The organism is Shewanella sp. MBTL60-112-B2, from assembly GCF_019655055.1.
Classification (GTDB): Bacteria; Pseudomonadota; Gammaproteobacteria; order Enterobacterales; family Shewanellaceae; genus Shewanella.
Window position 1 is genome coordinate 1 of sequence record NZ_BPFA01000008.1, and the last position, 169,650, is coordinate 169,650.

Genomic DNA, 169,650 nt, shown 5'->3' on the forward strand with positions numbered 1-169,650 from the left:
TATGTAGCCGTTAATTTTGTTTTCAAGGGTTATTCAAAAATAATTTAAAAAATGAAAACTAATAATTTCAAACATGGTTAATTTAATAAACATAAAAAAAGCAGCCATCAGGCTGCTTTCTATCAATTCAACTTAAGCAATTATAGCTGACATGCCTTGGTGCTTTTGCTGTTTACGAATTGCACATCTCCCGCTACTGGAGCGAATTGTGCAATCTTAATATCACCAATATCCTTGATGAAGGTATACATAACTTCGGCGTCTACATAGCCCGTCATAACTGGGGTTAACACTGGGTAACCATCACCACCAGCGGCATTGTAGCTAGGAACAGTAAAGCTATACATTGCGTTAGCATCATATCCTTTGCCGTTGATATCGTTAATAACAACGGTCTTCGCTTCACAATCAACTTCCATCTTAATACCTGCAAGTTGTGGATATGCACCAGAACCTTCAGCACCGATATCGACTGTCGCAACAACATTCAGATAATCTGTAATTTCAGCTCCAGTCAAAGTACTTTTAGTAATTGAGTTGCCAAATGGTTGAACAGTAAGGACATCTTTATAAGTGATCTCACCAGTTTCAATTGAATCACGTACTCCACCTGAATTCATTACCGCAAAATCGGCATCGACTTTGCTTCGCTGGGCTTGCGCAATCAGCAGGCCTAAATTTGTTTGTTGAGTTCGTACAACACCACGATCACCTTCAAGTTTACCATCTGTCGTACCAATAACTTCAGATAGCCCTTCCTGACCTTTATCCTGATACTGTTGCATAATTTCAAGTAGTGTAGCGTCCGGTGTAATGGCCTCACCGATAAGAACACGGTCACCAGCTTCATTTTTCTTCTTTAAGTTAACAGGAATTAACTTATAGCTTGCTAAGTGTAGCTTATTATTGAAATACTCAAAATTAGCTTGACCAACATACTTACCCCACTCGTGAGCTTGCATGATAAATGTACCGTTCTGTAAATCAGGCTTACACTCTCCACCCGCGACAAAATCAGCGTATTCGCTGCCTTCCATACATACAGGGTTTTGAGAATGACCACCGATAACAGCGGCTAAGTCACCTTCAGCCATTGCTCGGGCAAGCGCTACATCACCTGGTGCATTATTTCCGTTAGCTCCGTCAGCATAGTGACCCATATGAGTAGTCGCAAAAACCAAATCAGCTTCATCTGCATCTTTGATCGCTTGAATGACCTTCTTCAGTTCTTCTTTTGGATCTGTAAACTCAAGCCCACTAACAAACTCAGGATTCGCAATTTTTGCTGTATCTTCAGTTGTAAGACCCACTACGGCAATTCGGATCCCATTAACAGTAAATACTTTATAGGCGTCAAAATATCGCTCGCCTGATACTTTGTCATATATGTTTGCAGCTAGCATTGGGAATTCAGCAAGCTCACGCTGCATATCAACTGTCGATAATGGATTATCAAATTCATGATTACCAACAGCCATGGCGTCATAACCGATTAGATTCATACCAACAAAATCTGGACGTGCATCTTGTAAATCAGATTCAGGCACACCAGTGTTTACGTCACCGCCAGAAAGTAAGATTGACTCACCGCCGTTTGCTTCAACTTCAGCACGGATCTTATCAATTAATGACTTACGAGCAGCCATGCCATACTCGCCATGCTTATTTTCAAAGAAGCGACCATGATTATCATTAGTATGTAATACAGTGAACTTAGTACAAGCATCTCCAGCTTCGATACATGTGGTCGGTAAAGTGCTAATAGAGCCATCATCATTATTATTGTCGCTGCCACAAGCTGTTAACGCAGATACTACAGCCGTAGCAACTAATCCTTTTAATAAAGTCATTTTCATTACAATCAACCCCTTGATTATTTTAATATACTGTAATTTATAGTTATCTAGCTCAAGCTTAACTCGCTTTAGCTGCGATCCATCTTAGCAAAGCATAAAGATAATTTGTGGCATTTTTGTTTCAAAATACAGCCTAAGTAACTATTTTGATTGATATTTACGCAACAGATATTTCACTATCAAGAACAGGCCAAACTGAATAAAAAAGGAAATACTTGGAGAGGGACTTATTTTGAGACGATTATTAAAATAATAAGCGCCAATACAGCGCGTTACAGTTATCACAATAATGTTGGCTATTATCCTCAATAGCGAACAGGCCGAACGATATATTAACGCTCCGACCTGTTCAAAAAACAACCAAACAGATTTTACTTACCGTATGGCAGCACTGATTTTAGCCAAGCAGAGATATCTTGTAGCTGTTGAGGCAACACACTGTGAGGCATATTGTATGTTTTCCACTGATTATTAAAGCCTGCACCTTGCAGTAATTCGTATGCCATCTTACCGGCATCAACCGGTACCACATCATCTTCAATGCCATGATGCTGTAAAATTGGCGTGTCACGATTCACACTCGAAAGCCCATCAGGCAAAGAGTCACCACTTGGAAGGTAACATGACAGCGCCATTATCCCTGCGAGTTTGTATGGTAATCTAAGCCCGGTATAAAGGCTCATTACACCGCCTTGGCTAAAACCTGCTAATACGATATTTTCAGTTGGGATCCCTAGTGCCACTTGCTCTTCGATAAGTGCGATGATCTGCTTCTCGCTCTGCTCTACACCCTGTTTATCTGCTCTTTCGTGTAGGTCCATACTCTTAATGTCGTACCAGGCACGCATAACATAACCACCATTAATGGTCACAGCTTGCTCTGGTGCATGAGGGAATATAAAACGAATACGATGTTCAGCCTCTAAGCCTAATGCTGGTACTACTGGGGCAAAACCCGCACCTGAGTCACCTAGACCATGAAGCCAGATAACACAGGCTTTAGCCTCTTGCGTAGGTTCGATTGTAATACGTTCTAAATGGTCAACAGACATAAAGTTCCTTTCTATTTAGTATTGTCACAAAGCCAAAATAACATTGGCAAAGCGAATTTGGACGCCGAGTATTAAAACAATAAAAGCTGCATTATTCAGAAGAATGGCCGTACGTTAAGCAATACCCAGCTCTTGTTTGATATCTTGTAATTGCTCTATTGAATCGAGTTTAAGATTCCAGCGTACAGCTCCCGCATCGGCCACAAGCATCAGTGCATCTTGATGAAATTTGATGTCATCAACCATGGCATATAACTGGCAACCATTTTCTAGGCGCACCTGTACTTCAAATGGTGAAATAATGAGTTTTCCAACAGAAAATTGAACAATCATAACGAGTTAATATCTCTAAAATGCAATAAAAAAGCCCAACACAGTTGGGCTTTAATCAACTGACAAAGACAGTTTAGTGTTGGTGTCCGCCTTTACCGTGGGCATGACCATGGGCAATCTCTTCGCTCGTCGCGTCACGGACATCCATGACTTCAAGGTCGAAGGTTAATTCACGGCCTGCTAGTGGATGATTAACATCTACTGTTGCCATAAACTTACCCACTTTTAGAATAGTGACTTGGCGCTGGCCTTGATCTGTGTTGATCAATGCACGCATACCCGGTTTCCACACGCTAGCGCCTTGAAGATGCTTGACTGACACGCGTTGCTCCGCGTCTTCATTACGCTCACCATAGGTTTCACTGGCAGGCAGAGTCACAGAAAACTTAGCACCGACGTCTTTACCTGTTAGTGCATCTTCAACACCTGGCATCATGTTGTCATGGCCATGAAGGTAGGCGATTGGCTCTAGACCTTGATTGGTTTCTAATTCTTCACCCTTCTCATCACGCAATGTGTAGTTAAATTGCACAACTGAATCGTCTTTAATACTCATGGTATTCCTTAACACTGTAAACTCTAATTTAGTGGCCGCAGCTTAGCAAAACTCGCCTCAAGCCTCTAGTGTTATCTAATTGAGACAAATAAAATGATATCAATCACTGTAAGCTTGCATGTTAAGTTAGCTGCTTACTTAACTTTTAACGCCTTAAACGTCGCTTCATCTGGGTAGCCGTCAGCAACAAGTCCCTGACTCTTCTGAAAACTCTGCAAGCCTTTAACAGACTTTGAGCCCAAAATGCCATCAGCCTTGCCCACATCGTAACCTAACTGATTCAACTGATTTTGCAGTTCTTTAACCCGAGCTCGGCTTAAATTAGGCATCTTAGGTGGTGCCACTTTAAGTGCCACGGCGCCATTGATCCTGTCAGCTAAATGGCCAACTGCGATGGCATAAAAGGTTGAGCGATTCCAGCGCATAATCACATCGAAATTGTCATAACCTAAAAACGCTGGGCCAGTATGTCCTGATGGCAGGTAGAGCGCTGCTTGCATGTCTGGCGTGCTCAGCGGTGAGCCATCGGTTTGGGTAATCCCCAACTCAGCCCAACGAATAAGAGGCTGAGATTCAGCCTTACCTAGATGCGCGTAGGAGAAGTTTTCCGGTAAGGTCACTTCTCGGCCCCAACGCTCATTGCGCTTCCAACCTAGGTTTTGTAAAAAGTTTGCCGCTGAGGTTAACGCATCTTCGGTACTGTTCCACAGATCGGCTTTACCGTCACCATCACCATCCACTGCATATTTTGCATAGGCCGACGGCATAAATTGAGTGTGTCCCATCGCCCCAGCCCAAGATCCCACCATATCAGCTTCAGCAAAGTTATAACGCTCTTTAAGCTTTAATGCTTGCATCAACTCAGTAGTAAAATATCCACTGCGTCTTGGATCGCAAGCCAAAGTTGCCAATGAGTCTAATACCGACATCTTGCCCTTATAAGAGCCAAAGTTGGTTTCTAGCCCCCAGAATGAAAGTAGATACTGAGGCGGTACACCATACTTTTTTGCCAGTTTGTCTAACAACACTTTATGCTCGCGATAGAGCTTGCGTCCCTGCTCTACTCGCCAGTCAGTGACTCGCTTACTGAAGTAATTTTCAAATGATGTACTAAATTCCGGCTGTTTTTGATCCAGCTCTATGACTCTTGGCACATACTTAACATTAGCCAAAGTCGTCTCTATGGTCTGCTGAGATAAACCTTCTGCTTTTGCCGTTTGTTGTAGCTCGGCCACGCAGCTAGCCCAGTTTGGCTGCTCGTCTGCCGCATAGGCAGCAGAAGTGGAAAGAAGAAGCGCTGTAGCCAGGGGGATTGATTTTAACAATTGAAGACTCCCAAAATGAATGACTGTAACGTATAAAATGCCTAGGTTAGATTAAACTTTGCTTAAACTCGCAAGAACTAGCGCAAGTCTTGTGCTTTGTTTCATCATACCATTGTAAAATATCATACTATGTTCGCTGCATAATATAGACTAAATTCACTTAAATATTACCACCAAATGATGTTTGTGTTGCAAGCGTCTACTTTCCGAACAAATGCCGCCTAGTTCTGCCGCTATAGGCATTTTAGACCACAGATAAATACCTTAAATAACTTGCTAAAATCACAAGCCAGTTGCAGACTATTAGTTAGCAAGACCCGTCTTTTTGACATCTAACCAAACAAGAGATTAATCATGACAGAAACGACTCCTACATTAGAAACTTTCATCAATAACGTAAAACAATCCCAAGTTGTTTGGGGTCTTCAAGATGAGACAGGTGAAGGTTGGGTTGTTTGCGACTCTTCTGAATTTGAAGCTACAGATGTAATGCCTTTATGGTCTGAAGAAGCGCAAGCTAAGAGCCATTGCACTGATGAGTGGGAAGGTTACCAGGCGGTTGCTATCACTCTAGAAGAGTTTCTAGAGTTCTGGGTTAGCGATCTTAACGATGATGGCGTACTGATTGGCGTGGATTGGATTGCCGATCAAGACTGCCAAGAAGTCGACCCTATCGTTCTAGCAACATCATTAGTGAATGTTGAAAAAGAATAATCGTTAAGTTAGCCATTACGATGTATCAATCAAGGCGCACAATCTAATCCATTGTGCGCTTTGTTTTTTTAAAAGGAATTGTTTTTGTGCTGGAGCTAGCCCCATTAATTGACATCCCATTCGATCGTAGACATTGCTGCTGGTTTTGCGGCGAGCCAAGTGATCAGCAATGGAGTTACCTAAAAGAAGCCTATACCCCTCATCCTTCTTTAACCGTGCCCTGCTGCAAAGAATGCTTAAGGTTAGCTAAACAACACAAGCTTACTTCAATTTGGGACTGTAAGATGGCAGTCAAAGACGAGCTGATGCGGTTCTACGAAAAGCACTTAGCTATAGGCGTTAATTGGACTAAGCAGGAATTAGAAGAGTCTGAATTCGAAGATAAAGTATTCGGTGGCTTTAAAAAAAGTGGCTGGATGATGTATGAGATTGCTCGTGACCGCGTCAATTATAACGGCTGGCCATTGAGTCTTAATGGCGTTGTTATTGATGATTATGGCTACGATGCTGCATTTAGTTTTGATGGCGTTAGTTACCGTTCTGTAAGCCAAGCCATTACATTCTATGCTAAACAGTTCACCTTAGATAAACGCTTTCTAGAAGATGTAATCGCCATCGTTGGTAAGGAAAGGTTTGGCTTTGCGATTCGTATCGCTCAAATTAATATTGCTGCGGTGCCTGAACTAAAAAAACAAGTCATTAATGACTTAAGAGAAGAGCACCAAGATTAAGCCTACTCAGTGCTCTTGCTATTAACAGATTTTTATTAAGAGACTTTTATTAAGAGATCTGCTAGCTATTTAGCGTTTCTCTTAATCTATCCTGCACAACTTCGACCAGCAGATCTGGCTGGAATTTTGAAATAAACCTATCACAACCAACCTTTTCGACCATCGCATTATTAAAGCTACCGCTTAATGAGGTGTTCAGGGTAATAAACAGATCTGACATACGTTTATCACTGCGTATTTCATGGGTAAGCTTATAACCATCCATTTCTGGCATCTCAGCATCGGTGATCAGCATTAAGATGTGATCGGTTATCACTTTGCCTTCATCACACCATCGCTTTAGCTGATTTAATGCCATCAGGCCATCAGTCGCTTCTATTACCTCTAACCCAAGCTGCTCAAGGGTTTCCCTTACTTGCCTTCTCGCTGTAGCCGAGTCATCAACAATTAACACCTTACGACCATGCATCAAAGGTAACAGTCGCTCATCTAGCACGCCTTCAGACAACCTAATATCGTAATGGATGATCTCGGCGAGCACTTTTTCCACGTCGATAATTGACACCAACTCTTGCTTATCTTGGTATTCAATGCGGGTAATTGCCGTTAGGTAGTTATCGCGACCCACCGTTTTTGGCGGTGGCATAATATCGCCCCAAGTTAAGTTAACGATATGCTCGACTTTATCGACCAAGAAACCTTGCACAGAACGGTTATATTCAGTCACGATCAGATTACTTTCTGCTTGAATAACAGATGGCCTAAATCCAATTGCTCTACGGAGATCGATTACCGGTATGGAGCTTCCTCGCAAATTCGCGACCCCAATAATGCTGCTGTGGCTACCAGGCATTGTACTTAATGCCGGCACCTTAACCACTTCTTTAACCTTAAATACATTAATGGCAAAAAGCTGAGTCACACTGATACGAAACAACAATAACTCCAGTCGGTTTTCACCCACCAACTTGGTACGTTGATCGACGCTTGCTAGCATTTGAGTCATTGGAGTCTCTTTACAAAGGTTATTATTTTTGACCTGATTATAATGATTTACGTCAATAAATCATTTATCTAAAGCACAATTTGGGTAATTTCTTAACAGAATAGCGAGTTACCCAAACTTGGCACAAATAGTAAAGCTGACAGCCACTGGAATAAACTGATCGTAATTCGCAGCATTGACGTATAAGACTTCAATTCACAACGGCACTGAGTATTATGGAATTAGCACTTTTTCCACTTCCAATTTGTATATTGCCTGGTGGCTTCACACAGCTACGTATATTTGAGGTGAGGTATCAAAGGCTTGTCAAAGAATCACTGCAAAGCAATTTAGGCTTTGGTGTGTGCATGTTAGATGACGATAAAAAATCGCTTCTGCCCATCGGCACCCGCTGCAAAATAGTTGACTTTGAAAGCCTAGAAGATGGGCTGCTGGGAATAACAATTTCTGGTGTTGAGAAATTTAAGCTTGAGCACTTTATTAATGAGCAAGATGGCTTAAAAAGAGGACAAGTGACAATTTTGCCCTGTTGGGAGTCCATACCAATAGAGATGAACCAGCAAAATTTGCCTCTGCTACTAAAAGAGTTAATGACTCACTACCCTACTCATTTGAACCAGTATGAAATAGAAAATTTTAATGACTTATCATGGATTTGCCAAAGGTGGTTAGAGATCCTTCCCTTACCCGTCCTTGACAAACAACACTGTATTGCAGCTAAAGATCATCGCCTCGCGTTAAGTATGTTAGATGATCTGCTACAACAAAGTGATCTAAATTAAATACGCTTACGTATTGGTCAATATAACTTGTAGGGCTGTAACGAGCGCCTTTATTTTAAAAGAGTGGTATGAATGCAAAATATTCAGTCACAAAGTCGTCAAAGTGGTTATTATAAAGCTTATGTAATAACAAATAAGCAACCTATGGACGACACAGACGCAAAAGCGATTATAGACAAGCTGACAATATGTTTGACTGAGGTGGCGGAAAACCGTGACAGGCAGGCTTATGCCATGCTATTTGGCTATTTTGCGCCAAAAATTCTCAACTTTGGCAATCAGAAACTCGCTAATCAAGGTTTAGCGACTGATTTAGTCCAGGAGACTATGACAAACGTGTGGACCAAGGCGCACCTTTTCAATGCAGAAAAAGGCTCAATCACCACATGGGTTTTTACTATAATGAGAAACCGCTGCTTTGACATGCTTAGAAAGGTTCAACACAACAAAGAAGACACTTTTGCTGATGATATTTGGCCGGTATTTGAAACCGCTGTAGCGGAAGAACACCCAGACCATATTCTCACAGCAAAGTTACTCAAGCATGTAGACGCCCTGCCCCTAGGTCAAAGGCAGGTCGTCAAAGGAGTTTACCTTCACGAATTAAGTCAACAAGAACTCGCCAGTAAATTAGACGTGCCTTTAGGTACGATAAAATCAAGACTTAGACTAGGCCTTGTAAAACTGAGAAGCATTTTGGAGAAAGATTATGATTAAGTATCATCCAAAAGAAGAGATGCTATTACTGCATGCTCAGGGAAAATTACATCTCGGTCTTGCAAATGCCGTATCTGCTCATTGTGAACTTTGTACTGAGTGTAGACACAAACTAAATGCGCTTACCGAACAACTTGCACAAGCAAGTCTAGTGGACGATAAGCCATTACTTGAGACTACAAACACTGGAATGGACTTCAGTAACATGATGGCTCAGATCATGGAATTACCAGCAACGCCACAAGCTGGCCACTCAACGTCGAGACAAACTGTGCAAGTCAATGGCTATCAGTACCAACTGCCGCGCGCATTGAGCCAACAAGCGAATAAATCATGGAGCGGATTAGGAAAAATAAGCCGTATGCGACTAGAAGCTGATGATGACACGGCACGTGCGAGCTTATTACATATCGATGCTAATGGTGAAATTCCCGAACACACCCATACTGGCAGGGAAATAACCCTACTGTTAGCGGGTTATTTTGAAGATGAGTTTAGCCAATATGTACCTGGTGACTTTATTGAACTTGATGCTCAACATAAACACTCACCAAAAACAGCCAATGGATGCTTATGCTATACCGTTGTAGATGCACCTCTGCATTTTACTAAAGGGATAAGTAAACTGCTCAACCCGATTGGTGAACTGATTTACTAGCTAGGGTTAACCGAAGAAAAAGGTCGCGAATGCGACCTTTTTTGTAGGTGAACAATGAGCTACGTCTGAGTCGCCGCAATAGGCACCACAGGCACAATACGTGAACCATGCTTACTCACTACATTCATGATGCCAAAGTGTAATTCTTCCGATACCAACTGAAACTCTGCAAAGTCCGTTGTGCCAATGTAGGCAAAAACATTGAGCTGTAATCCATATAAACCAAACCCTTTGAAAGTCACCCTCAGTGGACTTTCCTCGACCTTATCGTGCGCTTCTAACAAGCTGCGTATATCATCAATAATATTGTGAATTTGCTCAGTACTGGTCTGGTAATCTAAACGAATATCGGTTTTTAATCGGATTTTTTCTCGCTCAGAAATATTTTCAATATCCATCTCTGATAACCGCGCATTTGGCACATTAATCACCGAACGGTCGATAGTTCTAATACGGGTACAGCGAAGCCCTATTTCCTCGACGGTGCCCGTTATACTGCCAAATCGGCCGATATTGCCCACCTTAATCGGAGCTGATGAATACAAAGTAATGGTGCCAATAAAGTTTTCTATAGACTGTTTTGACGCTAGAGCGACCGCTATGCCACCAATGCCCAATCCCGCAAGAATAGTTGAGGCATCAAAGCCTAAATGTTCTAGCCAAATGAGTACCGATAAAGCCACCAGCATCACTCGAGTGAAATTAGCAAGCGGCCTTAATAAGGACGCGCTCTGACTATTACCTCGATTAATCCAACGTAAACGTAAGCTATTTTGAATCACATCGGTCAAAGACCAGATAAACCAGATCACCGCGATTAACAATAAAACCCCAGTATTGACCACTTCAATCACATTCGCCGATAACGTGGTATGCGCCATCCAGCCTCTTACGAGCAATAAGGCAATTAGCAGACGAGCAGGTCCAATCACAAGATGAGCAACATCTTCTTTATACTGATAATCACTGCGTAATATCAGCTTCTTTGCTACCCAAGTAATAGGAATGACCACCAGCAAAGCCAATATTAAATAGCAAACCAGTAACGCCCATTCCCAAAGATTTAGCTTGAATAAATGTCCTTGAGGAATGTGCTGTACAAACCACTCAACCACTGGGCCATAGCCCAACTCACTGTATAACAGAGGGACCTTTGCAATGGTGGCATTAGAGATCTTCCAAATAGAGCCTAACTCTTTATTGGGTACTTTTTGCAGTAATAACGTGATTTCACTGCCTTTGACTTCGACTCGGCCAAAAGCATCTCGATAATTTGGTAGTTGATCATTGCTCCTGCCACTCGGCGTATCATCAACCTCTTGTAAATTTACCCAAATATTACGCTCAATAATTGCAATCAGTTGCTTAGCATATTCAGGCCCAAGTTCTGCATCCATGCTTTCTGGTAAATATCGAAGATCTAAATACTTAGAGGCCTTGTCATAATCTTGCTCAAACGCGGCCTCAAAGAGGCCCGCAAGCGTACCTCTTGGTGTATCTCTAAATAGGCTATCTTGATAATCAAAGCTTTCTTGTTTTGGTAATTGGGCTTCCGACTCATCGCTCGATTGTTGGGCTTTAGTCACTACCGATGCGACCCCAGTAGCATGGGCGGAAAATGAGCTAGAAAACATGATGAGCAGCAAGAAGAAATAAAAAATTCGCAGCATATAGACTCCATTCAAAAATACGTCCCGTGAGGGGTTACAGCTTGCAATGCCGACACTTTAACAAAATGCTAACGTAAAACTAAAGTAATTATTGAGACAATAATAAGCAAAAACCTATTGACTTTGATTTATTACTGAATATAATTCGCGCAGTTTTTAAGATAGACCCTTTAAGATAGTCATTTCCGCCTTTTGGTAAAATCCACGATTCGTCGTTTGATCCCCCACATAAGCGTTATCTCAACAGGTTCAACCATCTTTTTTGACAGTCATGTCACTGTCATAACTTTATGCTTAACTTAAGCAGCTTGATTTTATGTGAATTTTGCGACACCGCATACATTTTTACATAGTTTATTGAATACAAGCGACTTGTATAAGCATAAAAAGATGAGTAGTCTCACATAGAACTTAAAATTCATCTTTCGCAAAAATGCTAAGGATATCTTATTGTTAAAAAACACTACCTATAATGGGTGGCTAAAAATATAAGGAGTGTGACCATATGTCATACCTAGTAAATGGACATGAAATTACCGTAAACTTTCCAGTAGACTCAATTTCAGTCAACAAAACATCAATCGCCTTTACTGACAGTCGAGGCAAAAATAGACAGACATTTTCTAAGCGCACCGAAGCGCTGTCATTTATGAAATGGTTATTGTCTAGCAATAAATAAGCTGTAAAAGTAAAAACTGACTCTTCGATACACCTCCTCTCACTCGTATCGAATGTTTGTCTTCATAGACAAACGAATAGGACTGACACATCTAATCAGCTATTTTGTCAATTCATTTGGGTTAGGCCATACCTTTAAAGGTATTAAGCCTAACCAAATGGAAACCTCAATCTTAAATCACCCTGTTAAATTCACTCGTTAGCGTATTTACGTTACTATCTTGCTATCACTGCCGCATTACCCAATAAGCCAAGTGGAAACCTCAACGTTACATCACCCTGTTAAATTCACTCGTTAACGTATTTACATTGCTATCTTGGTAACTATATTGGTATCACTGTCGCACCACTTTGATGTATAGACGGCATGGGGACGTTGGTTAGCAGCTTATCGACGCACATCCAGCCAAGTGAAATCATCCCGCTAAACTCATTCGTTAGCGTATTTACGTTGCTATCTTGGCAACTATATTGGTATCGCTGCCGCATTACCCAGTAAGCCAAGTGGAAGCTTCAAAGTTAAATCACCATTTCTGCTCACTCATTCGCGTATTTACGTTGGTATCTTGGCAACATAGTCGCATTACCCAGTAAGCCACCTTGATGAATATAAAGCATGGGTATTTTCGCCTCGTTGTTTAGCAACTTCTCGACGCACATCCAGCCGAGTGGATCATAAAGTAATTCAAACTCTATACCTGAAGCAGAGATCTTTTTATACATATCAAAGAAAGGTTTATAAAGCTTACCAAAATGGTATTTTTTATTTAATTCAACAATCTGTGGATGCAAACTATTATCTGCTACTAGGTAAGTAAATTGCTGTTTTAAGTAATCTGCATCGCCTACACAGGCGCAGGTAAATACTTGGATATGAGACGCATGTAAGGCTAAGTATTCACTCAGGAACACTGCCGTCGTTCCCGTCCCTGAAGGTAAAAAGACTCGTAGCTCACTTAACTCTTCGATATTCGCCCAATCGATTATTTCTTGTGCCAGCTTATGTACACCATACCTAGCATATTCACAGCGCCCGCCTTCAGGTACAAATAACAAGTCATCGCGCTGCGGCAGGACTTTTTGTTCTATATATTCTATGCAGCTTAACTCTTGTCTATCAGGCACCTTAGACAGATCGATTACATTAGCACCATTAGCTATCGCAGCCGCATAGTTACCAACTGACGATAGCAATACTTGCTCAGCAATATGATCGACATAGAAGTCCAACTGTAAGCCTTTAAGCTTGGCGAGTGCAGACATGGAGTAAAGAGAATTTGCAACAGGTGAACCATGACCTACGAGTACTCGCTTGCCTGGTACATCATTATCAAGAAAATACGCAAATTTTCGGGCTTTATTGCCAGAGAACTCTTCGCTTAGCAGATCGTCCCGCTTCACATAGATCTGACTGCCGTTAAAATTGATGCTTTCTACAGGGGTATTAACTAACACGGGCTACTCACTCAAATGCTTGCTTAGCAAATTGTTACATTCATCTTTTCAGATGAATGTAACACTTAGTTAAACGATAATTTATCGATCTATTTTAATAGAGCTATTCTAAACCTTAACCTTTTTCCTGGGTAATCATTTTGCTTAGTCAGAATAAACACTGTGAAAACCGTATCTAAGAATGAAACTAAGAATGAGAATGGACTCTTAACTCTTAGATCCGAAAAGAAACCTAGACCACTAAAAATAGTGTTTAAATCGCTAATTCTTGGTCAAAAGAGATATTCCGCAAAGAGAAAAAGCGACTTAAAGCAATAAAGACAACAACTTAAATATTGGCACGAAAATAGCTTATACCTAATTAGGTTAAGAGCCTGTATGCAAATTTATAAGGAGCCTTTAATGGCAGTTCTTCGTTTAGTGTTTAATATTGCTTGGTTTGTTTTAGGTGGATTTGTGATGGGACTTGCTTGGTGGCTTGCAGGGCTACTCTGTTTTATCAGTATCATAGGGATCCCATTTGGTAGAGCCTGCTTTGTGATAGGCGAAATGACATTCTGGCCATTCGGGCAAGACTCTATCAACAGGCGTACATTGACCGGAAATGATGACATTGGAACCGGCACATTTGGTATGCTGGGTAATATTATTTGGTTCCTATTCTTCGGAATTTGGTTAGCGATAGGCCATATCGCCCATGCTTTTGCCTGTGCAGTAACAATTATCGGCATCCCATTTGCTCTGCAGCACCTTAAGTTAGCCGTTTTAAGTTTAACCCCAATTGGTCAAACTGTTGTGGCAAGAGCCTAACCTTGTAGGTAAAGCTCAGCAACGGCCAAGCCATTTAATGTTTAGCCCCTAATTTGGGGCTAAACAGTCTAATCTCACTACCCGCTTAGACACTGACTCCACAACTTACTCCACAACATACTCAAACGCTGATTCAAGCACTTAATCAGCAATGAACTTCTGACGGCTTAATAACTTTCTAACTTACGGTAATAGCTTCCACGTTTTTATCAAAGCGCTACAAAGATCATCAGCACAATCCAAGCTTAGATCATGCCCCCCATGCTCAAATGAAACTAAAGGTGCTTGATAATAGGTTGCCAATGCTTGGCTGCAAGACGGCTCGACTAATTTATCATCCAAGCCGCTAAATACTGTAATAGGAATATTGACTGGATTTGCTTCAAATCGGCTAGATGCATAAACCTGCCTTGCAGCATTTAATAAACTTGTACAACGGACTTTTCGAAGCTCGCTCCATCGAGTGATAAGTTCAATATCCTGCCCTTTGGTTGCAGAGGTTAAAGCGATGACCGTCGCTTCTAGCGGGTTTAACGGCCTGTTAAAGACTATTTGATTAGCAACTCTAACCTTATCGGCGTCATCTTGCTCAATAACGCTGTTATCTGATTTTTTATTTGGGCTTTGATTAAAGAAGCTGTCATTACTGAATTTTGGGGCATTAACCGAGTCGCTACCTTTTACACGTCTTCTAAAAGCAAGAATTAGCTGCTTAAGCTGAAATCGCTTATACCAAGCTGATAAATTTGCTGCACTTGAATTGATGATTACCATGCCGCAAATGGTTTTGTTTGCGAGCATATTCAAAGGTTTTACCTGTGGTTCTTCTGTAGGCGAGAGTGCAGTTAATCTCTTAGGTGTGCTTTGTTTTGAACAAGTGCTGCCATGCTCTTTCAAGCAAGCTCCAAGCTCAAGCGCAATCATGCCCCCCATAGATAAACCAACAATATAAATTTCATCTTCTTTAATCTGCACAAGCTGATCTATGATTGCAGCAGTATAATCCATTATATTTAATGGGCTGATCTCACTAGCAAACTCACCATTTCCAATCGTATCAATCGCCAAGACATGATGGCAACCACCAAGCCTTGATTGCAGTAGAGTCTCAAATTCGCCCCAATGGCGCTTATCGCGCATAAGTCCTCGGAGCAACACCACCGCAGCCATCTATACCTCACTTTATCTAATTCACGTTAAACTGATAATTCGTTACTCATACCATAGTTGATAAGCCAAGCTATCAAGCTTATGCAACTGTTTATCGCTTAGCTTCTCTAAAGTACGACTCGCTGCCATGTCCATTAAAAATTGCATAAAAACAGTATGTTTACGCAAGGTTCGATGGTATCTATGGGTTTTCTGCGGGTTAAATAAACCAGCAAAATTAAACAACTGCCGTGGATTTTTCTTTACCCAACTCCATGAGCCCATTTCCAGCGTTAGTGGTACAAATGGCACCGAGTGATTTTGCGCCACAAGGTAATCCCAAATATCACCATGAGTCTGATAAATAAGACTTTGTGGCGAAAACCGATAATGATTGTGATGGGGGAAACTTGATTCAAAAGCTTGCTTGAGCCGATATATACGCCCTATTTGATCCATAGGACTTTGCCTACTGGCATATGGGAACCACACATGATCCGATATACCAAAGCCAGAGTGAGCATCTAAAGCGATAACACTAGAGCTCGTTGCAAGCAGTGAGTTGACGTAATTAACAAGCGCGCTCGTTTCTCGCTCCATACCGCTCTTACCTCGATACCAAGGTAATTTAGGTGAAAGCTTGTGCCCGCCAACTAAAAACGTCACCTTATCTGCCGAAGTGATTGGCGCATTACGCATTAAATCCACCCCTTGCCCATTACAGCGAGTTCCTCTTATTAAACCGACTGGATTTACGATAGGCACAAACGATAAGCGCACGCGAGTCAGTAAGTGCTGTAACTGTACATCCCACTCCAGTCGAGTCATTAGGCTCTCCAAAAGTGCTAACTGAACTTGACAACCTATTCGCTCAACCCCGTGCACCCCGCCAACAAACATCACAGTTGGGGCATCAACATCTGTACAGCCAAGCTCTGCTCGAATAATTGGATACAACTTGCCGTTATACTCTACATCAGCGAGTGTTTTAGCACGTAATTGAGGATGACAAGCAATTAGATGATTTAAGGTATCTAACTCAAACGGAACACTTTCCATCGGCTAACAAGGTAGAGGTGTGGTGTCGATAGCATACGGCTAAATTGCGTCATATTTTAGACAGAAAAATGACAGGATTAATCAATATGTTCAGCCAAGATCGCTTGCACATTAATTTGTGTCAGCCCTTGATTAAAACGCTCTCGCCATACATGACCTTGCTGATTATTTTTAAATGCAATAAACAATTCTTTGTAGGTTAAACGCTTTTTATTAAACTGCAGTTTATGTTTAACTTGCTGCATATTTGGCTGTGACAAAATATATTTAAGTACATGTTCATCAATAATTGCAGCGTCAATTCGGCCTGTGAGCACCTTATTAACATTGTGTACATCTGAAGCGACCGCTTCAAAAGGTTGGCTACCTTTAATCATCATGGCATCAATCTCTGCCGTATTGACATAGTCTTGCACAACCCCAATCGTATATTGGTTTAAATCCTTTTGCTCAATCCAGCTAATAGGATGAGATTTACGCTCCACAAGCCCAAGTGCGCTGCGTCCCATGGGCTCAGAAAAAACAAACTTCTGCGTCGGATAATTGTATTCAGGCAAGTAACCCAAGTATTTTGAATCGTTTCGTGACGCCATTCTTACTGCACGGCTCCAAGGAAAGAAGTCTACAACCACAGTGTGCCCAACGGCCTCTAATGCGGCTTTGGTAATAGCAATACAAGCTCCTTGGTTTTTTAGCTGTTCACCTGCAAAAGGTGGCCAATGTAATGAAGCTAGATACAAGGTTTCTGCGTGTATGTTGCTAGAGAAGAGGATAAAACTAAGGCACAAGCTAACGCTTACTAGTCTTCTATAAAAGCTAGCGAAAATGGCTCTGAACTTCTTTAACAGCCTTTTACCCGAGATCACATAGTGCCTTTGTACTTACTACTAAAGCCGTTAATGAATATTTACCGCTCAGTAAGAGTTTTGCTTAACCTACCCAAAATTTTAGTCAAAAGCTGTGATAACACCAAGCTTACAGCCGCAATACGTCGCCGACTCTTGGCTAAATAAGCAAAATTATTCAACAGGAGTCTTTGTTACAATTAACACAAATGGTTACTTTTACTTTGGTTTACACTGATAAGTAGTAACAAATAGCGACAGACTAAGTTAGAGGTAAAAAGATGATAAAAAAAGCCGTTATTACATTTGTCGGTGGCAGCTTAACAATCGCTGGCGCATTATTGCTTGTGCTCCCAGGGCCTGCTTGGCTGTTACTGCCTATTGGCCTTGCTGTTCTTAGCCTAGAGTATGCATGGGCACGCCACTGGCTTAAAAAGAGTCAGGCTCATATGAGTAAAACGGCTCGCTGGATAGATAGGAAAATATTACTGCGTAGATTAAGCAAAAAATAGTTCGCTTTGTTTCTGTTCTTAAGCGTTTTTTTCTCGATTGACCGCTGACGTCGATTAAGGAAAACGATAAAAAGTTAACTCTCAACCTAACCTACCTATCATTAGGTAGTCTGTCTGCGATCTTTATCGCAAATAATTAATCCAAATCCACGATAGTCCTAATCGAAACAAAGCGTTATATTATTTTTGCAAAGGTCATTACTATAGCTTCATAAATTAACCCTACAAACAGCAATGTTTACTTGAGGCCATTATGAACAAGCTTAGTTTACTTTCCATCGCGCTACTTTCGACACTCTCTGTCGGTGCAAATGCCGCTAACGAACCTATCGAGATCATCCCTGCGGCGGTTATCACCAACCCTGAAAAAGTAGAACTTGGAAAGATGCTATTCTTTGAACCAAGATTATCAAAATCAGGCTTTATTTCTTGTAACTCTTGCCACAATTTATCTACTGGTGGCGTTGATGCACTGCCAACATCTATTGGCCATAACTGGCAAGAAGGTCCTATTAACTCTCCAACTGTTCTCAATGCCGAATATGGTTTAGCACAGTTCTGGGATGGCCGAGCCAAAGATCTTAAAGAACAAGCAGCTGGACCGATTGCTAACCCGAAAGAGATGGGCTTTAGCCATGAACTGGCTGTTGATACTGTACGATCTATGCCTGCATACCAAGCACGCTTTGAAAAAGTCTATGACTCGAAAAAGATCAGCATAGATATGATCACCGATGCGATTGCAGAATTCGAGAAAACACTTGTCACACCGAATGCACCATTCGATCTATATCTTCAAGGTGACAAAGCTGCAATTAGCGAGCAAGCTAAAGCCGGTTACCAGTTATTTAAAGATAAAGGCTGCGTGAGCTGTCATAACGGCCCAGCCGTTGGCGGCACCATGTATATGAAGATGGGTCTCGTTAAGCCATTCCACACTAATAACCCAGCGACTGGCAGAAAAGGCGTAACGGGTAAAGAAGCCGATAAGTTTGTATTCAAGGTGCCTACGCTACGTAACATCGAGCTAACCTACCCGTACTTCCATGACGGCAGCGTTTGGGAGCTAGAAGAAGCGGTTAACACCATGGCTGACATTCAGCTTGGGCAAAAACTGTCGGATAAAGAAGTGAAAGAGATGGTCGCATTCCTCAACTCTTTAACAGGTGAGCAGCCACAAATCGTATTGCCTATCCTACCGCCATCGAACAAGAACACGCCTCGCCCTGTTCCATTCGAAGACTAAATCAAGACTCCTTAAAGTGTAAGGATCGAAAAGAGCCGCGAGAAGCGGCTCTTTCTATTTATTCAGCAGTTCAAATCGCTTGTTTATAATGAAGGCTTTGAAAACGCTCTAAAATAGCAATTAATACCCCTTGGCAGCGCATATTGCTTAAAATACCTGGACTGAATCTATCAATCCTCGCCATTGCCGTTAACAGTAACTGACATTCATAGAATGATGCCTCGGCTATATATTCAGGGCGATCAACCATATGGCTATTTTGATACCATTCATCCCAGTTAAACTTGCCTAACAAAATTCCGCTTGTTTCCAAATCAGTCACAAACTCTTGCAATCGCTTATCAGAAACAAAATGCTCACCTAATTTAAGGTCATTCGCGTACTGAGTGTATAGGCTCGACACGTAACCATGTAAAGTAGAGTTGTTCATCTTTAACCTCCAGCTAACCTAGGTACTGAGTGCCTTTAAATTTAATTTCTGCCCTATTAGGGCCACACTCTTAAAGCTGCATTTGCTGTACCAAGTTTTGATAAGCTCATTCTAATTGAATGAAACTGAACCCAAACTTAACAGCCTAAGACGCTTATAAGGCGTAAAGTCAGAGGTTTATGATTACATCAGCCACTTTGTTATCTTGAAGATTAATACCTTAAAACCCAGTAGCAACAAATCGCGCACCAAAGGTATAAGCAAAATAAAAACAAATTCGCATTTATCCACGCAATCTGCATTAACGCTTTGGCGTTAGCCTCAACTTGTTTCAGTACTCATTCAATACTCACTCATTACTGAGCTTTTTCACAGCTAAATTCCTCCAAAACTAAATCCGTAAATAGACGACCAGCTCGACCAAGAGGCCGCTCCATGGTTGAAACCAGTTGAGGAGTAAAGCTATAACGATTACCGCCATTAAAATCCACAGCCACTAACTCCCCACTAGCAAGCTCTTGTTCAATCAAAAAATCTGGCATCCAACCAAAGCCTAGCCCCATCAAGAGTGCATTCTTCTTCATAATAAAACCTGAAAGGTAAAACACTTTATCGCCACCAAACTGTAACTCGTCACGGTAGTGCTTATCTGGCGATGAGTCTTCAATGGTTAGCTCCACATGTTGCTGCAGCTCAAATAAACTAAGGCCTTTTTCTTGAGCTAACGCATGTTCAGCGCTGACAACTAAAACACTGGTGATTGGCGGTAACGCTTGAGGACGGTAACTGGGACCGGTGCGATAGTCTTTAACCAGCATCAAATCGGCACTATCTCGCTCGAACCTATCTTGCACGCCCCCCAGAAACTCCATATTAAGCTGGACCTTTGTGGGGATCTGCTGCTCAGAAAGGCGTTTCAATGCTCTCATAATGGGCTTCATAGGCAGGGCTCCGTCGATGATAATTTCCAGCTTAGGCTCCCAGCCTTCGCTAAATCGACTGGCTAGATGTTCAATATTCGCGAGGTACTGCAGCAATCTTTGCCCCTCGGCCAAAATAACTTTTCCCTCAGGGGTTAACTCTGCCCGATACTGATCCCGACAAAAAAGGTTTACACCTAAGTGCTGCTCAAGCTTTTTCACTTGATAACTTACTGCAGACTGGGCCTTGTGCAAACGCTCAGCAGCCTTAGCGAAACTGCCTTCTTCAACTAAAACCTGCAACACCTTAAAAGCATCTACATCAATACGCATTTAACCCTCCAACGTAAACAATAAATTACCATCTAAAAATATGATTAAGATAGGCTAATTATTATTCTTTTTTTTGTTCATTCAAGCAACTAAATTGAACTTAGATCACATTATTATTTTAATGCGTGCGCTTGAGCACCGAAGGAAAGCGAATATGCCATCTTATGTGAAGCAAGGTATTGTGCCCGCTAAGCGCCATACCACCTTTAAAAAAGACAATGGGGAACTCTTCCGTGAAGAGCTTTTCTCCACCCATGGCTTTTCCAATATCTATTCCAATAAGTATCATCACAACATGCCGACTAAGGCATTAGCGGTTAGCTCTTATAGCTTATCTCATGGCGAAGATTGGCAGGACTCATTAGTACAAAACTATAAGTTAGATACCAAGCAAGCCGACAGCGGCGGTAACTTTTTTAGTAGCCGTAATAAGATATTCTTTAACAATGATGTGGCTATGTACACGGCCAAGGTCAGCGAAGAGTGTGATGAGTTTTACCGTAATGCTTATGCCGATGAAGTGGTATTTGTTCACGAAGGGCAAGGCACTCTCTATAGTGAATATGGCGCGCTTGAAGTGAAAAAATGGGACTACTTAGTGATCCCTCGCGGCACCACCTACCAACTAAAGTTCGATGACTATAGCAATGTTCGCTTATTTGTTATCGAATCTTCATCAATGGTGGAAGTCCCAAAGCATTTTCGTAATGAATATGGCCAGATGCTTGAGTCTGCCCCCTATTGCGAGCGAGACATTCGTACTCCAGAACTAAAAGATGCCATCGTTGAACAAGGTGACTTCCCTCTTATCTGCAAATTTGGCGATAAGTATCAACTGACATCTCTTGAGTGGCATCCTTTTGATTTAGTGGGCTGGGACGGCTGCGTTTACCCTTGGGCCTTTAATATTCAAGAGTATGCCCCTAAGGTTGGCAAAATCCATCTACCGCCGTCTGACCACATAGTCTTTAGCGCGCACAACTTTGTGATCTGTAACTTTGTACCGCGCCCATATGACTTCCATCCAGAGTCAATCCCAGCGCCTTACTATCACAGCAATATAGACAGCGATGAAGTGCTTTATTACGTCGATGGCGACTTTATGAGCCGCACGGGCATAGAAGCAGGCTTTATGACGCTGCATCAAAAAGGCGTGCCCCACGGCCCACAACCGGGCAAAACGGAAGCCTCTATTGGTAAAACCGAAACCTACGAATACGCAGTGATGGTCGATACATTCGCCCCACTGAAACTAACCGAACATGTAAAGCATTGCATGAGCAAGGACTACAACCGCTCTTGGATTGAAAGCTAACAAAACGATTTTTTCAAGACTTTAAGCCATCGACAGAGTGGCTGGTATGTAGCAACAAATTGACAGAGGAAATAACAATGGCAAGCGAACAAAACCCACTGGGCCTACTCGGTATCGAATTCACTGAGTTTGCGACACCCGAACAAGACTTCATGCATCAAGTCTTTATTGATTTCGGCTTTTCATTGCTGAAAAAGTCAAAGTCTAAAGAGATTTTGTACTATAAACAGAATGATATTAACTTCCTTTTAAATACCGAACGCAAAGGGTTTTCGGCTGAGTTTGCTAAAAGTCACGGCCCAGCAATATGTTCAATGGGCTGGCGGGTTGAAGACGCGCAGTTTGCCTTTGAAGGCGCGGTAGCTCGCGGCGCGAAACCTGCCGATGACGCAGCAAAAGATATGCCTTACCCTGCAATTTATGGCATTGGCGATAGCTTGATTTACTTTATCGATACCTTCGGCGAAAACGATAATATTTATGCGACCGATTTTGAAGACCTAGATGAGCAAGTGATTGTGCAAGAGAAAGGTTTTATTGAAGTCGACCATCTCACCAACAACGTCTACAAAGGCACCATGGAGTATTGGTCTAATTTCTATAAAGATATCTTTGGCTTTACCGAAGTGCGTTACTTTGACATTAAAGGCTCGCAAACAGCCCTAATCTCTTACGCTCTGCGCTCACCTGATGGCAGCTTCTGTATTCCGATTAATGAAGGTAAAGGCAACGATAAGAACCAGATTGATGAATACTTACGTGAATACGATGGCCCAGGCGTGCAGCACCTTGCCTTTAGAAGTCGCGACATCGTCAGCTCACTCGATGCGATGGAAGGCTCATCGATTCAAACTTTAGATATCATCCCAGAGTATTACGACACCATCTTTGACAAGCTGCCACAAGTTACCGAAGATCGTGACCGCATTAAACATCACCAAATTCTGGTCGACGGCGATGAAGAAGGTTACCTACTGCAGATCTTTACTAAGAACCTATTTGGGCCAATTTTTATCGAGATCATTCAGCGCAAAAACAATCTCGGTTTTGGTGAAGGTAACTTTACCGCACTGTTTGAGTCGATAGAGCGTGATCAAAAACGCCGCGGCGTGCTTTAACTTAAAATGATTTAGTACTAAAGCGACTCAGCACACAAAGGCTGAGAGTACGCAAACTGGCAGTAGCCCAATCGCTAAAGCGCTTGGGCTGCTGCTTTTAACCTTGTGTTGCTAGCACTTTTACCACATGAGCTTTCATATAAATTTGCTCATTCAAGCATTTGGGTTATTTTTCATCTAGTAACATCGCTTTTAACCTATTCAACCCTTTCCCTTTATTGGTTATTTTCCACGCCATGAACAACTCTTGAGCTGCAGGATTTTCTTCTAGCTTAATTGCAAGCAAGTCTCCAGATGCAAGGTAGGGGTGAGCCATAGATTGTGGTAAGTGACCAATGCCTATTCCAGCAAGAATCGCAGCAATTTTTTGCATAATAGAACTCACATAAAAATGTTGACTGCCTTGGAGCAAATTAGCTGACCATGGAATTTCATGTTTCGCCGTGTCATGTACAATAATGTTTCGATATTGACTGAGTTCACTCGCTTGAATCGGCTCTTTAACCTGTAATAGCTTGGCTGCAAGCGCATGGGACTTAGCTACTACCAATACACTGTTTAACTCCCCAGTCTTTATGGCTCTGATCCCTTTGTGATTAGGTACCGGAGCTGGCGCACCAATCACTAAATCAACTTTATCTTCAATTAATGCTTCCCAAGTGCCATTCATAACCTCTTCTTGCACATCAATTTCAATGCTTTGATGTTCAGATAAAAAGGCTTGTATGACAGTAAATACAGGATTGATATCAATAATTGAGTCACAAGCGATTCGAATTTTGGGCTCCCAGCCATTGGCGATGGTTTGTGTTTGCTCTGACAACATATTGATTGCAGATATCAGCTTACGGCCTTCCACTAATAAATGCTTACCTGCTGGGGTGAGCACGGCTCGCCTTCCTTGTCGGACAAACAAGGTTACCCCTAACTGATCTTCTAGCTTTTGCACTATGTAAGAAAGTGCAGAAGGAACTTTATTTAATTGCTCCGCTGCTGCGGCATAACTACCTCTATGTTCAATCGCATCTAAGACCAATAATGCTTCGATACTCAGCGGGGGTGTATTCATTGTTGAGCCCTTCATTACTTTTAAGCCAAGTTTTTATGTCGCCAAAAGTGAGCCACTTATAGCTCATACCCATTGTTCAGTTTTTTTGAACAAACAAAGCAAATATTAGGGGTTATTCAACAATTATTCAATTTATACAATAGTGACATATTAACAAACAGCCACTATCAATGGCTGAATAACAAACGACATTAAAATACGATTAAGGTGGAAATCATGAACATCAAAAGCATTGCTCTCATCATCACTAAAACTGAACAATCTATCTCAGCACTACCACTACGCTTCATTGCTGGGATCATTTTTATGGCTCATGGCGCGCAAAAACTATTTGCTTGGTTTGGCGGCTATGGTTTAGAAGGAACGGGGCAATGGATGGAGTCTATTGGACTAACGCCCGGTTACTTAATGGCATTAATGGCCGGCAGCGTGGAGTTTTTCGGCGGTATCTTATTAATAGTCGGCTTGCTGACCAGACCAACCAGCTTTGTGTTAGCTATCACTATGCTAGTCGCTATTGTGACTGCCCATCTTGATAACGGCTTATTCATGGCAAACAATGGTTACGAGTTCGCGCTGACATTGGTCGCTATATCAATCTCATTAATGTTTAGTGGCGCAGGCAAACTGTCTCTAGATAGTGCAGTTGCACAGCGTTTGACTTAATCAAATGTATAAGCAAAAAACCACTTATTTTAAACTCGAGGCTCCTACCATGACATCAGTAAAGAACAGCTGGAACAGCAGTATCAAAAATGGCGAGTATCAGCGTAAAGAGTCACAATTTAGACATTGGATAACCCCAGATGGCAGTGCCGGCATTAGCGGGCATGGAGGATTTAAAGCAGAAGCAGACCGTTATCATTTATACGTATCACTTGCTTGCCCATGGGCGCACCGCACCTTGGTTTTCCGCCAGCTAAAAGGCTTAGAGAGTTTAATTAGCGTAAGTGTTGTACATCCCGATATGCATGACAAAGGCTGGAGCTTTAAGCATGATGATGCATCAGCACAGCTTTATGGCACAACAGGTGATGAGTTATACGGGGATCGCTATATTGCTGATAAATATCTCTCTCAAGACCCCAATTACAGTGGAGTGAATAGTGTACCTATTTTATGGGACAAGCAAAACAACGTCATAGTTAACAATGAATCATCAGAAATCATTCGCATGTTCAATAGTGCTTTTAATGACATTACCGGCAATACACTTGATTTTTATCCTGAGCATTTACGGGAACAAATTGACCTCGAGAACGAGCGGGTTTACCACACAATTAATAATGGCGTGTACAAAACAGGTTTTGCGACGACCCAAGAAGCCTATGATAAAAATGTTAGCGCCCTATTTTCGGCACTTGAACAGCTTGAGAGTAAGCTATCAACACAGCGGTATTTAACAGGAGACGAACTGACAGAAGCGGACTGGCGCTTGTGGGTTACCTTGGTACGTTTTGATTCGGTTTATCACACCCACTTTAAATGTAACCTAAAGCTCATCGAGCAATACAATAATCTTTATCGCTTTATGTTAGAGCTATACCAAATGCCGAATATTGCTAAAACCGTTAATCAAGCACATATAAAACGCCATTACTATGCGAGCCATTTAGCGATAAACCCCTACGGCATTGTCCCAATAGCCCATAAACAAGATTGGACCCTTGCTCATGGAAGAGATAAGCAATTTAGCTAACTCTTACGAGCAAATATATGCCCAACATATTATTTGTTCCGCATATAACTCAAACTTGAGGAAACCTTATGCTCAAACACTACCCCTATAACAGTTTAGGTCAAGCTAACCATGGCTGGCTCAAAGCTAAACATCACTTTAGCTTTGCTCATTACTATAATCCTGCCCGTACGGGCTTTGGTAAACTCCTTGTTGTCAATGATGATTGGGTTGAAGCTGGCATGGGCTTTCCACCTCACCCACACCGGAATATGGAGATTATCAGCTTTATTCGCTCAGGTGCGATTACCCATCAAGACAGTAGCGGAAACAAAGGGATCACAGCAGCGGGTGAGGTACAAGTCATGAGTGCTGGCTCAGGTATAGTGCACTCGGAATATAATCGCAGCAAAGACCCATTAACCCTTTATCAAATTTGGATTGAGACCAATAAACAAAATGTTAAGCCTCGCTGGGAAAGTCAAAAATTCCCTACGCAGCAGCAAGAGTCACTAACATTATTGGTATCAGGATATAATGAGGATAAGAGCAAGAGAGAGACTAAGCCGCTTTTTATCAACCAAGAAGCACGGATCTATGGTGGCAGATTAGCCCTGGGGGCAATGATAGAGCATCACATTCACCATCAGGCATACATTTTAGCCTCAAGTGGTATGTTTGACATTCTAGAACTCTCGGATGGCAACATGGAAAAAACATCCATGAATAAAGGTGATGGCGCAGAAGTCACCCAGGCAAAGTCCATTTTTATAAACGCGACAACCGATTGTGAAATCATTATTATTGATACCATAGATTAGCCAAGTGATTACGGCGCTTAAAATCAACTCTTGTGCGCTGCAAAATTTTAAACATCTGCCCTATTTCACTTTGAAAATAGGGCCACTGACTTGATAGCACCTCGCTAACATTACTGCTGGTATTATTACTGACATTGGTGGCGATATTAGTAGTGAAAGACTGCATTTATATAAGGGCGCAACACAAATAGTGACGGCGTTAACCCTAGCCAGGCCCACAAGCTGCTCTATATTGCTAAAAACCTACCTCTCGGCTGTATTTTATGATCTCAGCTCTACCCTAAGTTAGGTTTATTCTCTACACTGTGCCCCTTTTCAATCCATGCTCGATTAATCTCGATATAAACTAAATAATGCCAGACTTAACTTTATTAGCGGTATTTCTACCCACCTTCTTCTTTGTATCTATTACCCCAGGCATGTGCATGACGCTTGCTATGACATTAGGGATGAGTATCGGCTTTCGTCGCACCCTATGGATGATGCTAGGTGAGCTTGTCGGTGTTGCCTTAGTGGCTGTGGCTGCTGTGATGGGCGTTGCCAGCATTATGCTTAATTATCCTGAGCTATTCTCAGTGCTTAAATGGCTCGGCGGACTTTACCTTTGTTATATTGGTTTCAACATGTGGCGAGCTCGCGGAAAAATGGCCATTGTAGAAGGCCAGCAAACATCTAGCGTCGGTAATATTGAACTGATCTCTCAAGGTTTTTTCACTGCAATCGCCAACCCTAAAGGCTGGGCGTTTATGGTGTCGCTACTGCCGCCCTTTATCAGTGTTGAACGCGATGTTGCCCCGCAACTTATCGCCCTTGTCAGTATCATTTTATTTACCGAGTTAATTAGCATGATGGCTTATGCTGCTGGTGGTAAAAGCTTAAGAATTTTCTTAAGCCGTGGCGATAACATCAAGTGGATGAACCGTATTGCAGGCAGCTTGATGATTGGCGTCGGCGTTTGGCTTGCCCTAGGCTAAGCCTCACACCAACTCCAACCAATCGCATATTAAATTATTGATTAACATAGATTTTAAGCTAACACCAAAGGGTGAACCTAATGAAGTCATTAAAGTTTCTGATTTTACTATTAAGTGCGTTATCTTTATCTGCTTGTACCTCGGTCAAACTAACCAACCTGACTCAGGAGCCTATACCTACCAATAGTAGTCAATCGATAGAAACAGCGATAATTAACGGCTGTAAAGCCAAAGGCTGGACACCAGTCAAAGGCGAAAATAACATCATTGATGCCTACATAACGGTCCGCTCCCATAAGGCGCATGTCCGAATTAGCTATAACGAGCATTTTTATAATATCGACTATGTTGATAGCACGAATCTAAATTACAACAATGGAGAGATCCACCGAAACTATAATAAGTGGGTGCACAAGTTATCTTCTTCAATTCGCCAGCAGCTCAACAATTAAAGCTAATCAATTCAGGCTTTAAACAAGGTCTATAAATGATGCCAAGCACAATGCTTGGCATTTTTATGCTTATAGGCCTATTTACCTTCGAAGAATTTATTTAGATTAAGTTAGAGCTTTAGTCAACTTTATTGGACAGCCCTAGCTAACCGCTTTCCCCTATAGCCATAACAAAACAAGCAAGCAAGCAAGCAAGCACCTACAACCAGCTAGACACATGTCTTGAAACTCACAGCTAAACACCTGTATACTTACCTACAGTTACCTGCAATCTTGAGAAACCAGCAACATGTGTAAATTATTTAACCTAAGTTTAGTGCAAGCTATAACTCGTTTAATGCTTGCTGCAGGCTTACTTGCCTCAATAAGTTCCTTCGCCATGACGGTTGAGGGCAAAAAAGTATCAGTCAATGCAAACAGTTCATCTGTCTATGTCGCAGCCTACATGGCTCCTGTTCTTTGCCCTAAAGGTGGAGTGAATCTAACAGCCATTGGTGAGTATGCCGTTGATATTGTATCCCTATACTGCCTAAACGATGCACAAGTAGATAGGCTGATTGAAGGGTTGAAGGCAGCTAAAGCTGAATCAGTAAAACTCAGATCCCTATCCAAACCTTAATAAACCCGTGTTGTGTCAACTTAAAATCCTGAGCGGTTACTCAGTTAACTGGTATGTCTGATAACAGCAGATATAAGCAATCAAGGCCAATATGAATAGTATCGTTACTCTTAAAGCAAACCTAGCAAGCGCATTAAACAAGCAACGTTTAGCCGAGGAACGGCAGCAAACTTTAAACAGGTTTAATCGTTTATTAGATCACTCGTTAAATAATGCCAACGCACAAGTCACTGCAGCTAGAACAGCATTGGCTGCAGTAACACATAAAGACAAAGCTGAGGATGCAAGCCTGTACGACACACTTTGCTCTGGTAATTATGCCGATACCAGCTTCCTCAAGGCGACAGCTGCAGTTATTGGTCGAGCCGTTGTCAGATAATGATTAAGCCTTCATTAATAGCATTAAATCAACAAGGTGATTTTGTAGCATGACTGTTTAAAAACATCGTCCTACGACCAACTCGACTTCAAGGATTAACAATGAACTACCTAGTTAACAATAAAGGAAATCGTGACCATGTTGGTATTTATGGTGAGGGGGCAATCTTTGACCTTCAACCACATCAGCATGGCTACGTAGACTTAGAGCAAGCAAAAATAGGCGACTCGGTATTTGTTATTAATAAAAAGCGAATGCTTGAATTTAAATATGAAATAACCGCCATAAAAACAAGCGCCAATGGCATCGTTCTATTTGGCAATCAGGTCGCTAACCCTAATATTTTTTATCCATTACTCATTGAAGATAAAAATATCCAGTCACCCAAGATCAAAAATTACATGATACTACGTGGTTTTAACGCCGTAGCCTTCAACTAACCTACTTGTAACCGATTAAAGGACGAATGCATGATGTATCAGACATATGTAATCACCTCAATGACCACAGGTACAGCACTAGTCAACTGTAATATAGGTCATGAAGGGATGAGCAATAGGCAATATCTAGCCGAAGTGATGAGTTGGAAGCGATCGGCTGAATTTAAGCGAGAGCGAGATAAGCTATTGAGCTCTATTGATTGTATCTACTCAGTTCACCCAATTGAGGATGCGGCAGGCTTTAATACATTAATTAATACCTTGAAAGAAATTGGTTTCACTATGATAGGCAAACCAAGATTCAAGAAGGGATAGCCAAATCATAAGCAAATAGAAAAGTTATTGGCATATATAGTTTATAAAAACAGAGCCTACTTAGTCTCTGTTCTTATATGGCAGCTTAGACTTTAACTGCTGCATATAGGTTTTAATGTTATCAGCTTCTTGAAGCGTGAAGCTCTGTATCGCTAACCTAAATTCACTATGTGCAATCTCATGATTGGAATACGTCTCTATCGGCTCAAAGCCTCTAGGTACCTTGTGTTCACCCTGCGCCCCCGCATCAAACACCTTTAGCCCATTGGCGATACAATACTCGATACCTTGGTAATAACAGGCTTCAAAATGTAAGCCATCTATCTCTGTCAATGCCCCCCAGTAACGTCCAAATAGATGTGTCGCAGATTTAAAATACAGCGCCGAGGCTATGATCTGCTCATTTAGATCACGCACGAGCAGCAAGACTATTGACTCCGACATGCTCTCACCCAACGTTTGGAAGAAGGCCAAATTTAGATAACCATAGTGACCAGAACGTTTGGCATAGGTTTGTTGGTAACAGGCAGAGAAAATTTGCCATAGCTCAGCAGTAACATCAGCGCCCTCTACAAATTCAAAGGACAAATTAACCCGTTGCACCTTTTGTCTTTCTTTGTTTATGTCCTTACGTTTTCTTGAAGTCAACGCAGACAAAAAGGCTTGAAAATCACTATAGTCTCGATTGAACCAGTGAAACTGCGTCCCTAATCGTTGCATATTGGCTTGTCTGGAAAAATCATCACATTGAGTTTTAGGTAGAAACAAACAGTGCCAACCTGAAAAGCCATATTCGGTCAAACATCGGTTTAAAGTTTGGCCCACTAACTGCCAAAGTGTTTGCTGTATTTCAGAAGGTAAATCTGCAGGCATACCTAAACGCATACCTGTTACCGGAGTAAAAGGAATGGAGCTAACCAGTTTAGGATAATAAGCGAGTTGATGACGCTCATAAGCGTCCGCCCAGGCCCAATCAAATACATACTCACCGTATGAATGCGCTTTGATATACATGGGCATCACCGCAATAACAGCCTCAGTCTCATTTGCTCTGCCTCGGATCACGATATGCAGAGGAGTCCAGCCTGTTTCCCGGCAAACAGATTTGCTCGACTCCAGTGCGGCTAAGAACTCATAACGGTTAAATGGATTGTTGTCATGCATTAATGCATTCCAGCTATCCGCTGAAACTTTATCTATCGCATCGACAAGTTCAACCTCATAAAGGGCTGAGGCATTTGCTTCACTACTGCTTGGTGCAATACTGTTTTTCTCAATACTGTTTTTCTCAATACTGTTTTTCTCAATACTGTTTTTCTCAATACTGTTTTGCTCAAAGCCGCTGTTTTCAGAACAGTTTGCTTCGACGCGACCCTTTTCATCACTATTGTGATTAACATCGCTATGCTCTGTATGACTATGCTCTGTAAGATTAGCCTTGTTCCCTTTCACCCTATCACCTTCACCTTCAACTTTATATTTTCGTAACCGCCCAGAGGATCGGCTGACTCAGAATAGCTTTTTACGCATGTAGAACCAGATAACTTAATCAAACTTAATCAAGTCAAACTCACCAGTTAAAGCCGATCCTTGCATTTAGCTTAGATAAACGTCACATTGCATTTACTAGATAGAAAATCACAATACTTTAGATAGAAAATCACAATACTTTAGATAGATAACCACAATAATATAACCATCTATCTGCAAACTATAACAATAAAGCTATTAAGGCTTGGCCATAACGATAGCGAAAACGATAATACAAAGGATTTAAAATGCGCGCTTTAAAGACTCTCTTGTCTAAATCTAGGTCTAAATATAAGTCTGATCCGCTTAAACCTCATTCATATAAATCTCATTTATATAAGCCTGATCCCTTTAAAGCATTGGCCTTCACCATTTCAATGGCAATTCCCTTAACCACGCTCACCATTACAGCAAGTGTGCCGCTGCAGGTTCAAGCCAAAGAAAGCTCTATTTATAGCCATATCGCCACCGCTCAACCTATCTGGGCTAAGCATGGCATGGTGTCGAGTCAAGAAGCACTCGCGACACAGGTTGGTGTAGAAATTTTAAAACAAGGTGGTAATGCGGTCGATGCGGCTGTCGCAGTAGGCTTTAGTCTAGCGGTTACCCTACCACGTGCTGGTAATATTGGAGGCGGCGGCTTTATGCTGGTCCACCTCAGCGATTCTAACAAGACCATTGCCATTGATTATCGCGAAATGGCGCCCTCCTCGGCTCATAGAGATATATTCCTTAATGAAAACGGTGATGCCGATAATAAGCTGAGTCGTGAGCACGGCTTAGCTGTTGGCGTACCCGGCACTGTGATGGGAATGGAAATTGCGCTTGAAAAATATGGCACCATGACCATGAAACAAGTGACTAGCGCCGCGATTAAGATGGCTAAAGAAGGTATTATCGTAACCCCCGACCTACAGGCATCATTATCGGGACTTAAAAGACGCATCGCCCAATGGCCAAGCTCTGCCGAAATATTTTACAAGCCAGATGGTAGTGATTTCCAAAGTGGTGAGTTATTAAAACAACCCGAGCTGGCTCACTCCCTGTCACTTATCGCAAAATCTGGTAGCGAAGGCTTTTACCAAGGTGAGACTGCACAGAAGCTAGTCAATGCGATCCAAGAAGCTGGTGGGATCATGACTTTAGCCGATCTTAAAAACTATAAGGTGGTTGAGCGAGAGCCTGTGGTGGGTGAATATCGGGGCTATCAAGTTGTTTCTATGCCGCCACCATCATCAGGCGGCATACATATTATCGAAATGCTTAATATGCTTGAGGGTTACCCAATAAAGGAGCTCGGTCACAACACCGCAGCGACCTTGCATTTGATGACGGAAGCTATGAAACGCGCCTATGCTGATCGCAGCGAATACCTAGGCGATCCAGACTTTTATGATGTGCCAGTTAAAGCACTGCTCAGTAAAGATTACGCAAAGCAACTCGCCAAACAAATTTCCCCTAACAAGGCCACGCCAAGCAGTGAAATTAAACCAGGCAAACTTGCCCCTTTCGAGAGCAATCAAACCACTCATTACTCGGTGGTTGATAAATGGGGTAACGCCGTTTCTAATACCTACACCCTAAACTTTAGTTATGGCTCAGGGCTTGTGGCAAAAGGCACCGGCATTTTACTCAATAATGAGATGGATGACTTTTCAGCAAAACCAGGAACCCCAAATGGTTACGGCTTGGTGGGCGGCGAAGCCAATGCCGTACAAGGTAACAAGCGACCATTAAGTTCTATGAGCCCTACGATTGTAATGAAAGACGGTAAGCCGTTTATTGTCACAGGCAGCCCCGGTGGCTCGCGTATTATCACCACCACCATGCAGATCATCATGAACGTGATTGACCATGACTTAAATATTGCCGAAGCAACTTATGCGCCTCGGGTACATCATCAATGGCTACCAGACGTACTGCGTGTTGAGCATACGCTGAACCGCGATACCCAAAGCTTACTCAAAGCTAAAGGCCACGAGGTGAAGGTGAATAATGCCATCGGTTCGACCCAATCGATTATGGTGACTGAGCAAGGCATTTTCGGCTCCAGTGATCCACGCCGTGCCGGCAGCGAAACAGCAGGCTACTAAAGCCAATGAGTTAAGATTACAGAGGTTTAAACGGCCTGTATAAACGACTTATCACTTTCTATCCCCTAGCCCCTTTGATTTCGCATCGAAGGGGCGATTTTATTTATACGGCGTAACTGTTTCAGCCGTAACAGTTTAAGTTAGCCGTAACAGTTTAAGTTGAGCCGTAACAAGATAATCAGTTAAACAATTTAAAATTGCGATTGCTTAGTCACAGTATTAGCAACTTGAACTCTCTAGGATAGACAAAAATAAAATCAACTTTTTTGCACGGAGCTTTCGATGACACAAGTACCCTACAGCGCTAAACCGATTATTTTAGACTGCGATCCTGGCCATGATGACGCGATTTCATTAATCCTTGCCATGAGCAGTAAAGCGCTTAATCCATTAGCCGTGACCACTAGTGCTGGTAATCAAACACCCGACAAAACATTAAACAACGCGCTGCGTATTTTAACTCTACTCGAACGTCACGATATTCCTGTGGCTGCGGGCGCTCCTAAGCCCTTAGCACGTGAGCTTATTATTGCCGACAACGTTCATGGTGAGAGTGGCCTCGATGGTCCTAAGCTCCCCGACCCCGCTTTTGAGTCAGTATCAATTTCAGCCATCGAGCTAATGGCACAAAAAATCCGTGAAAGCGATGAAGCCGTCACTCTTGTGCCTTCCGGGCCATTGACTAATATTGCGCTATTTCTAGCGACCTACCCTGAGCTTCACAGTAAAGTTGAGCGTATTGTGTTGATGGGCGGCGCGGCTGAAGCGGGTAACTGGACTCCTGCAGCTGAATTCAATATTTTTGTTGACCCAGAAGCTGCCGACATGGTGTTTAAGTCAGGTATTGCTATCACCATGTGTGGCCTAGATATTACTCATCAGGCGCAGATCATGGATGAAGATATTGAACGTATCCGCGTTATTCCAAACCCTGTTGCTAAATGCGTCGCCGAGTTGCTGGATTTCTTTATGATCTACCACAGAGATCCTAAGTGGGGTTTTGAAGGCGCGCCGCTGCACGACCCTTGCACCATCGCTTGGCTACTCAAGCCTGAGCTATTTACCTCTTATGATTGCTGGGTGGGCGTTGAAACCAAAGGCGAATACACTCAAGGCATGACAGTGGTTGACCGTTATCAACTCACCAATAACCCTCATAACACGCAAGTATTGTGCAAGTTAGATAGACAAGGCTTTGTCGACTTAATCGTTGAATGTTTAGAAGCTTACAACTAGTTGGTTAGCCTTCGAATGAAGGCTGATTACATTTTCTTTGAGCTGTAGCTACGGGGAAGTGTGTACTGCATTTTAGCTTCATGGCTATCAATCGCCTGCAGCGGGCGTATGTGCAGACACAGCTGCGAGACGCTGCACTGCTTTATGAAAGAAAGGATCCCTGTAAGCTCTGCGATGACATCTGATGTTAACGGATTCACAAATACCGCGGTGACATGGTCAATGTTGTTCCCTACATCATAATGACATTTCCCATATCCCTATGGGGCAGATGTCATAGAACGGCCCTGTCATCGAAGCCCGCTGCCGTATCTGCACTTGATAATTTGAGTAATTATGAGGTTGTGGAGTTTGGGTTTCTAACTCGGAAATGCCCCAAAGTGAGTTAGCCTTAAAATGAAGGCTGATTACATTTTGGGGTAGCGCTATCTGTTAGCGAGTTTTGAGTAGCAGCTTCATGGTTATCCATCGCCTCCAGCGGGGTATGTGCGGACACTGCTGAAGCACGGTGAGTAAAGCGAAGCTTTGTGCCTCTTGTTCGAAAGCTTGATAGCTTCGTTATCTCTCACCCTGTCATCGAAGCCCGCAGCCCTATCTACAGTGGATTCTACAGTGGATAATTGATGTTCTCATTAGACGTCAGGTTTGGCTGATTAGAAGTGGTGTCAGTCCTGTTTTGTCAGGCTATTTACGAGGCTATGTGAAGACTACAGCTTAGTAATCGAATATCGTGACTAACAGAAAAAAGCACGAGAATGTGTCATTTTCGCCTCTCACAAAAAAAACTGTACTTTTATACAGTATTATCTGCATTTGTGAGAATGCAGGCGCACATTGTCTGGAATGACAGAGACTCAACTGTTGTAAATTTGTTAAATGCATTGTAAATTCAGCAGCATAATATAGGGGGCGTTTTCGTCGCAGGCATGTAAAACGAGCAAAGTGCGCTCGCGTGCTTTTACCAAAGGTGTATTGGATACAATTTTTGATGATGAAAATCAATACATTGTTATTATTTTAGTTTTACTGAATTATATCGTGCGCGTTTTTTCAGCACGTATCGGAAAAACGCGCCAGCGTCATATAAAAATGTTAGCTCTCTTTCGTAAATTGGAAATTATATGTCACAGGCTAGAGAACAAATATATAAGGCAATTGAGGATAACGAGCTAGATAAAGTACTTTTCAGTGACCCTTTTTCTGAAACTACCAGAAGATCTAAAAGAAACTTGCTTATTGCCAGTTTCTCTTCAATATTGATTGCTACTTTAGGCCTTGAGATAAACAGCTTTGTTGGCCTAAAAGCGACAAACCCATTAGGAAGCGAGATTACACTCGGGCTAGCGTTTTTCATCGTAGTGTATTTTTTCCTGTCTTTTGCGTTTCAGGCATATATTGATTATGTAGCGTGGAAGTTCCAGCGAGAAAAGCAGTTAACGAAACCATACCTAGAACTTATCAGCTTTATTGAAATGCAGGTATCCGTCACTAAAGAACAGATCGTTAAAACTAAAGAGCGGTTAAATGGCCTGTCGGGCGAGAGTAGCGTGCAAGGTCAACTGAATGATGATGGCGTCTTTACTAATGTTAAACGAGGACTGGAGTCAATAGAAGCTAATCTGTCATCCTCAATGGAAGAGATTAATCCGTTACTCGCAACGTGGTCAGAGAACATAGAAAAAATGAAAGTTCTATCAACACGTTTGCGTGTAAGGTTCTTCAGCCTTTGGACACTAGATATAATCTTCCCACTAGTCATATCTTTTAGTGCTTTGTATTTGAGCTATGGTGGTATTGCGGCGGTGCTTTGTAAGTTCAAGAGCTAACAAACTGTTTAAGAATGATTCGCAACGCATGGCATTTTACTATGCGTTGCGCTTAGTGTTTAAGGTGGTATGCGGGAGCTTCGGTATTGCGTTGCTCACACCTTAACAGGGCGTTAAGTGTATTTTTTGGTTAAATTAGATAAAGGTTTGCGTTTGAATATATTAATAACTCCTCCTGAAACACATTTCGATAAAGGACTTGGTATCTCAGCATGGCGCTTTCGTGATGCAGCTAATGTACTAAATGGCTCTGAAAACGGTAACGACCTACTATCTCCAATCGGTTACTTACAACGACATGCAATTGAGCTTTATTTGAAATCATTAATTTATATACTCCATAAAAAGTATAGAGTTCCATTTGGTGAAAGCTTTAGTCTAGATAACCCTGCTATTTTGGTTAATGATAGATGGCGTCCAATGTCTAATACTCATAATTTGGATGATTTATACAATTATTTTAAATCTGTTTATGATGCTAATGTTGATAAACTTCCAGTAACCACTGACTGGACTTTGTCTGATAGTCTTGGAAAACAGATCAAATTAATTAGTGGTTATGATCCTAAAAGTACATATTTTCGTTATCCTAAAGCTGCGAGTGCAAGCCAAGATCAAAAGAAGTCAACAATTCAACCAATGGACCTTGATTCAGCATTAAAAGGATTACAAAGCGGTAATGGTAACTTAATTAAATGTGCTGTTATGTTGGATGCGAATGATAATGTAGTTCAAGCTTATAATCTTGTTCCTGATGTATTAGAGGACGTTCGAGCCGCTTTAACCGAAGCTATGGAATATCTAAATAATGTACATAGTGCTTTTCTTGGTGAGTTAACAAAGTGGTCTTAATACACTTAACAAATGCATCAACACGATTTGCTACATTCGGCATTGTCGGTTTGTCTTTAGCTTCGTGATTAAGGCAGTAAAATTCGCTAAGCCTGTATCGTAGCAAACGTGTTATGCAGGCGTTATACATACATATGAATCGTCGAAGTCTAGGTTATACATTAATCGAAATACTAATTGCTTTAGCTTTTTTAGCAATAATTGCTAGTGTAGTTTGGGCGCCTGAAATAAAAGAGGCACAAGTTGATTTTCTCGAAGCGATAGGTATTACAGGTTGGTTTCAGTATTTGATACTTGCAATTCCCGCAGCTATTTATTACTTCTCAATCTATAAAGATTCATCTAAGAAAGCTAAAGAACTCAATCGTCCAGTTATTGGTAAATTTGTCGTAATATTTTCTGTAATATCTTTGTCTAGTGTTGCACTGTGTCTTTATTTCTTTGTTGCAAAACAATAGTATGTATAACAAGCAAATAAACTAGGACTTAAAACAGTTTGTTGTTTTTCGTGCCTCAAAATTTTAACAAACAATTTTAAGCCTGTTATTTGGGCGTTATGTGTCAGTGTTTGTCGTGGCATAGTTATTTAAATATGGAAGTTAAATAAAATGAAAGAAAATCAATTTAATAAATGGGGAGCGGCTCGTGCAAAAGGAAAGGTACATTTTATCCTTGTTCGTGGCGTTTTATCGTGGGGCTTACCAATGTTTATATTTATGGCTTTCATAAATAAGCCGTTTGCTGATGGTTTCACATCGGAGGCTGCAATAGTTCACTATATAGTTTGGCCCATAGCTGGTTTTTTGTTTGGCGTGTTCACATGGCATATGTCGGAACGGCTATATAAAAAAGAACTAACTAGACGTGGTAACACATAATCGGGTAGCCGGAGGTATCTAACCTCCAGCCCCCACACCACCCTGCATGCGGCTCCGCACAGGGCGGTTCATTTAGAACACCTAATTCATTTTCTGATTAGGATATTGAACTGCTATCCATCCATCTCTTAGTGAATATAATCCTGCTTTCTTCAGATACTCATTGCTCAGCGCTTGTTGTATTCCTGGTGTTTTAGAGCTACGCCAAGGGCCTTTACTTGAAATATGTGGGGTCAGAGTAAACTTTAATTGATCCCCAAAATACAAAATATGTGGGGTCAGAGTAAACTTTAATTGATCCCCATACTTTTACTAACCCCATTACCCATTTTTAGACCTTTTACACTGATGTATTCCTGTCCAGAAATCAGTTTGTAACATCTGAGAGAACTAATTCGGAAAGATGATGATTCAGGTGTTGGTACGGCTGTGGGCTTCGGTTTCAGGGTGAGGTATCTCAAAGAGATACTCTTCGAACGAGAGGCATGGATGCCGAACTGGCTGTTTAACAGGGGGATTATTGGAAACCACAGAGCGACCAAGGATGGCTTTATAGCATCCCACAGAAGTTGCGACACCTGAGCTTACTGCGAACTGTAGCCTTTTTTCTTGGTGAATAGCTTTTGTCCAAAAACAATTTAAACCTAAGCAAAAGTCACTTGTGATAATCCTTTATACTCGAACCATATGATGAATAGCAGCTTTACGCTCTTTCCTCGTGAGACGATTAACTCCGAGTGCTTAAGCTATAACTTAAGCACTCTATAGTGGGGCTCAGCTAAATTCTATCTATATTTAAATCAATAGAACAAGGTGATTTAAGTCACACTCTTTCTACCTTGCTAATGAGAAAATAACGGCCTTTCGAAGCCTAACCTCTTGTAGCTAAATTCATATGCAATCTACAACCTCACACAACGCTGCCTCTACATTTAAAGGCAACGCGCTCGCTGCTTTCTCGTTTCTATTATGGGGCTTGATGCCGCTCTACTATCACTTTTTGCCGAATGCCAATATCAATGAATTATTAGCATTTAGAATACTCTTCTCAGTTCCTTTTATGGCGCTGGTGTTTGTGCTGATGGGCCGCCGCTTTCCTTCGATTGCTGTTCTTAAAGCAGATAAAAGATCTGTGCTACTTTGTGGACTGGCCTCGCTTATCATGTGCGTGTCTTGGTACAGCTTTACCTGGGCTATCACTCATGGACAAGTGCTTGCCGCTAGCTTAGGCTTTTTCATTAACCCACTTTTTGCCATTGGCTTAGGTGTACTGTTTCTTGGGGATAAACTCACCGCGGCACAAAAAATGGCAGTGGTACTGGGCACCTGCGGCATAAGTTATATGGTGTATAGCTATGGTGAGCTTCCTTGGCTTGCACTCAGTATGGGGAGCTTCTTTGCGCTTTACGGCCTATGTAAAAAGTTTATCCGCTTCGACTCGCTGACCTCTGTCACCGTCGAGGCCCTACTATTAATGCCAATTGCTGTAATCTATTTATTATGGCTCTGGAGCTCAGATCAAAGTGTCGCGATATCGGCTGCATTATCCGGACAGACATCGGTATTACTACTTTATATCGGTTCCGCTCCTGTAACCTTAATGCCGTTAGTCTTCTTTGCGTTGGCAATTAGAGCCACAAGCTTGTCTATGATAGGACTGATGCAATATATCGAGCCGAGTTTGCAATTCTTGCTAGCTGTTATTGTATTTAATGAAGTGTTTGATCAGGTTAAAGCGGTGAGTTTCGCCTTGATATGGACTGGATTATTACTCTGTTCATTGGAAGCACTTCCAGCGCTAAGACATAAATACCGCGCCAGCCGACATCCAAGTTAGTATCACTCTCTAAGCTGACCGTAGCGATTAGCGCTACGGTTCACCTTCCGGTCTAAGAAGGGCTAGGTCCTAGGGCGATCCGTGAGTGACGCAGTCACGTTCCCTAGGCCACAGGCCGTTCGGCTCTTACCTTCTTAGCTTTAACCGTCTTTGCTCTTCCTAGGTCCTAGAACCTTTCTTTGCCTTTCCTAGAACCTTCTTTAAATCAAATCTTTCTCTGTACGCTTTGTTCCCAGAACTGCTTAGATAAACTATGGGTCTTAGTCGATAAGCGCGACACTTGCTGACCACGCTCTGCGGCATCTTGTGTCTGCTCAAGACTCTCAATCGCCAGCTCACTTATCACTTGAATTGAGTGGCTAATATCGTTCGCCACTGCTGTTTGCTGGCTCATGGCACAAGCATTTTCATCACTCATCGTATTCATCTTAATAATAGAGTGGCGTAGTGCCTCAAAAGACTCATCAACCTGTTTAGCCAAGTCTACCGACTGCTCTGCACTACGTTGGCCTGCTTCCATGGTTTTAGCTGCCATTACAGTGCTTTCTCGGAATTTAGCCACAATAGCCTCAATATGAGAAGTGGACTCACTGGTTCGGCTAGAAAGTTGGCGTACTTCATCGGCAACAACCGCAAAGCCACGGCCCGACTCTCCTGCTCTCGCCGCTTCAATCGCAGCGTTAAGTGCCAATAGATTAGTCTGCTCGGCAATGCCACGGATCACATCCAATACTTTATTAATATCTTGGCTATCTTGCTCGATTGAAGCCACAACAGAAGCGAAGTTACCCACCTCAGCCTTAAGTTGGTTAATGGACTCTATCACCCGTTCAAGTAGTTGATGACCTTGCTCTGCTGAAAGGTTACTTACAGACATCTCTCTGGCTGCGCTGTGAATATTTTGGCTCACCTCATTAAAGCTAGCGCTCATCTCTTCCATGGCGGTGGCCGCTTGACTGGTTTGCATACTCTGGCTGTCTGCACGTTGACGTGTATTGTGAATGGTATCGTTTAAACTCGCGCTAAGGGATTCGATTGAGCCTGCAGAATCCGCCATTCTGCCTATCACCCCGCCGGTTTCAGTCAATAAGAACTGCAAGGCAAAGCTTATCGTGCCTAATTCATCTTGCCGCCCGGTAAATACACCCTTAGCTAAAGGGTCGTCAACGGTATTTTTAGCTTGGGTCACTAATTGGTTGAATGGCTTTAAGATCTGCTGCAAACCAATCGCGCCTACAAGGCTAAAGACTATCAGTGCAATTATGGGCGAGTAAGTCGCTAACATAACCGTCATCAGTAGCATCGATAGCAGCCAAGCATACAATTTGCCCCCAAACCCTAGAAGTGGGTTACGTAACGCTTTAGGCTGCTTTCCCGCTTTTACCTGCTGATAAATCGCTTCTGCACGTTGAATTTGCTCTGGTGTAGCCTTACGGCGGACCGACTGATATTCGTGAATTTTACCATTTTCATATACAGGGGCTATGTACGCATTAACCCAGTAGTGATCGCCTGATTTTGTGCGATTTTTTACCACGCCAACCCAAGGTTTACCTTGTTTAATACGCTCCCAAAGTGATTGAAATGCAGCTTCTGGCATATCAGGATGGCGCACCATGTTGTGAGGCTGCCCCTGTAATTCCTCAAAACTATAGCCACTCACATTAATGAAACCCTCATTGGCATACTTGATATTACCGTCGAGATTGGTGGTCGATAACAATATACAGTTATCGGTTAGGGTCTTTTCCGTTTGAGTAACAGGTTGGTTATTTCGCATTGCTTACAAGCCCATAGCATAATTTAATCGCAATTCATTTTGGCAAAATTCGCTGAAAAATGGATTGATAGCTATCACGAAAAAACAGCACTAGTTGGAGATATAAGTGTCGAATACCACACTTATTTAAAATCAATAGTTTAAATTAAAAATTTACATCAAACATTTAAATAAAGAACCTGATTGTTTGCAACCAGGCCCTTTATAATTAAGCGGTAATACCGCTCAAAAACTTCGTTCGCTAACACAAACACTCAACACGATTTTACTGACTTGCTGCAAGCTCGATAAAAGCTGCGGTATACATTTTCAGGTTCAACATAAATTGCTCATAAGTAATGAACTCATTTTCACTATGGCCAGTATATTCTTTGCCGGGCATTGCTGGACCAAAACTTAAGGCATTTGGAAATAGTTTGCTGTTTGTCGAGCCGCCGATCGACACGGGCTGTGGATCTTTAGTGCCGGTATAATGACCAAAGACATCCAGTAAGGTGTCTAAATGAGGCGCTCCTTCCATCACCATTGGCTTGCCCCAATAGGTTTCAAGCCCAATAAGCTTAATATTATGTTGTTGCTGCCACCCATTTATCGCAGTCAAGGTTTGGCTGTCCAATAGTTCTGCTGTTTTACCTTTAGGGCGTCTTAAATTAATGGTGATTTCGGTACCTGCTGCACCTTGTTTCACCACGGTGGGCGCTAAGGTCATGGGTCCCATAAAGTCATCTTTATAGGCTATGTCACCAAATTGCTCTGCGTAAATGCCTAAACCTACCATTTCATCGATAAAGACTTGGGTTAAAGATGCTGTAGTTTGAGGCCATGAGTGGATAGCTAATAGCTCAGCTAGATACGTAACCGCATTAACCCCATCTTCTGGTGTTGATGAGTGAGTTGACTTACCGTCGGCATAGATCACCAGTTCTTGCCCCTGTTTTTCGAAGCGATACTTCATCTGCGGCTGGCTCTGCGCTTTCTCTTTAAGCGCAGCGGCTAATTCACTGCCGACATTTTTTAATTTTGCGCTAGCTTGCTGAGGAACCTGGCTAGCAAAAGAGCCTCCTGTAAAACTCAATAACACAGGCTCATTTAACGATTGATCAATCTTAATATTAGGGACTTTAATATTAGGGACTGTGAACGCAATCTGACTCCAACCTTTCTCGGCGGTTACCACTGGATACTCTGCGTCTATCGTGATGTTGATATCGGCTGGCGTATAGCCTTTAAGGAACTCTCTCAATGGCTGCCAATCTGATTCTTCCGCCATATACACCATGAGCTCAATTCGCTTATTTAACTCAATATTATTGTCTTTTATCGATTTCATCGCATACATAGCGGTGACAATTGCGCCTTTATCATCTTCAGTGCCACGACCAATCAGCTTACCCGGCTCAGATTGCAGATCCAGAATATAAGGGCTCTGCGCCCAAAGTTCGGCATTGGCTGGTTGCACGTCGCCATGGGTGATCACCCCAAGCTTATCTTCACTGTCACCTAGACCGATCAACATCACATAGCCGTGATCACTAAAATCTAAACCTAACTCAGTACTTAACGCCCTTAACTTGGCCTTAAAACCAATAAATTCGGGATTATTATCCGGTGTTACTCCTGCGACCGCTTGAGTATTGAATTGCACTAATTCTGCTAAATTGCTCACCATCTGCTTAGAGTAAGTATCTACAGCATAATCGGCGACATGTTGTGATTGAGGGGTAACCGCTACAGCAGAAGTTGGTAGCAATAAGGTTGATAGCAGAGTTGCGGTCAACATTGGCGCGCTAAAATAACCGAGAGTGTTCATGGTATTCCATTTATTATTATCGATAAAACTGCCCTTAGTCTGCCATAAAGCCCCCCGTTAAATGTATAAAAAATGGCTAACCGCACCATTTGTTACAAATATCACCGTTTTTTAATAGATCTACCACCTTGATGCGTGATACTTAAAGAGATTAACGTTAGCGTAATTAAATTGACGAGAATTAAAACAAGCATAATCGGGGATAAAAAAATATGAAGGGATTAACCCTCAAACCAATCGTATCAGCAGTCGCTTTAGCATTAGCCCTTAGCGCATGTGGTGCTGCAAATATCAGCAAAGATACCAGTACTGAATCACAAATCGCACCCAATGTTGTTGCCCAGCAAATCATCGAAAACAATGCTAGCAACCCGTTCTTTAAGCCCTACGATACCTACTTTGGTATTCCAGATTTTGCCAAAATTAAACCAGAGCACTACTTGCCCGCATTCAAAGCTGGTATCGCTCAACACCAAGCTGAAATTCAAGCTATTATTGATAACCCTGAAGCACCGACTTTTGCCAATACTATCGAAGCGATGGAATATTCAGGTAATTTAACCACTAAAGTCGCCAGCGTGTTTTATAACCTAACGGGTGCCGACACCAACGAGCAACTACAGGCTATCTCTAAAGAAGTTGCGCCAATGCTCTCTTCTGCAAACGATGATATTTTGTTAAACGATGCGCTTTTCCAAAAAGTAAAATCTGTTTATAACCAGCGCGATGAACTGTCACTCAACGTTGCACAAACTAAGCTACTCGAAGACACCTATAAGTCGTTTACTCGTGGCGGCGCCAACTTAAGCGAAGCGGATAAAACCAAGCTACGTGGCTTAAATGAGCAAATTGGCAAACTTAGCCTAGAGTTTGGCGACAACTTGCTGGCTGAAACTAACGCATTTGAGCTAGTAATCGATAGTAAAGCAGACTTAGCAGGTCTGCCTGAAGACGTAATTAACACTGCGGCGCAAACAGCAGCTAAGCGTGGCCACGAAGGCAAATGGGTGTTCACCACTTCACGCCCATCGATTACGCCATTTTTAACATACGCAGACAATCGTGACCTTCGCGAACAGCTTTATAAAGGTTATGTTGAGCGCGGTAATAACGATAATGCCAACGACAACAAGAAAATCTTAGCTAAGATGGCAGCGCTGCGTGCAGAACGTGCACAGCTGATGGGTTACAAGACTCACGCGCATTTCGTACTCGAAGAGCGCACAGCTCAAACTCCTGAAAATGTCTATGAGTTGCTCAACAAAGTTTGGCCTGCAGCACTAGCACAAGCGGAATCTGAAGTTGCCGATATGCAAGCGCTTATCAACGAAGAAGGCGGTGACTTTAAGCTAGCGGGATGGGACTGGTGGTACTACTCAGATAAGATTCGAGTCGCCAAATACAGCTTTAACGAGCAGCAAACACGACCTTACTTTTCATTAGAAAACACCCTTAAAGGCGTGTTCTATACTGCTAACCGTTTATTTGGCATTACCGTAAAAGAGCGTACCGACTTACCTAAGTACAACGAAGAAGTCCGTACTTGGGAAGTGTATGACAAGAACGGCGATCTAATGGCTATCTTCTTAGGCGACTACTTTGTTCGCGACAGCAAGCGTGGCGGCGCCTGGATGAACTCTTATCGCCAGCAGTACAATATGGATGGGGTCGATTCAAAGCCTATTATTGTTAACGTATTGAACTACCCTCGCCCTGTTGGCGATGAGCCTGCGCTGTTAACATTTGATGAAGCGAGTACCCTATTCCATGAATTTGGTCATGCACTACACGGCATGTTGTCAGATGTTGAGTATCGTTCACAAGCGGGTACATCTGTACCACGTGACTACGTTGAGTTTCCATCTCAAGTAATGGAAAACTGGATGACGCAACCTGAAGTGTTAGCGCAATTTGCAAAACACTACAAAACAGGCGAAGTGATCCCTCAAGAGTTGGTTAAGAAAATTCAAGCGGCAAGCAAGTTCAACCAAGGCTTTGCAACGGTTGAGTATATGGCCGCGACTAAGCTCGATTTAGATTGGCACACAGTTACCGACTTTATACCAAAAGATGCGGCTAAGTTTGAAGCCGAGTCTCTGAACAAGATGGGACTCATCTCTGAGATCGCTCCGCGCTATCGCAGTACGTATTTCTCACATATCTTCTCAGGTGGTTATTCTGCTGGTTACTACAGCTACATTTGGTCTGATATTTTAGGCGCCGATGCATTTGAGGCCTTTAAAGAAAATGGTATTTTCGATAAAGCAACTGCCGATGCCTTTAGAAACAATATTCTGTCTCAAGGCGGCAGCGAAGATCCGATGAAACTTTACAAGCAATTCCGCGGTAAAGAAGCGGGTATTGACCCACTACTACGCAGCCGAGGCTTGCTAGCCAAATAAAGGCCTGCTAAAGCACTATTCAGCAAAAAGCACGATATTAATCGTGCTTTTTTATGCGCTAATCTCTGGTTCTTTAAGATAGAAGTAGATATATCACTCCCATTACAATTAGCAGTATTATAGCGGGCTTGCTTTGTACTCTAGAGAGATAACGCCATCGCTTTTTTTCTCTTGCTCATTTACCCATGTAAAACAGTAAGTTTGATCTAACTGAGTGGTAAACTCACTAGTTAATGTTGAACTTAGCTCTTCATCAAATGCAAGTAATACATCCTCACCTTGATGGTAGTGCACGCTAAACAACGTAGCTTCGGGTGAAGTATAATTAAAGCTGACTTTGTATTGCTCAGGGATCGCAACACACTTCTCAATCATTGTGCCGGCCTTTTTCCTTATTAACAGCTCTACCTCTGAGCTAATGATTTGATTAGCTTTAAAACTAGGAAAGTCATCATTGGCATAGGCTGGCCCCATCGCCATTCCATAAGAGAGCACTCCTGATAAACCTATTAACATCAAAACAGATCTTTTAGTCATAATCATCCCTAAATTTATTCTATCGCTGTTACTAACCCTCACTTCCCGTGAGTCTAAAACTGATATTGTATGCCTGCACCAAACAATTCACGGCTTGTATCACCTAATTCAACATGATTCCATTGCACTGAAAATCGAAGACTTTTGGATAATGCATACTCTAAACCTAGTCCTCCATAGAATGAAAATCCATCTTTTTCACTTGATGCGACCCATTGGTTATCAATATCATAGGAATCATAATCGGCTTGCCAACGTAGTCCGCCCGCATACAAGAGCATGCTAAAATCTCTCGCGAATTGATATCGATAGCCTAAATTAAGCCCAACTCCCTTTGCCGACTTAGGGTAAAACTGGCTGGCTGTCGCGTAAAATGCTTGTGGATTATTGGTTGTTCCCTTGATTCTGACACTCGCCTCACCTAGGTCTAAATACTCTAATGTCGCAAACCAGTTATCGCTAAAGCCATAGCCTAGGCCTATTTTCCAACTAGTTGTAGAGCTATCTAAATCGATTACCTCTGCCGTCAATCCAGCATTCTTAAGTGAGTTGTTAATATCATCCTCTTTAATTGATGATTTAGCCCCACCGAAGAAACCGGATACGAACCAGCCTGTAAGTTCGGAGTCAGCGGAATTAACTTCTTTCGCGTATGCCTTTTGAGGCGACAGGGTGAGCCCGAGCAGTAACGAACATACTAGCGCTCCCCATACAAAGTTGTTCGCGTGTCTTTTCAGTTGTAAGTTTCTTAATACGTTACTTCTAAAGAAACTTATAATGACTAATAGATATAAAATATTAAGCTGCATACTCCCTCCAGATGAGCCGCCCCCTTCAGTTAAAAGTTCAACTTCAACATCAGGGTCCGCTACAGGCTCTATTTCTTCCTTAATCACACAGCCAGTAATATTAACGATTCCATTGACCATCTCATCGCCGTCATTACTGCCACCATCCTCCACGACCAACTGTACACACCAATCTCCTTGATTAAGCCCGTCATTATACTCATCCGATCCTGGTGGTGGACAATAACCCGCAACACCTGGCGCAGACATCAGTTTATTGTTTGCATCGGCTTCAAACACAAACCAACCTTTACCTGGAATAAATTGACGGTAGCTGCCGTTCTCCGGGATCTGATTTCGTTGTGGGATGACAATATTAACCGTTTGATTATGCTCAGATAGTGCATGTGCTTCTACATTAAACACACCGCCAACATCGATAAAGTCACCAGCCATTATGCCTTGCAATCTAGCTTGAATATCTGAATCAGCGACTTGAGCTCCGCGGTATACCCCTGCTACGGCATAATGCCCTAAGCGACACTCGACACCGGGATCACACTCCACCAAATACGATTGTGTATTAACGCCTCTTTCTGGCAACACGTTTGCTGCATTGATGTTATCTAAATAATCAGGGATCCCATCGTTATCAGAATCCGTTAACCCTTCGATATTATCTGCGACTCCGTCGCTATCTGAATCATCTGCAGTCAATACCGGTGTTGATTTTGAGACTCTAACTCTATGCTCACTGAAATGGCTTAAGTTAGGTTCACCATCATCAGTGACTGTCACTCTCATGGTATAAACTCCATCAGCTAAACCACTTGGGTCGAACTGCCACGTCTCTAATTGAGTCGCATCAGCGCGCTGCTTCGCAACTTTTTGTATCACTCCTTGTACTGTTGATACTTGTGCATTTTGTAAATCACTGTCTGTCAAACTCCAATCTAATGAATGCGTATTGTGATTGTTAGGATCAGTGTAGTTAGCGTGTATTTCAACAACGCCATCAACTTGCGACACTAAGGTTCGTTTTTCACCATTTTGATGAGAAGACAGTTGTACCTCTGGTGCCAAGTTATCTAGTGTAATAGTGACATAGTGTTGTTTTCTGCTACCTAAATTCATTTGCTCATCAAGTTGAATTACTATCACTTCATTCTGTTGAATATCAAAAGTATTAAATGTTATCTCGGCTTCAACTTGCCCAACTTCAAATACCACAACGCCGTGGCTAAGATCGTGATGTTCTCCTTCTATTGCACTGCCAGTAACCGTGTAAGCCACCGAGAGTGGATACTCTGGGGAAACGCCATTTAGATGAACAGAAACAGAGACTTGATTTCCCTGACTAACAAGTTGGTCTTGTGGCAGGGATATTAACGGACGAACATAGATATTTTGTTGCTGCTCCGTCATATTTCCAGCGGCATCTATTGCCGTCCACATCACTTGATGGTGCCCAGGTTCTAGCATGGGTTGAGCGGTTCCTAGACTATGAGTTAACTCTTGGCAGCAATCAGACCTAACTCCCTCAACATAATCATAGGCCTTTGCTTGTCCAATACTAACAGTGGTGAATAGTCCGGTAGCATCAATCCATATATCGCTTGGGATTGTCAGTTCAGGGGCGACATCATCTTTATAAAGGTTGCTTCCAGCCAACCACTCATCGAAATTACTTAGACCGTCACCGTCTGTATCTTGTTTTGCGTCAGAGCCATCGAATGGGTCTAAACCAAGCTCAAGCTCGACAGTATCAGGGATCCCGTCAGCATCTGAATCGAGCACTGCAACCTCAAGATAGAATGTCTCCAGATGTGCTTCTAAAATGCCATCCGATACAGAGATAACGATAGGTCCATATTGGCCGGCATCGTTATAAGTCGGTGTTCCGCTTAATGCGCCTGTGAGTGGTTCAAAACTTGCCCATGCAGGTAAGCCACTAATGCTGAAGCTCAAAGTGTCATTGTCTACATCTAAGCTAATCGGCTCGAATTGGTACACATCACCCTCTATCAAGGTTTCAGGTGAACTCCCTGAGATAGTTGGAGCATCGTTGACAGCGGAAACTTGTAAACTCACCACTATTGACTCAGAAGTTTGACCGGCATCATCACTTACTTGGTAACTAAAACTATCATTACCATTGAAGTTTGCGTCTGGGGTATAAACCACACTCCCATCGGCATTGATTTGCAACGACCCAGAGCTTGGCTGATCTGTGATGACCACACTACTGAGATCTAAAGCACCATCTAAGTCCGAATCATTATCCAAAATGCTAATTGTCACGGAACCGTCTTCTTCTAACACTGCGGCATCACTCTGCGCCAATGGCGCATCATTAATACTATTGATACTGATCTGAACTTTTGCCTCACTGCTAACGCCGTCATTGTCCTCAATGGCATAACTAAAGCTATCGGGGCCATAATAATTCTCAATCGGCGTGTATCTTATTAAGCCACTCGGTAAGACCGAAACCGCACCGTATTTAGGCTGACTGCTAAGCGCTAAACTTTCGAGATTAAGTTCACCGTCAATATCTTCGTCATTACCCAGTACATTGATATCTGTTACGCCATCTTCAACCAGCTCAGCAATATCATCTTGCAATCGTGGTGCATCATTAATGGCTGTAATAGTGATATTCACACTACTCGGTAGAGAGGTTGCTCCCTCACTATCTTTAATTGTGTAGCTAAAGCTATCATCACCAAAGTAGTCAGGATTTGGTGTATAAGTTACCTCCCCCTTAGTCCCGATGCTCACTGAACCATGAGACGCTTGACTAAATATCGACACAGAATCACTGTCTATCATTGAGTCTACGTCGGTATCATTACCTATCACTGTCAATGCAACACTTGAGTCTTCCTCCAATGTTGCACTGTCCTCTACCGCGACTGGCGCATCATTGATCCCTTGGACAGTTAATGTAACTAAGGTCGTTTGGCTTATCGCTCCGTTTAGATCTGCGACTGTGTAGCTAAAGCTGTCCGAGCCAACATAATTGTTATCGGGCTGATAACTGAGTAGGCCATCATGATTACTGATTTGACCATGTAGTGGCGCTTGTACAATCAATACCGAGTTAGTATCTAAGCTTGACTCACCGTTACCATCATCGATATCAGTATCATTGGCTAATACCGCAATATCCAAGATAATATCTTCCTCTACTATGGCAAAGTCAGGCTCGGTTCGCGGCGCATCATTGACAGCAGCAACGCTAATTGCCACCGATGCAATATTAGACACTGCGCCCTTGGCGTCAGACACCTGATAGGTCAGAGTATCGTTACCATTAAAATCAGCGTTAGGGCTTAAAGTCACCACTCCATTTTCCAAGCTAGCGCTCATATACTGGGGTAGTTCGAGTAGAACCGCACTCGCGGGGTTAAGGGCAAATTCAACATCGCTATCATTAAGCAACAGATCAAATTGAACTGACGTATCTTCTTGCATACTAATCAGATCATTCTCTGCAACAGGCACATCATTAACGGCTGTGACATCAAGATAGATGACTGCTTGTGCAGTCCCCCCATGACCATCACTCACGCTATATTGAATACTGTCGCTACCATTGTAATTCGCTTCAGGTTTATAGGTGATCGTACCGTCATTATGGTTAACGCTGCTGCCATGACTGCTGCTCATTAAGGTTAGGGTTAGATCATCATTATCCACGTCGCTATCATTATTTAGCACTGAGAAGGTCACTTCTCCGTCTTCCTCAACATTGGCATAGTCATCTACCGCTACAGGGCTATCGTTGATAGGGTTAACCGTGATACTCAACAGCGCGGAATCCTGGCCACCATTTCCATCGTCGATTGTATAACTAATAGTATCTTTGCCATTGAAGTCGCTATCAGGCACATAGGTAATACTGCCATCTAACCCAATAACGACCGTACCATTGGCTGCTGGCTGCGTAGTCACAATAAGGAGGTCATTGTCCAAATCACTATCATTATCCAGAACTTGCACCGTCACGCTGCCATCTTCATCAACACTTACCGCATCATCTACGGCATTAGGTTTATCGTTAATGCTCACCACGGCGATACTGACTATGGCGCTGGCACTGCCTCCATTACCATCGGAGATGGTGTAAGACAGGCTATCGCTACCATTGAAATTAGCATTAGGAGTGTATTGCACTAATCCATATGCAGTAACAGACACCGCACCATTTGGCGTTGATTGAGCAGTTACTGTGAGTCTATCGCCATCAATATCGCTGTCATTTACTAAAACAGGAATTGTGATACTTGAATCTTCATCAAGGTTTACAGAGTCATTAACTGCAACAGGATCATCATTAACGCCGCTTACAGTGATGATTAATTGCGCGGAATCTTGGCCTCCGTGACCATCGTCGATAGTGTAATTAATAGTATCTGTGCCATTAAAGTCAGCATCAGGTATATAAGTGATACTGCCATCAGTTTCGACGCTAGCTTGGCCATGGTTAGCTTGTATTAGCGTTACTGTTAATGGCTGGCTTTCTATATCATTATCATTATTAAGTACGGCATAATTAAGGCTGCTATCTTCATCGATTAAAGCTGAATCTGCATTCGCTATAGGTGCGTCATTTACCTCAGTTACGCTTAACAAAATCGTAGCGGCGGACTGTAGGCCAGATGGGTCAGCAATAACATAATCAATCTGTGTACTGCCCTCGAAATTTTCAGCTGGCACATAAAGCAATTCATTATTAGCAGTAATGCTTACCGTCCCGCTCGATGCGACTGCAGAAACAAGTGAAAGTTGCTCTCCCTCTACGTCCACATCATTACTCAAGGGCGTCAACCTAATACTGGAATCCTCGTCAAGCGTTGCCGAATCATCGAAAGCTGTAGGACCATCATTTACAGGCCTAACGGTGATATCCACAATCGCTGTCGACTCACCGCCGTTGCCATCACTGATGGTGTACGTTAGCTGGTCGGTTCCAAAATAATTTAAAGAAGGAGTATAAGTTAAGCTCTGATCGGCATTACTCACTGTACTGCCATGAAGGGATTGATGGCTGGTCACAATTAACGGATCATTTTCTGGATCGCTATCATTTGCTAGAACCGTTATAGAAACAGACTGATCTTCATCTAATACTGCAGAGTCGTTACTAGCAACTGGCAGATCATTAACGCTCAAAACGGTTACCGTCACATTGGCAGAGTCACTGCCGCCGTTTCCATCACTGATGGTATAGCTAAAGCTATCAGTACCGTAAAACTCTGCATTCGGGGTATAAGTTAAGATTTGATTAACCAAGTTCAGCTGACCATGGCTTGGATTAGTTACGTTCAAACTCAGTGGGTCACTATTAGGATCTGAATCATTGGCTAAGACATCAAGCGCTGAGCTGGTATCTTCATTTATATTAAACACATCATCAACAGCAATAGGCTTGCCATTTACCGTCACTAACGCATTAGCAGTGGCAACAGAACCTATTCCGTCAGAAATTGTATAAGATAGGGTTTCTAACCCACTAAAATTGGCATCTGGAGTATAAGCAATGGTGCCATCAAGGTTCAGCTGCGCTGTACCATTAGGGGCATTAATTTGGGTGATTGTGAGCGGGTCGCCGTCAGGGTCTGAATCATTCGCCAATACATCGATGACTACCGTCTGCGCTTGTTGAGTAAACGCAGTGTCATCTATCGCAATAGGCGTCTCATTGACGATAACTAAATTAACAGGCGCTTCAGAGGTGATACCATTGCTGTCTTTAGCACTGAATATAACCGCATATGCCTTACCTAACATATCAGCAGATGGAGTAAAGGTGACTTCTATAATAGCGGTGCCCGTCGCAGGATCTTCACTTATTATGCTGGTACTCCACACTGCAGGATCTGTTGAGGGAGGGTTTAAGACACTAAGCGATGGTACGTCAGGATCACCATTTTCATCCAAATCAGTTGCAGTAATCTGAAACGTCGTCGTTTTATGCAATTGAATATATTGTGTACCTGAAATAACAGGTCCCAGGTTAAACCCTGGAGAAGCATTATCTGGATCGCTAACCACAAATACAAAATCAAGGGGGGCTTTAGATTTCACCAGCCCATTAATATCAAGATCCTCTAGTACTACCGCAGCCTGCCAGCGGTTACTTGTCACCGTACTAGGATTGGCATTATCCGTGTAAGTAACCTGATCGCCATTGGCTTTATCTGCAGCGAGATCCCAGGTGATTAAGCCTTCTGATGAAAGTTGCATTCCTGCTGGAGTTGCTACCTGAGCATTACTATTTCCTGAATAAAACTCCTTTCTTTCACCCCAACGATACTGAATTTTATCGCCATCTTGATCCACGCCAGAAATTTGCATGGTAAACAGGTGGTCATCTTGAACATAAACCAATGAAGACACTGCAGTAACAGGAGACGCGTTAGTCACTTCACCATTAACAACTGATGTTGTGAGCTCTCCGCGCCAATAGGAATTATCCTGGCTCATTGCGGGGCTTCTTGCATAGGAATTCCACGACAAGGTATAGTCGCCATCAGCCTGATATTGATGCACTATTCCAGGCTCATAACCATTAGCTCCTTGGCTGACGATTTCCACCAGCGCATCGTTGGTGGCACTATCTTTAGACAGTAGCTGCACACAAATTTGCGATTCACCTTGACCGTCTCCCCATGTAAACCCAGCAAAGTAATTCTTTTCACAATTAACGGTACCTACTGCTGAATTTACCAGTTTGCTCATGATGCTATGATTCAATGTATAGCCAATCTGCGCCTTGAGCCGAACCTTACCACTTTCTCCCGCTATCGGTTCCACCGCCATAGTACCGTAACGGAAATGATTCAAAGTTGAAGAGTATGAAATAGGTAGCGCAGCAAAAAAATCTGACTTTGAGTCTACATTACCGACCTGATACTCCAAATCCCAGTTGTAACCCTGCTCATGTCCACCCGTTGTGTCGATAGACGCTGCAACATCCAACTTTGTCAGTTCGGCCATACGATTGATGAAGCTTTCGCCCGACAAACCCGCGGCTAAGTTACAACCATATAATTTGAGATCCGCTCCCGAGTTCAGGCTAGAACCAATTTCACTCAAGAGTTGTGTTTGCTGGTTAATATAGGCTTGGTCGATCCATTTACCAGAGAGAAATAGCGCACCATTCGAAGCATGAGAAACGATAGACAACTGCGATAAATTTGACTTGTCTTTAAGCAAGTTTCTTATCTGTAATAACGGCTCTTGTTCAGGCTTAAGGAATACAATTTCAGTATGATGATTCTGTACAGAGTTTTGATTAAACTTCGCACTCATTGCTTGATAAAGCATATAAGGGTCTTGAACGGCTGGATCAATGATGATCAACTCACTTTTAACTTCTGCAGGTGCTATGTAACCAGTGTTACTTTCTGCGCTCACATTATGCGTAACAAGCAGACAAGTAATGACCACCAAACCAATCTGTAAAGTCATGCGGTTATGTTCAAGGTATTTATCCCTAGATTTAAATACCGGGAGATAACGTCGTACAAATAATAACGACGATATCAAGCTGAACAACCATCGAGTTTGCTGAGTACAAAATAGATATATAAGATCTAATTTCATTGTTCACCCCAATATTTCAAAGATAGTAACCAGCTTGTATGCATAGTACGTACCACTTACTTACCTGTTAAAATACAGGAGCTTACAGCCTCTGAGTTATTTGTTCTTTATCTAATTTATTCAACCTGCGTAGCAAAATGCGAAGCCGAGCAAGAATTGAGGTGAAATGCAACAGATTGCAACTAAGCTAAAAATGCTAGGTTACTGATTAATCGAAATGACTGTATTGACGACGCAAGTCACGTGAAAATGGAGCAATCGTGAGTCATTTTTTTTTGTTTAGATCTATTTATGCAGTTAGTTTTTGGGAGGGTTAATAATAAGCTGATGCTAAAACTCAGCTAACTGGAGCAGATAACTAATCCAAATAAGCCATCTCGCTAATCCATCTGGTCTTTAGAAAAATCCTTAGTTGATCATGGGGTGACAAATAGATGTATGGTTATAAGTTTTCCAAGCTTCATATCCCATCAGCGACTCGCCTATCAGACTGCCGAAAACCTATAAATTTACCCACAGCTTTGTGCTAAATAAGCTTATATCGAACCTAGCTACGCTTGTGTAGGCTAAACGCCAAACATGAATGCCGCCTGTAAACTGTTCAATAAAAATACACGCCTTTTGCGGGTCTTTTTATGTGCCAGAAATACGTCAAACGCCAGAATTATTACTAGCTAAACATTCTAAAAAGCCATTAAATTATAGAGAGTAAAGCTACTTTTATAGGCAATAATTAGCAGATCTTCATGTCACAAATTGATACAGGTAAAATCAACCATTGATCACAAATGTCTCATCAACTCTCTCTATAATCGAGACGGCTAATAGTGAGTTATGCCAAAAATAAACCTATTAGCAGTTTAAGGAGGGTCACCTTCTTGGGGTCTAAACAATTATAAGAGTATGGATATGTTAAATAAGAAAGTACTAGCAGTGGTTATCGCTTCGACGCTTGGTCTTACGGCCTGTGATTGGATTGATAATGACGATGACGATAAAAATGTTCAAGTTGACTTACGTATTTTAGAAACCACCGATCTTCACACCAATATCATGGACTTTAACTACTATAGCGGTAAAGAAGATCCCACCATTGGTTTAGCCAGAACAGCAAGCCTGATTGCCGAGGCGCGTAGTGAAAGAACTAACACTGTATTAGTCGACAACGGTGACCTATTACAAGGTAGCCCGATGGGTGACTATATCGCTAGCACTGGCCTAACCGACACTCACCCGGCTTATAAGGCGATGAACACCCTAGATTATGATGTTGGTAACATAGGTAACCACGAATTCAACTACGGTCTTGAATTCCTAGCAAAAGCCATTGACGGTGCAGACTTCCCTTATATCAACGCTAACGTCATCTGTGCTAAGAAAGACGGCTGTTGGAATGATATTGAGTTTGCCGATAACATGTTCGCTCCCTACTTAATCACCAATAAAGTGGTTGTCGATACTAATGGTAACGAGCACAGCATCAAGATAGGTTATATCGGTTTTGTGCCGCCACAAATTCTGCAGTGGGATAAGGCTCACCTTGACGGCGAAGTCGAAGTGCTTGGGATCACGCAAGCAGCTAAGAAGTTTGTCCCTCAGATGAAAGCTGAAGGCGCAGATGTCATCATTGCAATTCCTCATTCGGGTATTGGTTCGAGTGAAAATCCTGGCGATGCATGGGCTGAAAATGCCACTTATGCACTAACAGAAGTTGAAGGCATCGATGCCATCATGTTTGGCCACAGCCACTCTATCTTCCCAGATGCACGTTTTGCTGACTTACCTAATACCGATATCGAAAAAGGTTTACTCAACGGAGTACCGGCAGTGATGCCTGGTCGTTGGGGTGATAACTTAGGTATTGTGGATCTAAAACTGCGTAAAGAAGATGATAAGTGGGTGGTTTATCATGATGAATCGCAAACTGAAGCTCGCCCTGTTTTTGACAACGCTAATAAGGTTGAACTGGTTGAGGGTGAGCAATCTATCCGTGATGCTGTTGAGCTTGAGCACCAAGGTACGATGGAATTTGTTAGCCAACCTATCGGCGTTGCTGCCGCAGACATGTATAGCTTCCTCACTTTGGTACAAGACGATCCAACGGTACAGATTGTATCCAATGCACAAATCGCAAAAGTTGAGCAGCAAATCCAAAATGGTTCAGATGAGGAACTGAAGAAGCTTCCAGTATTGTCAGCCTCTGCACCATTCAAAGCTGGTGGACGTTACGAAGAAGGCGATGCCAGCCAGTTTGTGATGGTCGAAAAAGGTGAGCTGACTTACAGCAACGCCGCAGATCTTTACCTATATCCAAATACTATGGTGGCAGTTAAGGCAACCGGCGCCGAGCTTAAAGATTGGCTAGAGTGTAGTGCTAACCAATTCAATAAGATCGATCCAAACAAAACCACTCCACAAAGTTTAATCAACCGTGCAGGTCATCCAACCTATAACTTCGATGTTATCGATGGTCTAACTTACAATATTGACGTCACCCAAGACGCTAAGTTTGATCGCGATTGTAAAGTAGTGAATGAAAATGCTAACCGTATCGTCGACTTGAGCTTTAAAGACACTGAAGGCAATATATTTACTGGTGAAGAGTTAGCTAACAAAGAGTTTATCGTTGCTTCTAACAACTACCGAGCCTTTGGTGCCGCCTTCGCGGGCACGGGCCCAGATCACGTTGTATTAGAGCTTCCAGATGAGAACCGTGAAGCCTTATCGCAGTATATTACTGCAGAGTCAAAGCCTAACGATGCTGGTGGTTACGACAGCGCTGTTGACCCTACAGCCGATTACAACTGGGACTTCAAAACAATTGAAACCAACGTAAAGCTGGACGTTCGTTTCGAAACCCAAGACAGTGAGCTTGCGGATAAGTTTATCGAAGAAAACCAGCAGCGTAAGATGGTTAAGATTGAAAATGCCGAAGCCGTTGCAGGCTTTGCAATTTACAGCATTGACCTAGTGACAGAACCTAGTGTTAAGTAATCGTTCGTAGACACAAACTAAAAAGGCTCCATAAAGGAGCCTTTTCATTTATTGAACTATCTTAATCAAGGTATGAGTCAAGATATGAACTTAACTCACAGGAAATAGCCATTGATAAATCAATCGTGCGCCATAGAAACCTGCTGGTAAACCCGCTAAAACGCCCAACACAAAAGCGAAAGACTTAAGTCTTTTACGGTTTAGCTGAGAAAGCAGCGCATCAATTTCAGTGTCATTAAGTTGTTCATCAGAAGTAAGTTTACTTGACTCCATGTCACATAACTCTCTTAATCCATATTGATCTGTTACAAACAGTTTAAACCATCTTTAGCAGACTACTGTTATAGATTTTAGTATAAGAATGTTTCAATAAGTAAACGCCTCGATATTCACGTTCAATATATCTAGAGTCAGCGGTCTTTTTGACGACAAATAACTTCAGCCAATCATTTTCTATATCGTAGCCCCAAACAAGATTTCCCGTAGCTTTTGTTTGAGTAGGCAGACTTAGTGGTTTGCCTCAAAGCGGTACTGTTTCTTAGGGTTAGCGACACTAATGTTGTCCATTTTAAGTCTCGCTTGAGCCAAGGTTATCATCTGATTTGTCTGTTGTTCTAAATAAGCCTTATCGAGTAAGGCTTGTGACTCAAACATAAAGGTAACGACTAAAGAGTTTAAGCCCTGTGAAAAGTTGACACTATGAGTCAGCCATATAAAGCCTTCGACCTTCTCTTTAAGTGTTTCACACACTTCTGTTAGGGCTAGACGGATGATATTATCAATCTTCTTATCGGTTTTTCTCATCAGCTTTTCCCCTTTTTACCTAAGCATTTTCGTCGGCTTTATCTTAGCCCTGGTTAATAGCGATCAACTGCTTGATAAAGCTTTTTAATCCATCGGCGTTATCGAAACTAAATGCTAAACCATAATGAATGCCATTAACGCTCTTTTGTACGCGTTTAGGGAATCGGGTCATCTCTGAATAGTGGCAATACTGCTCTTTGGCATTGACCCCTTCTAGTGCTGCTAAATCGGCTTTAAATACTTCATAGGCTGGGCGGATCACTAATTGAGCCTGTTTGCCGTCAACATACAGATAGAAAGGCTCCTTTAATTTAGGCAGCATGTATTCGGTTACTTTCTTGATTGAAAAATTGGTTCTGCACTCGAGTTCACTTAATAGTGCAACAATCTCATTTTGTTCTATAGCCAAAGTCTTGCCTTATTAACTGCAAATTTGAGCCTAGATAGTAGCGCCTTTTGTTGGCAACAGTTGAATTAATTCTATATACGCGGTAAAACGGTGACCTAACCCCAAAATATAGAAGCTATTTTGAGCTCATTACCCTACTCCCAATCTTGTGAAAATAATAAATCTGCCATCGCCACTGTGTTAGAGCACAGCTTTGGCCAAGTCAGGCATGTACTAGAGGTTGGCAGTGGCACGGGCCAGCATGCTGTACACTTTGCCAAATTGCTACCACACCTTATTTGGCAAACCAGCGATCAACTCGACTACCATAATGGGATTAATGCGTGGCTAGAAGCTGAGCCCAGCACTAACTTACGGGCACCGCTGGTACTGGACGTGACTCAACCCTGGCCAGTAGCACAGCTCGATGCTGCAGAACTTGATGGTATTTTTAGTGCCAATACCTTACATATCATGTCGAAAGGTATGGTCGAGGCCTTTTTTGCAGGAATTGGAAAACATTTAGCTAAGGGCGGCCATTTGTGTGTCTATGGTCCTTTTAACTATAATGGCGAATATACTAGCGACAGCAATCGTAATTTCGACCAATGGTTGCTGCAGCAAAACCCACAAAGTGCCATCCGTGATATTGAATGGATTAGTGCGCTAGCTGCAGCGCAAGGCTTGGAGTTAATAGCTGATCACCCCATGCCTGCCAATAATCGGTTATTGCATTTCGAGAAGAAACGCTAAAGCCTTAAGCAATCATCTTATCGCTAAGTAACTGCCTTAATTCACATAACGAACTTACCTGGTAGTGAGGGTCGATATCATCAGGTTTATCGGCTCCATGGCTATTAAGCCAGCAGGTATGAATACCAGCGTTTAATCCACCTAGAATGTCTGAATGGGGATTATCTCCCACCATTAGCACTGATTCTTTATCTGGGTGGCCCATCATGGCGAATGCGTGGTTAAAAATACCAATATCAGGCTTAGCGATGCCGACCTCTTCAGAGATCACTAGGGGTGAGAAATGATTAGCTAAGCCGACTTTCTCAAGTCGTACCGTTTGCAACTCGGTAAAGCCATTGGTAATGATCCCCATATTGACGCGACCAGACAGGCTATCAATCAGCTCTTGTGCACCAGGTAATAACTGACAGATCTCCGCCATGGCCTTTAAAAAGTCACTATTAAGCCTCTGGGTTGAAACTGCGAGTTTCTCTGCCCAAGATTCGAAACGAATATTCTGTAGCTCTTTAGCGCTGAGTTTACCATCTTGATAGTCTACCCAAAGTGGCTGGTTAACCGTTTGATATTGCGTGAAATCATGGCGTGTAAAATCCACGTCAAAACGTGAGAACATCAGCTGTAAGCCTTGAAATGCATCGAAATGAAACAAGGTTTCATCGGCGTCAAAAAGTACCCATTTATACTGCATCTCAATCCTATTAAAAAGTCGATAATAAAAAGTCAGGCAAGGTTATCTTAAGTCCTATTTTTTGTCCAAGCCCCAGATACATTTTTGCTATAAAGACCTTATTGTCGGCAGATAGAAATAGATCTCGAAGAGCACTTAGTGCTTGATAACTATAAAAGTAAAGAACCCAGCTTATACTGGGTTCTTAGTTTTGCGTTTTAAATCAGCTTTGGGCTTAACTTACCGATATTGCTCGTTAAAAGCAGATTTAGGTCACAGCAGCCACTGTGATTTAAGAGTCTCTGTGCTTTAAAAGCCACTGTCATCAAATGCCATTATCCCCTCACTTGCAGCCTGGATCTGTTTACGCAAACTACGGGTCTGTACAGTCCAATAGTTCATGTAAAACAGCGCCGTGTTTAACTTATCTTGGTAAAACACCACTTCATCGCTGCCATTGGCCAAAGCCGCTAGCGCAGTTTCAGCGCTACGCGTCCACATCCACGCCAGTGCCGTGATCCCCAATATTTGCATATAAGGCATTGAAGCCGCGCCGATAAGATCTGGGTTCTTACTTGCATTAGCGGCAATATACCCTGTGGCCTTTTCAAGATCGCCTGCTGCATCCATCAAGCCGGCAAGATATGGCTTCATCGCCTCATTGGCCATATTAGTTTGGATAAGTCCCTTTACTTGCTCAGACCATGCCTGCAAAGTCGCACCTTTATCAGACAATATTTTTCGTCCAACTAGATCCAATGCCTGTACCCCATTGGTCCCTTCATAGATCATCGCAATACGACTATCGCGGACAAACTGCTCCATACCCCATTCATGAATATAACCATGGCCACCAAATACTTGCTGCGCATCCACACAGGCCTTAAAACCTTGGTCTGTGACAAAACCTTTCACAATCGGTGTAAATAATGCTGCCAGTTTAGATGCGGCCTTAGCTTGCTCGGGAGAGCTATCTCTTTGCGCCTGATCAAGCCAAAGCGCCTGCTGTCCCATTAATGCACGAGTACCTTGGTTAAAAGCCTTTTGTGATAGCAACATACGGCGTACATCACCATGAACTAAGATTGAATCCGCCGCTTGCTCTGGTTGCTTCACTCCGCTTAATGCACGACCTTGAATACGATCTTTGGCGTAAGCTACTGCATTTTGGTAAGCAATCTCAGACACTCCTAGCCCCTGTACCCCAACCCCTAGCCTTGCTTGGTTCATCATGGTGAACATGGCTCTTAGGCCTTGGTGCGCATCGCCCACCAACTCACCAATTGCGCCGTCAAAGTTCATCACACAGGTAGAATTGCCGTGGATCCCCATCTTATGTTCGAGGCTGGCAGCATAGAGGCTATTTGACTCGCCTAAGCTACCATCTGCATTAATTAAGATTTTAGGCACCACAAACAGTGAAATACCTTTTACGCCTTCAGGCGCATCGGGCAGTCTGGCTAACACTAAGTGGGCAATGTTATCGGTCAAGTCATGATCGCCCGATGAGATAAATATCTTCTCTCCAGTGATACTGTAATTGCCATCATCAGTCGGGATAGCTTTAGTCCGTAGCAAAGCTAAGTCGGTACCAGCATGAGACTCAGTAAGGTTCATGGTGCCAGTCCACTCACCGCTAACCAGCTTATCTAAATACTTGGCTTTTAACGCTTCGCTGCCGTGAGCATGAATCGCGGCGTAGGCTCCGTGAGTTAGGCCTGGGTACATGGCGAACGCCATATTGGTAGCCGTTTTCATCTCGGTAGCAAAAATACCCACCACTTCTGGTAGCCCTTGTCCGCCGTATTCGGGGTCACAAGTTAAGGTTGCCCAACCATTATCAACATACTGCTGATAAGCATCGATAAAGCCTTTAGGGGTTATCACTTTGCCCTCCACCAAACGACAACCCTCAACATCGCCACTGCCATTTAATGGCAACATAATGTCGGTTGTAAAATCAGCGACGCCCTGAAGCACTGCATCAATCAACTCTGGATCAAATTCGTCAAAACCACTTAAGTTATCTTGCTGATAAATATTGAGTAGTTCACCTAATACAAACTGATAGTCACGTATTGGCGCTTGGTAAATTGGCATAGTGTCGTCCCTTTCAATTTCTTATTTAGTGTAATAACAGTGCTCTGACCACCTTAACCAAGTTTGAGCAAAAACTCAGCAATAAAATGCGTTTGTTTGTACAACAGAACAGCATTACCGTAAATACAGTCGAAAGAATGCTTATCTAGATATTGAAAAACGGGTAAGCTAAATCAATTATTAGTGCTAACGCTTTGAAAGGACAACTCCTCATGGGTTCGGTCACCACCAGTAAACATGCTAATGGTCTAGAATATGTCGACATCAATACTCCTTTGTGTAAGGCCAGAGTCTTTATGCAGGGGGCGCAAATTGATTTTTTTGAGCCGGTAGGCCAAAAGCCATTACTTTGGGTATCCAGTGCCGATGATTATCAGCCAGGCAATGGTATTCGTGGAGGCATTCCGGTTTGTTGGCCTTGGTTTGGCACGAGTGATAACCCTGATTTCCCTCAGCATGGTTTTGCTCGAACTCGTATTTGGTCGCTTGAGTCGGTTAAGATGCGCAACCAAATCGTTGATTTAAAATTTACTCTGAAGATTAGTGAAGAAGATAAACAATATTGGCCTCATGATACTGAAGTCGCTCTACTGTTTACCTTAAGCGACACGCTATCGGTAAGTTTGGTCAACACCAATAACTGTGATTATGAAGTCAGCCTAACGCAGGCCCTGCATACCTATTTCCCAATTAACGACATTCATCAATTAACTGCTACAGGCTTTGAAGCTTCTAAGTATATTGAGTTTGCGAAAGGGCCGTTTCCGCAAGAGGGTGATGGTGTCGATTTCACCCGCGAAACCGACCGTGTCTACACCGACTTAGGTGAGAGCCAAGAATTACATACGCCAGATGGCATAATAGAAGTGCGCCGTGAAAACAGTAAGAGCGCAGTACTTTGGAACCCTTGGATTGACAAATCACAGCGTTTATCTCGATTCAATAGCGATGACTACTTGGCCATGGTCTGTCTAGAAGCTGCGAATGTATTAGAAGACAAAGTGACACTGGCACCCAACGAAAGCCACACGTTAACCACTCATATTCGTTGGAAAGCTTAACATAAAAGCAGGACCGAACACTTAGATCCAGCTATAAGAGCTAAACTTTGCTGCAGTGAAAATCTAATAAGATTGTCGCTGCAGCAAAGTTTACCGCTGTCACATCAAGCTCTGTACTTAAACCTCAAACTTCAAATTTACAAATAACAGATAAGGGGGGCCCCGATGTTCTTATAGCGATAAGCTACAGAACTGAGCTAAAAGCCGGCCTTAGCAACACTGTTGAGCAGTGCCACAACAATTGGCGCTCACTTCAAGCGAATTTTTAGTGTGTTCTACACTTTGATCTATTATTGTTCAGCTCTTTCGCTCGTTTAATAAGATGATAGAATCCCCTGACTATACTGAAAGCGAGAAGCTAATCCGCTCCTTTATCCACTACCGATGGGATCTTGCAAGTGTCACAGGCAGCAAAGAAAAACTGGAGACAGAAAGCCACGCGTTTTATATTATTCTCATCCCTTAGTTTAATAGCGCTTGTGGCCGTAGTTGTTGGACTTGCTCTTTGGCATTACGAGCGGCTCACGATTGATTTCGCCAATCAATTTCTAGCCGACTACCAAACTCAGATCCACACTCTTAAATTTAAGCCTACAAGTCTAACTCAATGGCAGGTTTCACAGACCGAATTAACGGTAGACAACACAGAGATAATCATCTCAGATCTGAAGATCTTACTCGATAAAAATACTAAACCGTGGGCATTTAAAGCAAGCGACCTACTCGCATTATCGGTAGCAGACATAGAGGTGAAACTTGCCCCCAGTGCATTGAAATTATCGAGCCAGAGCAGCAATGAAGCAGGGCCTACCATAGGTCTCAACCTTGATGCATTCCCAGAAATAGTGCTCGATAAAATCCGTATATCTATTAAAGGGCTTAAAGATAGCTCGCCAACACTAGAACTCGAACAACTTAGTTTAAACAGGCTCGGAGAACTAAAGAGCCTGTTCAAGGTGGACCAAAAACCACTCTTTTCTTTATCGGCAGAACTCAACCAAAAGCAATGGCATACATCAACTAAGATAGACTTAACTCTATTGCAATCTTTTAGCCGTCGATTAGCCGCAGTAGAGCAAAGCTTAGATGCTAACCAGTCCCCAAGTGCCGTCGATTCGAATACTAGTCTGTTAGCGCCGCTATATCGGCTCACCCAGGTATTAGATGATAAGCACGTCGTACTCGATGCCACACTCGACTCGAGTGCAACACTTAATTTGAAAACCGCAGCGCTAACCTCTCAACATAGCTTGCAAGGCACCCGATTAGTCTTAAACGATTTTGCCAAACTTATTCTGCAGCCCAGTAGCCTTAACACCAATCTAAAGCCATTAGGCAGACTCGAGTTCGAGGTGAACGGCCATATTGCCACTCCAAAGTTAACAGTTATGCCCTTCGAGTTGCCCATTAGCTTAGACAAGAGTCTTTATGCTGATACCAATTTACCTGCAAACATAAACAGCGATAAGCAACTTAAACGCCTAGTCTCGTTACTCAATGACAAACCGTTCGAGCAAGCGCTGAGCCAACTATATGATCAGCTAAGCCTGACTCGTGACACAGTTACAGCCAGAGATGGAACCAAACCGAACTTACTACTTAGCTTCGATGAGGGATTAAGCTATCAAATCGACCAAGAGGTATTGTCTATACCCAGAGTGTCGCTGGCGTTAAAAGACAGTAAACTCGAAGCTAGCTTATTAGGTTCAAGCTTAAATTATCAAAGCTTTGCAGCTGATGACTACCAGTTCAGTGCCAATTGGCAACTCAAGGCAAAGCATCAGCAATCTATGACTCTCAATCGTTTGTGGCCTAAATTAGCCGAGCTCCCCTACCGCATTGAGATTGATAAAGCCTCATTAAACATCGTAGGGAGATTCTCCCTCAAGCAGACACAGCAACAAGCAAGTTACACTATCGGCATCAATAGTGGTGCCTTACAGCAAGCCGAGGGCATAACGCTTAGCAGTCTAGTTAAACACTCAGATACCAGCATTTATCCTGGCACTGATACAAGCGCAGATACAGCGCTCGCCGCTTCTTATCTAGAGAGTAAAATAGGTCAGACGAAGCTCTCTATCGACTCCCCTGTCGAGTACCACTACCACCGAGGACAAACTCAACTGACCATCCCGGCGCTCAGCTACCAAGTAACGGCTATCGATGGCAATTTACATCTGAATAACCCGCTTGAAGAGAACTATAAACTTCATCTCGATAGCGCCAACATTAAGCTTATGCAGGCTATCCCTTTGATGTTTCAATCAAGCGACAAAGATAATGCAAAAAATAGCACTGCCAGTAGTGAAAAAAATCCCTTAATAGCTGATGCCTCATTTATCTCACAACTTCTAAGCCACACCCTGAGTAATCAAGTTGATATCAACTTCACGGAGCTGAGTCTAGACAAGTCTGGCTATAACCGAGCTCGACATGAAATAGGCGCTAAAGGCGGTAACCACAAGAGACGCCTAATAAAACAAAAGCTAGCTCTATTTGAGTCCATAGAATTAATGCAAAAACTTCAACTGAAACAGCAGCGCGTCTACAGTTATGAAAGCTGGAGAATAAATGATTTATATCTCACCAGTCAGCATGAATTCACACCTGAACACAATGACTTAATTATCGACTTGAGCCGCTTTAACTTAATTGGAGACTGGCAATTTAACAGCGAGTTTGCGCCAATCTTGGCGTTTTTAAGCCAAACTGACAGTTTGCCCGATTCACTGGATATTAAAGGTAATGCCGACCTATCCATGCATTATCAGCTTAATAGAGCTCAAAAACTGGCATTTAACCTCACACTGGACCCAAAGGTTAGCGATATTCAAGGCAGCCTTAACAACCTGCCCTTCGATGGCGGATATATGGATACTCAGTGCAAATTTGAATGGCAGCAAGATAGCGCCAATAAGCGTGAGAGCGCATTTAACTGCGATAACATCACCCTTTCTTTAAAGGCCTTTAATCCTGGCGTACTTATCACAGATATCAAGGCTGAAGCCGCGATCGCTTTCGCCACCCAATCCGCAGCAGAATCTGCAAATACTCAAGCGAGTGAGCAAGTAAATGTGTTAGCCAGTAAAGATACAAATGCGCAGAATCTGGCTTTAGCGCAACAGCTGCTAGGCGTAAAGCAAGCATCGGTAGGGTTAACGGCGCAAGGCAATTTATTGGGCGGTCAGTTATTAATTCCGCAATTTCAGCTAAACCTTAAAAAACCCTCATCGGCCTATTTTGTGCTACAGCAGATAGATTTGCAGCAGCTATTAGCCATCCAGCCTCAAGTGGGGATCTATGCCGATGGTATTTTCGATGGCGTATTACCTGTCAACATTGAAAAAGGTAAAGCCAGTGTCAAAGGAGGTCGACTCGCAGCGCGAGCGCCCGGCGGCCTTATTGCCATAGGTAACAACCCAGCTGTTGAGCATATGCGCCAAAGTCAACCTTACCTGGAGTTCGCCTTCTCCGCGCTTGAACATTTAAACTATTCAGAACTTTCAAGCAGCTTTGATATGGATCCCCTAGGCAATGCTGTATTAAAGGTTAATGTAAAAGGACGCAGCCGCGGTATTGAACGACCTATTCACTTCAACTACTCTCAAGAGGAGAACATGTTACAGTTACTTAGAAGTTTACAGATAGGCGATAATTTACAGGATCAGATTGAGCGAGCGGTAAACTAAACATCCGTCGCATCAATAAAATCAAAGCATTATTAATATTTCCCAACTGTACTGGTAGATTAAACGATTAAAAACCCAATTCAGCCTAACCCGATAAGGAAAGGATAACCCAATGAAAACATTGCACAACCCAAAGGTTCTTCTCAGTGTAATGCTTGCGTGTTATGCGCTAGTCGGTTGCAGTCCAACCGTTAAGATTGAGCCACCAGATAAACCGATAGTGATTAATCTCAATGTGAAGATTGAACACGAGATTAAAATCAAAGTCGACAAAGAGTTAGATCAACTCTTATCTAACGACGAACTGTTTTAAGCAAAAGAATTAAAGGAGATCATGATGAAATCTAAATTACTTATCCTTTTTGCAGCTCTATTGCTTAGCTTCAATGCCTTTGCAATTTCACTGCAAGATGCAAAAGCTCAAGGACTAGTGGGTGAACAACTTAATGGCTACTTGGGTGTGGTTAAAAGCTCTGCCGAAGCTAAGTCAGTTGTTAGCTCAGTCAATGCCAAGCGCAAGGCTCATTACGAGAAGATAGCCAAGAAGAATAGTATCACTGTCAGTGACGTTGCTAAGCTCGCCGCCGAGAAAGCGATTCAGGCGACTAAGAAAGGCCACTATATTCAGAATAAGTCTGGAAAATGGGTTAAGAAGTAACATTTTTCCGTTAAAAGGCCGTTATGCTATAGCGGCCCTGCTATAGACTATTCATTATAAACCGGCGTCAATTACCGCAAGTTGGCTTGTGCACAAGCTTGATAGTTTCTCATTAAGTCGCAGCGTTTTCACTCTCACTTCCCCTAATCTGGCCATGTAGCGATAAAGGGTGACCTATAGCAAATAACCTGTAGCAAATAATCCATAACAAATGACCTGTAGCGAATAATTTCAACCCGACCGCTATAAAACAAACATCCGTATATGCTAATCAGGACCAGTTACTGACATCAGGATTCGTTATGGCTAAATCGATAAGCATATTGCCGTTAATCAAGCTCGTTTTCACACAAATTGTTTGCTAGAGTGCCTATAAATCAACATGTTGGCATTTCGACGTGTAGATAATTATTTATTGCGCCGCTATCGAACTCGCTATCGCAATAACCATGCGCGTTTAGCCAAGGAAGAAATCATTCATGTTTCGTCGCTTTATCAATAAATTAAGTTCAACATTATATGTCCAGATATGGGAAAACCGGATCCGGGCTGTTGATATTAAAACAAATGTGATATTTGACGAAAAGCCGCAGTTGCAAGTCGAGCAAGGTAAAAATGGAGCCAAAATTGTGACTGCTTTTGGTAACAAAGCTTACGTTAATCCATTAAATCCTTTCTCTCACCCGAGGGCACTCCTTAATGATTTCTTTGTTGCAGAGCGTTTACTGAAAGAGATAATCAACAAACTAGGTGATAACAAACGGCTAGCACCAGCTCCGCGCCTCATCATTCATCCAATGGAAAAAACAGAGGGCGGCTTAACAATGATAGAGATTAGGGCATTTAGAGAGATGGCTTTAGGCGCTGGAGCTAGAGATGTTGTTATTCACCAAGGTCATGAGCCGTTAGCTAACTCAGCCATTAGTTTCCATCAACTTGCAAAACAGGAGCAAGAGTTAGCGATAGCGTCTATCAATTAAGCGCTAAGCTAATAGAAGCAAAACTATTTAAATACTGATAAGAAACTTATGAAATAAACGCTATTTCAAAAACAGGCTATTTAAAATCAGACCTTAGCTTCATACAATAAGCATTTATCCATATCGGTACTTAATATATGAGTAGTCCTCTAGGCGGTTTATACATATCTTCGCTTAACCGTAATAAGCAGACTAAGTTTGACTTATCCCGTCGCGTATATATCCGACTCGATGTGACGCTAGAATATAATGGCCAAATATTGGTTTCACAGTACCGTTGTTTTTATGTGGGAGAGGCGCAAGTTTTTGATACTGAATACGCTTCAATCATTATTGAAAGCAGCTTTATCGACTCTGCAAACTCTCCTTCAATACAATCAGGGCTACTTAACCTAAAGTGTCAAGTTAGTTGTCTGCTGCACGACAAAGAGTTTAACGGACTACAAGAGCTAAACTTATCTCCACATGAACCACAAAGCTGCTTAGTCAATGGTCATGAGAGGCTTAAAATCACCATCTGTGGCAAACCTATTTAATCGCAAGCGCAATGTTATAAATAATGCTCAACCTACACTCCAACAATTAATTAAAACTTTGATTTTTTTTACATCTTAGACTGCTAACTTAAAGTGCCTTAAAGTCTTCATCTAACATGGACTCTAGTAGTAAACTCCCCTGTTGATTGACTCTGAACTGGCCGTATTTCGCCGCTTCATATCGGCTGCTTGACCCTCTTCGAAAAAATAGGCGTTGCTGGCGAACTTAATTTGGTTATGACGGACTCGATATTGAATATCTATTATATCACTGCCCTCCATAGTCCCTACGCCGTTATCAACAGACACTAAATGTGCGACTTGGTTGCTATCCAGTTTAACCTGCAATAAACCATCACCTGTGTCCATCGTAATTAAGGCTCTGAGCTGTGCAGCAATCGCATAGTTAAGTGTCATATAATCTCCCTGCATTAAGGAGCGAGGATCAACGGGTGCCAAGGTCAATCGCACTACTTTGCCCTGAGCTAATTGCTGCTCTTTTTGATAAATATCCCAATTAACAAACGCCAAAATCACGAGAACTGTCGCCATCAGAATATAAACTGAAACAGGTACCTTAAACTTCATCACTGTCTTTCCCCTGCTTAGCCTGTTTGTTACCAAGTGACTCGATATTTTGTAATCCGCTCAGTGGTAGTTCGGCAGGCTGCAATTTATTCAGTACTAACTTAGCAAATAGCAATAACAAACCAAGGGCAACTAGCCAGATAGACTTGTCGAGTAACGGTAATTGCAAGTTGTAGTAATACCAAGCAATAAAACTCAGCATGCCAACAATGCCTAGCACTGCAATAAGCCTTTCTCTAATATAAAAGCCGATAAGTAATACCAGTAAAGACGCAGACAAACCCGTCATCACAATAGAAAGCCCTGCCAATGCAAACAAGGCAACAATAATACTCAAGCCTTGCTTACTGGTTATAGAAATAGATAGAGGTTTTAAGATTCTGCTTAACAACACCAATGCAATGATAAGCGTAGAAATAACAGAAAGCGAGTTGCTCCACTGCGCAAGGTGAGGAAACTCACCATGATTAGAGAAGTTAGATTGGCTGATTAGCAAAGGAAGCTGAATGAGTACCAGCCATAAGGCTAGCATATAACCAAGGGCGCCCATGGCGGCAAAGTGCTTAGCTGTTTTACTATGGTTCAGCCAAACTCCGGCGAACAGAATCATGATAAGAGAAGGTACAAGCTCAAGCAGCCCTAGCTCATAACAAGCCCCAACAAGGCAAGCTATCATGCCAAAGCTCATCACATATTGATGTGATACGTGCTCAATCAAATACCATTGAATTAACAATATTCCGCCAAAAGTTAGATACCAGGCTAGCCCAAACACTTCTGCGTTAATATGGCTGAACCAATCTGTCATGCCGTAGCCTAAAGACAGCAACCCACATAGACTCAGGGCAAAAGCCATCTGATTGAGAAACACCTGCTTATCCGCTAAGGTTCGATAGATCACCAAGGCTAAAGCAGTGTAAAATATACCCATTACCGCCGCAAAACCTGTGTCTAAGTCATCTAAGAAAAGATTAAAAAAGCTGATCCCAAAAGCGAGGATAAATAGTGATGCTATCCAAGCTGCAACTGACTGCATAAACTGGATATACCAAGGGCTGCGGTCTTCTTCCTCTGGGAATTCGTCTTGGCTAGTTAGATTTAGCTTAAATAAACTAGACCAGAGTTTGTAAAGGTCAGACTCTGATGACGAGAAAACCCTTGCAATAAGCATTTGATTTTTCATCAATGCTCTCCTTTCGAAAATACCCTATGACGCTGACGAAGCCATAAAGTCAGCATACTGGTCGATGCGATAATGCAAAGGCCTAGTAGCAGTAACAAACCAATGGGCTCAGTTCCCTCAAGTACCGCTCGAGTCAATAAACTATTAAAGACTGCGACTAGGCTAAAACCACCTATGGCAAGCACAAATATTTGTTTCAATTTCAGATTATAAAGCCAGTAGCCCACAGCGATAAAAGCAGAGTAAATCCATAACCAGACTCCCGAGTGCCAATCAAAAATCTCCTCAATTGCCAGCAGTGTTGCACTAATAACGACGATTAAAATAGTGAGTTGCTGCAATAAGGGGGCAGCAAACCTTTGATGATTATTTGATGACAGCCCCGGAGATAAGCCAAGAGGTAAACTTAGTTTGCCACTAAGTACCAGACTGGAGGCATGGAGTAATAAATTCAGCATAAATAGTGCTTCTAAAGCGTGATCGAACAAGAATAGACGACCTAAAAATCCAGGAAAGGTTTGATAGTAGAGTACGGTGGCAAGGTTTAATAACAATGCCAATAACAGCCATAAAAGCTCTGAGCCAGCAATCAAAGCAAGCGGAAGTGTGAATAGCGCCCACAGGGCGAACAACTGCCATGGATCTGCGCCAGTCTGATAGGTCTGGCCAACGAGTGCCAACAGACTACCTATCATGATGGCTAACAACAGCAACACGGCATTTGCCGATGTATAACCAAAGCCGAACTGTTCTCCATTATTAAATTCCCGCCATCGTATGAATACATATGTCAGCAGCGTAAATATAATGGCGGCCTCTACTAAGGCAAATCGAGCAAACTGGCTCATTGTTTGCCAATTTGCTGCGACAAAGAAGACTAGGCCACTCCCCAGAAGCAGCGCAGCAAGCCAAGAGAGTAGTAGGTCACTCAAGGCACGCCACTGTATGGCAGTCGGATGATTTTCTCCACCTTCACTTACACAAGTTAACGCTGCAGGTAGTGACTCTTGCGTTATTTTCTCTTGCTTAAACCAATGCCAAACTGCGGTTTTTAGGTTATTCACTCTCTGTTCCTAGATTAGCATCCAAAAATATCTGGTTAATTTTAAGGTCTGAACTGTTTTATCTCAATAAACTGATAGCTTTAAATTCATAGTTATAGCCTAATAAAATAGGCGCTCTGCGGCGCCTATTTTCATTCAAAGTAACTAACCAACAAGTCAGTTAATCATCATTACCGCTTACTCTGGCGCACTAACAAGCTTATCTTCCGCCGCATCGGCCTCTTTAGCACTCGCCGACTGCGCCTCTTCTATATTTAGCCAAGTCGTAAAGAGTTCATACCAAATAGCCAAAATAACGGCTCCTAAGAATAAACCGATAATACCCGCTGCAATCATACCGCCAATGGCTCCGATAAGGATCACAGGCATTGGTACATCGACACCGCGCCCCATCAGCATGGGCTTTAAGAAACTGTCAGAAATACCTGCAATCAATACCCACACTGTAAATATCGTGGCAGGAGTTGTATCTTGAGTGGAGAACACATAGAAAATAATCGGTAATACCACCAATAGCGGTGGTAACTGAGCAATCCCTAAAATAAACACGATAAAGGTAAATATGCCCGCAGCTGGAATACTAAAAGTAAATAATGCTGAGCCAATTAATAAAGATTGAATGAATGCCACTCCGACAACACCAAGCAAAACACTACGAATAGTTGCCGCTGTTAAGCTGGTCCATTCTTCTCCATTTTTACCAACAACTCTCACTGCGATAGTGCTCACGGCTGCCGCTGACTTTTCAGCATGAGCCATAAAGCCACCTGCGATAGCCAGTGAAATGATAAACATCACTAGGCTGCCTAGACTACTGCCAAGCATTCCTGCCGCTGCGCTAACTCCGGTCTTAATTTGCGGTAAAAAATGCAGTACAGCTTTTTCTAGATTGGTGGCAAACAGAGCCCAAGCATCAAATAGCTTGTCGCCAATTAATGGGATATCAGCCACTCTTTGAGTCGGTCCAGGGATCTTAATATCGCCGGCCTGCATCACTGCAACAATATGTGTGACGCCTTCGAAAATTGAACTTGAAACTATCCAAAACGGAGCAATAAGTAAAATAATCCCAGCTAAGGCCAGTATGGTAGCAGCAAGCCCTCTACGTCCTTTGAGTGCTCGCTCAAGCTTTTGAGTCATCGGCATCAAAGCAACAGCAATAATTGCCCCCCAAAGAACTGGGATCACAAAGGGTTTGATGATATCGAAGGTCCAAACGAGCAGCATAAACAGCAAGCCTATTCGAATCGCCGACTCCATCATGTTATTGATGAACAATTTACTTTGAGTATGCTGCATTGGGTTTTCCATATTAACCTTCCTATTGGGTATCTTTTTGAGCCAATCCTGCGCTCACCAAACTTGCAACGACAATTGCCATGTAAAACACTCCGGCAATGGCCTCCATATATACTGCGACTTGGGCGAAAGGCGTATTAGGACTAATATCACCGTAGCCTAATGTGGTTAATGTAACGAAGCTAAAATACGCCATTTGCGAAAAGTTCTGCCCCCATGCGCTATATTCAACTCCAGAGAAAGCACCCGGCGATAACGCCAAGATAAGCAGATAAACCAGTGCCCACATAAGCCCGAGAAGTAAAAAAAGAGCGATTGAGCCAACGACTTTATTGCCGTTAACTGCACCAGTGAAGAGTATTTGCCGTGCAATAGAATTAAAGGTGCCCCAAAAAAAGGCAAACATTAAGCCCAGCATAAAGAGGTCAATATGGGGGATGGTAACAAACCGCTTTACGATAGCAGTCAACAGCCAGACTAAGATTAGGCCTGACATAAAACGCTTCCAGTTTGTATCGACCTTTAAGCTAACAACGCAAACTAAAAAAGTGACGGTAATGATCCCTTCAAGAAAGGATTCCAATATTCCGTCAGCCACAGATTTAACCAGAGACGCACTCAATAACAGCACCACCAGTGCACTGGTCATATAGTAAAAATTATTCTGTTTATTAATTCTTTTATCAGTCAACTGGCAATTCCTTGGCCGTTATCTTTACTCAGTATCAAAATGCGCTAAGTAGTTTGGCGAATGCTTCTAATACAATAGCTTAGTTTACCATTTTACGCCCACTGTTTTAACATGTTTGCAACCGTTAAAACACTACATATTTTTGTCAGCCTCTGTTATTAACAATTTATGAGCTTATTGTTCAAAATATTCCAAAAAAAACCCGCGACGATTGCACGGGTTATTTGAATTAAATATAAGAACAATTAGTCCCTTTGTAGAGCCACTATAGGGTCAAGTTTCGCCGCCTTATTAGCAGGATATAAACCAAAACCCACACCGATAGTCATACACACGCCTAGTGCTAACAAAATAGAAAAAGGTGACCATGCAACAGGCCAGCCTGCAGCTGAGGAGATAATTAAGGCCAATAGTAATCCAACGCCAATACCTATGATGCCTCCAGTGGCCGAAATAGCGATACTCTCTATCAGAAATTGTCGAGCTATGTCTTTGCGTTTTGCCCCTAATGCGCGTAATAAGCCAATTTCTCCAGTACGTTCGAGAATGGTTGCGAGCATGATATTCATAATACCAATCCCGCCCACCAGCAAAGAGATCCCCGCCACACAGGCCATAACGATATTAAAGATCTGCTGGGTCTTTTGATGTTGAGCCAATAGGTCTGCTGGAACCACAATCTCAAAATCTTTCTCACCGCCATGGCGCCTATCTAACAGATGTTGCAAGCTTTTAGCCGCTAATGATGGCTCAGTGCCATCCATTAAGGCTAGTTTAAAGGCGTCAAGCTCGCTCTCTAACGTATTAAACTGCAGCTTTTTAAGCGCGGTAGTTAAAGGAATAAAAACTTGATTGCGCTCCCCCCCAAGTTTGACCCCTTGAATGCTCGACTTGCTGCCCTCTTTTTCTGAAAGTACACCTACCACGGTAAACCACTGATGATTAATCTTAATCGAGCTATTAATCGCATTACCTTGAGGGAACAAGCTTCTTGCCGCTTCAGGCCCCAATACTGCAACTTGTTGATAATAATCTTCATCAGTAGCATTTAGCGTTCGGCCTTCCCCCAAAGGCAGCGCACTTAACTCAAAGTAACTGGGTGTTACCCCTGCAACTTTTGCATCGCTGCGGCCTTTTAAGCTGAATAAGCTAAACACCTTTACGTTTTTCTCAGCGCTCCAGTTTTCAACAAACGGTAAAGTATCCCTTGCGCTTTCTATGTCTCTAAGACTTAAGCCGATGCTATGTTCGCGTTCGGATTTTAGCGCCTCACCTTCAGCGCTACGAGCATTAACCACAAGATTATTTACCCCCATGGATTCAATCATTTTTAACGCTTCGCGTTCAGCTCCCTCACCTACACTTAGCATTGCTATCACCGCACCAACGCCAAAGATCATTCCCAATAAAGTTAATGAGGTTCTTAACTTATGATGACGCATTTCATCAAATGCTTGCTTAATCCCCTCCCAATATACGGTAAGAGGTACGGTTGTTTTTTTGCCTTGGATAGTTGCCAGTTCCGCCCCGGGCCTATTCTGGGTCATACTCTATTCCTCTTTGGCGGTGTCGTCAGTGCAACCGTATCGCCTTGCTTTAATCCTTCACTAATAACAGTACGGTTTAGACTGCGATTACCTAGCGTCACGCTTTGTTTAGTAAAGCCTTTTGGTGTTTTAAGGTATACCCAATACTCACCAGACTTTTGAAACAATGCTTGATTAGGCACAGTAATCACATCTTTTGCGTCAAGTGCATGTACCATGGCATTGACCTGTCGCCCAGGCTGCATAATTTCAACCAGTGTCTTGTCGAGGCTAACTGTAATTTGAAAATAATTCACAGGGCTGTCTTGCTCTTTTGCTTTGGCAAGCGCATCGAGCTGGGTCAAAGTCCCTGTAAGCGCCAGATCTGGATAAGCATCAAGATAAAGGGTAACTGGTTTACCAATTGCTAAACCTAATGCCTCTGACTCAAGTACAAACAGTTTTGCTTGCATTTTAGATGTATCAGGCAGCAAACCTATCGCCATGCCCGACCACATCATGTCACCGGGGATAGGTATAACCCCGTTCCAGCCAGGCTGAGCAACAAACAATCCGTCTTGAGGTGCCACGATTTCCATTTGTTGCAAATTACTCGTGTAGCGGTTCATCTTCGCTTTATGCCCTTGTTGCTTAAGCTTTATCAGCTCTTGCTCGGCTTCTGCCTGCGAACCATGCTGACTTATCCCCCAGCCGTAGAAATCCATTTTGGCTTCGAGGTAATCTTGGTTTCGCATCTGATCGATAATGTCGATTTTGGTATAAACACGTTCATCTTCACTAAAGAATCTATCAGCGAGATCTTGCTCCTGCGCCGTTAATTTAGTGTCAGTACTTAGTGTTTTATCGATGGTTTTATCTTTTTTCGATTGGATCTGACTATCTAGCCCTAAACGGTCATAGTCGAGTGACTCCATCTCTAAACGAAAGCTCTCTCGTGTACCGTCCATCCGCGCAATGACATCGCCGGCTTTAACATTGCTAAAATTGTCTATTATCCAAGCTAGAGACTGCGGGCCTCGAAGGCCTGTGGGTACATTGACTGTTATTGAGTTACTGGCTTCTAGTTCACCCGATGCTGGAATATCCACTTTAAAATCAGCACGCTCAACTTCAAAGGTTATTACGCCATTAGTGGTAGGATCACTACACGCACCTAACGCTAAGGTCGCCAGCAATAACATACTGCAACCTAAGCCTTTCCTATAGTATTGAATGGCGTTGTCATGGACTCTATTTGGTGTAAAACCGGTTATGTTAATCATGGCAATAATACCTCTTCACCTTGCTCAATCCCTTGGGTTACCACCACTTGCTCTTTACCCATAGCCCCTAAACTGACGTATTGTTTACTGTCACTAAATAAGCCAGGTTTAATCACGTAGGCTTTACCACGATCATAATGTACTGCATCTAACGACAATAATAACTCTGGGGTTTTATTGGCTATGTCTATACTGATTTTAGCTGTCATCCCCGGGCGCATTAAGCCAGAGTCCACTTCATCAATACTGGCCACCGCATCAAAGATCACTAGCGGCACATCTTGGTTTTTAATTCTAAACACCGCCCCTAGCTCAATGATTTTGCCATTAAAGGTTTTTTCAGGATTGGCGTCGAGACGGATCTTTAACGCTTGACCAACTTGTACCCTACCCGCTTCCACTTCTGGGATGGTCATATTAACCTGCATGTGTTGCAGATCTGGGATACTCAAAACCGAGTCACCACCATAAATATTTTGTCCTTCCGCTAACTTATTGCCTTGTTGGTCGTTACCGTAAACAACCATGCCATCACGGGGCGCAATTAGGGTCAATGACTTGATACCTTTCTTTAAAGCTGCGACTTCTGCAGCAAACTTTTGTTGATCGCCTTCCAGCATCTTCATTCGCTGCTGCGCGCCTTCAATTTCAAGCTCAATCTTTTGCTTGATTAAACTCACGCGGTCTTTAGCGATAATTGCATCTCTTAGGTATTTTTGCTGATCGATAACCGAAACGGTTTCATCGGAAATGTCGACTTTCATCTGACTTTTCTCTTGATTCATCTTGGCTTCAGCCAGATCAAGCTTTAGTTCTTCTAGCTTCTTGGCATTACGCAGCTTGGAAGTTTCAATATCTTGCGCTGTTGTGGCTAGGTTTGCCGATTTAACCGACAAACGCTGTGTCAAGGTAGAGGTATCAAGTTGAGCCACTCTATCGCCTTTTTTCACCTGACTGCCTTCAGGAGCTAACATTTTGACCTGATACTGCCAAACACGCCTTAATGCAGGCGGCTTAAGGTTAACAGTATTGGCAGACACTAATTCGCCCGTCACTTCAATTTGTTGTTCTAATATGCCCGACTCGACTTGAGTTACCACTTGGTCGCCACAGCCTGTGAGTAGGCTAGATAACACGCATATTACGATTGCTGTTTGCTTCATGATGAGCTGGCTCCTGTTTCGACTAACACGCTCATACCCGGAATAATTTCCACTCGCTCATCGACAGCAAACTTAATTGCAATTTTAAACCAGTTACTATTCCCCCAAGCCGCTTGTTTACGCGCTTGACGGCTCACTTGATGAATAATGCCGTTAAGTACTATGCTCGACTGCGAGTCAAGTCGTAAAAGCACAGGTTCTCCTACCGCAATGCGGTCTACGTCGACTTCATTAACCCATGCGACAACTTCTAAGTCATTCAACGCGGGAATATTGGCGACTTGTCTGCCTATTTGTACATTGTCACCCACAGAGTACTTTTTATCCCGCCATGGCTCACGCCCATACAAAACAGGGCCAGCAATCTCAGCTTTTAACTCTAATTGCTCAAGTCCTGCTAGTGCTTGGGACAGTTCAAGCTCAGCACGTTTTTTATCAATAGCAAGTTGAGATAAAGAAGCTGTACGCTTATCTTCAATTTCGGCTAGTGCTTGGTTTTTTTTTGATAATTCAGACTCAGCTTTGAGTTTGTTAAATTGATTATCAGCGTAATCCTTGGCAGAAATAAATTCGGCTGGAATGGCGGCATCTAATTTGGCTTTTTCTAACTCAAGCTTGGCTTGCTTTAAATCAAACTTTGCCTGTAACAATTGTCCATTTAACTCAATCGCTTGGCTTTGCTCCTGAGCCGTCACCCTTAGCAATGTGCCCTCTAATTGCTCGATACGGCTATCTATCTCACTTTTATCAAAAGTAACTACGATTTGCCCCGGCTCAGCCAAGGTGCCCTCTGGCATCATCCATTGAATTTGATAGCGCCATGAGTCGCCCGCTTTGGGTACGACAAACGTTTGTGAGTTAACCGATGCCACCTGGCCTGTTAGCAACAATGGCATGAGTTGTTTTTGTTTCACCGCCGCTATCGTCGAAAGTGCATTAGGCTGAAGATTAGTATTAATATTGGCATCAGCAGAGTCAGCGAGTGCTAATGGGCTTATACAGCTAGCCAATAACATTGAGACTGCAAGCTTACGCTTTTGCCCTGCAAACAGGCTTAGTTGACCAGTCACTTTATTATTAAGAGGCGCTGTACGGCTGAAAATTCGATTAGGCTGCATTTTCACCTCGCTCTTCTATCTCGACGATATCGCCATCACGCATGCGAATAATTCGTTGGGCGTAAGCAGCAACCTCCTCCTCGTGAGTCACTAAAATAATGGTTTGTCCTGCTTGATGCAGCTCAGTAAAAAGCGCCATGATCTCGACTGAAGTTTTACTGTCCAGTGCGCCGGTGGGCTCATCGGCTAATAAAATTGCCGGGCGATTCACTAATGAACGGGCAATGGCTACACGCTGCCTTTGCCCACCCGATAACTGATTCGGTCGATGGTCATGACGAGTATCGAGGCCGACTCGTTTGAGTAACTCATGGGCATAATCAGTATCTTGTACTGGTGAGGCTGAGAACCTTAAGGGTAACAATACATTTTGCAAAGCAGACAAACGAGGTAACAGATGGAAGCTTTGAAACACAAAACCAATCTCCTTGTTACGCACAGCAGACAAGGCATCATCATCTAATTCGGCCACCTCTTGTTCGTTAAGGCTATAGCCACCCGACGTCGGCTTGTCTAAACAGCCAATGATGTTCATTAATGTCGACTTCCCAGAACCTGATGGCCCCATGATGGCAACAAACTCATTTCTCGCAATAGAGAAGCTCACCCCATTGAGCGCTTTTACGCAGCTTTCTCCCATGGGATATTCTTTTTTTAATTGATGAACTTTAATCATAAAATGCTCATATGGCTGGATTAGCAAACATCGTAGACAAGCTCTTATCATACAGAGAAGAGCGCTATAGCTATCTGGTTAATCTGCAAAAATATGTAAATTATCGTTATTATAACTATCGGACAACGATTGTTACTAAATGTTCGATAGCAACAAGTAAATAGACATCAAATGCGGATACCGTAAACGTTTAGGAGGGCAAAATGATAGTGAGGTGCATAATGGTAATGCCGTGCGTAATATTAGTGCGGTGCATATTGTCATCCTTGTTCGTTGTTTATTAAATTCCAATCCTTTTGGAATAGGCTGTTCAACCTACCTAGCTGCACAAGAAAAGGCAAGTTGTGACGCTGTAATCAAATATTAATATGAGCAATATTCATGCTTTACGATTACAACGTAAACTTTAAGATACTGTTTAAACCGTACAATCACACGCTTGAAAGACTCAAAGAGGTTCATTCAGATTGGTATTGCTCTTCTAATTTGACGGTACTTCTAATTTAACTTAACAGCGTGCCGATTAAAGTAAAACCAGCCACAAGCACAAAAAACACCCACTGAAATAACCGCTTAAATGGCGATTCAATATCGCTCATAAAACTAATATACAGCTGCCAAATAGCAAATAGCCCAAAATTAAGCGCTATAAATAGCAAAATCCCAAAGCTTTGCATTGTTGAAATAGCTTCAAAAGCGCAGCAGAACAGAATTAATGATGATAGAAGCAGAAATACCGACACATAGTGAAATACACAATGCATAACTGCCTTGGCAACTGGGTCAAAATCTGCAGCTTTCATCGGCAACAAAAAGTGTCTGCGGCCATAAGAAAAGTGACCAATGGCGGTCAGCGCTGCCAAAAGTCCTGCAATCAACAAATAGATGTTCATGGGTTACTCCTGACCTCGAGATGATGGGATTGCAATAAGTAATAACTTGCAAGCTTGAATTAAGTTAGAGCTATGCGAATAGACAGGGGATTAGCTGACATTATTACAAGCATGTCATTTAAAAGTCACGATTGCAGGGTGAGTATGAAGATCAGTCCTAAATTAAAATTAGAGCCAGCCAAGCTTGTTGGTGGCTCTAATTACACTGGCAGCCTGTACTTTAACTACCCGTTCTAGCTCTGTTCAAGGGACGAATAATCCCATGCGTGTTACATGGTGACCATAGTCCAATAATCGAGACGCTTTTCTGGCTGGGCCAGAATACTCTTACACGTCTCTTTATACTTCCCCATTAATGGGCCTAGGCTTTTAGCATTCGGCATTGAAGATTTATGCTTTTTTGCGGCTGCGACAATCGCAGCCGAAACTTGCTCTTCTGTTTGATATTGCTTCGCTAGCTGTGTCGCCTGTTCGCCCGAAAGTGTTAAACGATCAACCACTGCCGCCATTTGGGGAGCATCCATAGCAGAAATAGCATCGGAAGCGATATGGTAATAGGCCGCACAATCGGCAAGTTCGCCAACAAAGGCGTCTTCCGCCTCCCCAGCTTGGCTATTAAAAGATAGTGTGCTGGCACCCAATACAAGTAGGGCTAGGTTCATCTTTGCAAACATTGAAGGTAATCCTTTTCTTTTTAGTTGCTTCTGATAATGACTAATTAGTGGTTCTTACACTACTTATTTCTACTTTAGCTTTCAATTAATATCAAGTGCATAGCTAAAGAACTCGTTATCTTTTTTAAATGACAACGACTCATAGAGTGCTTGAGCATTACTGTTTTCATTATGGGTTTGTAAGGATAAACTTGCGGCCTCTTGACCCTTAGCATAATCGATAGCACTTAACATCAAAGCGCGGCCAATGCCCTTGTTCCTTGCGCTATCTGTCACATAAAGATCATTGAGAATAAGACTACTTTTAGCAGATATTGAAGAAAAGGTCGGGTATAGCTGAATAAAGCCCAGAGGCTGGTTTTGGCTTGAGAGTGAAATAAAAATCACCGATGTAGCTTCATGAATTCGCTGACCAATAAAACGACGAGCAAGTGCAAGATCATCGTCTTGCTGATAAAACTGTCGATACTGGTTAAACAAGTCCGCAACAGCATCTATATGTTCGGCCAAGGCCCTAACAATTTTAACTTCTTGTTCCATTTACATTCCTTTGTGAGTTAACGCCTTAAAACTCATATCAGTGGCAGACCTTGTGCCACTGAATACGCAGAATTAAGTTAATCTTGATAAGCCAATAGTTTATCTTTCAAGCCCTGCTTTATCTCAGGCCATTCGGTATCGATAATGGAATAGACTACAGTGTCTCTGATGGTGCCATTATCTAATATTTGATGATTACGTAAGATACCATCTTGATTAGCGCCTAAACGGCATATTGCTTGACGAGAAACTTGATTCTGGACATGGGTTCTAAACTCTACGGCCATGACATCTAACGTTTCAAAGGCGTAACTCAGCAGCAGTAATTTAGCCTCTGTGTTAACCGCCGAGCGCTGCGCACTCTTTGAATACCAGGTGTAGCCAATTTCGAGTCGGCGATGTTGCTGTTGCCAGTTACAGATCCGAGTGCAGCCCACTATTTCACCCGAGTAACGATCACGTACTGCAAATGCCAGTGCTTCTCCTCTGGTTTCGCCCGCTAACGCCGTTTCAATATAAGCTTTCATATCGTCAGAGTGAGGTGCAGATGCATACCAAAGCTCCCATAAACTTCCGTCAGCAACGGCAATACTTAACGCGGCTTGATGCTCCAGAGATAAAGGCTCTAGGACGATATGCTCTCCCACTAAACTGGTTTCTCTTACTTCTTCGTTCACCACAACCTCCTGAAAGTTAACTCTTGTACGCTAGCATGGTAACAGGTTCATTTTAACCAAATTCTTGATGAAATTAGCTCAACTCCTAGACAATACCTTTATCATAATAAACAGGATAAAGCGCTATAAATATCGAGCGAAGCTCTTGCCATCTTTAAGTGTTTTGCTTGGTGCTTTTATCGCTGGGGTCCCTAGATAGAGGAAGCCTACAATTTGATCGCTGCTTTGTAGCCCAAGTAATTGATGCACTTTACTATCAAAGGCCAACTCTCCAGTACGCCATATACCGCCCAAACCTTGAGCAAACGCCGCTTGTTGCATCGCCATTACCGCGCATCCAGCAGCAAGATGTTGCTCAATTGCAGGTACTTTAGGATGCTCTATCACCTTAGCTACAACAGTAATCACCATCGGCGCCCTCAGAGGCATATTCTTTGCCTTAGCGATAAAGTCCTCATCGGCTCCTTTAGCTTGCAGTGCTTTGACAAATACTTCGCCAAGTCGAGCGAGGCCCTCCTCTTCGGCGATAATAAACTCCCAAGGCGTCAGACCCGCATGATCTGGTGCTCGTGTTGCTGCATCCAAGATAGTTTGCAGTTGCTCTGTATTAGGTGCTGGTGCGATGAGCCTTGGGGTAGACTGGCGAGTTAACAATAATTCTAATGCGTCCAACGGATTATCCTTAATAAGCGTTCTTAGTAGAAAAGAATGACTTACGTCACATTTCGTGTTCGAGAATATCAAGTGGGTAAAAATATTCCACTCATATTTGTGAATATTTAACTGATTTATAAATGGTTAAATTTACCTAAAACGATAAATCCAAAGCTTAGAATACAAAAAATCCCACTTAGTCAGTGGGATCTCGTCAATGGCTATAGCAATCACATCTTTAGTTCGATTGGTATTAAGCCGCTAATGTGACTCTCAGGCAATACCATTTCGTTTAGCAATATAGTAATCAAGGCTTGTGTAACGCCCTCCTCCCATAAACACTAAAGCCAAAAGCATAAACAGATAAGTGATAGCAAACTCAATACCATTATTTAAAATCACTAGATTACCAGAGCTAGTCAGCCATTCGTAATTACCATTTTCTTGTAAGATCTCTTTAGCCTGTTGCAGCTTCTGAGCAGAGGCCAGTACATTCTCATTAGCTAGCCAAGAGCTCGGATCGGCAATCGCTAGCCAACCGTTTTCAATATGAACACTAAAAGCTGCGACGAACATGGTAAAGGCTAATGGAATTGAGACCAGCCGAGTAGCCAAGCCGACCACCAGCAAGGCACCACCAAAAAACTCAGTACCGGCAGCGAGCGCAACCATCACCTCAGGAAACGGTAGTCCAAGCCCCCAGTCAGGATTACCAAACCAAGCAGCAGTGTCACTAAAGTGAGAAAGCTTATTGTACCCAGCTTGCATCAATACTGGCGCCAGATACAAACGTAGAGCGAGTGGTGCAAGTCCTTCGCCATATTTCAATGTGGTTAAAAACTTCTGATATAAATTAACAAATTGCATTTGATTCCCTCTTCAATTTTTCACTTCAGCATCCAAACTAAAGCCAGTTAGTTTAAGCGCTCTTGCCAATACAGACCTTCATAGCAAGAACTATCTTTCACAGCGCTTGCAGATTGGTCATGTAAGTTGTTCTGCATTACTTTATGGCTGCTCACTGAGTTGATTAAGATCCGTTATCAAATCACGTAGTTTATTATTAAATCGCTGTTTTTGTTTACTCGTCGCGAGTCCATTGAGCCGAATAAGCAGTGCACCAAACTTGGCGGTGTTAGCCTCGACGGAGGCTTTGTAGATCTCCGATTTAATGCTATCTGGTTCAAGCATCAATACTCTTAGGCTGTGGGATAATGCAGACGGATTATGTCTATTCTTCAAAGCTTGCTCAAAGAGTCGGATCCATTCGTGCCGGTACTCAAGCCACATATCTAGCGTTGATGCTCGACTTAAGTTATATTCATTTATCGCCTGTTTCTGCTGCTTAGATAGCTTTCCTAGCCACTTTGTCACTTGCTTTTCAATACGCTTGTTAGCCATTTCAACTAATGCCTGGCTGTCTTTGCCTAGATACTTTTGATTCAGCTTTTTTTCATTTACTCTCAGTTGCTCGATGACCTGTTTAACTTGGTCATCGGAAAAAGAGCTAATTAGTGGGATAAAGGGAGGTTCGACAAACCCCAAAATTCTAGCCCAATGAGCCTTAGCCTCATCGACTTGTTCAGCCCACAAAGCTGGCGTTAATGTTTGCTTATCAAACAGTAATAAAAGTTGTGACAATTGCTGTTCATATCTCGGAAGCTCCTCTGTTCGATGCCAAATTAAGAATTCGTTTAGTGTGGTTTCAAATTCAATCTGTTGTTGCTTATTGAGAGTTACGTATTCCTCTAGCTTCCATTCGATAACCCAATCTAAAAAGTAATAGCCCATTTTTGTAGAGCAGCCCACTAGGGTCACAAGGAGCAAAAAACCTATACATAACTTCCTCATATCCACTCCTGTGACTCACTTATCTATTTATCTAGCATAGAACATGCTTGGTAATTCACCCTAACTCGCTACCGACTTTGCTCAGCAAGATAAAGCTTGCGGAGGTTTTTTGAGGCTTAACGAAGCCAAAGCTTCCCCTATAACGGGGCTATGCGACATAACCTATGCAACGTAACCTATGAAACGAAGGCGATGTAACGTAAATGATGTAAAGAAGGTCATGTGAAATGAAGAGTGAGATGTTAGCAGTAACAGCAATGGTATTAAGAAAGACTGAAAGAACTGGAAATTAAGAGTAGCTGGCGATTAAGCTCCGGTACTGATTAGCATAAGTTAAATAATCAGCACACAAAAGACTGTCTTCTTCGTTAATTTCTGTATGTATTAGACTCACTTTTTCTAAGCTACAACTATCATCGCTATCATCGCTATCATCACTATCATCACTATCATTGCCAGCGCCTCGTTTCAGACAATCAAATGCCATTTGCAGTGCCCAATATACAGCGAAGACCCAATACAGATCTACCGCCGCGGGCAGAGCATTACTCGCCCTTGAATTCAGGTTTGGATGCTCGCTTAAGTAGTTTTCAATCAACCAGCGACGCTGGTCAGAAGACAACGAATGACTGGCAATAACTGAGGCTAAATCACACAATGGGTGAGAGCTACAAGCATATTCAAAATCGATGCATTTGAGCTTATCTTCAACGACTAAAATATTATATGGATTCAGATCCCTATGGCTAAACTGCAGGTTAACCAGACAATCGGCTAACGTTGCCAACATACTCTCTACCTGTAATTGGAGCGCCGGCAGCTGGCTATATAGATTCAACCAAGATTCAACCGTTTGACACTTTGTCTCAAGCGCAATTAATTGCTGCTGCATCTGCTCAAGTCTATGTTGGTAAATCTGCCACTGCTTATCAACACCCATCACGTTTTTAGGGGCTGGTAGCTGCCTCAATCCATTGAGTAAACCTAGCAACTTGTGCTCTGCTCCCGGCCATTTTACTTGCATAGTACTAAGAGGGTGTGACGAATTTGCAGTAATCAAATCACTCCAGCAGCTTTGCTCATTTTGAGCAAAAAACTCACTAAGGTAGAATTGCTTGTCGGGGCTGACATAAACAAGTTGAGGGGCCAATTTAACCTGACTCGCCAACTGCCAATTAAGTACTTCAAACTGGCGGTCGCAGATCTGTGAACTTGCCCAGCTGTTGACTCTTAATACCCACTCTGCGGCATGAGGCTTACTTGGGTGTAAGCCTCGAATATAGTAATTTTGATTACTCAGCCCTTGTGTTAAAGGTGCGATCAAACTGACTTGTGAAAGCTGTGCTTGCACAAGATGTGCTGATAATTTGTCCGCTAAAGGGCTAAGCATTTATACTGCACCAGCGGGTAGTGACTCATCGGCAGCTGCTTGCTGATCATTCATCTTACTGCGCCACATCATATAACCAAACACGACCATACCAATATAAAGTACAAAAAGAATCGCAGTTAACATCAAACCTTTACTGACATATAGATAGATAGAAATCGCGTCGATAACAAACCAGTAGATCCAATTTTCTAATACTTTCTTAGCAACCAGATAAGTGGTCATCACCGCAAAACAGGTTGTCGCGGCGTCGAGATAGGGAAAGGCCGCCTGGGTTTGTGTCGCCATAAAATGGCCAATAACCAGTGCAACTATTGTGGTCACGCCGATTAATTTAAGATGGGTGGCTAGCCCCCAAGAAACGATATTGATGCCATCATGCTCCTTGCCACCTCGCGTCCACATCCAATAACCATAAATAGCCATCGCCATATAGTAGATATTAAGGACTGACTCCATTAACAATGACACTTTCCAAAATAAAACCGTATAGATAGCAGTACTGATAAAGGCTGCAGCCCAACACCAGATATTACCTTTCATTGCCAGTATAAGATAAGCCAGAGCCAATAATACCGCCACGGCCTCCCAGGCCGTTAATGCTTGAGCCTCACCAAAAGCGGCCGTAAAGCTATTGACTAATGTTAGCCAAAGTTCTGACATAGAAATGTCCTCAGCTCAGCACAAAAAATGTGTTTCGCCTAAAAATTAGTGTCTTGAAAATCTAAACATGGTCATAGACTCAATGAAGTTGCTATGACCATGTCATCAATACTTAAGTTATTCGCTATGGCTTAAATTTAGTTCACCGCCAATGAACTTACATACAAACACAGCCTTACCAAACTTTTCATGCGCAGCTTGCATTTCAACAGCAAGCATTGACATCACGTCGCTGTATTCACCAACAACTTGGGTCGCCATGGCATTGGTAACACGTTGTATGTTGTCGTAAGAATCGACACGGGCGATAAACCATTTAATAGGGTCTAAATAGTTATCTTGTAATGGGTAGCAACTAATTTCTGCTGTTAATTTCATTTTATTGACCTCAGCCGCACTCACGTACGGCTCAATGATGTTTTGATTAAATAGCTTGTTTTACAAAAACTTAACGTTAAACGTCATACCAATCTGGCGCGGATCGCCATAACGGATATATTGCTTATCAGCCCAATCTTGATCAGGCTCATTACCGAAGTAGAAACCGCGAACCCCGTATTTTTCATCAAATAGATTGCGTCCCCATAGGTAAACTGACCAGATATCGGCCTCATAACCCAGCTTGGCATTAAAGATTTGATAAGCATCGGATTTAGACTCATTACTGTCTGAATAATAAAAATCACTCTTACCGCTAGCGTTTACATTAGCAAACCAACCGCTATCACTGCGATAAGTCGCGCCTAGACTAAAGGTAAAATTAGGTGAGTGCGCAAGCTCTCGGCCAGAAAGATCGACCATGGTGCCGTATTTATCTTCATATTGATAATCACCATAAGCGGTTTCTAACCAGCCAACACTGCCATAGAGGTTCAGATTATCGGTAGCGTACCAATTACCATCTAATTCGGCGCCATAGTTATGAGAGCTACCTGCATTTTCGGTGAATAGAATAAAGTTACCCTCTTCACCCGGCACTGTTGATTGCTGTGAAGCCGCCACTTGCTGATCTTGTCTATCCATATAGAACAGCGCTAAATTAGTGCTTGCCTGACCATCAAGCCAAGTAGACTTCAAACCAATCTCATAGTTGTAAAGAATTTCTGTGTCGTATTCTTTTTTGTCAGCTAACTCAATAGGTAGTGACATGTTAAAACCACCGGCTTTATAACCCCGTGCCACACGTATATATGACTCATGGTTTTCTGCTAGCGCCTTACTTAGCGCGATATGCCCGCCCCACATAGTTTCACTTGGATCAAAGCTGTCGCCTGCTGAGTCACTATAATCGCTGTCTCGACGTTCAGCACGTAAACCAACAGACAGTGCGTAGCTTGCACCTAAGTCTGAATCTAACTGGCCGAAAATAGCGTAGTTTTGAGCTTGGTATTCGGCTGATAACTGATTATAGCTATCAACCGTGTCGTTATCTTCTTGTAAATCCATACCATAAACACCTAATAACCAATCGGTGCTATCAGCAAAAATACGACCCGATTCGGTAGAAGACAATCTGAACTCTTGAGTTACTGTCTTTCTCTCGCCTTTCTTATCCCAGTTATATTCATATTCACAAGGCGAACCATCGCAATCTCGACTAGCCCAGTAATCAGGGTTTGCCCAGTCACCATCATAGTTATGACGAGTGTCAGATTGTGCAAATGAAGTAAGAGACGTTAGCTGAAACTTCTCGGCGCCAGTATAAGTAAATTTAAGCGATGAACCTGTGGTTTTTTGCTTATCTTCACCTGGTGCGTCAGTTAGGGTATCGAAGCCATTATTATCTAATGTCCAGGCATCATAGCCGTTGTCATAGTTAGCGTGTAGAAAGGTTAAATCGATTTCTAAGTTGTCGGTGGCGTACCAACGCAGCTTCGCGCGGCCGGTAAATTCATCACGGTTATTGATGTCGCTACGATCAAGATAAAGATTGTCTCGGTAGCCGTCTTGTTGATGTTGCTGTAGTGAGACACGATAAAGCAGATTGCCTGAATCGGTTAATGGGCCAGAACTAAAACCGCTGAAAGTTTGCAGATTATCATCGCCCAATGACACTTCTGCACCATTTTCAAAAACATCGGTTGGATCGTTACTCTTAAGATAGATCAGGCCCGCTAATGCATTGGCTCCGTATCGAGTTCCCTGCGGTCCTCTTAGCACTTCGACTTGCTGTAAGTCATACATGCTCGACACCATACCCAAGCCAGATAGGTCTATATCATCAACCACAAAGCCTACTGAAGAGTTAGGTGCGCCTTGATACTCTTCCTGCTCACCGACACCACGGATTTGGAAGTATTTAGGTCTTGAGCTGCCGCCTGACCAGTTAAAGTTAGCAATATTATTGAGGATATCTTCAAAGTGTTGGGCACCTTCATCTTCAATTTGTTGCTGATCGATAATGGTGACACTCGATGGCATTTTCTCTAGTGCACTACCACGAAAATCGGAGGTGACAACCATGACTTCGATATCGTCTTTGGTTGGCGATGCGTCGTCATTAGCAAATGTATTGGAAGATGAAATGGCAGCAATAACCGCAAGGGCTATCGGTGAATATGATTTTAGCTTTAACATAGGACCTCAAAATAAAAAATTTGAGATCCGGCAACATAAAGAAGCGATCGGAAAATGAATTGTGGCCCATTCCTACGCCGGTATTAGCCGGATCAGGTTCAAAGGGTTCGTTTTTCAACATCTCAGTCAAATCTATAATTCCCACTTTAGGCTTATAGACTTTAACACCCCTTGGCGAGCGCGATTATACATGAAATTTACAAGTCGATGACAGTCTTATTAAGAAACATGAACGCTATGCATAAAAAAACGCCAGCTTAGCTGACGTTTTGTTAACAGGAATGCTTAGAAATAAGCTTTAGTTTGCCAAGGTTAGTTCGAGAAGGCCTTTCTGACATATAACTCAAATCGAGTTGCATTAGCGTTAGGTGCAACAGCACTCACTTGCATCTGCTGTTTACCGTGTAACTTAATGGACTTCCAGCTCACTCCTTCATCGTCAATGGTCATGCCATTGAGATCAAACCAAGTAAACTTATACTGTAACCTCAAGTCGGTTGAGACTTGACTCGCTATGGTGCCAGTACCGCGTAAGAAGCCACCTTCTGGACGCGCCATGATATTGCTAACTTGTACCTCATTACCAAAGCTGTTGTTATCGACTCGAACCGCTCCATTCGATCCAGCCATAACCCCTGCGGTATGTGGAGCGCACGCCGTAATTGCCGCCGCGGTAATCAGTCCCAATAAAAGCTTTTTCATTTGTGTCCCCTGTTTAACGCTAAAACCTTATCTAGTTATACAATTAATCGCTTAATCGATCAAAAAATGTGCCCTAGCCGTCGCAATAAGGTGTTTACGATTGGTTTGCCAACAATTAATACTCACATTGGCAACTCGGCGCCCTTGACGAGTAATTTTACACTCGGCAAAGCTGTCTTTATGGTAACCCGCCCTGAGGTAATCAATAGAAAAATCCACCACCTTGGGTACCTTGCTGGTTTGCATAAACACCATCAATTGCACAATTGCTGACATTTCCATAAAGCCAGCAATCACTCCGCCATGCAGCGCTGGTAATATAGGATTACCTATGTTGTCATCTTTGGCTGGAAGCTTAAATACTAACTCGTCACCAAAACGTTCAACCGCCATGCCAATAAACTTAGCGTAGGGAACGTGCTCGAGTAGATGACCGAAGTCATTAAGTTCTTTTGCCTTTTTGACAATACTTTTAACATCTAACTTACCGCTCTCATCATGAGCTGCGTCATCAAGATCCAAACCTGTCGAAGAACCGAGATCATCATGCATTGCCATCAGCTTTCCCCATTAACGCCAATCTAAACTCTTCACCAACCATCTCAGGACTGATCCGCATAAACGAACCTACGGCATGAGCAATAGGATTATCAATTGAATCTTGATAAGCAATTGCACGAGTGAAGGCGACACTTGACGACAATTTATAGCACTCAGCAAAACCATAAACAGGCTTATGAGGCACAGCAGGCTTCATATAATCTACACGTAGATCAAGTGTTGGGGAGATCTCTAATAATTGAAACTTGTCAAAAATAGAACATACCACAGCACAGCCACTAGCGGTGTCCATCAAGGTGGTGATTACCCCACCATGAATCACGCCAGTATCTGGATAACCAACAAGTTGAGCATCATAAGGCAGCTCAATTAGCACCTTTTTGCCACTTGCTTCTAACACTTTGAGTTTAAGTTTACGGCATTGAGTCAACTGCTCAACGAACCGACTCGCCATGCCTGTTAATGAGTCATGCTCGTCAATTAAACTCATTCACCTAGACTCAGCATCGGGCCTAATGGCTGCCCACCGAGTAAATGCATATGGATATGGAACACTTCCTGTCCGCCGTGCTGATTACAGTTCATGATCAAACGATAGCCATCTTCAGCAATGCCCGCTTCTTGCGCCAATTTTGCCGCTACAGACATCATACGGCCTAATGCTTTTTCATCAGATGCTTTGATATCGTTTGCTGTTGGGATCAAATGATTAGGTATAATCAACACATGGGTTGGTGCTTTAGGCGTGATATCTCTAAATGCCGTAACAAGATCGTCTTGGTACAGAATATCTGCTGGAATTTCACGTCGAATAATTTTGCTAAATATGGTTTCTTCGGCCATTTTTCTGCTCTCAATAAAGGAAATCACTAGCCATAGTATACTCGAAAATCTAGCTAAGGCGATGGGATTACCCGATGTAAATCATTCAATTGCTGTGAACTTATCTGCCCTAAAATTAAACAGCTGTCTATACAATATGATTGACTTTAGATTGATTACCGCTTCTAATGAAAAAAAAATTTGCAGGAATTTGACAATGCTTACGGAAAAAGAAACCGCACTACTCAATGCGGCCACCGAACTAGTGCAAGAAAAAGGCATGATTGCACTGAATATGTCAGATGTTCATAAACGAGCAGGATATTCTCGTGCCGCTCAGTATCAATCCTTTAGTGATAAGAATGCACTTCTTGCTGCACTGTGTATGCGTGAACTCGTGAACAATACACAAGCAATCGAAGAACAGCGCTTTGATGATTTCACAGGTAATTTCTCGGTAGTGCTAAGACCCGTCGTTTATCGTTATTTAAAGTTGTCAGACAGGCTAATGATAGATTCAGCCTTCGGCCTGATGCTAACGCAAGTGCGTTCTCTACCCGATGAAGAGCGTTTTAACTTCTTAAAGAGTGGTTTCGAGTTCTTGAATAAAGAACGTGAAATGAATAAGTAGTTCTGTAAGAAAGACTCTTAGTCAACTAGCGGATAAGTTAATAATACAAAATAGTCGGTGAAAGCCGACTATTTTTTGTTGAGTAGACTTATCCTACTTTTTTTAGTGATGGGATACTGCAGGCATTAGGAAGCAATATCTGCCCTCTTACTTTTAAAAATATCTGATAACAATCAGAACAGACATAACGCGATGATAACGTATTTTTGGTTTCAAACTGATTACAGAAAGTACAAAGACCAAAGTCCGACACTTTCTTAAGCTCAGGTCTCATCGTCAGTGATGACTTATACGCCTCAGGAGACAAGGCTAATACATAACGACTTAAGCCTATCGCAAGAACTTTAAACAGATAAATACTCAGAGAAATTATCATAGTGGCAATCATCGTCATAATACTCATTGCAGAAGCATTACCCTTAATGATAAACACCAAGCCAGCCAAACACATCAATACCATTAATAATGTTAATGCCTTATCAATTAAGGGGAGTTGCTGTTCAAACTCTAACGGCTTAGCCATTTTCAACCTAGCTCTTTGATTAAATAAACTACACCATCTTTCTCATAAACCTGCTTTACTTCATTGCCCTCACCTAACACAACCACTTCGTTACCTTTATCAGTGACAGCATTTCCAGCAGCATCTAACACTATCGCCATTCCCATCGCAGTTAAAAGAGGAGAGTGATAAGCATGGTAATGACGATGACTTTTAGGCACGACGATCACTTTAGTGCGGCCATAGTGCTTGCCTAGCTTCTGACATTTAATACCACCAGCTCGCTCACAGCCAACTGAAGCCGCCTGAATAGAAAACACACTCATAGCAAAAAATACTACAGCGCAAGATATCAATTTCATAAACTGCCCTCTTCTCAGTTATCTCTACATTTGAATAGATCATAACTCAGAAAAACACAACTGTCTAGCAAGCAGTGTAACTCCTATATGCAAGGCAATAAAAAAGGCACCAAAACGGTGCCTTATTTAGCCTATTTGACTCATCCTAAATAACGTTAAAATTAGCCTTGTTCTAGCCTTGCATTTACACGTTCAGCTGAGTGCGCTTCTAGCCAATATTTCTTTAAAATAGGATTTTCAAGCCCACTTTGTGTATCTGCAAGGTTCCAAGCACGCTTCCAGATCCCGTCGGCAATCATATGCACTACAGCACTTTCTATCGCTTGGGCTACACATAAGCTCACAGGTTCATTTGAGGTATAGCCAACTTCTGACTCCAACAATTCTTGAGCGTCGATAAACTTAAAAACCCCTGCTGTAAGCTCCTTAGACAGTACCGACTTTGTCGTGGTAACACTACTAAGTAGTCTTCCTGTTCGAATGTCGACGGCTCTTAGGTTAACGGTAATGCTATCGACTCGAAATTGGCCTGATGCACCGATCCCTAAATAACGCGCACCTGCGCCACCCGTTCGAATATTCGTGTCATAAGCAACAATTCCCCCCTCCATCAAAATTTGAGCGGAATTTAACTGACTTAAACTCGCCACATCGCCCTTTAAACCCGCTCTAACAATCTTACGTTCCGTCAACAGATTCTGTAACCCCTCACGTTCCACAGGAATAAACCAGCTAGAGTCGTTAAGTGCCTGAGCTAAAAACGCAGTACCGCTTTGTGGCACAGCTGTAGAGAAGTTACTCGAAGGAATTGGCTTATACTGACCAGTCTGATCTCTAAAGTCATAAACAGCCGCAACCATGCTGCCTTGCGGAGCCGGTAAACCGATAAGATCATAGTATGTCTCACTTTTCGGCATAAGACTCGACGTAGGTTTTATCTGTTCTAGTTCACTCGTAGTCGAGCAGGCGCTCACCAGAGTTAACAATACAAGTGGAATTAGCTTTTTCATGATTAGCCTTCTCCAGTGCTGTTATCAACGATACCGCCGACTTCAATAATAGTGGTTTCACCGGTCAATACGTCGGTAATATGTACCAATAAGGCACCATCTTCATTCACCACCTGGATCTCGAAATCATCAGTTCTAAGGTAACCTTCGCCGCCATTTGCCGCATCATTAAAAAGTTGACTCATTAGACGTGACTCGAGAGAACTGGCGAGACGATCGAGTGCCGAAGGCGGTACATAGCTAGAACCACCGGAATGCTGGTTTTGTGCCGATGCATTAGACAATAGGTAGGAGCCATTAAGGTAACTCCCCCCAAAGTTTGGGTTAACGGGAGTATATGTCAATTGAGTTGCCTGAGCCGTTCCTGTCGCAATAACCAGCCCTATAGCGACAGTTTTTATTATTTTCATGAACATTCCTTGTTAAAACTCGTCAGGAGCCAAATCCGGATCGAGGAATTGGCTCCAGCTTGCTTGCCTCTGATTTTGTTTCAATTTTTGGTTAACGCGGCCAGCTGCAGCTAAAGCTTGGTCGTCAATATTACGACTTGCAGGTGACACAACAGTAATATAAATAGGCTTTCTATTATGTAATATACTAATTTTACTGCCACTTCTTGCTGTGGCTTGCTCAACTATCGTCAGCCCTGAATGCTCTACGATGCCACCAATGTCCCGATAAGCAGCCACAAACTCACGGTAAAATCTGTGTCCAAAACGGGTCATAGCTCTATTAAGGATCAACCCATCGATCAGATCTGTTTCGACTTTAGGTGGTTTATCACTGGTATTTTTAGCTGCCGCAGGAGACTGCTTATCTAATACAATCTCCTCTGCCGCAACAGGTTGTGCAAACAGTAGCAAGCACAGATAAAACCGCTTCACTGGGTGACTTCATGTAGATTTGTCTGTGCCCAAGCAATGGCTTGCCCTCGGCTAGAGACACCAATTTTTCTGAATGCCCGATAAAGATGCGTCTTAATGGTACTTTCACTAACAAATAGCCTATTAGCGATATCGATATTGGTACTACCATTACGCAAAACCTGTAACACTTCCCGCTCACGTATAGTGAGGGTTTCAACATTATCTAAGGCTGGATCTTTGCTGGCGCTAGCTTCGATAATCGCCTGAGGAATAACCACTTTACCTTTTACTATCTCAGCCATGCCTTCTCCAATAACTTCTAATGAAGCGTCAGAGTAAAACACTCCTGCAGTAATCGATGATTGTAATAAAAACTTGGCGTCAACTTGCTGAGGGAAGTGTATAAATACCACCCGTGCAATATTGCTACCTTTTTCTATACGTTTTTGGATCTGATAGGCGGTTTGTACATCTACAGTAGCAAGATCAATTAAAATAATTGTAATGCGACTCTCTAATAGATCACCATTAAAGTGTTCAGGAGAGATGCGATGAAGTTTGACCAGGAATTCTTGTGGCCATCTTGTGTTGAGAAGATCCGCAAACAGATGCGAACGGGTAACGACGACCCAATGTGTCACTTTAAACATAAACTCACTCCGTGTTTATTCTATATCACCATCCATGTGGCGGTCATTGTAATACACTTAATCGAGAAAGAAACATCAAAATATTCACATAAACACAACGCAAGAGTAACTAGCTAGTTTGAAATATACCCTTGAGTCACTTGAGCAGACTGACCTTGGCCATATTGAATGACAGATACACCATGACCTGCACCGTTTTGGTATATGGTTACTGAACTTTCATTACCCATCTGTAAGACAGCAGCTAAGTTGTCGTTTCCTTGCTGTTCTATATCAAGATTTAAGTAAGAACCTTGCTGAGAAGAGACTACAACATTATTAAAGCCACTTTGAAGAATCGCCGCTTCTATTTCCGCACCACTTTGTAAGGCGGTGACTCGATTACTGCTACCAACCTGATTAATGTCGATTTGCGTTGAGAAGCCCATTTGACTGACGACCGCTCGATTAGAGAGACCTTGCTGACTGATTGTCGCGTTTAAGCTATTGCCAGATTGAGATATAACAGCCTGATTATCATAACTATTAAGCTCATCAAACTGACTCAAATCTTGTGCATATACAATAGAGGGAGAAATAACTAGTGCGGTAAACAAACCTGTTCGGGTCAATGCTGTGTTAAGCCGAAGACTCGCAACCCTGCCTAAACCTTTTAATCTATCCATGACTAACAACCGCCTCTTACTGAGCTTGTAAAATTAACGCGGTCATTATGTAGCGAAACTGATTGAGCGGCATCAACCCTGAGTATTAAAGGATTACCAACCAAATAGCTATAACAGCCAAACCACCTAGACTTTATTACTAGAGAGGCGGCGGGTATTTATCATCTTTACCAAACAAGACTTACAGACTTAATCAACTGATAAATAAGTTAAATATTTATAAAAGCATAATGATTGACTATAGAGCGCAGCTTTAGCTTTGATACTATCAGGCCAAACTAGGCATACTTTGGTCAGTCTGATGCAGATAACCAAGTTAACTTGGCTTGATACAAGTCACTATCTTCTGCTTCAGCGCTCAGCGCTAATGCTTTGTTAAGGGCTTTTTTTGCTGCTAAAGTGTCGCCGAGTTGATATTCCACCCGAGCAAGATCAAAATAAGCTTTATGAAAATAATGAGTATTTTTCAGGAATTTATTTAGATAAATTTTGGCGCTAGAGTAATCTTCTGTAAGCATGGCATCTTGGGCTTGAAAGTACCATTTATAAGGGCTGTGATGTTCGAGTGCCAGTAACTGAGTTTTAATTTTCTCCGCTTCTTGGTAACGCCCACGACTCACTAACAAAAAGTGATAATTACTTAGAAGATCAATTTTCTCATCCGCCACCTCAAGGCCATATAAATACATTTGCTCAGCTGAATTAAACTCACCAAGCTGACGTAATACCACCGCTTGCATATTGATAGCTGGTGCATACTTGTCATTATATTTAAGCGCTTCATTAAGTAACAAATAAGCCAATTCTAACTGTTTATCCATAATGGCATCAGCAGCTAGGTTACGATAAAACATCGCAAAAAACTCATCACTACCAATCATCTTTCCGCCACGATCAAATTTATCTGGAAAATAATCTACGCGGATCCGGTTAGTTTTCCCTAAAAAGCTGTTGCTATCTTGACCTTGTTCATGAAGAAAACTACGTACATGATCGGAGGTGACTGAAATATTGCCAGACACTCCAAGCAACATAGGAATGGTGTGCATAACTTGAAAGCTAATCTCTACATCTAACTGTTTAGCTATCGCGTACGTTAACATGGCTAATGCCATGCAATTGCCGCTATTACTATCAAGCGACTCAGTGGCATATAAATTTTCACCTCGAAAGTCAAAGTTATTAAGCTTTGACTCTAATAATGCATAAACCTGTTCATGTGGACTAAGCTCGGCAAGCTTATCTTGTTCAATAAAATCTGTTATCGACTTCACTTGCTCAGTAGTTAATTGATAAAAAGCGTCGACTGTTGGGATCGAGTATTTTGCGGCGTCAACTTGATATTCAATTCGTGGCAAAGTTGGCGCTTGTTTCACCGCTCGACTTTGACAACCTTGCAGCAAAAATATGATCAAGCAGACTATGATTAAGCGCATATCGATTCCTTTCTAAAAATGCTTTACCACAACCGCCTATCTTACAGCTACTTACATATGGTCGAGTTAGTGCATAGTTCGGTTGTTTACGATCCACTATTGAGCATTTTAGCCCACTGATAACTCCATTATTGATAACTAATCTAAGTCAATTTGTTGGTAAAAACAACAATATAAAAATGATAATTAACCCAAGAATGGCTGTTAATCCTTGCCAGAAAAGTAACGGATTTCTCGCTATGAGTGTCGTAGTCTCTGAGGGGCGATACCAATGTTCAACGGGTGAATTCATCTCATACATCCACTCACTAATATCGGCTTGGCGCATGCTAGCATCAAAATTAAGCGCCTTTTTAATGGCATTATCCATCCAAATTGGGGTTAACGGATTGGGGATAAAACTAGGGGTATAATTCAGCCGCCTAAAGTCATGTTCATTCTTACACTGAGCTTGCTTACCGTTAAAAGGCAGCTCTCCAGTTAGCATCTCATAGGCTATCGTAGCCAACGAATACAAATCAGCTTTAGTGTTAACGGGGTAGCGCAGTATGGTTTCAGGAGCGGAGTAGTCGGCCGTGCCTAACGGAATATCTCGTGTAAATGGCGTGGTGATCTCTGCAATACCTTTAATAAAACAGGCACCAAAATCAATAAGCTTAACCTGGCCATTGTTATCGATAAGGATGTTATCTGGTTTTACGTCTTGATGTAGGGTTTCTTTACGGTGAAATGCCCTAAGGCCAACCACTATTTGACTCAAAATCCGTAATACTTGCTGCATCTCAGGCTTTGGGTTTAACCTCATCCACTCTGTTAATGTCACCCCATCGATATACTCAGTCAAATAATATAGAGCAGATTTGGCCATTTTGCGGTCACACACAGCCACCACATTAGGACTGTTGATCCGAGTCCCTACCCAGCTTTCAAGCAAGAAGCGCTCAATATAGGCCAAATCATCTTGATAGTTTAACGATGGGGTTTTCAAGCAATAGCGTTGCGCATTACTATCTTTCACTAAATACACTTGGCTACGCTGGCTCTGATATAGTGTGTCGAGTACGGTATAGCCATCAAGCTTCATACCCGCAGCTAATGGCGGTAAAAATGGAAGCTGAGTTAAACTTTGATAGATATCGTCAATAGAAGGATCAGGCAGTGCTGTAACGGCGATACATTGGCAGCTCACATTATCTGTCGACCCTTTCGCTATGGCATAATTGACAAGCTCTTCACTCAATAGTTGGCACAGTTTATCCGTAATTTCTGTTTGGTCAGCCAAGCGCTTAATTCTTTCAACCAACATGTCATCTGATAGCACGTCGTGTACACCATCTGTGGTCAACAAATAGATGTCACCGCTTTTCGTTTCGGAAACTGCATAATCCACATCAATGTTAACGCCTAAGCCTAGGGCTCGAGCTAGATATTTACGCCGATTAGCCACCACACTGATGTGATCGGTAGTTAGCTTCTGCAACCGATGATCCCGATAGCGATAGATCCGCCCATCACCAAGATGCAATTGATGTAAATGACATGATTTAAAAATAAGCGCACTAAAAGTACATACAAAGCCACGCCGTGCATCACGATAATCTTGACCTAAGCCATAGAGCCAACGATTGAGCGCAGTCAATACTTTTTGACTGGATTGTTTAACCGACCACAGGTCTGGCGTCGAATAATAATCAGCTAAAAAATTACTGATACTGATGGCTGATGCCGCTGCGCCCTGCTCCGCGAGGCTGACGCCATCACTGATGGCTACCACTGCGCCTTTAGTACTCAACAGATGCCCAGTAGGAATACGGATCCCAATAGCATCTTCGTTCTGAGGCTTTCGTCCTTTATCAGTATGTTGACCGACACATAGTGTCAACGCAGAAGTGCCGACACTAGCAATTTGCTGTTCATCGAAGGGGTTCATTGCCGTCATAAGCTTAGCTCACACTGATTAATGTGACTTCTCCGTCCTCATTGACCTCGGCAATGTGTCCCTTAGGCTCAGTCAAGAAAAACAGTGTCAAAAAACCAAATAGTGCGCTAGCTGCAATAACATAAAAGAATGTTTGAGTCGGCACCATCGAGTACACAGTTAAGAAAAAAACCGCTCCGACATTACCATAAGCACCGGTCATTCCCGCTATCTGCCCCGTTAGGCGCCGCTTAATTAACGGCACCGCCGCAAAAACTGCACCTTCTCCACTCTGGACAAAGAACGAACACAACATCACCATGACTATCGCCGTTGGTAATGCCCAACTGCTATCAATTTGCGCCACCCCTAAGTAACCTAATGCCAACCCAGCAGTCAAGATTAATAGCGTTGATTTGCGGCCAAAGCGATCACTTAACCAGCCACCTCCAGGTCGGGACATTAAGTTCATAAAGGCGTATGACGACGCCACCATTCCTGCCTGCGCCATTCCTAATTCGAATGTTTCAGCAAAATATAGCGGAAGCATAGACACCACTGCGAGTTCAGAACCGAATGTTGTAAAATAAAGTACATTCAACACCGCGACCTGCTTAAACTCGTAACGCTCAAATTCAGGGACCTCGCCCTTAAAAACCGGTTTATTGACATTAAAGGTCTGCAGCAGATCCACAGCTAAAGTAATGATTAATAGAAGGTAAATACCATTAACAGCATTGCCAGATAACATGGCCACACCGGACGGAGAGAGCTTCCATGCCAGCAGCGCTAAGGTGGCATACATTGGCAGTTTCATTACTACCAACAAGACAAAGTCTTTTTTACTGGTGACTTCCAGTGCGCCAGCTTTTTTAGGCTTAAAATAGGTTGAGCCTTTTGGAGTATCGGTAACATTTGCATAATAGATAAATGCAAACACAAGGCTAATCGCCCCCGTCAACCCGACGGCATAGCGCCAGCCATCCTCACCGCCAAATGCCAATGCAACTGCGGGTAACGTAAACGCTGCCGCCGCGGATCCAAAATTGCCCCAGCCACCGTAAATGCCCTCTGCAACACCAAGCTCTTTTGCTGGAAACCATTCACTGATCATACGGATCCCAACCACAAAGCCTGCACCAATAAAGCCAATTAAAAACCGTGCTAAGGCAAGCTGCTCAAAGCTTGTTCCAAGGGCAAACATAAAGCAGGGGATCGCGCACAAGCCCAGTAGTAGAGAATAGACTTTTCTAGGACCATAACGGTCTGTTAGCATTCCTATCATCACCCTTGCAGGAATCGTCAACGCCACGTTGAGAATCAACAAGGTTTTAATTTGTGAGTGGGTTAAGCCTAAGCTGTCGGCAATCACGCTCATCAGCGGGGCAGCGTTAAACCAGACCACAAAGGTGATAAAAAATGCCATCCAACTTAAGTGCATGACTTTCATTTTTCCGTTAAAAGAGAAAAGATTGAATGCTTGAGAACTCATGTTACTTTGCTCCTTTGACTGAGGTGTCGACAAGACCACTGCTTGGCTTAAGGTCTGATTGATATTGTATTTTGGCTAAAATCTTACCTTGCTCTCGTTTAATTTCATAACAGTTGACCGATAACTCATCGATTTCTAAACACTGACCAGTGCCTAGATGATAATGGTGTTTATGGATAGGTGATGCCACGTACAATTCATCATCTAGTTCACACACCAATCCTCTTGAAAGCACAGAAACGCCTGTCGCAGGATCAATATTATCGACGGCGAATATGCCCCTTTCGCCCAAATTAAACAAGGCAATTGCCTGACCGGCAAGCCAAGCAGCTATGCCCCGATGTTGAGGCAAGCTAGCCTCATCACATAATGCTACCCAACTCATAGGCTAACCTCCTGTTCTTCAATAATATTTACTGCAATATCTCCCGCCCCTAATCGAGGTTGGTTAACCGCTTGGTATGGGTCTATTTGGGATTGGATTGGAAATTTTTGCTCACGCAGATATTGATAGCGCAGGTCCTTGTGTTGAGGCGCCGCCTCGGGGTTAACATACTCATGAAAGCGACTTAAAAATTGCTCGTCGCTCAAACTAGTTTTCCACTCACACTGGTAGTGGCTAACGATTTTTTGCATCTGTCCTTCAAGCTCATCAACTATATTTAAACTATCGTAAATCACCACCGCTTGTAGATATTCCAGTCCACCAGCTAATAACTCAATCCACACTGAAGTGCGCTGTAAGCGTGCTGCGGTTTTGCTGTAAAACATCAAAATTCGATCGATATAACTGACTAACTGCTCTGTACTCAGATCAGTTGCAAACAGCTCGCCATGGCGGGGTCGCATGCCACCATTACCACAAACATAAAGGTTCCAGCCTTTATCCGAGGCTATAACACCGATATCTTTACTCTGTGCTTCAGCGCATTCTCGGGTGCAACCCGATACTGCCATCTTGATTTTATGGGGGGCACGTAGCCCCTTGTATCGGTTTTCAAGCGCAATAGCTAAACTTACCGAATCTTGCACACCATAACGGCACCATGTATCACCAACACAGGACTTAACTGTGCGAAGAGATTTTCCGTAGGCATGACCCGTTTCAAATCCAGCATCAATTAATTCGGTCCAGATTTGTGGCAGACTCGACAACTGAGCACCGAACATATCAATACGTTGTCCTCCGGTTATTTTGGTATAAAGATCATAGCGCTTGGCAATATGGCCTATTGCGATCAGTTTATCTGGGGTGATCTCTCCACCCGCTATGCGCGGCACAACAGAATAACTGCCATCTTTTTGCAGGTTGCCTAAGTAGGCATCATTGGTATCTTGTAACGCGACATGCTGCTCAGAAAGCACATATTCGTTTTCTAATGTGGCAAAAATGGACGCCGCCAGAGGTTTGCAGATCTCGCAGCCTATCGCGAGAGAAGAAGCGTCGGATCTTGCGTGCCTTTGGTAGAGTTCATTGAAATCTTTTATGCTCTCCACCTGACACAAATGAAACAAAGATTGCCTGTCATATTCAAAATGACAGCAAATCCCCTTTTCAACCTCCAGCCCCTGCTCTAACAGGGTTTCATCAATTACTCGCTGTACCAAACTGGCGCAACCGCCACAGCCGGATGCGGCTTTAGTGCAAACCTTAATGTCGGCTATAGCATGTTTACCATCGACAACTTGCGCAACAATCTCAGCCTTAGTAACTTGGTGACACGAGCAAACAATCGCTTTATCGTTGAGTACCTGCGGCACTTCATTGTCAGCCACGAGAAGCGTTACAGCGGGTTCGAGTAAAGGCTCTGCGGATAAATAAATATTGAGCAGGGCACTGTATTCTTCAACATTACCAACCAAGACAGCACCTTTTAAGTACTGGCCTGTCTCATCTAACCACAGCTTTTTATAAACGCCTGACTGTTCATCGTTTAATTCGACATATTGGGCACCTTCAAAACCTCGGCTTTCACCAATCGCTGCAACATCAACACCTAATAGTTTGAGTTTGGTGCTCATATCTGCACCAGTAAACTGCTTAGGACTCTGTGCTAATTGAGCCTGAGTCACTTGAATGTCCTCTAACAGCACGGATGTGACGACCTTTGCCATCTGGTAACCGGGGGCCACCAGCCCAAAAATTTTCTGCTGCCACAATGCACATTCACCAATGGCATAAATGCCATTTACCGAGGTTTGACAGGAGTTATCAATCACTATGCCGCCACGCTCGCCAATATTTATATTGGCACTTCTTGCCAACTCATCTTGTGGACGGATCCCGGCAGAAAAGACCAACATATCAGCTTCTAGGTAGCTGCCATCACTGAAGTTCATTCGGTGTTTAGCTGTCTCTCCATCGACGATCTCTGTGGTTGCCTTGCTAACATGCACAGTTAGGCCTAAAGCTTCGATTTTGTGCTTTAATAGCAAGCCCGCTTTATCATTCAATTGCACAGACATCAGTTGTGGTGCAAATTCAACTACATGGGTGTCTAGGTTTAATGATTTAAGGGCATTGGCCGCTTCAAGCCCAAGTAGTCCACCTCCAATTACGACTCCGGATTTAGCTCCGGCTGCCGCTTGCGCAATCGCGTCAAGATCATCTATGGTGCGATACACCAAGCAGTCTTGCCTATCCTTTCCTGGAATAGGTGGAACAAAGGGATAAGAACCCGTTGCCAAAACCAATTTGTCGTAGGCAAAACAGCCCTGCTCTGTTTGCAACAGATTATTGGCGGTATCTATCTGGGTCACCTTATGATCCAGGAGTAAACTGACTCCTTGCTCGGCATAAGCCTGTTGGCTTGCTAACATCAAGCTTTTAGCATTGCCCGTTTCAAAATACTTAGAGAGTTGAACACGGTCGTACGCAGCAATGCGCTCTTCACCTAATACCTGAATATCGAAATGCTCAGTCAATTTATGCTCACATAATTGCTCTATAAAGTAGTGACCAACCATGCCATTACCTACAATCACCAGTTTTTGTTTTGGTATTGTTTTTTGCTTGGTTTGTTGCGTTAGTTCATTCATGCATAGTCCTCATCCAGTCCCTTGTTTGACTTAATTTTTAGCAAACAAAAAGGCGCCCTCTTCCCTTAAGAAGACGGCGCCTTTGCCTACTAAACACATCAAATTTTTCATTTACGCTTGAGATTGTTGCTGCTTATTTTTGGATTACAGCCCTACGCGTTAGTTAAATGGCCTACCCGCCAGCCGCGCTTGCTTCAAAAATTTTTACCGCTGCAACTTATATCTAAACTTCTAATCTTAAAACTCTACTGTCACTTACCTTTTTTATCTCACGGATATAGTCGCAAAGCCTATGCCAGCTTTTTCCCACAAAATAAATCACGATAAGTGATTGTATTAAAAAGATTATATATATGAAGGGCAATTAATTAGATTTGAATGACAAGATAACAAACTCTTGCTGCACTTAAATGGCCAGACTGGGTACCATATAAGTGCAAACGATAAGAGAACGTCAAAGCATTAACCACATAGCACTTTTGCTGCATTGGCAAGGCTTTGCCCATTCTGCATAGCGAGTTTTTGTAGTTTTAAATGCGCTTGCGCTTCAGTGAGGCCAGCCTGCTGCAGCTTACTTTTCGCCAAATAGACAAACTTTTGCTCAGCTAACTCCTCTCGTAAATGTTTCAGTGTCAGCAAGGCTTGATTCGCACACTGAAACCGAGTCAAGGCTAGTTCAATGACCGAATTAACTCTTGCGGGCGAGATACACTGGGGTGCATAGGTTATACGTCCACAGCCGATAAGTGTCATTAATGTCTGCTGATTGATTTGTTCAGCTGTAACAATGACAGGGATCGGTGAGAATCCCATAAGCCGCATGATAAATCGTAAGTGAACCTCGCTAAATTTTGCAACACTTAGCAGCAACAGATCAGCCTCAGGATCCAGTGGAATGGTTTCGAGTCTTGATAAATCAGCTAGCTGCAAGTATTGATGATCAGCAGTGTTAACCGCCCTCTCTAACGCCTTCGAATTTTCTGCTTCCAACTTCATCTCACCGTTATTCCGCTGCTCGCGCTCAGCTTGATGTGCCACCATTAAGATCCGCATTTACCCTCCACATAAGCGCTTGATTGCTGCTTAGCATTAATCTTCTCTCTAACATTTACATCAGGCATTAATCCAGCGCCAGCTTGACTGCTTAACTGAGGTTGATTGTTTAATTGAGAGTACTGATAGCTACGCCATAACCTACCAGCTTTATCAACAGCCTCGCTGACTGAAAGCCTCGATGACTGCAACAACAAAATAGCCGTCAATGTGGTTACAATCGCATACTGAGCGCGTTTCGTTTCATTACAATCTCTATGTGGTTCAATATTTTGCTCGATGACCTTTAACCAGGAAGGACATAATTGCGCTTGGCTCGGAAGTTTACCCACCAGCATAGATAAAGCGGTGGGAAGAGTTATTTGTCGATGAGTTGTTTGCCGATTAGCTATTTGACGATTAATAGCCGGTTCAGTGATAGTAAGCAATGTTTCGCAGCGAGGATTGATTTCGCTCTCACCTTGATAGCCTTTAAAAATCAATGTCGTGCTTGGAAGTAAGTAATGGTTTAGCCGTTCAGCAACTTGCCTATGCAGTTCATCTAATCCTGAATGAAAGTAACTGCGAATACAAAGATTGGCCCTCGCAGGATTAACACAGCGAATAGCGGTTTGATAAAGGCTACGCACACCCATTTGCTGATGAATACCAGCAAACACATCTGCTAATGGGGACAAACTATCGGCATTTACGTAACACAACCCCTGCATATCGAGGGCGGCTTTTGCATCAAGGGGCGTGCTTACTTGCGTAATTCCTATTTCACCGAGCATAGAGCCAATGTGATAGCGTTGAGTCGAGAGGCGACTATCACCATGGAGAAGTATTCTGTGCCCCTGTTTTGCTAACACTTTGGCGCATAATAATAAGTAAGGTAACTGATTGCGTTTACCTGCATAACAGGGCCAGTCAAGGGTGACACCAATCGTCCCCCAATCAGTATCAATAGAGTCGGCTATGGCTAACACCACACCAGCAACCTCGTCTGCGCTTTCTCCCCTCACTCGCATCAGCATTAATGCAGCGCTTAATTGCGCAATGGTGCCGTAGCCCAGCTCGTACCCCCTCACAAGCTGATAGCTTTGCTCTAGGGTTAATCTACCAGCGCCTTTTTTACCTCTCGCTAAGGTTTTAATCAGACCTTGGTAGATAACACTATCAAGGCTGCCTACTGAGAGCCGGTCGACTTCAGAGTATGTTGCGCTTATAGCTTGTATATTTGGCATATTCGACTCTGCTCGCATTGTATTATTATACATAGGCACACACAGCTGGATCTGCTGGCTTAGCCGAATGTTGAATCGCTGGGCATTTAGCAGTTGAATGCTTGATCTCGCAAAATGCATCAGCAAGTTCTCGGCTAACATTCACCACATCACCAATGATGATCAAGGTCGGCCCTTTGTGAACCATCTTCTCGGCAGCACGCTGCATTTCAGAGATCCGGCAATAACATACTGACTGTTCCAATCGTGCACCATCGCTAATAAATGCCACAGGCACATTCGGTTTTACGCCAGCCTTAAGCAAATGGCTTGCTATCTCAGCCGCTTTTTCTTTCCCCATATAAAAGACTAAAGTGCTCTGCGCAGCTAACAAGTGTCGCCAATGCTGGGCCGAATCATCACAGGTTCTGCCCGTAACAAACGTAACGCTACGGGCCACAGCTCTGTGAGTCAGCGGAATTGCAGCACTGGATGCACAGCCCAAGGCGGCGGTAATCCCGGCAATAAACTCACTTTTAACGCCATGTTTTGCTAGAAAAAGGGCTTCTTCGCTGCCTCGGCCAAAAACATTAGGATCGCCACCTTTTAACCGCACTACTTTAGAGCCCATCAATGCCAGTTGATAAAGTTTGTTATTGATATCGGTCTGTGAGCTACTCTTCTGATTACAGCGTTTTCCCATGTAATGCAGGCCGCAACTATCACTGACTAAACTCAAAATATCTTGGCTCACTAAATTGTCATACACCACTTCGTCTGCATCCATAATTGCTTGCGCCGCTTTTATGGTCAGTAAATCAATGTCACCACAACCAGCCCCCACAATTTTTACCGTTAGATACTGTTCCTTATCGGGTGCGTTAACCGTCCTATCTCGTCTTAACTGCGACAAGGAACAATCATTGAACTGAGCAATATTACGACAAACTCTAAGAGTGTTAACTGCAGTTTTGACTTTTTCAGAGACAAGCTGTTTTTTCTGCATTACACCACCTCTTCTTTTTGATTTGTGGATCAACAGCCATTTGCGTTTCAAAATCGCTTTGGGTTGCTAACACTGAATTCTCAGACAGCACCCGACAGGCAATGTCGTTAACTTGGTTAAGACAGCTACCGCAAACTGAGCTGCATTTCAGCCTCGATTGCACGTCTGCCACCAGTGCTTGCTGATAGTGTTGATTTAACGGTTTTTGCTGATGTGCAGTACTGGGGTCAATGTCATCGCTCTGTTCGATATACCGCTGCATCGTGTCCGAGATACTTTTTTGAGTAACACCTGTGCAAGCACACACAACAGGACTACTGCCATTTATAAGCAATTGATGTAATGAGTTAATTCCATTTTGCTCAAATACATCACCTAATAAATGCTGCGCAGCATTAACATCAATTTGAACTTCATCATCATAAGTAATACACAGTCCAACGAGTTTGTCCTCTGCGATGGTGCAGTGGATCTGATGGGACATAAATAGCCAACTTAAACTTTTTGACGGTTGAGTTTTCGAGCTTTGTGGAAGGTTATTAACGACTGGCTCTTTATGTTTCGCCGAGCCAATAACCTCGAGCCAAGGGAGCTCTGCCGCAAAATGGTTACATTTGCCGTCAACCAGTGTTTGCGTAACTTGCCAACAAAGTGTGTTTGGATTAATACAGGACTGGCCCCATTCAATGCCATTTAGTGCAACCCTAAAAGGCGCAACCTGCACTTTTTGATGTTTAAAACCGGGTTGTAGCGAGTGCGGATCACAAACACTTTGCAGCAGATGATTCACACCGCCACAGCGATTATATTGCCGCGACCAATGCATTGAGATAAAGCCACTCTCATCTTGCATTGACTCATCTACAACGACCCTCGCTAACATTGTCTCGACAGTCATCAATGAAGATAGCTTCGCGAAACCGCCTTCTGTTAATTGGTATTTATCTATCGTTAATTGATTTAGAAAAAGCTCTGGCTGATAGTGGCTTGCCGTTAAGCTCGCAATGTGACCGGTTCTTGTCATGCTGTGCCATTGGTCTCTATGGCGACCGGAGTTAAGCCAAATACCTGATGTAGTTTGTTGCTCACTAGAGCGAGGTGCTGTCAAATGTGGTGGCACAAAATTCGCTTTACCGTCTGCAGTAGAAAAAACACCATCTGCGTATAAGCGTTGATTTTTCTGACCTATTTGCGATGGGCTGATTAACGGCCACTGAGTCGGCTTAAGGTTGTCATACTCCGATTTTGTTAGCTGCTGCAACCCTGCAAGATCAAACTTTTTGCCTTTAAAGCCAGCCGACACTTGTGCCGTTAACTTGGCGAATTCAATAAAGATCTGTTCACTGCCCTCAAAGTTAAAGCCTTGGTTAAAACCAAGCGCCTTTGCGACTTCACATAGCGCCCACCAATCTGGCATTGCATCACCTTGAGGCTTAATAAAGCCTCGCTGACGGCTAATCGTGCGCTCGCTATTTGTCACTGTGCCCGACTTTTCAGACCAGCCCTGTGCGGGCAGTAAAATATCTGCACACTGGGCGGTATCAGTGTCAGCGGTAACATCTGACACTACCACCACATCACAGCTCTTAAGCGCCTTTTTGACCTCAGTACTATTGGGTAGAGAAACCAATGGATTTGTTCCTAAGATCCATACAGCTCTTATCTCCCCTTGGGCTATTTTGGCAAAAAGTTCTGTGGCTGTATGGCCTTTTCTCTGTGCCATAGTTGGCGCTTGCCAAAACGTTTGCAACAGCTGTTTTTCAGCGGTAGAAAAGCCCATATGTGCGGCAAGCTGCGTCGCCATTCCGCCCACTTCACGCCCGCCCATTGCGTTTGGCTGCCCCGTTAAAGAAAACGGCCCACAACCTGGCTTACCAATATCGCCTATGGCCAAATGGCAATTAATAATGGCGTTACTTGTGTCTGTGCCAATAATCGACTGATTTACCCCTTGCCCACTCGCTGTCACCACTTTTGGCTTAGCAGACTTGGTTGAATTGACATCGGCATTAGGCTGCAATGAATCTGGCTTAGAGTTATGGTAAAAAGAATAAAATTCAATTAGCTGACTTTCTTTTAACCCGGTCTTTTCAACGGTTTTAGCTAAGCTGGCATCGCCACTTATTTGGCTTAGTGTCGTTTCAAAGCCTTGGGTATGCTCGGCAATAAATGCTTGTTCCGCGCGACATGAGTCAGCCAAATAACAAAACAAACCATTAAACAGCGCAAGATCAGAGCCCGGTTTCAACTGTAAATGAAGATCCGCATAGGATGCCGTTGCTGTTTGCCTAGGATCGACAACCACTAACTTAGTACCATTGAGCTTTTGCGCTGCGAGTATGCGTTTAAATAACACAGGATGGGTCCACGCAGTATTCGCTCCCACCAACACCACTACATCAGCGAGTTCAAAATCTTGGTAACAGCCAGGCACAACATCTTCGCCAAATGCCCGTATATGAGCGCTCACTGCCGATGACATACATAGACGGGAGTTGGTATCAATATTCGCAGTACCAATAAAGCCTTTTGCTAGCTTATTCGCAATATAATAGTCTTCTGTAAGCAACTGACCTGATAGATAAAATGCGACAGAATCTGGACCATATTTTTCAATAACTTCTGCAATTTTTTTGCTGATCTCTTCTATCGCAGCCGGCCAACTTACTCTGTTATATGCCTCGGGATCGCTACTTCTAACCCGTGGATATAAGAGCTTATTTGGTAAATTAATCCCTTCAAGCAAGCTCAAGCCTTTAGCGCACAACTCACCTCGGTTAGCCGTATGTGCCAGATCGCCCGTTAATCTCATCTGGCCATTACCGCTATCATCAGTCGTTATTTGTACACCACAACCTACTCCACAATAAGCACAAGTCGTTCTACATTCAGACATAATTGTCCCTATTAATTTCCATAGATGTCATAAAGCAAATACTAAGCCAAATGATAAGCCATTGTATTAAAATGACTTATAGTAATCAGTCAAGAGGGGGAGATATGAGACTGCCCAAATGGAGTGCAATTATTTGCACTCTCATCTAGCAAAGTGTTGCTTAAGAATAGGATGAACAGGCAGGGAATTTATCGCTAAAAACTAATACGGAATGCTTAATGCTTAATGCTTAATTTTTATCCAGAGCTGGTATATTCGAACACAAAAAAGCCAGCGCGTCGGCTGGCTCATTTTAGTCGTTTGAGTTAACTCAAATTACTTAAGTACTGACTCTGCAGTACGGCCGTCATCATGACAGCTATCACAAGTAGGCTTATCACCTACGTTCATTTCATGCGGAGCATGACAGTCTGCACACATTAGCATGCCATCATGTGGTTGGTGAACGGCGTCCATTTCTGCCAATGTACCATGGCAAGATTGGCACTGCTGGAATTCATACTCACCATCAGCAGATGGTTCGCCATCAGCGTGACATGCTTCACAGCCATCCATTTCAGCATGCATTTCTGCTAGCTCTTGGCCTTCGGCGAAAGCTGCTGGTGATAAAGCAAGTGCTGCGAAAGCCGCACCAAAGATTGCACTTAATAGTTTATTGCTCACAATTGTATCCTCATTTGATGTTTGCATAGTGAAAACCTATATGTCAGGTGGTTTTCATCTTGCAAACAATATTTTTTAGCACGACTTAGGTTAATTTAGCTAAGCATTAACTAATCCGCAACTAATTTAGCTGAAAGATCATATCATTGTGCCTGTCACCAAAACGTGCGCTCAGTCAAATTACGCCTGAGAATAGGATGAGGTCGTGTATTTATTCCTTTGATTTTGAGCATAAAAAAAGCGATTCGACGCATTTAGCTCCGAACCGCTTTATTTAGTAAGTGCTGATTAACTCGCTCTTAATGCTGCAATACGCTTTTCTAATGGTGGGTGACTCATCATCAATTCCGCCATAGATTTTTTACCGTTAATACCCAATGCAGACATAGATGCTGGCATAGCGCCTGTTTCTGGACCTTGGCGCAATCTGTCAAGTGCCGCGATCATCTTCTCTTTACCAGCAAGTTTTGCTGCGCCTTCATCGGCTCTGTATTCGCGAATACGTGAGAAGTAAGCAACGATCATCGAAGCTAAGATACCAAACAGCATATCCAACACGAACACGACTGCCATGTAGGCGAACATACCTAGGCCTTCGCCCTCTTCGTCATTACTTGCAACAAAGTTATTGATAATACCTGCGACAACGCGAGCTGCGAAGATTACGAATGTGTTCACTACACCTTGAATAAGGGTCAGTGTTACCATATCACCGTTGGCAACGTGACTGACTTCGTGGGCTAGAACCGCTTCAATCTCATCTTGGTTCATGCCATACAGTAAACCACTACTCACAGCGACTAATGAATTGTCTTTGCTTGGACCCGTTGCGAATGCGTTCAGCTCTGGCGATTGGTAAATAGCAACTTCTGGCATCTTAATACCGGCTTGCTGCGCTTGACGGGCAACCGTCTCAACTAACCAACGCTCTGTATTATCACGTGGCGTGGTGATCACCTCACAACCCATGGTTTTCTTAGCCATCCATTTTGAGATTGCCAAGCTAATAAATGCACCACCGAAACCAAATATTGCAGCGAACACAAGTAAGCCGCCCATAGTCGAGGTGTTAACCCCTAAAATTGACATCACGATTGATGCCACCAATAAGATCGCCATGTTAGTAGCAATCAGTAAAAATATACGCTTCATTTAAGCTCCTGTAGGATACAAAGTACCTGATATACACTCTTGGAGACATAATATGTCCAAAAAACAAGAATTCAAGGGGATAGGTAGAAAATTTTCTATCATTGCTTTAATAATAGACACTCCAGCTCCACTTTATACCAAGTGATGTGAGTCTAGGGCTATTTCATTAAAACAAGATTAATTTATTACGCAAAAGATGAGAATAATATTGAGATGGGATTAATCTTTGTTAACAAAAAGATAAGCCTAATTCTCTCAGGAAATATCCCGTTGAATTAGGCTGACTTTTATCGAACAAAACTGCTTATATTAAAGCGAATATCGTTAGGCTAGTAATGTTAAATCTAAATGGCTAGCTGCAGCTTCAGCTGTTGCCTCTGCAAGGTATGGTACATAACCTAAACAAGGCGCTGGCATTAAAGCTTTTAAGGTTTCTAAATTCTGCTCTGAATAATCCATCTCAGGGTCGACTTGATTTGCTACCCAACCAACAATATTCAAACCATCAGCTTTTATCGCTTCAGCCGTTAATAATGCATGGTTCAAACAGCCCAGTTTCATGCCAACAACTAAAATTACCGGTAACTGCATCGACTGGACCACCTCTGAAAGGAAATACCCTTCTCCTAGCGGTAAGCGCCATCCACCAGCACCTTCAATTAAGCAAAAATCCGCTCCCACATATTCAGCCATTTTTAACAGGGCTTCTATACGATTAGGCGCCAAGTGTATACCTTTCTCGGCCGCAGCTAAGTGCGGTGCAATCGCCGGCTCAAAAGCAAAAGGATTGATATCCTCGTAAGGCAGTTTAATCGTCGATGCCGCCATCAATGCAAGTGCATCGCTATTTCTAAGGCCATTATCGGTTTGTTCACAACCTGAAGCTATTGGCTTAAAGCCCACAGTCTCGCCTTTAGCGGCTGTTAACAATGCAGAAGAGATCAACGTCTTACCACAGTCGGTATCTGTACCCGTTACAAAAAATGTCATGTCTACTCCAAGCTGACTCAGCTGCGTTTAACGTTTCTTACGCGCCTTTATAAAGCTAATGTTATAAGTTAAAGGTAGGCCCTCTGGGGCTCGATTCAACTCTGCCTTAAGCTGCAAAGCTTGCCAATCTTTACGTCCTCTCAATGTGACTTGAGGCTGATTAGTACTCTGTTGTTGCTTAACAATTGATGCACCAACGCCTTTTATCGACAGTAGCAATGCCTTCAAGTCACTAAAGTAAACCGTGACGTCTAGGGTTTCACATAGTTCAAGCTGCCAATTGTCGTGGTTAAAGCAAGCGAGCAGCTCCTGTTCATCGATAAAACTATTCACCTTCAAGCCCAGCCCAACTAACTGCTTTAAGCTATCTTTTGTGACTATGCTCATATTGAACTCACCACCTTGGGTGAGCACTCTATTTGCTTCTCTTACGGCTTGCGGCAGATCTTGACACCATTGTAAGGCGACATTCGAGTAGATACTGTCTATAACACCGTCAGCAATAGGGAGGTGTTGAGCATCACCACAGATGGGCGCATGGGTGGGAAAGTGACCGCTCAGTGTTTTAAGCATGCCATCTGCAATATCGAGACAGTACACTTGCTTGACGCCTTCAAACTGGCAAAACTCCGTACCCGGCCCTGCTCCAATATCGAGCAAATGAGCACCTGGCGTCATCTGTGCTAGCAAATGCTTAGCCGTCTGCTGTTGCAGTACATCATAGCTGTGATAATGTTCTGCGGCTGCCGAGAAACGCTCTGCAACCTCTCGGCTAAGCTTATCTGATCCTGTATTCACTGCATTGGATCCTAAACGATTAATTACGTTGATAGTTTAAGTTTAAAAATGATTAAAGTTGAGACTCACTCACATTAGTCATCGTTTAATATCGTCGCCAACACATCCACTAAAGCTAAAATATCTCGCTGACAATGGTTAGCATTTAACGTTAGTCTTAGTCTTGCACTATCCTTAGCGACGGTCGGCGGCCTAATGGCTCCAAGCCAAAATCCATGTTCTTTTAACCTTTTAGCGACCGCCATCGTCTTTGCCGAGCCTCCGAGCATAATAGGTTGAATAGCGGTTTGAGACTCAGTCAACTCAATTCCATTGGCTGCACAGGCCTCTCTAAAACACGAAATATTCTCGGTGAGTTTTTCACGTAATTGAGGCTGCTCTCTTATCATGTTTATCGCCGCATATGCCGCCGCTGCACTCGCGGGTGATAAGGCCGTGGAATAGATATATTGGCGGGCGTTAGCCACTAAGAAGTCAACCAAGTCTTGGCTGCCTAGAATAGCCGCGCCTTGGCCACCCATAGCTTTACCGAAAGTCACCAATTGCACATCAATTTTTATCTCAGCGGATAAATTAGAAGCCCCTAAACCATTCTCACCTATGACACCAAAACCATGAGCATCATCTACGATTAGCCAGCTGTTATTCTGCTGACAAAGTGCTGAAAGTTCAGCTAGTGGTGCAACATCGCCATCCATGCTGAACACGCTCTCGGTAATTAAAGCGCTAGGGTTAAAGCGCTCAAAATCTATTTTGGCGCTATTAATGTCGTTATGTGCAAATCGCTTAAGTTTAGCGCCGCTACCTTGAACGCCATCAATAACTGAAGCATGGATAAACTTATCGGCTAGCACGATATCGCTTTCGTTAAAAAGCGTCTTCATCAGTGCCGTGTTAGCGCTAAAACCGGAACAAAACAACAGCGCAGCTTCATGGCCTGTTGCCTCACATAAAGCCTGCTCAAGTTGCAGATGTGCTTGCGTGTAGCCCACAACTAGTGGCGATGCAGTACTGCCCACCCCGTAATCTTTTGCCCCTTGATATAGGGCGTCAGCGATAATCGCAGAAGTAGATAACCCCAAATAGTCATTACTACTAAAATTAACATAAGGAAGCGCATCGACTTCGAAGTAATTTGACTGACTAGGATCTAAAACAAGGTTAATTCGCTGTCTTAACAGCCCTTGCTCATCTAACGAGCGGTTTTTTGTCACTACTCGCGCGCTCAATGACTCTTTGACTGGATGGTTAACGGAAGTTTCTGACATTAAGCTTGCTCGATTTAAAAATTGAATTACCTAAGAAACCCGCTTCAATTTCAAGCAAGTCTGTCTTGTACCCGTTTATCATCACATGAGAACACCTTGCACGAGATGATAAACTTGGAGGGCACTCTATAGTTCATTAATGTTGGCTTTATTTTAGTTCGTTTATAACGGTCTAATACCGTTGTTTATATAAACTATTTAGTTGTATTACTGTTCCGAAAGCAATTGATGCAATTTTACAGTGCACCCGCATCATAAAAAGCAGATTCTTTTTTGTCTTGTTGAGCGGCTGCTTTAGCGAGCATGGCTTCATCTTGTTCTTTCGTTGCTGCAACACCTTGCTCAGGATGTAAGCCTAACTTTTTAAATAACGCCATATCATCATTTTCTTCAGGGTTTGGAGTCGTCAGCAGCTTACAACCATAAAAAATTGAATTCGCACCAGCAAAAAAGCACATTGCTTGCAGCTCTTCTGTCATATTTTCACGGCCCGCTGATAATCGAACTCGAGATTTAGGCATAGTAATTCGTGCAACCGCGATGGTGCGCACAAACTCTAATGGATCAAGGTCATCAAGCTTTTCGAATGGCGTACCTTCGACTTTCACCAACATATTAATAGGTACTGAATCTGGATGTTGTTCTAAATTAGCTAGTTGCTGAATGAGCCCCGCTCTATCAGTCGCTTTCTCGCCCATTCCAACTATACCACCCGAGCAAACTTTCATGCCAGAAGCTCGTACGTTCGTTAAGGTATCAAGGCGACTCTGGTAGGTGCGAGTAGTGATAACATCACCGTAATATTCAGGCGAAGTATCTAAGTTATGGTTGTAATAATCTAAGCCCGCGTCTGCTAGCGTATTGGCTTGGTCGGCTGACAACATACCTAAGGTCATGCAGGTTTCCATACCTAGCGCTTTAACTTCTTCAACCATGGTTTTCAGATACGGCATGTCACGTTCTTTAGGGTTGCGCCAAGCGGCTCCCATGCAAAAACGTGATGCTCCTGCCGCTTTTGCACTACGCGCTTCGGTCAATACGGTTTCCATCGCAAGCAACCGCTCTTTTTCAAGACCGGTATCATAGCGCGCACTTTGCGGACAATATTTACAGTCTTCAGGACAAGCTCCGGTTTTAATCGACAGTAAGCGACTGATCTGAACTTCGTTAGGATCAAACTCTTGGCGATGAATGCTATGCGCCTGAAATAGAAGATCGTTCATCGGCAGTGCAAATAAGGCTTCTATTTCTTCCCGCTTCCAGTTATTTCTTAGCTGTACGTCAGACATCTTGTTCCCTTCTTAACTCACACATTTATCTAAAAATGCTATTTTTATCACGCTGTCACAAAGCGGGTTAACAACCCAGATGTAAAACCAGCTTGGCACCTTCATAACCTGCTTGGTAAATCCATTTAAAAACAGAGGATTAACCATATTCAGCTAAGCGGTTTAGCAAATATTTATCTTGCTTAGGATACCTGCAAGCCGTAACCTGTCAACGTAACATGAATCAAAAGGTTTACTAGCGGTCAATATATGAGCAAAGAGAATCAATCTAATACAGCAGGTATCGATCTTCAATTTGATAGAGACCATCTATGGCACCCCTACACTTCAATGGCCAATGCGCTTCCTGCCTATGGTGTTGTATCTGCCGAAGGTGTTGAACTTCAATTAGAAGACGGGACAAAGCTCGTTGACGGTACCAGTTCATGGTGGGCTTGTGTTCATGGTTATAGTCATCCAAAAATCGTTGCAGCCATGCAGCAACAGACAGCACAATTGAGTCATGTGATGTTTGGCGGAATTACTCATCGCCCAGCGGTTGAACTTGCACGTCTACTTATCGAAATGACAAGCCCCAAATTGACTAAAGTTTTTTTAGCCGACTCGGGATCGATTGCGGTTGAAGTGGCGATGAAAATGGCGCTGCAATATTGGCAAGGTAAGGCTAAACCTAATAAACAAAAAATACTGACCATTAAGAATGGCTACCATGGTGATACTTTTGCAGCCATGAGTGTATGCGATCCTGAAGGCGGCATGCACACCATGTTTGGTGAACTGGTCACTAAACAGTTATTTGCCCCCGCCCCACAATCTTGTTTCGATGGTGACTTTGACCCAACAGAACTCAGCGAGATTTCCAACCTATTTGAAGATAATCACCATCAGATCGCTGCATTGCTCGTTGAACCTATTATGCAAGGCGCTGGCGGGATGCGTTTCTACCACCCGGAATACTTAGCTTCGCTACGTAAGCTTTGTGATAAATATGACGTACTGCTTATTCTCGATGAAATCGCCACTGGCTTTGGCCGCACAGGCAAGCTATTCGCCTATGAACACAGCGGGATTGAGGCAGATATTTTATGCCTAGGTAAAGCATTAACAGGAGGCTATATCTCCTTGGCCGCGACCTTATGTAGTAACGAAGTTGCCCAAGGGGTGAGTGATTCGCCAGCCGGTGTCTTTATGCATGGTCCGACCTTTATGGGTAACCCACTCGCATGCTCTGCGGCAATTGCCAGTTTAGAGCTGCTTCAAGAAAATCATTGGCAAGGTCAGGTTAACGCCATTGAATCTCAGCTCAAGCAGGAATTAACCGAAGCGATAGATTACCCAAATGTAACTGATGTTCGTATATTAGGCAGCGTTGGCGTACTTGAGATGAATGCGACCCTCAATACAGCCGAATTACAGCAACAGTTTGTCGATTTAGGTGTTTGGATAAGACCTTTTTCCAATCTTATCTATATCATGCCACCCTATTGCATAAGTTCTTCGCAGTTAAGTAAATTAACTAACGCGATGAAAACTGTGGCAAAACAGATCAACTTACCCGATGATAACAGTGCTTTTATCAGTCATGGTTAATTAGTAAAGGCATCTGTTTTTTGCACTGTACTTTATTTCTCTGTCCGGCCCATTGTCGCTAAAACTTGCCGAGGTCGGACAGCTATTCTTCACCACTCAATCCCCATTCACGTTATTACTCGCTTTACTCTTTGCCTACTCTCTATGTCAGTTCGTTAGACGGTATCCTTTGTTCTGTGCCACAAACCACTGAAAATTAAATATGCAGCGCTGCACTAGGTGGAAATTTATACCAGAAATGTCTAACCCTAGAGCGTATCTAGGTCTGTCGGTTAACTCCCCACCTTAGATTTGGCTATAAAATGTGATTTTTTTATGATATTTCGTTTAATTTAGCCCTGAATGATAAAAATCGATAAAATAAATTGAAAAGTATTGCTATACTTGCGCGGAATTTTAGAACGTAACTCCAATAGAGTAGAAAAATGACTGATTTATCAAAGTACAGAAACATTGGTATCTTTGCTCACGTTGACGCGGGTAAAACTACTACAACTGAGCGTATCCTAAAGCTTACTGGTAAAATCCATAAGCTAGGTGAAGTGCATGACGGCGAATCAACAACTGACTTCATGGAACAGGAAGCTGAGCGTGGTATTACCATTCAGTCTGCTGCTGTTAGTTGTTTCTGGAAAGATCACCGTTTCAACGTTATCGACACCCCTGGTCACGTTGACTTTACAGTAGAAGTTTACCGTTCTCTTAAAGTTCTTGATGGCGGTATCGGTGTATTCTGTGGTTCTGGTGGTGTTGAACCACAATCAGAAACTAACTGGCGTTATGCTAACGAATCTGAAGTTGCACGTATCATTTTCGTAAACAAGTTAGACCGTATGGGTGCTGACTTCCTACGCGTTGTTAAGCAAACTAAAGACGTACTAGCTGCTAACCCACTAGTTATGGTTCTTCCTATCGGTATTGAAGATGAGTTCAGTGGTGTTGTTGACCTACTAACTCGTAAAGCATACGTTTGGGATGATACTGGCGAAGCAGAAAACTACACAGTAACTGACGTTCCTGCTGACATGGTTGACCAAGTTGAAGAATACCGTGAAATGCTAATCGAGACAGCTGTTGAGATGGACGACGACCTAATGGAATCTTACATGGAAGGCGAAGAGCCATCTATGGAAGACATTAAGCGTTGTATCCGTGCCGGTACTCGTGACATGACTTTCTTCCCAACATACTGTGGTTCTGCTTTCAAGAACAAAGGTATGCAGCTTCTTCTTGACGCTGTTGTTGATTACCTACCAAACCCAGTTGAAGTTGATCCACAACCTCTTACTGACGAAGAAGGTAACGAGACTGGTGAAGTTGCTCTAGTTTCTATCGACGAGCCACTAAAAGCACTAGCATTCAAAATCATGGATGACCGTTTCGGTGCACTAACATTCGTACGTATCTACTCAGGTCAGCTACGTAAAGGCGACACGATTCTTAACAGTGCAACTGGTAAGACTGAACGTATCGGCCGTATGTGTGAAATGCAAGCTGATGAGCGTAACGAACTTGATTACGCACAAGCTGGTGACATCATCGCGATCGTTGGTATGAAGAACGTGCAAACTGGTCACACTCTATGTGATGTTAAGCACCCTTGTACTCTTGAAGCAATGGTATTCCCAGAGCCAGTTATCTCTATCGCAGTAGCGCCAAAAGATAAAGGCGGTTCTGAGAAAATGGGTATCGCTATCGGTAAAATGATTGCAGAAGATCCATCTTTCCGCGTAGAAACTGACGAAGACTCAGGTGAAACTATCCTTAAAGGTATGGGTGAGCTTCACCTAGACATTAAGGTAGACATCCTTAAGCGTACATACGGCGTTGAGCTAATTGTAGGTGAGCCTCAAGTTGCATACCGTGAAACTATTACTCGTGAAATCGAAGATAGCTACACGCACAAGAAGCAATCTGGTGGTTCTGGTCAGTTCGGTAAGATCGACTACGTTATCCGTCCAGGTGAAGCTAACACTGGCCTAACGTTCAAATCTTCTGTTGTTGGTGGTAACGTTCCTAAGGAATTCTGGCCAGCAGTTGAGAAAGGTTTCGCTAGCATGATGAACACCGGTACTGTTGCTGGTTTCCCTGTGTTAGACGTTGAATTCGAACTTAAAGATGGTGCTTTCCACGCAGTTGACTCGTCAGCTATCGCGTTCGAAATCGCAGCTAAAGGCGCATTCCGTCAATCTATGCCAAAAGCTGGCGCACAACTTCTTGAGCCTATCATGAACGTTGACGTATTCAGCCCAGATGACAACGTTGGTGACGTAATTGGTGACCTTAACCGTCGTCGTGGTATGATCAAAGACCAAAACGCTGGTGTTACTGGTGTTCGTATTAAGGCTGACGTACCGCTTTCAGAAATGTTCGGTTACATCGGTTCACTACGTACTATGACTTCTGGTCGTGGCCAATTCTCTATGGAATTCGCTCACTACAGCCAGTGTCCAAACAGTGTTTCTGAGAAAGTTATCGCTGACGTTAAAGAAAGAAACGCTAAGAAGTAACTATTAATTTAGTTATGACTCTTTAGAGTTTTAAGCTTTAACAAAAAGCCTATAGATGCAAATCTATAGGCTTTTTTATTACCTTTTTCCTCGTAAAAAATAAGAGAAACCAAGGTTGCTAGCGACTCTGTAAAAGAGAGTAATGCCAATCAGTAAGTATGAAAGTCACTCTGTTCAGGCGTGGGGCTCAAAAATATTGGCCATCCTGATAATGCTTTTTAATGGTACGCGATGTTTATTTCTATCCGCACATAGCAGCTGATGCTGTTTATCTTTTGGCTCACCTATCTGCTGGATCTGTACGAAATAGCCTTCTGCCTTTGCTGCAGCACAATAATCCTCAAATTCCCATTGCGCCATGTTGGTATTGTCACAAATAACCAAGGGGATTTTATTTGCTATTGCATGAATAAACCGCGTTAAGTTTAACTGGTGGAACTTAGATAAGTCTTTCGCATTAAACGAGTACTTTCCATCTTGATAGAAAAACTCATCAGTTGAACAAACCTTAAATTGCTCGTGGTCACTATCACTTCTTGGTAAAGCATTGACGAATTCCTCTACCCAGTAACTCTTCCCACTACCTGGTAAGCCACGCATGATAATGGCCGTACCATTGTAATTAGACTCGTGTTTCATCTATTTATCCCCTATGACAACTCGTTGTTAAGAAGGTCAGTCACTATTACGACCCTAAGCCATTACCCTATATTATTGACGATTTTGCCGTTAAGAATATCATCAACAAGTTTTGGAACGACTTCGCTAGCCCTTCCCTCTAAATGATATTGAAACTGGCTGTGGCGATCCGCAGGCATCAAATTGACTTCTACGGTTTGAGCACCGTGATGATTTGCAGTATCGACAAAACCTGCTGCAGGATAAACAGTTCCTGATGTTCCTATAGCAATAAACAGATCGCAAGTATCCAGCGCATGCTGAATTCTATCGAGACCGAAAGGCATTTCTCCAAACCACACAACATGAGGCCTTAATCTTTGTGCTGGGATACAGCATGTACAAGTATGTTCCGGTCCAAAAGCTTCTCTTAGAATAAAAGTTTGCTGAGAACGTGGGCAACGGCCTTTTGATAATTCACCATGCATATGCAACAAACGTCTAGAGCCTGCTCTTTCATGTAAGTCATCAATGTTTTGAGTAACAACCAACAGCTTGCCATCAAACTCTTGTTCAAGTTTCGCCAATGCAACATGGCCTGCGTTGGGTTCAATTGACCCATTATGAAACTGCTTCCAACGGTCGTTATAGAAACGCTCAACCAATAAAGGGTTACTGGCATAACCTTCAGGAGTCGCAACCTCTTCGATTTTATGCTCCTCCCACAGCCCGTCTTGATCTCTAAAAGTACGTAACCCAGATTCTGCTGAGATCCCTGCCCCGGTCAAAATTACAATCTGCTGGTACATCAACTGTCCTTTTTATTTGTCTTTTATTTATCTCAATAATTATTTTGCCTTCTTATAGGCGAACATGACATTAGGCGTTAGTATAAATGGGCAATAACAATACAAAATGTATGCTTAAATTGCTTGTTTTATATCTAGTTAATGGCTTTTATTTACTTAAGATGCTTTATTGCAAGATCAAAGGTTTAAGTTTTCAACTTGTACACATATAATGGATACAATCCCCACAAATGAACTGATTAACTTATAGCTAATCGTTCTGCAATCAAGAGACCAATAATGACAGATGGAAATCAAGCACTAAAGAAAGCGGGTTTGAAAGTGACCTTACCACGAGTCAAAATTTTAGAATTGATGCAAGCGCCGGAAAATCAACACATCAGTGCTGAGGATCTCTATAAGAAATTACTCGACTTGGGGGAAGAGATTGGTCTAGCAACCGTATATCGTGTTCTTAACCAATTCGATGATGCGGGCATTGTGACTCGTCATCATTTTGAGAGCGGCAAAGCCGTTTTTGAACTTGCAACACAGCATCACCATGACCACCTAGTTTGTTTGTCTTGTGGCAAAGTCATCGAGTTTTCAGATGAAATGATTGAACGTCGTCAAGATGAGATAGCTATGAAGCACAACATTAAACTGACAAATCACAGTTTATATCTGTATGGTGTTTGCACTAACGATGAGTGTGACCACGGCGTTGCTTAACAGCATTCGCTGCCATAAAAAAACCAGCTAAGGCTGGTTTTTTTGTATCTATTACTTCGCGTTTATGTGCCTACAGCACCTTATGGAATACATTCACTTTATGGCCCATAAACTTGGCACGATTTCGTTCATGCATACCGATTTTACGTGCAACGCCTTCCGAGCCTTTATTACCAAGCAAAATTAGCGCGATTGCCTCATTAATATCGTAATCTTTAAAACGCTCGAGTGCAGCTAACCCAGCCTCACAACCTATGCCCTGTCCCCAATATTGAGGTAAATATCGGTAACCCAGCTCAACTTCATTAAACTCTGTAATAAATGTCGGCCCACAAAAACCAATCACTTCACCGTCGGCTTTATGCTCTACAGCCCATCGACCATAGCCTCTTTCTTGATAACTTTTGCTGATGACATTTTCAAAGATCTGCTCAGCCTGGGCTATTGACGTCATTGGCTCGCCTGGAATAAAAGTTAAGACCTCAGGAATACTGTTCAACAAAAAGATAGCTCTGATATCTTTAGGCTCGAAATGACGCAAGATCAGCCTGTCAGTCTCGGTAATAATCACATTTAACTCCTTTTATTCCCCTTCCTAATAACTCCACTAATATACGCGTATTTTGTTTAGTTTAGAAAGTATTAAAACATGTTTGCTTAAACGTCGCCGATAGCGTTCAATGAGTTGATACCGCAGTGAAGTCAGCAACAAAGGAATGCTTTATGACTATTATGCAGAAGGTCTATTGGGTTATTGCAACCTTAGGAAACCTAATCGCCATCAATTACATGCTCAATAATACTGGCCTGTTCCCAAGCTTAGTACTGATGTTTACCCTTTTCTACACCGTTATTGGCTATTTCGATATATTCCATAGCCCACATACTCTTAATCGCCTCTATCCGGTTGTAGCCTACCTGAGATATTTTTTGGAGTCTTACCGTGTCGAAATTCAGCAATACTTTATCGCCAATGACACTGAAGAGACGCCATTTAATCGAGAACAACGCTCACTCGTCTATCAAAGAGCAAAAAATGTAAGAGACACCATCGCCTTTGGTACCCAACGAGATCTGTTAGAAGATAACTATCTAAGCCTCTGGCAGTCACTACACCCTAAAGAGATCCAAGAAACGGCCAAGCGAGTACTAATCGGCGGACCTGACTGCTTAAAGCCTTATCAAGCTTCATATTTTAATATTTCAGCAATGAGTTTCGGCTCACTCAGTAGCAACGCTATAGAATCCCTCAACCTTGGCGCACTAAAAGCGGGTTGTTATCACAATACAGGTGAAGGCGGAGTGAGCCCTTATCATTTAAAGCACCAAGGCGATATTGTATGGCAAATAGGTTCGGGCCTTTTTGGTTGTCGTGATGAAAAAGGCAACTTTAACCCCGAGAGCTTTCGCGCTATGGCAACACGCCCTCAAATAAAAATGATAGAGATAAAGCTAAGTCAAGGTGCAAAACCTGGCCATGGCGGCGTACTACCTAAAGCTAAAATAACCGATGAAATTGCAGCTATTCGTCATATACCAAAAGACAGAGACTGTGTCTCACCTGCCGTTAACCCAGAGTGTACAACTCCTAAAGACTTGCTAAATTTCGTTAAGAAGTTAAGAGATCTCAGCGAAGGTAAGCCCGTCGGTTTTAAACTTTGCGTCGGTAACCCTGTCGAATTCCTCGGGCTATGTAAAGCTATGATTGAAACAGGGATCACCCCAGACTTTATAACTGTTGATGGCGCAGAGGGAGGGACAGGAGCTGCACCTGTTGAGTTTACTAACCGCTTAGGCATGATGTGCTTAGAAGCGGTATATTTCGTCCATAACGCCTTAGTTGGCGCAGGACTAAGAGATAATATTCGCATTATCGCATCGGGAAAAACAGCATCCAGTTTCGACCTACTGGCCAAAATAGCAATGGGTGCCGATACAGTGAATGCGGCCAGAACTATGATGATGTCACTAGGCTGTATACAGTCAAGACACTGCAACACCAATATGTGCCCAACGGGTATCGCCACTCAAGATCCAGCAAGGAGTAAAGCAATCAATGTTAGCGAAAAAAGTGAGCGAGTTAAAAACTACCACAAAAATACCCTCAATAGTTTCTTTGAACTAGTTGGTAGCATGGGACTCGATAGCCCGGATAAGCTTCAACCTCATATGCTTAAACGTCGCACTCCTTATGGCTTGCTGATGTCTGTTGGCAGTTTAATCGAACCGCTTAAAGTGAACGATTTGCTCAACGAAAATGAACTTGCTGGACCTTGGAACAATTGGTGGCACATGGCTCAGACTGAAGACTTCTATTCTGAAGATACCTACATACTCAGCCCAGCAGAGCTTTCACGAACCCATAAGCCCACATAAGAACAAATCAAGCCAACAAGGTAAGCCACAAACTCATTGTAAACACTGACAGTACCGTAGACATCACTACGGTACTGGCTATAACAACTTGCTGAGCTTGTACCTGCATAGCAACCAGATAGGCATTTACCCCCAAAGGTGAAGCACTGAGCAACACCAACAATACTAACGGATCTCCCTCGACAGAAAATACAAATCGGCCAACACCGTACACACACAAGGGCAAAAGTAGTAACTTAACCGCAGATGCTATCAATGCTAAATGCCAATCTTTAGCAATCTTATAAAATGATAAATTTGCCCCGAGTACAAACAGAGCACAGCTAAGAGCTGGCTCACTGAGTAAGTGTAAGCTATTGAATAAATTAATATCTAAGGGAAACTCAAATAAGTTTAAAATGAGACCTGCAGAGATACTCAATACAATTGGGTTGAATATGATGCCTTTACTAAACTTCCAAGCACCTGCCCCATCATTATTCAGCTTCTTACTAAAAATAAAGGTTAATGAAAACAATAAAGCACTATGAAAGGTAATAACAGCGAACACCTTACCCATCATCTGCTGGCCTAATGCGCCCACAATAACCGGCAAACCAACCAATATTGTATTAGAGTAACTACAACCTAATGCGTAAACGGCACTTTTACCTTTCCTGTCTGCATCCTTAGGGGTTAACCAGTAATAGAACCCTGCACTTAAACCAAAAACCGCAATCACCGGCAGGTAGAAACTGCTTAAAACCGCGATATCAAAACTGGTTCGCAAGTCGGCTTGGTACATATTGATAAACAAAAAAGCGGGAATACTGATATAAAATGTAAAGAGACTAATACCTGCAATATGCTCTTTTGTAAATGGTCCCTTGGCTGTTAATAGGTATCCTAAACTTGCCATAAACAGTAACGGAAAAATAATCGAAATCGTCGACATGAAGGTAAAGCCCTTGCTCTTCGGCAAATTAAAAATCGAATGCACTCATTTAAAGGCTGGCATAATAGCAGAATATGAAAAGGGTTTGTTAACAACAGGTGCGTCGGCTTAGCCAATAAAACAACCAAGCGTCAGGCAAAGCACATGAGCATGAGAAAAACCTGGTGGAGAAAAGCACTCCACTAGACTCACTCTGAATTGAAAGCTTAAAGGCTCACAAAGACGTACCGGCTAGATAGACCTCCAGTCGAAGCCTTACTTATTAGAGATATTTAGCGGTATAATATTGCAGAAAATTTCTTTTTCGAATTGCTGTTCCAACTGCTCACGCCAAGACTGCTTGTTGATTGGCACTAGGTAAAACTGCTCTCTTGACGTATCTGTGACGAACGCTAAGCCGTGACGCATTAGCTCAAAATGAATATCATTAACAAAGTCAGAAGAAAAATTTTGCCGACCCGTTAACTGGTTAATGTCACTTCGCGTAAGGGAAACCCCCTCTTTAAGACTCCCGAATCTCAACCTTAACCAATCGGAAAACTCCTTTGCACTGACCATAGACATAAAAAATACCTACAAGTTCCCTATAGATAAATTAGGTATAACAGATTGTTAACAGTCCGCCATTTTTTTGACCCAATATGCTCTTTTTATCGCCAAATGGTCTAGGGAAATAAAATAACACCACATTAAACTCTAAAAATAGATCTCCAAAACTTCAAAACTAGACTTATGCCTTGCATCACATCCGTACAAAACAACTTTTTTTAACCAATAAAAAAGGCGCTATAAGCGCCTTTTTGAAACAAGCTTGGAATTACCAGCCAGTTTTAGTGCGTAATGCCTTACCGATATCAGCAAGTGAACGAACAGTCGTTACGCCTGCAGCTTCTAGCGCTGCAAACTTATCTTCTGCCGTACCTTTACCACCAGCGATAATTGCACCAGCATGGCCCATACGCTTGCCTTCAGGTGCAGTAACACCAGCAATGTATGAAACAACTGGCTTAGTTACGTTAGCCTTGATGTATTCAGCGGCTTCCTCTTCAGCTGTACCACCAATTTCACCAATCATTACGATTGCTTCAGTTAGCGGATCGTTTTGGAACATTTCCAAAACGTCGATGAAGTTAGTACCAGGAATTGGGTCACCACCAATACCAACACAAGTTGATTGGCCGAAACCTTCGTCTGTAGTTTGCTTAACCGCTTCGTACGTTAATGTACCAGAGCGAGAAACAATACCGACTTTACCAGGCTTGTGGATGTGACCAGGCATGATACCAATCTTACATTCACCCGGAGTGATAACACCTGGGCAGTTTGGACCAATCATGCGAACGCCAGTTTCTTCAAGCTTAACTTTAACTTGTAGCATATCTAGCGTTGGGATCCCTTCTGTAATACAAACGATTAGCTCGATGCCACCGTCGATTGCTTCAAGGATTGCATCTTTACAGAAAGGTGCTGGTACGTAGATAACTGAAGCTGTTGCGCCAGTCACTTCTACCGCGTCTTTAACAGTATTAAATACTGGAAGACCTAGGTGAATTTGACCACCTTTTCCTGGAGAAACACCACCAACCATCTTTGTGCCGTAAGCGATAGCTTGCTCAGAGTGGAACGTACCTTGACCGCCAGTGAAACCCTGACAGATAACTTTGGTATCTTTGTTAATTAATACAGACATTATTTGCCCTCCGCAGCTTTAACAACTTGCTCAGCCGCGTCAGTTAGACTTGTAGCAGCGATAATATCTAGATCAGAGTTAGCTAGAACTTCACGACCTAGATCAGCGTTAGTACCTTCTAAACGAACAACTACAGGTACTTGTACACCGACTTCTTTAACTGCGCCAATGATGCCTTCAGCAATCATGTCACAACGAACGATACCGCCAAAGATGTTCACAAGAACAGCCTTCACGTTTGAATCAGACAAGATGATCTTGAATGCTTCAGCTACACGCTCTTTTGTTGCTCCGCCGCCTACGTCGAGGAAGTTAGCTGGCTTGCCACCGTGTAGGTTTACGATATCCATCGTACCCATAGCAAGGCCCGCACCGTTAACCATGCAGCCAACGTTTCCGTCTAGTGCAACATAGTTAAGCTCGAACTTAGCTGCGTGAGCTTCACGTGCATCATCTTGTGATGGATCGTGCATTTCACGAATTTTTGGTTGACGGAACAAAGCGTTGCCATCAATACCAATCTTGCCATCAAGACAGTGGATGTTGCCTTCGTCAGTGATAACAAGTGGGTTGATTTCAAGTAGCGCGAAATCATGATCTTCGAACATTTTCGCTAAGCCCATAAAGACTTTAGTGAACTGCTTCATTTGAGTCGGGTTAAGACCCAACTTAAAGCCAAGATCACGAGCCTGGTATGGTTGAGGGCCAGTAAGCGGATCGATGATTGCTTTGTGGATCAACTCTGGCGTTTCTTCAGCCACAGTTTCAATTTCCACGCCACCTTCAGTAGATGCCATAAATACAACGCGACGTGTTGCACGGTCAACTACTGCACCAAGGTACAATTCATTTGCGATATCAGTACAGCTTTCTACTAAAATTTTAGCAACTGGCTGACCTTTCTCATCAGTTTGATAAGTAACAAGGTTCTTACCTAACCAATGTTCAGCAAATGCTCTGATCTCTTCTTTATCGCCTGTGACTTTAACGCCACCTGCTTTACCACGGCCGCCAGCGTGTACTTGACACTTAACAACCCACATATCACCGCCAATATGTCCTGCTGCTTCAACTGCTTCTTGGGCAGTATCACATGCAAAACCTTCTGACACTGGTAAACCATATTCGGCAAATAGGGCTTTTGCCTGATATTCATGCAAATTCATGATGATCTATCCATTATACTTCTTATGTATTTCAGCAGGCCCAAATAGGCCTGCAACTAGGGTATTGTCTGTCTTGACTTAAAGGTCAAGAAGCAGACGAGTTGGATCTTCAAGGAAGTCTTTAATAGCAACCAAGTAACCAACTGATTCACGTCCATCTACAATACGGTGATCGTAAGAAAGTGCGAGGTACATCATAGGCAGGATTTCAACCTGACCATTAACTGCCATAGGGCGATCTTTTATGGCATGCATGCCTAAAATCGCGCTTTGTGGCAAATTCAAGATTGGCGTTGACATCAATGAGCCAAAAACACCACCGTTAGTCACGGTGAAGTTACCGCCAGTCATATCTTCAACGGTTAACTTACCGTCACGGCCTTTAATGGCTAATTCACGAACATTACGCTCGATATCGGCAAGGCTCATTTTGTCGGTATCACGTAGTACTGGTGTTACCAAACCGCGCGGAGTTGATACTGCGATACTCACATCAAAGTAGTTATGGTAAACAATATCATCACCGTCGATTGACGCGTTCACTTCAGGGAAGCGCTTAAGTGCTTCGGTAACCGCTTTCACGTAGAAAGACATGAAACCTAGGCGAATACCATGGCGCTTCTCGAAAACCTCTTGATATTGCTTACGAATATCCATGATTGGCTTCATGTTAACTTCGTTAAACGTTGTTAGCATGGCCGTAGAGTTTTTCGCTTCAAGCAAGCGGTTAGCAATCGTCTTACGAAGACGCGTCATTGGTACGCGCTTTTCGCTACGTTCAGCAAGTGGTGCTACTGCTGCTGGCGCTGAAGCACTTGCAGGCGCAGCTGCAGGTTTGTTCTTAACAAACGCTTCAACGTCTTCTTTAGTGATACGACCACCAACGCCTGTGCCTTTAACTGCATTAGCATCAACGTTATGCTCTGCAATTAGACGACGAACTGATGGGCTCAGTGCATCATTTGACTCATCTGCAGTTTCGCCTGCTGGCGCTACGGCTTCAGCTTGTGCTTTAGTGACTTCTTGACCCGCTACTGCGCCAGCAACAAAGCTTGCAATCACAGCTTCGCCAAGAACAGTGTCACCTTCTTCGGCTAAGAATGCCGAGATCTGACCATCTTCAGGGGCAACAACTTCAAGTACGACTTTATCAGTTTCAATATCAACAAGGATTTGATCACGAGAAACTTGCTCGCCAGCTTGAACATGCCAAGTAGCAATGGTTGCATCTGCAACTGATTCTGGCAGTACGGGTACCTTAATTTCGATACTCATGGATTACGATCCTTTTTATAAATGTTCTATTACTACAGCTTTAATGCACTGTTGATTAATGATTCTTGTTGCTGAGCATGCAATGCAGGGTAACCACATGCTGGTGCAGCTGAGGCTTCACGACCGGCATAGCTTAACTGAGCTCCGGCCGGAATGACGCTCCAGAAATGGTGCTGACTACAATACCAAGCACCTTGGTTTTGTGGCTCTTCTTGGCACCAAACGAAATCTTTTACATGGCTATATTCAGCAAGCGCTGCTGCGGCTTCTTCGTGTGGGAACGGGTACAATTGTTCAACACGAATGAGTGCAACATTCTCTAAGCCTTCTTTACGGCGACGTTCAAGTAGCTCAAAATAAACTTTTCCGCTACAGAATACGACTCTATCGACTTTACTTGCATTTAATTCATCAACTTCACCGATGATATTTTGGAATGAGCCTTCAGCGAGCTCCTCCAAGCTTGATACGGCTAATGGATGACGCAGTAAAGACTTAGGTGACATAACCACAAGTGGACGACGCATAGGACGTACAACCTGACGACGCAGCATGTGGTAAACCTGTGCTGGAGTCGATGGCACACACACTTGCATGTTGTGGTTAGCACAAAGCTGTAAGAATCGCTCTAGACGTGCACTTGAGTGCTCAGGGCCTTGGCCTTCATAACCGTGTGGTAACAGCATAGTTAGACCACATAAACGGCCCCACTTCTGCTCACCCGATGATAAGAACTGGTCAATAACAACTTGAGCACAGTTAGCAAAGTCACCAAACTGCGCTTCCCATAGCGTCAATCCGCCCGGTTCAGCTGTCGCATAACCATACTCAAACGCTAATACTGACGCTTCAGACAATACTGAGTCGGTAATATCGATTGGGCCTTGCTCATCGGCAATGTTACGCAGTGGCATATAAGCTGTTGCGTCATTTTGATTATGCAGCACCGCGTGACGGTGGAAGAAGGTACCACGGCCTGAATCTTGACCCGTTATACGAATACGCTTCTTGTCTTCAAGAATCGACGCATAAGCCAAGGTCTCGGCAAACCCCCAATCGAGTAGCTTCTCACCAGACGCCATTGCTAGGCGGTCTTTGTAGATTTTCGCTACTCGTGACTGCAACTTGTGACTTTCAGGCACGTAGCTAATTTTGTCAGCTAACTGCTTAATGCGCTCTATCGGCATCTCGGCTTGATATGCATCATTCCAATCGGCGCCGATATATGGACTCCAATCGACTGAGTGCAATGTCATTGGGCGCCATTCTTTAACAACGCAATCACCGCCATCTAGTGCATCACGGTAATCGTTCACCATAGAAGTAACTTCATCGCTACCGAGTGCATTTTCAGCAATCAGTCTGTCGGCATAGATTTTTCTTGGTGTTGGATGCTTCTTGATTTTGGCGTACATCAATGGCTGAGTAGCACTCGGCTCATCGGCTTCGTTATGACCATGGCGGCGATAACAAACCAAATCAATCACTACGTCACGCTTAAACTCGTTGCGGTAATCAACCGCAAGTTGCGACACAAACGCTACCGCTTCTGGGTCATCAGCATTGACGTGGAAAATCGGAGCCTGAACCATCTTAGCGATATCGGTACAGTACTCAGTAGAGCGCACATCTTCAGTTAAGTTAGTGGTGAAACCCACTTGGTTGTTAACCACGATGCGGATACTGCCGCCAACTTTAAAGCCACGAGTTTGTGACATGTTAAAAGTTTCTTGCACAATACCCTGACCAGTAATCGCCGAGTCACCATGAATGGTAATAGGCATGACTTGCAGACCCGTATCGCAACCACGACGGTCAAGACGAGCACGCACAGAACCAATAACCACTGGATTAACAATTTCTAGATGAGATGGGTTAAAGGCGAGTGCTAGGTGAACGTTGCCACCTGGCGTTTCGAAATCAGACGAGAAACCTTGGTGATATTTAACGTCACCTGAGCCATTTAGCTCATCGCTGTGCTTGCCAGCGAATTCGTCAAACAATTCTGATGGCTTCTTACCCAGAATGTTTACCAGTACGTTTAAGCGACCGCGGTGGGCCATACCGATAACGACTTCTTTGGTACCCGCATCGCCAGCGCGATAGATGATTTCACGCATCATAGGAACGAGCGCATCGCCACCTTCTAATGAGAAGCGCTTTGCACCTGGGAACTTAGCACCTAGGTATTTTTCCATACCTTCTGCAGCGTTAAGTCCTTCTAGAATTCGAGTCTTATCTTCTTTCGAGTAATTTGCAGCACCGAGAGAAGGTTCGAGACGTTGCTGGAGCCAACGTTTCTCATCGGTGTCAGTAATGTGCATATACTCTGCACCGATAGAACCACAGTAGGTGGCCTTAAGTGCTTTAACTAAGTCCACCAGCTTCATGGTTTCGCCACCATGAGCAAATGAACCCGTGTTAAATTGACGCTGCATATCATCACTGTCTAAGCCATGAAATGCTGGATCTAATTCAGACACCTTGTCACGCTTCCAAATATCAAGCGGATCTAAGTTGGCATTCTGATGACCGCGGAAACGGTGAGCGTTAATTAACTGTAGGACTTTCACTTGTTTTGCATCGACTTCAGGATCGGTCACCTTAGGTGAACCTTTCTGACGTCCTTCTAATGCAAGACTACGAAAATAGTCGCGTACTTTAGAGTGGGCAGCTTCTGGTACATCAACCGATGTGCCATTAACTAGAGGGAGGTTATCAAACACGACACGCCAGTCTTCAGTTACCGACTGCGGATCTTCTTGATAGGCTTCATACATCTCTTCTACATAGGTCGAGTTCGCACCATTGAGATGAGACGATTCGAGCCAGGCTTTCATGATGCCTTGGTGCATTTCTATTCCTTTCAAACTGTATACACTTGCTTAGCCAAAGTCATAAATACAGATAGTTTGAGCTAGCCCAAATTTTCTGTAATCTCTGTAGCCCCTAGAGTTCCAGATTATCGTTATATTCGTCTTCCATGACACAAAAAAGAGCCACTCTCCACAGGGAAAGTGACTCATATAGAGCTATATCAATATCGGCTCTTGGTACTGCATTTAAACGGCTCTCTTCAGAAGCATAGACTTAATGTGTCCAATTGCTTTTGTCGGATTTAGCCCTTTAGGACAAACGTCAACGCAGTTCATGATGCCGTGGCAGCGGAACACACTGTACGCATCATCGAGCCCAGATAGACGCTCTTCGGTCGCAGTATCGCGGCTATCGATCAAGAAGCGATAAGCATGCAGCAAACCACTTGGACCGATGAACTTGTCTGGATTCCACCAGAACGAAGGACAAGCCGTAGAACAACATGCACACATGATGCACTCATAAAGTCCATCTAAATGCTCACGCTCTTCTGGTGATTGCAGATGTTCACGCGCAGGCGTTTTCTCATCGTTAATCAAGAAAGGCTTAATCTTTTCATACTGGGTATAGAACTGAGTTAGGTCAACAATCAAATCACGTACTACAGGCATACCTGGTAGTGGACGGATTTCAATCTTTTTACCTTTGAAAGTAGAAACAGGCGTAATACACGCAAGACCGTTTTTACCATTCATGTTGATACCATCACTACCACATACACCTTCACGGCATGAACGTCTAAACGCCAGTGTTGGGTCTAACTCTTTTAGCTTAAGCAGTGCATCAAGGACCATCATGTCGGTGCCTTCATCCACTTCTAAGCTGTAATCCTTCATGTACGGCTTAGTGTCTACATCAGGATTGTAGCGATAAACTGCAAATTCCAATTTCATCGGGTCTTCTCCTTAGTAGGTACGCTTGATTGGCGGGAATGCGGCGCGAAGCTTAGGCTCCATGTTCACATCTCGCTTAGTCATAAGCTCGGTAACTGGGTCAAAAATACTGTGACATAACCAGTTTTCATCATCACGCTCAAGGTAATCTTCACGTGAGTGTGCGCCGCGGCTTTCAGTGCGGAAGTTAGCCGCTGTCGCCGTAGCAATTGCCGTTGCCATCAAGTTATCTAACTCTAAACATTCAATACGCTGAGTATTAAATTCAGTTGAATTGTCAGATAGCTTGGCATTCGCTAAACGCTCACGAATCGCTTTAAGCTCTTTAAGGCCTTCAGCCATCGCATCGCCACTTCTGAATACTGAGAAGTTCAGCTGCATACAAAGCTGTAAGTCTTTACGAATAACGGCTGGGTCTTCGCCATCTTTGTTACTTTCCCAGCGATTCAAACGCGCTAGAGAAGCATCAATATCTGCTTGGCTTGCTTCTTTTGGTGTTGGCGTTTCATCTAACGCTTTACCTAAGTGTTGACCCGCCGCACGACCAAATACTACAAGATCTAACAATGAGTTACCACCCAATCGGTTAGCTCCGTGTACCGATACGCACGCAATTTCGCCAACAGCAAATAGACCAGTGACTTCATCTTCGCTGCCGTCGCTATTTTGGCGAACAACCTGACCGCTCACTTTAGCTGGCAGACCACCCATCATATAGTGACAAGTTGGCAATACTGGAATTGGACCGTCTGCCGGATCGATATGAGCAAATGTACGAGAAAGTTCACAAACACCTGGAAGACGTGCTTCAAGGGTCTCTTTACCTAAGTGATCAAGCTTAAGTAAACAGTGCGGACCTAATGGGCCATCTAGACCACGACCTTCACGAATTTCAGTCATCATTGAACGTGCGACCACGTCTCGAGATGCTAAATCTTTCGCGTTAGGTGCGTAACGTTCCATGAAACGTTCGCCGTCTTTGTTTAACAGGTATCCGCCTTCACCACGACAGCCTTCAGTTACAAGTACACCAGCGCCAGCAATACCCGTTGGGTGGAACTGCCACATTTCCATGTCTTGCATCTGCACGCCAGCACGCATTGCCATACCCACGCCGTCACCGGTGTTGATATGTGCATTCGTGGTAGAAGCGTAGATACGCCCTGCTCCGCCTGTCGCTAGAATTGTTGCTTTAGCTTTGAAATAAACGATTTCGCCAGTTTCAATTTCGATTGCAGTACAACCAACAATCACGCCGTCTTCATTTTTGACTAAGTCGAGTGCATACCACTCAGAGAAAACTTCGGTCTTATGTTTTACGTTTTGTTGGTATAGGCAATGCAATAATGCGTGACCTGTACGGTCAGCAGCTGCAGCTGTACGAGCAGCCTGTTCGCCACCAAAGTTTTTAGACTGACCACCGAAAGGACGTTGGTAAATCTTGCCGTTTTCGAAGCGAGAGAAAGGTAGACCCATGTGCTCAAGCTCGATAACTGCTTCTGGGCCGGTCTTACACATAAACTCAATCGCTTCTTGGTCACCGATAAAATCGGAACCTTTCACGGTATCGTACATGTGCTGTTCCCAGTGATCTTCGTGTGCATTACCCAGGGCTACGGTAATACCACCCTGTGCAGATACCGTATGAGAACGAGTTGGGAAAACTTTAGATAACAGCGCGCAGCTCTTACCTTCTTTAGATATTTGTAGAGCGGCACGCATACCGGCGCCACCTGCACCGATTACAACCGCGTCAAATTCGCGAACTGGAATACCCACTTAAACACCCCACACTATCAAAATGCCTGCTGCCAAATAACTGAAGGCTGCTACGACAAAAACAAACTGAAGTACACCACGTAGAGCAACACACTTTACATAATCCGTTAGTACCTGCCAGATCCCAATCCAGGCATGAACTAAAATCGCGACAAGTGCTAGTAGTGTAAAGACTTTCATTGGCAATGCGCTAAACAAGCCGTGCCATGCGTCATAAGTTAGTGGAGAGCTACATGCGATAAACCCAACCAAAAAAATGGTGTAACAGGCTAGGATCACGGCACTTGCACGTATAAGAATAAAGTCATGGACACCACTGCGGCCAAGACTTGCTGCGTTAGTTACCATACCCAAATCCCCGCAATGATTGAAAACACTACTGACAATGCAATAGTGACTTTAGCCGAAGTCACGCCAGAAGAAAGTTCTTCCCAGTAGCCAGCATCCATCACTAAGTGGCGAATACCCACTATTAAGTGATAACCCAGCGCGGTAAGAATTCCCCAGACGATAAACTTAACCATAAAGTTATCAAAGAGAGATTGGACACCTGCGAAACTGTCGGCTGATGCTAATGATTCATTAAGCAACCAGATAAGGATACCGACGGCAAACAGCATGATTACACCCGATACACGATGAAGAATGGACGCGATCGCTGTTGCAGGGAAACGTATGGTCTGCAGATCTAAATGGACAGGTCTTTGCTTTTTCACGTTCTGCTCACTCTGCTCAATTGAGCTATTTTTTGTTATATGAACCGCTTTTGTTTAAATTCCAATCAGTGATTTAGATCACGGTTTGGAACTTTTACAAAAGAAAACTTGAAACAAACATTTAACAGTTTTAGCAACCACTAATTAAGCATGCAAAAAAGTGATAACTACTCGCTAATGTATGCAGCTCTTCTGAGCTGCGGCAAGTATACGTGGGTGAAATGTCAAATACAAACATCACATTATGCAAATTTTGTTTTTTTGGTAAAAAAATCTGCCAAGCCATTGCTGACACAAGTACTTTAGTCAGTTTAAGACCATGGTCTAACAAATTTAAACGCTTATTTAAATTGAAATGTGATCCAGATTCACTGTAAAGTGTTCACGTTTGATAAGCCGCACTCAATAAGAATGAAGTAAGGAGAATGGGGTATGGCTGATAATATAGCCACATTAGAACTACCAGGGAATGATTCAATCGAACTGCCTATTAAAGAAGGTACGGCAGGATTTGATGTAATCGACATCAGTAAGCTAGGTAGCAAAGGTCACTTTACCTTCGATCCAGGATTTCTTGCGACCGCTTCCTGCGAATCAGCTATTACCTTTATCGACGGCGAAAAAGGCGTACTGCTACACCGCGGTTACCCTATCGACCAGTTGGCAGAAGAGTCTAACTATTTAGATTTATGTTATTTGCTGCTTTATGGTGAGCTTCCAACTAAAGCGCAATACGACGAATTCGTATACACAGTAAAAACGCACACTATGGTGAATGAGCAGTTGTCTGCTTTCTTTGCAGGTTTCAGACCTGATGCTCATCCAATGGCGATGCTGTGTGGTGTAACGGGAGCGTTATCTGCATTTTACCAAGACTCTTTGGATGTGAATGACGAGCGTCACCGTGAAATTGCCGCCTATCGTTTGGTGTCAAAAATGCCTACGATTGCAGCAATGTGCTACAAGTATTCAATCGGTCAACCGTTTGTATACCCACGTAACGACTTAAGCTATGCCGGTAACTTCTTAAGTATGATGTTTGCAGTACCATGCGAAGAATACAAGGTTAACCCAATCGTTGAACGCGCGATGGATCGTATCTTTATCCTACATGCGGATCACGAGCAAAACGCATCAACGTCGACCGTTCGTTTAGCCGGTTCTTCAGGTGCTAACCCATTTGCATGTATTGCAGCGGGTATTGCGTCACTTTGGGGCCCTGCACACGGCGGTGCTAACGAAGCATGTCTAAATATGCTGGAAGAGATTGGCTCTGTCGATCGTATTCCTGAGTTTATTGCACGCGCGAAAGACAAAGAAGACCCATTCCGTCTTATGGGCTTTGGTCACCGCGTTTACAAGAACTTCGACCCTCGCGCTAAGGTAATGCGTGAGACATGCCATGAAGTGCTTGCAGAACTTAAGGTTAATGATCCGCTTTTAGACGTTGCAATGGAGCTTGAGCGCATCGCACTAGAAGATGAATATTTCGTATCTAAGAAGCTTTATCCGAATGTTGATTTCTACTCAGGGATCATCATGAAAGCTATCGGTATTCCAACAAGCATGTTCACCGTACTGTTCGCGTTAGCGCGTACAGTTGGTTGGATTGCACACTGGAAAGAGATGCTTGATCAGCCTGGTCACAAAATCAGCCGTCCTCGCCAGCTTTATACCGGCGATGCTAAGCGTGATTTTGTTGACTTAGTTAAGCGCGATTAGCAACTTATTGATGATCTCATTTAAGCTCGTCACTTAAATTGAGGCAGAAATAAACTAATAAGTTAAAAGGCACTCATTGAGTGCCTTTTTTGTTATCTAGGCCTATCTTAAGTGAAATCAGGTATGTTCACTCAATATGGTTCGCGTTAGCGCGCACAGTTGGTTGGATTGCACACTGGAAAGAGATGCTTGATCAGCCTGGTCACAAAATCAGCCGTCCTCGCCAGCTTTATACCGGCGATGCTAAGCGTGATTTTGTTGACTTAGTTAAGCGCGATTAGCAGCTTATTGATGCTCTCATTTAAGCTCGTCACTTAAATTGAGGCAGAAATAAACTAATAAGTTAAAAGGCACTCATTGAGTGCCTTTTTTGTTATCTAGGCCTATCTTAAAGTGAAATCAGTTATGTTCACTCAATATGGTTCGCGTTAGCGCGTACAGTTGGTTGGATTGCACACTGGAAAGAGATGCTTGATCAGCCTGGTCACAAAATCAGCCGTCCTCGCCAGCTTTATACCGGCGATGCTAAGCGTGATTTTGTTGATTTAGATAAGCGCGATTAACGCAAATATCTATCTTCTACAATTTAGCCAAACAGTATAAGCTCGTCACTTAAACTGCGGTATAAATTATCTAAAAGGCACTCATTGAGTTCCTTTTTTATTGCCTTTTTTATTACCTCTGTCCGGCCTATTCACACCAATATGGTTCGCACTAGCGCGTACAGTTGGTTGGGTTGCACACTGGAAAGAGATGCTTGATCAGCCTGGTCACAAAATCAGCCGTCCTCGCCAGCTTTATACCGGCGATGCTAAGCGTGATTTTGTTGATTTAGATAAGCACGATTAACGCAAATATCTATCTTCTACAATTTAGCCAAGCAGTATAAGCTCGTCACTTTAACTGCGGAATAAATTATCTAAAAGGCACTCATTGAGTGCCTTGTTTATTACCCTTTTTATTACCTATGTCCGGCCTATTCACTCAATATGGTTCGCACTAGCGCGAACAGTTGGTTGGATTGCACACTGGAAAGAGATGCTGGATATTAGTTGCGTATTTTGCTCTCGCGTCCCTCATATCCTCCCTACCTGAGCCAAGTAAGCCGTATTTACCCCCCCCTTTACTCATGCAAGGCTTTAGGCACTCGATAGTGACAAGGGTACTTATTTAAACTCGTTTAATTGAAATTTTTCTTCAAATAAAATTCATCATGAAAAATGCTAATAACAGCAAAAATGTGAGCTTTTAAACTAAAACTAGCCTTATCCTTCAGCGAAATACACGATACGAGCTTCCTATACTGCCTAATAAAACACCGCCCACATACTTAAGCAAAGCCGAAACATCGAATATTTGCGTTATTTATACCTCAAAATATAACCCAAAATACAACGCAAAACACAGCCTCTGAATAACGAGTAAAACCATCAAACCAGCACCAAGCCACACTAAACCATTATTAAGGCTCCGCTAAACCTAACCTTTGTTAAAAAAACCAACATTTGTAACTTTTCGCTACATTCTGCGGTAAAAGCACTAAAACCCATAACAAATAAAACGTAACCGACTGAATAATAAAGAATTTTGAACCTGGCACATATCCTGCTTTATCTGGCCTATCGGAAAAATGAATTAAGGTCTGCTTACATGGAAGCGTTAAACAAAAATAAAATTATCCTCCCCCTACTACTAGCAACCCTATTAACTGCATGTGGCGAACAAGAACAAGCCAAGGAAGAGGAGAAGTATGCCGTCCCCGTTGAAACAGCCACTGTAATACAAGGCGATGTATCCTCTTTTTATAGCACTACCGCTACACTTGAAGCCCCTCAAGAAGCCAGAGTCGTTACTCGTGTCGCTGGGCTCATACAGTCAATAGAAGTTGAAGAAGGTGACAGAGTAAAAAAAGGTCAACTGCTAGCTGAAATTGACTCTAAAAGGCAGAAGTTCGATTTAGACCGCTCTCAAGCTGAAGTTGAGATCATCGAGCAAGAATTAAATCGCCTTAAGAAAATTAGTAATAAAGAGTTTTTTAGTGCCGACTCTATGGCAAAACTTGAATATAACTTACAAGCCGCCATGGCCAAGCGTGACTTAGCCGCATTATATGTACAGGAAAGCATGATCCGCTCGCCTATCGACGGTATCGTCGCGACACGCTTTGTGAAGTCAGGCAATATGGCCAAAGAGTTTGATGAGCTATTTTATATCGTTAATCAAGATGAGCTATACGGTATAGTCCACCTGCCAGAACAACAACTTCAACATCTGCGCCTAGGTCAAGATGCCGAGATCTACGCCAATAAACACACCCAAGAAACCACACACGCCACCGTTTTACGCATAAGCCCGATTGTCGACTCACAAAGCGGTACCTTTAAAGTTACCCTTTCAGTCCCCAATCAAAATGCGACTTTAAAAGCCGGCATGTTTACCCGTGTAGAGCTTAAGTATGATACCCACAATAACGTCATTACCGTGCCTTATAACGCTTTGGTTAACCAAGATAACGAATTTGCTCTTTATGTTATCGATGGCGAAAACGCTAATCGTCGCAGTGTCTCTCTTGGTTATCGCGAAGCTGATACCGTTGAAATCGTCAATGGTATTCAGCCGGGCGAACAAATTGTGATCCGTGGACAGCAAAATCTTAAAGACCAGTCATTAGTTGAAGTCATTAATTCAACAGATCTAGCGTCAGCTAAATAGCTTAGAAACTACGGAGCACGTTATGTCTATTATAAAAACAGCAGTTAATCGACCGGTTACAGTCTGGATGTTTATGTTTGCGGTGATTCTTTTTGGCATGGTGGGCTTTTCTCGCCTAGCCGTTAAGCTTTTACCTGATCTGAGTTACCCAACCATCACTATTCGTACTCAATATGCCGGTGCGGCGCCAGTCGAAGTTGAGCAACTGGTCTCAAAGCCTATTGAAGAGGCGGCAGGTATTGTCAAAGGCCTTAGAAAAATCAGTTCAATTTCACGCTCAGGCATGTCAGATGTTGTGCTTGAGTTTGAATGGGGCACAGATATGGATATGGCAAGCCTTGATGTACGAGAGAAACTCGATACGATTGAGCTGCCCCTCGATGTTAAAAAGCCGCTTTTACTGCGCTTTAACCCAAATCTCGACCCAATAGTTCGTCTTGCCCTATCGGTTCCCGAAACCAGCAAAAGTACCTCTACAGCAATGAGCGAAACCGAGCTCAAACAGATGCGTACCTACGCCGAAGAGGAGCTCAAACGTCAACTTGAGTCCTTAACCGGTGTAGCCGCTGTTCGCCTTTCTGGTGGATTACAGCAAGAAGTGCATATTCAGCTAAATCAGCAAAAGCTGACTCAGCTAAATTTAAGCGCCGATCTTATTCGCAACCGTATCGCCGAAGAAAACATTAACCTTTCAGCAGGTAAAGTGATCCAAGGCGACAAAGAGTACTTAGTCCGCACTTTGAACCAGTTCAACTCTTTAGAAGAGCTTGGCCAAATCGTGATTTACCGTGATGAGCAAACTTTAGTACGTTTATTTGAGGTGGCGACGATTGCCGATGCCTTTAAGGAGCGTAATGACATCACTCGCATTGGTGACAAAGAATCAATTGAACTGGCCATTTATAAAGAAGGTGATGCCAATACTGTAGCCGTTGCGGGTAAAGTGACTGATGAGCTAGCTAAACTTAATCAGCATAACCCTAAGGCCGAACTTAAGGTCATCTACGATCAATCGGAGTTTATCGAAAGTGCAGTCAATGAAGTGACCAGTGCAGCTCTGATTGGTAGTTTGCTATCGATGCTTGTCATCTACCTGTTCCTCAGAGACATTATCCCGACGCTAATTATTTCAATCTCGATTCCATTTTCGGTTATCGCCACCTTTAACATGATGTACTTTGCCGATATAAGTCTAAACATCATGTCACTCGGCGGAATAGCACTCGCTGTAGGGCTCTTAGTCGATAACGCCATCGTAGTATTAGAGAATATCGACCGCTGTAAATCACTGGGTATGAATCGTCTCGAAGCTGCTGTTACCGGTACCAAAGAAGTGTCTGGCGCCATCTTTGCCTCGACCCTGACCACACTCGCTGTATTTATCCCATTAGTGTTTGTTGATGGCGTGGCTGGTGCACTGTTTTCAGACCAAGCATTAACCGTAACCTTCGCCCTTCTCGCCTCCTTGCTTGTGGCACTAACCACCATTCCAATGCTGGCGTCTCGTGAAGGCTTTAAAGCTTTGCCACCATTGTTAGAGAAAACAGCTAAGCCTAAGCCGGAAACAAAACTCGCTAAATTAAAACATTACAGTGCCACCGTGTTTTCGTTTCCCTTTGTTTTGCTATTTAACTATTTACCAAGCACACTGTTAACCTTAGTGCTTATCATTGGCCGCACTCTATCTTGGTTGGCGGGCCTAGTTATGCGTCCAATAAGCGGCGGTTTTAACTGGTTCTACAGCAAACTTGAAGGCTTGTATCATAAACTGTTAGCCGCTGCGCTAAAGTTGCGCGTACTCACTTTAGCAATAGCTATTATAGTAACCGCTAGCGCCGCCTTGCTGGTTCCCCGTTTAGGGATGGAGCTTATTCCACCTATGAATCAGGGGGAGTTTTATGTTGAAGTGCTACTTCCACCAGGTACTGAAGTTGCCCAAACCGATCGTGTGCTGCGTAAACTAGCGCTATCGATAAAAGATAGAGCCGATGTAAAACACGCCTACAGCCAAGCAGGTAGTGGCGGGTTAATGACTTCTGACACCTCTAGAGGCGGTGAAAACTGGGGTCGATTGCAAGTCGTCCTTCTCGACCACAACGCCTTTGATGCTGTGGCAGATAAGCTACGAGCTACAGCTATGCGCATTCCAGAACTTGAAGCAAAGGTGCAACACCCAGAGCTATTTAGCTTTAAAACACCGCTTGAAATAGAACTAGTAGGTTACGACTTAGCTCAGCTTAAGCAAACTGCCGATAACTTAGTCGACGCCCTGTCTGATTCTGACCGTTTCGCCGATATCAATACTAGTCTCAGAGATGGTCAACCAGAGTTGAGTATTCGCTTTGATCATCAACGCTTAGCGGCTCTAGGTATGGATGCGCCAACAGTTGCTAACCGTATCGCACAGCGCATTGGCGGTACCATTGCCAGCCAATACACAGTACGAGATCGTAAAATCGATATCTTAGTGCGCAGTGAGCTCGATGAGCGCAATCAAATTAGCGATATCGACTCGATGATCATTAATCCTAATAGCTCTCATCCCATCTCTCTTAGTGCGGTAGCTGACGTTAGCCTAAAACTGGGTCCATCAGCAATCAACCGCGTCAGTCAACAGCGCGTGGCTATAGTATCGGCAAACTTAGCCTATGGTGATCTGAATGACGCCGTAGTTACTGCCCGCGATATTTTAGCGGCGCAAACTTTACCTACCTCGATTCAAGCTCGCTTTGGTGGACAAAATGAAGAGATGGAGCATTCATTTAAGTCACTCCAAATTGCACTCGTGCTCGCCGTATTTTTAGTTTATCTGGTGATGGCGAGCCAATTTGAGTCTTTACTGCATCCGCTGCTTATTTTAATTGCCGTGCCTATGGCGGTCGGCGGCAGTATTTTTGGTTTGTTTATCACCCAAACTCACCTGAGTGTTGTGGTATTCATAGGTCTCATCATGCTGGCTGGGATTGTGGTAAACAACGCTATCGTCTTGGTCGATAGGATTAACCAACTGCGTCAAAACGGCGAAGAAAAAATCACGGCTATTTCAAATGCAGCGAAATCTCGTCTACGTCCGATTATTATGACCACCATGACGACTGCGCTTGGTCTGTCTCCTATGGCTCTTGGGCTAGGCGACGGTAGCGAAGTCAGAGCACCGATGGCGATTACTGTAATTTTTGGCCTGTGTTTATCGACATTGTTAACCTTGGTTGTGCTACCTGTACTTTATGCAGTCTTTGATAGAAAGGAATTTGATAAAAAAGAATCAGATCAAAATAGTGATGAGGCCATTGCAGTCAATAAGCCAACGCTTGAAGGAGGCAAAGCATGAATATCACCCGCTTAGCCATCGCAAGACCTGTAACCACCACCATGTTCTTTGTGGCAATACTGTTATTTGGCCTTGCTTCAAGTAGATTGCTTCCACTTGAAATGTTCCCAGGGATCGACATTCCTCAAGTCATTGTTGAAGTGCCCTATAAAGGCTCTACACCCGCGGAAGTTGAACGTGACATTACCAATCTATTAGAGGAGTCATTAGCCACTATGGGCGGTATTGAGGAGCTACGTTCAAGTTCCTCTCAAAATGGCGCCGAAATCGACCTAAGAATGAAGTGGGGCGAGAACGTAGCGACCAAAAGCTTAGAAGCGCGAGAGAAAATCGATACGGTGCGCCACTTGTTACCTAAGGATGTGGAGCGAGTATTCATCCGCCAATTCAGCACCGCCGATATGCCGGTGCTCAATTTGCGAATTTCAAGTGACCGCGAGCTTTCAAGTGCTTTTGATTTACTGGATAAACAGCTTAAAAAGCCGCTTGAACGAGTAGAGGGCGTATCGCAGGTTACCCTTTATGGCGTAGAGCAAAAACAAATTGAGATCCGCATTAATGCAGATAAGCTTTCTGCCAGCAATATTTCAGTGCAAGCGTTAAACAGACGACTGCAACAAGAAAACTTTGTGATTAACGCGGGAGTGCTTAAAACTGACTCACGAGTTTATCAGGTATCACCAAAGGGAGAATTTAGAAATCTAGATGACATCACTGCATTAGTATTAGCCCCCGGGATCACCTTAGGTGATATCGCCAATGTCAGCTTCTCATTGCCAGAACGTTTAGATGGTCGTCATCTTGATCAAAACTACGCTGTAGGCTTAGATGTATTTAAAGAATCAGGGGCCAATCTGGTTGATGTATCAGAGCGGGTAATGAAGGTCATTGATGCGGCAAAACAAGACTCACAGTTTGACGGCATAAAGCTGTTCGTTATGGAAGATCAGGCCTACGGCGTGACCTCTTCGCTTCGCGATTTACTCACCGCGGGACTTATCGGCGCCCTACTCTCGTTTGTGGTCTTATATCTGTTCCTGCGGGATCTGAAGATGACCTTAGTTATCGTGTCATCTGTTCCTATCTCCATCTGTATGACTTTAGCCGCTATGTACTTTTTAGGTTATAGCCTAAATATTTTATCTATGATGGGGCTACTACTCGCTGTTGGTATGCTGATAGATAATGCCGTGGTAGTCACCGAAAGTGTACTGCAGGAGAAACAGGCTCGAGTTGCAGATGGTTCAACACAACAAGCTGGGACAGCCAAGATAAACAGTAGCGCTATTCTTCGCGGTGTCGATAAAGTCTCTTTGGCGGTACTCGCGGGCACCTTGACCACGGCCATTGTGTTTTTACCTAATATCTTTGGCGTTAAAGTTGAACTAACCATCTTCTTAGAGCATGTGGCCATCGCCATCTGCATCTCCCTTGCCGCCTCTTTATTAGTCGCCAAAACCCTGCTGCCATTAATGCTCAGTAAGATGACCTTTAGCCAAAAGAAAGCACCGAAACAAAGCCGGCTTCAAGCGAGATATCAAAATAGCCTTAACTGGATCTTGGCCCACCCGCGGATTTCAGGCGTACTAGCCGTGGTGATCTTAGCCTCTACGGCGCTGCCATTAAGTATGGTTAAGCAAGATCAATCTGACGGTGAAGGCAATAATCGCTTGTATATCAATTATCAAGTCGAAGGTCGACATAGCTTAGATGTCACAGAATCCATGATCACCAAGATGGAAACCTATCTTTATGCTAATAAAGACAAGTTCCATATTGATTCGGTATACAGCTACTTTGCAGCAGACAGAGGTCAGTCGACACTGATTTTAAAAGAAGACACCGAAGTTGATATGAAAGCGTTGAAAAAAACCATACGCGAAGGCTTTCCCAAATTTGCCATTGCTAAGCCGCAATTTGGCTGGGGCGGTGAGAACAATGGTGTACGGGTGTCACTTACAGGACGCTCAACCACTGAGCTTATCCACATTAGCGAGCAAGTGATCCCATTATTGAGCTCGATTGACGGATTAAGCGATGTTCGCTCCGAGCTAAGTGGTGCACAGCAAGAAGTGGTGATCCGCATCGACCGTCAAATGGCTGCAAGACTCGACTTAAAGCTTAATGAAGTGGCCTCAAGCATATCTATGGCCCTACGTGGTACACCGCTGCGATCATTTCGTCACGACCCCAGCGGAGAACTGCGTATCGAGATGGCCTTCGAACAACAATGGCGACTGTCACTTGAGAAGCTAAAACAACTACCAGTGATCAGAATTGATAACCGCGTTTATACCTTAGACAGCTTAGCTAAGATTGAAATCTTGCCAAGGTTTGACACCATTAGGCACTACGATAGACAAACAGCGCTTTCAATCGGCGCGAACTTAGATGAGCTAACAACTGAGGAAGCACAAGAGAAAATCACCCAAGTGATGAACAGTGTTAACTTACCAGCGGGTTATGGCTACTCGTTACGAGGCGGTTTTCAAAAGCAAGACGAAGATGAAGCCGTGATGGCAACCAATATGATTTTAGCTATTGCGATGATCTATATCGTCATGGCAGCACTTTTTGAGTCGCTGCTGCTACCAACTGCAATTATCACCTCGATTCTGTTCTCTATTACTGGCGTGTTTTGGGCACTACTCTTTACTGGCACTCCGATGTCGATAATGGCAATGATAGGGATCTTAATCTTGATGGGCATAGTGGTGAATAACGGTATTGTTTTGGTTGACCAAATCAATCAATTATCTCCAGATCTCGATAAGCTATCAGACACCATCAGCGCTGTGTGTTATACCCGTTTGCGCCCAGTGTTAATGACAGTAGGTACTACGGTACTAGGTTTAGTCCCTCTTGCCATGGGAGACACCCAACTAGGAGGTGGCGGACCGTCGTATTCACCTATGGCGATTGCGATTATTGGCGGTCTCACCTTCTCAACCGTCACCAGTCTGTACTTAGTGCCTCTATGTTATCAAGCCCTCTATAGAATCCGTTATCGCAGCGCGATTCGCCTTGGTCAAGCTGACAGTTTATCTAGAAGACTATTACCTTGGATGAGCTAAAATTGGAGCAGAGCAACACCTAGATAAAGACTCACACTTGAAAAACTAGAAAGGCTGTTCATTCAGCCTTTTTTATTTAGGTCGATACCATAAATACAGACTATTAAAATTCTCATTTGACTTCATCGACATAAACAAAGACCTTAACTGATATGACTAGCCCAGGTTACTCTCAATTTGAATACCATTTATCAATGATGGCTATATACAATCAACTAAGTAATTCATAACTATTTGATATTGAAGTAGAGTAATTAAAAGGAACAACTCAGCATATGGAAATGCAATTAATAACCAAGTTAAACACTATAATTCTTGGCGGCTTACTCCTACCATTAACACAAGCAAATGCCGTACCTAATAAAGTTATTTTTAACCATAAACCCAGCTGTATCGAAAAAGATTTAGGTGTAATTAGCCTAAAAACAGAAGATCTTGAAATGTTAGACCAAGAGGGTAATCCGCAGGAGAAGTCCTTATCGCTCGCTGTGGTACTACTTAATCAAAAGGCTATTGAGAAAGGAGCTGATGCGGTAATTATCACTCATGTTAACCATAGGGTGACAAACTATAGCAGCAGATTTAAACCTGCATCAGATGAATACGTACGCAAAACACTCAACACTCATATCCAAGCTCAAGCTTTTAAAATGTGTGTAGACAATAAGGCCCTTTCAACAATAGCTGCACCTTATAACGCTGATGGATTTAAGGTACACCAGTTCTCATATGAATATACATTTGATATTGATGAACTATCGTCTAAATCACCTTACAAACTGGCTCAAGAGATTAAGCTTCCTCCTGCTCATGTTTCTATTTCAGAAGGTGTTTACGGCATTCTGCTCGAAAGTAATATCAAACAAACCATAGAGAAACTTGGCCCAGCAAGTATTGAACTTCGACTCGCCGAAAATCAGTTTATTCTAGGCTACGGAAGAAACTTATGGTTTATTTTCAACCAAGACAAGCTAAAAAAAGTCACTTCAAGGTTTGAGTTGTTAAACCCCATGGGGCAAAACGCTATTGGGTTTAGAACAGGTTTTGATGACACTAGCTGGGCTATAGAGGGCATATTGCCTCAAAGATCTACTATTAACCAAGTCCAATCAGAGCTATCGGCAGACAAGGTTCAACACAATGCTAATCAACTTTTTATAGAGAGTAATCAACAAGGCTTACTGCTTGAGTTTGAAACATTTCATCCTGAGATGGCTTCTGTACCTAAACAATTACTGACGAATTTCACTCTTAGCCACTCAAACAAGTCAGTTAAGATTGGAAGCCCCCCTAATTTAACGACTTCACAAAAAAAATGGTTGTTTAATCGTCTAGCTCCTAATTCATCCTCGCATTTCACTTTAGATGAATTTACAAAGCAAATACCTTTAGCGACCAAAATCAATATTGCTAGTGATGATAATACTTGGTGGCTAGCAGGAAATCATATCTTACTCAGGTTCAATGACCAGCGGCTTGAGACAGTAAAGCTGACTGACCCTCTATTTTCAAATGTTGATGAAGATGCCTTTGCCAGCTCAATTAGCGCTATGAAGCTCCCGCTTGATAAGCAAGGAATGCTAACCTATTTCAGCGAGGCAACGGATAATTTTGAGCAAGTTGATATAGAGAATGATCATTTCAGCATACAAGCAAAGTATGAGTCATATGACAATAACGCTCCGCTTTATGAATTAGATATTTTTTATAATTAAATGCTCACACATACACAGCTGCGGAACTAAATGCGTCTGTTGTAATCTTTCTGTTGTTAATTTATAAGGCCATTTATTTGGCCTTATATCTACATATCTCCTCAACCTTCCTTCACTCCTAAGTTTATGTTTCACTTATGAAACACTCTAAGTCGTTGAAGCCTTTAAAGATAAGGCTCTGTGTCACATCCTTGTTACAATGCCACCGCAAAAATAAAGTCTACCCCATTGAATTATAAAGACTAATAATTGGCACTATATATGTATCAAATAAGGCGAATATTGCGATTAATGAGGTATCAATTATGAGTATTCAACATAAACCTCGTTTCTCACTCTTACCTATGTTCGCAGCACTTGTCCTAGCCGGTGTCCCGATTGCGGCTAACGCCCTATCGGGTGCTATTTTCACAACCACTAGCGACGGTGGCATAGTTAATGAGAATGTGAGATACGGAAGTAAATTAGACGTCTACCTTGATGGTGGGCCGAGAATGAATGCTCCGGCTTCAGCCGCAGCACTTCCAGACGGTAATTACTATTTCCAAGTTACCGACCCCAGTGGTAAAGATCTACTATCTAGAGATCATATCAGTTGCCGTGAGATTAAAATCGAAAATGGTGTCATCACCGCATACCCTGGTGCAGACGGGACAAACTACGTCAAACAAAAAGGCGTTTGGCAAGCTGTTTCCTGTACTGCGTACCCAACCAATGGTAACAAAACTATGGAGGTTCACGAGTTTAACCCCGATATAGATCACGGTGGCGCTCCCCTCCACGCCATGGTTATCCAACTCTACCCCTATGATGATACACCGAATAATGGTGGCGTTTATAAAGCATGGATAACTCCTGTCGATGCTTATGCTCCCATTAATGAATTTGATAATGGTGGCGGCATGGGAGCTACAAATCAGCCTAACCAAGAGGGTTATCAAGCAGGAAACTTCCACGGCTTTATTCCGCGTTCCGCTAAAACCGATAACTTTAAGGTAAAAGAGAAAAAACCACAGTTTGGTATTATTGCACTGCGTAACTATCACGATGCCAACTTAAACTGTCGTTTAGATCTAGGCGAGAAGTTTATCTGGCAATGGGAGTATGGTATCGAAGATGGTTTAAATGTCCGTAATGCCGATAATACCAATGATGAGTCAAGTGGCGATCCCACCACGATTTTGCTTAAAGAGGCCTTAGGACAGTTAAATGATATTTGGTCGTTAGATCACTTCAGATGGACAGAAGATCAAGATAAAAACCTTAACAGTCAGTATTTCACCACCTCAGGTTATGTCCATGACTACCAAGCGTTTAGCTCATTAAATACCGGTCCAGAGGATCCTAACCTTTGGGATGGCGATGACGCGAATGACTTTATTCAGCGCTTCGTGATGGAGATGCCTTGCCCCGATAATTTTGATAACGGCCTAGCACCCCATACCAGTAATGAGTTCTCAGACTTTATCCCTGCCGCCTTAGGCGTCGAGCCTCTAATCGATAGCGATCCACAAATCACTCTGACCTTAAGTCAGGTTGGTTTTGCCAATATTAAAGTGAAAAAAATCTTTGATACTAATAACAACGGTATCCAAGATGGTAACGAAGTTGGACTAGCCAACTGGCCAGTTCGATTAAAGTACGCCCCAAGTTTGCTAGAATCCAATGGTGGCCCCATACCCGATACTATTAGCAGCACGGTTAATCCCGATGTGTATGCTGAAGTAGTGGCACGCTTTGGACTCACCGCAGATCCGATCCTAGAGAACGGCTATGCCAACCGTATAACAGATGTTAACGGTGAGATGACCTTTAGCGTACTGTTACCTAATGGTTATGGCGATGCGCCGTTAACTCCATACCCTACCGATTTCTACCAAGTAGAAGAAGCAACCGCTCAAGGCTGGATGGCGACATCAAGTGTCACTCTTGAGTTTGACGTGCGATCTGAAGCCAGCGGACCAGATGGTCGACTCCCTCCTATCACGGGTAACGCTTATCTAGACAATAGCAGCACCCCGCTAGGTGATGTGGTATTTACCAATATCTGCTTCAACGAAGCAAGCTTTGGTACAAAAGGCTATTGGCATAATAAAAACGGTTTAGGCGAAATGGAGACAGCCTTTGTCACAAGTTATATTAATACATTAGACCCTTATGACAGCGAAACCAGCTACTTTGGCAAAGGCGATGAGCCATTTGACGGTGAATTTTCCGACGGAACAGATGTCGATCCCGCCTACAAAAATGACTCCATCACAGATGGGATCTCAGCAGGTGCGGGTACGGTCAAAGCCGAGGTGTCACATTTCTTAATTGATGGCAATGGCGGCGGCGATCCAAGAGAGCAGCTCGCACAGCAATTGCTAGCATTTCTGTTTAATATTGAGTATCGCCTCGGTGGGGATGCTGTGTTGATGATGCCAGGTGGTGGCACTATGTCTAGCGCAGATATCGTTTCAGCTGCAATTAGCGCATGGCAAGGTACAGATGCCGCGGCGCAAAATCACTACAAGACCTTGTTAGATACTTTTAACAACATGAAAGTTGCCGATGGTAACGGAATTAAGTACGTACCAAGCGATCCTGCAAACTGCCCATCAATCCCAACCCCTTATTAACTAAGTCGATATTAGCTCAGGGAAGAGCGCGTTTGCTTTAGCAATACCTTCACTGTTCTCCCAAAAAGGTTTTATCTTTAGTTAAAAATAAACATCTAATTCCCCAAGCATTTACATTCAGCAAGCTGGATATTTCCATATTAATTAGCATATTCATCTATAAATTCTTGCAATACACCAAGCGCAGCCTAAAATTTAAGCACCACTAGTTTTAACTTGAAACTGGCTCAATTCTTTATTGAAAACAAATGAACGATTTAAAACATAGCAAGCCACCGATAAGGGAGCTATTGGTTTTAAACTTTACCAATCACGATTTTCAAGGAGAGAGGGAGCTTAAACAATTTAATTGGCTGTGTATTCAAGCTGATAGCTTTGACTGTGCCCTACAGTATCTAAATTCAAACCAAATAAAAATTGCTATAGCAATCATTTCAAACTCCCCTACACAAAAAATATTGCACGCCATAAATCAGCTAAATGATCATCAAAATGGCCTTGTCTGGATTGCAATCACTGAAGAAACTCACCCACTTGATAATAAACTAACAGCTTGCTTATCCCGCTATTTTGTAGATTATCACCACCAGCCCGTTGACTGGAAACGCCTAAACCACACTTTAGGTCATGCATATGGCATGGCTGTATTAAAAAAGTCGCTACACAGTAACCTTCAAAGTAAAAACCATGGCAATGGATTGCTGGGAAATAGCCAACTTATCAAACAACTTAAGACTAACCTATCCAAAGTAGCCGATTCAGATGAATCCGTCCTCATTAGCGGCGAAACAGGAACAGGAAAAGGACTCTGTGCCCATTTAATTCATAGCCAGTCAAGGAGAGAAACCGGTCCTTTCATCACTATCAACTGTGGAGCCTTACCTCAAAGCTTGATCCACTCTGAGCTCTTTGGTCACGAAAAAGGCGCCTTTACTGGCGCCGACAAACAGTATATTGGCCATATAGAGCGAGCTAACAAAGGCACCCTATTCTTAGATGAGATAGGTGATTTGTCGTTGGAATCGCAAGTCAATCTGTTACAGTTTTTAGAAGAGCACATTATCGAGCGCCTCGGTGGCAGCAGAAATATCCCCATTGATTGCAGAATCATCTTCGCCTCCCATGTCAATCTTGAAGCCGCTGTAGAAGAGGGGCGATTTAGAGAAGATCTCTATTACCGTATCAATATTCTACACCTCCACGCACCTAGCCTTAGAGAACATAAAGAGGACATACCACTGCTAGCCAGTGAGTACCTTGAACTATTCAATCCCGAAAGTCGGAAGTACACTCTTTCCCCGAAAGCATTGGATACCATGCTCGCTTATGAATGGCCTGGTAATGTTAGGGAGCTGAAGAACCGTATACATAGAGCTATTATCATGGCAAATAGTGAACAGCTCAATGCTGCGGATTTAGGAATTAAAATTACCCACATTCAGCCAGATGTCAATGATGTAGTTGACTTAGCTCAACACAGGGTCGAGATTGATACCGAGTTACTACTCGATGCTATCAAACGTAATAATCACAATATCTCTGCAGCGGCGCGTGAGCTTAAGATATCAAGAACCACCTTTTACCGTTTAATTAAGAAATGCAAAATTAAACTCTAGAGATGGCTTCTCGAGTCCATTTGATTAGCCGAGGATCCCACATATTAATTCATTACCGTTTGTCTATAGCCCAAACTCTGTCCCAGAGGTAAAATATAAAGCCCCCTTGTGAAACTCACATCTTATCTCACTTTCAAGCAAGTGAAACAGATCCATGCAATTTCAAGTGTCACAGGTGTAACTATGGTTACAGCCGCATAAATGCACTAAGTTACAAAGCCAGCCCCATTAAAACAACAAGTTAAACACATCCCACTCTGCCCCTGTTTCATCAATGAAACATAACGGGTGCCTTTTTAGACAGCAAATACATTTTACCTATACCAATCAGATACTTACCTCCATGGCGCGTTGTTTGCTTACTATATCAGCAGCAGTTGCATGAAGCCTAATAAAGCTGGTTAGCAAAAACAGTTCTATTAGGCTCATCGCTCATATCGGCAAGTTGCCGACAATCGCGTGACCAAATGACGTGATCATAGAGTTAAACCAAATGGTTACGTCTGACATGAAACAGACTAAGCGACAAATTAAATAGCAACACATTTAAAGACAACCAGTAAAAACTAAGCACGTTTTATCCATATTCACTTAATTATGATGGTAAATATTATGAAACGATTTAAATGCAAACGGCTTATCAAAGCGCTAGGTATTGCGCTGATAAGCTCTTCGGCTCTCTATGGTGTCACGAGCCTGACGGCAGCTAACGCACAAGATCCTGAACCACATTCAGGGCCAGGATTAATATTTCCAAATCTAACTAAAGAGCTCTGTATGGCAGATGCCTATTTAGAAGCGGATGATCGTAACTCCCTACCTAGTGACGCACTTAACTGTACTGCTAATGATGTAGAAATTACAGCGGTATTAAACCCTAGTAAAAGTGAATGTAGTATCGGAGAGATCATCGATTTTGATGCCGACATTGTTGTTAGAACTAACGCGAATGAACGTTGGGATACGACTTTCTACCTGCCGCTAACAAATCAAACACCGAAAAACATATCGCTAGAGTTAGCAGGCGCCCCCTCTGAATTAACGTTCCCCTATTATTGCAGCATTGTGCTTCCCAATGGACAAAAAGCTGCAACCGAAGGGCAAACGTTCGCCACTCTCGATGGTGATGCGTGTGCCGATATCACCAAAAAATATGGCAATGATTCTTATGTATTAAATCAGCAACCTATTGAAATGCTGTGTATAGATAAAGATGATGATGGTCAAGCCGATTTCCATTACTGTGCGGCCTGGGATAACCAAGAGCGGAATAACTGTACTGAAGCTAGGGATCCTGTACCCGGCCAGATTCCGAATACTAAATCCAAGTGTAATTGTGACACACTTAACATCCCGATTTTCATCAAGCCTACACCACCCACAATCACTAAAACACTCATAAGTAGCGATACCGTTGATGAACCAGGCGGTCTGTTTAAGTATAAGGTTGACATTACTAATACCAGTCCTAAATCAGATATTTTCATTCAATCTGTAAAAGATATTATCCGTTCATCTACCGATAATACTGTGTTTGCCAATTTCGACTTAACTACCACAACCGATACCCAAATCGGTGACAACTTAACCTTGGTTGCAACACATGTTGATCACACCTGTGATACCGCTCTTGCAGAGGTGCCTGGACTTAAACTCTCCGTCGCATCTCCACAAAAGACCTGTTACATCATGGTCAAGGTGGATGATGACGATTTACCAGACGACGGTACTGATGAGCTCTATCAGGACTTTATCCGCGTAGAAGCAATAGATAAAAATGATGCCGCCGTCGGCGATGATAACTGTGATCCAACCCGACCAGATTCTGCAGGTGGTCCATTGAATCCTGCTGGTGCAACCTGTAGTAATGTTGAAACGGTCAAAGTTCAAGACGTAGACCCAGATATCGATATTGATAAGTTCTCTATCTCAGGGCCTAATTGGACGTGTTATATGGGCGACATAGGTAATGATGGTAAGTGTAGTGGTACAGTCTTTATCGATGAGCCCGGCGGTGATGTCACTTATAAGTTGGTAATTAAAAATACCAGTAGCGTCGATCCGCTTACAATAACCTCATTGAAAGATGTTGTTGATACGGCTTCAATAGACTTACTCACAGATATTTCTGGAAACAGTTGTGATGATTCATTGCCGATTAATTTAGCCCTTGCGGGTGAAACTGGTGACACCTTTGAATGTACTTTTAAGCGTGTTGTTAGCGGCGCTCTTAGAACCGTTAAAAACACTGCAACGGTTATTGCTTCCGAAAAAAATGGTCATAGTGAGGGCAATACCGCAACTGCTAATGATTTTGCCGAAGTCACCATCATCGATGTCGCGCCAACGGCAGTCTTCAATAAACAAGTCAGTTTAGATGGTGTTACTTTTGCGAAGTCCGTAGAAGTAGATGAACCTGGTGGCGATGTGGTGTACAAGTTTAGTGTCAAGAACACCTCTCCGGCTAAAGAGACTATTCGTCTACTTAGTTTGACCGATCCTGTGTTAAGCGGTAGCCGTGTTACTCCAACCGCGGGCAGTACTTGTAAATTCGATGGTACAGTATCGATTGCCTACAATGTTACGTATTCATGTACTTTCCCTGCAGCAGTAACGGGAGAGCCCGACAATCAGCTTGATAATACCGCTTATGTCACCATTACCGATGAAGAAAGTAACATCGACTCCAATACCAGCTCGGCAACTGTCACCTTTAAAGACATACCCGCTAATGCAAACTTAACGGTTAACTTGTCTACAAGGGTGTTTGTAACGGTTAACAACTTATCGACATTTGAAGATATTAAGCTAACTCACTTGAAAATAGCAGGTTTGAATATCGAAGATCTTGATCTAACTCATTACAATATCATCAATGACGGCTTTGGAGAGTTTGCTGGAGACGGACACACTTACGGTGCCTGTCATCAACCGAGTGCAATTGATCCTCAAACAATCGCGAAGAATGATGCATATCGCTGCTCATTCAGAGTAGAGGTGCTAACTGATACTGATACCGCACCTAATCTGTTAAGCCATATAGGAGGGACTGTTCCTACTGAACCTAGTGGTATATTAACCATTAAAGTTGAGGATTTTGATGGCGGCGCAGTACAAGATAAAGACGCCACTGTTTTCGTGCATTTAGAACCAAGTCAGTAACGTCATAAACGAGGAAATAATATTTAGTTTTATATTTTATAATAGGGGCAATATGCCCCTATTATTTTCGTACTCCCAGCAAGCATACCGTACGGTTTAGAACCCACAGCCTGAATTACGTGGTTGAAAGCTGGGTACAAAAAAAGCGCCTGATAGGCGCTTTTCAATGATAGCAAAACTTAGTCGGCCAATGGCTCGGCTTTGTTCTCTAGCAATACCGGAATACCGTCATTGATTGGATAAGCCAACTTATCAGCTTTACAGATCAGCTGTTGGGTTTCTTTGTTGAATTCAAGTTTGCCTTTACACACTGGACACGCAACGATTTCGAGTAATTTTTTATCAAATGCCATTTCGAATGCCTTTACTTATCTGCTACCAACCGATCAATTTTGGCCAGTAGTTGTTTATCAAATGAGGGAGATAGCTTCGCATCTACCGCGAGATACCACCAGTTATCTTTTGCAAAATCGCGACATTTCACCGCATCTTTTTCTGTCATCACCAACAAACGCCCATTTGCCAATTGATTAAGGGCTGTTTCACTGTAAGTGCTATGGTCATCAAATGCTTGTGCATGTTCAACACAATAGCCTTGCGCTTGTAATGTATCGAAGAAGCGCTGTGGATTACCGATGCCGGCCATAGCGACTAATGGCTGTGACAGAGTCGGTGGTAAGCTCTCATCATGTTTGCTTGATACAGGTAACCACTTGGTTGGCTCTAGCAGCATCTGTTGCTCGCCGCTCTGGGCATCACCGCCATTAACAATAATGTGATCAACAGTTTGTAAACGCCAAGCACCTTCGCGAAGTGGTCCAGACGGCAACAACATGCCATTACCGAGTCGGCGTTCGCCATCGAGAATGATAAGCTCGATATCGCGGCCCAGCTGATAGTGTTGCAGGCCATCGTCACTAATGATGATATCAACGTCAAACTTCTCAAGCAGCAAATTGGCCGCATCGACACGCTTGGCGCCAACGACCATGGGTACGCCGGTGCGCGACACTATCATCGCCGGCTCATCGCCAACACTGCTCGGTGTATCTTCTGGCAATACCGCCCTCACGCCATCTATTTCGACGCCATAGCCACGACTAATGACGCCGGGGTTAAAACCGTGTTTTCTTAATAGCTCGATAAGGTAAATAACCGTTGGTGTTTTACCACTACCACCAACTGTAATATTACCTACGATAATCACTGGCACGGGAAACTTAATCGCCTTCTTTAACCCTAAGCGAAACAGTTGACGTCGACACCCTGTGATAACGGCAAAAAGTAATGACAGAGGCCATAACGCAAATCTCAGCGGATGGCCCTGATACCATAGTTTATTAACCCAAGCCTGCATTTAGCTACCGAACTGCATCTGATACAGGTTAGCGTAAACACCGCCTTTAGCTAGCAAGGTTTCATGATTGCCACGTTCAACAATCTTACCTTGGTCAACCACTAAAATTTGGTCTGCGCTTTCAATCGTCGATAAGCGATGTGCAATCACGATAGAGGTTCTGTTTTGACGTAAGTTATCTAGGCCCTGCTGAATCGCTTTCTCTGACTCGGTATCGAGCGCTGAAGTTGCCTCATCAAGGATCAGTACAGGTGCATTACGCAGTATTGCTCTTGCAATCGCGATACGCTGTCTTTGACCACCAGATAACATCACGCCATTCTCACCAATCTGGGTATCTAAGCCCAACTCCATCGGCTCGATAAATTCCATCGCATGGGCAAGCGTTGCCGCTTCAATGATCTGTTCTCGAGTTGCCACACCAGGATATGCATAGGCGATATTATTGGCGATAGTGTCGTTAAATAGTGTCACTTGTTGTGAGACCAACGCTACCTGACTGCGTAAAGTTTTAAGCTTATAGTCATCAATGTTTTGTCCATCTAGGGTGATATCACCCGCTTTAAGGCCGGTATAAAAACGAGTCACTAGGCTCGCAATCGTTGACTTACCAGAACCTGAACGACCGACTAAGGCCAAGGTTTGCCCTTGCTCGACTTTAAAGTCGATACTATTAAGCGCCAGTTTGTCATGCCCTGGGTAACTAAAGTCCACATGGTTAAAGGCAAGCTCACCTTTAACACGCTCAACTTCAAGTGTACCTTTATCACTCTCTGGCTCAGTATCTAATAGCTCAAATACCGTGGTACAGGCGGCGATACCGCGCTGAAACTCGGCATTAACACGGGTTAAATTTTTAATCGGCTGTAGCATGGCCAGCATCGCGCCCAAGATAGTGGCAAAGGTACCCGCTGTTAGCTCAGCTTTCATGCTGTCGATGCTTGCTGCGTAAAGTACAAACGCCAACGCGAACGAACCGATAATCATCACCAATGGCTGGCTGATAGCCTGAGCTGTTGCCAGCTTCATGGTTTGATAACGATTTTGAGCATTCACTTTAGCAAAGCGCTGGGCTTCAGTTTCTTGACCACCAAAAGACAACACATTCTTATGGCCTTTAATCATCTGCTCAGTAGCTGCAGTAACTCCGCCCATGGCAGTTTGAATTTGTTTAGAAACCTTTCTGAAACGGCGACTAACAACAGTGATCACTAAACCAATAATCGGTCCAACGACCAAAATGACTAAAGAAAGTTGCCATGAGAAATAAAACATAACAGCAATCATACCGACAACTGTAATGCTGTCTCGCACGATAGTAATTAATGCACTACCTGAAGCTCTAGCAATCTGTTCAGTGTCATAGGTGACGCGTGAGATCAAATTACCAGTATTTTCTGAGTCCATATAGCTGACGGGGAGAGTCAGGTAGTGTTCAAACACTTCTTGACGCATATCCATAATCACCCGCGCACTCATGTAAGAGATACAATAAGTCGATAGGAAGTTTGCCAGACCACGTAACGAGAAAAGACCTATGACCACAAACGGCGCCATTAATAATACATCGCTACTTGAGTTAAAGCCGCCACCAGTTCCGAAATCGACACTGCTTAGCCCGCCAGCAGCTTGTGCTGCTTGGCCTGCCTGACCGCCAAATCCCTCATCGATAAATGGTTTGATCACCGCGATAAAAGTGGCATCGACAAGGGCGTACATCATTAGACCAATGATGGCAAAAGCTAATACTGCTTTAAGAGGCTTTAAATAGCCCAGCAGTCGCTTAAATACTGTCCAGACTTCATTTTTAGGAGATGTTGTCATTAAGAGATTAACATATTGGCAAAAGAAGCATTCTACTCTGGATTGTTAATCTGGCCAAACCTAAACACTTGGTTATACCAAAATGGTGCAAAATCTGAACGATAAGTTCGAATTTTCATTGTTTGCTGATTAAATAAAATACTTATCTGCCCTTGTTCTCCGCTGGTTAAGGTGGAAATATTGCGTTGATGGTAGCGTAAAACCACTTCAGAATTTGGAAATCCATAGCGATTTTTATAGCCAGCAGGGAATAAAACCAGCTCTGGCGATACAGCATCGATAAATGATTCTGTCGATGATGTTTTACTTCCATGATGGGGAGCAATTAACAATGTACTCTTTAGTCGCCTTGTTGCTTGCTCATGTGTTTTATCAAGCAGCCTATGCTCGGCTCGTTTTTCAATATCTCCGCTCAATAGCACTGAGTGACTGGCATCGCTCACTCTGATCACACACGAGCCGTTGTTACCTGCTCTTGCTTCATTAGGAGCTAGCACTTCAAGGCTAAGGTTTTGCCATTTGATGACTTTAGGTCTGCAATTGTATTGCTTTGTTGTTGACGTCATTTTTTCAGTAAATGAATGAGTCAGTGCTTTGCCCATATCCATCTCAAGATCTGAAATAAGCTTAGTCTTAGGGTAACGCTTAATAATAACTTCAGAACCACCAGCATGGTCATTATCGCTATGACTCACAATGAGATAATCAAGCTGCTCGATGCCTTTACTGGTAAGAAAAGGCAGCACCACACGCTCTGCATAGCTAAAGCTGTCACCATATCGCGCACCTGTATCATAAATTATGACGCGCTTGCCCTGCTCTATTACCAAGGAAAGCCCTTGACCAACATCGAGTAGGTGTACTTGCCAGCGCTTATCTGCAATGGCCGTGAACATAAACAAATTTATTAATAACAGTGGCAATATCATCACTGACAACACTAACCGCCAGATAAAAGCCTTTACGTTTATTACTATGTACAAACCAATGAGTGCATAGATTAAGCCCGCTATAACTTGATCGGACAACCCAAGCCAGACAAATTCAAACTGGCTGCTGTAGTTCAAAATGGCAGCCACTGGCACCATTGTTTTTGCCGCCAGCCCAAATATGCCTGTAGCTGACAATCCCACGCTTATAGCCAGTATGAAGCACGCTAATGACAACAAACAAAGAGGAATGACAACTAACGTAAACCATGGAACTAACAGTAGATTAACTGCGAGGCTCACTAACGAAGTTCCAGAAAAAAAGATAGCCTGAACCACACATAGACCCAGTGTTAACCGCCACTGCACAGCCCAAAATGCGCTACAAGCGCCGCGAAACTTTAGCCATAAAGCAACTCGCTTCCTCTGATTAGCGTTATCCATTGCCTTATTTTCGAGATTGGCAGTGACAGCTTGAGAATGATAAGAGTGCTTAGTTACAGTAAGTAGGATAATTCCCAATGCGCTAAAAGAAAGCCAGAAGCTCGCGCTCAACATACTTAAGGGATCGATGAGTAACACCACAAAAAGTGCATACAGTAAGCGTTCCCAGCAGGAGGAATGTCTATGCAAGGCACTAAAGCAGATAAACGCCAGCAGCATTATTACCGCCCGCTGTGTCGATATAGAAAAACCTGCTAGATATGCATAAGCAACAGCGCCTACTGCCGAAAACGCGAGACACAGCAACCAATTACGACGACTGTTTACCGCGCTATATCTGTATAACAAAAACCGAGCAAGCATTAATAGCCACAATGAGACCACTGAAAGGTGTAATCCCGAAATAGCAAAGAGATGGCCTGCTCCGCTGTTTCTCAGCTGTTGCCAACGTTCGGCGGAGATCATCGTTTTGTCTCCCGCCACTAGCGCAAGTAACAAGTCACCACTGGTGTAGTGAGTGAGTACCTGCTTGAGTTCAACAATTAACTGAGTTCGAAAATTCGGCTCATGGGTTAGTAATTTGCCACTAACAACTCTACCTTTACCTGTAATATGTTTAGCTAACAGGTTCTTTTGCTGGTTGTAACTTCCCTGATTTAATGTGCTGGTGATGGTCTTAGGAGTTATCTCTAACAGCCAATGCTGACCGGGGGTTATAGGCGGCGCTCCCTTCCAAGTTAATCTAAGCTTACGATTAACCAAATGGGGGGAAATTGAATCAATCAGCACAATATCCATACTAATCCAGTCGCCGTTTGTATGAACAAGTGATACTATCTCGCCCTCAACATTCAATGTATCGACTCGTTCATTTGTGTCCCAGCCCATTAATAATGCATAAAAAAGGCTAATCCAGCTGATTGCAAATAAGCTTCCGGCAATAAATGGCACACGCTTACAGGCGATAATAACCACTACGATTAGTAAAGGTAGGAAATAAAGATTAGCCAGAGTAGGCCAAAGCATCGCTGAAATAATGGTGACGCAGTAGCCGCACATAAATCGATTCATAGTGAATAAGTTAAGACAGCAAATTGAAGTTATGCCAAAAAAATTAATTGAAAAATTTATGCCTAAGCCTGAAACATTGCGTGAACATAAACACCTGCGCATGTTTGGCGATCTACTGCTAAAACCCAATCTATGGTCATTAAATCGCCATTCAGCCCCTGGTGCGTTCGCTGTTGGCTTATTTGTGGCATGGATCCCTATGCCGTTTCAAATGGTATTAGCCGCCGCGCTAGCAATCTTATTCAACGTAAATCTGCCTCTTGCTGTTGCGCTTGTATGGGTCACAAATCCCATCACCATGCCCTTTATGTTTTATATCGCTTATCTTCTAGGAGCAAAGTTGCTAGGCCATGAGCCCCAAGCGTTTAACTTTGAGGCTAGCTGGCACTGGATCCAAGCGTCAGTAGAAACGATTGGGCCTCCATTTCTTTTGGGATGTTTTGTTTTGGCGGGCATTTTTGGCTTAGTCAGTTATTTTATCATTAAAACCCTATGGAAATATTCGGTACTATTTAAATGGAAGAATCGTTATAAATAGGCTTTCAAGATAAAAATCACCCAATAAAAAAGCAGTCATTAGACTGCTTTTTTATTGGGGAAAAGACATTGATTAGAAGGTCTTACTTTTCTTTAGCCAGAACACTCTTCATCGAAGGAACGACTGTAGTTGGATCAAGTCGCATCTGATACCAATTTACTCGCCAGTCAAGGTGCGGGCCTGTTGAGCGTCCTGTGGAGCCCACTTCAGCTACCTTGTCACCCTGCTTAACCACGTCACCTTCTTTTACATACAGCTTACTCAAGTGCAGAAAACTCGAGTTTACACCGTAGCCATGGTCGATGATCATAGTGCCACCTGAATAAAACATATCTGGCACAGAAAGCGATATCACTCCATCTGCTGGTGCCACTACTACGGTTCCTGTTTTAGCAGCCACATCAACCCCGTAATGAGGTGTGCCAGGTTTGCCATTATAGATCCTCTGGCTACCATAAACTCCTGAGATCCTGCCAGTTAATGGCCAGATGAAATCTTGCGCAAAGGCATTACTCTCAGTAAATTCAGCTCTAGCGGCTTTAACTTGCTTTGAATCCTTTGCAGCACGTGCTTGTGCTTTAGGATCAGGTTTCATGATCTTCTTGCTGATCCCATTTACTTGCTGGATTTTATACTGACGCTGTTTCAGTTTTAATGGCTTAAGCTCAGTCAAACCATCGGGATACACTAATTTAAGCATCTGCTCAAGCTCTGCTTCACGAGCAAAACCAAAGGCGAACTGACCTAGCTCATTTACCTTAACGACTTCATCGTTTAAAAATACCTGAGTACCGGGTTGTACTTTGGCTCGTACGAGTGCCCCTTGGGACAGCTCGCCGTTCAGTTCAACGGCAGCGCTAACCTGAAAAGCCATACTGGTCAAAACGCCACTAACAATGATACGAGTAAATGGTCTCAAAGCGACTCCTTAGATGTTTTATAAATAAGTGGCTGCTAGGCTCTTCGGCTAGCAATCGCCCCTTTACCAACTCCTTCATAGGCAATGACCTTAAAATCGCTAGTTGGTACTTTTTCAAATAAAGTTTGCGCCATATAATCTGCTAATAACTCAACAGTTGTATCCTGTGGAAGGATATCGCAACGTCCCTTAGGCATGGCTAACTGAAAGTCACCCTGCGGCGCCTGATAGTGAAAACCATAATGACTACTATCATTAATGGCAGCTTGCGGCGATAGATTAAGAGTACCAACTGACACCACATCTTCTATGGTTGCGAGGTAGATATCCTGCCAACGTTTGGCCCAATACTCATCCCATTTGGGTGCGGCTACGCCGTTTTCAAATACGGTGACCGGACTACGATGTCCGTGAGCAATTCGCTGGCAATTACCATCATGCTTTTTCAAACCATGGCTGTAATGGTAATAAGGAGCCTCGTGGATTTCATTCCTTAATGTCAACGAAATACCTTCAACATTGGCTGGCAATACTTGCGTAAGTGCTTGCTGCAGAAACTTATTCACGCTTTCAAAATCAATCAATTCACTTGGAATGAGTGCGAACGCTTGTGAAGGACACGCAAGATGAATATCGCCTTGTTGAGAATTAAAGTCCATCCATACCCGATCCCCTTGTTGTTGCCAGCGCACTTCACTGCAAGCGGTTGGGATCAGCAGACGATGGTCGGCCACATCATCTATGGTGTTTTTAATAGTACGTTTCACTTTAGCGAAATCGAGCACCATATTTTGCTCATCTAAACCACCATCGAGCAACACGTCAACAATCCAGCTTTCCCCTACCATGCCACGAATAGGGCAAAGATATGAGAAATCGATAACGGTTAAATCTTTAACAAACAGTTGCATTTATGCTCCTAGGTAGAAAAACAGTCTACCTGTCTTAGTCCATGCAGCAATGGCCACAGGATGAATTTGGTTAGTTTGAGTCCAGTGGAACTCAGCGCTTCATATCTTAGCCGTAGCTTACAATGAACAGAGCTAACATTCGACTATTAAGTGCCTATTTACACTGCACAGCGCTCATTTTGTCCATTCATAAGTCACTATAAAAATTATGTACGCAAAAAACAAAAAACCGAGCACTTATGGCTCGGTTTTCATTCAGTGGATTAATCGTCACTGTGGACGACTAGGCAGTTATTCCCCTTTCAGGCGACGATCTAACTGATCTTTAAGGTTAGCTGGTACACCTTTAATGATAATCGTGTCTGATACAGGATCGTAAATAACTCTTTCTCCAAGATGTTGACCATCAAAACTTAATGTTACCCCGCCACCTGTGCCAGAGAATTTTTTCAACTGTCTCAAGGTTGGCTTATCACCAGGGAACTCCTCTTCTAACTCATAATTGCCGCCTTGGGCGAAATCATAGAAAGAGTCCATGCCTTGATCTGCTAACTCATCAGCCAAATCTTTAATTTGAATCGATGCACCTTCATCGCAACGCTCGGTACAATAATCAAATACACGCTCACGAGCTTGCTGACGCTCATCTTTAGTCAGCTCACTGTTACCGACAAAATCTTCAACCGCATTCATCAACGATTTATTCTGCGCCTTGGTATTAACGCCTTCAACACAACCCATAAAATCTAGGAAAAAGTCAGCCACTTTACGACCCGCACGACCACGGATAAAGGAGATATATTTTTTCGACTCAGGATCGGCTTGCCACTCGGTTAAATCAATACGAGCAGCGAGTTGCACGTTATTAAGATCTAAATGGGTGTTTTGCGATAGCTCCATATCATCGAGTACTGTCATAGACGATTTTGCATTGAGCAGAGACACAAACAGGTAATCACTCGTCATAGAGGTATAACAAGACAACAATAAGAAACCGCCAGTGCTAAAGTCATATTTAGCCAGTTCTTCTTGTAATAGCTTGCCAGCGATACCTGAAAACTCAACAAAACCAAGCTCGCCGCTGCGGTATGTCGTTAACGCTTCTTCAAACTTAGTGTTTGCTTCGCCATCTTCTCCATTAATGCCAAAGTGACCAAAACCTTTTCCCGCTTTGGTGGTATAGGTTTGATGCAACTCTTCTAGCATCGCCTCAACTGCTTGGCTATTTAGCAAAGGTTGCGGACGTAATCGACAACTAAGTTGACCTTCACCATCTTGAGAAATGGAGTGGATAATGGCTTGTTCGACGTTAATACTCATTGAGCCTCGATAAGTTTGGCAAGGAGCGAAGCAATAGCCTACGCTCAAAAATATAAAAATGGTTGTTTTTTGCAGCCGAAATAGCAGCCGTTGTTAACGTTTCAGCCAACCACAATCTAGTGATGGCTATCATACCAGAGCAGCGCTAGAAATCTATATATCTTCAATGGTAAAACTGGCGTAATAATTAAGCATTAATAGCGCCAAACAGCCCCTACACCAAGGTTTACAAAGTATATAGTTATCGTTAAAAGTGCCTTTAATCACTCAAGAAACGATTCATTATGGCTGTGATGTAAATAATGAGGAAATTGCAATGACAAGCAAAAAAATCGTCTTTTCGACGAATAATCTGCGGCAATCAAACTATCATCCCAAAAAGGAGTACAAAAAGTGCGGAGCTTCTGCTAAAAATCCGTTATTATATGCCGTTAATTAAGTTTTAAAGCGAACCTTTATCATTATGGCTATTCAATCTAAATATTCTAACGCTCAAGTAGAGTCAATTATTGCTGAATTACTTGCAGTTTTAGAGAAGCATCAATCTCCAACAGACCTAAGCTTAATGGCCCTAGGTAATTGCGTGACTCACCTTTTACAAAAGAAAGTACCAGCTGAAGCTCGTGAAGCAGTGGCAGAGCAATTTGCTAAGGCTTTATCACGCTCAGTAAAAAGTTAACTCTGGTACAAATTAAGCTGAACTCGTTTAGGCTAATTGATAAACGTTAGCCTTTAAAAAGCCAAAACAATAAATGGAACAACATGGTCGAGCGACAAAAACAGATTGGACGTGATCGGGTTTCCCGCTTAGTAAGCTGGGGACATTGGTTTGCCTTTATTAATGGTCTACTTGCCATTATTGTCGGCTATCGCTATCTCGACACTATTGGACTTCCTGAATCATTTATTGGCTGGAGCTATTTAGTGATCAGCACGATAGGCCATTTTAGCTTCCTCGCTTTTATGGTCTATTTAGTCTTCATTTTCCCCGTAACCTTGTTACTGCCTTATTCAAGGATCCTTAGAGGTTATGCCGCCACAGTGGCAACACTGAGCTTATGTCTGCTGCTGTACGACACTGTGATTTATGACGATTATGGTTTGCATCTAAGCCCTTTTGTTTTTGATCTTGCCTGGGCAGACTTAAACGCCCTACTTCGGGGTACTTCTTACATTATTACGCCTATTGCCATTTTGGTGATAGAGCTAACGCTTGCAAACTTCCTTTGGAAGCGAATCGAAAAAATTCGTAAGCGTAACGTCGGCAACAAAGTTGTTGCAGTAGTAGGGATCTGCTTTATCTCCAGTCACCTTATTCATATCTGGGGCGACGCTGCCGATGTCACCGAAATCACCCATTTCGATGACGCCTACCCACTGTCTTATCCAGCAACGGCAAAAAGCTTAATGGAAAGCTACGGCATTGAAGGTATTCAGGATCATAGAAATCAGACGCAACCTAAGTCGAGCCTGCAATATCCCTTGTCAGCCATGCAGTGCACAGCCGATACTCTACCAAATATATTAGTCATTGCGGTAGATAGCTTGCGTGCCGATCTTGTTGATAAGTCTACGATGCCGTTTCTCGCAGCCTACGCTAAGCAGAACATGAACTTTACCAAGCATCTCAGTGGTGGCAATCAGTTTAATAGCGGAATGTTTAGCCTGCTTTATGCACTGCAAGGCAGCTATTCTAATGCCGTAGATCTGCATTATCAAAGCCCGGTATTAACGCAAGAACTAACAGCTAAGGGTTATGACTTAGGGTTATTTACCACCCAAGATACCCTGCCCGCACCTTTGGCCATATTTGATGATTTCGAGCGAGTCGATGCCGAGCACATCAATAGTTATGCTAAATCTGATCTACAATCCATCGCTAATTGGCAACAATGGACGGGCTCTGCTAGCCAACCTTGGTTCAGTTTGCTGAACCTCAAGTCGCCTGATAGTTATGATACGCCTATTGGCTTTCTTGGTATCAAAACGGTTGAGTCTTCCTCTAGGTTAAAGCCTGCTCAAAAAGTGCTATTTAACCAATATCGTCAATCGCTTAACTTTATAGATAAACAGATTGAGATGGTTGTTAATAATCTGCCTAAAAGCACTATGGTAGTGATTACTGGCGTTAACGGTAAAATGTTTACCAGTAACTCTGACGAGGCACTTGTTAACCTGTCTCCAGACAGTGTTCGTGTGCCAATGATTATTCACTGGCCTAACGAAGAGTCAGGCAAACAGATAAAGTATCGTACTACGCACAATGGCTTAGTACCTGCTATTTTGACCCAAACTCTAGGATGTACGAACCCAGCATCTGACTACAGTTCAGATCAGAGTCTTATGCAACCGAGTGACAAAACATGGGTATATGTTGGCGACCACCGTATATTTGCTATCTATCAAGAGTCAGAAATCACCGTAATTGACCGTCACGGCAAATACCGTATATACGACAGTGAGTACAAAAAGCGCTTAAAGAAGAAATTGAGCGCCCCAGAGCTAATTGAAGTGATGCGCGAAGGACGTAGACTCTACATCCATTAAAGATTATAAACTAAGCAAATGAATCGCTTGAATGTACGAAGGGCTTGCGCAATCAAAAATGAGTTGATAAAGTGCTGGCTCTTCAGAATTCCCCCCTTTGTTATGAATAGTTTATAACTTGTTCTGTAGAATATCTCGGGATATGGCCTAGTCCGGTAAGGCGCTTGTCTGGGGGACAAGAGATCACAGGTTCAAATCCTGTTATCCCGACCAAATAAATACAAAAAAGCCAGCTAATCAGCTGGCTTTTTTGTTTCTGCACTATTTATAAAAACTAAAACTTATAATACCAATTAGTATAAAGATTTGGTCGCTCAGCGAGAGTTTAGTGGCGCTGAGACAAAACAACGAGTGCAGAGCATAGTTAAACTAGGTTTAAGCTCCCTCTTTGTTTATTAAGAGTCGCAGTATCAGAGCCGCTAAAACTCGCCATTCTGGAGCGTTTTGGCTGCCTACTTCTGCGTTGAATAACTTCACAAGGGAGCAACCATTCTTTCAGTTATTCGCCTTGAATTAGTTTGCCAAAAACGCTCTGAGTAGATCAACTTCTTATACTGATTGGTATAAATAAGAA

The 169,650-nt window shown here is 43.0% G+C and carries 143 protein-coding genes, 1 tRNA gene, 3 pseudogenes and 1 riboswitch; of the genes and pseudogenes, 56 read left to right on the plus strand and 91 right to left on the minus strand.

Annotated features, from left to right (window positions below):
* Positions 1–140 precede the first annotated feature (140 nt).
* From ushA to K5Q73_RS06650, 5 genes are all read right to left on the minus strand, one after another.
* Positions 141–1,856: a bifunctional UDP-sugar hydrolase/5'-nucleotidase UshA gene (gene ushA / locus K5Q73_RS06630; protein WP_220759244.1), complete on the minus strand. Its 1,716-nt coding sequence runs from the start codon at positions 1,854–1,856 to the stop codon at positions 141–143.
* A 371-nt stretch (positions 1,857–2,227) separates the two neighbouring features.
* Positions 2,228–2,908 carry an alpha/beta hydrolase gene (locus K5Q73_RS06635; RefSeq protein WP_220759245.1) on the minus strand — a complete coding sequence of 227 codons (681 nt, stop codon included), beginning with the start codon at positions 2,906–2,908 and terminating at the stop codon, positions 2,228–2,230.
* 114 nt (positions 2,909–3,022) lie between these two features.
* Positions 3,023–3,241: a DUF3389 family protein gene (locus tag K5Q73_RS06640; RefSeq protein ID WP_220759247.1), complete on the minus strand. Its 219-nt coding sequence runs from the start codon at positions 3,239–3,241 to the stop codon at positions 3,023–3,025.
* A 73-nt stretch (positions 3,242–3,314) separates the two neighbouring features.
* Positions 3,315–3,797 (minus strand): peptidylprolyl isomerase, encoded by a 483-nt coding sequence (locus tag K5Q73_RS06645; RefSeq protein WP_220759248.1) that lies wholly within the window; start codon positions 3,795–3,797, stop codon positions 3,315–3,317.
* 134 nt (positions 3,798–3,931) lie between these two features.
* Positions 3,932–5,122 (minus strand): lytic murein transglycosylase, encoded by a 1,191-nt coding sequence (locus K5Q73_RS06650; protein WP_220759250.1) that lies wholly within the window; start codon positions 5,120–5,122, stop codon positions 3,932–3,934.
* A gap of 354 nt (positions 5,123–5,476) precedes the next feature.
* Between K5Q73_RS06650 and K5Q73_RS06655 the strand changes: the two genes are divergently transcribed.
* Together K5Q73_RS06655 and K5Q73_RS06660 are read left to right on the plus strand one after the other, a co-directional pair.
* The gene (locus tag K5Q73_RS06655) at positions 5,477–5,836 is read left to right on the plus strand and encodes a DUF2750 domain-containing protein (RefSeq protein ID WP_220759251.1); all 360 of its coding nucleotides are present in this window, start codon (positions 5,477–5,479) and stop codon (positions 5,834–5,836) included.
* 86 nt (positions 5,837–5,922) lie between these two features.
* Entirely contained in the window at positions 5,923–6,567 is a 645-nt protein-coding gene (locus K5Q73_RS06660) for a hypothetical protein (protein WP_374706817.1), read from the plus strand.
* A 61-nt stretch (positions 6,568–6,628) separates the two neighbouring features.
* Here K5Q73_RS06660 and K5Q73_RS06665 read toward each other — a convergent pair whose 3' ends face one another.
* Positions 6,629–7,573, minus strand: a complete 945-nt coding sequence (locus K5Q73_RS06665; protein ID WP_220759252.1) for a chemotaxis protein CheV — start codon at positions 7,571–7,573, stop codon at positions 6,629–6,631.
* Between the two features lie 215 nt (positions 7,574–7,788).
* Between K5Q73_RS06665 and K5Q73_RS06670 the strand changes: the two genes are divergently transcribed.
* From K5Q73_RS06670 to K5Q73_RS06680, 3 genes are all read left to right on the plus strand, one after another.
* Positions 7,789–8,355: an LON peptidase substrate-binding domain-containing protein gene (locus K5Q73_RS06670; protein ID WP_220759253.1), complete on the plus strand. Its 567-nt coding sequence runs from the start codon at positions 7,789–7,791 to the stop codon at positions 8,353–8,355.
* Between the two features lie 72 nt (positions 8,356–8,427).
* A complete protein-coding gene (locus K5Q73_RS06675) occupies positions 8,428–9,072 on the plus strand; it encodes a sigma-70 family RNA polymerase sigma factor (RefSeq protein ID WP_220759255.1) in 645 nt (214 codons plus the stop codon).
* On the plus strand, positions 9,065–9,730 hold the full coding sequence (locus K5Q73_RS06680; RefSeq protein WP_220759256.1) for a ChrR family anti-sigma-E factor: 666 nt from the start codon (positions 9,065–9,067) through the stop codon (positions 9,728–9,730). Before K5Q73_RS06675 ends, K5Q73_RS06680 begins: the two co-directional genes overlap by 8 nt.
* A gap of 59 nt (positions 9,731–9,789) precedes the next feature.
* Here the strand turns inward: K5Q73_RS06680 and K5Q73_RS06685 are convergent, their stop codons facing one another.
* Positions 9,790–11,400 (minus strand): mechanosensitive ion channel family protein, encoded by a 1,611-nt coding sequence (locus K5Q73_RS06685; RefSeq protein ID WP_220759257.1) that lies wholly within the window; start codon positions 11,398–11,400, stop codon positions 9,790–9,792.
* A 505-nt stretch (positions 11,401–11,905) separates the two neighbouring features.
* On the opposite strand from K5Q73_RS06685, the gene K5Q73_RS06690 reads away from it, so the two are divergent.
* On the plus strand, positions 11,906–12,079 hold the full coding sequence (locus tag K5Q73_RS06690) for a hypothetical protein (protein WP_220759259.1): 174 nt from the start codon (positions 11,906–11,908) through the stop codon (positions 12,077–12,079).
* A 536-nt stretch (positions 12,080–12,615) separates the two neighbouring features.
* Here K5Q73_RS06690 and K5Q73_RS06695 read toward each other — a convergent pair.
* Positions 12,616–13,533 (minus strand): pyridoxal-phosphate dependent enzyme, encoded by a 918-nt coding sequence (locus tag K5Q73_RS06695; RefSeq protein WP_220759260.1) that lies wholly within the window; start codon positions 13,531–13,533, stop codon positions 12,616–12,618.
* Positions 13,534–13,935: 402 nt separating this feature from the next.
* Between K5Q73_RS06695 and K5Q73_RS06700 the strand changes: the two genes are divergently transcribed.
* Positions 13,936–14,343 carry a YccF domain-containing protein gene (locus K5Q73_RS06700; protein WP_220759262.1) on the plus strand — a complete coding sequence of 136 codons (408 nt, stop codon included), beginning with the start codon at positions 13,936–13,938 and terminating at the stop codon, positions 14,341–14,343.
* 183 nt (positions 14,344–14,526) lie between these two features.
* Here the strand turns inward: K5Q73_RS06700 and K5Q73_RS06705 are convergent, their stop codons facing one another.
* The 3 genes from K5Q73_RS06705 to K5Q73_RS06715 all read right to left on the minus strand — a co-directional run bounded on the left by K5Q73_RS06705 (position 14,527) and on the right by K5Q73_RS06715 (position 17,339).
* Positions 14,527–15,513, minus strand: coding sequence for an alpha/beta fold hydrolase (locus tag K5Q73_RS06705; protein ID WP_220766135.1), 987 nt, complete (start codon positions 15,511–15,513; stop codon positions 14,527–14,529).
* A 42-nt stretch (positions 15,514–15,555) separates the two neighbouring features.
* Positions 15,556–16,551 carry a M14 family zinc carboxypeptidase gene (locus tag K5Q73_RS06710; protein ID WP_220759266.1) on the minus strand — a complete coding sequence of 332 codons (996 nt, stop codon included), beginning with the start codon at positions 16,549–16,551 and terminating at the stop codon, positions 15,556–15,558.
* A gap of 77 nt (positions 16,552–16,628) precedes the next feature.
* Positions 16,629–17,339 carry an ABC transporter substrate-binding protein gene (locus tag K5Q73_RS06715; RefSeq protein WP_259650693.1) on the minus strand — a complete coding sequence of 237 codons (711 nt, stop codon included), beginning with the start codon at positions 17,337–17,339 and terminating at the stop codon, positions 16,629–16,631.
* A 338-nt stretch (positions 17,340–17,677) separates the two neighbouring features.
* On the opposite strand from K5Q73_RS06715, the gene K5Q73_RS06720 reads away from it, so the two are divergent.
* On the plus strand, positions 17,678–17,908 hold the full coding sequence (locus tag K5Q73_RS06720; protein ID WP_220759269.1) for a PGPGW domain-containing protein: 231 nt from the start codon (positions 17,678–17,680) through the stop codon (positions 17,906–17,908).
* 253 nt (positions 17,909–18,161) lie between these two features.
* On the plus strand, positions 18,162–19,154 hold the full coding sequence (locus K5Q73_RS06725; protein ID WP_220759271.1) for a cytochrome-c peroxidase: 993 nt from the start codon (positions 18,162–18,164) through the stop codon (positions 19,152–19,154).
* A gap of 70 nt (positions 19,155–19,224) precedes the next feature.
* Here K5Q73_RS06725 and K5Q73_RS06730 read toward each other — a convergent pair whose 3' ends face one another.
* A complete protein-coding gene (locus K5Q73_RS06730; protein ID WP_220759272.1) occupies positions 19,225–19,584 on the minus strand; it encodes a DUF6508 domain-containing protein in 360 nt (119 codons plus the stop codon).
* Positions 19,585–19,940: 356 nt separating this feature from the next.
* Positions 19,941–20,837, minus strand: a complete 897-nt coding sequence (locus tag K5Q73_RS06735) for a LysR family transcriptional regulator (protein WP_220759273.1) — start codon at positions 20,835–20,837, stop codon at positions 19,941–19,943.
* Between the two features lie 154 nt (positions 20,838–20,991).
* Here K5Q73_RS06735 and K5Q73_RS06740 point away from each other — a divergent pair, with 154 nt between their 5' ends.
* Both K5Q73_RS06740 and hppD read left to right on the plus strand, forming a co-directional pair.
* Complete coding sequence (locus K5Q73_RS06740; RefSeq protein ID WP_220759275.1) at positions 20,992–22,152, plus strand: homogentisate 1,2-dioxygenase; 1,161 nt, start codon at positions 20,992–20,994, stop codon at positions 22,150–22,152.
* Between the two features lie 77 nt (positions 22,153–22,229).
* Complete coding sequence (gene hppD / locus K5Q73_RS06745; protein WP_220759276.1) at positions 22,230–23,270, plus strand: 4-hydroxyphenylpyruvate dioxygenase; 1,041 nt, start codon at positions 22,230–22,232, stop codon at positions 23,268–23,270.
* A gap of 166 nt (positions 23,271–23,436) precedes the next feature.
* On the opposite strand, the gene K5Q73_RS06750 is transcribed toward hppD, so the two are convergent.
* Positions 23,437–24,339 (minus strand): LysR substrate-binding domain-containing protein, encoded by a 903-nt coding sequence (locus K5Q73_RS06750; protein WP_220759277.1) that lies wholly within the window; start codon positions 24,337–24,339, stop codon positions 23,437–23,439.
* A 216-nt stretch (positions 24,340–24,555) separates the two neighbouring features.
* Between K5Q73_RS06750 and K5Q73_RS06755 the strand changes: the two genes are divergently transcribed.
* The 9 genes from K5Q73_RS06755 to K5Q73_RS06795 all read left to right on the plus strand — a co-directional run bounded on the left by K5Q73_RS06755 (position 24,556) and on the right by K5Q73_RS06795 (position 30,017).
* Positions 24,556–25,005, plus strand: a complete 450-nt coding sequence (locus K5Q73_RS06755; RefSeq protein ID WP_220759278.1) for a DoxX family protein — start codon at positions 24,556–24,558, stop codon at positions 25,003–25,005.
* Between the two features lie 49 nt (positions 25,006–25,054).
* The gene (locus tag K5Q73_RS06760) at positions 25,055–26,038 is read left to right on the plus strand and encodes a glutathione S-transferase family protein (protein ID WP_220759279.1); all 984 of its coding nucleotides are present in this window, start codon (positions 25,055–25,057) and stop codon (positions 26,036–26,038) included.
* Positions 26,039–26,106: 68 nt separating this feature from the next.
* Positions 26,107–26,838, plus strand: coding sequence for a pirin-like bicupin family protein (locus K5Q73_RS06765; RefSeq protein ID WP_220759280.1), 732 nt, complete (start codon positions 26,107–26,109; stop codon positions 26,836–26,838).
* A gap of 353 nt (positions 26,839–27,191) precedes the next feature.
* A complete protein-coding gene (locus K5Q73_RS06770; protein ID WP_220759282.1) occupies positions 27,192–27,812 on the plus strand; it encodes a LysE family translocator in 621 nt (206 codons plus the stop codon).
* An 80-nt stretch (positions 27,813–27,892) separates the two neighbouring features.
* Positions 27,893–28,264: a hypothetical protein gene (locus K5Q73_RS06775; protein WP_220759284.1), complete on the plus strand. Its 372-nt coding sequence runs from the start codon at positions 27,893–27,895 to the stop codon at positions 28,262–28,264.
* Between the two features lie 289 nt (positions 28,265–28,553).
* Positions 28,554–28,883, plus strand: coding sequence for a hypothetical protein (locus K5Q73_RS06780; RefSeq protein ID WP_220759285.1), 330 nt, complete (start codon positions 28,554–28,556; stop codon positions 28,881–28,883).
* Between the two features lie 91 nt (positions 28,884–28,974).
* The gene (locus K5Q73_RS06785; protein WP_220759286.1) at positions 28,975–29,262 is read left to right on the plus strand and encodes a hypothetical protein; all 288 of its coding nucleotides are present in this window, start codon (positions 28,975–28,977) and stop codon (positions 29,260–29,262) included.
* A 101-nt stretch (positions 29,263–29,363) separates the two neighbouring features.
* Positions 29,364–29,702, plus strand: a complete 339-nt coding sequence (locus K5Q73_RS06790; RefSeq protein WP_220759288.1) for a hypothetical protein — start codon at positions 29,364–29,366, stop codon at positions 29,700–29,702.
* Between the two features lie 30 nt (positions 29,703–29,732).
* Positions 29,733–30,017: a hypothetical protein gene (locus K5Q73_RS06795; protein WP_220759290.1), complete on the plus strand. Its 285-nt coding sequence runs from the start codon at positions 29,733–29,735 to the stop codon at positions 30,015–30,017.
* 60 nt (positions 30,018–30,077) lie between these two features.
* On the opposite strand, the gene K5Q73_RS06800 is transcribed toward K5Q73_RS06795, so the two are convergent.
* A complete protein-coding gene (locus K5Q73_RS06800; protein WP_308443276.1) occupies positions 30,078–31,469 on the minus strand; it encodes a GNAT family N-acetyltransferase in 1,392 nt (463 codons plus the stop codon).
* A 455-nt stretch (positions 31,470–31,924) separates the two neighbouring features.
* On the opposite strand from K5Q73_RS06800, the gene ggt reads away from it, so the two are divergent.
* The 7 genes from ggt to rarD all read left to right on the plus strand — a co-directional run bounded on the left by ggt (position 31,925) and on the right by rarD (position 40,269).
* Complete coding sequence (gene ggt / locus K5Q73_RS06805) at positions 31,925–33,640, plus strand: gamma-glutamyltransferase (protein ID WP_220759418.1); 1,716 nt, start codon at positions 31,925–31,927, stop codon at positions 33,638–33,640.
* A 282-nt stretch (positions 33,641–33,922) separates the two neighbouring features.
* Positions 33,923–34,876 carry a pyrimidine-specific ribonucleoside hydrolase RihA gene (gene rihA, locus K5Q73_RS06810; RefSeq protein WP_220759291.1) on the plus strand — a complete coding sequence of 318 codons (954 nt, stop codon included), beginning with the start codon at positions 33,923–33,925 and terminating at the stop codon, positions 34,874–34,876.
* Between the two features lie 1,121 nt (positions 34,877–35,997).
* Positions 35,998–36,702: a hypothetical protein gene (locus K5Q73_RS06815; RefSeq protein WP_220759292.1), complete on the plus strand. Its 705-nt coding sequence runs from the start codon at positions 35,998–36,000 to the stop codon at positions 36,700–36,702.
* Positions 36,703–36,828: 126 nt separating this feature from the next.
* On the plus strand, positions 36,829–37,554 hold the full coding sequence (locus K5Q73_RS06825; protein ID WP_220759293.1) for a hypothetical protein: 726 nt from the start codon (positions 36,829–36,831) through the stop codon (positions 37,552–37,554).
* Between the two features lie 134 nt (positions 37,555–37,688).
* On the plus strand, positions 37,689–38,012 hold the full coding sequence (locus tag K5Q73_RS06830) for a type II secretion system protein J (RefSeq protein ID WP_220759294.1): 324 nt from the start codon (positions 37,689–37,691) through the stop codon (positions 38,010–38,012).
* Positions 38,013–38,162: 150 nt separating this feature from the next.
* The gene (locus K5Q73_RS06835; protein WP_220759296.1) at positions 38,163–38,432 is read left to right on the plus strand and encodes a hypothetical protein; all 270 of its coding nucleotides are present in this window, start codon (positions 38,163–38,165) and stop codon (positions 38,430–38,432) included.
* A gap of 895 nt (positions 38,433–39,327) precedes the next feature.
* The gene (gene rarD / locus K5Q73_RS06840; RefSeq protein WP_220759297.1) at positions 39,328–40,269 is read left to right on the plus strand and encodes an EamA family transporter RarD; all 942 of its coding nucleotides are present in this window, start codon (positions 39,328–39,330) and stop codon (positions 40,267–40,269) included.
* A 205-nt stretch (positions 40,270–40,474) separates the two neighbouring features.
* On the opposite strand, the gene K5Q73_RS06845 is transcribed toward rarD, so the two are convergent.
* Both K5Q73_RS06845 and K5Q73_RS06850 read right to left on the minus strand, forming a co-directional pair.
* Positions 40,475–42,049 carry a PAS domain-containing methyl-accepting chemotaxis protein gene (locus tag K5Q73_RS06845; protein ID WP_220759298.1) on the minus strand — a complete coding sequence of 525 codons (1,575 nt, stop codon included), beginning with the start codon at positions 42,047–42,049 and terminating at the stop codon, positions 40,475–40,477.
* A gap of 265 nt (positions 42,050–42,314) precedes the next feature.
* Positions 42,315–43,859, minus strand: coding sequence for a dipeptidase (locus K5Q73_RS06850; protein ID WP_220759300.1), 1,545 nt, complete (start codon positions 43,857–43,859; stop codon positions 42,315–42,317).
* 212 nt (positions 43,860–44,071) lie between these two features.
* Here K5Q73_RS06850 and K5Q73_RS06855 point away from each other — a divergent pair, with 212 nt between their 5' ends.
* Positions 44,072–46,261 (plus strand): M3 family metallopeptidase, encoded by a 2,190-nt coding sequence (locus K5Q73_RS06855; RefSeq protein ID WP_220759301.1) that lies wholly within the window; start codon positions 44,072–44,074, stop codon positions 46,259–46,261.
* A 117-nt stretch (positions 46,262–46,378) separates the two neighbouring features.
* Here the strand turns inward: K5Q73_RS06855 and K5Q73_RS06860 are convergent, their stop codons facing one another.
* Together K5Q73_RS06860 and K5Q73_RS06865 are read right to left on the minus strand one after the other, a co-directional pair.
* A complete protein-coding gene (locus K5Q73_RS06860; RefSeq protein WP_220759303.1) occupies positions 46,379–46,798 on the minus strand; it encodes a hypothetical protein in 420 nt (139 codons plus the stop codon).
* A 53-nt stretch (positions 46,799–46,851) separates the two neighbouring features.
* Positions 46,852–55,200, minus strand: a complete 8,349-nt coding sequence (locus tag K5Q73_RS06865; protein WP_220759304.1) for an Ig-like domain-containing protein — start codon at positions 55,198–55,200, stop codon at positions 46,852–46,854.
* Positions 55,201–56,109: 909 nt separating this feature from the next.
* On the opposite strand from K5Q73_RS06865, the gene K5Q73_RS06870 reads away from it, so the two are divergent.
* Positions 56,110–58,194 (plus strand): bifunctional 2',3'-cyclic-nucleotide 2'-phosphodiesterase/3'-nucleotidase, encoded by a 2,085-nt coding sequence (locus tag K5Q73_RS06870; protein WP_220759306.1) that lies wholly within the window; start codon positions 56,110–56,112, stop codon positions 58,192–58,194.
* A gap of 90 nt (positions 58,195–58,284) precedes the next feature.
* On the opposite strand, the gene K5Q73_RS06875 is transcribed toward K5Q73_RS06870, so the two are convergent.
* The 3 genes from K5Q73_RS06875 to K5Q73_RS06885 form a co-directional block, all read right to left on the minus strand.
* Complete coding sequence (locus tag K5Q73_RS06875; protein WP_220759307.1) at positions 58,285–58,467, minus strand: hypothetical protein; 183 nt, start codon at positions 58,465–58,467, stop codon at positions 58,285–58,287.
* A gap of 234 nt (positions 58,468–58,701) precedes the next feature.
* Positions 58,702–58,998 (minus strand): Fis family transcriptional regulator, encoded by a 297-nt coding sequence (locus K5Q73_RS06880; protein ID WP_220759308.1) that lies wholly within the window; start codon positions 58,996–58,998, stop codon positions 58,702–58,704.
* A gap of 43 nt (positions 58,999–59,041) precedes the next feature.
* Positions 59,042–59,407, minus strand: coding sequence for a hypothetical protein (locus tag K5Q73_RS06885; RefSeq protein ID WP_220759309.1), 366 nt, complete (start codon positions 59,405–59,407; stop codon positions 59,042–59,044).
* Between the two features lie 120 nt (positions 59,408–59,527).
* On the opposite strand from K5Q73_RS06885, the gene K5Q73_RS06890 reads away from it, so the two are divergent.
* Complete coding sequence (locus tag K5Q73_RS06890; protein WP_220759310.1) at positions 59,528–60,139, plus strand: DUF938 domain-containing protein; 612 nt, start codon at positions 59,528–59,530, stop codon at positions 60,137–60,139.
* Between the two features lie 4 nt (positions 60,140–60,143).
* Here K5Q73_RS06890 and yjjG read toward each other — a convergent pair whose 3' ends face one another.
* Positions 60,144–60,830, minus strand: a complete 687-nt coding sequence (gene yjjG, locus K5Q73_RS06895) for a pyrimidine 5'-nucleotidase (protein ID WP_220759311.1) — start codon at positions 60,828–60,830, stop codon at positions 60,144–60,146.
* Positions 60,831–61,118: 288 nt separating this feature from the next.
* Entirely contained in the window at positions 61,119–62,909 is a 1,791-nt protein-coding gene (locus tag K5Q73_RS06900; RefSeq protein ID WP_220759312.1) for an acyl-CoA dehydrogenase C-terminal domain-containing protein, read from the minus strand.
* 212 nt (positions 62,910–63,121) lie between these two features.
* Here K5Q73_RS06900 and K5Q73_RS06905 point away from each other — a divergent pair, with 212 nt between their 5' ends.
* The 6 genes from K5Q73_RS06905 (at position 63,122) to K5Q73_RS06930 (ending at position 69,833) form a co-directional block, all read left to right on the plus strand.
* Positions 63,122–63,970 carry a D-hexose-6-phosphate mutarotase gene (locus K5Q73_RS06905; RefSeq protein WP_220759313.1) on the plus strand — a complete coding sequence of 283 codons (849 nt, stop codon included), beginning with the start codon at positions 63,122–63,124 and terminating at the stop codon, positions 63,968–63,970.
* Between the two features lie 479 nt (positions 63,971–64,449).
* Positions 64,450–67,659 (plus strand): YdbH domain-containing protein, encoded by a 3,210-nt coding sequence (locus K5Q73_RS06910; RefSeq protein ID WP_259650694.1) that lies wholly within the window; start codon positions 64,450–64,452, stop codon positions 67,657–67,659.
* 112 nt (positions 67,660–67,771) lie between these two features.
* Positions 67,772–67,972 (plus strand): YnbE family lipoprotein, encoded by a 201-nt coding sequence (locus K5Q73_RS06915; RefSeq protein ID WP_220759315.1) that lies wholly within the window; start codon positions 67,772–67,774, stop codon positions 67,970–67,972.
* Between the two features lie 24 nt (positions 67,973–67,996).
* The gene (locus K5Q73_RS06920) at positions 67,997–68,317 is read left to right on the plus strand and encodes a YdbL family protein (protein ID WP_220759316.1); all 321 of its coding nucleotides are present in this window, start codon (positions 67,997–67,999) and stop codon (positions 68,315–68,317) included.
* Positions 68,318–68,796: 479 nt separating this feature from the next.
* Positions 68,797–69,297 carry a rod shape-determining protein gene (locus K5Q73_RS06925; protein WP_220759317.1) on the plus strand — a complete coding sequence of 167 codons (501 nt, stop codon included), beginning with the start codon at positions 68,797–68,799 and terminating at the stop codon, positions 69,295–69,297.
* A gap of 137 nt (positions 69,298–69,434) precedes the next feature.
* The gene (locus tag K5Q73_RS06930) at positions 69,435–69,833 is read left to right on the plus strand and encodes a hypothetical protein (RefSeq protein WP_220759318.1); all 399 of its coding nucleotides are present in this window, start codon (positions 69,435–69,437) and stop codon (positions 69,831–69,833) included.
* Positions 69,834–69,956: 123 nt separating this feature from the next.
* Here the strand turns inward: K5Q73_RS06930 and K5Q73_RS06935 are convergent, their stop codons facing one another.
* From K5Q73_RS06935 to hinT, 25 genes are all read right to left on the minus strand, one after another.
* A complete protein-coding gene (locus tag K5Q73_RS06935) occupies positions 69,957–70,421 on the minus strand; it encodes a GDYXXLXY domain-containing protein (protein ID WP_259650695.1) in 465 nt (154 codons plus the stop codon).
* Positions 70,411–71,604: a DUF4401 domain-containing protein gene (locus K5Q73_RS06940; RefSeq protein ID WP_220759319.1), complete on the minus strand. Its 1,194-nt coding sequence runs from the start codon at positions 71,602–71,604 to the stop codon at positions 70,411–70,413. Before K5Q73_RS06940 ends, K5Q73_RS06935 begins: the two co-directional genes overlap by 11 nt.
* Positions 71,604–72,668, minus strand: coding sequence for a DUF2157 domain-containing protein (locus K5Q73_RS06945; protein WP_220759320.1), 1,065 nt, complete (start codon positions 72,666–72,668; stop codon positions 71,604–71,606). Before K5Q73_RS06945 ends, K5Q73_RS06940 begins: the two co-directional genes overlap by 1 nt.
* Before the next feature lie 177 nt (positions 72,669–72,845).
* Positions 72,846–73,979: an AI-2E family transporter gene (locus K5Q73_RS06950; RefSeq protein ID WP_220759321.1), complete on the minus strand. Its 1,134-nt coding sequence runs from the start codon at positions 73,977–73,979 to the stop codon at positions 72,846–72,848.
* Between the two features lie 10 nt (positions 73,980–73,989).
* Positions 73,990–74,658: a potassium channel family protein gene (locus K5Q73_RS06955; RefSeq protein ID WP_259650696.1), complete on the minus strand. Its 669-nt coding sequence runs from the start codon at positions 74,656–74,658 to the stop codon at positions 73,990–73,992.
* Positions 74,659–74,903: 245 nt separating this feature from the next.
* On the minus strand, positions 74,904–76,205 hold the full coding sequence (locus K5Q73_RS06960) for an ABC transporter permease (protein WP_374706818.1): 1,302 nt from the start codon (positions 76,203–76,205) through the stop codon (positions 74,904–74,906).
* On the minus strand, positions 76,202–77,386 hold the full coding sequence (locus K5Q73_RS06965) for an efflux RND transporter periplasmic adaptor subunit (protein ID WP_259650707.1): 1,185 nt from the start codon (positions 77,384–77,386) through the stop codon (positions 76,202–76,204). The genes K5Q73_RS06960 and K5Q73_RS06965 overlap by 4 nt, the downstream gene beginning before the upstream one ends.
* A 77-nt stretch (positions 77,387–77,463) precedes the next feature.
* Positions 77,464–78,630 carry an efflux RND transporter periplasmic adaptor subunit gene (locus K5Q73_RS06970; protein ID WP_220759323.1) on the minus strand — a complete coding sequence of 389 codons (1,167 nt, stop codon included), beginning with the start codon at positions 78,628–78,630 and terminating at the stop codon, positions 77,464–77,466.
* Complete coding sequence (locus K5Q73_RS06975; RefSeq protein WP_259650697.1) at positions 78,627–79,748, minus strand: HlyD family secretion protein; 1,122 nt, start codon at positions 79,746–79,748, stop codon at positions 78,627–78,629. Before K5Q73_RS06975 ends, K5Q73_RS06970 begins: the two co-directional genes overlap by 4 nt.
* Positions 79,738–80,424: an ABC transporter ATP-binding protein gene (locus tag K5Q73_RS06980; RefSeq protein WP_220759324.1), complete on the minus strand. Its 687-nt coding sequence runs from the start codon at positions 80,422–80,424 to the stop codon at positions 79,738–79,740. Before K5Q73_RS06980 ends, K5Q73_RS06975 begins: the two co-directional genes overlap by 11 nt.
* 503 nt (positions 80,425–80,927) lie before the next feature.
* Positions 80,928–81,317 carry a hypothetical protein gene (locus tag K5Q73_RS06985; protein ID WP_220759325.1) on the minus strand — a complete coding sequence of 130 codons (390 nt, stop codon included), beginning with the start codon at positions 81,315–81,317 and terminating at the stop codon, positions 80,928–80,930.
* A 269-nt stretch (positions 81,318–81,586) separates the two neighbouring features.
* Entirely contained in the window at positions 81,587–81,991 is a 405-nt protein-coding gene (locus K5Q73_RS06990; RefSeq protein ID WP_220759326.1) for a hypothetical protein, read from the minus strand.
* 81 nt (positions 81,992–82,072) lie between these two features.
* Entirely contained in the window at positions 82,073–82,531 is a 459-nt protein-coding gene (locus tag K5Q73_RS06995) for a GNAT family N-acetyltransferase (RefSeq protein ID WP_220759327.1), read from the minus strand.
* Positions 82,532–82,608: 77 nt separating this feature from the next.
* Positions 82,609–83,208 (minus strand): GNAT family N-acetyltransferase, encoded by a 600-nt coding sequence (locus K5Q73_RS07000; protein WP_220759328.1) that lies wholly within the window; start codon positions 83,206–83,208, stop codon positions 82,609–82,611.
* 123 nt (positions 83,209–83,331) lie between these two features.
* Entirely contained in the window at positions 83,332–83,880 is a 549-nt protein-coding gene (locus K5Q73_RS07005) for an NAD(P)H nitroreductase (protein ID WP_220759329.1), read from the minus strand.
* Positions 83,881–84,135: 255 nt separating this feature from the next.
* Positions 84,136–84,729 carry a DoxX family protein gene (locus K5Q73_RS07010; protein ID WP_220759330.1) on the minus strand — a complete coding sequence of 198 codons (594 nt, stop codon included), beginning with the start codon at positions 84,727–84,729 and terminating at the stop codon, positions 84,136–84,138.
* A gap of 141 nt (positions 84,730–84,870) precedes the next feature.
* Positions 84,871–85,713 (minus strand): DUF6279 family lipoprotein, encoded by an 843-nt coding sequence (locus K5Q73_RS07015; RefSeq protein ID WP_220759331.1) that lies wholly within the window; start codon positions 85,711–85,713, stop codon positions 84,871–84,873.
* Positions 85,714–86,002: 289 nt separating this feature from the next.
* The gene (locus K5Q73_RS07020; protein WP_220759332.1) at positions 86,003–87,103 is read right to left on the minus strand and encodes a phosphotransferase; all 1,101 of its coding nucleotides are present in this window, start codon (positions 87,101–87,103) and stop codon (positions 86,003–86,005) included.
* Positions 87,104–87,766 carry a nicotinamide riboside transporter PnuC gene (pnuC, locus tag K5Q73_RS07025; RefSeq protein ID WP_220759333.1) on the minus strand — a complete coding sequence of 221 codons (663 nt, stop codon included), beginning with the start codon at positions 87,764–87,766 and terminating at the stop codon, positions 87,104–87,106. It lies immediately after the preceding gene.
* A gap of 117 nt (positions 87,767–87,883) precedes the next feature.
* On the minus strand, positions 87,884–88,144 hold the full coding sequence (locus K5Q73_RS07030) for a YkoF family thiamine/hydroxymethylpyrimidine-binding protein (protein WP_220759334.1): 261 nt from the start codon (positions 88,142–88,144) through the stop codon (positions 87,884–87,886).
* Positions 88,145–88,204: 60 nt separating this feature from the next.
* Entirely contained in the window at positions 88,205–90,343 is a 2,139-nt protein-coding gene (locus K5Q73_RS07035; RefSeq protein ID WP_220759335.1) for a TonB-dependent receptor, read from the minus strand.
* Positions 90,344–90,395: 52 nt separating this feature from the next.
* Positions 90,396–90,525, minus strand: a riboswitch (TPP riboswitch).
* Between the two features lie 130 nt (positions 90,526–90,655).
* Entirely contained in the window at positions 90,656–91,045 is a 390-nt protein-coding gene (locus tag K5Q73_RS07040) for a YcfL family protein (protein ID WP_220759336.1), read from the minus strand.
* Between the two features lie 51 nt (positions 91,046–91,096).
* Positions 91,097–91,597 (minus strand): PaaI family thioesterase, encoded by a 501-nt coding sequence (locus tag K5Q73_RS07045; RefSeq protein ID WP_374706819.1) that lies wholly within the window; start codon positions 91,595–91,597, stop codon positions 91,097–91,099.
* Positions 91,590–92,096: a PaaI family thioesterase gene (locus K5Q73_RS07050; protein WP_220759337.1), complete on the minus strand. Its 507-nt coding sequence runs from the start codon at positions 92,094–92,096 to the stop codon at positions 91,590–91,592. The genes K5Q73_RS07045 and K5Q73_RS07050 overlap by 8 nt, the downstream gene beginning before the upstream one ends.
* Positions 92,093–92,449, minus strand: coding sequence for a purine nucleoside phosphoramidase (gene hinT / locus K5Q73_RS07055; RefSeq protein WP_220759338.1), 357 nt, complete (start codon positions 92,447–92,449; stop codon positions 92,093–92,095). The genes K5Q73_RS07050 and hinT overlap by 4 nt, the downstream gene beginning before the upstream one ends.
* Before the next feature lie 196 nt (positions 92,450–92,645).
* Here hinT and K5Q73_RS07060 point away from each other — a divergent pair, with 196 nt between their 5' ends.
* A complete protein-coding gene (locus tag K5Q73_RS07060) occupies positions 92,646–93,059 on the plus strand; it encodes a helix-turn-helix domain-containing protein (RefSeq protein ID WP_220759339.1) in 414 nt (137 codons plus the stop codon).
* A gap of 88 nt (positions 93,060–93,147) precedes the next feature.
* Here K5Q73_RS07060 and K5Q73_RS07065 read toward each other — a convergent pair whose 3' ends face one another.
* The 22 genes from K5Q73_RS07065 to bioB all read right to left on the minus strand — a co-directional run bounded on the left by K5Q73_RS07065 (position 93,148) and on the right by bioB (position 117,319).
* A complete protein-coding gene (locus K5Q73_RS07065) occupies positions 93,148–93,582 on the minus strand; it encodes a hypothetical protein (protein WP_220759340.1) in 435 nt (144 codons plus the stop codon).
* A gap of 2 nt (positions 93,583–93,584) precedes the next feature.
* Entirely contained in the window at positions 93,585–93,923 is a 339-nt protein-coding gene (locus K5Q73_RS07070) for a hypothetical protein (protein WP_220759341.1), read from the minus strand.
* Positions 93,924–94,084: 161 nt separating this feature from the next.
* Positions 94,085–94,933, minus strand: a complete 849-nt coding sequence (locus K5Q73_RS07075) for a CsgG/HfaB family protein (protein WP_220759342.1) — start codon at positions 94,931–94,933, stop codon at positions 94,085–94,087.
* A 2-nt stretch (positions 94,934–94,935) separates the two neighbouring features.
* Positions 94,936–95,343 carry a curli assembly protein CsgF gene (locus K5Q73_RS07080; protein ID WP_220759343.1) on the minus strand — a complete coding sequence of 136 codons (408 nt, stop codon included), beginning with the start codon at positions 95,341–95,343 and terminating at the stop codon, positions 94,936–94,938.
* Positions 95,344–95,355: 12 nt separating this feature from the next.
* On the minus strand, positions 95,356–95,817 hold the full coding sequence (locus tag K5Q73_RS07085; RefSeq protein ID WP_220759344.1) for a curli production assembly/transport protein CsgE: 462 nt from the start codon (positions 95,815–95,817) through the stop codon (positions 95,356–95,358).
* Positions 95,814–96,449: a LuxR C-terminal-related transcriptional regulator gene (locus K5Q73_RS07090; protein ID WP_220759345.1), complete on the minus strand. Its 636-nt coding sequence runs from the start codon at positions 96,447–96,449 to the stop codon at positions 95,814–95,816. Before K5Q73_RS07090 ends, K5Q73_RS07085 begins: the two co-directional genes overlap by 4 nt.
* A 113-nt stretch (positions 96,450–96,562) precedes the next feature.
* The gene (locus K5Q73_RS07095; RefSeq protein ID WP_220759346.1) at positions 96,563–97,114 is read right to left on the minus strand and encodes a curlin; all 552 of its coding nucleotides are present in this window, start codon (positions 97,112–97,114) and stop codon (positions 96,563–96,565) included.
* A gap of 293 nt (positions 97,115–97,407) precedes the next feature.
* Complete coding sequence (locus tag K5Q73_RS07100; RefSeq protein WP_220759347.1) at positions 97,408–98,550, minus strand: lipopolysaccharide assembly protein LapB; 1,143 nt, start codon at positions 98,548–98,550, stop codon at positions 97,408–97,410.
* Positions 98,551–98,698: 148 nt separating this feature from the next.
* Complete coding sequence (locus tag K5Q73_RS07105) at positions 98,699–100,489, minus strand: bifunctional protein-serine/threonine kinase/phosphatase (RefSeq protein ID WP_220759348.1); 1,791 nt, start codon at positions 100,487–100,489, stop codon at positions 98,699–98,701.
* 4 nt (positions 100,490–100,493) lie between these two features.
* The gene (locus K5Q73_RS07110) at positions 100,494–101,960 is read right to left on the minus strand and encodes a NarK family nitrate/nitrite MFS transporter (RefSeq protein ID WP_220759349.1); all 1,467 of its coding nucleotides are present in this window, start codon (positions 101,958–101,960) and stop codon (positions 100,494–100,496) included.
* Between the two features lies 1 nt (position 101,961).
* Positions 101,962–102,345, minus strand: a complete 384-nt coding sequence (gene nirD / locus K5Q73_RS07115) for a nitrite reductase small subunit NirD (protein ID WP_220759350.1) — start codon at positions 102,343–102,345, stop codon at positions 101,962–101,964.
* Positions 102,342–104,999: a nitrite reductase large subunit NirB gene (gene nirB / locus K5Q73_RS07120; protein ID WP_220759351.1), complete on the minus strand. Its 2,658-nt coding sequence runs from the start codon at positions 104,997–104,999 to the stop codon at positions 102,342–102,344. Before nirB ends, nirD begins: the two co-directional genes overlap by 4 nt.
* Before the next feature lie 462 nt (positions 105,000–105,461).
* Positions 105,462–106,052, minus strand: a complete 591-nt coding sequence (locus K5Q73_RS07125) for an ANTAR domain-containing response regulator (RefSeq protein WP_220759352.1) — start codon at positions 106,050–106,052, stop codon at positions 105,462–105,464.
* On the minus strand, positions 106,040–107,278 hold the full coding sequence (locus K5Q73_RS07130) for a glycosyl transferase (RefSeq protein ID WP_220759353.1): 1,239 nt from the start codon (positions 107,276–107,278) through the stop codon (positions 106,040–106,042). The genes K5Q73_RS07125 and K5Q73_RS07130 overlap by 13 nt, the downstream gene beginning before the upstream one ends.
* A 25-nt stretch (positions 107,279–107,303) precedes the next feature.
* The gene (cobA, locus tag K5Q73_RS07135) at positions 107,304–108,263 is read right to left on the minus strand and encodes a uroporphyrinogen-III C-methyltransferase (protein WP_220759354.1); all 960 of its coding nucleotides are present in this window, start codon (positions 108,261–108,263) and stop codon (positions 107,304–107,306) included.
* Positions 108,238–111,159 (minus strand): molybdopterin-dependent oxidoreductase, encoded by a 2,922-nt coding sequence (locus K5Q73_RS07140; RefSeq protein WP_220759355.1) that lies wholly within the window; start codon positions 111,157–111,159, stop codon positions 108,238–108,240. Before K5Q73_RS07140 ends, cobA begins: the two co-directional genes overlap by 26 nt.
* Before the next feature lie 315 nt (positions 111,160–111,474).
* On the minus strand, positions 111,475–111,822 hold the full coding sequence (locus K5Q73_RS07145) for a cytochrome c3 family protein (protein WP_220759356.1): 348 nt from the start codon (positions 111,820–111,822) through the stop codon (positions 111,475–111,477).
* A 288-nt stretch (positions 111,823–112,110) separates the two neighbouring features.
* Positions 112,111–112,974 (minus strand): protease HtpX, encoded by an 864-nt coding sequence (htpX, locus tag K5Q73_RS07150; RefSeq protein ID WP_220759357.1) that lies wholly within the window; start codon positions 112,972–112,974, stop codon positions 112,111–112,113.
* A gap of 324 nt (positions 112,975–113,298) precedes the next feature.
* Positions 113,299–113,964, minus strand: a complete 666-nt coding sequence (gene bioD / locus K5Q73_RS07155) for a dethiobiotin synthase (RefSeq protein ID WP_220759358.1) — start codon at positions 113,962–113,964, stop codon at positions 113,299–113,301.
* Between the two features lie 27 nt (positions 113,965–113,991).
* The gene (locus K5Q73_RS07160) at positions 113,992–114,762 is read right to left on the minus strand and encodes a methyltransferase domain-containing protein (protein WP_220759359.1); all 771 of its coding nucleotides are present in this window, start codon (positions 114,760–114,762) and stop codon (positions 113,992–113,994) included.
* A 74-nt stretch (positions 114,763–114,836) separates the two neighbouring features.
* Positions 114,837–116,030: an 8-amino-7-oxononanoate synthase gene (locus K5Q73_RS07165; protein ID WP_220759360.1), complete on the minus strand. Its 1,194-nt coding sequence runs from the start codon at positions 116,028–116,030 to the stop codon at positions 114,837–114,839.
* Between the two features lie 236 nt (positions 116,031–116,266).
* Complete coding sequence (gene bioB, locus K5Q73_RS07170; RefSeq protein ID WP_220759361.1) at positions 116,267–117,319, minus strand: biotin synthase BioB; 1,053 nt, start codon at positions 117,317–117,319, stop codon at positions 116,267–116,269.
* 249 nt (positions 117,320–117,568) lie between these two features.
* Between bioB and bioA the strand changes: the two genes are divergently transcribed.
* Together bioA and fusA are read left to right on the plus strand one after the other, a co-directional pair.
* On the plus strand, positions 117,569–118,909 hold the full coding sequence (bioA, locus tag K5Q73_RS07175; protein WP_220759362.1) for an adenosylmethionine--8-amino-7-oxononanoate transaminase: 1,341 nt from the start codon (positions 117,569–117,571) through the stop codon (positions 118,907–118,909).
* A 425-nt stretch (positions 118,910–119,334) separates the two neighbouring features.
* Positions 119,335–121,419 carry an elongation factor G gene (gene fusA, locus K5Q73_RS07180; protein ID WP_220759363.1) on the plus strand — a complete coding sequence of 695 codons (2,085 nt, stop codon included), beginning with the start codon at positions 119,335–119,337 and terminating at the stop codon, positions 121,417–121,419.
* A gap of 174 nt (positions 121,420–121,593) precedes the next feature.
* On the opposite strand, the gene K5Q73_RS07185 is transcribed toward fusA, so the two are convergent.
* Both K5Q73_RS07185 and cobB read right to left on the minus strand, forming a co-directional pair.
* Positions 121,594–122,058 carry an AAA family ATPase gene (locus K5Q73_RS07185; RefSeq protein WP_220759364.1) on the minus strand — a complete coding sequence of 155 codons (465 nt, stop codon included), beginning with the start codon at positions 122,056–122,058 and terminating at the stop codon, positions 121,594–121,596.
* A 62-nt stretch (positions 122,059–122,120) separates the two neighbouring features.
* Complete coding sequence (cobB, locus tag K5Q73_RS07190; RefSeq protein WP_220759365.1) at positions 122,121–122,846, minus strand: Sir2 family NAD+-dependent deacetylase; 726 nt, start codon at positions 122,844–122,846, stop codon at positions 122,121–122,123.
* Between the two features lie 279 nt (positions 122,847–123,125).
* On the opposite strand from cobB, the gene fur reads away from it, so the two are divergent.
* A complete protein-coding gene (gene fur, locus K5Q73_RS07195) occupies positions 123,126–123,557 on the plus strand; it encodes a ferric iron uptake transcriptional regulator (protein ID WP_220759366.1) in 432 nt (143 codons plus the stop codon).
* Positions 123,558–123,627: 70 nt separating this feature from the next.
* Here the strand turns inward: fur and K5Q73_RS07200 are convergent, their stop codons facing one another.
* Complete coding sequence (locus K5Q73_RS07200) at positions 123,628–124,128, minus strand: GNAT family N-acetyltransferase (RefSeq protein WP_220759367.1); 501 nt, start codon at positions 124,126–124,128, stop codon at positions 123,628–123,630.
* 152 nt (positions 124,129–124,280) lie between these two features.
* On the opposite strand from K5Q73_RS07200, the gene K5Q73_RS07205 reads away from it, so the two are divergent.
* Positions 124,281–125,933 (plus strand): FMN-binding glutamate synthase family protein, encoded by a 1,653-nt coding sequence (locus K5Q73_RS07205; protein WP_220759368.1) that lies wholly within the window; start codon positions 124,281–124,283, stop codon positions 125,931–125,933.
* 7 nt (positions 125,934–125,940) lie between these two features.
* Here the strand turns inward: K5Q73_RS07205 and K5Q73_RS07210 are convergent, their stop codons facing one another.
* From K5Q73_RS07210 to sdhC, 10 genes are all read right to left on the minus strand, one after another.
* The gene (locus K5Q73_RS07210; RefSeq protein ID WP_220759369.1) at positions 125,941–126,867 is read right to left on the minus strand and encodes an AEC family transporter; all 927 of its coding nucleotides are present in this window, start codon (positions 126,865–126,867) and stop codon (positions 125,941–125,943) included.
* Positions 126,868–127,122: 255 nt separating this feature from the next.
* Positions 127,123–127,431: a hypothetical protein gene (locus K5Q73_RS07215; RefSeq protein WP_220759370.1), complete on the minus strand. Its 309-nt coding sequence runs from the start codon at positions 127,429–127,431 to the stop codon at positions 127,123–127,125.
* Between the two features lie 253 nt (positions 127,432–127,684).
* A complete protein-coding gene (gene sucD / locus K5Q73_RS07220; protein WP_012155034.1) occupies positions 127,685–128,557 on the minus strand; it encodes a succinate--CoA ligase subunit alpha in 873 nt (290 codons plus the stop codon).
* Positions 128,557–129,723 (minus strand): ADP-forming succinate--CoA ligase subunit beta, encoded by a 1,167-nt coding sequence (gene sucC, locus K5Q73_RS07225; protein WP_220759371.1) that lies wholly within the window; start codon positions 129,721–129,723, stop codon positions 128,557–128,559. The genes sucD and sucC overlap by 1 nt, the downstream gene beginning before the upstream one ends.
* A 78-nt stretch (positions 129,724–129,801) precedes the next feature.
* Complete coding sequence (gene odhB, locus K5Q73_RS07230) at positions 129,802–130,998, minus strand: 2-oxoglutarate dehydrogenase complex dihydrolipoyllysine-residue succinyltransferase (protein ID WP_220759372.1); 1,197 nt, start codon at positions 130,996–130,998, stop codon at positions 129,802–129,804.
* Between the two features lie 32 nt (positions 130,999–131,030).
* Positions 131,031–133,853 carry a 2-oxoglutarate dehydrogenase E1 component gene (sucA, locus tag K5Q73_RS07235; protein WP_220759373.1) on the minus strand — a complete coding sequence of 941 codons (2,823 nt, stop codon included), beginning with the start codon at positions 133,851–133,853 and terminating at the stop codon, positions 131,031–131,033.
* A gap of 207 nt (positions 133,854–134,060) precedes the next feature.
* The gene (locus K5Q73_RS07240) at positions 134,061–134,768 is read right to left on the minus strand and encodes a succinate dehydrogenase iron-sulfur subunit (protein WP_220759374.1); all 708 of its coding nucleotides are present in this window, start codon (positions 134,766–134,768) and stop codon (positions 134,061–134,063) included.
* Between the two features lie 12 nt (positions 134,769–134,780).
* Entirely contained in the window at positions 134,781–136,547 is a 1,767-nt protein-coding gene (gene sdhA, locus K5Q73_RS07245) for a succinate dehydrogenase flavoprotein subunit (RefSeq protein WP_220759375.1), read from the minus strand.
* Complete coding sequence (sdhD, locus tag K5Q73_RS07250; protein WP_220759376.1) at positions 136,548–136,895, minus strand: succinate dehydrogenase, hydrophobic membrane anchor protein; 348 nt, start codon at positions 136,893–136,895, stop codon at positions 136,548–136,550.
* On the minus strand, positions 136,889–137,284 hold the full coding sequence (gene sdhC, locus K5Q73_RS07255) for a succinate dehydrogenase cytochrome b556 subunit (protein ID WP_220759423.1): 396 nt from the start codon (positions 137,282–137,284) through the stop codon (positions 136,889–136,891). The genes sdhD and sdhC overlap by 7 nt, the downstream gene beginning before the upstream one ends.
* A 411-nt stretch (positions 137,285–137,695) precedes the next feature.
* Here sdhC and K5Q73_RS07260 point away from each other — a divergent pair, with 411 nt between their 5' ends.
* The 11 genes and pseudogenes from K5Q73_RS07260 to K5Q73_RS07310 all read left to right on the plus strand — a co-directional run bounded on the left by K5Q73_RS07260 (position 137,696) and on the right by K5Q73_RS07310 (position 157,216).
* A complete protein-coding gene (locus K5Q73_RS07260) occupies positions 137,696–138,985 on the plus strand; it encodes a citrate synthase (protein ID WP_220759377.1) in 1,290 nt (429 codons plus the stop codon).
* 131 nt (positions 138,986–139,116) lie between these two features.
* Positions 139,117–139,266 (plus strand): annotated as a pseudogene (gene gltA / locus K5Q73_RS07265) (citrate (Si)-synthase); the annotation flags it as partial.
* Positions 139,267–139,398: 132 nt separating this feature from the next.
* Positions 139,399–139,548, plus strand: a pseudogene (gltA, locus tag K5Q73_RS07270) (citrate (Si)-synthase); the annotation flags it as partial.
* Positions 139,549–139,687: 139 nt separating this feature from the next.
* A pseudogene (gltA, locus tag K5Q73_RS07275) lies at positions 139,688–139,834 on the plus strand (citrate (Si)-synthase); the annotation flags it as partial.
* Between the two features lie 801 nt (positions 139,835–140,635).
* Entirely contained in the window at positions 140,636–141,697 is a 1,062-nt protein-coding gene (locus K5Q73_RS07280; protein ID WP_220759379.1) for an efflux RND transporter periplasmic adaptor subunit, read from the plus strand.
* Between the two features lie 22 nt (positions 141,698–141,719).
* Positions 141,720–145,028, plus strand: coding sequence for an efflux RND transporter permease subunit (locus K5Q73_RS07285; RefSeq protein WP_220759380.1), 3,309 nt, complete (start codon positions 141,720–141,722; stop codon positions 145,026–145,028).
* Positions 145,025–148,102, plus strand: a complete 3,078-nt coding sequence (locus K5Q73_RS07290) for an efflux RND transporter permease subunit (protein ID WP_220759381.1) — start codon at positions 145,025–145,027, stop codon at positions 148,100–148,102. The genes K5Q73_RS07285 and K5Q73_RS07290 overlap by 4 nt, the downstream gene beginning before the upstream one ends.
* A gap of 275 nt (positions 148,103–148,377) precedes the next feature.
* Positions 148,378–149,817, plus strand: a complete 1,440-nt coding sequence (locus K5Q73_RS07295) for a hypothetical protein (protein WP_220759382.1) — start codon at positions 148,378–148,380, stop codon at positions 149,815–149,817.
* Positions 149,818–150,122: 305 nt separating this feature from the next.
* Positions 150,123–152,438, plus strand: coding sequence for a hypothetical protein (locus tag K5Q73_RS07300; RefSeq protein WP_220759383.1), 2,316 nt, complete (start codon positions 150,123–150,125; stop codon positions 152,436–152,438).
* 248 nt (positions 152,439–152,686) lie between these two features.
* A complete protein-coding gene (locus tag K5Q73_RS07305) occupies positions 152,687–154,054 on the plus strand; it encodes a sigma-54 dependent transcriptional regulator (protein ID WP_220759384.1) in 1,368 nt (455 codons plus the stop codon).
* Positions 154,055–154,666: 612 nt separating this feature from the next.
* Positions 154,667–157,216, plus strand: a complete 2,550-nt coding sequence (locus tag K5Q73_RS07310; protein ID WP_220759385.1) for a hypothetical protein — start codon at positions 154,667–154,669, stop codon at positions 157,214–157,216.
* A 179-nt stretch (positions 157,217–157,395) separates the two neighbouring features.
* On the opposite strand, the gene K5Q73_RS07315 is transcribed toward K5Q73_RS07310, so the two are convergent.
* The 4 genes from K5Q73_RS07315 to K5Q73_RS07330 are packed head-to-tail and all read right to left on the minus strand — an operon-like array spanning position 157,396 to position 162,841.
* The gene (locus tag K5Q73_RS07315) at positions 157,396–157,569 is read right to left on the minus strand and encodes a Trm112 family protein (RefSeq protein ID WP_220759386.1); all 174 of its coding nucleotides are present in this window, start codon (positions 157,567–157,569) and stop codon (positions 157,396–157,398) included.
* A gap of 11 nt (positions 157,570–157,580) precedes the next feature.
* On the minus strand, positions 157,581–158,573 hold the full coding sequence (gene lpxK, locus K5Q73_RS07320; RefSeq protein ID WP_220759387.1) for a tetraacyldisaccharide 4'-kinase: 993 nt from the start codon (positions 158,571–158,573) through the stop codon (positions 157,581–157,583).
* The gene (gene msbA, locus K5Q73_RS07325) at positions 158,574–160,397 is read right to left on the minus strand and encodes a lipid A export permease/ATP-binding protein MsbA (protein WP_220759388.1); all 1,824 of its coding nucleotides are present in this window, start codon (positions 160,395–160,397) and stop codon (positions 158,574–158,576) included.
* 32 nt (positions 160,398–160,429) lie between these two features.
* Complete coding sequence (locus K5Q73_RS07330; RefSeq protein WP_220759389.1) at positions 160,430–162,841, minus strand: DNA internalization-related competence protein ComEC/Rec2; 2,412 nt, start codon at positions 162,839–162,841, stop codon at positions 160,430–160,432.
* A 31-nt stretch (positions 162,842–162,872) separates the two neighbouring features.
* Here K5Q73_RS07330 and K5Q73_RS07335 point away from each other — a divergent pair, with 31 nt between their 5' ends.
* Entirely contained in the window at positions 162,873–163,379 is a 507-nt protein-coding gene (locus tag K5Q73_RS07335; RefSeq protein WP_220766136.1) for a DUF2062 domain-containing protein, read from the plus strand.
* Positions 163,380–163,461: 82 nt separating this feature from the next.
* Here K5Q73_RS07335 and K5Q73_RS07340 read toward each other — a convergent pair whose 3' ends face one another.
* The 3 genes from K5Q73_RS07340 to yejK form a co-directional block, all read right to left on the minus strand.
* On the minus strand, positions 163,462–164,253 hold the full coding sequence (locus K5Q73_RS07340) for a M23 family metallopeptidase (RefSeq protein WP_220759425.1): 792 nt from the start codon (positions 164,251–164,253) through the stop codon (positions 163,462–163,464).
* A gap of 80 nt (positions 164,254–164,333) precedes the next feature.
* Positions 164,334–165,209 (minus strand): 6-carboxytetrahydropterin synthase, encoded by an 876-nt coding sequence (locus K5Q73_RS07345; protein ID WP_220759390.1) that lies wholly within the window; start codon positions 165,207–165,209, stop codon positions 164,334–164,336.
* A 291-nt stretch (positions 165,210–165,500) separates the two neighbouring features.
* Entirely contained in the window at positions 165,501–166,529 is a 1,029-nt protein-coding gene (gene yejK, locus K5Q73_RS07350; RefSeq protein WP_220759391.1) for a nucleoid-associated protein YejK, read from the minus strand.
* 463 nt (positions 166,530–166,992) lie between these two features.
* On the opposite strand from yejK, the gene K5Q73_RS07355 reads away from it, so the two are divergent.
* From K5Q73_RS07355 to K5Q73_RS07365, 3 genes are all read left to right on the plus strand, one after another.
* Positions 166,993–167,208: a YejL family protein gene (locus K5Q73_RS07355; protein ID WP_220759392.1), complete on the plus strand. Its 216-nt coding sequence runs from the start codon at positions 166,993–166,995 to the stop codon at positions 167,206–167,208.
* Positions 167,209–167,291: 83 nt separating this feature from the next.
* Entirely contained in the window at positions 167,292–169,076 is a 1,785-nt protein-coding gene (locus K5Q73_RS07360) for a DUF3413 domain-containing protein (protein WP_220759393.1), read from the plus strand.
* Between the two features lie 136 nt (positions 169,077–169,212).
* Positions 169,213–169,289: transfer RNA gene (locus tag K5Q73_RS07365), tRNA-Pro, on the plus strand.
* Positions 169,290–169,650 lie beyond the last annotated feature (361 nt).

Bases quoted from the DNA above. Each gene is read 5' to 3' on its own strand.
- ushA (WP_220759244.1), bottom strand. From the start codon at position 1,856: ATGAAAATGACTTTATTAAAAGGATTAGTTGCTACGGCTGTAGTATCT.
- K5Q73_RS06635 (WP_220759245.1), bottom strand. From the start codon at position 2,908: ATGTCTGTTGACCATTTAGAACGTATTACAATCGAACCTACGCAAGAG.
- K5Q73_RS06640 (WP_220759247.1), bottom strand. From the start codon at position 3,241: ATGATTGTTCAATTTTCTGTTGGAAAACTCATTATTTCACCATTTGAA.
- K5Q73_RS06645 (WP_220759248.1), bottom strand. From the start codon at position 3,797: ATGAGTATTAAAGACGATTCAGTTGTGCAATTTAACTACACATTGCGT.
- K5Q73_RS06655 (WP_220759251.1), top strand. From the start codon at position 5,477: ATGACAGAAACGACTCCTACATTAGAAACTTTCATCAATAACGTAAAA.
- K5Q73_RS06665 (WP_220759252.1), bottom strand. From the start codon at position 7,573: ATGACTCAAATGCTAGCAAGCGTCGATCAACGTACCAAGTTGGTGGGT.
- K5Q73_RS06670 (WP_220759253.1), top strand. From the start codon at position 7,789: ATGGAATTAGCACTTTTTCCACTTCCAATTTGTATATTGCCTGGTGGC.
- K5Q73_RS06675 (WP_220759255.1), top strand. From the start codon at position 8,428: ATGCAAAATATTCAGTCACAAAGTCGTCAAAGTGGTTATTATAAAGCT.
- K5Q73_RS06680 (WP_220759256.1), top strand. From the start codon at position 9,065: ATGATTAAGTATCATCCAAAAGAAGAGATGCTATTACTGCATGCTCAG.
- K5Q73_RS06685 (WP_220759257.1), bottom strand. From the start codon at position 11,400: ATGCTGCGAATTTTTTATTTCTTCTTGCTGCTCATCATGTTTTCTAGC.
- K5Q73_RS06690 (WP_220759259.1), top strand. From the start codon at position 11,906: ATGTCATACCTAGTAAATGGACATGAAATTACCGTAAACTTTCCAGTA.
- K5Q73_RS06700 (WP_220759262.1), top strand. From the start codon at position 13,936: ATGGCAGTTCTTCGTTTAGTGTTTAATATTGCTTGGTTTGTTTTAGGT.
- K5Q73_RS06705 (WP_220766135.1), bottom strand. From the start codon at position 15,513: ATGGCTGCGGTGGTGTTGCTCCGAGGACTTATGCGCGATAAGCGCCAT.
- K5Q73_RS06710 (WP_220759266.1), bottom strand. From the start codon at position 16,551: ATGGAAAGTGTTCCGTTTGAGTTAGATACCTTAAATCATCTAATTGCT.
- K5Q73_RS06720 (WP_220759269.1), top strand. From the start codon at position 17,678: ATGATAAAAAAAGCCGTTATTACATTTGTCGGTGGCAGCTTAACAATC.
- K5Q73_RS06725 (WP_220759271.1), top strand. From the start codon at position 18,162: ATGAACAAGCTTAGTTTACTTTCCATCGCGCTACTTTCGACACTCTCT.
- K5Q73_RS06730 (WP_220759272.1), bottom strand. From the start codon at position 19,584: ATGAACAACTCTACTTTACATGGTTACGTGTCGAGCCTATACACTCAG.
- K5Q73_RS06735 (WP_220759273.1), bottom strand. From the start codon at position 20,837: ATGCGTATTGATGTAGATGCTTTTAAGGTGTTGCAGGTTTTAGTTGAA.
- K5Q73_RS06740 (WP_220759275.1), top strand. From the start codon at position 20,992: ATGCCATCTTATGTGAAGCAAGGTATTGTGCCCGCTAAGCGCCATACC.
- hppD (WP_220759276.1), top strand. From the start codon at position 22,230: ATGGCAAGCGAACAAAACCCACTGGGCCTACTCGGTATCGAATTCACT.
- K5Q73_RS06750 (WP_220759277.1), bottom strand. From the start codon at position 24,339: ATGAATACACCCCCGCTGAGTATCGAAGCATTATTGGTCTTAGATGCG.
- K5Q73_RS06755 (WP_220759278.1), top strand. From the start codon at position 24,556: ATGAACATCAAAAGCATTGCTCTCATCATCACTAAAACTGAACAATCT.
- K5Q73_RS06760 (WP_220759279.1), top strand. From the start codon at position 25,055: ATGACATCAGTAAAGAACAGCTGGAACAGCAGTATCAAAAATGGCGAG.
- K5Q73_RS06765 (WP_220759280.1), top strand. From the start codon at position 26,107: ATGCTCAAACACTACCCCTATAACAGTTTAGGTCAAGCTAACCATGGC.
- K5Q73_RS06770 (WP_220759282.1), top strand. From the start codon at position 27,192: ATGCCAGACTTAACTTTATTAGCGGTATTTCTACCCACCTTCTTCTTT.
- K5Q73_RS06775 (WP_220759284.1), top strand. From the start codon at position 27,893: ATGAAGTCATTAAAGTTTCTGATTTTACTATTAAGTGCGTTATCTTTA.
- K5Q73_RS06780 (WP_220759285.1), top strand. From the start codon at position 28,554: ATGTGTAAATTATTTAACCTAAGTTTAGTGCAAGCTATAACTCGTTTA.
- K5Q73_RS06785 (WP_220759286.1), top strand. From the start codon at position 28,975: ATGAATAGTATCGTTACTCTTAAAGCAAACCTAGCAAGCGCATTAAAC.
- K5Q73_RS06790 (WP_220759288.1), top strand. From the start codon at position 29,364: ATGAACTACCTAGTTAACAATAAAGGAAATCGTGACCATGTTGGTATT.
- K5Q73_RS06795 (WP_220759290.1), top strand. From the start codon at position 29,733: ATGATGTATCAGACATATGTAATCACCTCAATGACCACAGGTACAGCA.
- ggt (WP_220759418.1), top strand. From the start codon at position 31,925: ATGGCAATTCCCTTAACCACGCTCACCATTACAGCAAGTGTGCCGCTG.
- rihA (WP_220759291.1), top strand. From the start codon at position 33,923: ATGACACAAGTACCCTACAGCGCTAAACCGATTATTTTAGACTGCGAT.
- K5Q73_RS06815 (WP_220759292.1), top strand. From the start codon at position 35,998: ATGTCACAGGCTAGAGAACAAATATATAAGGCAATTGAGGATAACGAG.
- K5Q73_RS06830 (WP_220759294.1), top strand. From the start codon at position 37,689: ATGAATCGTCGAAGTCTAGGTTATACATTAATCGAAATACTAATTGCT.
- K5Q73_RS06835 (WP_220759296.1), top strand. From the start codon at position 38,163: ATGAAAGAAAATCAATTTAATAAATGGGGAGCGGCTCGTGCAAAAGGA.
- rarD (WP_220759297.1), top strand. From the start codon at position 39,328: ATGCAATCTACAACCTCACACAACGCTGCCTCTACATTTAAAGGCAAC.
- K5Q73_RS06845 (WP_220759298.1), bottom strand. From the start codon at position 42,049: ATGCGAAATAACCAACCTGTTACTCAAACGGAAAAGACCCTAACCGAT.
- K5Q73_RS06850 (WP_220759300.1), bottom strand. From the start codon at position 43,859: ATGAACACTCTCGGTTATTTTAGCGCGCCAATGTTGACCGCAACTCTG.
- K5Q73_RS06855 (WP_220759301.1), top strand. From the start codon at position 44,072: ATGAAGGGATTAACCCTCAAACCAATCGTATCAGCAGTCGCTTTAGCA.
- K5Q73_RS06860 (WP_220759303.1), bottom strand. From the start codon at position 46,798: ATGACTAAAAGATCTGTTTTGATGTTAATAGGTTTATCAGGAGTGCTC.
- K5Q73_RS06865 (WP_220759304.1), bottom strand. From the start codon at position 55,200: ATGAAATTAGATCTTATATATCTATTTTGTACTCAGCAAACTCGATGG.
- K5Q73_RS06870 (WP_220759306.1), top strand. From the start codon at position 56,110: ATGTTAAATAAGAAAGTACTAGCAGTGGTTATCGCTTCGACGCTTGGT.
- K5Q73_RS06875 (WP_220759307.1), bottom strand. From the start codon at position 58,467: ATGGAGTCAAGTAAACTTACTTCTGATGAACAACTTAATGACACTGAA.
- K5Q73_RS06880 (WP_220759308.1), bottom strand. From the start codon at position 58,998: ATGAGAAAAACCGATAAGAAGATTGATAATATCATCCGTCTAGCCCTA.
- yjjG (WP_220759311.1), bottom strand. From the start codon at position 60,830: ATGCAGTATAAATGGGTACTTTTTGACGCCGATGAAACCTTGTTTCAT.
- K5Q73_RS06900 (WP_220759312.1), bottom strand. From the start codon at position 62,909: ATGCCAATTTACCAAGCGCCAATACGTGACTATCAGTTTGTATTAGGT.
- K5Q73_RS06905 (WP_220759313.1), top strand. From the start codon at position 63,122: ATGGGTTCGGTCACCACCAGTAAACATGCTAATGGTCTAGAATATGTC.
- K5Q73_RS06915 (WP_220759315.1), top strand. From the start codon at position 67,772: ATGAAAACATTGCACAACCCAAAGGTTCTTCTCAGTGTAATGCTTGCG.
- K5Q73_RS06920 (WP_220759316.1), top strand. From the start codon at position 67,997: ATGAAATCTAAATTACTTATCCTTTTTGCAGCTCTATTGCTTAGCTTC.
- K5Q73_RS06925 (WP_220759317.1), top strand. From the start codon at position 68,797: ATGTTTCGTCGCTTTATCAATAAATTAAGTTCAACATTATATGTCCAG.
- K5Q73_RS06930 (WP_220759318.1), top strand. From the start codon at position 69,435: ATGAGTAGTCCTCTAGGCGGTTTATACATATCTTCGCTTAACCGTAAT.
- K5Q73_RS06935 (WP_259650695.1), bottom strand. From the start codon at position 70,421: ATGAAGTTTAAGGTACCTGTTTCAGTTTATATTCTGATGGCGACAGTT.
- K5Q73_RS06940 (WP_220759319.1), bottom strand. From the start codon at position 71,604: ATGAAAAATCAAATGCTTATTGCAAGGGTTTTCTCGTCATCAGAGTCT.
- K5Q73_RS06950 (WP_220759321.1), bottom strand. From the start codon at position 73,979: ATGGAAAACCCAATGCAGCATACTCAAAGTAAATTGTTCATCAATAAC.
- K5Q73_RS06960 (WP_374706818.1), bottom strand. From the start codon at position 76,205: ATGACCCAGAATAGGCCCGGGGCGGAACTGGCAACTATCCAAGGCAAA.
- K5Q73_RS06965 (WP_259650707.1), bottom strand. From the start codon at position 77,386: ATGTTATTGCTGGCGACCTTAGCGTTAGGTGCGTGTAGTGATCCTACC.
- K5Q73_RS06970 (WP_220759323.1), bottom strand. From the start codon at position 78,630: ATGAAGCAAACAGCAATCGTAATATGCGTGTTATCTAGCCTACTCACA.
- K5Q73_RS06975 (WP_259650697.1), bottom strand. From the start codon at position 79,748: ATGCAGCCTAATCGAATTTTCAGCCGTACAGCGCCTCTTAATAATAAA.
- K5Q73_RS06980 (WP_220759324.1), bottom strand. From the start codon at position 80,424: ATGATTAAAGTTCATCAATTAAAAAAAGAATATCCCATGGGAGAAAGC.
- K5Q73_RS06985 (WP_220759325.1), bottom strand. From the start codon at position 81,317: ATGAACATCTATTTGTTGATTGCAGGACTTTTGGCAGCGCTGACCGCC.
- K5Q73_RS06990 (WP_220759326.1), bottom strand. From the start codon at position 81,991: ATGTTTGCAAAGATGAACCTAGCCCTACTTGTATTGGGTGCCAGCACA.
- K5Q73_RS06995 (WP_220759327.1), bottom strand. From the start codon at position 82,531: ATGGAACAAGAAGTTAAAATTGTTAGGGCCTTGGCCGAACATATAGAT.
- K5Q73_RS07010 (WP_220759330.1), bottom strand. From the start codon at position 84,729: ATGCAATTTGTTAATTTATATCAGAAGTTTTTAACCACATTGAAATAT.
- K5Q73_RS07015 (WP_220759331.1), bottom strand. From the start codon at position 85,713: ATGAGGAAGTTATGTATAGGTTTTTTGCTCCTTGTGACCCTAGTGGGC.
- K5Q73_RS07020 (WP_220759332.1), bottom strand. From the start codon at position 87,103: ATGCTTAGCCCTTTAGCGGACAAATTATCAGCACATCTTGTGCAAGCA.
- pnuC (WP_220759333.1), bottom strand. From the start codon at position 87,766: ATGTCAGAACTTTGGCTAACATTAGTCAATAGCTTTACGGCCGCTTTT.
- K5Q73_RS07030 (WP_220759334.1), bottom strand. From the start codon at position 88,144: ATGAAATTAACAGCAGAAATTAGTTGCTACCCATTACAAGATAACTAT.
- K5Q73_RS07035 (WP_220759335.1), bottom strand. From the start codon at position 90,343: ATGTTAAAGCTAAAATCATATTCACCGATAGCCCTTGCGGTTATTGCT.
- K5Q73_RS07040 (WP_220759336.1), bottom strand. From the start codon at position 91,045: ATGAAAAAGCTTTTATTGGGACTGATTACCGCGGCGGCAATTACGGCG.
- K5Q73_RS07045 (WP_374706819.1), bottom strand. From the start codon at position 91,597: ATGCATGATGATCTCGGTTCTTCGACAGGTTTGGATCTTGATGACGCA.
- K5Q73_RS07050 (WP_220759337.1), bottom strand. From the start codon at position 92,096: ATGAGTTTAATTGACGAGCATGACTCATTAACAGGCATGGCGAGTCGG.
- hinT (WP_220759338.1), bottom strand. From the start codon at position 92,449: ATGGCCGAAGAAACCATATTTAGCAAAATTATTCGACGTGAAATTCCA.
- K5Q73_RS07060 (WP_220759339.1), top strand. From the start codon at position 92,646: ATGCTTACGGAAAAAGAAACCGCACTACTCAATGCGGCCACCGAACTA.
- K5Q73_RS07065 (WP_220759340.1), bottom strand. From the start codon at position 93,582: ATGGCTAAGCCGTTAGAGTTTGAACAGCAACTCCCCTTAATTGATAAG.
- K5Q73_RS07070 (WP_220759341.1), bottom strand. From the start codon at position 93,923: ATGAAATTGATATCTTGCGCTGTAGTATTTTTTGCTATGAGTGTGTTT.
- K5Q73_RS07075 (WP_220759342.1), bottom strand. From the start codon at position 94,933: ATGAAAAAGCTAATTCCACTTGTATTGTTAACTCTGGTGAGCGCCTGC.
- K5Q73_RS07080 (WP_220759343.1), bottom strand. From the start codon at position 95,343: ATGAAAATAATAAAAACTGTCGCTATAGGGCTGGTTATTGCGACAGGA.
- K5Q73_RS07090 (WP_220759345.1), bottom strand. From the start codon at position 96,449: ATGTTTAAAGTGACACATTGGGTCGTCGTTACCCGTTCGCATCTGTTT.
- K5Q73_RS07095 (WP_220759346.1), bottom strand. From the start codon at position 97,114: ATGGATAGATTAAAAGGTTTAGGCAGGGTTGCGAGTCTTCGGCTTAAC.
- K5Q73_RS07100 (WP_220759347.1), bottom strand. From the start codon at position 98,550: ATGCGCTTAATCATAGTCTGCTTGATCATATTTTTGCTGCAAGGTTGT.
- K5Q73_RS07105 (WP_220759348.1), bottom strand. From the start codon at position 100,489: ATGACGGCAATGAACCCCTTCGATGAACAGCAAATTGCTAGTGTCGGC.
- K5Q73_RS07110 (WP_220759349.1), bottom strand. From the start codon at position 101,960: ATGAGTTCTCAAGCATTCAATCTTTTCTCTTTTAACGGAAAAATGAAA.
- nirD (WP_220759350.1), bottom strand. From the start codon at position 102,345: ATGAGTTGGGTAGCATTATGTGATGAGGCTAGCTTGCCTCAACATCGG.
- nirB (WP_220759351.1), bottom strand. From the start codon at position 104,999: ATGAATGAACTAACGCAACAAACCAAGCAAAAAACAATACCAAAACAA.
- K5Q73_RS07125 (WP_220759352.1), bottom strand. From the start codon at position 106,052: ATGCGGATCTTAATGGTGGCACATCAAGCTGAGCGCGAGCAGCGGAAT.
- K5Q73_RS07130 (WP_220759353.1), bottom strand. From the start codon at position 107,278: ATGCCAAATATACAAGCTATAAGCGCAACATACTCTGAAGTCGACCGG.
- cobA (WP_220759354.1), bottom strand. From the start codon at position 108,263: ATGCAGAAAAAACAGCTTGTCTCTGAAAAAGTCAAAACTGCAGTTAAC.
- K5Q73_RS07140 (WP_220759355.1), bottom strand. From the start codon at position 111,159: ATGTCTGAATGTAGAACGACTTGTGCTTATTGTGGAGTAGGTTGTGGT.
- htpX (WP_220759357.1), bottom strand. From the start codon at position 112,974: ATGAAGCGTATATTTTTACTGATTGCTACTAACATGGCGATCTTATTG.
- bioD (WP_220759358.1), bottom strand. From the start codon at position 113,964: ATGACATTTTTTGTAACGGGTACAGATACCGACTGTGGTAAGACGTTG.
- K5Q73_RS07165 (WP_220759360.1), bottom strand. From the start codon at position 116,030: ATGTCAGAAACTTCCGTTAACCATCCAGTCAAAGAGTCATTGAGCGCG.
- bioB (WP_220759361.1), bottom strand. From the start codon at position 117,319: ATGTCTGACGTACAGCTAAGAAATAACTGGAAGCGGGAAGAAATAGAA.
- bioA (WP_220759362.1), top strand. From the start codon at position 117,569: ATGAGCAAAGAGAATCAATCTAATACAGCAGGTATCGATCTTCAATTT.
- fusA (WP_220759363.1), top strand. From the start codon at position 119,335: ATGACTGATTTATCAAAGTACAGAAACATTGGTATCTTTGCTCACGTT.
- K5Q73_RS07185 (WP_220759364.1), bottom strand. From the start codon at position 122,058: ATGAAACACGAGTCTAATTACAATGGTACGGCCATTATCATGCGTGGC.
- cobB (WP_220759365.1), bottom strand. From the start codon at position 122,846: ATGTACCAGCAGATTGTAATTTTGACCGGGGCAGGGATCTCAGCAGAA.
- fur (WP_220759366.1), top strand. From the start codon at position 123,126: ATGACAGATGGAAATCAAGCACTAAAGAAAGCGGGTTTGAAAGTGACC.
- K5Q73_RS07205 (WP_220759368.1), top strand. From the start codon at position 124,281: ATGACTATTATGCAGAAGGTCTATTGGGTTATTGCAACCTTAGGAAAC.
- K5Q73_RS07210 (WP_220759369.1), bottom strand. From the start codon at position 126,867: ATGTCGACGATTTCGATTATTTTTCCGTTACTGTTTATGGCAAGTTTA.
- K5Q73_RS07215 (WP_220759370.1), bottom strand. From the start codon at position 127,431: ATGTCTATGGTCAGTGCAAAGGAGTTTTCCGATTGGTTAAGGTTGAGA.
- sucD (WP_012155034.1), bottom strand. From the start codon at position 128,557: ATGTCTGTATTAATTAACAAAGATACCAAAGTTATCTGTCAGGGTTTC.
- sucC (WP_220759371.1), bottom strand. From the start codon at position 129,723: ATGAATTTGCATGAATATCAGGCAAAAGCCCTATTTGCCGAATATGGT.
- odhB (WP_220759372.1), bottom strand. From the start codon at position 130,998: ATGAGTATCGAAATTAAGGTACCCGTACTGCCAGAATCAGTTGCAGAT.
- sucA (WP_220759373.1), bottom strand. From the start codon at position 133,853: ATGCACCAAGGCATCATGAAAGCCTGGCTCGAATCGTCTCATCTCAAT.
- K5Q73_RS07240 (WP_220759374.1), bottom strand. From the start codon at position 134,768: ATGAAATTGGAATTTGCAGTTTATCGCTACAATCCTGATGTAGACACT.
- sdhD (WP_220759376.1), bottom strand. From the start codon at position 136,895: ATGGTAACTAACGCAGCAAGTCTTGGCCGCAGTGGTGTCCATGACTTT.
- K5Q73_RS07260 (WP_220759377.1), top strand. From the start codon at position 137,696: ATGGCTGATAATATAGCCACATTAGAACTACCAGGGAATGATTCAATC.
- K5Q73_RS07280 (WP_220759379.1), top strand. From the start codon at position 140,636: ATGGAAGCGTTAAACAAAAATAAAATTATCCTCCCCCTACTACTAGCA.
- K5Q73_RS07285 (WP_220759380.1), top strand. From the start codon at position 141,720: ATGTCTATTATAAAAACAGCAGTTAATCGACCGGTTACAGTCTGGATG.
- K5Q73_RS07290 (WP_220759381.1), top strand. From the start codon at position 145,025: ATGAATATCACCCGCTTAGCCATCGCAAGACCTGTAACCACCACCATG.
- K5Q73_RS07295 (WP_220759382.1), top strand. From the start codon at position 148,378: ATGGAAATGCAATTAATAACCAAGTTAAACACTATAATTCTTGGCGGC.
- K5Q73_RS07300 (WP_220759383.1), top strand. From the start codon at position 150,123: ATGAGTATTCAACATAAACCTCGTTTCTCACTCTTACCTATGTTCGCA.
- K5Q73_RS07305 (WP_220759384.1), top strand. From the start codon at position 152,687: ATGAACGATTTAAAACATAGCAAGCCACCGATAAGGGAGCTATTGGTT.
- K5Q73_RS07310 (WP_220759385.1), top strand. From the start codon at position 154,667: ATGAAACGATTTAAATGCAAACGGCTTATCAAAGCGCTAGGTATTGCG.
- K5Q73_RS07315 (WP_220759386.1), bottom strand. From the start codon at position 157,569: ATGGCATTTGATAAAAAATTACTCGAAATCGTTGCGTGTCCAGTGTGT.
- lpxK (WP_220759387.1), bottom strand. From the start codon at position 158,573: ATGCAGGCTTGGGTTAATAAACTATGGTATCAGGGCCATCCGCTGAGA.
- msbA (WP_220759388.1), bottom strand. From the start codon at position 160,397: ATGACAACATCTCCTAAAAATGAAGTCTGGACAGTATTTAAGCGACTG.
- K5Q73_RS07330 (WP_220759389.1), bottom strand. From the start codon at position 162,841: ATGAATCGATTTATGTGCGGCTACTGCGTCACCATTATTTCAGCGATG.
- K5Q73_RS07335 (WP_220766136.1), top strand. From the start codon at position 162,873: ATGCCAAAAAAATTAATTGAAAAATTTATGCCTAAGCCTGAAACATTG.
- K5Q73_RS07340 (WP_220759425.1), bottom strand. From the start codon at position 164,253: ATGGCTTTTCAGGTTAGCGCTGCCGTTGAACTGAACGGCGAGCTGTCC.
- K5Q73_RS07345 (WP_220759390.1), bottom strand. From the start codon at position 165,209: ATGCAACTGTTTGTTAAAGATTTAACCGTTATCGATTTCTCATATCTT.
- yejK (WP_220759391.1), bottom strand. From the start codon at position 166,529: ATGAGTATTAACGTCGAACAAGCCATTATCCACTCCATTTCTCAAGAT.
- K5Q73_RS07355 (WP_220759392.1), top strand. From the start codon at position 166,993: ATGGCTATTCAATCTAAATATTCTAACGCTCAAGTAGAGTCAATTATT.
- K5Q73_RS07360 (WP_220759393.1), top strand. From the start codon at position 167,292: ATGGTCGAGCGACAAAAACAGATTGGACGTGATCGGGTTTCCCGCTTA.